The sequence below is a fragment of the Actinopolymorpha singaporensis genome, assembly GCF_900104745.1.
Classification (GTDB): Bacteria; Actinomycetota; Actinomycetes; order Propionibacteriales; family Actinopolymorphaceae; genus Actinopolymorpha; species Actinopolymorpha singaporensis.
On sequence record NZ_LT629732.1, the window covers coordinates 6123192 to 6353877 of the forward strand.

Sequence of the window (230686 nt, forward strand, 5' to 3'; positions counted from 1 at the left end):
GATCGTGCCGCCGACCGGCAACGAGACGATCGCGATGCTGAAGGACACCGCGCTGGTGGCCTACGTCCCGGCGTACGAACTCTGGTTCCAGTTACAGGGCATCGGCAGCCGTACGTTCCAGGTCTTCCCGATGCTGGTCGCCGCCTGCCTGTGGTACCTCGCGATGAGCAGCGTCCTGATGCTGGTCCAGCACTTCGTCGAACGACACTTCGCCCGCGGAGCGTCCTCCCGGTCAGGGCGGTCCACAAGTGCGGGGCGCACGACCTGGATGCGGCTCGGCCGCGGTGGGACAGGTGGCTCATGACGACACCGGCGGGCACGGGCACCGAAGGCACCCAGGGCGTGCCGAACACCGCGGAGATGGTGCGGGCCGAACAGGTGCGCAAGCGCTTCGGCCGGCACGAGGTGCTCCGCGGCGTCGACCTCTCCGTCCCCAGCGGCCAGGTGTGCTGCGTGATCGGACCGTCCGGCTCGGGCAAGTCGACGTTCCTTCGCTGCATCAACCACCTGGAGAAGATCGACGGCGGCCGGCTGTGGGTGGACGGCGAGCTCGTGGGCTACCGGCAGCGCGGCAACCGGCTGCACGAGCTGAAGCCGAGTGAGGTGGCGGCGCAGCGCCGCGAGATCGGCATGGTCTTCCAGCAGTTCAACCTGTTCCCCCACATGAGCGCGGTGGAGAACGTCATGGAGGCGCCGGTACGCGTACGCCGCGAAGCGCGGTCGGCCGCCCGCGAGCACGCCGAGAACCTGCTGCACCGCGTCGGACTGCGCGACCACATGCGCAAGTACCCCGCCCAGCTGTCCGGTGGGCAGCAGCAGCGGGTGGCGATCGCCCGTGCGCTCGCCATGCGCCCGAAGCTGATGCTGTTCGACGAGCCGACGTCGGCGCTGGACCCCGAGCTCGTCGGCGAGGTCCTCGAGGTGATGCGTCAACTCGCGCTGGACGGCATGACCATGGTCGTCGTCACGCACGAGATGGGCTTCGCCCGCGACGTCGCCGACACCGTGGTGTTCATGGACGACGGCGTGGTGGTCGAGTCCGGAAGGCCGTCGGACGTGCTCACCGACCCGCGGCACGAACGCACCCGGGCCTTCCTCCAGCGGGTCCTGCACACGCGCACCGAGGAGGACCGCGCCGGCCGCTGACCTCAGTCCTGGCGGCCGGTGTGACGGGCTCGCACCCGGCGGGCGACCGCGTTGACGAGCCGGAGCCGGCTGATCACGACGGCGACCAGATCCTGCGGCGGCACCGCACCGACCTGCCACGAGTCGACGCCTTCGTACGGGTTGTCCCGCTCCACCCACCAGCCCTCGGGCTCGCGGCGCACCAGCCGTTTCACCGACAGCGGCCGGTGCGGCAGCCGGACCAGGACCAGCGAGCCCGGCCGAACCGGGACATCGGTCTCTCCTGCCGTGCCGCTGGTGTTGTAGCGCACCACCAGCCGGTCCCCGTCCCGTAGCGTCGGTTGCATGGAGCGGCCACGGACGACTGCGATTCCGAACCGCGGCACACGCTCCCCCACTCACCAGTGTTTGAATGCGGTAGTAGTGTCACAAGACGTTGCAAGGGAACATAACCACCCAGACACGGTTGGGAAGGAAGGGCGAGGATGTTTTCGCGTCTGATCGCACCGGCAGTGGAAGTTTCGGCACACTGTGATCTGCCGTGCGGGGTGTACGACCCGGCCCAGGCACGGATCGAGGCGCAGTCGGTCAAGGCGATCATCGAGAAGCTCGAGGGCAACTCCGACCCCGACTTCCGGGTTCGGGCACTGATGATCAAGGAGCAGCGGGCCGAGCTCGTCAAGCACCACCTGTGGGTGCTGTGGACCGACTACTTCAAGCCGCCGCACTTCGAGAAGTACCCGCAGCTGCACACGCTGTTCAACGAGGCCACCAAGCTCGCCGGCGCCTCCGGCACCAAGGGCTCGGCGGACCTCAAGGCCGCCGACCAGCTGCTGGCCAAGATCGACGAGATCGCCGACATCTTCTGGGAGACCAAGAAGGCAGCCTGAGCCCTCCCGACGACGGCGACCGCGCACGGCCACGAACCGCACCGACTCCCTCGACGAGGGAGCGGTGCGGTTCGTCTTTTCTCCCCACTCGGCGCATCCGCCCGCACACCAGGTCGTCACATGCAGCAACGCACTTCACACTCCCCGTCGCCAAACCAGTCACCAGCAGGTAGTCTCCCGGCGTACGGTGGGGCTGTCGCGACGCAAGCCCAAGACCGAAGGCCTGACCGACAGGTTCGACCACCTCGACGACGCGCACCCGGACCTTCGCGCGCACTCCCGTCGAGGGCCCCCTGCAACCACCTGCGGAGGAACCCCCAGTGACCGAGGTACCGCACAGCGCCGAGGCAGAACAAGGCGACCAGGACAGCGACGTCGTGGAGCTCGGCGTACCCGCACGAACCGCGTACGTCTCGGTCCTGCGCACAACGGCAGCCGCGTTGGCGGCCCGGCTCGACTTCACCCTCGACGAGATCGAGGACCTGCGCATCGCTGTCGACGAGGCGAGCGCGCTCCTGCTCCACCAGGCGGTGGCCGGTTCGCAGCTTCAGTGCCGGTTCGAACTCGCCGGTGACGAGCTCACCGTCGCGGTGACGGTGCACTCGCGCAACCCGCGGGTCCCCGCCCGGAACTCCTTCTCCTGGACAGTGCTCACCGCACTCGCCGGCCACGTCGACACCCTCGTCGAGCCCGAACACCAGCGGGCCACCGTCACGCTGACCAAGCGTGGCGAGACCGCGCGCCTGGCGCACCCGTCGGGTAGCGCCGTCCGCACCCTCGACGACGCGCGGAGCCAGCGCAGCCGAGGTCACCGTAAGCACACCGGCGAGTCCGGAACGTCGCCCGAGGGGAACGCCGCGTCCGGCGGCACCTCGGCAGAGTTACCGCCACGGGGAAGAGGCGCGGCAGAGAAATGATCGAGCACCCAGTGACGCATGATTTCGGGCCGGCGCCGGAAGACCTGCCGGGCCTGGACCGGGTGCTCGACACCCGCACGCTGACCCGCGAACTCTTCGCCCGCCTCGCGCGCTTCGACAGCGACGACCCCCGTCGGGGCAAGGTCCGCGACCGGCTCGTGGAGATGCACCTTCCGCTGGTGGAGCATCTCGCCCGCAGGTTCCGCAACCGCGGCGAGCCGCTGGACGACCTGGTGCAGGTCGGCACCATCGGTCTGATCAAGTCGGTGGACCGGTTCGACGCCGACCGCGGCGTGGAGTTCTCCACCTACGCCACACCCACCATCGTCGGCGAGCTCAAGCGGCACTTCCGCGACCGCGGCTGGGCCATCCGGGTTCCCCGCCGCCTGCAGGAGTTGCGGCTGTCCCTCGCCACCGTGACCGGTGACCTCACCCAGGAACTCGGCCGGGCACCGACGGTCGGCGAGCTCTCGGGCAAGCTCGGCGTGCGGGAGGAAGAGGTTCTCGAGGGGCTGGAGTCGGCCAACGCCTACAGCACGCTGTCTCTCGACGCTCCAGACCAGGGGCAGGACGACGCACCCGCCGTCGTGGACTCCCTCGGCACCGAGGACGAGGCACTGGAAGGCGTGGAGTACCGCGAGGCCCTTCGGCCGCTGCTGTCGCAGCTTCCCGAGCGGGAGAAGCGCATTCTGCTGCTGCGGTTCTTCAAGGGGATGACGCAATCCCAGATTGCGGCCGAGGTCGGCATCTCGCAGATGCACGTGTCCCGCCTGCTCTCGCGTACGCTCGCCCAACTTCGCGAACGCCTGCTGCAGGACTGACGCACCGGCGCGGCCCACCGCACGGCAGCGGAGATCGCCGAGCTCTACTCCCGGAACACCGCGGTCGAAGGCGGCGCCAGGACGAGCACCAGAGTGACGATCGCCGCCACCAGCATGGCCGCGCCGACGGCGGTCGTACTCCCCGACAGGAGTTCGTACCCGAGCGGCAACATCAGCAACTGGATCGCGACCACCGGACCGCGACTCCATCGGCGGCCGCGCCGCAGGCCCCACGCCACGAAGCCGAGTCCGACTCCGGCGGCGAGTACGAACACGCCGGCGCTGGCGGCGATTCCCATGCCGCGCGGACGAGTGATGATCGCCTCGACGGTCAGCCAGCCGCCGGTCACCACCGCGCCCAGCGCCTCCAGCCCGACCACGACGGCGGCGGCGATCAGGGTGGCCGGCGTGCCCGCGGGCCGGCCGGTGGTCGGGTCGGCGTCGGCGGTCGCTTCGGCGGGTGCCGACGACTTCGGCGAGGGGTTGGTACGACGGCGGGACATACCGCGAAGATTACCGAGCAGCCGGTTGGCGGATACCGCCGAGCGACCCGCGTCGGCCCGCCGATATCCTATGCGGTTTGCTGCGACATGTTCGGTGCGTGTAGATCAACATCACGCACGGTGACCGTTGGGCCCGGTTTGTGACGTAACCGACATGGACTTTTCCGCGGCATAACGCGGAAAGGGTCTTGTGTATCGCTGGCAGAGTTGAAACTATCGAGCCTGCAGAGAGGCGCAGACACCCGATCGGTGCGTGCGCCGGGGGCTGACGTACGGCGATCGCATATGTGTGGCCGCCACCAGGACACTGGTGTGCGCTCGTTGTCACGCAAAAGATCGTGAAAGTGTTCACACAGCAGAATCAAGCCAACTGCGAGGCCGGTGGATCCGGCACGCAACGAACTGAGGAGTGAAGCCTTGATGGACTGGCGCCACCGGGCCATCTGCCGGGACGAGGACCCTGAGCTGTTCTTCCCGATCGGGAACACCGGGCCCGCGCTCCTGCAGATCGAGGAGGCCAAGGCGGTCTGCCGTCGTTGTGAAGTCGTCGACCTCTGTCTGCAGTGGGCCCTTGAAACCGGCCAGGACGCCGGAGTCTGGGGCGGAATGAGCGAAGAGGAGCGACGGGCGCTCAAGCGCCGCGCCGCCCGCTCCCGGGCCCGCATCATCTGATTTCGCGACGCCTCGGAACAGCCCCTGCCCCATCGGGCGGGGGCTTGTTTCATGTCCGCGTGGTGTCGAGGTGATCGGCGGCGTCACAGGTGTGCGTGCCGCCCGCGACCGCGCGGCTGTCCCTCGTCGGGAAGGTCGACCACCACCCGGGTGCCACTACCTTCCTCCCGGCCGCCGATCGACAGCACCCCGCCGAGTTCGCTCTCCACCAGGGTGCGGACGATCTGCAGGCCCAGCTGGCCCGAGCGCTCCACGTCGAAGTCCGCGGGCAGTCCGCGCCCGTCGTCCTCGACCACCACTCGCAACCGGCCCGCCGACCGGTCGGCGATCACCTCGACCCGGCCGCCCCGCCGGCCCACACCGTGCTGGACGGCGTTCTGCGCAACCTCGGTGATCACCATCGCCAAGGGCGTCGCCGTCTCCGCGCCGAGCAGCCCGAACGACCCGACCCGCCGGGGCGCCACCCTGGTCTCCGGGATCGACACCTCGGCCACCATCGCCAGCACCCGGTCGGCCACCTCGTCGAACTCGACGCGTTCCTCGAACGCCGTGGACAGCGTCTCGTGCACGATCGCGATCGTGCCCACCCGCCGGACCGCCTCCTCCAGCGCCTCCCGGCCACCGGCCGCTCCGATGCGGCGCGCCTGCAGGCGGAGCAGGGCGGCCACCGTCTGCAGGTTGTTCTTGACACGGTGGTGGATCTCGCGGATGGTCGCGTCCTTGGTGAGGAGTTCACGTTCGCGCCGACGTAGATCGGTGACGTCGCGCAGCAACACCAGCGCGCCAACCTGGGTAGCGTTCGGCACCAACGGAATCACCCGCATGGTGACCACCGCACCGTTGTTCTCCACCTCGGTCTGGCGGGGCGCGCGTCCGGAGATGAGCACCGGAATCGCCTCGTCCACCGGGCGGCGCGACGGCGGCAGCAAACCGGCGGTGATCGTCCCCAGGTGACAGCCGAGGAGATCGCCGGTCAGGCCGAGCCGGCGATATGCCGACTGGGCGTTCGGACTCGCGTACGTCACAACGCCGTCCACATCGAGCCGGACCAGACCGTCACCCACCCGCGGTGCCGCGTCGAGGTCGGCCGGCTCGCCTGGCAACGGAAAGCCGCCCTCGCTGATCATCTGCGCGAGGTCCGCCGCGGTCTTGAGGTATGTCAACTCCAACCTGCTCGGCGTTCGGACCGAGAGCAAGTTCGTGTTGCGGGTGATGACGCCGAGCACCCGGCCGGAGCGGCGCACCGGGATGCTCTCGATCCGGACCGGCACCTCGTCCCGCCATTCCGGGTCACCTTCCCGGCAGATCCGGCCGTCGTCGTAGGCGGTGTCCAGCAGCTGCCGGCGTCCTCGTGGCACGAACGACCCCACCAGGTCGTCGAGGTGGGCGGTCGGCCCGGTCGTCGGGCGCATCTGCGCACACGCCCAGAAACCCAGCCCCTCCCGGTCCGGGACCCACAGGACGAGATCGGCGAACGACAGGTCCGCGAGCATCTGCCACTCGGCCACCAGTCGGTGCAGCCACTCGCGATCGAGCTCGGCGAGCTCGGTGTACTGGCGGACGACGTCGTCGAGAGAGGGCACGCCGAGAGCGTATCCGGCGGGCGCACCGGCGCGTCTGCCCAAGTCGGGCCGGTGCTCGTGCGACGCGGAGACACACGAGCCAGGCAGCCCTTTTCGGGCATGCGCTAGTCTCGCGGCCTGCGGCGGTTTCGATCACGCCCGCGCGGTCCTCGATAGCACGCGGAGTACGCGTATGTCTGGAAGGATGTCCCCGTGGGGGTTCGGTCAGGTTACTGGGAACACATCCGCGCAAGCGGTTTCAGGCTGCCCGACGACCGCCCTCTCGACGACCTGACCGCCGAGCTCGTGCAGATGCTCGGCGACCCCGACCCACGGGTTCGCGACGGCATCGCCCGGCCGGTGCTCCTCACCTGGATCGGCGACGGCGTCTACGACGACCTGCTGCCCGGTTTCGGCGACGGGGTGGCCGAGGGCCTGTACACCGGGCTCGGCGACGACGGCACCGACACGGTGTTCCGGCGCGCCGGCTCCGCCAGGTTGCTGGCCGAGGCGGTGTTGCGGGACCAGGTGGCCAGGGTGCTGCACTCCGACGCGATCTTCCGCTGGGGCGACCGGGCGGCTTCGTGGTTCGTCCGCGAACGCGATCTACGCGGGTACGTCGACGGGCGCGGCTGGGCGCACGCGGTCGCCCACGGCGCCGACCTGCTCGCCGCGCTGGCCCGCTCCGAACACTTCGAGAAGCTCGAACTCACCGTGCTGCTCGACGTGGTGGCCGACCGGCTGCTCACCCCCGCCGGCTACCACTTCCGCAACGGCGAGGACGACCGGCTGGCGTTCGCCGTGATGACCGTGCTCCACCGCAACCTGCTCGACGTCGACGTGCTCGAGCCGTGGGTCGAACGCCTCGCCGCCGCGCTGGTTCCGCCGCCGGACGAGGACGACGAGCCCCAGCCGGAGTGGCCCACCCCGGTCGCCGGCAACACCGGTTCCTTCCTGCGGGCGCTTCACCTCCAGCTCGCGCTCGGTGTCGTCGGTCAGCAGACGCCACGCGACGTGGCGTTGTTCGGAACCCCACCGCACGTACGCGCCGACCTGCTGCTGGTGCTGCTGCGAGTGCTGCGGGCCAGCCGCCCGGGGTTGTTCTCCGCGCCGTCGCGCTGACGTTCCACCACGCTTTCACGACGACGTTCCCTACGTCCTCGTTCCGTCGCCAGGGCGCGTCGCGGTCAGAACTCTTTCCCCGAACCGGACCGGGCACTACTCTCGTCGCGGCTGTCCAGCACGGAGGTTCTCGGACGTCTACGGAGGTCGTCATGGTGGCACCAGCAGCTCGCGGATCCGCACCACTGGTCACCCCCACCCGGGTGGTGGTCGCGGTGCTGCTCGCCGCGCCGTTCGTGGGCACGTTGTGGGTGACGTCGTACGCCCGGGTGGAGCCGCGCCTCGGCGCGTTCCCCTTCTTCTACTGGTACCAGATCCTCTGGATCTTCCTGTCCGCCCTGTGCACGGTCGCCGCCTACCTGCTGGTGCGGCGGGAGAACCGCCGGCGCGGCAGCTCGGCGTCGACCAGGGCAGCCGAAGCCCGGTCCGCCGGTGACACGGGCACCACGACCACCACGACAGACCGGACCGAAGGCGGTACGCGATGAAACCTGGAATCGACGCCACCGCACTCGCGGTGGTCGTGGTGTTGTTCGTCGCCGTGACGGTGCTCGGCTTCAAGGCCGCCCGGTGGCAGCAGGGCGGTTCGCTGGCCAGCCTGGACGAATGGGGGCTCGGCGGCCGGCGGTTCGGCACGTGGGTGACGTGGTTCCTGCTCGGCGGCGACCTCTACACCGCGTACACCTTCGTGGCCGTGCCGGCGGTGATGTTCGCCTCCGGCGCGCAGGGCTTCTTCGCGGTGCCGTACACGATCATCGTGTATCCGTTGGTGTTCTTGTTCCTTCCGAGGCTGTGGTCGGTGTCGCATCGGCGCGGGTACGTCACCCCGGCCGACTTCGTGCAGGGACGCTTCGGCTCCCGCGCGCTCGCCCTGGCCGTCGCCCTCACCGGCATCCTGGCCACGATGCCCTACATCGCCTTGCAGCTGGTCGGAATCCAGGCCGTGTTCGAGGTGATGGGCCTGGGTGGCTCGGGCAACATCCTGCTCGCCGACGCCCCGCTCTTCCTCGCGTTCGCCGTCCTGGCGGCCTACACCTACTCCTCGGGCCTGCGCGCGCCGGCGCTGATCGCCTTCGTCAAGGACCTGCTGATCTACCTCGTGATCGTGGTGGCGATCGTCTACATCCCCACCAGGCTGGGCGGTTGGGGCGGCATCTTCGACGCGGCCGAGAGGAAGTTCGCCGCCGCCGACGGCGCGGCCGGGCACCCGGCGGAGTTCTCCTTCGCCGCGGTCGGCCAGGCCTGGCCGTACGCCACGCTGGCACTGGGTTCGGCGATGGCGCTGTTCATGTACCCCCACGCCATCACCGCCGTCCTGTCGGCGAAGAACCGCGCCGTGCCACGCCGCAACGCCGCGATCCTGCCGGCGTACTCCTTCCTGCTGGCCCTGCTCGCCCTGCTCGGCTTCATGGCGATCGCGGCCGGGATCAAGCCCGTCGGGCTGAACGGCAAGCCCAACGCGCAGCTGTCGGTGCCGATGCTGTTCGACGCGATGTTCCCGAGCTGGTTCGCCGGAGTGGCCTTCGCCGCGGTCGCGATCGGCGCACTGGTACCCGCCGCGATCATGTCCATCGCGGCGGCCAATCTGTGGACCCGCAACGTCTACAAGGCGTTCCTGCGCCCGGGCGCCACTCATGCCGAGGAGGCCAGGCAGTCCAAGCTGGTCTCGCTGGTGGTGAAGTTCGGTGCGCTGATCTTCGTGCTGGGCCTGGACAAGAGCTTCGCCATCAACCTGCAGCTGCTCGGCGGCATCTGGATCCTGCAGACCTTCCCCGCCATCGTCTTCGGGCTCTACACCCGGTGGTTCCACCGCTGGGCGCTGTTCGCCGGGTGGGCGGTGGGCATGGCCTACGGCACCTGGACGGCGTACAACATCTCCAACCCGCTCACCGGCGCGCAGCACTTCGGCGGGTCCACGGCGAGCATCCCGCTGCTCGGGGAGAAGGGCTACGTCGCGATGACGGCGTGGGTGCTCAACGTCGTGGTGACGGTGGTCGCGACCGTGGTCCTGCGGGCGCTGAAGGTTCCGAACGGGCAGGACCGCACCCAGCCCGGCGACTACCTCGCCGACGCCGGCGAGCCTGGCGTACGGGACGTCGTGACCCCGGGCGTGACCGGAAAGTCCGGCGCGGCCGCGGAGGCGTAGGGGCCACGAGTCAGGCGTCCCCGCCTCCGGACATGCCCGGACAGCGGCGTGCGCGGACTACCGCAGGGTAGGTTTCGGACATGACCGAGATCGAGCAGACGGGCATGGGGGGCTCTGAGAGTTCGGGGGTCCGCGAAGGCCACGGCGGCGACCTCGCGGTCGCGGTGGCCCGGGCACACGGTGTCTCCGCGATGTTCACCCTGTCCGGTGCCCACGTCTTCCCGCTGTACGACGCGGCGGTCGGCGGCGCCGGGCGGCCCTCCCCTCCCCCGCTGCGCCTGGTCGACGTCCGGCACGAGCAAACCGCCGTGTTCGCGGCCGAGGCGGTCGGCAAACTCACCCGCACACCCGGACTGGCGGTGGTCACCGCCGGGCCGGGCGTCACCAACGCGGTGAGCGCGGTGACCCAGGCCCACCAGGCGGGGTCACCGCTGGTGTTGCTCGGTGGCCGCGCGCCGACCCAGCGGTGGGGCGCGGGCAGCCTGCAGGAGCTCGACCATCCACCGCTGCTCGCCCCGGTCACCAAGCTGGCCGCGACCGTACCCACCGTGGACGAGATCGTCCCTGCGGTGGACCAGGCGTTCCGGCTCGCGGGCGCGCGCCACCGTGGCCCGGTCTTCCTCGACGTACCCATGGACCAGCTCTACAGCCGTACGTCCGCGTCCGTGCCCGAGGTGGCCGAACCCGATCTCGGTGAGCCGGACGCGGAGGCAGTCGGCGAGATCGCGAGCCTGCTGGCGTCCGCCCAGCGTCCGCTGCTGGTGCTCGGCTCCGACGTCTACCTGGACCGTGCCGACTGTGCCGCCCGCACGCTCGTCGAGGAGCTCGAGCTACCGGTCGTCGCCAACGGCATGGGCCGCGGCATCTTCCAGCCCGGGCACCCGCAGCTGGTGTCCCGGGCCCGTTCGACCGCCGTCGGGCGCTGCGACCTGGCCATCGTGGTGGGTACGCCGCTGGACTTCCGGCTGGCGTACGGCTCCTTCGGTGGCCGCGACGGCGCGCCGCCGGCGAAGGTCGTGCACGTCGCCGACGCACCGGACCAGTTGGCCGCGCACGTAGCCCTCGCGGCCGCCGCGGCCGGGCCGTTGCGGATCACGCTGGCCACCCTGGCAACCGCGTGGGAGCAGGTGCTGCGCCGCCCGGGCTGGACGGCCTGGTCCGCGGAGCTGCGGGCGAGCGAGCAGGCGGCCCGGGCCCGCGACGCCGCGCTGCTGACGGCGGACACCGACCCGATCCATCCGGCCCGCATCTACGGCGAGCTTCGCCGCCTGCTGGCCGAGGACGCCGTGGTGATCGGTGACGGTGGCGACTTCGTGTCGTTCGCCGGAAAGTACGTCGAGCCGGCCCGCCCGGGATGCTGGCTGGATCCCGGGCCGTTCGGCTGTCTCGGCGCGGGCCTCGGCGCGGCGATCGCCGCCCGGGTGAGCCGGCCGTCCTCGCAGGTCGTGCTGCTGCTCGGGGACGGCGCCGCAGGGATGTCGCTGCTCGACGTCGACACGCTGGTGCGGCACCGGCTGCCGGTGGTGATGGTGGTCGGCAACAACGGCTGCTGGGGGCTGGAGAAGCACCCCATGCGGATGTTGTACGGCTACGACGTCGCCACAGACCTGCGCCCGGCCACCCGCTACGACCAGGTCGTGCGTGCCCTTGGCGGGGCCGGCGAGACGGTCGCCCGCCCGGACGACATCGGGCCTGCGCTGCGCCGGGCGTTCGACTCGGGGGTGCCGTACCTCCTCAATGTGCTCACCGACCCCGAGATCCCCTACCCGAGGGCCACCTTCGGCGTCTGAGCAGCCGTCGGGCCACCCCCGCGGTGTCCCGCCGGGCTCGCGTGGGGCTGTCGGTTGCCTCGGCTATAACGGACGGATGCTTGTCCGCGACGCCCGACCGAGCGAGTACGACGCCGTGAGCCGCCTGCTGGGCGAGGTCTACGGTGGCGAGAGCCTGGTCCATCCCCACTACCTCCCCGCCCTGGGCGACACCCGCAGGCGAGCCGAGGATCCCGCGACCGACGTCCTCGTCGCGGTCGACGCCGGCCGGGTGGTCGGCACCGCGACTCTCACCCTGCCCGGCACCCTGTGGACGGAGGATCCGCCTGCGGAGGCGACGCTGCGGATGCTCGCGGTCGCCCCGGACGCGCGTCGAGGAGGCGTCGGCACCGCGCTGATCGAGGAGTGCACCGCGCGGTGCCGGCTGGCCGGGGAGACCACCATCGCGTTGGCCACCACCGACTCCATGGCCGACGCGCACCGCCGCTACGAACGCCTCGGCTTCGTCCGGGTGCCCGAGCGCGACTGGGTGACGCAGTCCGGTGAGCCACTGCGTGCGTACGTCCGTTCGCTGCCGCCCGCGCCGGTGATCCGGGAGGCACGTCCGGAGGAGTACGCCGCGGCCGGGCAGGTGACGCTGGCGGCATACCAGCGGGACGGCCTGCTGGCCGGCACGGACGACTACGCCGAGACACTGCTCGACACCAAGCGGCGGGCCCACGAGGCGTCGCTGCTGGTGGCCGTGGGCGAGGCTGCCGGAGAGTTCGCCGGGGAGGCCGAGGGGGCGGTGCTGGGCACGGCGACGTACTGCCCGCCCGGGTCGCCCTACCACGAGCTGAGCGGCCCGGGTGAGGGAGAGTTCCGCATGCTCGCGGTGGCGCCCGCCGCCCGGGGTCGCGGCGTCGGCGAACTCCTCGTCCGTACGATCCTGCGGCTGGCCCGCGCGGACGGCCACCACGCGGTCGTGCTGTCGACGACGACGGGTGCCCACCGGGCACACCGGCTGTACGAACGCCTCGGCTTCGACCGGGTACCCGAACGCGACTGGCAACCCGTGCCGGGTCTCACCCTGCTCGCCTACCGCCGCGAGATCTGACCGAGAGGCTGCCGGAGCAGGTGGGCCAGGCGCCCCACTTCGCAACCCACCTCAGTCGAGTACGACGAGCAGGTCGCCTTCCTGGACGACCTCGCCCGGCTTCACGGTGACCTCGCGCACCCGGCCGGCGTACTCGGCGAGCACGGGGATCTCCATCTTCATCGACTCCAGCACCAGCAGCGTCTGCCCCGCCAGCACCGAGTCACCGGACTGCACCGCCACCTCGAAGACGTTCGCGACCATCTCCGCCCTGACCTGCTCGGCCACAGCCTCTCCTTCCCTGGACCGCCCGCCATCCAACCACGCAGGGCACGGCCGGCACCGTCTCCGTGGTTCGCCGCGCCGTCCAGTGGGGACCCGCCGTCAGCGGGAAGCCGGCCTCAGCGGGGAGCCGGCGTCACCCGGTCGAGAACCCTCGCCAGCGAGGCGACGACCCGCGGGTCGTACTCGTACGCCATTCCCAGCCGGAGTCCCTCCAGTGCCTCCAGCCGCGCGTCCTCGCTGGTGGCCCGGCCCACCATGTCGTCATAGGCGTTGACGACCTTGATGATCCGGCTCTCCTGCGGCACGGTCGGGTCGTCGGGCAGGTGCGGGCGGCGGTACGGCTCGGCCTGGGCCTCCACCACCTCCGCGACGTCCTCCAGCACGCCGGTCTGGCGGACGACCTGCGCGCCGAACGTCGCGATCCGCCGGCGCTCGTCCGGGGTCACCAGCACGGTCGCGCCGCCGGGGATGGCGTCGGTGAGGGAGAGCTGGCCGAGGTCGTGCATGAGGGCGGCGTACTGCAGTACCCGCATCCGGCGTTCGGGCAGGCCGAGGTCGCGGCCGATGGCGAGGGCGAGGGCGGTGACCCGGCGGGCGTGGCCGGTGTCGGTGTAGCCGCCGACCTCGGTGGCCCGCGACAGCGCCTGGATGGTCTGCACCTGGGTACGCCTGATCGCGGCGTACCGGCGGTAGGACAGCTGGGCCAGCAGCAGCGGGATGGTGACCAGTGGCAGGCCCCACAGACCGACTTCCCACGTGGCCAGCGGGATGAGCACCCCGGTAGACGCGATCGCCGCACCGATGCCGAAGAACGCGCCGAGCTCGTTGCGCAGCAGCGCCCGGAACGGCCCCCACTGCTGGCTGGCCGCGACTCCGGCGGCGAGCACCGCTTCCAATGGCCAGGCGACCAGGCCCACGACCACCGTGAGCAGGACGTAGTCGGAGGGGACGTGGCTGTCGAACGAGGCGAACAGCTCGTCGTCGAGGACCAGCGGACGGAACAGCAGGGCGACACCGGCCACCACGAGCACCCGCCGGGCGATGCCCTCCAACTCGGCCGACCGGCCTGCGAGCACGTGGGGAAGCGCGCCCGCGAGCATCCCGCCGGAGGTCACCGCGACGGTCTGCAGGATCGAGTGGGACGCCCGTCCCTCCGTGGGCAGGTGACTGAGGAGGGCGTATCCCAGTGCCGTGGCCAGCCCGATGGGCGCCTGCACCCGGTCATCGGGCAGCCGCAGTCGCACCATCTCACCGACCGCGACCAGGCACCCGAACACGCCCGCCACCGCCGGCGCCGTGACGCCGCGCATGGCGGTCTCCACCACCGCGACCAACAGCAGGACACCGGCGCACACCGACAGCAGGACCGAGCCGTCCAGTCGCGGGTGGGTGCGGTACGGCGACAGCGTGCCGCTCACGAGTTGGCCTCGGCCGAGCCCTCGACCTGGGGCGGGTGCACCGGGTCGTCGTGGTCGAAGAGGACCTTCTGCCTGGCCGCCGGCGTCGGCTGCACCGGCTGCGCCGGCGCGGGCTGCCATCCCTCGCGTTCGACGGCGGTGACGAACTTGTCGACAAGCTCGGGGTCGAAGTGGCTTCCGCGGCAGCGCCGGAGCTCGTCCAGGGCCTCCGGGACCGGGCGGGCGGCGCGGTAGGAACGCACGCTGGTCATGCAGTCGAAGGCGTCGGAGATCGACAGCACCCGGGCGAACACCGGGATGTCGCCGGCCCGCAGCCCGGAGGGGTAACCGGTGCCGTCGTAGCGCTCGTGGTGGTGCATGATGCCGGCCCGGGCGTCCTCCAAAAACGCGATGTCGCCGACCACCTCGACGCCGTGCAGCGGGTGCTGCTTGATGGCCTCGAACTCCTCCTCGGTGAGCCGGCCGTCCTTCTGCAGGATCCGGGTGGGTACGCCGATCTTGCCGACGTCGTGCAGCAGACCGGCCTCGGCCACGGCGTCCAGGCGGTCGCCGTCCCAGCCCATCTGGGTGCCGAGCAGGCGCGCGGCCCGGGCGACCCGCTCACCGTGGCCGCGGGTGTAGAGGTCCTTGGTCTCGATCGCCTGGGCCAGTGCCTGCAGCGTGGACTGGTGGGACTTCTGCTCCGCGGCGTACTGCGCGAACGCCCAGCGCGCGACCAGCAACGGCACCAGGAGCAGCAGACCGGCGAACGGGCCGAGCTGGCCGAGCCAGAGCACGGCGAGCAGCAGGCCGAGGTAGGAGTAGCCGAGGAAGGAGAGGAAGACCTCGAAGAAGTTGGCACGGAGTGCGCGCACCGGCGCCCGGCCGCCGTCGAGCCAGAGAACCCCGATCAGCAGCGTGGCGTTCGCCACGTGGTAGGCGACGATCGCCGCCGTGATCTGGACCAGGATCTGCGGGAACGAGTCACGTGCGAGGTCACCGACCTCGCCGCCGAGCGTGATGTACGTGAAGCCGCCGATGAACGTGCAGACGACGTTCTGGGCGACGTTGTAGGCCCGTTTGAAAACGGGATTGTCATGCCTGGTGGCGAAGAGCGCGCCGATCAGTGCCGGCGCACCCCACATCCCGAGCACCGGGTAGGTCGCCACCGCGACGACGGAGGTGAGGGAGACGATGACGTTGCGGCCGAGCCTCGACTTCAGCTGCTCGGTGAGCAGCACGAGCAGGGCGAACCACACGATGTCCGTCGGCCTTGAGACGTTGGCCACCGAGAGCACGGAGATCACGCCGGCGACAACACACAGCCCAAGTACGTAGACCCGGGTGGACCGCCTCGGCATGGATGACCACTCTTCCTGACCGGCTGCCGAGCAGCTTAGCTGGCTTGAGCACCCGGATCATCCCCACTCCCAACCGCCCTGCACCACGGTCCGGTCTGCGGTGGCTGCACTCATCCGCGCACCCCCTCTCCTGTGGTCGGCGCAGTCACCCGGTCACCGTGCCTGTCCGCCGTTGTCAGGCGGTCGGCAGCGTGGGGGACTTCGCGGGTTCGGCTGTGCGATGCAGGCCGTTCGGGTGCCGTCGTACGACCGTCGCTCATCCGGTCGACCGGGCACGCCTGGGCTGTCAGCCCCACTCCCAGCCGCGCTTGGCCGCCGATGTGGCGATGGTGACGGTGGTGGTGACGGTGGTGGTGCGAACGCCGTTCATAAGCCTGCCTTCCTTCGAGTGATGACGTGGGGCGAATCGACAAGGACCGGGGAAGGCAACACGGAGAGCTACATAAGAGGCAGGTGCCTGCTGGCGAGATGGTCACTTTCCGCCACCGAAACATCACCTCGGTCGCGGCTCCACTGCTCGCTCGTGACCCGGTGATGAGGAGTCAACGGGGAAAGATCAGCGCGGTCAACTCTGTACCAGACCAACGACTCCGAAGAGTGATGACTACTCTTCGTGAGTACTGACCGGTAGGCGTTCGGCGGCAGAATCACCCAAAGCGTCCTAGCCACAGGGGATTTGGTTACGGGTCGTTCACGTGGTCAGACCGAGAATCCGGCAGATCGCCCGACCGAAGTTACGCAGAGTCAACAGTGCCACGAGGCGTGTGCGACTGCCGACAAGCCCGGGGACAACCGGCGTTCGGCAGTTCGCCGGTGCTGCCGAGGCCGCTCCGCAGGCCGACCAAGCGTCGGTCACCGTACGCGTTCAAGGTTGGGACATACCCCGCCCCACGAGCGATCCTGGTCGCGAAAATTTTCTACGCAGAGTCACAGGTATTTTCGCGCCGGGAACTGGCTCCGCCGCTTTGCGCGGCTCCGTCGGGCCGATGCCCTGGCAGAGGGAATCAGGGGGCGTGGGAAGATGCCGGGGCGTACGAACGCATCGGCGCACCGTACGCGACACATGGACCACGAGAGGGTGACGAGATGGCGAAGAACGGAAGGCGACGTCGGGCCCGGCGCAAGAAGGCCGCCAACCACGGCAAGCGCCCCAACACCTGAGCCGCCGCCAGAGCCGGCCGGGCCACCAGGGTCTGACGCAGTCCTGCGGCAGCCCTGGAAAGCGAACGGACCCCATCGCCGATGGCGTGGGGTCCGTCGTCGTCTACGGCGTCCCGAAGAGTTCGGGTTCTCCCTGCGGACCGGGTCGCGGGTGGGGCTGCCCGGAGTCAGCCGGCCGGCGGTCCGGAGTCCTCGCTGATCTCCACATGCACCGCGCGGATACGCAGAAGCACCTTCTGGCGAAGGTCGCTCGGCGGCTTGTCCTGGCCGCAGGAGCGGGCCACCAGGGACTTCACCAAGCCCTCGAGGTCGTACTTCTGCAGACACGGCGCGCACTCGTCCAGATGCCGCTGGATCTGCGAACAGTCCGCGTCCTCCATCTCCCGGTCGAGGAAGAGGAAGACCCGCTCCAGGACCTCCGAACAGTCGGTCTCGTGGGGCTTGCCGCAGCTCATGCGTCCTCGCCACCCTTCGCGTCCGCCGCCGGTACCAGCCCGCGCCCGCGGGCGTAGTCCTGCAGCAGCTCACGCAACTGGCGCCTGCCCCGGTGGAGCCGGGACATCACGGTGCCGATCGGTGTTCCCATGATGTCGGCGATCTCCTTGTAGGAGAACCCCTCCACGTCGGCGAGATAGACAGCCATCCGGAAGTCGTCCGGCACCTGCTGCAAGGCCTCCTTGACGTCGGAGTCGGGCAGGTGCTCCAGCGCCTCCGCCTCGGCGGACTTGAGCCCCGCCGAGGTGTGCGACTCCGCGCGCGCGATCTGCCAGTCCTCGATCTCCTCGGTGGCGGCGCGCTGCGGCTCCCGCTGACGCTTGCGGTAGCTGTTGATGAAGGTGTTGGTCAGGATGCGGTACAGCCACGCCTTGAGGTTGGTCCCCTCGCTGAACTGGTGGAACGAGGAGTACGCCTTGGCGAAGGTCTCCTGCACAAGGTCGTCCGCGTCCGCCGGGTTGCGGGTCATCCGCAGGGCAGCGTTGTACAGCTGATCCAGGAAGGGCAGTGCATCCCGCTCGAATCGGGCGCTCCGCTCCTCCGGCGTCTCGGCGTTCACGGCAGCTGTCATCGCCCGCGAGGATAGCCCCACCGACGAGGAGCCGTCTTCGGGAGTCCACTCTCGCCAGACCGCCACCGCCTCCGGCGGCGGCTGGGTGGAGGGCGTCGGGCGGTTCTGGCACGCGGCAACCACAAAGCCTCCTTCGCGACGGCACCGGACACTCGCGCGGCACCGTCCGAGACCGGAACACACCTCGGCCCGCCGGAATTCCCGGCCGCTGGACGAAACCCTCCCGAACCTCGCGGGGCGGACAGCCGGAGATTCACAGCCCGGCCGGCGGGACGTCCTGTCCGGTCATGACTGAGGCAACTCGGCGCCGGTCGTCCGGGCGATCCACTCCAGCGTGGACTCGGCGATCAGGGTGAGCGCCTCCTCCTGGGTGATCGGCGCGGAGCGCGGCACCACGAAACTGTGGTCGGCGCCCGGCACCGCCACCACCTTCTGGTCCTTCCGGCCTCTCGGCATGTTCCTCGGCCCGCCGAACGCGTCCCGCTCCCCCTGCACGACGAGTGTGGGCACACCGGCGTTGCGGAGCTCGTCGGCGCGTGACCTGTCAGGACGGCCCGGCGGACGCAACGGGAACGCCAGCGCCAGGCAGCCGACGGCGCCGAGCCTCCGGGCGGTCCGGCAGGCGACCCTGGCGCCCGCACTGCGCCCGCCCACGATCAGCGGTGTCCGGGTGCGCATGCTGTTCAGTGCGGCGATCCAGGCCAGGTCCAGCTTCTCCGGCGGCGACGCGATCCGGCGCCCGGCCACCCGCCAGGGCTGCTCGACGCGGATCACGGTCACTTCGTACTCGGGCAGCGCCTCGGCCAGCACCGCGAGATCCCACGCGTCCACCCCGCCGCCGGCGCCGTGCCCGAGGACCAACGTGACGGCCGTCCGGCGGCCCCGGTTGTAGATCAGGCGGGCGGGACCCTCCGGGGTCGGCACCACGCGTTCGCTCACGGTGTTCATGACGTCCTCATCCGCAGGGGTGACCCACCCTAACGGGGGTCCGCCACGTCGCCCGCCTCCTCTGCCGGGAGCGGATCAAGCAGTTGTGGGCCGTTGTTACGGACGTTGTTGACCGCGGTCGAGACGGGGTACGCGTCCAGCCGTCCGGGCGCCGCGGGCACCAGAACCGAACGCAGTTGGTCGGGGTCGTCTCGGCGCGGGTCGAGCCAGGTGGAGTACTCCGCGGGCTCGACCAGCAACGGCATCCGGTCGTGGATGCGGCCCAGCTCATCCTCGGCGGTGGTGGTGAGCACCGTGCACGTCCACACGAACCGGTCGGGGTCGTCCTCGGCCTTGCTCGGGTCGCGCCAGATCTCATACAACCCGGCCATCGCCAGAACGCCGCCGTCGCTGCGGTGGATGAAGAACGGCTGCTTGTGGCCCTTCTTCTCGCCGTACCACTCGTAGTAGCCGTCGGCGGGCACCAGGCACCGGCGGGATGCGAACGCCTTGCGGAACGCGGGCTTCTCCGCCGCGGTCTCCAGCCGGGCGTTGATCAGCCGGTTGCCGATCTTGGGGTCCTTCGCCCAGAACGGGATCAGGCCCCAGCGGACCGTCCGGAGATGGCGTTCGAGCTTGCCCTCGTCGCCCTTGGCTGCCTTACCGCCCTTGGCGGCCTTGCCGTCCTCGCCCTTGCCGCCCTTGCCCGGCGGGCGGTCCACCACGACCGCGACCTGCTTGGTGGGTGCGACGTTGTAGTCGGCCAGCTTCTCCCGCACGTCGACCTGGGTCACCTCGAACTCGCGCGCGAGATCCTCAGGGTCCCGGCTCAGCGAGTATCTTCCGCACACACCGACCACCTCCCGTGACCGGTCCGGGTGGACCGGCGCCGCGACCCATTGTTCTGCACCCGGGCGGGGTGCCAAATCCCGGGTGCGGGACGGTCGCCGCCACGCGTAGGCTGGGCGCCAACGGCGACGACGGAGACAAGTAGCGCGGGCACCCCGGAGCCCAGAGAGCCGACCGGTAGCTGAGAAGGCGGCCTCCGATCCCGGCGCGAAGACACTCCCGAGCCGCGGGGAAAAACACCGGTCACCCGGTCAGTAAGCCCCGCCGACCGGCCCCCGTCAACGGGCCCGAACGAGGCCGCCGGCCCCGCGTCCCGCGGGATCGGCGGCGAAGGTGTGGTGGCACCGCGAGTCCCCCTCGCCCACACCCCAGGGGACGCAACCAGGCAGGGACCGCCGGGAAGCCCGGGGTCCCGCACCCGTGGGAGGTGACCACCATGCAGCGACCTGTCCATGCCTTCGAGCAGACCTCCGAGCAGACAGGTGTCCGCACTCTCGCCGCCGAGCTGCCCGCCCGGGCCGGTGAGGACGTCCGGCTCGCCGGCTGGGTCCACCGCCGCCGGCGCCTCGCGTCCGTCACGTTCGTCGTACTCCGTGACCGCTCCGGTCTTGCCCAGGTCGTCGTACGCGACCCGGCCACCGTGGAACGCATCGAGGAGTATGCCGAGGAGACTGTCGTCGAGGTGACCGGGAGGGCCGTGGCCAACCCGCAGGCACCAGGAGGGGTCGAGGTCGACGAACCGACCTTCACGCCCCTCACCGACCCGGCGCCTACCCCGCCGATCGAGCTGTGGCGTCCGGCTGTCAACGCAGGCCTGCCGACCCTGCTCGACCACGCGCCGGTCACGTTGCGGCACCCGTTGCTGCGGGCGCCGTTCGAGCTGGCCGCGGCAGCCGTCGCCGGGTTCCGGGAGACGCTGACCGCACTGGCTTTCACCGAGATCCAGACGCCGAAGATCGTGGCGTCGGCCACCGAGAGCGGCGCGAACGTCTTCCGGCTCGACTACTTCGGGCGGCCCGCCTACCTCGCCCAGTCGCCGCAGTTCTACAAGCAGACGATGGTCGGGGTGTTCGAGCGGGTCTTCGAGGTGGGCCCGGTGTTCCGGGCCGAGCCGCACGACACGGTCCGCCACCTGGCGGAGTACGTCTCGCTGGACGCGGAGTTCGGGTTCGTCCGGGACCACCGGGACGTGATGGAGGTCGTCTCCTCGGTCGTCGGCGGCATGCTGGCGGCGGTCGGCGAGCGGGCACCCAGTGCGCTGGACCGGCTCGGCGTGGAGCTGCCGAAGCTGCCGCCGCGGGTCCCGGAGCTGCACTTCGCCGACGCGCTTGCGCTGGTGGGCGCCGACCCTGACGAGCCGGACCTCGCGCCCGCGCACGAACGCGCCATCGGAGAGTGGGCGCTGCGCGAGCACGGCAGCGACTTCGTGTTCGTCGTCGGCTATCCGATGAGGAAGCGCCCGTTCTACACCCACCCGCAGCCGGACGACCCGCGCTGGTCGAACTCCTTCGACCTGCTGTTCAGGGGTGTCGAGCTCGTCACCGGCGGGCAGCGGCTGCACCGGTACGCCGACTACCTCGCGGCGCTGGAGGCGGCCGGCCAGCCGGCTGAGCCGTACGCGACCTACCTGGAGACGTTCAGGTACGGCATGCCGCCGCACGGCGGGTTCGCGTTCGGGCTGGAGCGGTTCGTGGCCCAGCTGGTCGGCGCGGAGAACATCCGGCAGGTGACGCTCTTCCCGCGGGACCTGCACCGCCTGGCGCCCTGAGCCTGGCAGCTCCGGGTGCCGCGCCGATCGGCGCGGCACCCGGGGCGGGTCCGCACCCCGCCCCGGACACCACGCGGGGTGGTCGTCCGCCCGGATTCGGCCAGTGAGACCACGGCCGGAGAGAGCCGGAATGTTCGGACCACCCCCGGACGCGGTATGAAGATCCCATGACGCTCGTACGAATGATCGCTCGTCCGATGCTCGCGTCGACCTTCGTGGTCCACGGGGTCCGCGCGATCCGCAACCCCGACCCGCTGGTGCCCAGCGCGAAGTCGGTCACCGACCAGTTGGTGCCGACCGCCAAGCGAATGGCGCCACCCGCGATCGCCGACCGGATCCCCGAGGACCCGCGCACGCTCGTCCGCATCAACGGCGCCGTCCAGGTCGTCGGCGGCATCGCGCTCGCCACAGGCGTCGGCCGCCGTTGGGGCGCGCTCGCGCTCGCCGCCTCGGTGCTTCCGACGACGTACGCCGGCCACGCGTTCTGGGAGGAGAAGGACGCGGAGTCGCGCGGCCAGCAGCAGGTCCACTTCCTGAAGAACGTCAGCATCTTCGGTGGACTGCTCCTCGCCGCGGTGGACACCGAGGGCAAACCTGGCCTGGCCTGGCGGGCCAGCCACAGCGCCGAGCACACCCGCGCCGCGACCAGGCGGATGACCCGCAGTGCCCGCCGGGAGGCGAAGCTCGCCGCCCGGACCGCCCGGCAGGAGGCCAAGCTCGCCAAGCTGTTCGCCCGGCAGGAGGCCAGGCTGGCGGCCAAGGCGTCCAAGCCGGCCCGGCTCACCCGCAGCACCAAGCGCGACGCGAAGCGGGCCGGCAAGGCGGCGAAGGCGCTGACCTCGAGCGCCACGCACGCGGCCAAGCCCGTGCTGGCGAAGGCCGGCATCGGGAGCTGACCCGAGGCGAGGCCGAGCGACTTTTCGGCGCCGACCTGCCGGTGGACCGTGTCCGCCGTCCGGTCGGTGCCGACCGGGTTGTGTCGTCGTACCCCTTGGTCCTGCTCCGGCGCCCTCGTGCTCCTGCGTGCCCTTGGTGCTCCGGAATGCCGTTGGTGATCCGGAATGCCCGTAGCCGGGCGGCTGACCAGCCGGCGTGTGCCCGCGTCTCCCCTAGGGTCTGGCTCATGGCTCGCACCGCTGCTTCAGGCCGTACGCCCTCCTCACGTCGTCCGGCTCGGCGGCGCCGTTCCCAGATCACTCTGGAGGACCCGCGCGCCATCCGGGCACTCAGCCACCCCGCGCGGCTGACCGTGATCGACGAGCTGTACGGCGGACGGGTGGCCACGTCCACCGAACTCGCCGAGCTCACCGGCCTGTCCCCGAGCGCGATGAGCTACCACCTGCGTGCCCTGGCCGACCTCGGCATCGTTGAGCGCGACGAGTCCGCCGCCGATGGACGGGCGCGTCCCTGGCGGGCGGCGGCCAGGGCCCTCAACGTCTCCTCCCTCGCCACCCGCGCCCAGCAGGCTGCGGTCACCCTGCTCAGCGGCGCGCTGCTGGACGCACAGCGCGCGGAGCTGGACGCCTACGTCGCCGGCGAGTCCACCCTGCCGGCGGAGTGGCGGGGCAAGGTCGGGCTGGACACCGGGACGGCCTACCTGACCGCGGCCGAGACCGAGCAACTTCTCACCGCGCTGCATGCGGCCGCGGAGCCGTTCCAGCGGCTGGGCCGGCGGCGCCGCGAGGGGACCCGGCGGGTGCGTACGTCCCTGCTGGTGGTGCCGATCGTCGACTAGGGCGTGCCCTGGCCCCACCGGCCCCACCGGCCCACCGCCACACCCGCCGTACGGCTTCGGTGAAACGCTCTTGCCCTGGCCAGATATGAAGCATTACCTTCACATCTGTCGCCGCGCCCGCGTCGGCGCGGACTGCTCCAGGGGGCGGGATGACCAGCGGCACGACCGGCGACGCCGAACGAGCAGACCAAGCCGAGCGGGCCGACCCCGGCGACGCTGCCGAGGGGACCGGCGAGGCGCCGGCCGATCCACCGGTCCCACTGCACCGCAACCGCGACTTCCGGCGGCTGTGGGTCGGCCAGGCCTGCTCCGAGCTCGGCTCCGGCGCCGCCGGTCTGGCGTACCCGCTCCTGGTTCTGGCGCTCACCGGCTCACCGATCCAGGCCGGGCTGGTCGGCACCGTGCGAATGGCGGCGAGCACGCTGTCCGGCCTTCCGGCCGGTGCGCTGGTGGACCGCTGGAACCGCCGCCGCGTCATGATCGGCTGCGAGGCCCTCCGGGCGTGCGCGGCTCTCGGGCTGGTGGCCGCCATCCTCGGCGGCCGGGCGTCCCTGCCACTCATCCTCGCGGTGGCCGTGGTCGAGGGCGGTGCCGGTGCGTTGTTCGGTCCGGCGCAGACCGCGGCGGTACGCAACATCGTTCCCGCCGCGCAACTGCCGACCGCGGTGGCCCGCAACGAGGCACGCGGCTACGCGGCGGAGTTGGCCGGACCACCGCTGGGAGGTGCGTTGTTCGCGGTCGCCCGCTGGGTGCCGTTCCTCGCCGACGCGGTGTCCTACGTCGTCTCTCTGGTCGCGGTGTGGCTGATCCGGCGACCGCTGCGAGCCGAGCACAGCGAACGGCCCGAGCCGCTCGGCCGGGCGGTCTGGTCCGGGCTGCGGTTCGTGGTCGGTGAGCCGTTCCTGCGCGCGATGCTGGTGCTCGCGCCGCTGGTGAACGCGGCGTTCGCGGGCGTGCTGTTCGTCCTCGTGGTGGTGCTGCTGCAACGCGGGACACCGCCCGCGGCGGTGGGAGCGGTGCAGTCGGCGATCATGGTCGGCGGCCTGCTCGGCGCGCTGGCCGCGCCGTGGCTGCAGCCGCGGATCCGGGTCCAGGCCCTCGTCATCGGCTTCCTGTGGGTCATCACCGGCCTGGTCACCGCGGCGGCGTTCGTGCCCGGCAGCTATCCGGTGGCCGTCCTGCTGGCGCTGGCGATCTTGCCGGCACCGACCCTCAACGCGGCTCTGGTCGGCTACCAGATCGCGATCACGCCCGATCACATGCAGGGCCGGGTCGACAGCGCGATCGGCCTGCTCGCCCAGTGCCTGCAGCCACTCGCGCCGCTGCTCGGCGGCGCCGTCGTCGCCTGGTGGGGCGGCCGCGGCGGGTTCCTCGCGTTCGCCGGGATTCTCGCGGTCGCGGCGGTGGTGGCCAGTCTGTCCAAGGGCGTACGAAAGCTTCGGCCGCTGTAGTTGGCGACGTCCTGCCGCGGCGTGACGCGGCGGCGTACGCGTCCGGGCCGGTCGGCTACGCTCGGCGTTCGATGGGAAGTCTCGCCAGCGACCTGTGGACCGCGCCGCTCGCCGCCGCCGCGGTGGACGCCGACGTCCGCATCCCGGGGTCGAAGTCGATCACCAACCGCGCGCTGCTGCTCGCCGCCCTCGCCGACGGCCCCTCGGTCGTCCGGCACCCGCTGCGGGCCCGCGACACCGCCCTGATGGCCGGGGCGCTGCGCACGCTCGGCACCCGGATCGAGGAGACGCCGCAGGGATGGAACGTCACGCCCGAGCCCATGCGCGGCCCGGGCCGGGTCGACTGCGGGCTGGCCGGAACGGTCATGCGGTTCGTGCCACCGGTGGCGGTGCTCGCCTGCGGCGACATCGCCTTCGACGGTGACCCGCGGGCACGGGAGCGGCCGATGGGCCCGATCCTGTCCGCGCTGCGCGCCCTCGGCGGTGCCGTCGACGACGGCGGACGCAACGCGCTGCCGTTCACCGTGCGCGGCACCGGCGCGATGCCGGGCGGCCCGGTCGAGATCGACGCCTCGGCCTCCAGCCAGTTCGTCTCGGCACTGCTGCTGGCCGGCTCCCGCTACGACGCCGGCGTGACGGTGCACCACGTCGGCAAGGCGGTGCCCTCGCTGCCCCACATCGACCTGACGGTGGCGATGCTCCGCGAACGCGGCGTGGCCGTCGACGACGGTGACGCGCACACCTGGCGGGTGGAGCCGGGGCCGATCCGGGCGTACGACACCGACGTGGAACCCGACCTGTCCAACGCCGCGCCGTTCCTCGCCGCGGGCCTGGTCACCGGCGGCCGGATCCGGGTGCTCGGGTGGCCCGAGACAACCGAACAGGCCGGTGACGCACTTCGGGACATCTTCACCCTGATGGGCGCACACGTCCGCCTGGACAGCGAAGGGCTGACCCTGCGCGGCCCGGACACGATCACCGGCGTCGACCTCGACCTGCACGACGTGAGCGAACTGACCCCGGTGGTGGCCGCCGTCGCGGCGCTCGCCACCGGACCCTCCCGGCTGCGCGGGATCGCCCACATCCGCGGCCACGAGACCGACCGGCTGGCCGCCCTGGCGACCGAGCTCAGCCGGCTCGGCGGTGACGTACGCGAGACCGAGGACGGCCTGGAGATCTCGCCGCGCCCGTTGCGAGGCGGCGACTTCCGCACGTACCACGACCACCGGATGGCGCATGCCGCCGCCGTGCTCGGGCTGGTCGTTCCGGACCTGCGGGTCGAGGACATCGCCACCACCGGCAAGACCCTGCCGGACTTCGCGGCGATGTGGTCGGCCATGCTCGGCCGGGAGGCGGCTGCGTGAGTTCGCGGCAGCGCCGGTTCGAGGTCGACGACCACGAGAGCTACGGCCGACCGGCCCGGCGGACCCGGCCGCGTACCAAGCAGCGCCCGAACTACGCCGACGCCACCACGGCCGTGGTGGTCACCCGCGACCGCGGCCGCTACACCTGCCGGGTGGAGGCCAAAGCCGGGCACGCCCGGCCCACCGGGGACACGGAGAACGCCGGGGACGCCGGGGCCCGCCAGGTGCTCGCGATGCGGGCCCGAACGCTCGGCCGCACCAGCGTCATCGTCGGCGACCGGGTGCGGCTGGTCGGCGACGTCTCCGGAGACCCGGGCTCGCTGGCCCGGATAGTGGAGGTGGAGGAGCGCGCCACCGTCCTCCGGCGTACCGCCGACGACGACGACCCGATCGAACGCCCCATCGTCGCCAACGCCGACCAGCTGGTGATCGTCACCGCGCTGGCCGACCCGCCACCGCGACCGCGGCTGATCGACCGGTGCCTGGTCGCGGCCTACGACGCCGACGTCGAACCGTTGCTGTGCCTCACCAAGGCCGACCTCGCCTCGCCCGAGGAGCTCCTCGACATCTACCGCCCGCTCGGCGTCCACTCGGTGGTGACCCGGCACGACGAGGAGCTCGGCGAGCTGGTCCGCGAGCGGCTCGCGGACCGGGTGAGCGTCCTGGTGGGTCACTCCGGAGTGGGGAAGTCGACGCTGGTCAACACGCTGATCCCGGACGCGCACCGGGCGACCGGCGAGGTCAGCGACGTCACCGGCCGGGGCCGGCACACCTCGACGCAGGCGGTGATGCTGCGCTTGCCGTTCGGCGGCTGGATCGTGGACACGCCGGGCATCCGGTCGTTCGGACTGGCGCACGTCGACCCGCACCGGCTGATCGGTGCGTTCGGCGACCTGGACGACGTCGCCGAGGAGTGCCCGCGCGGCTGCACCCACCAGCGGACCGAACCGGAGTGCGCCCTGGACGAGGCGGTGGCGGAGGGCCGGCTGGATCCGGCCCGGGTGGAGTCGTACCGCCGGCTGCTGGACTCGCGCGAACTCCACGCGGGCGACTAGGCCAGACGAGCAGGCCAGACCCTGGCCCCGCCGCCTATCCGCGGCCCCACACCGCGCGGGCGCCCGCGTCACCGGCCAGTACGATCAGGATCCCGGTCACCACCGCCAGGCCGGCGAGAACCACCGCGACCACCACCCGGACCGGCCGGGCGATTCCCGCGGCGCGGCGTCGTCCCATCTCCCAGAGCGGAGTCGGTGCGCCCGGGCCGCCGAGGACGAACGCCGAGACCGCGCACCCCACGAAGAACGCCGGCACCAGCCACTGCAGTAGCTGCGCGCGGTGTTCGTGCGTCTCCACCTCGGCCGGTCTGCCCAACCTGTCGTACAACGCATAGCCGCTGCGCACCGTGACGAACGTGGCCACCAAGGAGATCGCCGCACCGGCGAGCATCGGCCACCGCACCAGCCACCGCCACCGCGGAACCAGCGCGTACACCAGGGCCGCGAGCACCGCCAGCGGGACGAACACCACGACCAGGTGGTTGACGAGAACATGCAGGGGAAGTCCGAAGGCCTGATCGAACATGTCACCCTCCAGGGCTCGTACCGCTTCCACGTTCACCGTCGCGGGGCGTGGGTTGCGCAGGTTCGCCACGTGGCCGACGGTGGTTTCCTACCCACACGCACGGGCCCGCGGGGTGGTTCGATCAGCGGGTCGAAATGTGCGATCATCGCGCGCCCACTACCGTGTGCACCATGGCCTCGACGCACACCGAAGATCTGCGGCTCGCTCACATGATCGCCGACGACGCAGACGCGCTCACGATGAGCCGCTTCCGTGCGCTGGACCTGCAGGTGTCGACGAAGGCCGACGAGACACCGGTGAGCGAGGCCGACACCGCGGTCGAGGAGGCCGTCCGCCGCACACTCGGCCGCGCCCGCCCCCGCGACAGCATCCAGGGCGAGGAGATGGGCCGCAGCGGCTGGAGTGCGCGCCGCTGGATCGTCGACCCGATCGACGGCACCGCCAACTACGTACGCGGTGTGCCGGTGTGGGCCACGCTGATCGCGCTCGCCGTCGAGGAGGAAGTCACCGTCGGGGTGGTGTCGGCCCCCGCACTCGGCCGGCGCTGGTGGGCGTCGAAGGGCGACGGCGCGCATGCCGGGCGCAGCCTGCGGCTGGCGCAGCAGTGCCAGGTGTCGAAGGTGGCCACGCTGCCCGAGGCCTTCCTGTCGTACTCCGGTCCCGGCGAGTGGATCGCCCAGGGACGCGGCGCCGGATTCGGGCGACTGCTGGAAAGCTGCGGACGCACCCGCGCGTTCGGCGACTTCTGGTCGTACATGCTGGTGGCGGAGGGCAGTGTCGACATCGCCTGCGAGCCCGAGCTCGAGCTGTACGACATGGCCGCGTTGAGCGTGATCGTGGACGAGGCCGGCGGACGGTTCACGTCCCTGGACGGCACCCCCGGCCCGTACGGCGGCAACGCGCTTGCCACCAACGGCCTGCTGCACGACGAGGTCCTCGGCCTGGTCGGTGACCCGAAGGACTGACCCGGCGATCACCGTCCGAACCGGTGACCGCCAAGACCACACTCGCCGGTGTCGCCGTCGAGCACTTCCCTGGCTGGACGGCGGACTTCGCGGAAATTACGCGCATACGCGACCGCGGGGGATTCCTCTGCGGCCCGGTCGGGGCTAGCGTGCGCAGCACAGAAAGTTGGCCGGTGCCGGTCGCGGTCGGCCCGGCAAGGGTGCGAAGGGAGCCGGTGATGCGGATCAGCGACGTGCTGCGCGGCAAGGGCGCCAAGGTCGTGACGATCAGACCGGACGCCCCCGTACGAGATCTTCTCCAGCTCCTCGACAGCGCCAACATCGGCGCCGCCGTGGTCAGCGAGGACGGTGCCACGATCACCGGCATCGTCTCCGAGCGCGACATCGTTCGCCACCTCACCGACCCGTCCCGGCTCCTCGACCAGCCGGTGTCCACGATCATGACGAGCCGCGTGCACACCTGCGCGCCGCACGCCACCGTGGACTCCCTGATGCGGCTGATGACCGAGCAGCGCATACGCCACGTCCCGGTCGTCGTCGACGGCAAGCTCGCAGGCCTGGTCAGCATCGGTGACGTGGTGAAGACCCGGATCGGCGAGCTGGAGTTCGAACGCGAGCAGCTGGAAAACTACATCGCCCGGGCCTGACCCTCGGATGCCGCCACGCGGACCCCGACCCGGTGGCGAGCAGACCGGTGCAACACAATCCTGCCCATGGACCTCGACCGCTCCGGGTCGCACGGCCATCACGGGTCTACGAGTTCCGAACGTCCTGGGCCGCATGGCCGCAGGCCCACGCGTTCTGACCGTCCCGGACGCGACGTCGTCGTGTGCGGCCCTGCCTCGTGGAACCACATCGTGCGGGTGGCCGAACTCCCCGCGCCTCGTCCGCACACCGTGTTCGCCGACGGTGACGTCGAGACGCTGGGCGGCACCTCGGCCGGCAAGGCACTGCACCTGGTCGACCTCGACCGGTCGGTGACGCTGCACACGGTGCTCGGTGACGACGTTCAGGCCAAACGGATCCACGCGGCGCTGACCGCGGCCGGCGTCCCGTTGCGGGTGTGCCACGTGCCCGGCGCCAGCGAGCGGCACCTGAACCTCATGGACCCGCACGGTGGCCGGCTCTCGATCTATCTCGGCCTGCCCGCCGTTCCGGACAGAGATCTCCCGGAAGGCAGCTGCCCCGATCCCGGGCTGCTGGAGGAGCTGCGCGGAGCCCGGGCGGTCGTCCTCGATCTGTGCGAGCACTCCAGGGACCTGATCGACGTCGTACGCGCGACGGGGGTGCCGATCTGGACCGACCTCCACGACTACGACGGCAGCGCCGCGTTCCACCGGCCGTTCGCCGACGCGGCGTCGTACGTCTTCATGAACGCCGACAAGCTCGGTGACCCGCTGGAGTTCATGCACACCCTGGTCGCTGACGGAGCCAGCCTCGCGGTGTGCACGCTCGGGGCGCAGGGTGCGGTCGCCGTCGACGACCGGCACGAGGTGCACCGGGTGCCGGCGGCACCGGTCGCCTCGGTGGTGGACACCAACGGCGCGGGTGACGCGTTCATGGCCGGCTTCCTGCACGCGCAGCTGGCCGGCTCCACGACGCCGCAGGCGTTGCGGGCAGGGGCGGAGCAGGCCGTCCGTGCGCTCACGACCGTGCACCTGAGCCCGCTGCTGGACAAGTACGGCGAGAGCTACCTCGGCCACGCGTGACCCGAGACCGGCCGGCCGTCCTTCCACACTTCGCGTACCAGCGGAACGCCCGGACGGTAGGCGAGATGCACGTACGACGGCGCGTCGAGCACCGTCAGGTCAGCCCGCGCACCCGGCCGCAGCACGCCCACGTCGTCGCGGAGCAGCGCCCGGGCACCGCCGGCCGTCGCCGCCCAGACCGCCTCCGCCGGCGTCATCCCCATGTCGCGGACGGCGAGCGCGACGCAGAAGGCCATGCTCGAGGTGTACGACGAACCCGGGTTGCAGTCGGTGGCCAGCGCCACGGTCACTCCCGCGTCCAGCAGCCGGCGCGCGTCCGGGTAGGGCGAGCGGGTGGAGAACTCCGCGCCGGGCAGCAGCGTCGCCACCGTCGCCGAACCGGCCAGCGCCGCCACGTCCTCCTCGGTCAGGTGCGTGCAGTGGTCCACCGAGGCGGCGCCGAGCTCGACTCCCAGCCGTACGCCGGGGCCGGGCCCGAGCTGGTTGGCGTGCAGCCGGGCCGACAGCCCGGCCGCGATCCCGGCCGTGAGCACCGCGCGGGACTCCTCGGCGTCGAACGCGCCCCGGTCACAGAAGACGTCGACCCACCGGGCCGCCGGGGCGCAGGCGGCCAGCATGTCGCCGCGTACGAGGTCTACGTAGTCGTCACGGCGCCCGGCGTACTCCGGTGGTACGACGTGTGCGCCGAGATAGGTGGTCTCGGTGGTGAGGGAGGCGGCCACCGCGAGGGACCGGCCCTCGTCGCGCACCGTGAGGCCGTAACCGCTCTTGATCTCGACCGTGGTCGTGCCGCCGGCCAGCATCTCCGCGACCAGGGCGCTCGCCCGCGCGTGGAGGACCTCGTCCGGTGCCGCCCTGGTCTCGCGCACGGTGGCGCCGATCCCGCCCGCGTCGTAGGGGCGGCCGCTCATCCGGGCGGTGAACTCTTCCGCCCGCTCGCCTGCGAACACCAGATGGGCGTGGCTGTCCACGAACCCGGGAAGCACGGCCCGGCCGCCGCACCCGACCCGGCTGTCCGCGACCGGCGCGGACGTGGCAGGTCCGACCCATCGCAGGACGCCGCCCTCCACGAGCACCGCGGCGTTCCGCACCTCGCCGAGCGGGCCGTCGCGCTCCGGGTCGTTCGTGACGAGCAGACCGATGTCGTCCAGCAGGACGGTGACCATCCGTCGAGCCTGCCCCACTTCGGCCCAGCCTGCCTGGCTTTTCCGGACCCGACCATGGGTGAGTCGCGACACTCGTGGCGGCCCTCGACCCACGACCCACGACCGATGAGTTTCTCGTGCGTGGCCGGTCTCCCCCGCATGAGCACACCCAGGAACGCCCTGTCCGACCCGCGCGTGGTCGAACGCCCCGACCAGCCCTACGCCGGAATCACCGAGCGCGTCACGATGCGCACTATCAACCGGATTGCCGACCGCATGCCGGAGATCTTCGGCTGGCTGGCCGAACGCGACGTCGCCCCGGCGTCGGCGCCGTTCTTCCGCTACCACGTCATCGACATGGAACGCGAACTCGAGGTCGAGGTCGGCGTCCCGGTGGCCGTCCCGATCGCGGACGACGGACCGGTCCGCGCCGGCGTGCTCCCTGCGGGGAAGTACGTCACGCTGACGCATGTCGGCCATCCGGACCAGCTCGTCGACGTCACCGCGAGGCTGCTGGCGTGGGCCGCCCACCAGGGGCTCGCGTTCGACGTCGAGGAGAGCGAACGCGGCGACCGTTGGGGATCGCGGCTGGAGATCTGGCACACCAACCCGGCCGAGCAACCCGACCCGTCGAAGTGGGAGACCGAACTCGCGTTCCGTCTCGCCTGAGCTGCGGGGGGTTGCTCAGGATCGGGGGGCGCAGAGCTGGATGCTCGAGTTGCCGGCCGGGGGGTCGGACTGCGGGTCGAACGAGACGTCGTCCCGGTGCTCGACCCCCAGCACCTTCCAGCGCAGGGTGACTGAACCGGCCCGGGTCCTACGAACCGGAGCCGGTCACAGTCGAGGGTCGACCGGCTCGGACTCCAGTGCGAGAACCGCGAAGACCGACTGGTGGACCTTCCAGAGGGGCTGGTGGCCGACGAAGGCGGTCAGTGCCTCCAGTCCCAGTCCGTGCTCACGATGGGCGAGCTGGCGTTTCTTCCCCAAGTGGCGCCCACGGAGCACGTCGAGGGACTCGGTGTAGTCGGGGCCGTAGATGATCCGGAGGTACTCCCGGCCACGCACCTTGATGCCGGGCTGGATCCGCCCATGCACGAGTGCGCGGGCTTGACCACCATGCCCTCTCCCCCGTCAGCCGTCAGGTCCAGCCACCACCGGGTGGCCGCGTCGCGTTCGTCTTGCGAGGCGAGGTCGACGAAGCGGTGCCGCGTCGGCGTGATCAAGTCGTCCTCCAGCTTCGCGAGCTCGGCGAGGTGCCACTCGTGCGACTCGGTGAGCGCGAGCGCGCGGCCCTCGCAGGCGAGGATCTGGAACGGCGCGAGGGTCACTCCGTCCAGCCCGTCGGTGGGCCGGACGTACGCGGCGTAGGCGTCCCGGAAGGCCTCGGCGTTCCTCAGCCGCCGCCGCGACCGGTCGAGAGCGTCACCGACGTCGAGTCCGCGCGACGCCGCCTGCTCCAGTACGGCCAGTGCCTCGGGCAGCACGGTGCGGGCAGCCGCGCACACCGAGGCGTACTGCGCCTTGATGAGGTCGAGCGCCTTGGCCGACCAGGGCAGGAGTTCGCAGTCGAGGGCGAGCCAGTCCGTGTCCAGCGACTCGAACAGCGGCTCGGCCGCGAGGCGCAGCCGGTCGACGAGATCGGCGGTGTCGGTGAAGAACGGCCGGCCGGTGCGCGTGTAGACCACGCCGGTGGTACCGTCCCCCACTCCGAAGCGGCGTTCGGCGGCGTCGGCGTCCTTCGCGATCACCGCGACGGCGCGCGAGCCCATGTGCTTCTCCTCGCACACCACGCGCGAGACACCCCACCCGGCGTACTCCTCGAAGGCCTGCTCGGGGCGCTCCAGGAAGCCCTCGGTCGCGGAGGTCGCGACCGGCGACATGGTGGGCGGCAGGTAGATCAGCCACCGCGGGTCGACCGCGAAACGGCTCATGATCTCCAGCGCGGCCGCGGCGTTCTCCTCCGGGATCTTGACCTTGCCGGCGTGGGTGGTTTCCAGCCAGCGGGTGCCGGCGACGTCGCCGATCCGCAGCACCGAGGCCTCCCGGTCCGCCATGGCCGTCGCGAGGGGGCGGACCGGCTCGTACCACTGCTGTTCGGCCGGGACGGACACGATCTCGCGCTCGGGGTAGCGCAGCGCGGTGAGCGCGCCACCGAAGACGGCGCCGGTGTCCAGGCAGATGGTGTTGTTGATCCACTCCGCCGCCGGGACCGGGGTGTGGCCGTAGACGACGACCGCCTGACCGCGGTACTCCTGCGCCCACGGGTGGCGGACGGGCAGGCCGTACTCGTCGGTCTCCCCCGTCGTATCGCCGTACAGCGCGAACGAACGCACCCGGCCCGACGAGCGCCCGTGGTAGGACTCCTTCAGCCCGGCGTGCGCGACCACCAGCTTCCCGTCGTCGAGGACGTAGTGGCTGAGGAGGCCGTCCATGAACGTGTACGCCCGGGCACGGAACTCCTCCGGCTCGCTCTCCAGTTGGGCGAGCGACTCGGCCAGGCCGTGGGAGACGGTCACCTTGGAGCCCCTGAGCGCACGGACGAGCTTGGCTTCGTGGTTGCCGGACACGCAGAAGGCGTTGCCGGACGTGACCATTCCCATGACGAGGCGGAGTACGCCCGGGGTGTCCGGGCCGCGGTCGACGAGGTCGCCGACGAAGGCGGCCTGCCGGCCCTCCGGGTGCGTGGCGCCGACCGCCGCGTTGCCTGCGTACTCGATCTTCCAGCCGAGTTCGGCGAGCAGGGTGCGAAGCTCGGACGCGCATCCGTGCACGTCCCCGATGAGGTCGAAGGGGCCGTGCTCGTCCGTGCGGTCGTTCCAGGGGCGCTCGCGAACGATCTCGGCGCCGTCGATCTGGTCGGCACCACGCAGGACGTGGACGCGGCGGAACCCCTCCTTGTTCAGCCGCCGCACCGACCGCCTGAGATCGCGGTGCTGGCGGGAGACGACGTGAGCGCCGAAGTCGCGCTCGGGGCGCTGCCGGTTGCGCTCGACCGCGACCTGCTCGGGGACGTCGAGGACGATCGCGTCGACCAGCACGTCGTGGCTTCTGGCGAGCTTGACCAGCGTCGCGCGCGCCGCCTGCTGGACGTTGGTGGCGTCGACGACGGTGAGCAGCCCGCGGCGCAGTCGGGTGCCGGCGATGTAGTGGAGTACGTCGAAGGCGTCCGGTGTGGCCGACTGGTCGTTCTCGTCGTCTGCCACCAGGCCACGGCAGAAGTCGCTGGAGACGACCTCGGTGGGCTTGAAGTGGCGGCGGGCGAAGGTGGACTTGCCGCTGCCGGAGACACCGACCAGGACGACGAGCCCCATGGCGGGAACGGCGACCTGCTGCCGGCCAGCTGTCACGTCAGTCATCGTTGCCCTCCTTCCGGGTGAAGATCGCCAGCTGGGTCGGGGCCCCGAGGGTCTCGTCGAGGTCGCCGATACCGCGAAGGTCGACCTGGTAGCCGTACGTCCCAGCGACGCGGCCGGACCACTCGGCGAACTCCTCCCGGGTCCACTCGAACCGGTGGTCGGGGTGCCGCATGCCGGCGAGCCCTTCGTAGAGCACGTTGTACTCGGCGTTGGGTGTCGTCACGATGACGGCCCCCGGCCCGGCCGCGCCGAACACCACGCGTTCGAGCGCCTCCAGGCGGGGCGGGTCGACGTGCTCGACGACCTCCATCAACACGGCGGCGTCGAAGCCGGCGAGCCGGTCGTCCTCGTAGGTGAGGGCGCTCTGGAACAGCTCGACCCGCTCGGCCTGCCGCTCGCTCATCCGGTCCAGCCGCAGGCGCCGCGCGGCGTACTGGAGGGAGCGGGTGGAGACGTCGCTACCCGCGACGCGGGTGAACGCCGGGGTCTTCACCAGCCGGTCCAGGAACTGCCCCGGGCCACAACCGAGGTCGATCACCGTCCTCGCGCCCACCTCGAGCAGGACCTGGTGGACCGCCTCGTGTCGCTGGATGTTCAGCGGGACCCGCTTCTCCTCCGGCTGCGAGACATCCTCGTCCTCGGGCGGCTCGACGGCCTCCTCGACCTCATCGCCGAGCTCGGCGAGCCGTGCGAGCGCCGTCCGGGTGAGCCCGCTCCGGCGCCCCAGATAGCGGCGGGTGATGAGGGTGGCTTCTGGGTGACTGCCGAGCCAGCCCACGCCCGACCTCAGCAGCTTGTCCACCTCGTCGGGGCCCTGCCAGTAGTGCTTGGATTCGTCCAGCACCGGCAGGAGCACGTGCAGCTGGTTGAGCGCGTCGGCAAGCCGGACGACGCCGGTCAGCCGGAGGCGCACGTAGCGGGAGGCACCCCACTCGGCGAACGCCTCGTCGAGCGGGACGGGCTCGGCCTCGACCGCCCAGCCGAGGGGTGCGAAGAGCCGGTGCGCGATGTCGGCACCACCCCGGCACGGAAGGGTGGGAACGACGATCTCGAGAGGGATCGCCGAGTCGGCCAGCTCCTGCCGGGATGCGCATCGTCCGCTCCGGGCGGTGCTGAACACGTCCGCCATCGCCACCCCCAGCAGGGACGACGCGGCGTAGGACCGGTCGTTGACGTACTGCGCCAGGCTGAAGTCGGGAGCGTTCCTCGCCTGTGACCGTGCCAGCCGCACCGGGTCGACGTCGAGCATGAGCGCGGCGGTGCAGCGTTCCGTGGTGGCTTCGGGATAGAAGACCGTCACGGTGCCGAACGACTGCCTGAACTCCTGCACGCGGTCGGGATGCTTGTGCAGGAGGTAACCGAGGTCGGTTGCCGGCTGGTGGGTGGTCGAGACGGTCAGCAGCACGGGCTCAGTCTGCCCGAGCCGGCGGTGCGCCAGCGAGGCAAATGTTCGGCACATACGAACAGAGGCCCGGAGGAAATCCTCCGGGCCTCTGAGTTGGTAGCGGGGGCAGGATTCGAACCTGCGACCTCTGGGTTATGAGCCCAGCGAGCTACCGAGCTGCTCCACCCCGCGGCGACGTGTTAAAGAGTACGGGTCATGGTGGCCGAGTGCAAATCGGCCCCCTCCGCCGCAGGACGGGAGCATTCGCCCGGTTTGCCCCGGTCGTCGTCCCGCCCTACGGCGCAGGTCCGTGCGTCGCCTAGCCGGGCCTGGGCGCCGGCGTGGGTGTCCGGGTCGGCGTCGCCTTGGGCGTCGGTTTCGGCGTCGGTTTGCCCGCACTGTCACGCTCCGCGGCCTGGGCCTTCGCTGCCCGGCCCACCGCCTCCTGTGCCCGCGCCACCGCGTCCGCGTACCCCTTGAGGTCGCCCTTCTGCAAAGCGGCCTGCGCCTCGTCGAACGCCTTGCTCGCCTCGGCCAGCGCCGCGGCGACTGTCTCCGAGGGCTGGCTGGGCTGGTTCGGCCGCTTGCCGGGTTGCCCGGGCTGGTTCGGCTGGCCGCCGGCGTTCTCCCCGGTGTCGGCACCCGCGTCGCCCTGGAACACCATGTTCAGCGCTTCCTGCAGCGTCGTGCCCACCCCCGTCTGCCCGCCGAAGGACGCCAGCACGAGCCGGAGCAGCGGGTACGACGCGTCGCCGGAGCCGCTCTCGACGTACACCGGCTGGACGTAGAGCAGTCCGCCGCCGACCGGCAACGTGAGCAGGTTGCCCTTGGTTGCCCGGCTGTCACCGCGGGTCAGCGGCAGCAGCTTGTCGGCCACCCGGGTGTCGGAGTTGAGCTTGTTGGCGATCTGGCTCGGCCCGTCGATCTGGGTCTTGTCGGCCAGTTGCAGCACCCGGATCTTGCCGTAGTCCTTCGATCTGGCGTCGGCGTCGACGGCGACGAACGCCGCGAGGTTCTCGCGGTTGAAGTAGATGTAGGTCGAGGTGAGCGAGAACGCCGGGCTCTGCTCCCCCGGCATCCGCACCGACAGGTAGTACGCCGGCTGCTTGGCGCCCTGCTGGGTCGGGTCGGAGGGCACCCGCCACCGCTCGGTGCCCTGGTAGAAGGAGCCGGCGTCGGTGACGTGGTACTGCGCGAGGATCTCCCGCTGGATCTTCATCAGGTCCTCGGGGTAGCGCACGTGGTCCAGCAGCGCGTCGGGCATCTTCGACTTCGGCTGCACGGTGTTGGGGAACGCCTTCATCCAGGTGCGCAGCACCGGGTCCTTGTCGTCCCACTGGTACAGCGAGACCGTCCCGTCGTAGGCGTCGACCGTCGCCTTCACCGAGTTGCGGACGTAGTTGAGGCGTTCGCTGGGCTGGCCCGCGATCGCCGGCTGCCGCGTCAGCGACGTCGAGGTCGCGTCGTCCAGCAGCAGCCGCTGGGACAACGGGTAGTCGGCCGACATGGTGTAGCCGTCGATGATCCACTTGATCCGGCCGCCGACGACCGCGGGATACGGGTCGGAGTCGAGACTCAGCCACGGTGCGACCTTCTGGACCCGCTCACGCGGGTCACGGTCGTACAGCACCTTCGACGCGGAGTTGATCCGCGACTGGTTGAGCAGGATGTTGAAATCCTGGAACTTCGCGGCGTAGAGCAGCCGGCGACCGAAGGAGCCGATCGGCACCCCGCCCTTGCCCTGGTAGGTGTTGGTGGTCTGGGCGTCACCACTGCCGCCGGGGATGTCGAGCTCCACCGGCTTGGCGCCCTTGGGCGCGCCCACGATGGAGTACGGCGGCGACTCCTCGCCGAAGTAGATCCGGGGCTCGTACTTCCCGAGCTCGCCCTGGGTGGGGATGCCGCCCTGCAGCCACTGAGGACTGCCTTCCGGGGTGCGCTGGTTGCCGTACGCGCCCACCAGGCCGTAGCCGTGGGTGTAGACGGTGTGGTCGTTGTTCCAGTTGCGCTGGTCGGCCGGAACGCCCGCGAGGCTGAGTTCGCGCACCGCCACCACCGCGTCGCGCGACTCGCCGTTGATCTTGTACCGGTCGACGTCCAGCGGCTTGTTGAAGGTGTAGAAGCCGCGCACCTGCTGCAGTTGCTCGAACGTCTCCCCCACGATCGCGGGGTCGATCAGCCGTACGCCCGGCAGAGTGTCGGCGTCGTCGGCCAGCTGACCGGCGGTGGTGCTCGTCTTCGCGGTGTACTCGGTCACCTCGGTGCCGTTCACGCCGTACGCCTGGCGGGTGGCGTCGATGTTGCGCTGGATGTACTTGCTCTCCTTGACCGGCTCGTTCGGGCGTACGGTCACCTGCTGGATGATCGCCGGCCAGGCCCAGCCGAGCAGCACCGTGGACAGCACCAGCAGGCCCACCCCGAGACCGGGCAGCAGCCAGGTGCGGCGGACGACGTTGGCGAAGAACAGCAGCGCGCAGATCGCCGCGATCACTGTCAACACCGTCTTGGCAGGAAGGACCGCGTGCGCGTCGGTGTAGGTGAGGCCGGTGAACGCCTGGTTGGACATCCGGTGGCCGGCGGTGACCAGGCCGTAGCGGTCGAACCAGTAGGCGACCGCCTTGAGGAGAACGAACAGCCCGAGCAGCACCGACACGTGCGCCTGGGCGGCGGCGGACGCCTTCTGTCCCTGCGTCTGAAGTCGGATGCCGCCGTAGAGGTAGTGCGCGACCAGGGCGGCGATCAGCGACAGCACGATGACGGAGAAGCCGAACCCGATCAGGAAGCGGTACCACGGATAGCCGAACACGAAGAACGACACGTCCAGGTTGAACTGCGGGTCCCTGGTGCCGAAGCTGGTGGCGTTGCGCCACTGCAGGAAGGTCTCCCACCGGCCGGCCGCACTCGACCCCGCGATCAGCGCGAACAGCAGCGCCGCGACACCCGCGATCAGCTTGCGGTGCGGGTCGACCACGGCGCGGTAGCGGTCCAGGGTCTGTTGCTCGGTCGACATCGCGCGGTAGCGGGGCCGGAGGCGGTACGCCAGGGCGAGGTTGGCGAACACGGCGGCGCCCAGGAGAACGCCGAAGACGGCGAACATCCCGATCTTGGTGACCAGCGTCGTGGTGAAGACACCGGAGTAGTCGACCGCGCCGAACCACAGCCGCTCGGTCCAGAAGTTGGTGAAGATACCGAAGACCGCCATGAGTACGACCAGCACCACGATGGTGGGAACCAGTGCACGGGTGCGGACGTTGCCCCCGGGGAAGCCTCGCCTGGACGGATCGCGCGGGGCGGAGAAGCTGCTCACGTGGTCCTCGTTCCTCGGTGCGGGGGGTTTCTTCGGCCTGAGTCTTCGTCGGGGTTCTTCGGCGGAGGTCGGGAGAGTGGGTACACCGAAGCGGACGCACGGGACGTCCCGCCGTCAGTGAGGCAACTTCGGGCAAGGCCGCGGAGTTCCCACCCACCCGGTCGGTCGTGGTACGGCGACCGGTCAGCCCCTGCCACAGGTCGGCACGGTGGCCTTGGGGTTCTTGTTCAGAACCTCCAATGCCGAGACGGCATCACGCAGTGTAGCGATTCGGACAAGCCGGATGTCCTTGGTGGACGCCCCGGCCGCCGCCGGGCAGTTCGCCGCCGGCACGAGGAAGGTCGTGGCGCCGCCCTCCTTCGCGCCCGCGATCTTCTGCTGGATCCCGCCGATCGGGCCGACCTTGCCGTCGGCGTCGATGGTGCCGGTGCCGGCGACGTGCCGTCCCCCGGTCAGCTGGCCGGCGGTGAGCTTGTCGACGATCGCCAGCGCGAACATCGTGCCCGCGCTCGGCCCGCCGATGTCCTGGCCGAGGTTGATCCGCACCGCGAACGGGAACTGGAAGCCGTCGAACGGCTGGATCCCCACGAACGCGCGCTTGGCGTCGGTCGGCGACTTCGTGGTGGTGATGGTGACCTCGCGCGGCTTGCCGCCCCGGCGGACGGAGAACACCAGCTTGTCCCCGGGCTGGTGCCGGCCCACCAGCGCCACGACCTGCTGGGCGCTGGAGACCTTCGTGCCGTCGACGGCCAGGATCACGTCGGCGGCCTTCAGCCGGCCCACCGCCGGCGACTTCTCCACCACGGCCTTGACCTGCACCACCGAGGTCACCTTGTCGCCGGTCTGCCGCAGTGCTGCGGCGATCGCCGCCTGCTGGGAGGTCTCCATCTGCTCGGCGTTCTGCTCCTGCACCTGCGCCGGCGTCTGGTTGGGCGGGTAGACGTAGTCGCGGGGAATGACGGCCACCCGCGGGTCGAGCCACCCGGCCACCATGCCGGCGAGGTCGAGCTTCTGGTCCGGGCTGGTGACCGCCACCGTGGTGAGGTCCAGCTGTCCCTTCGTGGGGTAGGTCCGGTGCCCCTCGATGGTGATGACCGGCTTGCCGGACACCTTGCCCAGGGTGTTCTCGGTCGGCCCGGGGCTCATCGCGACGTACGGAACGGGTACCAACCACGCGAGAGCGACCAGGGCGACGAGCAGGACGGCGGTCAGCGCCATCGTCGCGGTACGGCGGGACATGGGGGCAAGGTTAGGTGACGCCGCCCCGGTCACCTCGACAGGCGTGCTCGAGACGCGCCCCGGACCTGGGACCGACTCCGCGCGCCGGCCCGAGGACAGACCCTAGGCGCCGACCCACTCCGCGTCGCCGTCGGTGAACCGCTGGTGCTTCCACAGCGGAACCCGCGCCTTCAGGTCGTCGATCAGCATCCGGGCGGCCGCGAACGCGGCGTCGCGGTGGGGTGCGGACACTCCCACGACGACCGCGGCCTCGCCGATGGCCAGGTCACCGATGCGGTGCACGGCCGCGAGGCCGCACACCGGATGCGCCGCGACGACCTCCTCGGCGACGGCGCGCAACTCCCGCAGCGCGAGCGGGTGCGCTTCGTACCCGAGTTCGGTCACCGAGCGGCCCTCGTCGTGGTCGCGGACCGCGCCGACGAACAGGCAGAAGCCGCCTGCCCGCGGATCGGCGATCGCCGCGAGCACCTCGTCGGCGGACAGCGGGCTCTCTCGAAGGTCGAGCAGCCGGATCCGGTCGTCCGGTGTCACGTCCGGCTGCCCGGACCCGTAGGCGTCCGGCACCTCCGTCGCGGTGGTCGCCGTCGGCTCGGTCGAGTCGGTCACGTTCCCCCTCTGGTCTTGCGGCGCCTGGCCCGTCGGACGACGGCGGCCGTACCCAGCAGCGCCACCGTCGCACCGGCGGCGCCCAGCGTGGCGGTCTCCCGCCGGCCGATCCGCCGGCCCAGCGCGGTGTGCCTTCCGGCCACGTCGGTCGCGAGAGCCTCGCACGCGGTGGTGTTGTCGTGGACGGGACGCCAACCGGCGGCCAGCAACTTGTCCGAGGAGACTACCCAGGGGTGACTGACGTACGCGAGGTCGCTGGCCGGCGCGGGAGTGAGCCCGAGGCGGTGCAGGCGTTCGGCCGCACCCAGCGCGAGGCTCTCGGGGAGTTCGAGCCGGGGCAGGCCGACGAGCTTCTCCACCTCGTCCTGCTCCAGGAAGCCCTCGCTGCCGACCGTCACCGAACCCTCGACCCGGCCGAGCGTTGCCCATTCCAGCGCGCTCAGCAGGTCGTCGACGTGACAGAACTGCCAGCTCGGCCGGCTGCCCCGGATCACCAGCAGCCGCGCCGCCTCGAAGTGCCGGGTGAGGAAGGTGTCGACGGCACCGCCCACCACCATCGCCGGGCGCACCACCGTCACCGACAGCCCCGGATGCGCCCGCGGTGCCCGCCGGGCCAGCCACTCGATCTCCAGCAGGTCGGCCACCACGCCCTCGGGCCGGGCACGCAAGGGAGCGTCGTCGGGCAGGGGCACGGGGTTGTCGGCGAGCGCGCCGTACACCATCGCGCTCGTACACAGCACGATCCGGGGTACGCCGGACGCCGCCGCGGCGGTCAGCACGGTCTGCGCGCCGCGGACATTGCGGGCACTCCGCTGCCGCGGCTCGGTATCGGGCGAAAGGTCGACGTCGAGGTGAACCACCACGTCACACCCGACGATCCGCCGCGCGACAGCGGGGTCCCGGATGTCGAGCACCCGCCACTCCACGCCCTCGACGTCGCCACGTCGCTCGTCCAGGCCGACGACGCGGTTGATCTCCTCCAGACCGGCCAGCCGCTCGGCCAGGGCCCGGCCCAGCCCGGAGGCAGCACCGGTCACCGCCACGACCAGACCACCGCCACGACGGGCCTGCGGGGTGCGGCGCGTGGTGCGCCGGGGGCGCCGGGCACCAACGGGGGTGGGTTCGTCGTTCAGTGGGAGACTCCCGGGCTAGGTTGGACGACATGAACTGCTCGCTTCGTGCGGCGGGGACACGTCGGGCCGCACAGCCCGGACCCGATCCCCACCACACGCAGCTGTCCCTCATCCTGCCGGAGGTCCAACCGTGAGCAACGACGAGCCCGGCCCGGGTCGCGAGGGCGAGGAGCCCGAGAAGCGTCCACCCGGCGGCCAGGACAACCCGTTCGCGGGGTTCGACCTCGGCGCGATCTTCGGTCAGCTGCAGAACATGTTCTCGTGGCAGGGCGGCCCTATCAACTGGCAACTCGCCGTCGAGACGGCCAAGCAGACGATCCGCCAGACCGGTGACGCGTCCCTCACCGCACAGGAGCGTGCCCAGGTCGACCAGACCGTACGCCTCGCCGAGCACTGGCTCGACGAGGCCACCAGCCTCCCGGCCGCCTCGGCCGGGCAGGCGCTGGCGTGGAACCGCGCCGAGTGGCTGGACGGCACTCTGCCCGCGTGGAAGAAGCTGGTCGAGCCGCTGGCCGCACACGTGGTCGGCGCGATGGGACAGGCGCTGCCGGAGCAGGCGGCCGGCATGGGCGCCCAGCTCACCGGCGTACTCACCCAGGTCGGCGGGATGATGTTCGGCGCCCAGGTAGGCCAGGGCCTCGGCCAGCTCGCCACCGAGGTGGTCGGCGCGACCGACATCGGGCTGCCGCTCGGGCCGGCCGGGCAGCCGGTGCTCGTGCCCGCCAACATCGCGGCGTTCGGCAGCGGGCTCGACCTGCCCGCGGACGACGTACGCCTCTATCTCGCGTTGCGCGAGTGCGCGCACCAGCGGCTCTTCCATCACGCACCATGGCTCACGGCGCACCTGTTCTCCGCTGTCGAGGAGTACGCCCGCGGGATGCACGTCGACACCTCCAAGCTGGAGGAGGCGGTCGGCACCATCGACATGTCCAACCCCGAGGCGCTCAACGAGGCGCTCGCCGGCGGACTCCTGGAGCCCGAGGAGACCCCCCGGCAGAAGGCCGCGCTCGCCCGGCTGGAGACTGCGCTCGCCCTGGTCGAGGGCTGGGTCGATGACGTGGTCACCTCCGCCGCCACGCCGAGGATGCCGTCCGCCCCGCTGTTGCACGAGGCGATCCGCCGTCGCCGCGCCGAGGGCGGACCGGCCGAGCAGACGTTCGTGACGCTGGTGGGACTGGAGATCCGGCCGCGACGGATGCGCGACGCGGCAACGGTGTGGGCGTCGTTGCGGGAGACCCGCGGCGTCAGCGGCCGGGAGGCGCTGTGGGCCCACCCCGACATGCTCCCCACGGGGGACGACCTGGACGACGCGAAGGGATTCGCCGAGCGGGCGGCCTCACCCGACCGGATGGACATCGGTGACCTGGGCTTCGACGAGCCCGGCCAGGGCCCGGCCGGCGACGAAGGCCGCGGCGACGAGGGCCCGGGCGAGGAAGGTCGCGGCGACGACGGCACCGCCCGGTGAGCGCGCCGTACACCGACCGGGCGAGTTCCCTGCACGCCGACGCGGTGCGCGTCCTGTCGGCCTGGCAGCCACCGACCCCGGAGCAGGCGACGCTGCGGCAGGACTACCTCGACCATCTCGCCGCCCGGCCCGACGGGGTGTGGCGCGCCTGCACGCCGGCGCACGTCACCGCCGGCATGGTCGTCGTCGACCCGACGGCCGAGCACGTCCTCCTCGTCCTGCACGGACGGATCCAGCTGTGGGTGCAGCCGGGCGGGCACTGCGAGGAGAGTGACGTCTCACTGGCCGCGGCGGCCACCCGGGAGGCGGTGGAGGAGACCGGGGTTGCCGACCTGCGGGTGGGCGAGCAGCCACTCCTGCTGTCCAGGCACGGCGCGCCCTGCCTGGCGGACACGCATCTCGACGTGCAGTACCTCGGCATCGCTCCCTACGGCGCGACGCCGGTGGTGAGCGCGGAGTCGGCGGACGTGCGGTGGTTCGGGGTGGACGAACTCCCCGACGACCTCGCGTCGGGAGTGGCGGACAGCGTGGCCGCCGCGCGGCAGGCGGTGTCGGCGCTCGCCTGAGGCGTTGCACCTGCTCCCACCTGCAGGCACGTCCGCCCCGGGCCCGGGGTCGGAACGCCGGGGCTTGAGGGCCCGGCTCAGGACAGCGCGAGGACGGCGACCACCAGGAGGACCACGAGGACGGCCGCGCCGGCAACCACCGTGATCATCCGCGTACGGCTGCTGGACGGCGCGGCGCCCCGCCCGTCGACGTACTTCTGGAACATCACCGTGCTGGCGCCCGGGTCCTCCTCGGAACTGCCCGGCCGGGCCTCCGGCCGGCGGGGGTTCGCGGGTGGCTGGGTCACGTCTTCTGGTGGCTTGTTCGGGTCCGCCATGCGAGGACCATACCGACCTGTCCCCGTGCGGTGCGGGTCGGTGCCACCCGGTGCAGTGGGTGCCGTCGGCCTCACCCGAGTGAGCCGCGCGAGGGAGCCGCGCGAAGAAGCCGCCCGAGTGCCGCCGGGGATCGGTTTCCCGGCGTGGAATACGGTGATCGCCGGAGGCCCGAACCGGCCGCCCCGGACCGGCCCCGACCTGCGGCCGAGGAGCCGGACGAACGACCGGTGCCGCCCCTGCCGAGGCGCGGCCCGAGCTTGCTGAGGAGAAACCGTGGGCACGTTGCCCGAGGGAGGAACCGTCCGCCCGATGACGCGGTGGGGCGACCCCGTCATGCACCGCCCGTGCCGCCCGGTCGAGGCGTTCGACCCCGAGCTCCACGCGCTCGTGGCCGACATGACCGCGACGATGGACGCCGCGGACGGCGTTGGCCTCGCCGCCAACCAGGTCGGTGTGGATCTTCGGGTGTTCGTGTTCCGCTGTGCGGACGACGGGGGCGTCATCCACCAGGGTGTGGTGTGCAACCCCGTCCTCGACGTGCCGACCGGTGCCGGTCGCCGCCTCGTGGAGGAGGAGGAAGGCTGCCTTTCCCTCCCCGGCGCGTACGCTCCGTGTGCCCGGCCCGACGAGGCGACCGTCCGGGGCGTGGACGAGTACGGCAACCCGGTCGAGTTCCGCGGAACCGGCATGCTGGCCCGCTGCCTGCAGCACGAGACCGACCACCTGGACGGAACGGTCTTCGCCGACCGGCTGTCCCGGCGGATACGCCGGCGGCTGTTCGGGGAGGCGGAGATCGCCGCCGATGAGTTCCCCGACGACTGGCCCGTCTCGTCCCGGCACGCCGACGGCTGATCCGCTGCTCCGCAACCGGTCAGGTCGGGTCGGATCGGGAAGTCGGATCGGCAGGTCAGATCGGCAGGTCAGATCGGCAGGGGCGCGAGCCGATCCTCCAGCTCCGCGAGCACGTCCCGGGTGGTGACGGCCGGTCCGGGCAGGTCCTCGAACGCCGCCAGCAGCGCGGTCCGCAGTCGCAGGTGGACCGTGCCGGCGAGCATCCGGGTCACCGCCCCGGTCGCCCGCAGCCGGTCCAGCACCGTTGTCGTGCCGGTCGCGAGGTACAGGCGCATCCCGCTCGCCCGCAGCGAGTAGCACAGCTCGACCAGTGCCTCACACCCGTCGTCGTCGATGTCCGGTGCCTGGTCGAGGGTGAGCACGACCACGTACGGAAGCGGCCGGCAGGCCCCGATCCGTCGTAGCACCGCCGTGACCAGTACCGACGCCGAGGGGCACAGCAGTGCCTCCGTCGGCTGCAGGCAGAGCACGTCCTGCGGGATCGCCGCCCGGCCGGTCAGCGGCCGTGAGCGTGCGGTCGCGACAGGCTGGGCAACTGCGGGGTGGATGAGTGGCGGGGTGACCTGGCCCGGAAACCGCTCGGTCCTCGAACGTCCGCTCGGGCGTTCGCCTTTGGTCCCCCGCGGTGCGACCTTTCGGGCCAGCCCGAACACGTCATCCAGGATCATCAGCCAGCCCCCGCACCGAACGTCTGCCACCAGCTCCTGAGGGGAGTCTCGGCAACCCGGAGGGAGTTCACCTCACCCGGCCGGGATGAACCCCGGGGTCCCACAGGCCGAGGGTCAGGCCCCGGAGATCGGTCCGGAAGCCGGTACGAAGATCAGCCGCGCTCGGACGGGTGCAGCTGGGCGGCGATGTAGGGCCCGACGAGTTCGGAGCAGGCCCGGCGCGGAGCGGCGACCTCCACCATCGCCCCGTCGTCCAGCCGGATCCGCAGCAGCAGCGGACACGGCCCCAGTCGGCGCAGCGTCGACGGGGCCACCTCGAGGTCCTCGGCGAACCGGCATTCGAGGACGAGCACCTGGTTCAGGGCGAACCGGCGGTAGACGACAAGCACGTCGTGAGCCCACAAGGCGTACGACATCCGGCGCGGCCAGCGGTAGCCGAGGGCTTCCACACCCCACGACGTGCTGCGCACCTTGCACCGGAAGACCCCGGATGCGTTGATGATGCGGCGTCTGCGCGCGAGGATCCGGATGCCGAGGTAGATCCACACCAGCAGGGCTCCGGTCAGCAGCCACAGCATGAGCACCTCCCCGCGCGAAGTCGCCAGACTCGCCAGTCCCCCGCTCCACCCTGGGTCGGCACCCGAACGCCCCACCACACCCACCGGGGATGAATCGTGGGTACGACACGCCGGCGCGAGACGTCAGTCCGCGCACTCCTCCAGCGGCAGCTGGGCGGCCGCCGCGACCCCCTCGAGATAGCCGCGTGCCCGATCGGCCTGCGGGTAGTTGCGGACCAGCGACCAGAACCTTGCGGTGTGGCCGGGTTCGACCAGGTGCACCAGCTCGTGGATGAGAACGTAGTCGATCACCCAGGCGGGCATCCCCCGCAGCCGCGTGGACAGCCGGACCGTGCCGTCGCTGGGGGTGCACGAACCCCACCGCATGCCCTGGTTTCCGACCCATCGGACGCTGGTCGGCAGCGGAGCGTCACCGAGATAACGGCGCGTGAGCGTGCGGGCCCGGGTGAGCAACTCCTCGTCGCTGGGTCGCCGGCGCTGCTCCATCGCCGTCAGCCGGTCGAGCATCACGCCGACCCAGCGGCGTTCCTCGTCCACGCTCATCCGCGCGGGAAGGAGCACCACCACCCGGTCGCCCTCGCGGTAGGCGCTCACGGTGCGGCGCCGGCGCGGACTGCGGCGTACCTCCACCTGGCAGGACTCGAAGCGCGAGGGGTCGGTCTTCCCGTCCAGTCGCGGCTCGGTGCGCTGCCTCGGTGCCGGCTTGGCCACGACTGCAACGTACCCCGCCGGACCGACAGGAGCCGCCCAGGTTCGGCGGGCGAGTTTCTTCTCCACAGTCGGTGGATGACCAAACCTGCAGGTCAAAGGGATGTTTGGCCGAGATCGCGCACATTGTCCACAGTCGCTCCCCAGGGCTGTCCACCGTCGCGCGGCCACCCATGCACAACCTCTCCACAGACCCGTCCACATCGGGAGGAAACCTGACATTGACGCCCGCCGTCCGCGGTCGTTAAGTTCGGCAGACACGAGCCCCCGGAAGGGCCGAGCCCGTTCGCAAGGGGAAGGCGCACGGACCCGGACAACTCCGGGGGTTTCGTACGCCCCGATCCCGCCTCACCGGACTCGGTCGCCGTGCAGCCCCCGGCGGAGGGTAACGTCGACACGGCGCCGCACCGATCGCCCGCTTCCCGGGCCATCGGTCACGCACAGGCATAAAAGTGCGCACCATGGGCAGGACGTGAGCCATCCGCATGCCGAGCACTCATCGGTGAGCGGCGCTGCAATAAAGTGACCCGAGATCGGGCGGCCCGGGCTGGTCCGCCCTGCCCCGACCCAGCACAGCGAGGAGGGCCGTCATGGCGGAGACCTACACAGGCGAGTTCTACTGTGTGAAATGCAAGGCCAAGCGCAACGCGACCGGCGAGATCAAGGTCAACGACAAGGGCACGAGGATGGCCAAGGCCACCTGCCCCGAGTGTGGCACCAACCTCAACCGGATCCTGGGCAAGGCCTGACGATCACCAGACGCTTCGAGCGGGCGGTCACCCCAGTGGCCGCCCGTCCGAGTGTCGGGTGGAGTGCCCGGCGGGCCGGCCGGCGGCCGCGGAGCGTTTCTGCAGGGCCGCAAGGTAGCGGTTGTACGCCGTGAGCGCCGCCTCGTCCGTCCCGTCCTCGCCGTCAGAGGGGCCGGCCACGTCGCTTCCCGCGGTGGAGTGAACCCCGGTGACGTCCGGCCGCACCAACCGTTTCGGCGGCAGCGGAGGCAGTTCCGTGAGCTCGTCGCCGGTACGCCGGTCAGCGTCCGGGCGAGCGCCCACCTCCGGGCCCGGTCGCGCGTTCGCAGTCTCGCGTTCGCTCGACCCCCGCCGACTCTCCCGCAGCAGCCGCCACCAGACGTAGACCGCGAACACCGCGAAGAACGGCCACTGCAACGCGTAGCCGAAGTTCTGCCAGTCGCCAGTCCGCGACTCGAACCGTCCCAGTTGCCACCAGGCGAGGAACAGAAACGCCGCGACGGCCAGGACGACCACCAGCGTGAAAGCGACCCACTGCCAGCTCAGCAGCCGGCGGAGCAGGCTCGTGGACGTGGGCCGGGACTCCTCGGAGTCGGCGGGTGTGCTCGCGCCGGGCTTGTCGTCCACTTCGCTTCCACTCCCCGCGCATCGCGGTCGCCCACATCCTGCGCCGACGATAACACCGGCTGTGGACAACTCCTCCTGTGGACGACGCCCACCGGCGGGCCCTCGCCCGTGGCAGGCTTCGTTCCCTCGCCGCCGACTCGTCCGGGGAGGTCACCCGTGCGCCCACAGATCAAGCCCGCCCTGCGCCGGGTCTGGCGGGACGGGCAGACCGTCCAGATCGGGCTGGATCCCGCCCACGCGCTCGTGGTCACCGGACTCGACGCCGGACTGCGGCACCTGGTCGAGAGCCTGTCGGGCGCGTGCTCGGAGGAGGATCTGATCACCGCCGCGCTCGCGGAAGGGGTCAGCCTGCCGCGGGCACACCGCCTGCTCCGGCTGCTCGACGAGGGCGGAGCGCTGCAGGACGCCGCGTCCGCCGAGGCGGTGTGGGAAGGGGTCGGGCCGGCCGAGCGAGCACGCCTGACTCCCGACCTTGCCGCCCGTCGGCTCGGCACGCCCGAGGACGACGGCGAGTGGCTCCGCCGTCGCCGGGACGCCGCCGTCTGCGTGTTCGGCGCCGGACGGATAGGAGCGTCGGTGGCAAGCCTCCTCGCCGCCGGCGGGCTGGGCCGGGTCGACGTGAGCGACCGCACCACCACCCGCCCTGCCGACCTGGCGCCGGCCGGACTCTGCACGGGTGACGTCGGCCGCCCGCGTGCCGTCGGCGCCGCACGCGCCGCGAAGCTCGCCGGGCCCTCGACCGAGGTCGGCGCCGGAGGCGTCGGCGGCATCACCGAACGCCCCGACCTCGCAGTGCTCGCCCCCGAGGAGGAGCCCGACCGCAACCTCGCCGACGCGCTCGTCCGCGCCGGGGTGCCGCACCTCGTGGTCCGGATGCGCGAGGGCCGGGCGATCCTCGGCCCGCTCGTCCTGCCCGGCACCTCGTCGTGCGTACGCTGCCACGACCTGCACCGCACCGCTCGTGACCCGCGGTGGCCGGACATCCTGGCCCAGACGGTCGGCGCACCGAACGGGATGCCCGCCTGCGACGTCGTACTCTCCACCGCGGTCGCCGGGCACGCCGCCCTGCATGTGCTGGCGTTCCTCGACGGCGGGCGGCCTCCGTCGGTGGACGCGACCCTGGAGATGGCCCTTCCGCACGGGACCATCCGCCGGCGGTCGTGGTCGATCCACCCGGCGTGCGGGTGCCACTGGGATCCCGAACCCGCGCCGGTTGCCGCCTGACCACTCCCGCCCGGCCGGCCCGCCTCGGTGGCGAGTTCCCTTGTCGGTGGTCGGCTCTAGGTTCTGCCCATGAGATACGGATTCGTGTTGCCTTACGGGGACGCGCGCTCCGCCGCGGAGCTGGCGGAGATCGCCGAGGCCCACGGTTGGGACGGCTTCTTCGTCTGGGAGGGCATCTGGGCTGTCGATCCGTGGGTCGTCCTCGCCGCGGCGGCGACCCGCACCGAGCGCATCCGCCTCGGCACGATGCTCACGCCGCTTCCCCGGCGCCGGCCGTGGGAGCTGGCGGGACAGACCTCCACCCTGGACAACCTCTCCGGTGGGCGGGTCACCCTGTCGGTCGGGCTCGGCGTCGCCGGCGAGGACCGGTTCTGGCTGTTCGAGGACGACCCCGGCCGGCGAGTGCGCGCCGAGCAACTCGACGAGGGCCTGGCGATGCTGCAGCAGCTGTGGGGCGAGGAGGCGTTCGACTTCCAGGGTCGGCACTACCGCTCCCGCACGATCGGCACGCTGGCCCCGCCGCCACCGCCGGCACCGGTGCAGCGGCCCCGCATCCCCGTCTGGGTCGTCGGCGCCTGGCCTCGCCCGAAGTCGATGGCCAGGGCTGCACGCTGGGACGGCTGGCTGCCCCATCACGCCCCCACCGATCCACGCAGCGAGGGTGGCGACTTCTCCCCTGACCTGCTCCGGTCCGGTGTCGAGTGGATTCGGTCACACCGGGCCGAGGCCGGCCTCGGCATGGACGGGTACGACGTGGTGGTCGAGGGCAGCACGCCGGCGCACGATCCCCGCGCCGCCGCGGAGCGGGTCCGTCCATGGGCAGCCGCGGGTGCGACCTGGTGGCTGGACGCCGACTGGAGCCTGGGCTTCGACATCGACCAGGTGCGCGCCGAGTCCGAGCGCCGGCTTCGCGCGGGCCCGCCCCGAGTCGACGGGTGACGCCGACGTCACCAGGAGTACGAACGCTGTCACTGCCGCTGTGACCGAACCGGAGGGAGGATGTCACGCTGCGCACGAACGCCCGGGGTGGCCCGCGGGAGGAGGACGGTGTACGTCCCTCGGCTGACGCCGAGGTTGACTGCTACCTGGACAATGGATCCGTGAGCGATCTTCCCCGACACACAGTCGCCCGGACCGCGCGGCTCGCGAGTCTTCCCATCGGCATCGCCGGCCGGACCGCCCTCGGGCTGGGCAAGCGACTGGGCGGCAAGCCGGCCGAGGTCGTCCTCTCCGAGGCTCAGCGGCGCACCGCCGACCAGCTGTTCAAGGTGCTGGGCGAGCTCAAGGGCGGCGCGATGAAGTTCGGTCAGGCGCTGTCGATCTTCGAGGCCGCTCTTCCCGAACACCTCGCCGGGCCCTATCGCGCCACGCTGACCAAGCTGCAGGATTCCGCGCCGCCGATGTCGGCGGACCGGGTGCACAAGGTGCTCGACCGGGAGCTCGGCCCGCACTGGCGACGGCGGCTGCGCAACTTCGACGACGAGCCGGCCGCGTCGGCGTCGATCGGACAGGTTCACCGTGCCCAGTGGCCGGGCGGACGAGAGGTCGCCGTCAAGATCCAGTACCCCGGAGCGGCGGAGGCGCTGCGCTCCGACCTCAACCAGATTGCGCTACTCAGTCGGCTCTTCACCACCTGGATGCCCGGCCTGGAGGTCAAGCCGCTGGTCGCCGAACTCAAGGCGCGCATCGGCGAGGAGCTCGACTACAGCCTCGAGGCGGAGGCGCAGGAGCGGTTCGCCACCGCCTACGACGGCGACGCCGACTTCGCCATCCCACACGTCCGGCTGCACACCCAGCACGTGCTGGTCACCGACTGGCTGGACGGCACGCCGCTCAGTCAGGTGATCGCGCACGGCACCCAGGAGGAACGCGACCGCGCCGGCCTGCTGTTCGTGCGGTTCCTGTTCTCCGGGCCGGCTCGCGCCGGCCTGCTGCACGCCGACCCGCACCCCGGCAACTACCGCATCACGCCCGACGGACGGCTCGGCGTCCTCGACTTCGGCCTGGTCGCCCGGCTCCCCGGCGGTTTCCCGCCGCAGATCGGCCGGCTGCTGCGGATCGGCCTGAACGGCGACGCCGAGAACATCCTGGAGGGCCTGCGCGCCGAGGGGTTCGTGAAGCCGCACATCGACCTCGACGCCGACGAGCTGTACTCCTACCTCCAGCCGTTCACCGAGCCGGCCCGTCACGAGACGTTCCAGTTCAGCCGGGAGTGGATGCGGTCGCAGTTCCAGCGGATCACCGACGTCCGCAGCACCAGCGCCAAGACGGCGTTCAAGCTCAACCTCCCGCCGTCGTACGCCCTCATCCACCGGGTGTGGAGCGGCGGCATCGGCGTACTCGCCCAACTCGGCACCGAGGCGCCGTTCCGGGCCGAGTTCGAACGATGGCTGCCCGGGTTCACCGACGAACCCGTGATCGGCGCCTCCGACGGTCAGGCGTCGCCGGCACCGACTCCCTGAGCCGGACCCGCCTGGTGGCGCACCGCGACCCGTTCGCCGGCCGTCACCAGTAGCTGCGCTCCAGCCTGCCCTCGATGTTGCGTACGTTCTCGCGCGCGCAGCGGTCGCAGTAGTGCTGGACACTTCCCCGCTCTCGCGACACCACCCAGGTGAGTGGTGGCACGTCCCCCGGAGCGGTCTTTCCACACAGGTCGCAGTCGATCATGATCGCCGTCGCCTCTCGCCAGCGGCCGCTCCCCCGCGGCCGCGTCCGGTCGATGCACCCATGGTTCACGCCGAATGTGACAGCCACGCTACGGACACAGGCCCTGAACCTTTTCGTTATCCACCGTTCGGTCCGTGACCGGTCACCGTCCGACACATCTCCCCCGCGGATGCGCGCGTACAGCGAACGGCCGGGAGCACCCCCACCGCAAAGAGGCTGCGAACAGCGAACGGCCGGGGCACCCCTGTCGGGGTGCCCCGGCCGTGTCAGTTGCGAATGGCGCCGGATCGTCCCGGTCAGACGTAACGCGTCCGTACCAGGAGGGTCCGCAGCGTGAGCTTGCGCTCCTCGCGGTTGCGGCGCCGGGCCCGGCGCGCCTCGGCGGCCCGCCGGTACGCCCGGCCGGCGTCGAGGCGCTCCTGTATCTGCGCTCGTGCGAGATCTTCGTGGAGAAGATTCATGGTGGTGCTCCTTGTGCTGGCTGTGCTGGTGGACCTTCCCCGAAGTGCCGGGGTGAGGGCGTGCTCGGTGTGGAGGTGGTCAGTCATCGGATTCCCTGTGCGAAGGGAGGCGACGGTCCGGCGCGGCCGGTCCGACGTGCTCGGTCGGGTGATGGTCATGCGGCGACTTCGTTCTTGCGGGGACGTCCGCGCGGCCTCTTGCGCGGAACGACCACCCCGGCGATGAAGAGTTCGCCACCCCAGACTCCCCACGGCTCTCGCCGGGCGAGCGCGCCTTCGAGGCACTCCCGCCGGATCGGGCAGTCATGGCAGATGGTTTTCGCGAACTCGACGTCCGCCGGGGACTCCGCGAAGAAGAGCTCCGGGTCGGATGAGCGGCAGGGAAGCTCTGCCTCTGTCACGACGTCCGTTACGGCGTCGAGGACGCTAAGACTCACTTCCAGTCACCTCCTTGTGTCTGGTGTCGTGCTGGGCCCGTACATCCAGTGGCCGGCCACTCCGTGCTCTGTGACCAACCGGTGGTGCTGTGTTGCGGGTGGAGCGGGTGTTGCGGGTGGAGCGGGTTGTAGCGGTGACGCGGATGGTGCGGTGGTGCGTATCTGCGGTGGTACTGGCTCATCGACTGCCGCCTTTGGGTCCGGAGAAACAAGAAGGCCGCGGATCCCGGGTTCGGGATTCCGCGGCCTTGGAGGCGCCAGTCGAGATTTCTCATCGATCTGGTGGGCTCCAGGCTGGAACACCCGACACGGGGGCCTTGGCGATCGGGGCGGAAACGCCCGTCAGGAAGGCCGGAAGGGACTTGGTCACGACGTCGTCACGGACATTGAGCGCGCGCACGCGAACGTCGACACCGCCGCCGGACACACTGGTCCCCTGGCGCGGCAGCTTGACGGGCGAGACGCAACGGCTCGCGATCAGCAGAACCGAGACGGAGGTGTCGACCATCAGCTCGCGCGACACGTCGGTCGTAACGATCACTGGGACCCCCTCCTCTCGGTTTGGACATGCGACGCCGCAGGGCGGCGGCGGGAGTGATGATGACACTAGTGCCTGGCGCCGGAGGCAGGCAACGGAATTAACGAGGGAGTTTTCGGCCCTCTCGCGCCGGGCAGCCGGCCGGGAGATCAGCCGGCCTCGCCGGCACAGATCGCCAGCACGTCATCGGCGTAGCGCTTGAGTTTGGTCGCACCGACCCCCGGGATGCCGGCCAGCTCGGACTCCCCTGACGGGCAGGCCTCCGCGATCGCGATCAGGGTGGCGTCGGTGAAGACGCAGTACGCCGGAACGCGTTGTTCCTGGGCCTGTTCGGTGCGCCAGGTGCGCAGGCGTTCGAACATCGCCTCGTCGTAAGTGGCCGGGCAGTCCGCGCAGCGGCCCACCTTGCGCTCGGCAGCGTCGTGCAGCGGCTGGCCGCAGGTGCGGCACCGCGCCACTGACCGGGTGGTCGTACGCCTGCCGGACCGCTCGCCCCCGCTGCGCCCCTCGACGGCGTCGGCGGCTGCGGAGCCCTTCGGCCGGACCGCGGCGAGGAACCGGGACGGCCCCCGTCGGCCCCGCCCGCCGGGGGTGCGGGACCGCGACCAGGACACGGCCAGGTGCTCACGGGCCCGGGTCACCCCGACGTAGAGGAGCCGGCGTTCTTCCTCCACCTGTTCCTCGGTCTCGGCGTAGGTGATCGGAACCGTGCCCTCGTGCACACCGGCCAGGAACACCGCGTCCCACTCCAGGCCCTTGGCCGCGTGCAGGGTGGCGAGGGTGACTCCGTCGGCGGCGGGGGCGTGCTGGGCGGCGACGCGTTCGTCGACCACCGCGAGGAACGCCGCGAGGTCGGCGTCGGGGTGCTCCTCGGCGAGGTCCCCGGCCAGCGACGCCAGCGCCGTCAGCGACTCCCACCGCTCACGGACCGCGCCCGATCCTGCCGGTGGCTCCTGCGTCCAGCCCGTGGCGGCGAGGACCGCGTGCACGTCGGCGACCAGCCCGGCTCCGGACATCTCCGCGGCCCGGACGGCTCCCCGCAGCAGCACGATCGCCTCCCGTACCTCCGGCCGGTCGAAGAACCGCTCCCCGCCGCGGACGAGGTAGCGGACACCGCGTTCGGCCAGCGCCTGCTCGAACGCCTCCGACTGCGCGTTGACCCGGAACAGGACGGCGATCTCCCGCAGCGGAGTGCCCTGCCGCGCCAGCCGCTGGATCGACCGGGCGACGTCCTCGGCCTCCTCCACCTCGTCGGCGTACTCGGTGAAGGTGGGCTCCGGGCCGTCGGGACGCTGGGCCCGCAGGGTGAGCCGGTGCCGGCTGGCGGGCCCGCGAGCCCCGGCGAGCAGGCCGTTGGCCACCCGGACCACCTGCGGGGTGGAGCGGTAGTCGCGTTCCAGCCGGACGACGGTGGCGCCGCGGTGCCGCTTGGTGAAGTCGAGGAGGTACGCCGGGCTGGCGCCGGCGAAGGAGTAGATGGTCTGGCTCGCGTCGCCGACCACGCACACGTCGGAGCGGTCGCCGACCCACAGGTCGAGCAGGGTCTGCTGGACCGGGCTGACGTCCTGGTATTCGTCCACGACGAAGTGGCGGTACTGCGAGCGGACGGCGGCGGCGACCTTGGGCGAGTCGGCCAGCAGCGCGGCGGTGCACAGCAGGACGTCCTCGAGGTCGAGGTGGCCGCGGTCGCGGCGTACCTCCTCGTAGGCGGCGAACACGTGCGACACCGTGGCGGCGTCGTAGCCCGCGACCTGCCGGCCCGCCTTGGCCGCCACCCGGGGGTAGTCGTCGGGGCGGACGTTGCTGACCTTCGCCCACTCGATCTCGCCGGCCAGGTCGCGGCGACCGGCGAGGTCGGCGTGGACGCGGCACCGCGAGGCGGCCTCGGCCACGAACCGCAACTTGCTGTCGACGATGGGCGGGAGCTCACCGCCGTACACCTGCGGCCAGAAGTAGCGCGCCTGGCGCAGCGCCGCCGAGTGGAAGGTGCGGGCCTGCACCCCGGTCACCCCGAGCTCGCGCAGCCGCCCCCGCATCTCACCGGCGGCACGGGTGGTGAACGTCACCGCCAGCACGGTCTGTGGCTGCCAGCGGCCGGAGAGCACGGCGTAGGCGATCCGGTGGGTGATCGCCCGGGTCTTGCCGGTGCCGGCACCGGCAAGGATGCACAGCGGTCCGTCCAGCGACCTGGCCGCCTCGCGCTGCTCGGGATCGAGCGCGGCCAGCACCTCGTCGGCGGTCGGTGCGGGCCGAGTTCCCGGGGTGCCGGCCAGTCCGGCAAGAAGGTCAGTCACTTCGCCCATGATTCCAGTTCACTCCGACAGCTCGCCCCGACACCCGGGTCGGGTGTCGGGGCGAGGAGGAGTACGAAGTGCCGGGGCTGCTCAGACGGCGGCGAGCCGCTCCTGCACCTGGGCGAGCGAGGGGTTGGTCAGCGCCGAGCCGTCCGGGAACACCACGGTCGGCACGGTCTGGTTGCCGCCGTTGACCTTCATCACGAGTTCGGCCGCGTCGGGCTGGTGCTCGATGTCGACCTCGGTGTAGGCGATGCCCGCGCGTTCCAGCTGCCCCTTGAGCCGACGGCAGTAGCCGCACCAGGGGGTGGAGTACATCGTGATCGAGTTCGACATCTGAGACATCGGTCCTTCCAGACGAGCCGGACACGTGACGTGTGTGCCGGGTCTACCGGGTTCTGTCGTTTCTGGCGTACTGCTCAACCATCCGGCGGCCCTGCTTCTTCCCGCGAGGCTGCCGTCCGGGATCCGTCCCGCGGCCGGCCGTGCCGCCAGGGTACGGACGAGTCACCACGATCCGGACAGGGGTGAGCCGTACCACGTCTCGATCAGCCGGCGAGCGATCGACACCTCGCTGGGCAGCAGCAACTCGCCCGACTCCACCGCAGCCTTCAGCTCGGCCCGGCTCAGCCAGCGCGCCTCGACGATCTCCTCCTCGTCCACCCGGATGTCGGTGGAGATCGCCCGGGCGAAGAAGCCGAGCATCAGGCTGGACGGGAACGGCCAGGGCTGGCTGCCGGCGTACTCCGCGTCGACGACGTGGATACCGGTCTCCTCGTGCACCTCGCGCGCCACGGCGTGCTCCAGCGGCTCACCCGGCTCCACGAAGCCGGCGAGGGTGGAGAACCTCCCCACCGGCCAGCTTCCCTGCCGGCCGAGCAGGCAGCGGTCGTCGGCGTCGGTGACCAGGACGATGATCGCCGGGTCCGTACGCGGGAAGTGCTGGGTCTCGCAGGCTGGGCAGCGGCGCACGTGCCCGCCGTCGGTCGGCCGCGTACGTTCACCACATCGCGCGCAGTGCTGGTGTGCCGCGTGCCAGTTGACCAGCGCGACCGCGTGGACGACCACGCCCGCGTCCCGGTCGGGCAGCGTGCCGCCGACCTCGCGCAGACCGGTCCAGCGGACCTCTCCAGCGAGCGACCCCCCGGCGGAGTCCATGCGGTGGCCGTTCCGGGTGGCGCTCTGCGTCTCCTCCGGGGAACAGCCGTCGAGGAGTACGTAGAGGTCCAGGTCCTCGGGCGCTCCGGCGAGGGCGACCGCGAAGTACGGAACGCCGTCGGTGTCCAGGCCCAGGAAGTAACGCCCCTCGGCATCCGTGTCGGCAACTGCGGCGCCGGCCGGGTCGGTGGCGCCGAGTGCGTCGAGCGAAGCCGGGCTGACGTAGACCAGCGACGCCAGGTCGTCGGTCACCGGCACCTTCCCCGCCAGAACGGGGACGGCCCGAGCCTTCTGGTCGGCCCACCGCGCGGCCACCCAGTCGGGGTCGCGGCGACGCTCCGTCGCCCGGTCGAGGGTGGCGCGGGCAAGGGCGAGCGAGGAGAGGCGAGGCACGGTCGACCACTGTAACGGCGCAAGCCCGGCCACGTCGTCCGCGCGTACACGCCGGTCCGCACCGGGCCACCGCCCGGCGACCGTTCCCGGACGAGAGGCCCGGAGGTGGGCGTACGTCAACTTTGGGGAAAGCGGAACGAACTGTCGGATCGCGGGACTACTGTTCCCGCTGCGACTTCCAGCGCTCAGTGCCACGTCCGACACGGTCGGTCGCGGGCCTGACCCGACGCCTCATGAAGGAGGCACGGTATGCGTTTCGCTTCGCCCCCCGGTTCCCCGCCCGGTTCGCCGCCCGGCTCCCAGCCGGTTCCCGAGCCCGCCGACGCACGTCGTTCCCGTCGGCCGGCGCGAGTACGCCGCCAGGCACTGCTCGCGGCGGGCGCACTGCTCACTGCCGGGCTGCTGCCCGCGGCGAACGCCTTCGCCGCCTCACCGCAGACGGCCCAGCCGCAGGGGTCGGCCAAGCCGGGCCACCCGAACCACGCCACGTCACCGGTCTCGTCGGGCAGCCGGCAGTCCGGGCCCGGCGACAAGCCGGCGTTCTACGACTCCCGCACCGAACCCGCCGCGAAGACGAGCCTGCAGCGCCGGGCGGCGAAGTTCGCCGCCCGGCCAGAGGTCACGACGTTGCGCAGATCCCTGGGCCGGGAGGGCATCGTCGACGTCGACCCGGTGACCGGCACGCCGCGACAGGTCGCCCGCACCGACGGCTTCCTCACCGCTTCGAGCAAGGCCGCGCCGAAGTCGGTCGCGCTGTCCTACGTACGCGCCCACCTCGCCGGGCTGGGGCTTTCGGCCGCCGACGTCGACCGGCTGACCCTGCGCCGGGACTACGTCGACGTCGCCGGCACGCACCATCTGTCGTTCGTCCAGTCGGTGGGCGGCGTGCCGGTGTTCGGCAACGGACTGAAGGCCCACGTCGCCCGCGACGGCCGGCTGGTCGCGCTGGACGGCTCGCCGGTCGCCGGGCTCCCGGCCGGCCTGCCCGCTCCGCAGCTCACCGCCGACCGTGCCCGGCGAGCCGCGGTCGCCGACGTGTTCGCCACCCCGAAGCGGGCAACCGCCAAGCCCGGCAAGGGCCCGACGCGGGAGACGGTGTTCTCCGACGGAGACCGGGCGCAGCTGGTGGTCTTCGTGACCACCGCCGGCCCGCGCCTCGGCTGGCAGACCATCACCTCCCCCGGCCGCACCGCGATGTACCTCCACGTGGTCGACGCGGCGACCGGTCGCGTGCTCTACCGGCGCGACCTGGTGCAGCACGACCGGGCCGACGTCGTGGACAACTACCCGGGCGCGTCGCGCGGCGGCCGGACCCACACGGTCAACCTCCCCGCCAGGTGGCTGCCGAAGGACTCCCCGAGGCTGGCCGGCAACGTCGCCCACGTCTACACCGACGCCAACGACGACGACTACGCCGAGCGGACCGAGGAGATCACGCCGGCCGCCGCCGGCTCGTTCCGGTTCCCGCTCCGGGAGTTCGCGCTGGGCGGTGACTGCTCGGCGCTCTCCCCGTGCACCTGGGACCCCGACACCCCGAACTCCTGGCAGGTCAACCGGCGCCGGGACGGCGCCCAGCTGTTCTACTTCCTCGGCAGGTTCCACGACCACCTCGCCGCGGCGCCGATCGGGTTCACCCGGCAGGCCGGCAACTTCGAGGCGGTCGACGACGACGCCGTGCAGGGCGAGAACCTCGACGGAGCCGCCACCGACGGAAGCGGGCTGCCCGACCCCCTGCACATCGACAACGCCAACATGGCCACCCCGCCCGACGGCATCCAGCCGCGGATGCAGATGTATCTCTGGCGGATGCCCGGCGACCCGAGCGACCCGTTCCTCGCCGCCAGCGGCGCCAACGACGCGGGGATCGTCTACCACGAGTACACCCACGGCCTGTCCAACCGCCTCGTCGTGGACGCCGACGGCGTGTCCACGCTGGGCAACTACCAGGCCGGCTCGATGGGCGAGGCGTGGAGCGACTGGTACGCCGAGGACTTCCTGGTCCGCAGCGGCCTGGTCGAGGACACCTCCGCACCTGGCGAGATCCGCGTCGGCCAGTACGTCGGCCACGGCGAGGACCTGATCCGCACCCAGCCGATCGACTGCCCCGTGGGATCCACCTCGCCGAAGTGCCCGGGCACCCCGGCGACCGGCCCCGGGGGCTACACCTACGGCGACTTCGGCCGGATCATCGGCCGTCCGGAAGTGCACGCCGACGGAGAGATCTGGGCGGCCACGCTGTGGGACCTGCGCACCCGGCTGGGTTCCACCCGCAGCGAGTCGCTGGTCACCCGGGCGATGGAGCTGTCCCCGGCCAACCCGTCGTACCTCGACATGCGCAACTCCATCCTGCAGGCCGACCTGGTGGTCGACCACGGCCGGGCGCACAGCGTGATCTGGCAGGTCTTCGCCCACCGGGGCATGGGCTACTTCGCCGGCTCGGTCGATGGCGACGACACCTCGCCGGTGGAGGACTTCTCCACCCCGCCTCCGGCCGGCGCCCCCACCGGCACGCTGGCCGGCCGGGTGACCGACGCCGAGTCCGGTGACCCGGTGGCGGGGGCGACGGTGGCGTTCGGCGGCCACAACTCCGGCTTCGCCGGCGACTACGCCGCGGTCACCGACGCGCAGGGGCACTACTCCGTCTCCGGCGTCGTCGCGGGTACCTACCCGAAGGTGTTCGCGCAGGGAGCGGGCTACGACCGGGTGACCCGGACCGTCTCCGTACACCGGGGAACCAACACGCTGGACTGGTCGATCCGGCGCGACTGGGCCGCCCTGGCCGGCGGCAGCGAGGTGACCGACGCCAACGGCGACGACTACAGCGCCTACGGCTGCGGACCGGCCGCGATGTTCGACCAGTCGCAGGGCACCGGCTGGTCGACCGACGCGGTGCCCGGCACGCCGGCCAGTTCGGTCGATCCGAGGTACGTCGTGGTCCAGCTGCCGCGGGCGGTCGATATCTCCGAGGTGGCCATCGACCCCACCGCGACCTGCGGCGACGGCGGCAGCTCCTCCACCGGTGACTATCGCGTGGAGACCTCCGTGGACGGCACCGCCTGGACGACGGCGGCGCAGGGCCACTTCGGCCTGGCCAACCGCAACAAGATGAACGCCGTGCCGCTGTCGGCGGGCACCACGGGCGTTCGCTACGTCCGCTACACGATGCTCGGCACCCAGTTGGCCGAGGCCGGTGGATCCACCTGCCCGGGCAACTACACCGGTTGCCAGTTCGTCGACTCGGTGGAGCTCGCGGTGTACGGCACGGGTAGGTGAGCAGCGTCCTTCCGGAGTAGGCGACCGGGGCGCCGACCGCGTGGTCGGCGCCCCGGTTCGCGTGTGCGGTCGCGTGACCGCGACAGTCGGGTGACCGGCCGGCCGACCGCGCCGGCCGACCGCGCGGGCCGGCCGACCGCGGCGGGTGGGTGACCGGCCGGCCGACCGCGGCGAGTGGGTCAGTAGCCGTCGAGGTCGAGCACGACCAGTAGGGCGTACTCCACGTCGAAGCGCATTTCGTCCCGCATGGTCGGCACGGCAACCCATCGTTGGCGGTGCGTTTCGTACCACAGCAGGTATTCGCGGGCTCGGTCGAGTCGACGCACGGTGAAGGCTCCTCCCCGTCGGAGAACGCAAGGACACCCCCACCCCGGGACCACGTCCGCCCACCTCCGCCCCCTGGATCTCCGACCACCGAACCGGTCGGTGACGAATCTCCTGGGAGAGGCTGCGGTCGAACGTATGGTCGAATGTTAGGTGGTGTCAGCGGGCAGGTGGCGTCGACACGACGGAGTGGAGGTCACGAAGTCGGTGGGTTTGGGCAACGGCGACGAGCACCGGCACGATCAGTGCCACCCCGGCGATCGTCACCACTCCCACGAGAACGCAGAGCCCCACGAGCAGCCAGGTGACCAGCGCGCGTTCGGGCGCCTGCCAGACCAGCCGTACCGACTCCGCCGCGAGCCGCACGGGCGGCAGCCCGGGGTCGGCGGCGAACAGCGGTCCCCAGTACGTCCCGCACACCGACCAGACCAGCACGGCCAGCGTCAGCACCGTCACCAGCGGGGTGAGACCGGCCGCCGAGGCTGCCCACGCCGCCCAGACGAGTACGCCGAACGTTCCGTAGAGCGGCGCCAGGGTGCGCAGGGCGGGCAGCCAGAGCTCACGGAGGAGTTCGGCCGCCAGCCCGAGGTCGACGTGCTGGCCCCGGCAGGCCGAGGCGGCGACGCCGTACACCACCGCGGTGGCCGGCGGCAGGGCCGTCGCGCTGACCAGCCCGAGCGCCACCCGCAGCCAGCCCGGCAGCCCGGTGAACGCCAGCGCCACCACGCCGGGCGCGAGCACGGCCGCCCAGGCGAGGTTGGTCATCACCATCCGCTCCACCTGGTCGGCGACGGTGGCGAAGGTTGCCAAGGAAGGGCTCCGGCGCTCGTCGCCAGGGCCGATGTCATCCAGGAACGGCACCGGCGGCCTCCTGCCCACTCGACGGGTTCGCGCCGGCGGTGACCGGTCTCTCCGCTGCCAGCAGCGACGCCCCGCTCTCGGCGTCGAACAGGTGCACCTTCGCCATGTCCACGCCGAGCGGGATCTCCTGGTCGAGGTAGCTGGACGGCACACGCACCTTGAACGTCGCCACGAAGTCCTGGCCCTCCTCACCGCCCGGTCCCTCCGGAAGGCTGAGGTAGACCGTGCTGCCGCTGGACGTGGGCTCGACCAGGTTGACCACGCCGTGCACGGTGTTGTCCTCGGTGACCTCGAACGGCGCCATCCGCGGCACGTGCAGGTGCTCGGGCCGCACGCCCAGCTTGACCGGACGGTCGACGTGACGGCGCAGGCGTTCGGTCACGCTCGGATCCAGCGGCAGCCGCAGGCCCGCGCCCTCCACCACCAGTCCGTCGCCGTCGCCGCGCACCACCATGTCGAACAGGTTGATGCTGGGCGTCCCGATGAAGTACGCCACGAACAGGTTGGCGGGATGGTCGTACAGCTGCGCCCCGGTGCCGATCTGCTGGATCCGGCCCGCGTTCATCACCGCGATCCGGTCGCCGAGCGCCATCGCCTCGGACTGGTCGTGGGTGACGTAGACGGTGGGCCGGCGCTTCTCCCGGTGCAGGGTGAGGATGTCCTCGCGTGCCTGGTACCGCAGCTGGGCGTCCAGGTTGGACAGCGGTTCGTCGTACAGATACAACGCCGCGTCCCGCACCATCGCCCGCGACAGCGCCACCCGCTGGCGTTCGCCGCCGGACAGCTGCCGGGGCTTGCGGGCCAGCAGGTGGTCGATGCGGAACGTCGCCGCCGCGGCCGGCACGCCGGTCCGGACCTCCGCTCGGGGAGTACGCCGGGATCGCAGGCCGTAGGCGATGTTCTCGAACACCGTCATGTGCGGCAGGATCGCGTAGTCCTGGAAGACCATCGCGATGTTGCGGTCCCGCGGCCGGATCTCGTTGACCAGCCGCTCGCCGAAGCGGATCTCCCCGGAGGTGACGGGTTCCAGGCCGGCCAGCAGCCGCAGCGTCGTCGTCTTGCCGCAGCCGGACGGGCCGACGAGGACGAGCAGCTCACCGGCGGCGATCTCGAAGCTCACCCCGTCGACGGCACGTTTCTCCGCGAACTGCTTGACCAGGTTGTCCACCGTGATCGCGTTCACCGTTCCGCTCCTCCTCGTTCCGGTGCCGTCTCAGAACAGTTCGAGTACGCCGGGGACATGGTGCGGCTCCTCTCCGTCGGCGGCGAACACGTACGCCCGCTCCCAGTCCGGGGTGATCGACACCTCGGACCGGTCGGGGTAGTCGACGGGCGCGGTCACCGCGACGTTGGCCTCGCCCAGGTGGCCGTACAGGAAACTCGCCCGCTCGGTGGGGATCCGCTCGCGGTGCCGCACCCGCAGCGGTGCGCCGTCGGCGGTGTCCAGCAGCCATCCCTCCGGCCGCACCCCGACCCGCACCCGGCCGGTCGGCAACGACCCGGCGAGGTCGTCGGGCAGTTGCCAGGTGCCACCGGGCACGGCCACCCGGCCGGCCTCGATCGTGGCCGGGATCACAGCCATCGGCGGGGCACCGACGAACGTCGCGACGAACAGGTTCGCCGGGGTGGAGTACAGCTCGTCGAACGTGCCCACCTGTTCGATCCGGCCGCCGCGCATCACCGCGATCCGGTCGCCCATGAAGATGGCTTCCTGCTGGTCGTGGGTGACGTACAGGGTGGTGATGGCGAACTTCCGCAGCAGCTTGCGGATCTCCACCCGGGTGCGCTCGCGCAGCTTGGCGTCCAGGTTGGAGATCGGCTCGTCCATGAGGAACAGCTGCGGCTCACGGACGATGCACCGCCCGATCGCCACCCGCTGCTGCTCACCGCCGGACAGGGTGTCGGGCACCCGGCCGAGCAACTGCTCGAAGCCGATGCCCATCCGCTCGGCGGTCTCGCGAGTCCGCTGCTCGGCCTCCTCCTCGCTGCGGTCGTGCACCTCGAAGTAGTACGCCAGGTTGCCCTTCCCCTTCATCGACGGGTAGAGCGCGTAGTCCTGGAACACCATGCCCACACCGCGTTCCTGCGGACGTACGTAGGTGACGTCCTGGCCGTTGTAGAGGATCCGGCCGGAGTCGGGGTACTCAAGGCCCGCGACGACCTTGAGCAAGGTGGACTTGCCACACCCCGACGAGCCCACCACGCTGACCGTTTCCCCTTCGGCGAGGGACAGGCTCACGCCGTCCAGGGCCGGCCGCTCCCCGCCGTCGGAGTCCACCACCCGCTCGGCCTGGTAACGCTTGCGCACCTGCTCGATCTCGACCGACGCCATCGGCAGTTCCTCACTTCAGGCCGCGCAGGCGGATGCCGCGCAGGAGGTACTCACGGCAGACGACGAACGCGATGAACACCGGCAGCGACTGCAGGATGCCGAGCACCATCAGGCCGTTCCACGACATGCCGGCGGACAGGATCTGCTGCATCTGCTGGGCCGCCGCGCTCGCCTGGTCGGCGTCCGTCGCACCTGCCTGGGTGAACTTCTGCAGCAGGTTGTAGATCTCCACCGAGGCCGGCATCTTGTCGGGGCTCTGCAACACCACCAGCGGCCACAGGAACTGGTCCCAGGCGCCGCTGAACGCGCCCCAGATCGCCACGGCGTACACCGGAACGCTCATCGGCAACACGATCCGGCGGAAGATGTTGAACTCCGACCCGCCGTCCACCCGGGCCGCCTGGATCACCGAGTTCGGGATCGTGTCGAAGAAACCCTTGAAGAGAAGGAAGTTGAACGCCTGGAACACGATCGGCAGGATCACCGCCCAGTGGGTGTCCCAGATCCGTACGTTGGGCCAGACGAGGGTGTCACTGCCGAAGAACGACGGCGCGTCCGGAAGCGCGAACGGGAAGTTGCGGGTCAGCAGGTAGTTCGGGATCAGCGTGAGCGCCGCCGGCATCATCAGCGTGCCGATGAAGAACAGGAAGGACCAGCGGGCCAGCGGACCCGTCTGCAACTTGGAGTTGGCGTACGCCGCGAGCGAGGTGATCGGGATGCCGAGCACCAGAACCCAGAACGTGATGTGCACGGAGTTCAGGAAGAACTTCCAGAACGGCCCGTCCATCAGCGTGGTGGCGGCGGTGTTGCCGCCCTGGACCAGGCTCACCACCAGTCGCCATCCGGCCAGTGTCCCATCGTGCGGCCACCAGGTCGGTGGGAACTGCAACACCTCCTGCCCGGACTTGAACGACGTGATCAGCATGAAATAGAAGGGAAACAGGTGCAGGGTGATGCCGAGGCACAGGAACGCCACGACCAGCCACCAGGCGATCCGCAGCATCGGCTGCCGACGCCCCACGCGTGGGAAGAGCATGTCTTCGGTCCTCCAACCGGTCTAGGGGTCTGCCGGCCTACTGGTCGGGGTCCTCGCGGAAGAACCTGCGCTGGATGACGACCAGCACCATCGTCACCACGAACAGGAAGACACCCAGCGCGGTCGCGTCCGCGTACCGCAGACTGCGCATGAGTTCGTAGAGGTACATGACGACGGTGCGGCTGGCACCCCCTGGACCGCCGCCGGTCATGATGAGCGGAAACTCGAACGCCTGCGAGGATCCGATCACCGCGAAGATCAGCAGCATCGAGATGACCGGGCGCAGCCGGGGCAGTGAGATGGTCCAGATCTTGCGCCAGAAGCCCGCGCCCTCGATCTCGGCCGCCTCGTAGTAGGAGGCCGGGATCCCTTGCAGGGTTGCCATGTAGATCAGGCCGGGCCCGAAAAACAGGATGCCGGGGAAAACCAGCCAGAACAGCACCTGGTTGCCGCTGTTGAGGAACGGCTGCGGCGACAGGTGCAGCACCTCCGTGGCCACCCACTGGAACAGGCCGTACTGCGCGTTGAACATGTAGCGGAACAACAGCGTGCTGGCGATCCCCGACAGCGGCAGGAACCACAGCAGCATCATCCAGCGGATGTGCCTCCGCGGCATCTCCATCAGCAGGATCGCCACCACCACGGGGATCATGAACGTCAACCCGATGCTCAGCACCGTGTAGATCGCGGTGACCTTGAACGCCTCACCGACCAGCGGGTCGCGCCACATCCGCAGGTAGCTCGTCAGCCCGGTGAACTCCACCGGGCCGCGGAAGCGGGCGTTGGTGAAGCTGATGACGAACGCCATCAGCAGCGGATACCAGCCCCACGACAGCTGGAACAGGAACGCCGGGGTGACGAACAGCGCTCCTTCCAACCGGCGCCTGCGGCTCAGCCTGGGCGTGGCCGCGGTGCTGGTGCCCTGCGCGCCCTGGGGCGTCCCGGCGCCGGGCGAGTCGGTCACCGCGGTCGGCGCCGCGCCCTGGGCACCAGCAGGATTCTGGGGGTTCTGGCCGGAGCCCGCGGCCCCGGGAATCACTCGTTCACCAGTCATCGGTGCCGCTCATCCCTTCAGGGCCGGCAGGACGGAGTTCTGGTACCACGGCGAGAAGACCTCGCGGTGGTAGTCCGGTGCGTTGTCCCGCCAGTAGGTGTCGTGCGCACCGAAGTACCCGCGGGCAGCCTTGACGAAGTCCGGGTCGGAGGTGCTGGAGGAGAAGCTCCTCGCCTGGGCGTTCATCGTGTCCTGCATCTTCGCCAGGTCCGCCCGCAGGTCGAGGGTCCCGCGTTCGTTCGCCCACCGTGAGGTCATGTCGTCGCGGGCGGTGCCGGTCGGCCCGGGGCTCAGCTCGGCCGGGAAGTAGAACGCCTCGTTCGGCACCAGCGGGATCCTGGAGGCCCGGCGAACCTGGTCCATGAACGGCTTGCCCCACGCGTCGTCGGGAGTGACCGGCATCTGTTCCACCAGCCCGGCGAACAACGGCATGAAGTCGGCACTGTCGAAGACCCGCTTGGGATCCTTGGTGGCCGCGTACGTCGCCTTCTTCTGCTCGACCCACCCCGGCCCCTTCATCCACGCGTGCAGGCTGATCGCCTTGTCCAGGGCGAGGTCGTCCATGTCGGGTGAGAAGCCGACGAGGTCCACCTGGCCCTGGGTGGTGCCAGTACGCCCGTTCAGGCCGATCGGCTGGGTCATCCACCCCACGACGTCCTCGATCGGCTTCTTCAGCCGGGCCGCCAGGTCGGCCGGCGCGGTGTCGCTGCCTGGTGTGTTGGCGAAGAAGATCACCGTGTTGTTGTGCATCGCGGCGTCGCCGCGGACGAACGCCGCGAGTGTGTCGCCGTCGCCCATGCTCACGTCCGCCAACACGCTCTTGTCCTTGTAGACCATGTCCCGCATACCCTGGATGAGCGGCACCCAGCGGTCCGCGCCGGACAGGTAGTCCCAGCGCCAGTTCCAGTTCGTCGCCGGTGCGGGCAGCTTGGCGTGGAAGTCCATCCCGTCCGCGCTCATCCGCATGTTGAGGCCCCAGCCCTGTAGGACGATTCCCTTGCGCTTGCCCTTGGTGAGTCCCTTGGCCAGGGTGCGTACGTCGTCCCAGGTCCAGTCCGGCGTCGGTTCCTTCAGCCCCAGTTCGCGCACCAGGTCGACGCGGTAGTGCAGCCCGGTCCCGACGTTGTAGATCCACGGCGCGGCGTAGAACTTCCCGTCGACCTGCCACTTCTCCCAGATGGGCTTGACGTAGCTCGCCAGCTTGCCGGCGATGTCGTGCGCCTTGAGGTGTTCGGTCACGTCGGCCGACAACCCCTGCGCCATCGCCGACCGCACCGCCTGGCGGTTCCAGCCGCCGAGCACGTCGCCGGGGAACATCGACGGAGCGGTGCCGCCGGTGATCGCGGTGGACAACGTCTGCTGGTTCCACACGTCCAGCTTGACGTCGCGGATCGTGACGCCGGGGTTCTTGTCCATCCAGGCGCCGAGCACGTCCGCGTAGGACTTCGTTCCTGCGTTGGCCTGCTGGTCCTTCTTCGTCGGCATCGGACCGTACGGCCAGCCGCCCGACGTCTTCAGTACGACATGCCCGTCGGTGCTGGCACCCCGGCGCGCACACGAGCTCAGCAGGCCGCCCCCGGCGGCGAGAACGGTCCCCGACGCCATCAGGGAGAGCAGCTGCCTCCGGGTGGGGGCGGCGTATCCCTGCGTGGCATGGTCGGCGCAAGACGTGGTTGACGGCCGGGAGGACCGCCTCGGTCTTCTCGGACTTGCGGGATCGGTGTTCATCGTCCCCTCCTCGTCGGGATCGAGGTCCACACGCCGCCGCCGGCAAGCAGGACGAGGAGCTCGTCGCCGCGGCTGGCAAGGTCGTACGCCGACGCCGGATCCGGTAGGCCGTCGACGCGGCGCCAGTCGGTGTCGGTGCTGGCTTCGGTGCTGCTTTCGGTGCAAGTGCCGGCGCGGGCTTGGGTCTGCGCCGGCAGGTCGTACGACCACAGCCCGTCGCCGGTGAGGACGGCCAGGCCGGTGGGGGTTCCGGTCATCGCGCGTACCCCGCTGTCGAAGGTGGCCAGGCGGTCCCAGCCGCCGTCGCCACCGCGGCCGAGCAGCACCCGCCCGATGCTGAGCACGGCACGGCCGGCGGCGCCGGCTCGGGCGACGTGCACCTGCGGCCACGCCGTCTCGGCGGTGAGCTGCTGCCGCCACGTCCGGCCGCCGTCGGCGGAGTCGAAGACGGTCACGAGGTCGCGGCGGTGGTCGAACGTCGCCGCCACGAGCTCGTCGTCACCGATCCAGCCGAGCGCGGTGAGCGGGAACGTGCCGAACGGCACCGGTCGCTGCTGCCAGGTACGCCCGGCGTCCGCACTGTGCAGCAACATGTCGCCGTGCCGGACCGGCGCCGCCCAGCCGCACCCGTCCGCGGCGAACGCCAACCGGCCGACCTGCCCGGTGCTCCCCTCCACCACCAGGGTCCAGTCGGCGTCGGTCGGCGTCCGCAGCAGGAGCCCGTCCGGCCCGGACGCCAGCAGCGCACCGTCGGGCGCGACACCCAACCCGAGCAGGGGGAACGGCCCGCCCGCCAGCGTCTCCCAGCCCTCGGGTGCGACCGCCGGACGGACGATCCCCGACCGCGGCCCGGCGAGCAGCGGCCGGCCGTCCCACCAGACCAGCCGGTCGAGGTCCGCGGTGGAGGGGACGCCCACGACGGACCAGGCGCGCCCGTCGTCGCGGCTGACCAGCAGGCCGCTGTCGGTGCCGGCGTACGTCGTCGCGCCGTCGGCCAGCAGGCAGTGCACCGTCCCGGCCACCGCCTCGTACCACCGGGCGCCGTCGGCGGATCGCCACACTCCCGCGCCCGACGTACCCGCGAGGAGGGTTCCGACCGCGGTCACCACCAGCGCGGTGACCGGTGCCGGGAGAGTCCCCGACGGCGCCCAGGTCCGGCCGTCGTCGGCGGAGCACCACAGCAGACCGGACTCCAGTCCTGCGACCACCGTGCCGTCCACACCCACGGCGAACGCCGCCACCGGCGCGTCGAAGGTCGCCGCTTCCCGGCCGGTGGGCGCGGTCCGCCCGGTCCGTCGCCAGGCTCGGCCGGCGTTCGGGCTGGCATACACGCCCTCCGGCGTACCCGCGAGCAGCCGCCCGCCGGGCGTGCGGACCAGTGCGGTGACCTCGGTGTCCGCGAGCCCGAACACCGGCTGCCAGGTGCGCCCGCCGTCCACGCTGCGGAGCACGCCGTCCCCGAGCGTGGCCGCGAGCGCGATGTGGTCCTCGCCCGACGGCGGACGTACGTCGAGGAACGCCACCACCGGGGCACCGCTCCCCTGCACCTGTGCGAGGTCCCACGCCTCACCGACCCGGCGAGCGATCCCCTCCGCGCCACCGGCGAGCAACCGGCCCGCCACGACGCCGAGCGCGGCCACGCAGCTCAGCGGACCGCTCGGACCGTCGACCCCGGCCGTCGGACCGGTGGACACGACGCCGCCGACCCCGCCCAGCCACAGCTCCTCCGGCCGGAGGCCCCGCGCGGCTGACAGGATCGGGCTCGCCGGTTCACCCACGGCCGGTCACCACCGACGCCGACACCAGGACCCCGGCCGTCGCGCCGGCCGCCTCCAGCGCGGCCACGGCAACGCCCGCCACGTCGAGCACGCCGGCCTCGCGGATCGGCAGGTACCGATCGGTCCGTACGTCGACGCCGTGCCCGGGGCCGAGCGCGCGGACCGCGGCCAGAGCCACCCGGGGCTCTCGGCGGCCGGCGTTGGCGACCAGGCGGAGGAACGGCGCCTCCAGGCCAGCCGCCACCGCCTCCATGCCGGCGGCCCGGTCGGGGTCGGCGCACTCCGCCCGCGCCGCGCGGACGGCGTCCACGCAGTCCAGGTAAGCCACTCCGCCACCGGCGACCACGCCGTCCCTCAGCGCGGTCCGGGCGAGCCGCACGGCCCGCCGGGCCGTCCGCAGCCGGTCCTCGCGTTCGGCCTCGGTGTTCGCTCCCACCTGGACGGCGCCGACCCGGCCGAGCAGGCGTGCCTGGCGCAGCCACATCCGCTCGGCGGTCCGGGTGGTCGCCTCCGCGCCGTCGCCGAGTTCCCAGGCCCGGGTCCGCAACCGGGCCGCCAGGTCCGTGACCGCGCGCCGGTCGCCACCACCGCCGGCGACGGACAGGTGCCCCGACCGTACGACGGCGCGCCGCACCCTGCCCACGTAGGCCGGGACGAACCTTTCCGGCGGCCGGCCGTACTCCGGCGACAGCACCGTGGCGCCGGTCAGCAGAGCAAGGTCGGCAAGGTCCTCGCCGCGCCGAACCCCGGCCGTGGTGAGGACGACCGGCGCGGTCACCACGAGCCCGCGGCGGTCGTTCAGCAGACAGGTCGTGGCCGCGCCGCCGGTCACGTCCTGCGCCACCAGCAGCAACGGCGGCCGGTCGGGCAGTGCCCGCACCGCCTCCAGGATCGGGATGACCTGCGCGGGGTCGTCGAGTACGACGTCCGCGACGACCACCGCGGGGTCTACCAGGGTCAGCTCGGTGTGCGAGCCCCCGAACATACCGCCACCGGACAGCAGCTCCGGCGCGGCCGGGCGGGCGGGCCACCGGCTTCCGTCAACGTAGTCGTGGGTCACGCCGGGCCGTACGGACTCCTCCACCACGACCGCACCCTCCGGTCCCAGGACGTCCACGAGTTCCCCGACCGACGCGGCCAGCGCCCGGTCGCCACCTGCCGCGGAGACCAGCCCGGACAGGTCGTCCGGCCCGGCGACCGGGCTCGCCTGGCCCTTCAGGGCGTCGGCGGCGCACCGGACCGCGGCCCTGATCCCGTCGCGGACCAGGACGGGACTGGCACCGGCCGCCACCATCCGGCGTGCGTGCCGGACGATGGCCGCCGTCAGCACCGCGGTGGTGGCCCCGCCGTCGCCGTGCCGCCCCACCACCGTGCGTACCGCCTCCCGCAACAGCGCGGCGCCCGCGGTCGCCTCGCGCTCGGGCAGGGCGGTGACCCGGCGGGCGACGGTCGCCGCGTCCGCGAGGCCCTCGGCGGTTCCACCGCCGGTGTCGTTCAGCACCACCCGGCGGGCGGGGCCCAGGGTGAGCGCGAGCAGCCGGGCGAGGGTGTCGAAACCGGCCGCGAGGGCGGCGTCGGAGCGGCCGGCGGTCATGGACGTCATGGCACCAGCGCCTGTTCGCTGTCGTGGTCGAACAGCCGCAGCCCCTCCGGTGCGACGTGGAGGCGTACGGAGTCACCCGGCGTGAGCGAACCCTCCTCGCCGGCCCGGAAGACCGCGGCCATCGCCTGACCCGCGGTCCGCAGCCGGACCACCGTCTCCCCGATCAGCGGCTCCACGTCGGTGACCTCGCCGCTGATGGGCGCATCCCCGTCGGCGGCCGGCACCAGCGCGTCCGGCCGGATCCCCACCGTCACCTGCTCCTTGCCGTACCGCGACAGCGTGTCGGTCCACGCCGACGGCAGCGGGAGCGCCGCGTCGGAGCCGTGTGCGACGTACGCGCCGTTCACCGGCCGGAGCCGGGCAGGCAGCAGGTTCATCGGCGGTGACCCGACGAAACCGGCGACGAACACGTTGGCCGGGCGTTCGACGAGCTCGTCCGGCGGGCCGATCTGCTGCACCCGGCCGTTCGCGAGCACCGCCACCACGTCGCCCATCGCGAACGCCTCGGTCTGGTCGTGGGTGACGTAGACGCTGGGACGGCCCTTGTCGCGGTGCAGGGCGAGGATGTCGCGCCGCAGCCGGTACCGCAGCTTGGGGTCGAGGTTGGACAGCGGCTCGTCGAAGAGGTACGCGTCGGCGTCCTTCACCATCGCCCGGCCGAGCGCCACCCGCTGCTGCTCGCCACCGGACAGGTCGGTGATGGGCGAACGGAGCAACGGGCCCAGGTCGAGCCTGTCCGCGGCCGCCCGGATCCGGCGTTCGATCTCGTCCTTGGCGACGCCGCCGCGGGCCTGCAGCCCGTATGCCAGGTTGCCGAAGACGTCCATGCTGGGGTAGAGGCCGTACTCCTGGAAGACCATCCCGAGGTTGCGGTCCCGCGACGGCAGCGAGGTCACCACCCGGTCGCCGATGACCACCTCACCCGCGTCGGGCTGCTCAAGGCCGCAGACGATCCGCAGCGTGGTGGTCTTCCCGCAGCCGGACGGGCCGAGGAGTACGAAGAACTGCCCGTCCTCCACCGTGAACGACATGCCGTCGACCGCCCGGTGGTCACCGAGCTGCTTCACCAGGCCGCGTACCTCCAGGGTGGGCACGGCAACCACTCCTTCCGGGGTCCTGTGGCTGATCAGTTCGCGGGGTCAGGCCGCGACGCCGGTTGGCAGGGTCAGTTGGCGGGCGTGTTCGCGGGTGCGCCTTCGGCGGCGTTCACGGCGACCACGTCGCGCATCCCCGCCCACTCCCGCCAGATGTCCGTCATGCACTCCCAGCGCACCGACTGGTGGTCGACGTGGCTGAGCCGGAAGAAGATCGCGTACCGGATGTGCGGAGACGCGTTTCCCGCAATGCCGTGCCCGAGCTGGTAGTGGGCCAGTACCGCGTCGCCGGCCCGGGCGGTGACCTGCTCCGGCTCGGCCACCTTCACGTCGGGCATGCCGTTCAGCAGGGAGTCCGGGCCGTGCTCGCGGAAGTAGCCTTCGTACTGGCGGTGGCTGCCCGGCCAGACGGTGAAGTTGCCGGCGTACGACGTGGGCACGTCGCTGAGGAAGACCCCCACCAGCGCGGTGAAGTTGGCGATCGTCCCCTTGGGCACACCGTTGTGCGGGCTGTACATGCCGTCGATGTGTGCGTGCGGGTCGTGCGGTGTGCCGGGCGTTGGGAAGCGCAACGCGATCTGGCCCGCGTTCACCGGCGCTATCGCCCCCTCCCCGATCGCGGACTCCGCGACCTCCCACAACGGTGACCGGTGCAGCAGGTCGGTGATGGCCTGTGAGGTCTGGAGTTCGGGGCAGTACGACCGGGACCGGAAGGTCACCAGTTCGTCGGGATGAATGCCCTCGGAGCCGAGCGAGCCGTTGATCGCCCGCAAGGCCGCGTTGACAAGCCCGCTGGGAACGATCCCAGGCAGGCGGACGAAACCGTCGCCGTACAACGCCTGCTTGTGGGCCGTGGTCAACCGCATCTGTCGATCACCCTCGTGTGGTTGGGGTCGTGGTGGTGGTCACCGGTTCGTACGGTGGTGCCGGTGGGTTGCGCGGCGCGGTGGACCCACGGACCACCAGGTGTACGCCGACCCTGGTCTCCCGCCAGCCCATGTGGGGAAAGCGCAGTCGCTCGGTGAGATTCCACACCGCCTGCATTCCGAGCAACTCCTTGTCGACGGCGATGGTGGTGAGCCCGGGAACACTGTGCGCGGCCATCGCGATGTCGTCGTACCCGATCACCGACACGTCCGTGGGCACAGTGATCCCGCGTTCGCGGAGCAGGTCGATCGCGCCGAGGGCGGTGTTGTCGTTACCGCAGAAGACCGCGGTAGGGGGCACCGGCAGGTCCAGCAGCGCGGCCATCTCCTCCCGCCCGCTCTCCGCACACAGCCGGCCGCCGCGGATGTAGGCGGGGTCGGCCGGAACGCCGTACTCGGCCAGCGCCTGGCGATATCCGGCCAGCCTCGCGGTGATCGAGTACGCCGTCGACGGCCCGGTGATGATGGCCGGCGGCGGGCTGCGGTGTCCCAGGTCGAGCAGGTGCGCGGTGGCCAGGTGGCCGCCGCGAAGGTCGTCGGCCCGCACGCAGTCCACGGGCAGGTCCTCGACCAGGTGGTCGATCAGCACGCAGGGCGTACCGGTCTCCAGCAGCCTCGCGACGTACCGCTCTTCGTGGTAGCCGGCCAGCAGCAGGCCCTGCGCCTGCCGGCGGCGCAGCACCAGCGGCAGCGCGCGGCCGTCGAGGTCGCCGTCGTGCAGGGTCTCCATCACCAGCGACACCCCGAGCGCCGCGATCGCCGACTGGGCACCGTAGAGAACCGGCCCGTAGAAGGGGTTGGCCGGACCGACGTAGTGCTCCCCACGGGCCAGCAGGCCGAACGCCGAAACGCCGGCGGCAAGCGCCTCCGCCGGTCGGCGTCGCGGTTGGTAGCCGATTTCCTCCGCAGCTGCGAGAACCACTTTTCTGGCCTGTTCGGAAACGGACGCATTACTGGTGAAGACCCCTGATGCGGTGCCGATCGAAACACCGGCACGCGCGGCGACCTCCCGCAGTGTCGACCGCCGCCGTGCGCCCATTTCAGGTCCCTCGCGTTCACTGAAAATTCAGAAAACCCTGCCCTTGTGGCACGTTACGTGGGCAGATCGGCGCCGGGGAACGCCCCTGTCCCATCGTGGACAAGGCCCGGTCATGCGTTTACGCCTTCATTTCGACAAGTGAAGAGAGCACTGAAAGTTCAGCCGAATTCGGTCGGCTGAAAACGCCCATCCCGATTTCGGTGAAGCGTTCTCGCCGTCGAGAATGCGGCCATGCCGAAAAGTCCTCGCCATTCGACGATGTGGCCGCGGTGAGCCCCTACGCCGGTCCCGTGGTCGATGCGCACCACCACGTATGGGACCTTGCCCTCGGCGGTCAGCCGTGGCTGGTCGACGGTCCCATGATCGCGTTCCGGTACGGCGACTACGGGCGAATCCGCCGCGACTACCTTCCGGCCGACTTCCTCGCCGACACCGCCACGGTCGCCGACCTCGGACTCGACGTGGTCGGGAGCGCCTTCGTGGAGACCGAGTGGCGGGTCGACGACACCCTGTCCGAGGTCGCCTGGGTGAGCGGGCTGGCGGAGCGGACGGGTGTGCCCAGCGTGGTCGTCGGGCACGCGGTGCTGGACTCGGCCGGAGTCGCCGACCACCTGGCAGCGGTCGCCGCCGCACCGCTGGTTCGCGGGATCCGGCACAAGCCCGGCGGCGCGGCCACGCCGGACCGGGCAGCGGCCGAACCCACGCTGATGACGGACGCGCGCTGGCGGGCGGGATTCGGGTTGCTGGCGCCGCTCGGCCTGCACTACGAACTCCAGGTGCCGTGGTGGCACCTGCACGAGGCGGCCGACCTCGCCGCGGCGTTCGACCAGACGCGGATCGTGATCAACCACACCGGGCTGCCGGCCGACCGGTCACCGGCCGGGCTGGCCGGATGGCGGGACGCGATGCGGCTGGTGGCCGAACATCCCAACGTGTACTGCAAGATCTCCGGGCTGGACGTGCCGCACACCACCTGGACGCCGGACCTGCAACGCGAGGTGGTGCTCACCACCCTGGACCTGTTCGGCCCGTGGCGGTGCATGTTCGCGAGCAACTTCCCAGTGGACGCGCTCTGGGCGACGTACGCCCAGATCTTCGGCGGCTTCCAGGACCTCACCGCCGACCTGTCCGCCAGCGAACAACGCGCGGTGTTCTTCGACACCGCATGCGACTTCTACCGCATCGGCCCGGACCGCCTGTGGTCGGCGGCCGGCTGATCCGGTCGTCGGCGCATCAGGCAGGCCCCGGCTCCCTTGGTCGTCTCCCCTCTGGCCCCGTCCTCCTCAGTCCCCGTCCTCCTCGGGGATGCCGGAGATGAGGGCCTCCAGGCCGTCGGCGTCGAGCAGGTCGACGGGCCGGACGGTCCGGTTGTGGCGTACGTAGTGGAACGCGGCTCGCACCCGCTCCAGCGGCAGTCCGGTCAGCCGGGCCCACGCCAGCCGGTACGCCGCCAACTGCACCGTGCGGGCGGCCTCGTCCTCGGCGTCTCGGGGAGGGCGCCCGGTCTTCCAGTCCACCACCTCGATCGCGGTGACCGGCCGGCCGCCGACGATCGCGGTCACCGGCGAGCCGTCATCGACGTTCGGCGAGGCGGAACCCTCGACCGGGAACACCGCGTCGGCACGCCCGCGGACCACCACGCCACCGACCAGGAGTTCGAACGGCACCTCGACCTCCAGCGGCTGACGGTCGGCCCACTCCGAGCCCAGGAACGCGTCCTGCAGTGCGATGAGGTCCTCGTCCGGCTCGGCCTCCGCGTCGGCCGAACCCGGTAGCTCGTCGATGTCGAGCAGTTGCGGCAGGCCGTAGCGCGACTCGAGCCAGGCGTGGAACGCGGTGCCCCGCCGGGCCAGCGGATTGGGCGCGGGCGGGACCGGCCGGCGGATCGAGCGCGCCAGCGCCTCCGGCTCGCGGCGCAACTGCACCAGCTGGCTCACCGAGAGCCGGTCGGGCAGGGTGACCACGATGTCCTCGCGGTCGACCCGCCGGGCGCGTTCGGTGAGCAGCAGGTCGACGTCTCGCTGCCACTCCAGGGCAGCCTGGGCCACCTCGGTGGGAAGCTCCCGCCCGGCCGCGAGCTCTGCCTTCGACCGGCGTACGAGCTCGGCGCCGACCTCCAGCTCCGAGCGGCGTTGCGGGGTGAGCGGGTCGTAGGGCCAGGCGTGCCGGCGCGGTTGTGCGGTCAGCGGGTTGCCGGCCGCCAGGTCGACCTCGCCGTGCCAGATCCCGACCTTGCCGGCTCCGGCGCGGCAGGCGTCGGCGATCTCCAGGAGGTACTCGCCCGGCTCGCGCGGGCGCTGAGTCTCGTCCCAGCGGTACCCGGAGCAGACCAGCAGCTGCCGGGCACGGGTGACCGCGACGTAGGCGAGCCGGCGTTCCTCGATGCGGGCACGTTCGCCGCAGTCCTCCACAAACTGGTCGAAGGCCTCCTTGACCTCCTTCTGGTCCAGCGCGTGCTCCACGTCGAGCACCGGCAGCGCGTCCCGGTCGCCGCGCAGCGGGAACGGCAACGCGCCGAGGTCGGTCAGCCAGGCCTTGTCCTTCGCGCCGGCGGTCGGGAAGACGCCCTCCACCAGGCCGGGTACGAAGACGACGTCCCACTCCAGGCCTTTCGCGCCGTGCACGGTCAGCACCTGGACCCGCTCCTCGGCTACCTCCACCTGCCCCGGCTCCAGGCCGCGTTCCTCGGTGTCGGCGGCGTCGAGGTAGGCGAGGAACGCCGCGACCGAGACTCCTTCGCCGCTCTCGGCAAAGGCGACGGCGACGTCGAGGAAGGCGTCCAGGTCCGCCCGGCTCACCGCGACGTCACCGGTGCGGGCGGCGATCTCCACGTCGAGGCCGAGAGTGCGGACGACGTCGGCCACGAGGTCGACCAGCGGCTGCGCGGCCCGCCGGCGCAGAGACCGCAGCTCGTGGGCGAACAGCGTGAGCCGCCGACGCCCCTCCGGGGAGAACCAGCCGTCGGCGGGCGCGGTGTCCACCGCGTCGAGAGCGTCGATGATGCTGGCGTTGTCCACGTCGTCAGGCTCGGCCTGGTCCGCCGGCTCGGCGGGCTCGGCCGGCCCGGTCGCGGCGGAGCCCTTGCCGGGTTCGGCGACAGCGTGCCCGCCGCCCGGCTCCCCGGCGCCCGATCCGGATCCGGCCGACTCGCCCGAGCCGCCGGAGCCGCCCGGTCCACCGGAAAGCCCGGGGGCGGCGGCCAGCCGGCGAGCCCACCGGCCGAGCGCGTCCAGGTCCCGCGGCCCGATGCGCCACCTGGCCCCGGTGAGCAGCCGCATCAACGCGTCGCCACGCCCGGGGTCGGCGAGCACCCGCAGGGTCGCCACCACGTCGGAGACCGCTGGCGCCGACAGCAGGCCGCCGACACCGACCACCTCCACCGGCAGTCCGGCAGCTCGCAGCTCGTGCGCCAGCCGGTCGATCTGGCTGCGGCGACGTACCAGCACCGCGACCGTACGTCCCGACTTCCCCTTGGCGCGGTTGTCGGCGTCGGCGTCCCACACCGCCCGGGCACGGGCCGCGACGTCGGCCGCCTCGTCGTCCACGGTGTGGTGCAGGGACACCACCACCCGGCCCTTCGGGTTGGCCGGGTGCGCAGCCAGCTCGCGTACGTCAAGTCCGCCTTGACGCAGCGGCGTCGCCAGGACGTTGGCCACCTGGAGCACCGAGGAGCCGTTGCGGAAGCTGGTGGTGAGGGAGCGGGTCGGTGCGGGCGTGCCGTCGGAGGTGCGGAAGTGGCTGCCGAACGACGTGAGCGTCGCCGCGCTGGCCCCCCGCCAGCCGTAGATGGACTGGCACGGGTCACCGACGGCGGTGACCGGATGGCCGGTACGGCCGCCGAAGAGTCCGCGCAGCATCGCCAGCTGTGCGTGGCTGGTGTCCTGGTACTCGTCCAGCAGCACGACCGGGTAGCGCTCCCGCTCTCGCTCGCCGACCTCTGCGAAGCCCTCGGCCAGCCGGGCGGCCAGCGCGGCCTGGTCGGCGAAGTCGACCGCCTCCCGCCGCCGCTTCTCCGCCTCGAACGCCCGCACCAGAGGCAGCAACGCGACCCTGGCCTGCTGGCGGGCGAGCGCCTCCGCGACGTTGCTGTACAGCGCCTTGCGGGTGCGCGCGACCGCGGGCTTGCTGGTCACCGTGGCCACCAGCTCCTCGGTGAACTCGGCGACCTGCTCGGCAGTCACCAGGTGGCCGCTCATCTCGCCGTGCAGGGCGAGCACCGCGTCGACCACGGTGGAGAACGCCGCTTCCACCGCGTCCATCGGCCCGTCGTAGGTCTCCACCACCCGGGTGGCGTACTGCCAGGCGGTGGCCGGCGTCACCAGCCGCGAGGCCGGCTCGCGTCCGAGCCGCAGCGCGTGTTCGGACACGATGCGCTGGGCGTAGGCGTCGTACGTAGCGACGTTGACCTCGCCGGGCGGGGCGTCTCCGTCGGCCTCCAGGCTGACGTGACCACGGGCTCGCAGCTGGCCGAGCCGATGCCGGATGCGAGCCGACAGCTCCCGGGCGGCCTTGCGGGTGAACGTGAGGCCGAGCACCTGCTCGGGCAGCACCAGGCCGTTGGCGACCAGCCACACGACCCGGGCGGCCATCGTCTCGGTCTTGCCCGAACCGGCTCCGGCGACGATGACACCCGGCTCCAGTGGCGCCTGGATCACCGCGGCCTGTTCGGCGGTCGGCGGGTGCTGCCGCAACAGTCTGGCCAGGTCGACGGCGGTGTAGCGGACCCCGTCGGGCCTGACCAGCGGAAGGGCCAGCTGGGTGGCGGACAGTTGCTCGGTCACGGGGTCACCTGTCCACCCTCGACGTGCAACGGGCAGGAACGCCGGGACGGGCACACCCCGCACCAGCGGTTCTCGCTGGCGTCGAAGTCGGCCGCGGCCATGCCCTCGGCGGTCTCCTCGACCAACCGCTGCGCCCACTTCGGGTCCTCGGAGTCGGACAGCGGCGCCTGCGACTGTTCGGTGACCTTCGATCCACTGCCGAGCTGGACCAGAACCGCGCCTCCCGACCGCGGACCGTCCTCCGGACCGCCCTCGAACCCGCCCTGTTCGACCGCGAGCTGGTAGGCGCCGAGCTGCGGGTGGGTGGGCAGGTCGGCCGCCACCGGCTTGCTCTTGCCGGTCTTCAGGTCGACCACCACCAGCCGCCCCTCGGCGTCGCGTTCGAGCCGGTCGACCCGGCCGGACAGCACGGCCCGGCCGACCTCGACGGCGAACGTCTCCTCGGCCGCGGCCAGCTCCCGCGGATTGCTCCGCAGCCAACTGGACAGGCGCTCCACGAGCGTGCGGGCCTGTTCGTGCTGGCGGCGGGAGTGCCAGCCGGTGCCGCTGTCCAGCCGCGCCCAGCGGGTCTCGAACGCCGAGAGGATCTCGTCGGGCACGACCGCGCCGATCGCGACGTCGTACGCGAGGTCGTGCACGAGGGTGCCGACGCCCTGACTGAGCAGGTCGCCCGCGGTGCCGCCGCAGCTTTCCAGCAGCCAGCGCAGCGCACAGCGGGCGAACGCCTCCACCTTGCTGGGCGAGACCCGGACCTGTTCGTCCGGACCGCGCAGCGGCGCGTCGTCGGTGAGCGGCGCCACGGCGTACCACTCGGCCGGGTCGGCGCCACGGATGCCGGCGGCGGCCAGCCGGGCGAGCTGGTGTGCGGCGGCCAGCCGGCGCGGGTCCTCGGGCTCGGCGCCGGTGCCGTCACCTGGGGCGCACACCACCGACCGCAGCTCGGCCACCACCGCCGCGAGCTCCAGACCGCGGGGCACGCGGGTGAGCGGGCGCTCCTCGCCCGGGCCGTTCCAGGGCACCAGCTCGTCGACGAACCGGGACGGGTGCGTCTCCTCACTGGACACGGCAGTGACGATCAGCCGCCGTCGCGCCCGGGTGACGGCGACGTAGAAGAGCCGGCGCTCCTCGGCGAGCAGATGGCTCACCGTGGTCACCGGCGAGGGGTCACGCCCGGCGACCAGGTCGACGAGCGACTCCGAACCCAGCAGGGAGCCACGCAACCTCAGGTCGGGCCACACCCCTTCCTGTACGCCGACCACCGCCACGACGTCCCACTCCAGGCCCTTCGACGCGTGGGCGGTCAGCACAGTGACCGTGTCGCCCTCCGGCGCCCGGGGCGCGAGGGTGTCGGCGGGGATCTCCTGGCCGAGCAGGTGGTCGAGGAACACCGCCGGACCCGCCGCCGGCATCCGGTCGACGAACCGCGCGACCATGTCGAAGAGCGCGGTCACCGCGTCCAGGTCGCGGTCTGCCGCGGCCGCGCCCGGTCCGCCGGACGCGGCGCGGCGTGCCCAGCGGTCGGACACCCGGCTGGCCGACCACACCGCCCACAGCACGGTCTCGGCGGTGGCGTTCGGCGCCGCGGCGGCCTCGGCGGCGGTGGTGAGCAGGTGCCCGATGCGCCGTGCCGGTGCGGTGGCGGCGGGATCGAGCGGGATCAGCACCCGCGGGTCGGCCAGCGCCTCGACCAGCAGGATCGAGGAGGACCGCCCGCCCCCCGCGGCCAGCTCACTGCGCCGCAGCTCCTGCCGCAGCCGGCGCAGGGCAAGGGCGTCGGCGCCGCCGTACGGGCTGACCAACAGGTCGAGGGTCTCCTCCGAGGAGAGTTCGGTGCGTTCGGTGGCGATCGACAGAATGGTCAGCAGCGGCCGAACGGCGGGCTGGTCGACGAGCGGCGTCTCCTCCAGCCGGACCGTGGCGGGCACGCCGGCGGCGGACAGGGTGCGGCGCAGCAGCGGGATGTACGACGCGGCGCGGACAAGCACCGCCATCCGCGACCACTCCACGCCGTCGACGAGGTGTGCCTCCCGCAACCGCTGGGCGACGAACGACGCCTCCTGGTTGCGCGTGTGCAACAGGTGCGCCTGCACCTCCCCCGGAGGCGCCTCGGGCACGGCGACCAGGCGGCGGTGCGCGGGTGGCCCGCCCAGCCGGTCGGTGATCCGCCTGGACGCCTTCAGCAGGGTGGCCCCGGCCCGGCGGCTGCGGGTCAGCGCCACGGTCGGCGCCTCGGCCCCGCCCACGGTGGGGAAGCGTTCGGTGAACCGGCGGATCCCCTCGCTCTCCGCGCCCCGGAAGGCGTAGATGGACTGGTCGGGGTCGCCGACCACCACCAGCTCCCGGCCCCCGCCGGCGAGCAGCCGCAAAAGTTCCTCCTGCGCGGGGTCGGTGTCCTGGTACTCGTCCACGAACACCACGGCCCGGTTGGCCCGCTCGCGGGCGAGCAGCTCGGGGTCGGCGCGGAGCAGGTCGACCGCGGCCCGGACCAGCTCGGCCGGGTCGTAGGCGGGAGTCTCCGGGCGCAGTGCGGTGATCGCGGCGTACTGCCGGGCGAACCTCGCCGCCGCCCGCCAGTCGTCGCGGCGCTGCTGCCGGCCGAGGGCACCCAGGCCCGGCGGCTCGATCCCTCGCTCGGCCGCGCGGAGCAACAGGTCACGCAGCTCCTGGGCGAAGCCGCGAGTGCCCAGCGCCGGTCGCAGCCGGGCCGGCCAGTCCTTCGCCCCGAACTCCTCGACGTCACCGCGGAGCAGGTCGCGGATCATCAGGTCCTGCTCCGGGCCGGCCAGCAGCCGCGGCACCGGCAGGTCGTTCAGCACCGCGTCGTTGCGCAGCAGCCCGAACGCGTACGAGTGAAAGGTGCGGGCGAGCGGCTCGCGGATGGTGCGGTCGAGCCGGGCCGCGATCCGGTCGCGCAACTCCGCGGCGGCGCGGCGGCCGAAGGTCAGCAGCAGCACGTGCTCGGGCTCGATGCCGTCGCGTTCGATCCGGTCGACCGCGGCCTCCACCAGCGTGGTCGTCTTGCCGGTGCCCGGCCCGGCGAGCACCAGGAGCGGACCGCCGCGATGCTCCACGACCCGCCGCTGCGCCTCGTCGAGCTCGGGACCGGTCAGCCGCGCCGGATCGCCCGACCGGGGCCGCCGGACGAGTCGGTAGGCCGGCCCGCCCGAGCCGTCGCGCGGGGGCGGTGACCCGGACGAACCGGAGGAACCGGAGGAGACGGAAACAACCGACACGCCCCGCATTCCATCAGACCGCGCCGACAGCCCGGCTGGACAGGCCGGTTCGACAGCCCGGTTCGACAGCCCGGTTGGACAGGCCGGATCGGCAGCCGCCCGCGTCGTGCGCCGACGGCTGCCGAACCGGCTCACCGCGTCAGCCGACCGGCACGTCCCGCCGGCGAATGCCGACCAGCCCGGCGACCACGAGCACGGCGGCGACCAGTGTCAGCCACAGCAGCGGCGTGGCGGACGCGTGCCCACCCGGCAGCCGCGGGATGTGGGTGAACGGCGAGAGGTCGAGCACCTTCTGGCTCAGGCCGAGCAGCACTCCTACCTGGCCGACCAGCAGGAACGCCGCGAACACCGCCCAACTGGCCGCCGCCAGCCGGGGCGCGAGCCCGACCAGCGCCATCGCGACACCGGCGAGCACCCACACCGCGGGCAGTTGCACCATCGCCCCGGCGAGAACGCGGGGCAGCTGACCCCCCACATCGTCGGCGTTGGCGCCGTGCGCGAGCCCCGCGGTGACCCCGGCGGCGGCCAGCGCCACCGTCGGGCCGAGCAGTGCGAAGACGAGGTGGCTCCCCACCCACGTCACCCGGCCGACGGCCGTCGCCAGAACGGGTTCGGCCCGTCCACTGGTCTCCTCCGCGCGCATCCGGAGCGCCGCCTGCACGGCGTACGCGGCCGCGATCAGCCCGATCGTGCCGAGCATGGCCGCGAGGGTGGCGTCGACGATGGCCGACTGGCCGCCCATGCGCTGGAACATCTCCTTCAGCTGCGGACTGCCGTCCATCATGTCCCGTACGCCGTCGGCCACTCCGCCGTACACCACACCGAGCAGCGCCAGGGTGATGGTCCAGCCGAGCAGCAGGCCGCGGTGCAGCCGCCAGGCCAGGCCGAACGCACCGGACAGTCGGGGCGACGCCTGCGCCGGGCCCAGCCGTGCCGGCAGGATGCCCGCCCCGAGGTCACGCCGGGCGGACAGGGCGGCGGCTGCCACCGCGAGGACCACGGTCACGGCCGCCGCGAGGCCGAAGATCCACCAGCGTTCGTCGCCGTACGCCCGGACCGCGTGCGACCAGCCGATCGGCGAGAGCCAGGACAGCCACGCCGCGCCCGAGTCCGGCCCACCGACGTCGCCGGCGACCCGCAGCACGAACGCAGCACCGAGCGCGCCGAGTGCGATCGCGCGGGCGGCGCCGGCTCCCTCGGTGAGTTGGGCGGCCAGGCCGGCCAGCGCCGCGAAGACGCAGCCGCCCAGAGCGCACCCGAAGCCGACGGCGTAGGAGCCGGTGGCCGGCAGTCCCGCGCCGACCAGGCCGGCCGCCATCAGCAGCCCGAAGACGAGGTTCGCGCAGACCGTGACCAGCAGCGCGGCGGCCAGCCCGGCCTGCCGGCCGAGGACGGTGGAGCCGAGCAGCTCGCGCCGGCCCGCGTCCTCCTCGGTGCGGGTGTGCCGGACGACGGTGAGGATGCTGATCACCGCGAGCACCACGGGGAAGAACCCGACGCGCTGCGCGACCAGCCCGCCGATGCCCGAGGCGTGCAGGGGTCCGTACAACGCCAGGAAGGTGGGGTTCGTCCCGGCCGTCTGGGCGTACTGCTCCTGTTGGGCGAGGGTCGGATACAGGTCGCGAGTCCCCGACGCGAGGCTGGCCGGGAGCAGGCCGATCAGCACGATCCACAGGGGCATGACGAACCGGTCGCGGCGCAGGATCAGCCGCACCATCCGGCGAGTGCCGACGAGCGCGCTCATCGGGCCACCTCCGCCGGCTCGGTTCCGGACACGTCGTCCTGGTAGTGCCGCAGGAACAGTTCCTCCAGGGTGGGCGGCTGGCTGGTCAGCCCGCGCAGGCCGGAGCGGGTGAGCTCGGCCATCAGCACGTCGAGGCGGCTGGTGTCGACCTCGCACCGCACCCGCGTACCGTCGATCTGCAGGTCGTGCACGCCCGGCAGGGACGCCAGGCCGTTCGGCGGGCTGGCCAGGTCGGCCTGGATGGACGTACGCGTGAGGTGGCGGAGCTCGGCGAGCGTGCCCGACTCGACCGTGCGGCCCCGGCGGATGATGCTCACCCGGTCACACAGCGCCTCCACCTCGGCGAGGATGTGGCTGGACAGCAGGACCGTCCGCCCGCGACGGCGTTCCTCGTGGATGCACTGCTGGAACACCTCCTCCATGAGGGGGTCCAGGCCGGAGGTGGGTTCGTCCAGGAGCAGCAGCTCGACGTCGGATGCGAGCGCGGCGATCAGCCCCACCTTCTGCTTGTTGCCCTTGGAGTACGCCCGGCCCTTCTTACGCGGGTCGAGCTCGAACCGCTCCAGCAGATCGGCCCTGCGGCGCGGGTCCAGCCCACCGCGCAGCCGGCCGAGCAGGTCGATCACCTCACCGCCGGACAGGTTGGGCCACAGCGTCACGTCACCCGGGACGTACGCGAGCCGCCGGTGCAGCGAGGTGGCGTCCCTCCAGGGATCGCCGCCGAGCAGGTTCACCTGGCCCGCGTCGGCGCGCAGCAGGCCGAGCAGGACGCGGATGGTGGTGGACTTCCCGGCGCCGTTGGGGCCGAGGAAGCCGTGTACTTCACCGGCCCGGACGCTCAGGTCGAGGTCGTCCAGGGCCACGGTGCGGCCGAAGCTCTTGCGGAGCCCGGACACGGAAATGGCAAGTTCGGTCATCGAAGTGTGTCCTCGTCGTACGTGGAAGTCGTGGGGTCGAGCGATCTGCGGCGGTTAGCCCGCGGGTCCGGTCAGGGGCGGGACCACAGCGGGCGGCGGCGTCGACTCGGCGGGTCGGAGTCGGCCTTGCGCGCGGCCGCGGTCAGCGCCCGGGACGGGGCGACCTCGCAGCCGGTCGACCGTACGGATGGGTGAGCGTTTGTCCGCCACGGCGCCGGAACGCCCTGCAGCGAGCTCATCGCGCTTCTCCTTCGCCTCGGCGCAGCCGACGGATCACGGCTGGCAGCCTCCGAGGCGCACGCTTCGCACGCTACATGAGATTCACACACTCGTGAAGCTTGTTTACAGCGTTATGCTGGAGAAGTTCGTGACCGGCACCTGGAAGGTGAGACGAAGCATGACCACCGAGACCACGAGGAATGCCGGTCGGCCCACGGAGCGCGACGAGTACCGCGACGAGGACAAGGTTCGGCGGTTCGTCGAACACATGGCGATGCTCTTCGAGGGCTGGGGCTTCCCCAGGATGGCCGCCCGGGTGCTGCTGACGATGATGGCCGCCGACGAGGAGACGCTCACCGCGGGCGATCTCGCCGAACGGCTCGGCGTCAGCGCGGCCGCGATCTCCGGCGCGGTGCGCTACCTGCAGCACATCGGGATGCTGAGCCGGGAGCCGGTGCCCGGTGAGCGCACGCATCGCTACCGGCTGCCGGACGACCTGTGGTATGAGACCACGGTCAGTAAGCGCGGGGCGCTGGCCAGCGTGGCCGAACTCGCCGAGGACGGCGCCCGGGCACTGGGTGGTTCGGCCACTCCGTCAGGGCGCCGAATGGAGCAGATGCGCGACTTCTACGTCTTCATCGACGAGGCACTCGGCGACCTGATGGAGAAGTGGGAAGTGGAGCGCAACGCGAAGGCCGAGCGCAGGGCCAGGGCGAAGCGGAGCTAGGCCGGTCTCGGGGAGACCTGTGGGGGCGCGCCGTCCCAGCGGGCGGCGGCCATGTCCACCCGGCCGGACGGTTCGCGGAACGGCGTACCCTCCGCGCGCAGCCGGCGGACCGCCTCGCCGGCGTGACAGTCGGCGGGCCGCCCGTCTGCCCGGACGACCCGCCACCAGGGGACGCTTCCGCCGTAGTGCGACATCACCCAGCCGACCTGGCGGGGACCACCGTCCCCGAGGTACTCCGCGACGTCGCCGTAGGCGAGTACGGCGCCGGGCGGGATGCTCTCCACGACGGAGAGCACCCGCTCGACGTACTCCTCGGACGGCATCGGCTCGGTGGACCTTAGGTTTTCGGCTGCGGGGTGCCGCTCAGTAGGACGGCTTGTCCGGCTCGATCTGGCTGACCCAGGCGGAGATGCCGCCGGCGACATGTACCGCGTCGGCGAAACCCGCACCCTTTGCGGCGGCCAGCGCCTCGGCGGAGCGGCCGCCGACCTTGCAGTGCAGCACGACCTGCTTGTCCTTCGGCAGCTTCTCGAACGCCTGGCCGGTGAGGAACTCGCCCTTCGGGATCAGCACCGCGCCGTCGATGTTGACGATGTCGTACTCGTTGGGCTCGCGGACGTCGACGAGCAGGAAGTCACGCTCGCCGCGCTCCCGGGCGTCCAGCCACTGCTTCAGCGTGCGGACGTCGATGGTGGAGTCGACCACCGCCTCGGCCGCCTCGTCGGAGATGACGCCGCAGAACGCGTCGTAGTCGATGAGCTCCTTGACCTCCGCGGTGTCCGGGTCGCGGTTGACCTTGAGCTCCCGCCAGCTCATCTCCAGCGCGTCGAAGATCAACAGTCGGCCGATCAGCGGCTCGCCGATACCGGTGATGAGCTTGATCGCCTCGTTGACCATCACCGAGCCGATGGAGGCGCACAGCACGCCGAGCACGCCGCCCTCGGCGCAGGAGGGGACCATGCCGGGCGGCGGGGGCTCGGGGTAGAGGTCGCGGTAGTGGGGACCGTGCTCGGCCCAGAACACGCTGACCTGACCCTCGAACCGGAAGATCGAGCCCCAGACGTAGGGCTTGCCCAGGATGACCGCCGCGTCGTTGACGAGGTAGCGGGTGGCGAAGTTGTCGGTGCCGTCCAGGATCAGGTCGTAGTCGGCGAAGATCTCCAGCGCGTTGGAGGAGTCGAGCCGCTCCTGGTGCAGATTGACCTTGACGTAGGGGTTGATCTCGGCGATCGACTCCTTGGCGGACACCGCCTTGGGCTTGCCGACGTCGTTCTGCCCGTGGATCACCTGGCGCTGGAGGTTGGACTCGTCCACGACGTCGAAGTCGACGATGCCGAGAGTGCCCACGCCGGCTGCGGCGAGGTAGAGCAGGGCTGGGCTGCCGAGACCGCCGGCACCGATGACGAGGACCTTGGCGTTCTTCAGGCGCTTCTGCCCGTCCATGCCGACCTCGGGGATGATGATGTGCCGGGAGTACCGGCGTACTTCGTCCACACTGAGGTCGGGGGCTGGCTCGACGAGCGGCGGCACGGACACGTCTGACTCCTCGGATTGTCGGGTGTTCCTCTTCGGGAGCAACCACCGGTATGCCTCCCATGTTCCCGCGCCCCACCGACATCCCTCGGATGGGGGCGCCGCGTGGGCGGACGGCGCCCCACGGGCCCCGGCGGCGGTCGCGGTGTCACCAGGCGGTGACGCTGCGCGACCACCACTGCCGTCTCCGCGACGACAACTCCCCGCGGGGAGGCGAAACGGCTCCCGCTGGTCAGCGTCCGGGCGGCGGGACCAGCTGGTCGATCTCGGCCAGCTCGACCTCTGTCGGCTCCCAGTCGGCCGCGGCCGCGTTGGACCGCACCTGCTCGGCCGAGGTGGCGCCGGCGATGACCGAACCGCAGACCGGCCGTCCCGCCAGACCGCCGATGGCGACCTCCAGGAGAGATCGGTCGTGTTCCTTGGCCCAGGCGGCCAGCGCCTCCACCCGGTCGAGCTTGTCCTCGGTGACGTAGCCTTCCCGGCCGGCCAGCCGGGAGCCCTCCGGTATCGCTCCGCCGCGGCGGACCTTGCCGGTGAGCAGGCCGTTGGCCAGCGGGAAGTAGGGCAGCACGCCCACGCCGTAGTGCTCGGCGGCGGGCACGAGGTCGGTCTCGGCCGCGCGCTCCAGCAGGGACCAGTGGTTCTGTGCGGAGACGAACGAGGTCGCGCCGAGCTCGCGGGCGACGTGGTGGGCCTCGGCGAGCTGCCAGCCGGAGAAGTTGGAGTGGCCGATGTAGCGGACCTTGCCCTCCTTCACCAGCTCGTCGAGCGCGGCCAGGGTCTCCTCGATCGGGGTGTCCGGATCCGGACGGTGAATCTGGTAGAGGTCGATGTGGTCGGTGCGCAGCCGCCGCAGTGACGCCTCGACCGCGCGGCGGATGTAGGCCCGGCCTCCCGGCGCACCCGCGACCGGCCCGTAACCCATGTCGCCGGCGAACTTCGTGGCCAGCACCACCTCGTCGCGGTGACCGGCGAGCGCCTGGCCGAGCAGTTCCTCCGAGCCGCCCCGGCCGCCGTAGACGTCGGCGGTGTCGAACAACGTGACGCCGGCGTCGAGGGCGGCGTCGACGACCGCGCGGGTGGCGGCGAGGTCGAGCCGGCCGCCGAAGTTGTTGCAGCCGAGGCCGACGACCGAGACCAGCAGGCCGGAACGTCCAAGAGATCGATAGCGCATGGCGCAGACCCTACGACCTCGCGCCGACACACGTTCGATCCCGGAAGACTTCTGCGAAGGCCGGGACAGAAGTGGCCATCTTGTGCCAGTTTGTGGACCCTTGTGGATCATCGTCGGCGACGTTGCCGATCATCGACCATCGACACCCCCTCGTTTCCGTCGCGCTCGCGGCCGGCGAACCCGGCGCCGAGCGTTCCGAAGGAGTCCAGTGAGAGTTCGCAGAGCCACGGCCGCCGTGGCCTCGGTGGTGACAGCGGCTGCCATCGCCGCCACCGCGGCCGGGATGCCGGCGTCCGCGTCGCCGCCCGCACAACCACGGGCAGCGCGCACCCACGCGCCCGACGACCTGCCCAACCCGCTCGGCGACAAGATGCGGGCAACCCGCAAGGCCGCGCTGGAGAAGGTGCTGCGCGGCGAGGCCAAGCCGCAGCGCCGGGGAAACTCCGACGTGGTGCAGCTGGGCAAGAAGCAGTTCGCCCAGCTCAGCATGGAGAAGACCGACAAGATCTTCACCATCCTGGTCGACTTCGGCGACAAGACCGACCCCCGCACCGGCGGCTCCGCCGGGCCGGTGCACAACCAGATCTCGCAGCCGTCGCGCACCCGCGACAACACGACGTACTGGACGCCCGACTTCAACCGGCAGCACTACCTCGACATGTTCTTCGGCCAGTCCGGGGAGTCGATGTCGACGTTCTACCGCGCGCAGTCGCAGGGCCAGTACACCGTCGCCGGTGACGTGAGCAACTGGGTGAGCCTCCCCTACAACGAGGCGCGCTACGGCAGCAACGAGATCGACGAGTCCGATGGCTACTGGAACTTCGTCAAGGACTCGACCCAGGCCTGGTACGACCAGCAGCGCGCCGCGGGCAGGACGCCGGAGCAGATCCGCGACTACCTCGCGCAGTTCGACACCTGGGACCGCTACGACTTCGACGGCGACGGAAACTTCGACGAGCCCGACGGCTACGTCGACCACTTCCAGGTCGTGCACGCCGGCGAGGGCGAGGAGGCCGGCGGCGGCACCGAGGGTGCGGACGCGATCTGGTCGCACCGGTGGTACGCCTTCCCCGACGGGGAGGACGGTCCGGACCTCAACCCGCGCGGCGGTGTCCCGTTCGGCGACACCGGCATCTGGGCCGGTGACTACACCACCGAGCCGGAGAACGGCGGGCTCGGCGTCTTCAGCCACGAGTTCGGTCACGACCTCGGGCTGCCCGACCTCTACGACACCGCGGGCGGCGAGAACGGCACCGGCTTCTGGACGCTGATGTCGTCGGGTTCGTGGCTCAACCACGGCAAGGACAGCATCGGAACCACGCCCGGCTACATGGGTGCGTGGGAGAAGCTGCAGCTCGGCTGGATCGACTACGACGTCGCCTCCCCCGACAGCTCCTCCACCAACGTGCTCGGCCCGGCGGAGCTGGAGACCGGCAACCCGCAGGCGCTGATCGTCCCGCTGCCGAAGGACGAGGTCGTCCACCACTACAACGACCCCTACTCCGGGGCGTACGAGTGGTGGGGCGGAGCCGACGACAACCTCAACAACATCCTGCGCCGGACCATCGACCTGACCGGCAAGTCCGGCCCGGTGACGCTGACGACCAAGGCGTGGTACGACATCGAGAAGGGCTACGACTTCCTGCACGCGGAGGTCTCCGCCGACGGCGGCGCCCACTGGAGCCGGGCCGGCGCCCCTGTCACCGGCAAGTCCGACGGCTGGACCACGCTGTCGTACGACCTGTCGCAGTACGCCGGCAAGTCGATCGTCTTCCGCTTCCGCTACGCCACCGACGGTGGCCTGCACTACGCCGGCCCGATGCTCGACGACATCGCGGTCACCGCGGCCGGCGCGACCGTCTTCACCGACAACGTGGAGGGCGGCGCCAACGGCTGGTCCACCAACGGCTGGAAGCGCATCAACGGCACGGTCACGACGTACAAGGGCAGCTACTACATCGCCGAGAGCCGCCAGTACGTCGGGTACGACGAGACCCTGCGGACAGGGCCGTACAACTTCAACCGGAGTATCACCCGGCCCGACTGGGTGGAGCACTACCCCTACCAGAACGGCCTGCTGGTGACCTACTGGAACGAACGCCAGGAGGACAACAACACCAGCAGGCACCCGGGCGAGGGCCTGATCCTTCCGGTCGACGCGCGCCCGAAGCCGATCCGGTGGGACAACGGCTCGACCCTCAACCTGCGTGCCCAGGCGTTCGACGCGACGTTCGGGCCGGAGGCCACCGACCCGCTGTCGCTGAGCCGTGAGGTCCGCAACGGCCGCCGGGTCCAGATCCTCTCGGCGAACGTGCCGAAGCAGTCGCCGATCACGGTGTTCGACGACTCCAAGCCGAACACCTACTGGGACGCGTCGCTGCCCAACAACAGCGTGAAGGTCGCGGGATACGGCGTCCAGTTGAAGATCACCGGCCAGTCCGCGGACAAGCGGCAGATGACCGTGGTCGTCCAGCCGGTCACGAAGAAGCAGGCCAAGACGACCAAGTGACCACGCGGCCGGGCAGCCGGGCGACCGGCTGCCCGGGTCACCCGAGGTGACCACCGGGCCCCGCCACGCGAGACGTCGTGGCGGGGGCCGGCGCGTGTCCACGGCGCGTCGCGGGCGGCCCGCTTGGCCGAACCCGCCGCGACCGAGCAGGATGGTCCCCATGGCAGACAAGGCGACCCGGGTCCGCATCGACGGGCACGTGCTCTCCCTGTCCAACCTCGACAAGGTGCTCTACCCCGAGGTCGGTTTCACCAAGGGTGAGGTCATCGACTACTACTCGCGGATCGCGCCGGTGCTGCTCCCCCGGCTCACCGACCGCCCGCTGACCCGCAAGCGGTGGCCGGACGGGGTGGGCGGGCAGCCCTTCTTCGAGAAGAACGTCCCCCGCGGCACCCCCGACTGGGTACGCACCGTCACCGTCGCCTCTCCGGGCAGCACCCGTGACCGGGAGGAGGTCGAGTACGTCGTCGCCGACGACCTGCCGACGCTGGTGTGGCTGGCCAACCTCGCCGCCCTGGAGCTGCACGTCCCGCAGTGGCGGGTCGGCCCACGCGGCGGCGTCCGCCGGCCGGACCTGCTGGTGGTCGACCTCGACCCGGGCCCGCCCGCCGACCTGGTGGCCTGCTGCGAGGTGGCGTTGCTGCTGCGCGACCTCTTCGACGCCGACGGGCTGCGTGCCTGGGCCAAGACCTCCGGCGGGAAGGGCATGCAGATGTACGTCCCGATCGCCGAGACCTCCGGGGAGACGACCTCGGCGTACGCCAAGGAGCTGGCCGAGAAGCTCGCCCACGACCACCCCGAGCTGGTGGTCTCCTCGATGCGCAGGTCGCTGCGCCCGGGCAAGGTGCTGCTCGACTGGAGCCAGAACAACCCCGCGAAGACGACCATCGCGGCGTACTCCCTTCGCGGCCGGGAGGCCCCCACGGTCTCCACTCCCCTCACCTGGGAGGAGGTGGAGGGCTGCGAGGAGGCCGAGGCCCTGTCGTTCGGGCCGGCGGACGTCCTCGACCGGGTGGAGGAGTTCGGGGACCTGTTCGCCGACCTGTCGACGCTGGAGCAACGGCTGCCCTGACCGCTCCGCCCGGAGCCGGGTCGTTGCGGGCGTTCGCCCGATTCGCTCGGTTCGGGCTGCCGGCGGCGGGGCTTCGCGGTTACTGTCGGGTTACTGTCGGGAGGAAGGCGGTGGGTACGCCGGACTCGAACGCTCGGTTCACCCGCGGCGCGAGCGGTTCGCGCACGGATGGAACGGATGGAATGAGGAGGCAGGCCATGTCCGAGACCGAAGTACCTTTCGACGGCGAGGTCGAGGAACCCGCCCTCGAGGAGGAGCCCGCCGACGCCGAGGAGACGGCCGAGGAGCCGGAGGAGCCCGACCTCGAGACACCCGAGGCCGACTTCGCCGAGCAACTCCGTGAGGTCGACCTCGACGACGACGAATACCGCTGACCGCCGGCACTGAGGAGCCCCACGTGACCGTGTCCGAGGCCCGCCCGCGCGGCGGCCGACTCCCCCGGCTGGCCCGACGTGCCCAACTGCTGGACGCGGCGCGCCAGGTCTTCGTCGCGGTCGGCTACCACGCCGCCGCGATGGACGACATCGCCGACCGCGCGGGAGTCAGCAAACCGGTGCTGTACCAGCACTTCCCGAGCAAGCTCGAGTTGTATCTCGCGCTGCTGGACGCCACCTGCGACGGCCTGGTGGACGCCGTACGCGCCGCACTGGCGTCGACGACCGACAACCAGCAGCGGGTCGCGGCGACGATGCGGGCCTACCTCGACTTCGTGAGCGACGAGGACGGCACGTTCCGCCTGGTGTTCGAGTCCGACCTGACCGGCGAACCCGCCGTCCGCGAGCGCGTGGACCGGGTGGCCCACCAGTGTGCGGACGCCATCGCCGACGTCATCCAGGAGGACGCCGGGGTACCCCGGGAGCAGGCGCTCCTGCTGGCGGCCGGGCTCGCCGGCACCGCGCAGGTCACCGCGCGGTGGTGGCTGTCCTCGGAGGGTGCGATCGGCCGGGACGAGGCGACCAGACTGTTGACCACCCTCGCCTGGCGGGGCATCAGGGGGTTCCCGCGCGCCGAATGACCACTCGCCCAGGCGCCGGTTCCGCCGCGGCTTCCCACGCTCGACCGGTGGGTGCACCAAAGGGACGAAGCGGATCATCCTTCGCGACTTAGCGCACGTTCTCGGCTAGCCTCGTCCCCGCCGGTGCACCATGGGAGTGAGAGGCTGCCGAACTGGGGCACCGGCGGTCAACCGACCGACAAAGCGCCCCGATACAAGGACAACGACGAAGAAGAAGAGAGGGCGACCACGTGGAGGTCAAGATCGGTGTCCAGCACGCTCCTCGGGAGATCGTGCTGGAGAGCAACGACAGTCCCGAGGCCGTCGAGGCCGCGGTGAGCAAGGCTCTCCACGGTGACGACGGGTTGCTCAGCCTGGCTGACGAGCGAGGCCGCCGTGTCGTCGTTCCCGCCGCCAAGCTCGCTTACGTCGAGATCGGTCCCGAGTCGGAGCGTCGCGTCGGTTTCGGCGCCATGTAACACCTCGGCCTGCCAACCGCGGGGGACGAACGGCTTCGGTCGAGGGAGCACCGCCCCAGGGCCCGAACGGGCCCTGGGGGGACACACTTGCAGCTCCATGGAAGGTGACCTAGATGAGCCTTATCGGCCTTCTGATCGCAGGCATCATCATCGGCCTGCTCGGGAAATGGGTGGCCCCGAGCAACCGGGACAACATCCCGATCTGGCTGACCATCATCTGCGGAATCGTCGGTGTCCTGGTCGGATACTGGGTTGCCGGCGCGCTGGGTGTCGCGTCGACGTCTGGTCCTGACTGGATCCGCTGGATCATCAGCATCATCCTCGCCGCCATCTTCGTGGCGATCGCGTCGGCTCTGACCAGCCGCCGCGGGAGGTAATGCGTCACAAGGTGAGGTACGTACGAGTCCGCACGTGAGTTCCCGGTAGTTCCGGGAGTCCGGTTCAGGACGCTGCCGACCTCGCAGCGCCACCCGAACCACGCGGTACGACCGGACGCGCGGGTCCGGGCCCGCCAGGCCCGGCCGGCGCGTCCTTCGTTTGTCGTTCAGCCCAGCAGCGCCGCCGGAACCCTAGGCCTGCAGGCCGAGTGTGGCCATCCGCTGCGCGTGCTTCTCGGTCAGCCGGGCGAACATCCGGCCGATCGCCGCGAGATCCATGCCGGGGCGGTCCACCCCGCCGACCAGCAGCGCGGTGAGCACGTCGCGTTCGGCGGCGACCCGCTGGGCCTGCGACAGCGCCTCCCCGACCAGCCGCCGCCCCCACAGGGCGAGCCGGCCACCGATCCGGGGCTCCTCCGCGATGGCCTTGCGGACCCGATCCACCACGAAGACCGCGTGCCCGGTGTTCTCCAGCACCTCCAGCACCAGCGCTCGGGTGTCCGCGTCGACGTAGGCGGCCACCTCGCGATAGAAGTCGGTGGCGATGCCGTCCCCGACGTACGCCTTCACCAGCCCCTCCAGCCAGTCGGCGGGGGCGGTGTGGCGGTGGAAGGTGTCCAGGGCCGCCTGGAACGGCCGCATCGCCGACACGGGCTCGACGCCGAGGTCGCGCAGCCGGTCGCGCAGGCGTTCGTAGTGGTGGAACTCCGTCACCGCCAGGGCGGCCAGCTCCGCCTTGTCCTCCAGCGTGGGCGCCAGCGTGGCGTCGTCCGCGAGTCGTTCGAAGGCGGTCAGCTCGCCGTACGCCAGCACGCCGAGCAGGTCGATCACCGCGGGCCGGTAGACCGGATCGTCGTGGGCCGCGACCCCGGCGGACGACGTGCGGGCAGGCGAACTCTCCGGGCTCTCGCTCATGGGCCGAGCTTAGGGCGTGCAGCTGCGATCAGGGCGGCTACGTCCGCCTCGCGAGCCCGGTCAGGCCGCCTGGTCAAGGCGACGGGAGGGTCAGCGGATAGACTCACGGTGGCGGGGAGCCGTCCCGGCAGCCATTGATCATCTGCTGGCCGCCGCGCGGACGTCGCAGCCCCACCCCTACGCGCACAGTCCAGATCCAGCACACCACCGAGTGTGACGAACCAAGAGGCGAGAAGCTCTGACGACCTTCAAAGAACTTGGCGCGCTGCCCGACATCGTCGAGGCCCTCGCGCACGTCGGGATCACCGAGCCCTTCCCTATCCAGGAGATGGCGGTTCCCATCGCGCTCACCGGCGCCGACCTGATCGCTCAGGCGCGCACCGGCACGGGCAAGACCCTGGCGTTCGGGGTCCCGCTGCTGCAGCGCATCGTCGTACCCACCGACCGGGACTTCGGAGACCTGGACGCGCCGGGCAAGCCCCAGGCGCTGGTGGTCGCCCCGACCCGGGAGCTCGCTGTTCAGGTGACCGCCGACCTGAAGGTCGCCGCGTCCGTGCGTGCCGCCCGGATCCTCACCGTCTACGGCGGGGTCGCCTACGAGCCCCAGCTGGACGCACTGGCGGAGGGCGTGGAGGTCGTCGTCGGTACTCCCGGCCGGCTGCTCGACCTCGCCGACCGCAGGGCGCTCGACCTGGCCCACGTCAAGCTGCTGGTGCTGGACGAGGCCGACCGCATGCTCGACCTGGGCTTCCTGCCCGACGTCGAGCGGCTGATCGCCAAGACACACGAGATGCGCCAGACCATGCTCTTCTCGGCCACCATGCCCGGTTCGATCGTGCAGTTGGCGCGGCGGCACATGCGCCACCCGATCAACGTCCGCGCGGAGTCGGCCGACGAGAGCCAGGTCGTACCCGCCACCGCGCAGTTCGTCTACCGCTGCCACGACCTGGACAAGCCCGAGGTGATCGCCCGGATCCTGCAGGCGGAGAGCCGCGGCCGGGTGATGGTGTTCTGTACGACCAAGCGCGCGGCGCAGCGGCTGGCCGACGACCTGGCCGACCGCGGGTTCGCCGTCGCCGCCATCCACGGTGACCTGGGCCAGGTGGCCCGGGAGCGCGGACTGGAACGCTTCCGCTCGGGCAAGGTCGACGTCCTGGTCGCCACCGACGTCGCGGCGCGCGGCATCGACGTCGAGGGCGTCACCCACGTCGTCAACCACACCTGTCCCGACGACGAGAAGACCTACGTCCACCGCATCGGCCGGACCGGTCGCGCGGGCGCCTCCGGGATCGCGGTGACGTTCGTCGACTGGGCGGACCTGACGCGCTGGAAGATGATCAACAACGCGCTCGGCCTGCCGTTCGAGGAGCCGGTGGAGACCTACTCCACCTCCGACCACCTGTTCACCGACCTCGGCATTCCGAAGGAGGTGACCGGCCGGGTCGGCGCCCCGAAGGGCGGCACCCGTTCCGGTGACCGCGAGCGCGGCCGCGAGCCGGGCGGGCGTTCGCGGGAGCGGCGGCGGTCCGGTGTCGGTACCGACGGCGGGCGTGGGCGGACAGCCGAGGCCGGGCAGTCCTCGGGGCAGTCCGAGGGGCTGTCCGAGGGGCTGTCCGACGAGCACGAGGAGCATGCCGACCGCCCGCGGTCCCGGCGGAGCCGCCAACGCCGGCGCACCCGTGCCGGCGTGGTGGTCGCCGAACGCGGCGACAGTGCCGGTGGGACCGAAGCGGGCACCGCGGACCCGGCCGCCGGCAGCTCGGGCGGGGACGAGTCCGCAGCGAGCGCACCCAGGCGTCGTCGTACGCGTACCCGTCGGCGCGGTGGTAGCGGTGGTGGCGACGGCAGCGGTCCGAGCACCGCCGATTCGGCAGCCGACTCGACTGCCGGCTGAGCCACAACAACTGGACGAACCCGCGGGCCGGCCGACGATCGGCCCGCTGACCGACTCTTCGGTGACCCGTCCCAGCGCGAAGATCAGCGCAGGACGACGACGTTGGTGCCCACCGGCGCGAACTCCCACAGCGCCTTGGCGTCGGCCGGGTCCTGTCGTACGCATCCGTCGGACAGCGACTGGCCGAGCTGCAGCCGGGTCTGGATCGGCTTGCCGGTGGAGATCACGATCGGGATGTCGTGGAATCCGATCGCGGCGTTCCGGCCGTGGGTGAACGTCACCATGTACTGCATGCGGTCGGCGCCGTCGTAGCTCGTGGTGTGCCGGCGCTTGCGCAGGACGTGGTAGGTGCCCGGCGAGACCTGGCCGAACTTCGTGCCGGACACGAGATAGGACCGGCGCACGGTGTTGTCCGCGTCAACCAGCCACACGTGGTTGCCGGAGAGCGTGTACACGATCCGCTTGCCGTTGCCGGTGCCCGCGGGCATCTTGTCGCCGACGGTCGCCGACACCGCGTCCAGAGCCACCGTGGCGTCGGCCACTCCGGCCGGTGCCTGCTTGGTGGTCGGCGTGCGGCTGGGCGACGGAGTTGCGGTGGGCCGCGGGGTCGCAGCCGGCTTTCCGGTGGACCGACCGTCGGCCGCGCGTACGGAACGGTCGGCGATCTGCCGCGAACGGTTGTCCAGAACGGAGTTTCCGGTCGAGGCGACCATGCGGACATCCCCGAGAGGCAGCACGCCGACAGCGCCGAGAAGTGCCACCGCGACCACGAGGGCGGATCCGCTCGCCGCGAGCAGCCGCCACCTACGAAGCCGGGTGCGCGGACGCGGGCGTTCGCGCGACGCGGCGTGCCTCATGGCAGCACCTCTCCTTACGAGGAACGTGGAACGGGAGGCTCCGCGAAGATCACGGGGCCGCCCATCCTAGTGCGTATATGTGGCGCAATTTCACGCCCTGTCGCAGCTCCGAACTCCGGCAACGCTAGCGTGACGTTCCATGAGCACACCGAGGTTTCTCGACTTGCCCACAGGTGTCCGCTCTGCCCGCCTGGGCACGTCCCGAGGTGACTTCGCGGTACTGGAAGCCGGGCCTGCGGAATGGAGTTCGGCCGTTCCCGGCTCGGTGGCTTTGCTGCTTCCCGGCTGGACCGGCAGCAAGGAGGACTTTCTGTCATTGCTGCCTTTGCTGGCCCGGACCGGGCGACGCGCGGTGGCGGTCGACCAGCGCGGACAGTACGAAACCGCCGGCCCGGACGAGCCGTCGGCGTATGACCTGAACGAGCTCGGGCTGGACGCGTACGCGATGGCCGAGGCGATGGATGCCGGTCCCGTCCACCTGGTCGGTCACTCGTTCGGTGGCCTGATCGCCCGGGCCGCGGTGCTCGCCAAGCCGGAGGCGTTCGCGTCCCTCACCCTGCTGGGGTCAGGCCCCGCCGGACTGGGCGGTCAGCAGGCGCAGTTGCTCAACCTCATGGTGGAAGCCATTCCGACGCAGGGCTTGGCCGCGGTGTACGCCGCCAAGCGCGAGCTCGAACGCAGGAACGGCGCGGCCGAGGAACCCGCGCACATCGAGGAGTTCCTCGCCCGGAGGTTCCGCGCCAACAATCCCGTCTCGCTCACCGCGTTCACCCGCCAGCTCGTCACCGCACCGGACCTGGTGGCCGAGCTCGCCGCCACCGGCGTACCCGCGATGGTCGCCTTCGGCGTCGACGACGACGCGTGGAGTCCTGCCGTACAACGCGAAATGGCCGACCGGCTCGGTGCGCAGGTGCACGAGATCGAGGGGGCGGGTCACTCCCCCGCGGTGGACCGGCCCGAGGCCACGGCGGACGCGCTCACGGCGTACTGGAACTCCCTCAGCCGCGACGCGGCGACGTCAGCCGGGTAGCCGTAGCCCGCCGGGGAACAACGCGCCGTAGGCCACGAAGGCCAACGCCCACGCGAAGAAGAGGTAGATCCAGCCTCGGCCGGCCCGCCGTTGCTTCCACGCCATGACGCTGAGCACGACGACCGGAAGCAGCAGCAGGAGTCCCGCGGGCAGCCTGCCGTCGTTCTGCCCGAACACCCACACCGCCGCAAGCGCCGACAACACGACGGTCGCCCCGCCGAGCAACTTGCGCGGTGTGGTCAACAGGCGAAGCAGATCCATGTACATACCGTAGGTGCCGCACTACGCGTGGGCGAGCGGGCCACGATGACAATCCCGGCACCTTCCCCACGTGGGTTCGGGCCTAGACGTTGGGGTCCAGGCCTTCCCACGGTCGCCGGGTCGGGTAGGCGGAACGTCCCTGCGGGCAGTGGGCGGAGAAGTCGCACCACTGGCACAGCGGACCGGGCCGGGGTGGGAACACCTCGTCGAGGTCGGCCGCGGACAGTCCCTGCGCGAACGCCTGCTCGGCGTGCGCAGCCTCCGCACCCATCTGGTCGGCCCGGTGCAGATGACGGCGCAGCGACTCCTCGGTGTGCTCCCAGCCGACGACCGTGCCCGACGCGAGATGGTGCAGCTCCACCTTCCGGCACGGCCGGCGCAGGGTGCGAGCGGTCGCGGCGGCGTAGACCGCGAGTGCCAGCGAACTTCGCGCGTCGGCGGTGGTGAGCACCCGCGTGCCGCTCTTGTAGTCGACCACCACGAGCTCGAGCGCGCTGTCGTCGTGCTCTGCTGCGTGGCCACCCGGCCTCTCCTCCTCGACGTCCTCCCCATCGTCGACGCCGTCCATGTCGTCGAGGTCGTCCTCGTCCTCCTCGCCGTAGCCGTGGCGGGTGACGGGGCGCAGGTCGATGCGGTCGACGCGTCCGGACAACGCGAGCGTGGACGTGGTGAGCGCGACGGTGCGCTCCACGCCGACGGGTTCGTCGGTGGGGTCGAGCCGCGCAACGTAGTCCTCCACCAGCCGGCACGCGTGCATTCGCCAGCGCTGGCTCTGGGCGTCGTCGCGGAAGCCCTCGTCGATCCAGGCCCGCCAGGCGATCCGGGCGGCCGCCACCGGCGTGCGCTCCTGCACAGGAAGCCGCCACCACGCCGCCAGCGCGGTGTGCACACTGGCGCCCACGCTGTTGTGCGCCCACGGCGGACCTTTGGGCGGGGTGGGGCGGTCGAGGTAGGTGAACCGGTAGCGGCGCGGGCAGTCCAGCCAGCTCACCAACCTGGTCGGCGTCGCCCGGAACAACCGGCGCGGCATCGCGTCGAACCCCAGCTGCTCCATCGCGCTCATCCGGCCATCCTGCCAAGGCCCACCCCCAAGGGCACACCCACGCCCGTTCGGCGGCGCGACGGAGTTCGTGGGTGTACGTGCGCGACGTCGGCTACGGCACGTACGGGAGGTACGGCGCCGGTGTCTTCCGGCCGGACCGATCGGCCGCCGACCGCGCGCGGTCCAGCAGCCGGGCGAACTCCTCCTCGGCGGTGCCGAAGCAACCGAGTTCGTGGTCGGTTTTGCCGGCACCGTGGTGGTCGCTGGCACCTGTGACCACCAGGTCCAGCACACCCGCGAGTTCGCGCAGGCGCACGCGTACTTCCGGAGCGTGGTCGCGGTGGTCGACCTCGAGGCCGGCCAGCCCGGCCTCGGCCAGGTCACCGATCACCTCGTCGGTGAGCACCCGGTGGCTGGAACGCCCACGAGGATGAGCGAGTACGCAGACACCGCCGGCCGCGCGGACCTCGCCGATCACCTCGGCCGGGTCCGGCGCGTACCGCGTGACGTAGCCGGACTTCCCCTCGCTCAGCCACCGGTCGAAGGCGTCCCGCCGGTCCCGTGCGTACCCTCGCGCGACCAGCGCGTCGGCGACGTGCGGGCGACCGAGCGAGGTGGCCGCCCGCGACTGGTGGGCGACGTCCTCGGGCGTCAGGTCGATGCCGTGCTCGCGCAGCCGGTCGAGGATGAGGGGCACGCGCGCGTTGCGGCCCTCGCGTACCCGGCCGAGCGTGTGGTTGAGCTCCGCGTCGTCGGGATCGGGGAGGTACGCCAGCATGTGCACGCTCACCCCGCCCAGCCGGCAGGAGACCTCCGCACCCGGGACCAGTCCGACGCCGAGGCGCCGGGCCTCCGCCAGTGCCTCGTCCCAGCCCGCGAACGTGTCGTGGTCGGTGAGCCCGAGGACGTCCACGCCGGCAGCGGCGGCGCGGCGGACGAGCTCGGCCGGCGGGTCGGTTCCGTCCGAACAGTTCGAGTGGGTGTGCAGGTCGATGAGGCGCACCGGTTCTCCAGCCGACGGGTGCCCGGCTTCACGACGGTGTGGCGGCGGGCGAGGAGTGCGGATCGTGCGGGCGGGTCCGACCCTAGGGTGTGCCGCGCTCCGGGGTCCACCGCCCGGCCGGTCAGGGGTCGCGCAGCCTCGGTGTGAGGGCGCCGTACGGCAGCAGGTCGACCTCGTGGCCGAGCGCTCGGACGTCCATCAGCTCGATCGGCTCCAGCAGCAGCGCCCCGGCGGTGTCGGGATGGAAGACCAGCCACAGCCACGACGCGGCCGACTCGCCGGCGTAGACCGCGCGGTCCGGTGGCGCGTCGGCCAGCCACAGTGCCGTCGGATGGCCGTCGGCCTCGACCTTCGCCTGGGGGGTTCCCCGGCCGACGCGGCCGCCAGGGTCGATGCCCTCGATTCCGGCGTACGCCGCACCGAGCCCGACGCCCATCTCCTCCGCGACCAGCAGGAGTTCGCCGGCGCCGCCCAACGGGTTCGGGCCCGAGCAGGCCACGACCGTGGCGCGGACCCCCTCGACGTCGCTGCCGGCGTGTCCGATGCCGGTGATCACCCAGGCGTGCGGCAGCGGCCACGGCACCCACAGCGGCAGCCGCGACCGGGCGGCGAGCCAGCGCACCAGGTCGGCGCTGGGCTGGACGAACGGCTGCAGCGGGGGCACCGCTCCGTGCACCGGGCAGGTCCACCGGTCGGCCCAGGCCGACGGCGCACGCACTGCCCCGTGGCATCTCGGGCATACGGGGTGGCCCTTCATGGGTACGACGGTTCCCGTTCCGGCTTCGCGCGTCAAGGGTCGTTCGGACGTGTCGCACGCCGGGACGCGGGCGGTCCGGCTCCGGACCCGGCTCTGGCCCCGCTCTGGCCTAGCCTGGCGAAATGGACCGGCGACGGGTGCTCTGTGTGGGTGCGGTCGTCCGCGACGAAGAGCACCGGCTGCTGGTGGTACGCCGCGGTCGCCCGCCCGACGTCGGCCGCTGGTCGCTGCCCGGCGGCCGGGTGGAGCCAGGTGAGTCCGCGCCCGCCGCCGCGGTGCGCGAGGTGGCCGAGGAGACCGGCCTGTCCGTCGTCGCCGGTCGGCTGCTCGGGTCGGTCGAGCGGCCCGGACCGGGCGGCGTCACCTACCTGATCCTGGACTACGTGTGTACGACGGGCCCCCCGGCCGGGACACCGGAGGCCGGCGACGACGCCGCGGACGCCCGCTGGGTGAGCCCGGCAGAACTCGCCGTCCTGCCCACCACGCCCGGGCTGATGGAGACGCTGCGCGGATGGGGCGTACTGGACTAGAGCCTCCTGGCCCGAGCGTCTGGTTTGCCTGGGTGATCACGATCTGAGCGGTCATGCCACGATTGCCCGCATGCCACCGAGTCGCCGCTCGCTCCTGTCCGCGGGCATCGGAACCCTCGCCGCGGGCACCGCCGCCGTCGGGTTGGTCGAGTCCGGGCTGGTCCCCGGCCGGACCATGATGCACACCGCGCTCGGACTCACCGGTGAGAACGGCGTCGTCCCCGAGGTCGCGCCGGGCCCGGAGCTCAGCGGCACCTTCACTTCCGCCGAACGAGCCGGCGCCCAGGTGGCCTGGACGGTCGCGTACCCGCCAGGCTCCCCCACCGACGCCGCACTGCCGGTCGTACTCGCCCTCCACGGGCGCGGCGGCGACCACCGCTCGGCTTTCGACCAACTCGGGCTGGACCGCTTCATGGCCGCGGCCGCCGCGGACTGGCCGACGCCGTTCGCGCTGGTGTCCGTCGACGGCGGCGCCTCGACGTTCTGGCACCGCCGCCGCAACGGGGACGACCCGCAGGCGATGCTCCTCACCGAACTGCTCCCGCGGCTGGCGGAACGCGGCCTGCGCACGGATCGGATCGGCCTGATCGGCTGGTCGATGGGCGGTTTCGGTGCCCTGCTGTTCGCCGCGGCCCGCCCGGACCTGGTGGGTGCGGCGGTCGTCGTCAGCCCCGCGCTGTGGCGGGAGTACTCGGAGGTGCGACCCGGTGCGTTCGACGGGCCCACCGACTTCGCCGCCAACGACGTGTTCGCCGACCAGCGTCCGCTCGACGGACTCCGGCTGCGGGTCGACTGTGGTCGCGACGACCCCTTCGCGGCGGCGACCCGGGAGTTCGTCGCCGGGCTGACCCCGCCTCCGGCCGGTGGGTTCCAGCCGGGCGCGCACACGGTCGGCTACTGGCGCCGGATGGCACCCGAACAGCTCCGCTTCCTCGCCTGGAACCTGTGAGCCGGGCAGCGACCGCCGGGCCGCTGCTCAGGCGTTCCAGCGGTCGAACGCCGGGGTCTCGCGTTCCCAGCCGAGCACGCTCACGGTCGCCACGTCGAGGACGAAATGCGCGCCCTTGCGCGCTGACAGGCCGAGCCACCGCGCGCCGAGCACCCGCAGGAAGTGCCCGTGGGCGACGATCAGCGCCCGCTCGGCCACGTCCGCCAGGATCCGCTCGATCACCCGGTCGGCACGGGCACCCACCTGCTCGGCGGACTCCCCACCGGGCACCGGGTGGTTCCACACGCTCCACCCCGGGACGTCGGTACGGATGTCGGCGGTGGTCCGCCCCTCGTACTCGCCGTAGTCCCACTCCCGGACGTCCGGCTCGACCACCGCGCGGTCACCGAACCCGGCCAGCCGGGCGGTCTCCCGGGCGCGCGCCAGCGGGCTGGTGACCACGAGGTCGAACGACGTACCGGCCAACCGGTCCCCGAGCGCCCAGGCGGCACGCTCACCGGCCTCGGTCAGCGGCACGTCCGTCTTCCCCGTATGGCGTCCGTCCCGGCTCCACTCGGTCTCGCCGTGCCGTGTCAGCCACAGCTCCGGCTGCCGGGTGCTCACCCGGGCCTCACAACTCGCCCCGCTGGAGGGCGAGCCTGGCCAGCAGTTGCCGGGCCTCCTCGGCGTGGTCGGCCTTGCAGATCACGTCGTACGTCCCGGCGACAACCTGGGTCATCGAGGTGAAGTCGCGCTGGCCGCCGGTCGCGCGGTAGCCGATCCAGCCGAAGATGATCCCGAAGATCACGCCGATCACGATGCCGAAGATGAGCAGCAGAACGGTGTTGGCGCCGCGCGGGGCGAACAGGCTGAGCAGGATGCCGACGAACAGCCCCCACCAGGCGCCGCCCGCGGCTCCGACCCCGATCGCGCGGCCCTCGGTCAGCCGGCCGGTCACCCGCTCGACCAGCCGCAGGTCGTTGCCGACGATGGAGACGTTCTCCACCGGGAACTTGTTGTCGGACAGGAAGTCGACGGCCCGCTGTGCGTCCGCGTAGGTCTGGTAGGACCCGACGGGCACGCCGGTGGGCAACTCCGGCAGTGGTCTCGGCGTAGTGCGCATGGGGAACCCCTCGTCGTCGCTGGGCTGCTCGTCCTCGGCCGGTGGTCTGGTGTGATGTCGCTGGGACCAGTCTGCTCCGGATCCGCCGGTCACGAGTTCCCCTGAGGATGCCCGTCGATCCTTCGAGGATGCGCGCCATCTTCTGGTTTGGCGCTGATACCCTGTCCCTCGGTCGCCGTGAACACTGGTGAATGTCCGAATTTGCTCGTCTTGGGCGCTGTGGACGCAGTTGTGTGCGACCTTCGAGGTGGTCCCGCCCTCGCGAGGGCCCGGTGTGAAGGAGGTGCTCGGGTGAAACCTGCCTGTCCGTGCAGTACCCGCGTCCTCCGTCGCCCGCCGACCGTGCCGCGCTAGACACGGTTCGATCCGGTCCGCACCCGCCCCGGCAGCCCGGCCACGGAGGACGTCCGCCGTCCACCGCAGGTGGACGAGTCCGTTTGCCCACCGTTCGGGATCAGCCCGGGACAAGTTCGGGACAAGGAGGTGCCGCTCGTGGCCCTTTCCGGTGTTCGTGACCACCGCAACGCCGTTCTCGGCGGACGCCGCGCCCGCGCGATGATGCGCGCCATCCGCCGCCGGCCCGACCCCCACTCCAACGGTCACCTGAGCGGCACGCGAACGGACAGCCCTCGTACGGCGGTCGTCGACTGGGCCTTCTACCGTGACGGCAAGCGCCAGGACGACGTCACCTCCTACTCCGAGGCAGTGCGCCGCGCCAGAGACGGCGGCGGCTTCGTCTGGATCGGCCTGTTCGAGCCCACCGGCGACCAGCTCGCCGGGATCGCCGAGGAGTTCGACCTGCACGCGCTCGCGGTGGAGGACGCGGTGACCGCCCACCAGCGGCCCAAGCTGGAGCGGTACGGCGACTCGCTGTTCGCGGTGTTCAAGACGGTGCGCTACTGCCCGCACGAGGAGTTCACCGCCTCCAGCGAGGTCGTCGAGACCGGTGAGCTGATGGCGTTCGTCGGACCGGAGTTCGTGGTGACCGTCCGGCACGGCGACCACAGCGAGCTCGGACGGGTGCGGCGCCAGCTTCAGGACAACCCCGACCACCTGCGGCACGGGCCGAGCGCGGTGCTGCACGCCGTCGCCGACCGGGTGGTCGACGACTACCTCACCGTGGTCGACCGGCTCCAGGACGACATCGACGAGCTGGAGATCTCGATCTTCTCCGCCCGTGGCGCCCGTAACGTCGAGCGCGTCTACCAGCTCAAGCGTGAGGTGCTGGAGCTGAAGCGCGCGGTCGCCCCGCTGGCCGGGCCGCTGCGCCAGCTCGCCGAGCGTCCGGTGCGGTTGGTGGCACCGGAGATCCGGGAGTACTTCCGGGACGTCGAGGACCACCTGGCCCGGGTGCGCGAGCAGGTCTCGGCGTTCGACGAACTCCTCACCTCGATCCTGCAGGCGGGCCTGGCACAGCTCACCGTCGCCGAGAACGAGGACATGCGCAAGATCTCCGCCTGGGTGGCGATCCTGGCGGTGCCCACGATGATCGCCGGGATCTACGGCATGAACTTCGAGTTCATCCCGGAGACGCACTGGCGTTACGGCTACTACATGGTGATGACCCTCATCGTGGGGATCTGTTTCGGCCTGCACCGCTACTTCAAGCGCAACGGCTGGCTGTGAGTCGCGGGGTGAGCTCGTCGCCGCGCGGCCCGCTGTGCCGCGGGCCGCGCGTGTGAGAGCCTCACCTCATGGGTGAAGCCGAGCGGGCCGAGCACGCCGGGCAGGCGGAAGCCGAGCGCGCCGACTCCGGCGGGGCGGTACGCACGGCGCTGGTCGAGGAGGCCTGCCGACGCTCGTCGGTCCTGTGGCTGGACTACGCCGGCCTGGACCGGCCCCGCCCGGCCTGGCACGTCTGGTCCGAGGGCGCGGCCTACGTCGTGGCCGAGAACCCGACAGCGGCGGCCGAGCAGCCCGAGGAGGCCGAGAACCCGCGGCACCTGGCGCGGACGGAGCGGACGGGGCAACCGGACCACCCGGTGGCACGGCCCGAGCAGGCCCTGCCCGGGCTGGCCGAGGTCACCGAGGCCACCGTGACCTGCCGCTCCAAGGACTCCGGCGCCCGGCTGGTCACCTGGCGTGCCGACGTACGCCGCCTCCGGCCCGGCACGCAGGAGTGGGACGACGCCGTACTCCTGCTGCGCGGCGACCGGCTGAACGCCACCGACGCCGCCGACCTGCCGGCCCGCTGGGCACGGACCGCGGTGATCGTCCGGCTCGCACCGAGCGGTGAGGTGCTGGAGGAGCCCGGAAGGATGCCGGGCGACCGGGCGGCCGCGAGTCCGCCCGGCAGTCCCGCGACCACCACCGGGCGGCTCCCCTGGGTGGTGCACAAGCGCCCCCGCCACCGCCCGCGGCTGTCCTGAGCGGGCCCGCCCGTCACCTCGCTCTCCTCCAGGCGCCCGGGACGTTAGCCTGACCCTGGCGACGAAAGGGGTAGGACCAGTGGTGAGCGGTACCCCCACCAGGGTGTTCGTCGCGAAGCTGGCCTCGGCGGTGGTCTTCGACCCACGTGGCGACCAGGTGGGCAAGGCGCGGGACGTCGTGGTCATGCTCCGCCCGCGCAACCAGCCGCCGAGGGTGCTCGGCCTGGTGGTCGAGGTGCTCGGCCGGCGCCGCATCTTCCTCCCGATGACCCGGGTGATCAGCATGGACGCCGGGCAGATCGTCACCACCGGGCTGGTCAACATGCGCCGGTTCCAGCAGCGGCCCACCGAGACCCTCGCCCTCGGCGAACTCCTCGACCGCACGGTGACGCTGCGCGAGACCGGCGAGGACGTGACCGTCATCGACCTCGGCATCGAGGCGTCCCGGGCCCGCGACTGGCAGGTGACCAAGGTGGCGATCCTCAAGCGGGGCAAGCGGTTCGGGCGACGCGGCCAGACGTCGGTGGTCGACTGGGACGCCGTCACCGGGCTCGGCCTGGTCGAGGAGTCCCAGGGCGCCACCCACCTGCTGGCGACGCTGGAGAGCATGCGCCCGCCGGACCTGGCGGCGGTTCTGCACGACCTGACCCCCAAGCGGCGCGCGGAGGTGGCCTCGGCGCTGGCCGACGAACGCCTGGCCGACGTCCTGGAGGAGCTGCCCGAGGACGACCAGGTGGAGATCCTCGGCGCGCTCGACGTCGAACGCGCCGCCGACGTCATCGAGGAGATGTCACCCGACGACGCCGCCGACCTGATGGCCGAGCTGCCCCAGGAGACCGCAGACCACCTGCTGCGGCTGATGGAGCCGAAGGAGGCCGAGGACGTCCGGCGCCTGCTGACGTACGAGGAGCACACCGCCGGCGGCCTGATGACGAGCAGCCCGGTCGTACTCCCTCCGGACGCGACGATCGCCGACGCCCTCGCCCAGGTGCGCAACCCCGAGCTCACGCCTGCGCTGGCCGCGATGATCTACGTCTGCCGCCCGCCGCTGGAGGCGCCGACCGGCCGGCTGCTCGGCGTCGCCCACATCCAGCGACTGCTCCGCGAACGCCCCTCCGACCTGATCTCCGGCGTGCTCGACACCGACCTGGAGGCCATGTGGCCGGAGGCGTCCCTGGAGGAGGTCACCAGCTACCTCGCGACCTACAACCTGGTGGCCGCGCCCGTGGTGGACGAGTCCGGTCGGCTGCTCGGAGCGGTGACCGTCGACGATGTCCTCGACCACCTGCTCCCCGACGACTGGCGCGAGCGGTTCACGGAGGTGACCCGTGGCGGGTGAGGAGCCTCGCGAGCCCGAGCACGCTCGGGACAACGAGCGCCGGCGCGCCCTGGAACGCCGCCGGGCGCTCGAACGCCGGCGGGCCAGCGAACGCCGCCGCGACGACGAGCGCCGCAAGGAGAGCGAACGCCAGCGGGAGTCCGACCGCCAGCGCGAGGCCGAGCAACGCCACGAGGAGCTGCGCACCGAGGCCGAACGCCGCTTCCGCGAGTCGGGCGGCGCACGGCGGGACCGACGGCGGCTGGACACGCCGCGGATCCCCACCCGGACGTTCCACCCCCACTACGACCCGGAGCTGTTCGGGCGGTTCGCCGAGACTTTCGCGAGGTTCATGGGGACCGCCAGGTTCATCGCGTACATGACGGTGTTCGTGATCATCTGGGTGACGCTGAATCTCGTCGGGATCTACGGCCTCCAGTGGGACCCGTATCCGTTCATTCTGCTCAACCTGTTCTTCTCCACCCAGGCGTCGTACGCCGCACCGCTCATCCTGTTGGCCCAGAACCGCCAGGAGGCCCGCGACCGGGTGCAGTACGACCAGGACCGCGACATGAACGTCCGCACCCGGGCCGACATCGAGTTCCTCGCCCGCGAGGTCGCCTCCCTGCGGCTCGCGGTCGGCGAGGTGGCCACCCGCGACTTCCTGCGGTCGGAGCTGCGCTCGCTGCTCACGGACCTGGAGGAGCTCCGAAACGACGGCGACGGGGACCACGTGAGTGCCGACACCGCGGCCCGCCCGGGGCCGTCGGGCGGCCAGACGTCACGTACGTCACGCTCCCGCGGGCGGAGCGGCCGGGACGGCAGCCCGTAGCATCGAGGTATGACGGTGCCTAACCAGGAACAACTCCACGCTGCCCTCGGTGGCGTCCTCGACCCCGAGATCCGCCGGCCGATCACCGAACTCGGCATGGTCCGCTCGGTGCAGGTACGCCCGGACGGCACCGCGGAGGTCACCGTCCTGCTGACCGTCGCGGGCTGCCCGATGCGCGAGACGCTCACCCGCGACGTCACCAAGGCGCTGTCCGCGCTGCCCGGCGTGCGCGACGTCCAGGTCACCCTCGACGTGATGAGCGCCGAGCAGCGGCAGGAGCTGCAGGGCAGGCTGCGCGGAGGCGGCACCGCCCCGGCGAAGGAGAACCCCTTCGCCCGCCCCGACTCCCTCACCCGCGTCTACGCCATCGCCTCCGGCAAGGGCGGCGTCGGCAAGTCGTCGCTGACGGTCAACCTCGCGGTCTCCATGGCCGCCCAGGGCCTGAAGGTCGGGCTGCTGGACGCCGACGTGTACGGCCACTCCGTCCCGGCGATGGTGGGCATCGCCGACCAGCGGCCCACCCGGGTCGAACAGATGATCATGCCGGTGCCGGCGTACGACGTGAAGGTGATGAGCATCGGCATGCTCAAGCCCGGCCGTCAGCACGTCGTCGCCTGGCGCGGCCCGATGCTCGACCGGGCTCTCGGCCAGATGCTGTCCGACGTCTACTGGGGCGACCTCGACGTCCTGCTGCTCGACCTGCCGCCGGGCACCGGCGACATGGCCATCTCCGTGGGCCAGCAGCTCGCCAACGCCGACGTCGTGGTGGTGACCACCCCGCAGGAGGCCGCCGCCGAGGTGGCCGAACGCGCCGGGACGATCGCCTCGATGCTGAACCAGAAGGTCGTCGGCGTGGTGGAGAACATGTCCTGGCTGCCGTGCCCGCACTGCGGACCGAGCCACCGGATCGACGTGTTCGGCACCGGCGGAGGTGCGCGGGTGGCGGCCACCCTGAGCGAGCGGTTCGGATACGACGTACCGCTGCTGGCGGAGGTCCCGCTGGACCCGCGACTGCGGACCGGCGGCGACACCGGCCGCCCGGTCGTGCTCGACGACCCGAGCGCGGCGGCGTCGGAGGTGCTCGCGGGGCTCGCGAAGCAGCTCGCCGACCGTCGGCCGAGCCTCGTCGGGCGGTCGCTGGGGCTCACTCCCACCGGACGCTGACAGCCGGCCTCCGGCGGAGGTGGAGGTACCAGGCGGGCACTCGCTGACCCGCTCGGTGCCTCAGGTCGCCTCGAGGTCGAAGACCGGACGGCGCTCGGCCGGCCTGCTCCCGTCGGCCCGATCGGTGCCGTTTCCCAGGTGGTCCGGATCGTCCGCGTCGTCCGCGTCGTCGACGTGCACGGAGCCGTTCACCGGGTCCGTGCCGGAGTCCGATCCGTAGCCGGAGTCGTGGTCGCCGTCGTAGCCGGTGCCGCTGGTCGAGTCGGTGTCCCGGTCAGGGTCGTCATCGGCAGCACCGTTGCTCGTTCCGTTGCGGCTGCTCCTGGAGTCCGTGTCCACCCGCAGGTCGTCGCGCAGGTCGAGGTCACGGTCGATGCGCAGGTCGTCCTCGTCCAGGCCGGACAGAACGTGCTTGCGGACGAAGTTGCGGGGGTTGAGGTCGGCGATGTCGAGATCCTCGAACTCCGGCCCCAGCTCCCGGGACAGCTCGCGGCGGGCGTTGGTAGCCATGCTCCGGACCTGCCGGATGCCGCGTGCGGCCTGCCGCGCTATGTCGGGCAGCCGGTCGGGCCCGAAGATGAACAGCGCGGCGATCGCCAGGACGAGGAACTCCGGAGCGCCGATGTCGAACACGGGGCCAGAGTAACCCCCCTCGCTGATCTCCGCGCGGGGCCCGGCAGGCCGGTCCAGCCCCGGCCAGTTTCGCCTCCCCGCCGGTGCCGGCGCCGGCGGCCGGGGCGCCGGGCGGGACCGGCGTACGGTCAGCCGGTTTCCTGACCGAGAGTGACGATCACCTTGTGTTCGTCGCCACCCCGGTCGTAGACCAGCTCCACCCGCTGACCGGGAACGTGGCTGCGGATCTGGACGATCAGGTCGTCGGCGCCGGTCACCCGGTGGCCGTTGATGACCTTCACCACGTCGCCCTTCTGCAGCCCCGCCCTGGCCGCGGCGCTGTTCGGTTGGATCTCGCCGAGGCGGGCGCCGGGACCCTGGTGGTTGACGTCCACGACCGCGCCGACCACGGGATACACCGCGTGGCCGGTCCTGATGATCTGGTCGGCGGTCCGGCGGGCCTGGTCGATCGGGATGGAGAAGCCGAGCCCGATACTGCCCTGCTCCTCGTTGCCGCTGAACGGGCTGCGCTGGCTGATCGTCGCGATCGCGGAGTTGACGCCGATCACCTGCGCGCGCAGGTTCACCAGCGGGCCACCGGAGTTTCCGGGGTTGATCGCCGCGTCGGTCTGCAACGCGTTGATGAACGACATCTCGCTCTGCCCCCCGCCGGCGGTGACCGGACGGTTGCGCGCGCTCACGATGCCGCTGGTGACCGTGCCGGCCAGGCCGAGCGGGGAGCCCAGCGCGACCACCGGCTCTCCCACCCGCACCTTGTCGGAGTCACCGAGTGCCACCGGCTTGAGGTTGCGAACGCCCTTCACCCGGATCACCGCGAGGTCGTACGCCGGGCTGCGGCCCACGACGGTCGCGGTCGCCTCCTGGCCGTCGTTCGTGGTGACCTTGATGCCGTTGCCGCCGGCGGCCGACGCCACCACGTGGTTGTTGGTCAGGATGTAGCCGTCGTCGCGGAGGACGAACCCGGAGCCGGTGGCCCGTCCCTGCGCGGCGGTCACCGAGATCTGCACCACGCTGGGCAACAGAGCCTTGGCCACGTTGGCGACGCTCTCCGGCCTGGGGAACGCCGAACCCTTCGAGCCGAGGTTGTCGTCGGGGGCCTGGGGCTCGCTGGTGATCAGCGCCGGGCCCCATCGCAGCGTGGCGAGCACTCCCGCGGTGGCGCCGAGCGTCGCCGCGAGCAGGACGAGGACGACCCCCACCACGATCAGCACGTTGCGTCGCGGCAGCCGTCCGCGGACGCCCTCTCGGCCGACCGGGTCGGCGGGAGACTGCGGGAACCCCGGCTCCGCCCGATGTACGCCGTTACGGGCGGCCGGACGCGCCCAGGGCGGCGGGGGTTCGAAGTCGGGACGCTCGGTGGGATAGCCGGGTAGCCGGGTGGTTCGCTGCGGCGGGACGCCGGACGGGCCCTGTCGACCGGGCGGCGGCGCGAACCACGGCGCCGCGGTGGCCTGCCCGGGCGGACCCGCCTGGCGCGCGACCGCGGACTCCGACGGGCGCGACGACTGGGACTCTGACGGGCCGTGCGCCTGCGAGAAGCGCGGGGCCTGCTCGGAGGACTGGGGGGAGGATTGCTGGGCATGCTGGGGCTGGTGCGCCGACCACCGCGGCGGCTGCTCGGGCCGGGGCTCCTGCGGTTGGGCTCCCGGGGCGACTCGTCCGCCTTCGTACGCCTCGCTGCGTTCGGTCATCCCGGCCCCACCCCTCCCTCGTCGAACCCCGCGAGGCGCCCGGCGCGCCCCACACCTCGTCAGTCGAAGGGATTCAACCAGGACACCATCCTGGCGGCGCCCCGGTCCAGTCGTTGCGTCAGGCCAGGTCCTGTGGTGGTCACCCGGTCGCGGGGAAATGCCGCAACCACCGCATCCAACGCCTGCGGCGTATCGCACACCGCCGTGTAAACCAGGCCGTTGTCGGCCCAGACGGCGTATGACGTCAGGCCGTACTTCACGTAGACGTCACCGGCGTCGGTCGTATGCCTGGTGAAACCGCGCATACCCGCCTCGTCCAGCTCGCCTCGCTGCTCGAACACCGACGTGCTCACCAGGCCGTCGGTGTAGGAGAGGTGCAGCCTCGCGCCGTCGCCGGACCGGCGTACGTCTCGCAGGGCGGGGCCGGTACCCAGCCGGGTCTCGCAGCAGTTCCAGCCCCGGCCGGCCAGCCGGGGATAGTCGGCCACCTCCACGACCGCTCCGTCGTCGGCCACCGGCCTCGACGTCGCCCGCGCGGACTGCTCACCTGATCCGCCGGGGGCGGGAGCCGGACCGAAGTCCAGGTCCACGAACGCGTTGGCCCGGACCAGCGACCCGTCGTGGTCGTAGAGCTCCCGGCGTACCAGGAGGCCGGTCCGCTGGTCGAGCCAGAAGCGCGCCGCGACGGCACCGTCGGCGCGGACCGCCTCCACCACGTCGGTCGTACGCCCCGCCGAGTGGCCGGGCGCCGCGAGCCGCAGCTGGTAGGCGGCGGTGAGCAGGCCGAGGCTCTCCACGTGGTCGCCGGAGGCCTCCGACCCGTCCGAACGCGCGTCAGCCGAGCGGTCCACGAAGGTCGTCGAGGTGCCACCGTGCCCGGTGAGGGTGGTGCCACGGCCGGGAAGGTTGTCGACGTCCACGAGTTCTGAGCTGTCGGCGGCCGGGGACCAGACGGCCACGAACTGCGTGCCGCGGTAGGCGACCGTGTGGTCGGCAGCCACCGCGCGGTGCAACAGGCGCACCGCCTGGGGGTCGTCGGGCGCGCTCGGCGATCCGGGCGGGACCGCCCGCGGATCCCGCGCCCCGCGGGCGCCGCCCGCGGCGGACCCGGTCGGCAGAGCGCTCGCGAGCAGGATGCCGGCGACGACCGCCACGACCAGCAGGCCTACCACGGTGGCCGACGGCGGCCGGAACGTCGGCGGGCGGGATGCCAGCGGCCCCGGCCACCGAGGACGGGTGGACACAGGCGTCACCGCCCGGCCGCTGGCGCGAGGAGCCCCCGATCGAAGGAAGCGGTCGCGGCACCGGGGTCGGACAACGGGACTTCGGCCGCGGAGCCGGCGTGGTCGACGGCGTACCGCTGCACGGGCGGGACCACGCTCACCGGAGGCTGCTTCGGCTGGCCTCCGGCGGCGAACGCCACCACGAACGTCATGGTCGCCATCGCCGCGGCCCCCGCGACACCGACCGTGAGCCGGCGCCGGGAACGCCCCGCAGGGTGGCCGCCCCGGCGTGGCCGGCGGGTGCCGGGCTGGCCGGGTGGACGGTGTGCCGTGGGCGGGCCGGGTCGCGGCGCGCGGATCGGACCCCGGACACCCGCCTGGATCGGCGTACGGGCGAAGCCGCCCGTGGTCGCGCTCACGCCCGGGCCGAGCGGTTGACGGGAAGCGTCCTCGCCGACCACTCCGACCGGCTCGGCCAGCGCGCGCAGACCGGCCTCCAGGAATGCCGACGGGGTGGGTGCGGACATCCCGGACAGCAGCGACTTGACCCGGCGTTCGGCGTCCACCGCGTCGCGGCACTCGGCGCAATGGGCGAGGTGAGCCAGTGCCCGGTCGCGAGCCTCGTGGTCGAGCTCCCCGTCGACCAGTGCCGAGAGAACGGCGCGGTCGTGGGTCACCAGGACGTCCTTTCGGCGGTGACCGTCCTCTCGGCGGTGTCGGCCGCGCCGGCGGACCCGGCGGTGGGGGCGACGTCCGTGACGTCGTAGACAGCGGCTGCAGCAGCGGGTGTGCCCGGCTCGGGCCGGCGCGGCGGCATCCGGTGGGCCAGCGCCTCCCGCAGCTGCGAGCGGCCACGGTGGATCCGGCTGCGGACGGTGCCCAGCTTGACGCCGAGTGTGGCCGCGATCTCCTCGTACGATAGGCCCTCGATGTCGCACAGGACGACGGCTGCCCGGAACTCCGGGGGAAGCGCCTCCAGCGCGGCCTGGATGTCGGCGTCGAGGTGGCGGTCGTCGTAGGCCTGGGCCGGGCTGGGCTCCGAGCCGGGCAGGCGCTCGGGGGCGTCGTCGGGCAGCGCGTCGAAGCGGATCCGCTGCCTACGGCGGGCCAGGTCGAGGAAGAGGTTGGTGGTGATGCGGTGCAGCCAGCCCTGGAAGGTGCCCGGCGTGTAGGTGGACAGCGACCGGAAGACCCGGACGAAGACCTCCTGGGTGAGGTCCTCGGCGTCGTGCCGGTTGCCTGTCAGCCGGTACGCGAGCCGGTAGACCCGCGAGGAGTGGGTGCGGACGATCTCGTCCCAGGACGGAGGCGTCCAGGTCTCTGCCGGCACCGTGCCCGCCAGATTGTCGGCCATCGGACCACCTCCCCCAACTTTCACCGGCGCCGGGGCACTCCCGCCGCGGTATCGTCCTTCCGTCCGCCCGCACAGAACGGGCGACGCCCCGCCGCAGGTCCGGCGGTGCCCTCCCATTGTCCCTGCGGGTCGGCCAAAACGCCTCGGATCCACCCCTGGTCTTAGCCCCTTCTTAGCTTCGGGGACCTCAGGGATTGTCCCTTATGAGGACTCAGGGTGCGGGTCGCATGTGTCCGTCAGGTCATGCCGTCGTCACCGAAAGCCACCCGAGACTGCCCGGATGCGACCGAAACCGTCCTGACCAGGCGTTGGAGACCGATTCCGGGCGGGAGGGGACTAGGCTTCCGTCCGGACCGGATCTCTGCGAACGACGCGCCGACCACCCGTGCGCGCCGTGCCACCAAGGAGGCAGTTATCTCCACGATGAAGCCCGACACCTGGGCCTACGCCGAGGGTTTCGTCGCCGAGGACGACGTGCTCGCGAAGGCCCGGGCACGCGCCGCCGAGGTCGGTGCGAGTCCCATCGGACAAGGTGGCGGGGCGGCCCTGCGGTTCCTCACCTCCGTGCTCCGCGCCCGGACCGTCGTCGAGATCGGCACCGGCTGCGGGGTTTCCGGCATCTGGATGCTGCGCGGCATGCGCCGCGACGGCACGCTCACCAGCGTCGACGTCGAGGCCGAGCACCAGCGGCTGGCACGGGAGTCCTTCCTGGACGCCGGGATCGCGTCCCAGCGCACCCGGCTGATCACCGGCCGCGCCCTGGACGTGCTCCCCCGGCTCACCGACGGCGCCTACGACCTCGTCTTCTGCGACGGGGACAAGAACGAGTACGCCGAGTACTACGAGGAGGCGCTGCGTCTCCTGCGGCCCGGCGGCGTCGTGGCCATCGACAACACGCTGTGGCACGACCGGGTGGCCGACCCCGCGCAGCGCGACCCCGTGACGGTCACGATCCGGGAGCTCGGCAAGCGCATCCTGGACGACGAGCGGGTGGTCCCGGCGCTGCTGCCGGTCGGCGACGGGCTCCTCTGCGCCACCAAGCGCCCGTAACCCCTGTTCGCGGGCCCCGCATCCCGCCCGGCCGCGCTGTCCTAGTTGTCGGGGATCCGCCGGCCCTTGCCCAGGACGGTGATGCCGCTGTCGGTCACCGTGAAGCCGCGGGCCCGGTCGTGTTCGGGGTCGACGCCGATCCGGGCGCCGTCCGGTACCACGATGTTCTTGTCCAGGATGGCGCGCCGGATCACGGCTCCCTCACCCACGACGGTGCCGTCGAGGATCACCGCGCTGCTCACCTCGGCGCCCCGCAGGATGCGGGTGCCCGGCGACAGGACGGACTGGTCCACCCGGGCGCCCGCGATGATCGAGCCCATCGACAGGATCGACTCGGTAGCCTGCCCGCCCTCGACCAGCTTGGCACCGGGCAACTGCGGGAAGCTCGTGAAGATCGGCCACTCCGTGTTGTAGAGGTTGAAGACCGGCTCGATCGAGACGAGGTCCATGTGGGCCTCGTGGTAGGAGTCGAGGGTTCCGACGTCGCGCCAGTAACTCCGGTCGCGCTCGGTCGTACCCGGCACATCGTTGTCGGCGAAGTCGTAGACCTGCGCCTCGCCCTTGTCGGTGAGCATCGGAATGATGCTCCCGCCCATGTCGTGGACCGAGCCCTCGTCGTCGGCGTCCATTCGCAACGCGTCCAGCAACACGTCGGTGGTGAAGACGTAGTTGCCCATGGACACGAACGTCTCGTCCGGACTGTCCGGCAGGCCGGGCGGGTTCGCGGGCTTCTCGAGGAACGCCCGGATCGACCGCCCGTCGGGGTGGGTCTCGATCACGCCGAACGCCGACGCCTGGTCGCGCGGCATCCGGATGCCGGCCACCGTGACGCCCGCGTCACCGGCGATGTGGGCATCCACCATCTGCTCGACGTCCATCCGGTAGACGTGGTCGGCGCCGAAGACGACGACGTAGTCCGGCTGGTCGTCGTAGATGAGGTTCAGCGACTGGAAGATCGCGTCGGCGCTGCCCTGGTACCACCGGGGGCCGAGCCGCTGCTGGGCCGGGACCGGCGTGACGTAGTTGCCGAGCAGGGTCGACATCCGCCAGGTCAGCGACACGTGCCGGTCGAGCGAATGCGACTTGTACTGGGTCAAAACGCAAAGTCGGCGGATGCCGCCGTTCACGAGGTTGGAGAGCACGAAGTCGATGAGCCGGTACGTGCCGCCGAAGGGCACGGCGGGTTTCGCGCGGTCAGCTGTCAAAGGCATGAGGCGCTTACCCTCGCCGCCGGCCAGCACGATCCCGAGTACCCGCGGTTCCTTACCCATACCGGCACCCTAGTCTTCGCCGATTTCAAACGCGTCACAATGGGCGCCATGCCTGATCTGGTCACGCCGACACCCACTGTGCGGGTCTCGTTCCTCCAAGCCATGCAGGAGTTCCTCGGCGAGGGGCGGGGGACGGCGGAGGACAACTCCATGATCGGACGGGAGTTCCGGGAGTACGCCGCGGTGTGGTCGACCCCGGACGGGTTCGCCGCGTACGTCGCGGACCTGCGGGCGGCGGCGCGGGAGGAGACGCCGAGGCCGAACGGCTTCGTGCCCTCCACCACTCTGTGGTACGTCGACGGCGAGGACTACCTCGGCCGGCTGGCGATCCGGCACCGGCTGACGCCGTTCCTGCTCGAGGTCGGCGGGCACATCGGCTACGACGTACGCCCCAGCGCCCGGCGCCGGGGACACGCCACGGCCATGCTGGCGGCGGCACTGCCGGTGAGCCGTGACCTCGGGATCGACCCCGTGCTGGTCACCTGCGACACCGACAACGTCGGGTCGCGCAAGGTGATCGAGGCCAACGGCGGCGTGCTCGAGGACGAACGCAACGGCAAGTTGCGTTACTGGGTGCCGACCTCGCGGTCCTGACGGCTCTCGGACTCGCGCCGGTCGAGTTCGGCGACCAGTCGCTTCGGGGCGATCTGCCGGTAGGCGTCCGTCACGATCTCGGCCACGCGGTCCCAGTCGACGTCCACGTCGAGGTACACCCCGAGCCAGCCGCGGTGCCCGACGTAGGGCGGCCGGTAGAAGCCGCCCGGCTCGGCCTCGACCAGCAGCTGCTGCACGCCTTCCGGCGCGGCCGCCCAGAACCCGAGCCGGTCGTCGTGGTGGTGGTCGGCGTACATCACGAACACCTTCCTGTCCCGCACGAACCACGTCGGCTCACCGTGGCTCGGGCGTTCGGTGACCTCGGGCAGGGCGGTGCACAGCGCTCGCAGCCGCACCAGCGGGTCGTCAGCGCTCGGTTGCTCGGTGTTCGGATCGCCGCTCGGATCACTGCGCGAACTGCCGGAATCCCGTGTCATCCGCCGATGATGCGGCCTGGCCCGGTCACCCGGCAACCGAGGGCTTCGCCTGTCCGCACCCGGGTCGTAGAGTCCGGACATGCGAGTCGCGATGCTCACCCGAGAGTTTCCGCCCCAGGTCTACGGCGGCGCCGGCGTCCACGTCGACTACCTCAGCCGGGCCCTGCGCACGCTGGTCGACCTCGACGTCCACTGCCTCGGCGTGCCCCGCGACGGCGCCGAAGCGCACTCCGAGGATGATCCGCGGCTGGCCGGCGCCAACCCCGCCCTGCGGATCTTCGCGGCCAACCTGGAGATGGCCGCCGGAGTCGAGCGGGCGCAGGTGGTCCACTCCCACACGTGGTACGCCAACCTGGCCGGCCACCTCTCCAAGCTCCTGTACGGCGTCCCCCACGTGGTCACCGCGCACTCCCTCGAACCGCGCCGGCCGTGGAAGGAGGAGCAGCTCGGCGGCGGCTACCGGCTCTCCTCGTGGGCGGAGCGGACGGCCTACGAGAGCGCGGACGCGATCATCGCGGTCAGCGCGGCGATGAGGGACGACGTGCTGGACTGCTATCCGGCGGTGGACCCCGCCCGGGTCCGGGTGATCCCGAACGGCATCGACACCGTGCAGTACGCCCCCGACCGGCGTACCGACGTGGTCGACCGGCTGGGCATCGACCCCTCCCGGCCGAGCGTGGCCTTCGTCGGGCGGATCACCCGGCAGAAGGGGGTGCCGCACCTGCTGCGCGCGGCGGCCGGCTTCGACCCGAAGGCCCAGCTGGTGCTGCTCGCCGGCGCGCCGGACACCCCCGAGCTCGCCGCGGAGTCCGCGGCCGCGGTCGACCGGCTGCGGGCCGAGCGCGACGGGGTGGTGTGGGTGCAGGAGATGCTGCCCCGGGAGGACGTCATCCAGGTGCTCACCCATGCCACGGTGTTCTGCTGCCCGTCGATCTACGAACCTCAGGGCATCGTCAACCTGGAGGCGATGGCGTGTGAGACGGCCGTCGTCGCCAGCGCGGTCGGCGGCATTCCCGAGGTCGTCCAGGACGGCCGGACCGGGCTGCTCGTCAACTACGACGAGGCCGATCCGAGGGGATTCGAACGCGGCCTGGCCGAGGCCGTCAACGCACTGGTCGCCGATCCGGACCGCGCCACGACGATGGGCCTGGCCGGACGGGCTCGGGCCGTAGAGGACTACGGCTGGGACGCGCTGGCGCGGCGGACCGCCGAGGTCTACGCCGAACTGATCAGCTGAGGAGACCCGATGCCGCTCGCCGCCGGGTCGAGCGGCACCGGGCGTCTCCGCGAGCGATCCTGGACCGACATGTCGCGAACGGGTGGTGGTCCGTTCCGCCGCGTCCGGTGTCGTGTCCGTCGCTCGCAGCCACATCTACCCCGCACCCGCGGGAGCCGAAACCACCTGGATCCCAGACGGTGGAATTCGGCTCCCGCGAGCCCTGCGTCACTTCCCGACGATGTACGCGTGGTGGACGGTCAGCTCGGCGGTGTTGCCCTGGGCGTCGACCGCTCTTGCCCGCAGCGAGACGTACGCGGGCCGGTGCGGTGCCGGTGGCACCAGCGCCACCCAGTGGTCACCGCGCTCGTGACGGACCAGCGCCCTCCGCCAGGACCTGCCGTCGTCCCAGGAGACCCCCACAGTGAGTTTCTTCGTCCGGCCGGCGCTCGACCCCGCCTGCGGGGTGACGGTCACCGGAACCAGAGTCACCCGGCGCCGGTGGTCCTGGTTGGAACTGTCCAGCCTCGGGGCGAACCGGATCGCCGACAGGGGCAGCGGGACCACGTGCTCGGCGTCCCCGGCGTGCCGGGAGGAGAAGGTCCACGTGGCGGCGATCCTCGTGGACAGCCTCGAGTACGTCGGCCTGGTGGCGGTGGCCTCGATCCGGTAGTTCGCCCTCGCCCGCGGCACCGTCACCCAGTCGTCGAGGTAGCCGGGGTAGACCGAGTCGGCGATCTTGTGCCCGTCGCGGTAGAGCCGGGTCCGGGCCCTGTCCACCAGTGAGCCACCCGGGTGGCCGGCGGCGTCGGAGTACAACGGGATGTCGACCACGAGGTCGTCGCCGTAGCGCCCCACCGACGCGCCCCACGAATCGTTCGGGAGTGTCGGCCCGAAGACGGCGGAGTTCCACCGCTCCCGATACGCCCTACCCGCGCGGTAGCTGCGGTCCGCCGAGCCGAGCGCGGTCTGCTCCTGCGGCCAGCCCTCCTCGTCGAGAACGAACTCGTAGAACTCGGTGGACCACTCCGTCGGACCGGGTTCGAGGTAGCTCGTCACCTTGTGCGGCAGGTCCATGAACAGTCCGGTCGCCGACCTGGACGCACCGGGGTCCGCCGCACCGAACATCAACCGGTACGCCTGACGTCCCGGCTGCTGGCGGGCGAAGCGGGAGACGACCTTGCCCAGCTGGCTGTCCTTCACGTCGTTGCGCTGCAGGCCGGTGAAGAACCTCCCGTGCACGGTGTTCAGCAGCCCGTAGAAGTAAGGACTGTTGGTGAACGAGCCGTCCCTGCCCGGGACCGCCCACTGGCTGGCGACGTAGGAGAGCATCCCCGAGACGGGTGCCTTGGGCCCGAGCTGGCCGGTGTAGAGCCCGTCGAAGGAATCAGCCCAGAGCGAGGAGCTGTAAGCCATCACCGGTCCGGTGCGGTCGTAGGCGATGTCGACCAGTGCCGGCCGTACCGACGAGCGATGCACGGTGGTCGACACCGGCCGGCCGATGCGGGCGTCGGCGTCGATCGTGACGTTCCGGGTCAGCGCGACGGTGGGCTGCACGAGCTGGACCCACGTCGGGTCGGAAGACTCGAAGCTGGTGACGTTGGCCTCGAGTACGTACATCCCCTTCGGCAGCCTGATCTTCACGTTGCCGTCGGCGCCGGGCTCGGGGTTGAGGAAGGTGTAGTTGTCGAGTCCGACCACCGAGTCGAAGGCCCCCGCCGTCGGCTTGCCCGTACGGTCACGGTGCCTGATCGTGAGGTCGTAGCTCTCGACCTCCTTGTCCACCCCGAGCGGCGTGCCGAGCGAGACACCGGCCGGGCCGGTGGCCACCAACCGACCGCTGTACGCGCCGTCCGGACCGTTGTGCCGGGTGTCGGAGGTGACCGACACCGAGGCCGACCCACCGGCCGGAACGGTCACCGATGGGGAGACCAGCCGCATCGCCGAGGCGGGTGCCGGTCGCCCGTCGGGACGGGCCAGCTCGACCTTCAGGGCGAGGGTGACCGCCTTCCTGGCGGTGTTGCGGTAGGTGACCTGCCTGGTCACCGGCTTGTCGTCGGCGTGCGGCCAGCGGGCGACACCGAACGACAGGCTGACGGGCGTACCCAGCACCGTCTGGGTGATGGCCCTGGCCACGTCCACCCGGCCCGAGCCCTGTTCGTAGACGGACAGGTCCGGGCTCGACTTCGCCGAGGAGGTCAGGACCGGCTTGAGGCGGCCCGCCTTCCAGGTGGGGTGCTGCTGGGCCAGCAGGGCCGCCGCCCCGGCCACGTGCGGGGTGGCCATCGAGGTCCCGCTGAGCCGTACGTACTTGTCGCCCACCGGGTCGCCCAGCTCGGTCCCGGCCGCCCGGGCGGCCACGATGTCGACGCCGGGCGCGGTGATGTCCGGCTTGATCCCGCCGTCGCCGGCGCGTGGACCCCGGCTGGAGAACTCGGCCAGGTTGTCCTGCTTGTCCACCGCACCGACCGTGAGTGCGGCCTCCGCGGAGCCCGGCGACTCGATCGTGTGCTCGTCGGGCCCGCTGTTGCCGGCGGCGATGACGAACAACGTTCCGGTCTGGCGGGTCAGCGTGCCGACAGCCGCCTCGATCGGGTCGTCGCCCGGGGTGTCGCTGCCGCCGAGGCTGATGTTGACCACCGTGGCCCGCTGCGCCGCGGCCCACTGCATGCCGGCGAGGATCGCGGACTCCTCGCAGCCTTCGTCGACGCACACCTTCCCGTCCAGCAGCTTCGCGCCGAAGGCGACACCCTTGTACCTGCCGTTGGACGCCTTCGCCGTACCGGCGATGATCGACGCCACGTGGGTGCCGTGACCAACCTGGTCCCCGGGCGGGCCGCCGGCGAAGTTGCGGGCCAGCTTGACCTGGCCGGCGAGGTCGGGGTGGGTGGCGTCGATGCCGGTGTCCAGAACGCCGACCGTCACGCCCCTTCCGGTGTAGCCGGCCTTCCATGCGGCGGGCGCGCCGATCTGCGGCACGCTCTGGTCCAGGGCCGGATGGTGTACGCCGTCCAGCCAGACCTTGGTGATGCCGGGTCCGAACGTCCGGGCACCCGGTCGCGACGTCAGGCCGGCCCAGAACTCCCCGGCCCGCTTCTTGCCCACGGTCAGGGCGGCACCGTCGATTGCCGGCAACGTGCGCACCTGACGAGCGCCGGCGGCGGCGAGCCGCGCCCCGGCCGACCGCGCGGAGGCATCCGGGTAGGTCACGATCAGCGGGACGGTCCTGCGGTGGGCGTCGTCGTAACGCGACCTGACCAGGCCTGTGACGTCGAACAGCCGCCTGTCGAGGCGGCCGGACCCGAGCGCGGCGAGCGCGTCGGCCGGGATGACGTAGAGGTGCCCGCCGGCCCGGTGAGTCAGGAACCTGATCTTTGTCCGGCCCTCGCCGGGCAGGACCGACACCGACTTCGCGTCGGCTCTCGGGAGCAGGACCCGGTCGCCGGTGACCAGGGTCACCGAGACGGGCCGGGCCCGGGCGCCGGTGGCCCCGCCAATGCCCGCTGTGTCCATGGCGCCGGCCGCGCGCTGGTGTTCCGGCCGGCCACCTGGCCCGCCGGGCGAGCCGGGCGAACCCGCCCAGCCGGCCGGACCGATGGCGATGACCAGGCCGGCCACCAGGCCACCCACGGCCAGCGCCCGGAAGCGATGTCTGGAGACGCTCATGCACAGACCTCCCCGTGAAAGACACGAGGGGCCGAGGGCGCGGGCCTTGCCACGGCGCTCTCGAGGTCTGAAGTGGCGAACCTTCCCCCGTGTCACCTGATGCAGAACTCGAACGAGTGCGGTGATCCTGTCACAAGCCGGACACGCTGTGGAGTAAATGCACGACAATTGCTTTTGCGGCGAATTCGAAAGACCAGCACGGACGTGGCATGCGAAAGCCCCGGCCGGAACCGCGGTCCCGGCCGGGGCAGGTGCTTGCTGGCCTTCGTGCTGGTGTGGCTGTGCTGGTGTCCTGGTCGAGCTAGCCCACGACCGACTTGAGCGCGTCACCGAGCTCGCGGGCCTCGTCGGCCGAGAGCTCGACGACGAGCCGCCCTCCACCTTCGAGGGGCACGCGCATCACGATGCCCCGCCCCTCCTTGGTGACCTCAAGCGGTCCGTCGCCCGTCCGCGGCTTCATGGCCGCCATCCGCGCACTCCTTTCGTGTCGTCCGTGCGCGACGGCTCCACACCGCGAGGGGTGCGAGGCCGCCGAAGCGTGCCGTTACGCCGGGACATTATCCCGCATCGTGCATCGACACCGAAAGTCAAGATCGCCGGGGCCCGCGCACCGTGTCCGGAACGATGCCGTTCGGTGCGATCCGGTGTCGCTGAGTGCAACCCGCCGCCACGCAGTGCCACCCGGTGTGGGCCGGCCCGGAGCCACCCAGCATCGCTCTCAGCCCTCGGACCCCGAGTTCTTCCGGCAGACTTCGCCCATGCGGGCACGTTCGGCGCTTTTCGACCTCTACGGCGACCACCTCCGGTCACGTGGCGGCCGGGCGCCGGTGGCCGCGCTGGTCCAGTTGCTGGCGCCGCTCGGGATCAACCCCGCGGCGGTGCGGACCGCGGTGTCCCGGATGGTCCGGCAGGGCTGGCTGACATCGGTCCGGACGCCGGGCGGTCCCGGCTACGCGCTCACCGGGCGCGCCGTGCGCCGGCTCGACGAGGCTGCCGGCCGCATCTACCGCACCCGTGGCAGCGAGTGGGACGGGACCTGGCACCTCCTGGTCCTCCCCCACGTACCCGACCGAAGCCTTCGCGAGCGCCTGCACGCCGGCCTGGCGTTCCTCGGGTACGCCCGCCTCGGCGGGGACACCTGGCTGGCGCCACGCCGGTCGGGCGAGGCGGAGTCCCTGCTGGCGGCGGACGGCGTACGCGCGGACGGCTTCACCGCCCGAGACCTCGGCGACCCGGCCGAACTCGCCGCCCGGGCCTTCGACCTGACCGCGTTGGGTACGGCGTACCAGCAGTGGCTGCGCGACGCCCGGACGCATGCCTGGGCGGACACCGGCGTGGAAGCAGACGGCCTGGAAGGAGGCGGCGTGGAAGGGGTCACGGTGGGCGAGGACGCTGACCGGCGGGCGTTCGCGGCCCGCAGCCGGCTGGTGCACGAGTGGCGGAAGTTCCTCTTCACCGACCCGGGCCTGCCGAGCGCACTGCTTCCCGCCGACTGGCCCGGCGACGCGGCCGCGGCGTACTTCGACACCCACGCCGCGGCCCTCCTGCCGGCCGCGGCCCGATTCGTGGACACCTGTCTCGCCCAGACCGGAGGAACGACATGACCTCACCGACCGACTCGCCGACGGCATCGACCACCACGCCGGTCCGGTACGCCGTCGAGGCGGGCGTGGCCACGATCACGCTGAACCGCCCGAACGCCGCGAACTCCCTGGACCTGGCCACCAAGGAGGCACTGCGGGACGCCGTTTCGGCCGCCGCGGCCGACGACTCCGTTCGCTGCGTCCTGCTCACCGGCGCCGGCGACAAGGCGTTCTGTGCCGGCCAGGACCTCCGCGAGCACGTCGCCGCGCTGCGCGAGCGTCCGCTGGAAGAGGTCTGGTCCACCGTCCCGGAGCACTACATCCCGATCGCGGACGGCCTGGCGACCATGCCCAAGCCGGTGGTCGCGGCGGTCAACGGCGTGGCCGCCGGAGCGGGCGCCGCACTGGCCTTCGCCTGCGACTTCCGGGTGCTGGCCGACACCGCGGGGTTCAACCTCGCCTTCACCGCGATCGGGCTGTCCTGCGACACCGGCACCTCGTGGACGCTGCCCCGGCTGGTCGGGCACGCCCGGGCCGTGGACCTGCTGATGCGGCCGCGCACCATCGGGGCGGAGGAGGCCGAACGCGTCGGGCTGGCCACGTCGGTGGTTCCCGCGGCAGACCTGGCTCGGGAGGCGGACGCGCTGGCCCGTGAGCTCGCTGCCGGGCCGACGGTCGCCTACGCGGCGGTACGCGAATCCCTCGCCTACGCCGCGCACAGCTCGCTGCGCGAGGCGCTGGAGTTCGAGGGCGCGATGATGCGGCGCTGCGGCGCCACGGCCGACCACGCCAACGCGGTGGCGGCGTTCGTCGCCAAGCGCCGGCCGGAGTTCGAGGGTCGCTGAGCGGCTCCTCGTCCGCAGAGGTCGCCCCTTCACCCCGCGCGCCGCGGCGTGGTCAGGGCTTCGGAGGCTGGAACAGCAGCAGCTCACCGAGTTGGTCGTAGCCCGCACTCCGGTAGAGCTCGGCGCCGGCCCGGCTGGCGGTGAGGACCGACGCGGTGGAGGCGTGCTTCCGGTCGTCGCGCAGCATGCGCGCCAGCAGAGCGCGGGCGATGCCACGGCGCCGGTGCTCGGCCGCGACGTACATGTCAGCGCACCAGGTGGCGACCGAGCCGTCCGCGAACCGTACGACGACGCTGCTGACCCAGCCGACGATCTCCGCGCCGGCGAGGGCGGCGTACTGGCGCTGCGGGCTGTCCTCGGCGAGGAACTCCGGACCCAGGGGCCGCCGACGGGTCACGGCGCCCAGGCGTTCGGCGAGCGCCGGGGTGGTCACCCGGGTGGTCCGCACGAGCGTCCCCTCGGCGGTGCGCGCGGCCGGCGGGGAAGGCATCAGGCCTAACCGGTGGATCATCAGCGGCTCGGCGCCGCGGAACCGGAAGCCGCGGGACTTGTACGCCGAGCGCAGCGGCCCGTCCGGCTCCTCGAGTCGGCGGATCACCGACAGCGCGAAGTGCGTGCGGGCATGCGCCCCGGCCAGCGCGTCGAGGTCCGCCGCGGCGGGACCGTGACCTACCCACTCCTCGCGCCGGCCTCGGCGCGGGTCGCGCCTCGGTGCGTCGCGGAGCACCCAGGCGGTACCCGACCCTTCCACGCGTTCACACAGGTAGGGATGGGTGGCGCTGCGCACGAACGCGTAGCCCCGCGCGAACACCTCGACCGCCCGGGAGAACTCCTCCTCGGACCCGGGTCGGGGACCGTCGGCCATGATCAGCGGCCGCCGAGCACCCGGCCCCACTTGGTGCGTTCGTTCAGCAACATCGCCTCGGCCTCGATCTCGACCTTCCAGCGCGGGTCGAGGAGCCCGGCGACGACCAGCATCGAGGTCACCGGCCGGATCTCGCCGAACACCTTGCCGTGTACCCGGCCCACCGCGTCGGCGTAGGCCGCGTCGGTGACGTACATCCGGGTGCGGACGACGTGCTCGGGTCCCGCACCCACCTGGGCGAGTGCGGTCAGGATGATCTCGATGCAGCGGAACGCCTGCACACCGGGATCGGGGTCGACCTCGCCGTCCTCCCAGACCGGTGCGGTGCCGGCGACCAGCACGCGGTCGCCGATCGACACCGCCCGGCTGTAGCCGTACTCGCGTTCGAGATCGTTCCCGGACGCCACTCGTCGACGTGCCACCTCACCACTCCCTCGGCTTGACGCTGCTCGCCCCGGCGGACAGGGTTCCGGCGGGCACGTCCCCAGCGGCGGACCCACGAGCCACACACTCCAGCAGATGGTCGTCGACCATGCCAGCAGCCTGCATCAGGGCGTAGCAGGTGGTCGGTCCGACGAAGGTGAACCCGTGGCGTTTGAGTGCCTTGGCCATGGCCGTCGACTCCGGTGTGGTCGCGGGCACGTCGGCCGGCGTACGGGGCGCGGGCCGGGTCGCCGGGTCGGGGGCGAAGGACCAGAGCAGCGCAGCGAGCCCGCCGTCGAGGTCGTGGGCCGCCCGGGCGTTGCGGATCGCGGCATTGATCTTGGCGGTGTTGCGGACGATCCCGGCGTCGGCCAGCAGGCGGCGTACGTCGGAGTCGTCGAACCCGGCAACGGTGGCGATGTCGAAGTCGGCGAACGCCGAGCGGAACGCGGGCCGCTTGCGCAGGATCGTCAGCCAGGACAGTCCGGACTGGAACGCCTCCAGGGTCATGCGTTCGAACAACCCGCGGTCGTCGCGGATCGGCCGGCCCCACTCGAGGTCGTGGTAGGCGATGTAGTCGGGGGTGGAGGTCGCCCAGGCACACCGCACGAGCCCGTCCGGACCGGTCACCGCGGTCACGGCGGTCACCGCTCGCCCGCCCCGTGGCCCTCACCGGGGACACGGTGCTCGACGGCGGCGCGGTCGGCAGTTTCGGCGCGGTCGGCGGCCCGGTCGGGCTGCCGGCTCTCGCGCTCCGCGACCTCCCGCTCGCGGACGGCCACCCGCTCCTCCCGCTCGGCGAGGTCGCGGCCGATGCGTGCGATCACGTCGTCCACCTCGTCCATGCGGTAGCCCCGCAGCACGACGGAGAACCGCAGATCGTCGAGGTCGCTCGCGCTGACCGGACGGTCGGCGGGCAGGCGGACCTCCCGCCGGTCGGGATAGGCGCGCGCCATCGCACCGCCGCGCCCGACCGCCACCGCGGCGGTTGATCCGAGCACGACCAGCACGAGGACGACCCACAGCCAGGTCATGCGCCTGATCGTGCCATGCGCCACCCCCAGTCGGTCGGGTAGGGGACGCCGCCGCGCCGTCGGGGCTACCCTGCCCGCGCGACGCCGGCCGCCCGGGCCTGCCAGGCTGGGAAGCTCAGCGGAGGCCCGGCGAGCCGGGACCCGGGCAGTGCGGTGGGCAGGCCGGTGCCACGCCGGTCACGGAGGTGCGGATGTTGCGGCTGGGCGGACGGGAGTTCGGCGCCGGGGAGTACGCCGTGATGGCGATCGTGAACCGGACGCCGGACTCCTTCTTCGACGCGGGAGCGACGTTCGCCGAGAGCGCAGCTCTGGACCGGGTGGAGGCCGTGGTCGCCGACGGCGCCGACATCGTCGACATCGGCGGGGTGAAGGCCGGCCACGGCGCGGAGGTGAGCGTGGCCGAGGAACTCGCCCGGACCGCGCCCTTCGTCGCCGAGGTCCGGGCCCGCCACCCCGAACTCGTGATCAGCGTGGACACCTGGCGGGCGCCGGTCGCCCGGGAACTGTGCGCGGCCGGCGCCGACCTGATCAACGACACCTGGTCCGGCGCCGATCCGGGGCTGCCCGAGGTGGCCGCGGAGTTCGGCACCGGGCTGGTCTGCTCCCACACCGGCGGCCTGCCCCCGCGTACGGACCCGCACCGCGTGGCCTACGCCGACGTGGTGGCCGACGTCGTGGCCAGGGTGACCGACCTGGCCGAGCGGGCGGTGGCGGCGGGAGTACGCCGGGACGGGATCGTGGTCGACCCGACCCACGACTTCGGCAAGAACACCTGGCACTCCCTCGAGGTCACCCGCCGGCTGGACGAGCTCGTCGCCACCGGCTGGCCCGTCCTGGTCGCGTTGTCCCGCAAGGACTTCATCGGCGAGACGCTGGACCTTCCGGTCGGGGAGCGGTTGCCCGGGACGCTGGCCGCCACCGCCGTCTCGGCGTGGCAGGGCGCGCGTGTCTTCCGCGCCCATGACGTACGGGAGACCAGGCAGGTGCTGGACATGGTGGCCTCGGTCCGCGGAGTCCGGCCGCCCGCGCGTCCGCGCCGCGGGCTGGCCTGACGAACCCGCCGCCGAGCGACTGCATCAGTCGGGCGGAACCGGCCCGCCGTTCCCGTCGTTGCCGGCCCTGCCGCCGTTGCCGCCGGGGCCGGCCTCTCCCGCAGCACTGCCGTTTCCGGCGTCCACGACCGGTCGCCGGGATGCCTGGACGACGAACTCGACGGCCTCGTCGGCGTCGTCGGTCAGGTGCAGCATCTCCAGGTCGGCCGGCTTGATCTTGCCGTCGGCGAGCACCGTGTCGCGCAGCCAGGCCAGCAGCCCCGACCAGTACGACGTACCGATCAGCACCAGCGGGAACGACGTGACCTTCCTCGTCTGGATGAGCGTCAGCGCCTCGAACAGCTCGTCGAAGGTGCCGAACCCGCCCGGAAGCACGACGAAACCCTGGGCGTACTTCACGAACATCGTCTTGCGGACGAAGAAGTAGCGGAAGTTGATGCCGACGTCGACCCAGGGGTTCATGCCCTGCTCGAACGGCAGCTCGATGCCGAGGCCGACCGAGACCCCGCCGGCCTGGCTTGCCCCCTTGTTGGCGGCCTCCATCACACCCGGCCCGCCACCGGTGATGACCGCGTAACCGGCCTCGGCGAGGCCGCGGCCCACCCGCTCGGCCATCGCGTACATCGGGTCCTCGACCCGGGTGCGGGCGCTGCCGAAGACGCTGATGGCCGCCCCGAGCTCGGCGAGCATGCCGAAGCCCTCGACGAACTCGGACTGGATCCGCAGCACCCGCCAGGGGTCGGTGTGCACCCAGTCGGAGGGACCGCGGGTGTCCAGCAAGCGCTGGTCGGTCGTGCTCGTCTCCACCTGGGTACGCCGAGTGACGACCCGGCCCCGCTGCTTCTCCGGCGGCCGCCTCGCCGCCGGTTCGGTCCCGGCCGCCGCCGGTTCGGTCCCGGCCGACGCCGATTTGTCGGGTGTACGGACCGATGACGCCGATGACGCCGCTGACACCGGTGACGTCGATGACACCGATGACGCGGAGGTGAACGGGTCGTCCTGATCTGGCCACATGGCACCGAAGGGTAACCGGCGCGGCCGACAGCCGGGTGAATCAGCGGACAATCAGCCGCGAAGCCAGGCACCCATACGGTCCTCGCAGGAGTGGAGTTCGGCGACTTCGACGTACTCGTCGCGGGTGTGGGCGAGCGCGGACTCCCCGGGCCCGTAGTTGACGGCCGGTACGCCGAGCTCGGCGAACCTCGCCACGTCCGTCCAGCCGAACTTCGGGTGCGGCTGCACCCCCAGCGCCTCGACGAACGCCGCGGCCGACGGCCGGTCCAGCCCCGGCGCGGCCGCCGGAGCGGAGTCGCGCAGCTCCACGACGTACCCCGCGAACGTCTCCTGCACGTGGGCGAACGCCTCCGCCTCCGAACGGTCCGGCGCGAAGCGGTAGTTGACGGTGACCCGGCACTCGTCCGGGATCACGTTGCCGGCCACGCCCCCGGTGATTCCGACGGCGTTCAGCCCCTCGCGGTAGACGAGCCCGTCGACCGGGACCTGGCGCGGCTTGTACTCGGCCAGCCGGGTCAGCACCGGCGCGGCCGCGTGGATGGCGTTGGCGCCCATCCAGGCCCGGGCGCTGTGCGCGCGCTTGCCGGGCAGCACGATCTCGGCCCGCAGCGTCCCCTGGCAGCCACCCTCCACCTGCGCGCTGGACGGCTCCATCAGGACGGCGAAGTCGGCGGTCAGCTCCTCGGGCCGAGTGCGCGCCAACCGGCCGAGGCCGTTCTTCTCCGCCTCGATCTCCTCGCAGTCGTAGAAGACGTACGTCACGTCACGAACCGGCTCGGTGATCGTGGCGGCCAGCCGCAAAGCCACCGCGACCCCGCCCTTCATGTCGCAGGCGCCGAGCCCGTAGATGCGGTCGTCGACCAGCCGGGACGGCAGGTTGCCCGCCTCCGGCACAGTGTCCAGGTGACCGGCGACGACGACGCGTTCGGCCCGGGACAGCGACGTGCGCGCGACCACGGTGTTGCCGAATCTGCCGGTCTGCAGATGGGGCAGACCGGACAGTGCCGCCTCCACCGCGTCGGCGAGCGTGCGTTCGTTCCCGCTCACGGACTCGACGTCGACCAGGGCGCGGGTGAGGGTGACGACGTCGGTGTGAAGATCCAGGCTCGGCATGGCTCGCAGTCTGCCAGGAGCGGCGCCGAGCGTCCGGCGAGGTGGTGCACAAAGGGGCGACCGTACGACGAAAGTGCCCGAATCCAGCCGTCCGGCACTTGTCGGACCCGGGCTCGCCCGCTTGCCCGGCTCTGGCAGGCTGAACCACATGACCAACACACCTGGCGCCTGGGGCTTCGGACTCGCGACCACGACCCATGACGGCAAGGTCCTCGACACCTGGTATCCCGCGCCCGCACTGGGCGCGCCGGGGCCCGGTGACGACCATCTCCCGGCCGAGCTCGCGGCCCTGGCGGACGAGGACGACGCGCGGCGCGTACGCCGGACCGTCGTCCGTACCGTGCTCCCCGACCTCGACTCCCCGCCCGCCGACGCGGCCGACGCCTACCTCCGGCTCCACCTGCTGTCCCACCGGCTGGTCCGCCCGCGCGAGGCCAACCTGGACGGCATCTTCGGCGTACTGACCAACGTGGTGTGGACCAGCGCCGGCCCCTGCGCGGTCGACGACTTCGAGCAGACCCGGCTGCGGCTGCGGGCCGCCGGGCGCGAGGTCACGGTGTACGGCGTGGACAAGTTCCCCCGGATGGTCGACTACGTGCTGCCGGCAGGGGTACGCATCGCCGACGCCGACCGGGTTCGCCTTGGCGCCCACCTGGCCGAGGGCACCACGGTGATGCACGAGGGCTTCGTCAACTACAACGCCGGCACGCTCGGCGCCTCCATGGTCGAGGGCCGCATCTCGGCCGGCGTGGTCGTCGAGGACGGGTCCGACGTCGGTGGCGGTGCGTCCATCATGGGCACCCTGTCCGGTGGCGGCACCGAGGTCGTCTCCATCGGCAAGCGGTGCCTGGTGGGCGCCAACGCCGGCGTCGGCATCTCCCTCGGCGACGATTGCGTGGTCGAGGCCGGCTGCTACGTCACCGCCGGCTCGAAGGTGAAGATGCCCGACGGCGAGATCGTCAAGGCGCGGGAGCTGTCCGGTACGCCGGGCCTGCTCTTCTGGCGCAACAGCATTTCCGGAGCGCTCGAGGCCCTCCCCCGTACCACCGGAGGGGTCGAGCTCAACGCCGCGTTGCACTCCAACGGTTGATGACCGCGTCCGGGGGGAAGCGGATCGCCAGGGCCGTCGCCATCGTGGCGATCGCCTGCGGGCTTGTCGTCGCCGGCGCGATGCTGGCCTCGGAGTTCCTGTTCCGGCAGCCGTTGGTGGAGGCGTGCCACGCCACCGCCAACGGCATCCGGGCCGAACTCCCGCTGGAGGAGGCGCAGAACGCCGCGCTGATCTCCGCGGTTTCAGTACGCCGCGGCCTGCCGCCGCGGGCGGCGAGCATCGCGCTGGCCACCGCCTACCAGGAGTCCGGCCTGCGCAACATCGACTACGGCCATCTGGACTCGGTGGGCCTGTTCCAGCAGCGGCCGAGCCAGGGCTGGGGCACGGTCGAACAGATCCAGGACCCCTACTACGCCACCGGCCGGTTCTACAGTGCGCTGGCCAAGGTGCCCGGCTACACCACCATGGACATCGCGGCGGCGGCGCAACGGGTCCAGCTGTCGGCCGACGGCAGCGCGTACTCCCAGCACGAGTCCAACGCCCGGGCGCTGGCCTCCGCCCTGACCGGCCAGACGCCGGCGGCGTTCTCGTGTGAGTTCCAGCCGACCGGGCAGCGCGGCCCGACCACCACCGCCGACCTGTCCGCCGAGCTCGCCAAGGCCTACGGCAGCGACCGGGGACGGGTCACCAGCGCGACCGTCGGCCGGGGCGGCAACGACGGACTGGCGGCAGGCAACACCGCGGCTTTGGTCCTGGACGTGCCCGTACGCACCGGCGAAGCCAGGTTCGGCTGGTCGGTCGCGCAGTGGTCGGTCGCCTACGCCAAGCGGTTCGGGATCGGGTCGGTCTCCTATGCCGGCCGCACGTGGACGGCGGACCGGTCCAAGGACGGCTGGCGCACCGACCGGGCTGCCGCACCCACCCGGGTCCGTGTCGTCGTGGGTTCACCGAACTCATCGAACTGACCGAACCGGCCGATCCGGCTCCGGGCGTTCGGTGACCGGCCGCATCGCGATCGCGGCCACCACCTGCACCCCGGCCGCCCCGAGCGAGCTCACCGCGGTCATCGGCACCACTGTCGAGAGCGACAGATCCGGCAGCAGCAGGAACGCCACCCCCACGCCCACCGCGACCAGCCCGGCGGCGAACTGCCAGCCGCGGCCGCCGGGCGGGCCGGCCAGCGCCGCCATCAGTTCGCCGAAGCCGCTCAGCAGCCAGTGCAGTGCGACCAGGACGACGAGCAGGACCACGGTGGTCAGCAGGCCGCGCAGGCACAGGGCCGAGGACGCGACGAGGAGTACGCCGAGCAGGGCGGAGTAGACCGTCTCCCCCGACAGCCGCGCACGTCGGGTGGCCAGCATGGTCGTCGCCAGCCGGGTGGTGCCCACGGCGAAGAACCAGCCGCCGACGAGCGTCTGGAAGTCCACCACCGGAAGCCGCGGCCAGGCCAGCACCACCAGGCCGAAGACCAGCGTCCATCCGCCGAGCGTGGCCAGGTGTGCCCAGGTCTCCACGCCGGGGCGCGGCGCCATTCCGGGCGGCCGGGCCGGGCTCGACGGGTCCCGGCCGGACGAGCCGGGCCGCCTGGATCGCGGTCCCTCCTCCACGACGTCGCCGGGATTGCCCGAGTTGCCGGACATCGGTCGCCTCCCTGGTTGCGGACTGCCGGCGTGAGCACCGGCACCGTGCCGCACCAGGGGGCGATGGCGCGGACGGATGGGCACCGGATGGACTCCGGACGGGCTCCGGACGGGCTCCGGACGGGCTCCGGACGGGCTCCGGATGGACTCCGGATGGACTCCGAACGAATCTGGACAGCGTCGTACCCAGCGGACCCGAAGTCCGCACTCCCGGCACTTCGGCCGGGCTCGCGGGCGGGCCACCCGACCGCCAGGGCGCACCCCGCGGCCTGGGCCGTCCGCCGCGCCCGGCCCAGGCATAGACGCCGGGCGCGATGGAGAAGACCTCGATATGAGCGACGTCACCGGGCAGGCCCCGCGCCAGGCCGGGCCGGACGAGCCATCCGGTACCGACGAGCCCAGCAGGCCCGCCTCGCCCAGCGGGATGCCCGCACTACCCGGCCGCCCCCCGGGGCAGCGGCGCGGGCTGACGTCGTACGCCTGGGGACGGTTCCTGCTGTCCGGGCTCGCTTTGTGGCTGCTCGCCGCCGTCGTGACGCTGAGCGGCGGAGACACGCCGCTGTTGCCCGTCGTGGTCGTGCTGGGCGCTTTCCTCGGACCGCTCACGTATGCCCGATGGGTGCACGAACGCAGGCCCGTGCCCGGTCTCGACGTTTCCCTGCTGGTCCGGGCGTACCTCGTCAGCGGCGTGCTCGGCCTGCTGTGCGCGTCCGCCCTCGCCGGCTACTTCCGGACACCGGACGTCTTCGGGTACGTCGGAGTGGCGCTCGGCGAGGAGATCCTCAAGGCGCTGGTGCTGCTGTATCTCGCCCGCCGGCTGCCCACCCGGACGCTGCGGTCCGGCCTGGTGCTCGGTGCCGTGGTGGGGTTCGGCTTCGGCGCCTGCGAGACGGTCGGCTACGGCCTGCAGGCGCTGCTGAACGTGAGCGGACTGTCCCTGCGCACCTTGGTGGAGACCGAACTGCTCCGCGGCCCGGTCGGACCCGTCGGCCAGGCGCTGTGGACCGCCCTGCTGGGTGGGACGATCTTCGCCGCGGCCCGCGGTCGCCGGGTGCGGCCGACCACCGGCATCCTCTTCACCTTCCTCGGCGTGGGCCTGCTGCACGCGTTGTGGGACTCCCTGCGCAGCGTCGCGATCGTCTTCACCCTGCTCGTCACCGGAACGACCTGGGAGCCGCGGCTGCTCTCGCTGGGCTTCGTCCCCCGGCCGACGGCCGTGCAGATCCAGCTGTACGCCGTGACCTGCGCGGTGGGGTTCGTCCTGCTGGTGGCACTCGGCGTGATCTGGCTGGGCGTCCTGCGCCGTCGCCCTGCCGGACCGGCGCCGGTCACCCTGCCCCCGCAGCCCCGGGAGGCGCCGGAGACTCCGGGGCAGTCGGTGCCTGCCGGCGTTCCCACCGACACGCAGGCGCCGGTCCCGCCGTCGCCCGAGGAACGGGCTCCGGACCGGACCGACGCCTGACCGACTGTGGCCGCTGGGAACTACGCGGCTACCGCTGCTCCATGCCGACGAACGACCGCTCCCGCTCGCCGGTGTAGACCTGCCGGGGCCGGCCGATCTTGTTCGCCGGGTCGACGATCATCTCCCGCCACTGCGCGATCCAGCCGGGCAGCCGGCCGAGCGCGAACAGCACCGTGAACATCTGGGTCGGGAAGCCCATCGCGCGGTAGATCAGGCCCGTGTAGAAGTCGACGTTGGGGTAGAGCTTGCGCTGGACGAAGTAGTCGTCGTTCAGCGCGACCTCCTCCAGCTGCTTGGCGATGTCCAGCAGCTGGTCGGACTTGCCGAGCCGGTCGAGCACGTCGTCGGCGGTCTTCTTCACGATCGCCGCGCGCGGGTCGTAGTTCTTGTAGACCCGGTGCCCGAAGCCCATCAGCCGGACGCCCTTCTCCCGGCTCTTCACCCGCTCGACGAAGTTGGCGACGTCACCGCCCTCGGCGACGATCTGCTCCAGCATCGACAGGACGGCGGAGTTGGCGCCGCCGTGCCGCGGGCCGGACAGCGCGTGGATGCCGGAGGAGATCGAGGCGAACAGGTTGGCCTGGCTGGAACCCACCAGCCGCACGGTCGAGGTGGAGCAGTTCTGCTCGTGGTCTGCGTGCAGGATGAACAGCAGGTCGAGGGCCTCCGCCACGGCGGGGTCGACCTCGTACGGCTCGGCCGGCAGCCCGAAGGTCATCCGGAGGAAGTTCTCGATGTAGCCGAGGGAGTTGTCGGGGTACAGGAACGGTTGCCCGACGGTCTTCTTGTAGGCGTACGCCGCGATGGTCGGCAGCTTGGCCAGCAGGCGGACGGTGGAGATCTCCACCGACTCGGCGTCGGCGGGGTCGAGGTTGTCCTGGTAGAAGGTCGACAGCGCGCTCACGGCCGAGGACAGGACCGGCATGGGGTGCGCGTCGCGGGGGAAGCCGTCGAAGAACCGTTTGAGGTCCTCGTCCAGCAGCGTGTGCCGGCGGATCTTCTCGGCGAACTCGTCGTACTGCGCCTGCGTGGGGAGTTCGCCGTAGATGAGGAGGTACGACACCTCCAGGAAGTTGCTCTTCTCCGCGAGCTCGGCGATCGGGTAGCCGCGGTAACGCAGAATCCCGGCGTCACCGTCGATGTAGGTGATGGCCGACGTGCAGGCACCCGTGTTCACATAACCCGGGTCGAGAGTGACATGCCCGGTCTGCTTCAGCAGCGCCGAGATGTCCACGCCCGAAGCACCTTCGCTCGCGGCCACGACCGGGAGTTCGACCTCACCGTTCGCGTGCTTCAGCGTGAATTGTTGGTCGGTCACGCTCGTGTCCTCCGTCCTGCCCTGTTCGGCCCGGCTCGGGACGACGCCGCCGTGGAGGGAGTCGGGTCGTGCCGTCCCGACGGGACGCCCGAAGACGCCCGTCTCAACTGTCGTCCCAACGAACGACGCCCGTCCCGCATCTCCACGACTCGTGAGCCGCCGCCGATCGGCCGGCCCACGTGTCGGCATCCTCCGCATTTGCTGTCGTGTCACCCCCCAGGGTGCTGGGGAGATCGGTACAACGCAGGGTCACCCGCGGTCGCGCGTGCCCCGCAGACGGCTCGCCGCGGCGGCGACCCTCTCGTCAGTCGCGGTGAACGCTACCCGGACATGCCGGACACCCGCCGTTCCGTAGAAATCACCGGGGGTGACCAGAATGCCCTGTTCCGCACACCACCGTACGGTGTCCATGCACGGCTCCCCACGCGTGGCCCAGAGGTACAACGAGCCCTCGGAGTGGTCGACCTCGAACCCAGCGGCGGTGAACGCCTCCCGCAGTACCTCGCGCCTCGCGGCGTACCTCGCCCGCTGCTCGTCGACGTGGGTGTCGTCGGACAGGGCCGCGATCATCGCCGCCTGGACGGGCGCCGGCACCATCATCCCGGCATGCTTGCGGACACCCAGGAGCTCTTGTACACAAGCGGAATCGCCCGTCACGAAGCCTGCGCGGTAGCCGGCGAGGTTGGATCGTTTGGACAGCGAGTGGACGGCGAGCAGGTTGGCGTGGCTGCCGCCGCACACCTCCGGGTCGAGGACCGACACCGGCTGTTCGTCCCAGCCGAACTCGGCGTAGCACTCGTCGGAGGCGACGAGCACGTCCCGCTCCCGTGCCCAGGCGACGACCTTGGCCAGGTGGGCGGCGGGCAGGATCCGCCCGGTGGGGTTGGAAGGTGAGTTGAGCCACACGAGTTTGACCTGCTCCGGCCCCAACGCGAACGTCGAGTCGGCCGGAACGACCCTGCAGCCGGCGATCTGGGCACCAACGGCGTACGTCGGGTAGGCCGTCTCCGGGACCACCACCACGTCACCGGGGCCCAGGCCGAGCATGGTCGGCAACCAGGCGACGAACTCCTTCGAGCCCACGGTGGGGAGCACCGCGTCCGGGTCGAGGCCGGACAGGCCGAACCGGCGTTCCAGGTAGCCGACCACGGCCTCCCGGAGCCTGGGAGTGCCGTAGGTCTGCGGATAGCCCGGAGCGTCGGCGGCATCGCACAGGGCGGCGCGGACGACCTCCGGGGTGGGATCGACCGGGGTGCCGACGGAAAGGTCGACGATGCCGTCCGGATGGGCGGCGGCGCGTTCTTTGTCGGGAATCAGTCGATCCCAGGGAAAGTCCGGGAGCGGACTTCGCACGGTGCCCCTCTCGCTCGCCTCGTCGGGGGCCCCACCGCACCTGGCGGAGCCCCCGCGGATGTCACTCCTCGGTGCTCTGCGGCGGCAGGGCCGCGACGAGCGGGTGGTCCTTGTCGATCACCCCGGTCTTGGCGGCGCCGCCAGGCGAGCCGAGATCGTCGAAGAAGTCGACGTTCGCGGCGTAGTAGTCCTTCCACTGGTCGGGCACGTCGTCCTCGTAGAAGATCGCCTCGACCGGGCAGACCGGCTCACACGCGCCGCAGTCGACACACTCGTCCGGGTGGATGTAGAGCATGCGCTTGCCCTCGTAAATGCAGTCGACGGGGCATTCGTCCACACACGCCCTGTCCTTGAGGTCAACACACGGCTGTGCGATGACGTAGGTCACCGGTTCCTCCTCTGTCGAACTGACCCTCCTAGTATCGCCAGGTCGGTACAACCAGTGACAACGAAGGGTCCCTTTACGGTGCCACTGTCTTCCGCGGACGTCGGCCACCGGGTCGTCGTCCGCCGTCGGCTCGGTGTCGAGCACGGCCGTACGGTCTACGGCGACGTCCTCGGTGTGCTCGAGTCCTGGGCCGGCGGGCGGCTGGCCCTGCGGCGCCGGGACGGTGAACTCGTCGAGGTCGCCGAGGACGACGTGGTGGCCGGCAAGCCGGTTCCCCCCGCGCCCGCACGCCGGCCACGGCGCGCCCCGGCGAACGACGAGCCGGCCGATCCGGCCGACCCGGCCGTGACCGAGCCGGCCGATCCCGCCGATCCGGCCGATCCCGCCGATCCGGCCGGGGACGCGCCGGAGACCGGGGCGGCCCTGGCGCTGGTCGCGGCGCGGGGCTGGCCCGCGACCGTTACCGAACGGCTCGGCGGCTGGCTGCTGCAGGCGGCGGGCGGCTTCACCGGCCGGGCCAACTCCGTCGTACCCGCGGGCGACCCTGGCTGCCCCCTGGACGACGCGCTGCACCGGGTGGCCGGCTTCTACGCCGCCGCAGGTCTGCCGCCCCGCATCCAGGTGGTGGTGGGCACACCCCTGGAGGCGGAGTTGCTGGCCAGGGGCTGGCGGGCGAAGGCCAGCGGCAAGCGCGGCTTCGACACCACCGACGTACGGGTCGCGCCGGTGGCCGACATGCTCTCCCGTACCGGCGGACCGGCGGTGGAGGTCGCCCTCGGCGGCGAGCCGGACGAGGCCTGGACGGAGTTGTACGGAAGTTCGGGCCCGGCTGCCCGGAAGGTGCTCGGCGGAGGTGACCACGTCGCCCTGGCCCGGCTCACGGCGAGCGCGACCGGTGGGGCCGGACAGGACCTGGTGGGGATCGGGCGCGGCGTCGTGACCGGCCGGTGGCTCGGCCTCAGCGCGGTGGAGGTCGTCCCGGCCTACCGGCGGCGCGGACTGGCTCGTGCAGTCCTGACCGCGCTCGGCACGTGGGGCCGCGACCTGGGTGCGAGCTGGGCGTACCTCCAGGTGGCCGCAGACAACACCGACGCGCTGCGGTTGTACGACAGGCTCGGCTTCCGGCTGGACCACCAGTACCGCTACTACGGCCCGGCCCGGTAGCCGGTCCGGGCCCACCGGGCCGGTCAGTTCCCCACGGCGGCCGGCGGCTTCGGTTTCGGGGTGGGGGTCTGCTTCGGCGTCGGTGTCGGCGACGGGCCGCAGGTGACCCGGTCCTCCGGGCTGTAGCGCACGTGGTCAGTCTCGGTCTTCACCAGCGAGCTGCCGCGGTAGAGCCTGCGGGTGACGTCGACGTCGAACCCGCGCACACCGTCCTGGGGAACGCAGCCGTCCTTCTCGTCGAAGATCACCTTCGGCTCACGGAAGTTGTGGCGAGCCGAAGTCTGCCCCTTCACCGTCCAGTACTTCGTACTCCACAGCCGGACGGTGATGCTGCCTTTCTTCCCCGGCGAGCTCTGCTGGTTGACCGCCTGGACGAGCACGCCGTACGGGGTGTTGTTGCGCCACTTCAGGTCGAGGTAACCCCAGTAGACGGTGGCCTCGCGACCGACCGGGTAGCGGTCGATGTAGAAGGCGTGCGGGCGGTGTTCGACGTCCTCCATACCGGCGAAGAAGGCTGCGTTGTACGTCGTGGTGGCGACCTGCGAGACGCCTCCGCCGAGTTCCTCGCGCAGCCGGCCGCCCACGATCACGAATCCCTTGGCGAAGCCGTTGGCCTCGGTCCGCTCGCCGAGGATGCCGTTCAGGCTGAAGGTCTCGCCGGGCTTGATCAGCCGGTTGTTGATCAGCTCGCCGGCCCGGCCGATGTTGGTGTTGCGGTAGGCGGCGTGCGGGTAGTACGTCGTGAACTGGCCGACGACCTGCTTCACCCCGAGGTTCTGCGCGTCCTTGGTGGTGAACTTCGCGTCGGTCGCCTTGGTCCGGACGGTCGCGACCCGCTCCGCCCCGGACTTCGGCAGCGCGGCCACCACGGCGCGCGCGAGGTTGGCCGGCGGAACAGTCTGGCCCTGGGTGGAGGGCACGACGGTCGGCCGGCCGGCGAACATCCGCACCGAGGCGTCCTTCGGCTCGATCTGCAGGACCCTCAGCCGGTCGGCGACCTTTCGTTCGAACGCCGCCACGTCGAGCCTGGGAGCCAGCCGGCCGGACTTGTCGGGCACCATCGTCAGGGCGGCGCCGACCTCGGCCGGCGACACGTCGAACGACTTGTCGTTGACCCGTACCTTCACCGGCCCGGACATCGCGGGGGTGGCGAACTCCCGCATGGCGCGGCGCACCTCGGCCTGGCCCACCTTGGGCTTCTGCTCCGTCACGGGCAGGTCGATCGGCGCGGTCGTCCGCAGGAACTCCTGCTCGATCCGGTCGGCCGACGCGGCGGTGTCCAGCCGGTATCCGACCACCGGGTCGGCGGCCTTCGCGGTGCCGCCGGTAAAGGTGATGCCGCCCGGGCTCCCGGCCTTGCGGACCTCCTTGGCGAGCCCGGCGACCGCGGCGTCCAGCTTGGCGTGGTCGACGGTGAGTACGGGAGCGACGTCACCGCCACCCCCGAGCGCCTTGGAGACCTCGACGGGGTTGAGGCTGCGGGGAACGTAGACGGCGTCCACGGTCGCGGGCAGGTCGAGGCCGAGCCCGGCCTCGGCAGGCTCGAGGCTGTACGTCCTGCCACGCACGCCGACCCGGAACGAGTCCTCCGCCCTCGGCGCCAGGCGGTCGCGCAGGCGCTGGACGGCCTCGTCACGGCTGAGCCCGCTGACGTCGACACCGCCCACGGAGGTGCCCCGCGGGACGCTGCCGCCTAGGGTGATGGCGAGCAGGGCGTATCCGCCCAGGAGCACGACCAGGACGCCTACGGTCGCCAGTACGATCACCCGTCCGCGCCTTGCTGCGGACTGCGCGTCGGCTTCCGCCGATGGGTACTGGGTCGGCTCAGGCGTCGGCTGACCGGGTTCGCCCGGGTCTCGCACGGCGTCCTCCGTGTTGCTGTGGTGCGTGGCCGAGACCCGCGGCAGGCGGGCGCTCGGTGACAATCCCGCCAAGAGTAGAGGCTGTGGACCTCCTCCGCCGGGACCGGACCCCGCGCGTTTCCGGTCCGTGTGCCCTTGCACGGGTTGCCCGCGATGCGGTGATTGAGGCGGTGACGCTGGGCGGCCGGGGCGGTCCGCGGTGCCGTGTCCGGTTGTCCGGTTGTCCGGTTGTCCGGGTATTGGGGTGTCGGGGCGTCCGGGTGTCCGGGTGTCCAGCTCCGCGCGGTCGGTTCAGACCTGGAGCTCAGGGTCGGTCCGGGCACCGACGGCGTGGTAGCCACCGGCGTAGTAGACGAGCGCCGGTGCAGGATCCGCCGGGGCGTCGGTGCCGACGACCTCACCGACCACGATCGAGTGGTCGCCGCCGTCGTGGACGGCGACGGTACGGCACTCCAGCCGGGCCGCGGCGGTCGACAGCAGGGCCGCCCCGGTGACCCCGCGGTGCACCGGGATGCCGTCGAGCTGGCCCTGCAGCGGACGGCCGCGGCGTGCCAGCCGGGTGGCCACCTGGTGGCTGTCGTCGGTCAGCACGGACACGCCCCAGGTGCCGACGGACAGCACGGCCGAGTGGAACCTGGCGATCTTCTCCACGCAGACGAGCACCAGGGGCGGGGAGAGCGAGACGGAGGTGAACGCACTGGCGGTCATCGCGTGGTCCACCCCGTCCAGGCAGGTGGTGACGATCGTGACACCACTGGCGAACCGGGCCATGGCGGCCTTGTAGTCGGCCTCGCCCACGGGTGCGAGCGGCTGGTCGTGCGGCTGGTCGTGGGCGGACTGGTCGTGGTGGACGTGCTGATGGTCAGCGGTCACGGTCCCCTCTTCTCGTCGAACCCCCGGTCGTCCCCGTACGACGCCCGCCCTGGCCGGCCCGGGCGCGGCGGTCACCCCGGCGCAGGAGCTGCCAGCCCACCAGGAACAACCCGGCGACCACGAAGCCGAGGCCGTACCAGTCGCCGGCGAGCACGACGTCGCCCTCCGGCCGGGGCCACAGTGCCGCCGCCACGGGCACGGCCCAGCCCAGGGCGGCAGCCACCCCGCCGCCCTTGCCGAGGAGGTACCTGCACTGGGCGAACAACAGCGCGGCCACCACGAGAGCGAGCACGATGCCGTAGGGCAGCCGGGCCCCGAGCACGGTGAGGTTCACCCGGGAGACCACGACGCCGCAGGTGCCGGCCACCAGGCCGAGGACCGCGGCGGCGGCCAGTCCGGCCACCCGCGAAAGTGCTGCCACCTGGGGAGCCTAGGCCATGTTCCGACCTGAGACGCCCGACCTCGGAACCCGCCCTGCGCCGGCCGGAAGGATCAGGCCACCCCGGCGAACAGGTCGTTCTCCTGGCCGGTGGCCGGGTCGGCCGGGCCCGGCCTGCCGTACACGAGCCGGTAGCACTCGGTGCCCCAGACCTGGTTGCCGAGGTTGTTGGACAGCGCGAAGAACGGCCCGTCGACCGCGATCTGGGTGGCGTGCGCCCGCATCGCGGCCAGCTTGCGCTCGACGTGGTGGTTGCCGTCGATGCGGGCCGAGATCAGCTCGTCGGGGACGAACGTCCGCGGCAGCTCGCCGTCGGGGTCCATCCCCTCGAACGCCGTCTCTCCCATGTCGCGCAGCCGGCGCAGCCCCTCCCGCATCATCGACTCCGGCATCGCCCCCCAGTAGACCTTCGGGATGCTCCACGCCTCGCCGAGGTCGCGGCGGTAAGACGGTGCCCCGGCCAGGAACTGCGCGTAGGTCGCCACCCGGTGGGCCTGGATGTGGTCGGGGTGGCCGTAGCCGCCGAACTCGTCGTAGGTGACGAGCACCTGCGGGCGGACCTCACGGATCACCGCCACCAGGTGGTCGGCGGCCTCGCACAGGTCGGCCCGCCAGAAGCACTCGGGCCGGTCGTTGGCGGGGGTGCCGATCATGCCGGAGTCGCGGTAGCGGCCGACGCCGCCGAGCCAGCGGTGGTCGGTGACCCCGAGCTCGGCCATGGCCGCGGCCATTTCCTTCTCCCGGTGGTCACCGAGGGTGTCGTCGCGGTCGGCGGCCAGGTGGGCGAGCTCGGGGACGAGTACTTCCCCCTCCTCGCCCCTGGTGCAGGTGACGAGGGTGACCTGTGCCCCCTCGGCGGCGTACTTCGCCATCGTCACGCCGTTGCCGATGGTCTCGTCGTCCGGATGCGCGTGCACGAGCAGGATTCTGCGGTCTGCCATAGGGCAACCATACGGACCGGCTCCACCAGCACCGCGGGGTCCGGGCATGCCAGGATCGGCTTTCGTGACCACACCGCAGCCGCGCCCCGCCGAGTCCGCGGGCGCCACCTCCGCCCCGACCTATCCCCGGCTGAACGCCCGGACCCTCCGCTTCAGCCTGGGCGCGCCGCGTACGTTCACGATCGCTCCGGACGGAGGCCGGATCGTTTTCCTGCGCGCACCCTCGGGCACCGACCGGGGCATCGAGCTGTGGACGTACGACGTCGCCTCCGGCACCGAACGCCGGGTCGCCGACCCCGCGACCCTGCTCACCGACGGCCGGGAGGACCTCTCCCCCGCCGAGCGCGCGCGCCGCGAGCGCTCCCGGGAGGGCGCCGCGGGCATCGTCGGGTACGCCTGCGACCAGGACGTCAGGTACGCCGCGTTCGCGCTGTCGTCGCGGCTGTGGCTGGCCGACCTCGACGGCGGGGAGGTCCGCGAGCTCCCGTCGGTCGCGCCGGTGGTCGACCCGCGCCCGGACCCGTCCGGCCGGTACGTCGCGTACGCCTCCAACGCCGGCCTGCGCCTGGTCGACACCCACGCCGAAGCGGGCGCGGCAGGCGGGACGCCGGGCGAGCGCGTGCTGGTGGGACCCGAGCCGGGTGAGACCACCGTCTCCTGGGGCGTGGCGGAGTTCGTCGCCGCCGAGGAGATGGATCGCGTACGCGGCTTCTGGTGGGCACCGGACGGCACGTCGCTGCTGGTCGAACGCTACGACGAGGCCCCGGTGCCGCAGTGGCACATCGCCAACCCGGCCCAGCCGGACCAGCCGCCGGTCCCGGTGCGTTACCCCGCCGCAGGCACCGGCAACGCCGACGTCTCGCTGTGGCTGGTCGACCTCGCCGGCGAGCGCCGGGAGGTCCGCTGGGACGCCGCCGCGTACCCCTACCTCGTCGACGTGAGCTGGACGTCGTACGGACCGCCTCTGCTGCGGGTGCTCAGCCGCGACCAGAAGTCCGCGCAGGTGCTGACTGTCGACCCGGCCACCGGCACGACCACCGTCGTCCGCGAGGACGGCGACCCGGCGTGGGTCGAGATCGTCTCCGGTACGCCGCGCTGGCTGCCCGACGGGCGCCTGCTCACGACGGTCGACACGGCCGAGACCCGGCAGCTCGCGTTCGACGGCGAGCCGGTGACGCCGGCCGGCCTGCAGGTCGGCGCCGTACTCGACGTCGACGCCGACGGCGTGCTGGTCTCGGCAACCACCGAACCCACCGAGCAGCACGTGGTGCGGGTCGGGCCGGACGGCACGGTCACGCCGCTGACCCGCGAGCCGGGCGTGCACCTGGGCCGGGCGTCCGGCGGCACGGTGCTGCTGGTCTCGCAGTCGCTGGACCACGACGGGACGGTCGTGCGGGTGCTGCGTGACGGCGCCGAGGCCGGCCGGATCGAGTCCCGGCAGGAGCGGCCGCCGTTCACGCCTGAGGTCACGCTGCTCCGCCTTGGCCCCCGTGAGCTGCGGACCGCGGTCCTCTTCCCCCGCGACCACACGCCGGGCTCGCGCCGGCTGCCGCTGCTGCTGGACCCTTACGGCGGACCGCACGCGCTGCGGGTGCGCTCCGCGCGGGCGGCGTTCCTCGCCAGCCAGTGGCTCGCCGACCAGGGGTTCTGCGTAGTGGTCGCGGACGGGCGCGGCACCCCCAACCGCGGCCCCGCCTGGGAACGCGAGGTGCTGAACGACTTCGTGAGCACCCTCGACGACCAGGTGGAGGTGGTCGGGGAGATCGCCCGGCGCTACCCCGACGACGTGGACCCGGGCCGGGTGGCGATGCGAGGCTGGTCGTACGGCGGCTACCTGTCCGCGCTCGCGGTGATCGCCCGGCCGGACGTCTTCCACGCCGCCGTTGCGGGCGCGCCGGTCACCGACTGGCGCCTGTACGACACCTGCTACACCGAGCGCTACCTCGGCCACCCCGACGAGCAGCCCGACGTCTACGCCCGCAACAGCCTGCTCGACGCCGCCGCCGGCCTGGAGCGGCCGCTGCTGCTCATCCACGGGCTGGCCGACGACAACGTGGTGGCGGCGCACACGCTGCGGCTGTCGTCCGCGCTGCTGGCGGCCGGCCGCCGGCACACGGTGCTGCCGCTGACCGGTGTCACCCACATGACGCCGCAGGAGGTCGTCGCGGAGAACCTCCTGCTGCTGGAGCTGGACTTCCTGCGCGAGGCGCTCGGCTGAGCCGGGCCGCGAGACCCGGCCGGCAGGAGCGTTCCGCCGGCCGGGCGCCGCGGCCTCGTCAGCCCGCCAGCCCCTTCGCCTCGCGGAGCAGCGTGAAGTAGTGGTCGCCGCGCACGGCTGCGACGTCGTCCCCCAGCTTCGCCCGTACCTGGTCGACCACCCAGACGATGTCGCCGGGCGTGAGGTCCCACGCAGGTACGCCCACCGCGACGAACACCGGCTTGCTGCCGTCGTAGTCCTCGGCGTTGGCCAGGATCCGGTCCCGCATCACCGCGCGGTCGCCGATCGCGAGCTGCGTCGACACCGGCAGGTCGCCGTCCATCACGGTGGTGTCGCTGCGCACGAACCACATGTTGTAGAAGACGCCGCGCAGGTCGAGGTTGTCGTTGTACGCCGAGGCGGAGGCCTCGGTCAGCGCCGACCGGTCGTCCAGCGCGTACATCACGTCCAGGCCGGGCCGGTCGAGGTAGGACCGGGTGGCGGCGAGGAACTTCGGCAGCTCGTCCTCCGGCCACAGCGACGGGAAGAAGTAGCCCGGGCCGCTCGGCCCGGCGACCAGAGTGTCGGCGGCGGTCGCCGTGCGCAGGTAGTGGCTCATCATGACCGGGGCCACGTCGGCGAGGAGCGGGCTGACCGACCAGTTCAGCGGCACCCTGCCGCGGTCGGGGTGGTCCCACAGCTGCCGCATCCGGTGCTGGTCGTACTGCAGGTTGTCGCCCTCGCTGAAGGTGAACGTGAGGTAGACCTTCTTCGCGAGCTTCGGCGCGGCCGGCACCTGCTGCGGCCGGATCGGCGCGCGCACCCCGCCGAACACCGAGGCGTTCTCCAGGAAGTCCGCGGCCAGCACGTAGACGCCGTGCCGGGAGGCGAGCCGCACGCCGTTGAACTCGTCGGTGAACCAGCCGAGGTACGGCGTGCCCATGTCGGCCGCGGTGAAGATCCGCTCCATCAGCGCGGTGTCCTCCGGGCTGTCGTTGGACGCCAGCCAGAACGGCATCGCCCGGGTGGCCACGGCGTAGTCGCGCAACTGCTGGGAGGCCGGGCGGCGGTCGTCGGAGGAGACGGCGGGGGCGGTCCTCGAGGCGGAGACGAGGTACTGGTTCCACATGTCGACCGAGACGACCAGCTTCGCGGTGCCGTCCGGGACGGCCAGCCGGTAGACGAAGTAGTTGGTCCCGTCGGCGAAGCGGTGCGCATCCGTGGTGCCCGACTGCGGCTTGACGATCGAGCCGCCCTTGTCGAACAGCGCCGCCCGCTCCGGGTCGGTGCCGGCGGTCAGGTCGGCGAGCACCGCCCCGTCTGCCCGGACGGTGAGCTGGTGCACCGCGGGTCCCCACCCGTCGGCCGGCTGGGAGTCCTGGAACCTCAGGTAGACGGCATCGCCGCCGAGGAACGCCGACAGGTCGAGGTCGTGCACGGCGCGGTTGGAGGAGTCGCGGATCGGCCGGTCCTCGCGGAGGATCTCCCGGAAGTCCTTCCAGTTGTCCGGCGGGATCGGGACGCTCTGGCCGGGGTTGAGGCCGAACAGCACCCGGTGGCTCGTTTGCGGCCACAGGTGCTCGAACGCCCACGTGGTGGCCGCCAGGTCGGAGTCGAACCGGCCGCGCAGGTCGTCCAGCACGGGCAGGTCGTACGGCGCGGCGGTGAGCCTGCCGGCCAGCTCGGGGCCGGCGATCACTCCGCCCCGCAGCGCTCCGATCGTGGTGGCGACGTTGACGGTCTCCACCACCTCCGGGTCGTACACGACGATCCCCTTCACCCGGTGTAGGTGCCGGTCGAGGACCTGCCAGGGGTCGGTGAACGTCGTGTACGGGACGTGGGTGTCCTTCAGCCAGGTGTCCGCGCCCTCGCTGGGCCTGCCCACCACGACGTAGATCCGGGGCCGGTCGCGGTTGACCAGCCCCTGCAGCGTGGTGACCAGCAACTTGACGTCCTCGGCGGTGTCGCCGGCCATCATCAGCGCGTCCAGGTGGCTAGGCCGGGCGAACACCGGCAGCTCCCGCCGCGCCGGCCAGGAGATCCCCTGCGCCTGCTCGGCGTACGCCGGCGATGGCGCGGCGAGGAAGGTGCCCGCGGCCCCGGCGGCGAGCCCGCCGGCCAGGAACGCACGTCGGGAGGGGCGGATTCGGGAAGGTGACGTCGTTGTCATGGCGGCAGCTCCGCGGCTCACGTCCGGGCCACCGCCGGGGACCCCGGGCACACCCGGCTCCGGCTCGGTGGCAGAAGGTGACCGGACACTACCTCTCAGGAACCGCCGCTACGCCCGGCCTGGCCGCTTTTCGCCATGCGTTCGGAGGGCGTACGCAGCGTGCGAACGCCGCCCCGAGCCCGAGTGTGGCCGATCACACATTCCGACCTGGCCCCGGCGCCCACTATGTACGGCCGGAAGGGTGCAACATGCCAGACGAAGCTGACGCACGGGTGGCGTCGGTCACATCGGCCCCCAGGCGATCCCCCGACCCGGGTGACAACCTGGTCGATCACGGTGGCCACGCGTGCGGCAGACTCTCCCCACCCGCACCGTCGGCGTCCGTACCCGGGGACTACGCCCGGGACGCTCGGCCGGCGACCGGACCGGCCACGCGAGAGGATTGGGCGAGATGGCAACGGGAGTGATGGGTCCCGAACGCGCGCAGATCGGTGAGCGGACGCTGCGCCAGGACCGCTGGTGGATCTATCCGGCGGTGACCTTCGCGGTGTTCACGGCGTTCGTGGTCTACTCCACCTGGCGCGCGTTCGCCGGCGCCAACTACTACGCCTCGCCGTATCTCTCGCCGTTCTACTCCCCCTGCCTGAGCACCCACTGCGTCTCCGGCGCCAGCGACTTCGGGCAGCCGATCAGCTTCCTGCCGGCGTGGTTCTCCCCCGCCCTGGTCATCCTGATCTTCCCGCTGGGATTCCGGCTCACCTGCTACTACTACCGGAAGGCCTACTACCGTTCCTTCTGGTTGTCGCCGGCGGCGTGCGCGGTGCCCGAGCCGCACAAGAAGTACACCGGAGAGCGGCGGTTCCCGCTGATCCTGCAGAACATCCACCGGTGGTTCTTCTACGCGGCGTTCCTGATCGCCCTGATCCTCACCTACGACGCGGTGATCGCGTTCCGCAACCCGCAGCACGAGTGGGGTCACATGGGTCTCGGCACCCTGATCCTGCTGGTCAACGTGGTGCTGATCTGGCTCTACACCCTGTCGTGCCACTCGTGCCGGCACATCGCCGGCGGCCGGCTGCGCAACTTCTCCAAGCACCCGGTGCGCTACCGCTTCTGGACGTTCGTGTCGAAGCTGAACGGCCACCACCCACGCTTCGCCTGGGCCTCGCTGATCTCGGTCGCGGTGGCGGACTTCTACGTCTACCTGCTCGCGACCGGCGCGATCACCGACGTCCGGTTCTTCTGAGGAGACCGAGGTACATCGCATGAGCACAGTCGAACCACGCAACACAGGCGAGCGGCACTCCTACGACGTGGTGGTGGTCGGTGCCGGCGGCGCCGGCCTGCGGGCCGCGATCGCCGCCCACGACGCGGGCGCGCGGACGGCGATCGTCTGCAAGTCCCTGCTCGGCAAGGCGCACACGGTGATGGCCGAGGGCGGGATCGCCGCGGCCATGGGCAACGCCTGGCCGGAGGACAACTGGAAGGTGCACTTCCGCGACACCATGCGTGGCGGGAAGATGCTGAACAACTGGCGGATGGCCCAGCTGCACGCCCAGGAGGCGCCCGACCGGGTGCTGGAGCTGGAGGAGTGGGGCGCGCTGTTCGACCGTACGAAGGACGGGCTGATCTCCCAGCGCGACTTCGGCGGCCACCGGTACGCCCGGCTCGCCCACGTCGGTGACCGTACCGGCCTGGAGATGATCCGCACCCTGCAGCAACGCGCGGTCGCCCTCGGGATCGACGTGTTCATGGAGTGCACGATCACCGAGATCCTCAAGGACGGCGACCGGGTGGCCGGGGCGTTCGGCTACTGGCGCGAGAGCGGGCGGCTGATCACGTTCGAGGCTCCCTCGGTCGTGCTGGCCACCGGCGGCATCGGCAAGTCGTTCAAGGTGACGTCGAACTCCTGGGAGTACACCGGCGACGGGCACGCGCTGGCCGTGCGGGCGGGCGCGAGCCTGATCAACATGGAGTTCGTGCAGTTCCACCCGACGGGCATGGTGTGGCCGCCGTCGGTGCGCGGGATCCTGGTCACCGAGTCGGTACGCGGTGACGGCGGGGTGCTGAAGAACTCCGAGGGCCGGCGGTTCATGTTCGACTACATCCCGGAGTTCTTCAAGGCGGAGACGGCGGACTCGATCGAGGAGGCCGACCGGTGGTACACCGACAAGAAGAACAACCGGCGCCCACCTGAGCTGCTCCCCCGTGACGAGGTGGCCAGGGCCATCAACTCCGAGGTGAAGGCCGGCCGGGGCACACCGCACGGCGGGGTCTACCTCGACATCGCGTCCCGGCGCGACCCGGAGTACATCAAGCGGCGGCTCCCGTCGATGTACCACCAGTTCAAGGAACTGGCCGACGTCGACATCACCCGGGAGCCGATGGAGATCGGGCCGACCTGCCACTACGTGATGGGCGGCGTGGAGGTCGACCCGGACACCGCCGCGTCCGTCGTTCCCGGTCTGTACGCCGCGGGTGAGGTCGCGGGCGGCATGCACGGCTCCAACCGGCTCGGCGGCAACTCGCTGTCGGACCTCCTGGTGTTCGGCCGCCGGGCGGGCCTGAACGCCGCCTACTACGCCGCGCGCACCAAGGACTCGCCGGTGACGGTGGACGACGACGCGGTGCGGGCGGCGGCGGACGCGGCGCTGGCGCCGTTCTCGGAGGAGGGCGGCGAGAACCCCTACACCGTGCAGAAGGACCTGCAGGAGGTCATGCACAACCTGGTCGGCATCATCCGCACCGCGGAGGAGCTGGAGCAGGCGCTCGGCGAGATCGAGAAGCTGGCCGAGCGGTCCCGGCATCTGACGGTGGAGGGCAACCGCCAGTACAACCCGGGCTGGCACCTCGCCATCGACCTGCAGAACATGCTCTGGGTGTCGGAGTGCATCGCCAAGGCCGCGCTGACCCGGACCGAGAGCCGAGGCGGACACACCCGCGACGACTACCCGATGACCGACCAGGACTGGGGCACGAAGAACATCGTCCTGCGGCGGCGCGGCGACTCGGTCGAACTCGCGATCCAGCCCCTTCCGCAGATGCCGGCCGAGCTCAAGGCGCTCTTCGAGGAGAAGTGATGGGATACGACCTGTCTATGCGGGTGTGGCGCGGCGACGTCGACGGCGGCGCGCTCGCCGACTTCACCGTCCCGGTCGAGGAGGGCGAGGTCGTCCTCGACGCGATCCACCGCCTCCAGGCCACCCAGGCCGGCGACCTCGCCGTCCGGTGGAACTGCAAGGCCGGCAAGTGCGGCTCCTGCAGCGCGGAGATCAACGGCCGGCCGCGGCTGATGTGCATGACCCGGCTGTCGGAGTACGACCAGAACGAAACGATCACGGTGACGCCGGTGCGGACGTTCCCGGTGATCAAGGACCTGGTGACCGACGTCTCGTTCAACTACGAGAAGGCCAAGGAGGTCCCGGCGTTCGCACCGGCCCCGCCGGACGCGGACGGCAAGCGGCGGATGGCGCAGGCCGACGTCGAGCGGGGCCAGGAGTTCCGCAAGTGCATCGAGTGCTTCCTGTGCCAGAACGTCTGCCACGTGGTCCGTGACCACGAGGAGAACAAGCCGGCGTTCGCGGGACCGAGGTTCTTCCTGCGGTACGCCGAACTCGACATGCACCCGCTGGACACCAACGACCGGCGTCAACTGGCGCAGTCGGCGGCGGGTCTGAGCATGTGCAACATCACGAAGTGCTGCACCGAGGTCTGCCCCGAGCACATCAAGATCACCGACAACGCGATCATCCCGATGAAGGAACGCGTCGTCGACCGCAAGTACGACCCGCTGGTCTGGCTGGGCTCGAAGATCTTCCGCCGCGACCAGCGCGAGGAGGTCTGAGCCCGGCCGGTACGCCCAGCATCGACGTTCAGCCGAACGGCGTGGATTCCTCCGCGGAGGAATCCACGCCGTTCGCGTGTCCTGGGGAAACTTGACCTCGACGCGCTGACAGGACAGCGTTCTGCCATGGCACAGTTGCTCACCGACGACCAGATCACCGAGGCCCTGCGCGACCTACCCGGCTGGGAGGCACGCCCGGGTGCGTTGTTCCGCGCGGTCACCGCACCGAGCTTCATGGCCGGCATCGACCTGGTCGACCGGGTGGCGCAGGCCGCCGAACAGATGAACCACCACCCCGACATCGACATCCGCTGGACGACGATCTCCTTCTCGCTGACCACTCACGCCATGGGCGGGGTGACCGACAACGACGTCAAGCTGGCCGGACGGATCAGCGCGCTGGCCGAGGACACCCCCGGATAGAGCGCGTCCGCACCGCCGAAGCGTCAGCCCTTCAGCGCACCCGCGGTCAGGCCGGCCATGAACTGCTTCGCTGCCAGCAGGAACGCAACGAAGATCGGCAGCACGCTGATCACACTGCCGAGCATCACCGCGGCGGTGTCCTGCCCGTACAACGTGTTCAGGTTCGCCAGCGCCAGCGGGAGGGTGAAGTTCTCCTGCGAGTTCAGCACGATCAGCGGGATCTGGAACGCCGTCCAGGTGCCCATGAACGTCCACACCCCGAGCGCGCCGAGCCCGGGCCGGATCAGCGGCAGCACCACCGTCCAGTAGGTCCGCCAGTCCGAGGCGCCGTCGATCCGCGCCGCGTCGTACAGGTCGGCCGGGACGGTCTGGGTGATGACCTGCCGCATCCAGAACACCGCGAACCCGTTCGCCGCGCCCGGGATGATCAGCGGCCACAGCGTGTCGATCCAGCCCAGCCGGGCGATCAGGACGTACCACGGGATGAGGCCGACCAGTCCCGGGATGAAGATCGTCGCCAGCAGCGCCCGCCACATCCAGCGCGCGCCGGGCGCCTGACGGAACCGCGAGAAGCCGTACCCCACGAGCGAGGCGAGCAGCAGTACCAGCGCGGTGTGCGCGACCGCCACCAGGATGCTGTTGCCCATCGCGCGGAGTACGGGAACGACCTCGACCAGGCGGGTCCAGTTCGCCGAGAGGTTCCCGCCCGGCAGCAGGGGCGGCGGGAAGTGGTAGATGGACGCGTTGTCGTGCGTGGCGAGTACGGCCATCCAGTAGAACGGCAGGACGAACACCAGCACCACGAGGTAGATCATCACCGTGACGGCCCGGCGGGCCACCGGCGATCCCGCACCGTTCATCCCACTCCTCTCCACGACAGTGACCTCGGTGTGACCGTGTCCCTGACCGGGACCCGGACCGAGTCCGAGACCGGTACCCCCGTCATGTCCGCACCCGAAGCAAGCGGCTGTTGACGACCGTGAACACCGCGATCAGCGCGAACATCACCCACGACAGCGCCGACGCCGTACCGAAGCGGAAGTCGGTGAACGCGGTGCGGTAGAGCATCGTGCCGAGCACCTCGGCGGACTGGTCGGTGCCGCCGGAGCCGTTGGTCAGCACGAAGGGTTCGTCGAAGAGCTGGAAAGCGCCAACGGTCGACGACGTGGCGCTGAAGAAGATGATCGGCAACATCAACGGCACCGTCACCCGGGCGAACACCTGCCGCCCGCCCGCCCCGTCGACCCGGGCCGCGTCGTACAGCTCGCGCGGGATCGACTGGAGCCCGGCGACGAACAACAGCATGTGGAAGCCGAGGAACCGCCAGGTGATCATCAAGATGACGATCGGTTTGATCCACACCGTGGATGCCAGCCAGTCCAGGGTCACCCGGTCGCCGCTGACGAACGACAAGAACGCGTTGACAAGGCCCGCGTTCGTGGAGAACAGCACGCTCATGATGATCGCGATCACCGCCGGGGCGGCCAGCAGCGGAAGGAGGAACACCATCCGAAGGAAGCTCCGCCCGAACACGACGTACTCGTTGACGAGGTAGGCGAGAACGAACGCCGCACCCACCGTCACCAGCGTCGACCCCACCCAGATGTAGACGGTGTTGAACACCGCCTTGCCGAACGTCGGGTCGGTGACGATCGACACGTAGTTGTCCAGGCCGACGAAGTGCGCGGGGTTGAGGCCGTCCCAGTCGGTGAAGCCGATCCAGAACGCCGCCACGATCGGCACCAGCCCGAAGACCCCGAACAGCACGAAGAACGGTGCCACCATGAGGTAGAAGTTGCGGTGCGCCCGCACCCGGTCGCCGAGGCCGGCCGACGAAGCCGCCGCCGAGCCGGAGCCGGCGCGACCGGAGGGCCGGGTTCGGGTGTCCACCTGTCGCCCGTTCACGAGATCTTGTCCTCGAGGTCGTCCTGCGCCTTCCGCAACGCCGCCCGGACCGCCCGGACGCCGTGCACGACGTCGTTGACGGCGTTCGACAGGGCGGTGCTGGCCAGCGCGTCGTTGGGGTTCGTCACCGGCGGTCGCATCGTGGCGGACACCTCGCTGAAGACGGTGTTGACGTTCTCGTTCGCGTAGTACGGGTCGGGCTTGTTGATCCAGTCGCTCTTCCACGCCGGCTTCCAGGCGGGATAGAGGTCGCGGCCGTACATCGCCGCCAGACTCACCGGGTCCTGGGTGACCCACCTGACGAACTCCCAGGCGGCCAGCTGGTTGGTGCTGGCCTGCAGGACGCCGATGAAGTCGCCGCCGTAGTTGAACGCGCTCACGCCGTCGGTGGCCGGCGCCAGCGCCACTCCCCACTTGCCGGCACTCTTCGGCGCGTACTGCGCCTTGAGCAGGCCGCCGAACCAGTTACCGGAGAAGAACGTCGCGATCGCGCCCTCGTTGATCGCCGCGCCGCGTTCCTGGGAGGACATGTCCGGCGCGAGGAGTCCGTCCTTCTGCAGCCCGACCGCGAACTCCAGTGCGTTCGCCACGACGTCGCTGTCCAGCTGCGGCGTACCGGAGGCGTCGAAGTACGACACACCTGCCTGGTTGCGCAGGACGGCGACCAGCTGGCCCGGGTCGTCCAGCAGCCAGCGTTCGCCCTTCACGGCGAGCTTGCGACCGGTGGAGACGAACGTCGGCCAGTCACGCATCGCCGCGTGCACGTCGGCGGGAGAGGTCGGCAGCCCAGCGGCCTCGAACAGGTCACGGCGGTAGAACATCCCGCCCGGACCGGTGTTCTTGGGCAACGCGAAGATGCGGCCGGACCGGTCGTCGGCGACGTACTTCCAGGAGAAGTCGGCGTACTTCCCGGCCATCGCGGCCGCACCGAACGGCTTGCGCGACAGGTCGACGAACCCCGGTTTGCTCTTGAAGTTGGAGACGTTGGTGATCTCCACCATCGCCACGTCCGGTCCGGTGCCGGAGACCAGGGCGCCGAGCAGTTTGCTGTTGAACGTCCCGCTGAATCCCTGCACGCGGACCTTGATGCGCGGATACCGGCGTTCGAACGACGGGATCGTCTGCAGGAACATCCGGTCGTTGTCAGGCCAGGTCCACACGGTGATCTCACCGGTGCCGTCGCCCAGCGCGCCGTCGCGGTTCAGGCCGCAACCAGTCAGCGTCCCGGCGCCGACCACTCCGGCAGCGGCCACGACACCTCCGGCAGCGCCGCGAAGAAGCGTCCGGCGGCCGACCCGGCCGGCCCGGCGGAGTTCGCCGAGTCCGCGAATCTGGCGGGTTTCCATGCTCCTCCCCGACTTCGGACGACGTACGACGTGTGCGAACGCGCGCCGAATCTAATTGATGTTGATCATGGGAAGACAGGCCGTGGCCGAAGGTAGCCAGCACCGATCCGGAATCGCAGGTACGCAATGTCGGGGGAGAAATCTCTGTTCGATGAATACCCGCTCAGATATCTCTTCGATTAACGCGTTGACCTGTCGGTCAATTCGCGCCGATGCTGGTCTCAGGCGACGGTCACGGCTCCCGACGAAGCGTGCCGACCGCGAACCCGAGGGGGTTCTCATGAGGGAGCTCTACACCTACGAGATCGCGTCCACGACTCCCGAGGGGCGATGGACGCCGGTCGTGATCCGCACCGGCTGGTTCAGCCGAGACCCCGAATCCATCGCTCGCGGACTGCTGGAGAGCTGGGTTCTCGACTACCGCGGCCGCCTCATCAGCGGCCAGATCTACGCCTTCGGCAAGCCCGAGCGAGCCAGTTCCGCCCGGCTCGTCGCCAGCGTGCGCGTACGTGTCTTCAAGGGCAGGGACGTCGACGTCTCCACCGCGAAGCCGATCGCCATCGCTCTGCTGGGCCGCCCCGACGTGGGCCGGCCCCGGGACCGCCATCTCGGTGGAGGCCCGTCGTCGACCCGACGGACCGACCAGGGCCAACGCACCGACCAGGCCCAACGGACCGACCAGGCCCAGCTGACCGACTCCAGTCGCCGGCAGCGGGTACGCGCCCGTCTCCGGCTGCCACGGGCTCGGCCGGGTGAGCAACATCCCGGCGACCAGCATCCGGGCGAACAACACCCCGGCGACCGGCGCCTGCGCCGACTGGCGCCCAACTAGGCGGAGCACAGGGGTTTTGGAAGATCCTCCAAAAAGTTCGGGAGCGGTGTCGATCCTGCCGCTCGTTGTTCGAAGGAGGGGTGAGCGGCGGGGTCGGCCCGCCGTCCCGAACTGATCGAGGAGCACAGGCATGCCGCGTTTCCTGACCATGATCCGCATCGACGAACAGAAGCTGCCCGGCCAGGAGCCCGACCCCGGTTTCGAGGGCCGCGCCGCGGCGCTGTTCGAGGAGATCAACAAGGCCGGCGTGATGCGGGAGACCCACGGGCTCCTCCCCACCGCCGAAGGGACCCGGCTCACCTGGTCCGACGGCAGGATCACCAGTACCGACGGCCCGTTCACCGAGACCAAGGAGGTCGTCGGCGGGTACTCCATCACCGAGACCGAGGACAAGGCCGAGGCGGTCGAATGGGTCCGCCGGTTCCTGGAGATCCACCCGAAGAACTGGACCGTCAGCGCCGAGGTGCGCCAGATCGAGGAGGGCTGACCCACCCTCGCCGAGGAGACGACGGAGGTTGGTCCCAGGACGCGTCCCGGCCGACCCGGCGGGTGACGAAGACGTACTCCCGCCCGGGCCGGTCGGGCGCGTCCCTGATCTCCTCCACGGCGAATCCCGACGCGGCCAGGGACTCCTCCACCTCCTCGCGGCTTCGGAACCGGAGCGTGGAGCGGGAGGTGTGCACCGAGCCGTCGGTCTCGAAGACGTAGGTGCCCTGGAAGCTGACCAGGGATCCGGAGACCTCCGTCGTCTCCACCCAGGTGTCCACGGCGCCGATCCCCGGTATGTGCGTACGGCTGCGGGAGTGGCGGGGGTTCCACTCCCGCCACGCCTGCCGCTCCGGTACGCGGGTCTCGAACACCAGCCGGCCGTCCGGGGCAAGCGCTGCCCGGACACCGCGCAGGGTCGCTGCCCAGTCGTCGTCGGTCAGAAAGACCTGCGCGACGTTGCCCGTCATCGTGGCGAGGTCCACCCGCATCGGCGGCAGGGTGGCCGCGTCACCGTGCAGCCAGCGCACCCGATCGGCTCCCGACTTGCGCCGCGCCACCTCCAGCGAGGCCGCCGCCGGGTCCACGCCGACCACCCCGACTCCCCGCTCGGCGAGCAGACAGGCGAAGGTGCCGGTGCCGCACCCGACGTCCAGCACGCTGCGGGCACCGAACTCCGCGACCATCGCGGCATAGACGTCCAGGTCGCTTCGGTCGGAGTCCACCCAGTCGTAGATCTCGGCGAGCCGGGACTCGGCGAACTGCGCGTCGGGCACGGTCACACCGTAGCGAGTCAGGCGCCGACGGCCAGACTGATCTTCACCACGTCGCCGAGCTCCAGTTTCTCGGCCCGGCGTACCCAGGCTTTCACCGGCACGATGTACCCGCCGTCCTTCGGCCACAGCGACGTCGTCCACTCCGTCGCCCCGATCCGCGCCGTGACCGGGATCATTCCCCAGCCGTAGGTGACGTACGGCGAGGTCGCCGCCAGCTCACCGCACTCCTCCTCGGGGACGGAGACGAAGTGCCACGGCGCCGGCCCACGCCAGAACCACAGCTCGCCGCTGAACTCGATGTTCACGCGGCACAGGATAGGCACGCACCGCACGCCCGGCGCGGCCCCGGTCAGGGCGCGCCGGGCACGACGTGGCAGAGCCGGCCGCGCACGCACTTACCACTGTCCGGCCCGGGGCTCAGACGTTGAACTTGAACTCCACCACGTCACCGTCCGCCATGACGTAGTCCTTGCCTTCCAGGCGTACCTTTCCGCGCGCCCGCGCCTCGTTCATCGAGCCGGCGTCGACGAGCTCCTCGTACGACACGATCTCGGCCTTGATGAACCCGCGCTGGAAGTCGGTGTGGATCACGCCGGCGGCTTCCGGTGCCGTGGACCCCTTGCGGATCGTCCAGGCCCGCGACTCCTTCGGGCCCGCGGTGAGGAAGGTCTGCAGCCCGAGGGTGTCGAACCCGACCTTGGCCAGCATCTTCAGACCGGACTCCTCCTGCCCGGTCGAGGCCAGCAGCTCCGCGGCCTCATCCGGAGGAAGCTCCAGCAGCTCCGACTCGATCTTGGCGTCCAGGAAGATCGCCTGCGCAGGCGCCACCAGCTCGGTCAGCTCGGCGCGCGTCGCCTCGTCGGTGAGCTCGCCCTCGTCACAGTTGAAGATGTAGATGAACGGCTTGGCGGTGAGCAGGTTGAGCTCGCGCAGCACGGCCAGGTCGACCCCGGCGGCGAACGCGGTGACGCCCTTCTCCAGGGCTGCCTGGGTCCGGCGTACGACCTCGATCGTCTCGGCCAGGTCCTTCTTCAGCCGGGCTTCCTTCTCCAGCCTCGGCAGCGCCTTCTCGATCGTCTGCAGGTCGGCGAGGATCAGCTCGGTCGTGATCGTGCCGATGTCGCTCGCCGGAGAGACCTCGCCGTCGACGTGGACGACGTTGGGGTCGCGGAAGGCCCGGGTCACCTGGCAGATCGCGTCGGTCTCGCGGATGTGGGCCAGGAACTGGTTGCCGAGCCCCTCACCCTCGGACGCGCCGCGCACCAACCCCGCGATGTCGACGAACTGCACCGTCGCGGGTACGACCTTCGCCGACTCGAACATCCGGCCCAGCACGTCCAGCCGCGGGTCGGGTACGCCGACCACGCCGACGTTCGGCTCCAGCGTCGCGAACGGATAGTTGGCGGCGAGCACGTCATTTGCGGTGAGAGCGTTGAAAAGGGTCGACTTCCCGGCGTTGGGGAGTCCGACGATTCCGATCGACAAGGCCACGGGCCGCAAGCCTACGCGAGCGTGCCCCCGACGCGGTGGGCGCACGGTCGCGGCGATCTGTGCGAGCGAGCGCCCGGCGCGGCGGACCGGGTCTTGTCGGTGGTCTCGGTCACAGTGGTCGCCATGAACGGGACGATCTTCCTCGCCTTCGCCGTGGGACTGGCGGTCGGACTGGCCATCGGTGCGCTGCTGGTGCGGGTCCGGATCGCGGAGTCGCTCGCCCGGGCCACCGCCGAGCGGGACGCCGCCGAGAGCCGACTGGCCGAGCTGACCGCCGACCGGCGTTCGCTGGCCGAGCAGTTCAAGGCCCTGTCCGCCGACGCGCTCGCCCAGTCCAGCCGGCAGCTGCTCGACCTGACCGACGCCCGGGTGCGGGCCGCCGAGACGGTGGTGGCGCCGGTGAAGGAGAGCCTGGACCGCTTCGACGGGCGGCTGCGCCAGCTCGAGGAGTCCCGGGTGGCGCTGCAGTCGGCCCTGCGCGAGCAGGTCGACGCCGTACGCCTCACCGGGGAGGCCCTCCGCAAGGAGACCGGCGCGCTGGCCACCGCGCTGCGCAAGCCACAGGTACGCGGACGTTGGGGGGAGCTGCACCTCGCCCGGGTGACCGAGCTCGCCGGCCTCGTCGATCACGTCGACGTCAGCTTCCAGCACAGCGCGACCAACACCGACGGTGACACCGATGCCATCCACCGGCCGGACCTGGTGGTCCACCTGGCCGGGGGCAAGCACGTGGTGGTCGACGCCAAGGTGCCGCTGGAGGCGTTCCTGGACGCGGCGGAGGCCGCCGACGACCGGACCCGTTCCGAGCGGCTGGCCCGGCACGCCCGGCACGTCCGCCACCACGTCGACGCTCTGGCAGGCAAGGGCTACTGGCGCCGGCTGCCGGCGACGCCGGAGTTCGTGGTGCTGTTCATGCCGGGTGAGGCGTTCCTGTCCCACGCGCTCGAGGCCGACCACACGCTGCTGGAGTACGCCGCCGAACGCCGGGTGATCCTGGCCACGCCGAGCACCCTGATCGCCCTGCTCCGCACGGTGGCGTACGCATGGACCGAGCAGGCACTCACCCACAACGCCCGCGAGGTCTTCGAGCTCGGCCGGGAGCTCTACCAGCGGCTCGGCCGGCTCGGCCGGCACCTCGACCGCCTGGGGCGCTCGCTCACCGGCGCGGTCGGCTCCTACAACGAGGCCGTCGGCTCGCTGGAGACGAGGGTGCTGGTCAGCGCCCGCCGACTGCACGAGCTGAAGGTGACCGACGAGGACCTCCAGGCGCCCGCTCCGGTCGAGCAGGCCGTCCGACCCCTCGCGGCGGCCGAGCTGGTCGGGGCGGCCGCCGAGGCGCGTGCGGTTCGCCGGGTAGGCGAGGGCTGACGTCGTGCCGAGCGGGTGCCGAGCCGGGGTCGAGCCGGGGTCGAGCCGGGGCAGACCGCCGGGCACTGTCGGGTCCGCGAGACGATTGTCATGATCATTTACGGCCGGGCCGGATGACGCCGGGCCGGTGGTCCCAATATCGTTCTCGCGTGCAGGAGCCACGCGTGCAGGGTCGGCCGGCGTCGGCGCCGTCCGAGGCGACCCCGCCACCACCGCGCGCCGAGCGCGCGCAGCCCGGGTTTCCCCGCCGAGAACGCCCGCCGATCGAGGCGTCGCGGCGGGAACGCCCCTCGATCGACTCGACGTGGCGGGAGCGTCCACCGGTCGAGCGCGCCCGAAGGCCCGGCGGTCGGCGAATCGCCACCTCGTCGGCCGAGGTCCCACCGTCACCGGACGGCCCGGCAGTCCGTGGGCGTCGGGTGGCTTTTCCCCTGCCGGCGGACCTGCCCACCCGGGCGGAGCGCGCCGCCTGGCCGCCGCCGACTGCAGGCGCCACCCGGCCCGGCCTGGTGGACCGAGGCCGGCCCGTCCTCCCCGGGCGACGGGCCAGGGTCTCCTCTGCAGCTCCGGACCGGACGGCCGAGGTGTCACCTGAGCCGGAAACTGCCGCGGCGGACCGGGTTGCGGACCCGGACATGGATCTCGACGAGCACGACACCGCCCTCCCCCGGCTGTCCCGGTCCGGCGAATTCCGGACGCGCCCGCTGCCGTTCGCGTTGAGCGACGACGCCTTCGAACCAGACGTCGGCGCGGACGTCGACCCGACGCCGACGGGAGGTTCCTGGGAGCCTGCAGGCGCACCCGCGACTTCGGAGGAGACAGGCTCGGCTCCTGCCGTCATCGGCAGACGTCGACGTACTCCCGCTCCGTCCACCCCCGCCGAGCCCACCCCCGCCGAGCCCGAGTTCTCAGGGGGCGAGTTCCCAGGGGGCGAGTTCCCAGGGTCCGAGTTCCCAGGGGGCGAGTTCGGAGGGGGCGAGTTCGGAGGGGGCGAGCTCCCAGAGTCCAGACCCGCCCTCTCGGGACGGGACGTCCGGTCCGAACCTTCCTGGCGATCACTCCTGGCTCAGCGACCCGAGCCGGAGCAGGTTCAACTCCCGTCGCCGGATTCCCCCGAGCACCACGCCACCCACGACGCCACCGACCACGACGCCGGCCGGCGCGAGGCCATGGATCCGGCGACGAACGAGGCGGCGCACGACGCCGAGCTTCCGCAGGACCTTCTGCCGAAGGGCCTGCGCCACGCAGAGGACACCGATGAGAACGGTTCACAGACCGTGACGGACATCCGACGACAGGCGGCCCGGCCCCCGGCGCGCCAACGGCCGGACCTCCGAGGGCCCGGAGCACCGGCACAGCGCGTCGTTCGGCCGAACACCGATCCCCACAAGATGGGGATGCCGGCCTTCGTCGCAGTGGTCGTGGGCGTCGGCGGCAGCGTGGTGGGCGCGTTCCTCGACATCCTGGTGACCGGGGGCGTCGGCCTGCTGTTCAGCCTGTGCTTCGTGCTCACCGCGTTCGGGGTGGCGGCCGGCGTACGACGTACCGGCATGTTCACCGCGGGCGTCCTGCCGCCGCTCGCCGCGCTGGCCAGCCTGGTCGTGGTCGCCGCCGTGGACCCCCAGCGGATCGCCAGGACCACTTCGCCGGCACACGCGGTGCTGGTCGGGCTGGCGTGGGAGTCGTGGACGATCGTGGCCGGCTGCGCGGTGGCACTCGTGACGATCGCGGTGCGGGCGGCGTTCGCACACCGCGCCCGGGTCAGCGGGTCGAGGCGGCCCGCCGAGACGTACGCAGCTCCGGCGGCAGGGCGAAGATCAGCCTCTCCTCGGCGGTCCTGACCTCCTCGGCGGCGGGGAAGCCGTGCTCGGTCAGCAGGTCGAGCACCCCTTCGACCAGGGAGTCCGGCACCGACGCACCGCTGGTGACGCCGACCACCTGCACGCCGTCGAGCCAGGCAGCCTCGATCTCCTCGGCGTTGTCCACGCGGTAGGCGGCGCGGGCACCTGCCTCCAGCGCGACCTCCACGAGGCGTACGGAGTTGGAGGAGTTCGCCGAACCCACCACGATCATCAGGTCCGCCTGGTGGGCGATCTCCTTGACCGCGACCTGGCGGTTCTGGGTCGCATAACAGATGTCGTCACTCGGAGGGTCGATCAGCTGCGGGAACCGCTCCCGGAGCCGTTCGACCGTCTGCATCGTCTCGTCGACCGAGAGCGTCGTCTGGGACAGCCAGGCAACGCGGGACGGGTCACGGACCTCGATCCGGTCGACGTCGTCGGGACCCTCGACGAGTTGGATGCGGTCGGGGGCCTCCCCCGCGGTTCCCTCGACCTCCTCGTGCCCGGCGTGGCCGATGAGGAGGATGTCCTGGCCGCCGCCGGCGAACCGGCGGGCCTCGTTGTGCACCTTCGTCACCAGCGGGCAGGTCGCGTCGATCGTACGCAGCGAACGTTCCTCGGCCTCCGCGTGCACGGCGGGTGAGACCCCGTGAGCGGAGAACACCACGGTCGCTCCCTCCGGGACGCTGTCCAGCTCGTCCACGAACACCGCGCCGCGGGCTTCGAGGCTGCTGACCACGTGCTTGTTGTGCACGATCTGCTTGCGGACGTAGACGGGCGGGCCGTACTTGTCCAGGGCCTTCTCGACCGTGATCACCGCCCGGTCGACTCCTGCGCAGTAACCGCGCGGGGCAGCGAGCAGGACTCGGCGTTCGCTCGACGTCATGCCCCTCATGGTAGGTGGCCCGCCGGGGTGGGGACGCCCGCCCGCCGGGGTGAGGCTTGCCACGTGCTCCTCGGGCAACGCCTCGCCCACCCACCGCGCACCTGCCGGAAGCCGGGTCCGAACGGCCGGGAAAGGGACGAAAGGGGCACCTCCGTCCAGACGTAGGAGCCGGCCCGTAGGGTCTGGCCATGGCCCTGCAGACGTCGCCGGAAAGCCCCGCGCCAGTACGCCAGATCGCCAACCTGATCGGCCAGTGGATCGGGCGGCTCGGCGCGGTGTGGGTCGAGGGCCAGGTGGCGCAGCTGACCCGGCGTCCGGGCACCTCCACGGTCTTCCTGACGCTGCGGGACCCGGTGGCCGACATCTCCGTGCAGGTCACCTGCCCGCGCCGGGTGTTCGACATCGTGGACCCGCCGGTGGTCGAGGGCGCGCGAGTGCTGGTCCACGCCCGGCCCGCCTACTACGCGCCGAGGGGCACGCTGTCCCTGGCCGCGTCCGACATCCGTCCGGTCGGACTCGGCGACCTGCTCGCCCGGCTCGAACGCCGCAAGCGGCTGCTCGCCGCCGAGGGGTTGTTCGCCCGCGAGCGCAAACGCCCGCTGCCGTTCCTGCCCACCAGGATCGGCCTGGTCTGCGGGCGCGGCTCCGCCGCCGAGCACGACGTACTCGAGAACACCCGGCGCCGGTGGGCGGCGGCGAGGTTTCGGGTGGAGAACGTCGCTGTTCAGGGACCCCAGTCCGCGGGCCAGGTGATGGAGGCGCTGCGCCGCCTGGACGTCGACGCGACCGTGGACGTGATCGTGGTGGCCCGCGGCGGCGGTTCGGTGGAGGACCTGCTGCCGTTCTCCGACGAGGGCCTGATCCGTGCCGTCGCGGAGTGCCGTACGCCGGTGGTGAGCGCGATCGGGCACGAGCAGGATTCACCGCTGCTCGACCTCGTTGCCGACGTACGCGCCTCCACGCCCACCGATGCGGCCCGGCGGATCGTGCCCGACGTCGGTGAGGAGACCGCCCGGGTGGACGCGCTGCGCGGCCGGGCCCGCCAGCTGTTCGGCGCGTTGCTGGACCGCGAGCTGACCGGCCTGCACACGCTGCGAGCCCGGTCGGCACTCGGCGACCCCGAGCGCGACCTGGGACGCCGCGCCGAGCAGATCGTGGCGCTGCGCGACCGCGCCGACCGATGTGTCGGGCAGCTGCTGGATCGCGCCGAGGACAACCTGCACCACCAGCTGGCCAGGGTGCGTGCGTTGTCTCCCAAGGCGACGCTGGACCGGGGCTACGCCGTCGTGCAGAAGGCCGACGGGCACGCGGTCCGCGACCCGGCCGAGGTGAGCGGCGGCGAGCTTCTCGCCGCCCGGGTGGCCGGCGGGCAGTTCTCCGTCCGCGTACAGGACGGCGACGACGCGTCGGACACCTCGGCCGGCTCGGAGGCTCAGGGCGCCGCCGGGACGGGCCGGCCAAGCCGGTGAGGACGCGGGTCAGGACGCGGGTGAGGAGTCGCCCGGGTTCGGACCATCGACACCTGCCCGGGGTGGGCGTCGATAGGGTCTGAAGGGTGAGCGAGCCCGACACCCGCGAGCCCGAGACCGCCCTTTCGTACGAACAGGCCCGAGACGAGCTGGTCGACGTCGTACGCCAACTGGAGGCCGGCGGCACCACCCTCGAGGAGTCCCTGCGTCTTTGGGAGCGCGGCGAGGAGCTGGCGACCATCTGCCAGGGCTGGCTCGACGGCGCCCGGGCCCGGCTGGAGGCGGCCCGCGCGTCGAGGGAGCAGGACGAGATCGAGGATCTCGACGAGGACGAGTAGCAACGCGCCCAGCGCAGAGCACGGCCGCACGGCGAACGCCGGCGAAGGAAGAGCAGGGAGACCATGGCCAGCACGAGCACCACCGCCAGCAGCGACGGCGTGCCCCCTCCGCTCCGAACCGACGCGGACGCACCCGACCGCAACCTCGCCCTCGAACTCGTCCGGGTGACCGAGGCGGCCGCGATGGCCGGCGGCCGGTGGGTCGGCCGCGGCGACAAGAACGGCGCCGACCGGGCCGCCGTCAACGCCATGCGCACCCTCATCGCCTCCGTCGGCATGCACGGCGTGGTCGTCATCGGCGAGGGCGAGAAGGACAACGCGCCGATGCTCTACAACGGCGAGGAGGTCGGCTCCGGCGAGGGGCCCGAGTGTGACGTCGCCGTGGACCCGATCGACGGCACCACCCTCACCGCCAAGGGCATGAGCAACGCCGTGTCCGTGCTCGCGGTGGCACCGCGCGGTGCGATGTACGACCCGTCAGCCGTCTTTTACATGGAGAAGCTGGCCACCGGCCCCGAGGCGGCCGACGCCATCGACATCACCGCGCCGATCACCGAGAACATCCACCGCGTTGCCCGCGCCAAGCACGAGTCACCCGAGGACGTCACTGTGGTGATCCTCGACCGGCCCCGGCACGAGTCACTGGTGCAGGAGGTCCGGGCCACGGGTGCGCGGATCAAGTTCATCACCGACGGCGACGTGGCCGGCGCGATCATGGCGGCCCGCCCGGGCACCGGTGTCGACCTGCTGGCCGGCATCGGCGGCACACCCGAAGGCATCATCGCCGCCTGCGCCATGAAGTGCATCGGCGGCATGATCCAGGGCCGGCTGTGGCCGAAGGACGACGCCGAACGCCAGAAGGCGATCGACGCCGGCCACGACATCGGCAAGGTCCTCACCACCGACGACCTGGTCGCCGGCGACGACGTGTTCTTCGTCGCCACCGGCATCACCGACGGCGAGCTGCTGCAGGGCGTGCGCTACCGCGGCGACGGGGCGACGACGCACTCGCTGGTGATGCGGTCCCGCAGCGGCACGATCCGGTCCATCATGTCCGAGCACGCGCTCAGCAAGCTCCGGGCCTACTCCACGATCGACTTCGGCCGCGCCGGCTGACCCCTCCGGCTCTGCCGCGCCGGCTGAGACGGGCCGCGCCGCCGCTCAGCGGCGGAACCAACCGCGGCGCGGCGGCTTGGCCGTGAGTTCGCCGAGGACGACGGTCCCGCGCACCCTGATCACCGGGGTGCCGGGTCCGTGCACCCCGCGGGTCTTGTTCTTGCGTTCGGCGAGGACGGTCGTCCCCCGCTCGAACTCCACGGCGATGTCGTCGGGAACGATCAGCGTGAGCTGGCCCAAACCCACCTGGACGTCGAGCACGACCTCGTGCGGGATGGCGGCGTCGGTGAAGTCCAGAGTCACGTCGCCGAGGTACGCGCGGGCGGACAGCCGGGGCGGCACCAGCCAGCGGCCGTTCACCTTCTGCGAGCTGAGCAGGGCGTTCACCTCCGCCGGCCCGGGCCGGGCGGGGGCGTTCGCCGCGGCTCGGCTCTGCGGACGCGACTCGCGTTCGGCTGCCTCGGGCAGGTCCGCCGTCAACGGCATGAGCTCGGCGTAGGTCTTCGCCGCGTACGTGCGTTCGAGCCGGGTCTCCAGCTCGTCGAAGTCCAGCCGGCCCGCCCCGGCGGCGCGCCTCAGCACCTCGGCGGTCTGCTCCCGATCTGCGTCGGAGGCCCGGAGTTCGCCGGAGCCGCCGGCCGCCCACGGGGTGTTGCTCATCGTCACTCCTTCGACCTCACAGTCACGGCCTCTGAAGGCTAGCCGCTCGGCGCGTGTGGGGCCTCCTCCCGACGGACGACCGCCCGAGGAGCTGCCCGGCGGATCCTCACCGGATCCCGGCCTCATCTGCGCCGACGCAGAGGCGGCGTGGCCTCGGCCTAGGCTGGGGCCCGTGCTGCCCGACCCCGTTCCCGGCCCCGTTCCCGGCCCCGTTCCAGCCCCGGTTCCGCCCTTCGACCCGACCCGGCCGGTGACCCTGGCCGCGGACGAGACGCCGCGCGGTTCGGTCGCCCTGCGCCGCCGGTCGCTGCAGCCGGCGGGCGCCGGCGAGGTGTACGAACTGATCACCAACGGCACGTTCGTCATGGACACGCTGGAGACCACCACCGAGCGTCTGCTGGCCCGGGCCGCACTGGCGTACGCGCCTGCCGACGCGGCCTGGACGGTCGTCGTCGGTGGTCTCGGCCTGGGGTTCACCGTGCGGGAGCTCCTCACCGACGCCCGCGTCGCCCGGGTCGACGTGATCGAACTCGAACCCGCCGTCGTCGGCTGGGTACGCGACGGGCTGGTCCCGCCCACCGCGGGCGTCCTCTCCGACGAGCGGGTGCACGTCCACGTCGCCGACGTACGCCGCTGGCTACCGGCACTGCCCGCGGGCAGCACCGACGCGATCCTGCTCGACGTCGACAACGGCCCGGACTTCCTCGTGCACCGCGCCAACACCGAGGTGTACGAACGCGAGTTCCTCGGCGTCGTCCGGCGTGCCCTGCGGCCGGGCGGGGTGGTCGCGGTGTGGTCGGCCAGCCGGTCCTTGGCGCTGCATCGCCGGTTGGAGCGGGAGTTCGGCACCTGTGAGGAGATCCACCGGGTGGTTCCGCGGGAGGGCCGCCGGCTCGACTACTACCTCTACATCAGCCGCACCGGGGCGTGAGACGCGTCACCTCCGCCCGCTTTCCCCGCGTACTGGCCATATAGGTTGATCCAATCAACATTGACAATGTATTTCGTTCGGCCGGACGCTCCTGTCATCCGCATCCACGGGAGGTCGTCCATGCCGTCCACCGCCACCACCTCGCGCGCCCTGTCCGGCGACCCCGGCAGCCCCGGCGAGCCCGCCCAGCCTGCTGTCCCCGGCACCGCCGCCGGCCCGATCGTCGTCCCGCCCGGTCTGGCCGGGGTGAGCGTCACCGACACCTCGATCGGCCACGTACGCGGGCGCGAAGGCTTCTACCACTACCGGCAGTACTCCGCGGTCGATCTGGCCGAGCGCCGTACGGTCGAGGACGTCTGGCACCTGTTGTTCTCGGGTGAACTGCCCGACCGGGAGCAGCGCGCGGAGTTCACCGCCCGACTAGCCGGGTACCGCGAGGTGCCGGCCGGCGTGCGTGACGTGCTGCCCGCGATCGCGGCCGCCGCGCCCGCGCCCCTGGACGGCCTGCGGACCGCGCTCTCCCTCGCCGGCGCCGCCCAGGGCATGCGGCCGATATGGGACCTGGACGAGGCGGCCCGCCGTGAGGACGCGCTGCGCCTGTGCGCACAGGTCCCCACGCTGCTGACCGCGCTGCACCGGCTGGGGCAAGGTGAGGAACCGGTTCCGCCACGCCCGGATCTGTCGTACGCCGCGAACTACCTCTTCATGCTCACCGGCACCGAACCCCGCCCCGAGCACGCCCGAGCGATCGAGCGGTACCTCGTCTCCACCATCGACCACGGCTTCAACGCCTCCACTTTCACCGCCCGGGTGATCGCCTCCACCGGCGCGGACGTCGCGGCCTGCCTGGTCGGTGCGGTCGGCGCGCTGTCCGGACCGCTGCACGGCGGTGCACCGAGCCGTGCACTGGACGCGCTGGACGCGATCGGTACGCCGGACCGGATCGACGCCTGGGTACGCGAACGCATCGAGCGGGGCGAGCGGATCATGGGGTTCGGCCACCCGGTCTACCGCACCGAGGACCCGCGGTCGCGACTGCTCCGCCGTACGGCCTGCGAACTCGGCGGCGACCTGGTGGAGTTCGCGACGGCGGTGGAAAGCCGGGTGCTGGCGCTGCTCGCCGAACTCAAGCCGGACCGCGAGATCCACACCAACGTGGAGTTCTACGCCGGGGTGGTGATGGAGTTGTGCGGGCTGCCCCGGACGATGTTCACGCCGACGTTCGCCTCCAGCCGGGTGATCGGCTGGTCGGCGCACGTACTGGAGCAGGCGCGAGACCGGAAGATCATCCGGCCGGACGCGAGGTACGTCGGTACGCCTCCTCCGCAGCCGTTGCCGGAGATCTGACCCGTCAGCCCGACGTGTTCGGAGTGCCGGGCGGTGGGCCGGTGTAGAGGGCGCGGGGCCGGAACCGCACCCGGTGGGGGTACTCCTCCAGCGCGTGCGCAACCAGCCCCGCGATCCGCCCGAGCAGGAAGATCATCTCGCCGGATCCCTCTGTCAAGCCGAACTTGACAGCGAGCGCGGCCAGCGCCAGGTCCACGTTGGGCGCCGGCCCGCCGTGCCGGCCGACGACCCGCACGAGTTCGGCCACGATGGCGTCGACCCCGCCGTGCGGAGGCTGCACAGAAGGCTGCCCAGAAAGCTGCTCGGAAGGCTGCTCACCGGCGATGCGCACCAGCTCCAGCAGGGCGTCCGCGCGCGGATCCCGCCCGGAGTAGACCTTGTGGCCGAAGCCGGGCAGGTGTTCCCCGCCACGCAGCCGGTCACCGACCACCCGGGGCACTGCCGCGGGGTCCGGCGTCGTACGCAGCAACGTCTCCAGGCCGGAGGCGCTCGCGCCGTGCAGGATCCCGCCGCCGGCACTCAGCCCGGTGAGCACCACGAGGTACGGGTCGGCCCACACCGACGCGGCGACCCGGGCGGCGAGGGTGGAGGCGGCGAGTTCGTGGTCGGCGAGCAGGACCAGGGCCGCGTTCAACGCCCGGATCTCACCCGGCCCGGGTGCCCGGTCGGCCAGCCGCGACCACAGCCGCTCGGCGACGGAGAAGCCAGGGGCGGGCGAGCGTTCGGGCAGGGAGTCGACGATGCCGGCGACCAGCGCTCGTGCGGACGCCACCACCGCCGCCGGCCGGCGGTCGTCGCGTACGGGATCCGCGGCGGCGAGCGCGGCCACCACCACTCGCATCCGGTCCACCGGCCGGGTGGACGCGGGCAACGCGGCCTGGGTTCGCCGGCCCACCTCGACCGCCGCCGGGGAGGCCTGCCACGGTCCGGTGTGCGCGCTTTCCCACAACAGCGCGGCGACCGCCTCGAACGACTCGGTCCGGGCGAGCACCACCGCGTCGCGTCCCCGGTAGTACAGCGCGCCCTCCGGGTCGAGCAGGGTCAGGCCGGTGTCGACGACCACCTCCAGCGCGCCTGCCCGGCCGCCACGGCGGTTCCTCCGGGCCAGGCGTTCGACCTCGATCCGGTCGAACCGCGACGACCGCCGGTCCGCGCCGCGGTGGCGGGTCAGCACACCCCGGCTCACGTACGCGTACACCGTCTCGGCCTTCACCCCGAGCAGGTCGGCGGCCTGGGCGGTGGTCATCCAGCGGGTGGACTCGCTCACATCGGCAACCTCATCACATCCGCGACCGGGTGGGCGGAATAGAGTCGGGCCATGGCGCAGGAGCGAGAGCAGGACTACCGGATCGAACGCGACACCATGGGCGAGGTCAGGGTTCCCGCCAAGGCGAAGTGGCGGGCACAGACCCAACGCGCGGTGGAGAACTTCCCGATCTCCGGGTCGACACTGGAGGCCCAGCACATCCGGGCGCTCGCCCTGATCAAGGGCGCGGCGGCGAAGGTCAACGCCGAGCTCGGTGTCATCGACGCCGACCTCGCCAAGGCGATCCAGGAGGCAGCCGCCGCGGTGGCCGCCGGGGCTCACGACGCGCACTTCCCGATCGACGTGTTCCAGACCGGCTCGGGCACCTCCAGCAACATGAACACCAACGAGGTGCTGGCCACGCTGGCCACCGAGGCGCTCGGCCGGGCGGTCCACCCCAACGACCACGTCAACGCCTCGCAGTCCAGCAACGACGTGTTCCCCTCCTCCATCCACATCGCCGCGACGTACGCCGTCCTCAACGACCTGATCCCGGCGCTGTCGCACCTGTCCGACGCGCTGGAGACGAAGGCGGCCGAGTTCGCCGAGGTGGTGAAGTCGGGGCGTACGCACCTGATGGACGCCACGCCGGTGACGCTCGGCCAGGAGTTCGGGGGGTACGCCGCGCAGATCCGCTACGGCATCGAGCGCGTGGAGTCCACGCTCCCCCGCGTCGGTGAGCTTCCCCTCGGCGGCACCGCGGTCGGCACGGGCATCAACACCCCGCCCGGGTTCGCCGAGAAGGTGATCGCCGAACTCGTCGAGACGACCGGACTGCCGCTGCGCGAGGCTCGCAACCACTTCGAGGCGCAGGGCGCCCGCGACGCGCTGGTCGAGCTGTCCGGTCAGCTCCGCACGATCGCGGTCGGCCTGTACAAGGCGGCCAACGACATCCGCTGGATGGGCTCCGGGCCGCGCGCCGGCCTCGGTGAGCTCGCGCTGCCCGACCTGCAGCCGGGGTCGAGCATCATGCCGGGCAAGGTCAACCCGGTCATCCCCGAGGCCGCCCGCCAGGTCGTGGCGCAGGTCGTCGGCAACGACGCGGCGGTGGCGTTCGCGGGTTCGCAGGGTGACTTCGAGCTCAACGTCATGCTGCCGGTGATCGCCCGCAACCTCCTGGAGTCGATCCGCCTGCTCGCCAACGTGAGCGTGCTGTTCGCCGACCGGCTGGTGGCCGGGATCACCGCCAACGCCGACCGCTGCCGCGAGTACGCCGAGTCGTCCCCGTCGGTGGTCACGCCGCTGAACCGCTACATCGGCTACGAGAACGCCGCGAAGGTCGCGAAGACCGCGCTCGCCGAGCGCAAGACCATCCGGCAGGTCGTGATCGAGCAGGGGTACGTCGAACGCGGCGACCTCACCGAGGAGCAGCTCGACCGGGCGCTCGACGTCCTGTCGATGACGCACCCCTGATCCGGGTCCCGGATCGCTCATGCCCGACGAGGCCCGCGAACCGGCGGCCGGACGGCAAGGTGGTCATGGGGCCGGGGTTCTCCGCGCCGGAGATCGCCTCGGTCCTGCGCGGCGGCCGGCCGGATTCTTCCGCGGAAGGATCCGGCGTTGCCCGCCCACCGGATGAGCAGGCTGACCGGCGTGGCCGAGGATGACCACGAGACAGGTGCGCGTGATCGTTCGCGACTAGGATCGCGACGGTGAACCTCTCCTCCGGTACGCCCCCCGAACCCAGCGCCCTGCCCGGGGAGCGTCCCGGGACCGCCGGGATGCGCCCGTCCGGCTCGCCGCCGTACTGGCAGCCGCGCATGCAGATCTGGTGGCACTACCGCCGGCGCACCTGGCTGCCGGGGAGTCCGGAGACCGTCCGGCCGATGACCGTCGTACGCGACGACGCCGACGGCCTGGTGGCCTGGCTGGCGCCGGGCACGCCGGTGCTGCGGCCGGTGCTCACCGACGGCCGCGAACCGCGTTCGGTCCACATCGACGACTGGTACCGCGTCCGGGACAACCGCTCACTCAAGCGGACCCGTTGGCGCGGTACGGGCATCCTCAAGGTCGCCCCGACCGGGGTCCCCTGGTCGGTCTGGCTGTTCTGGCTGCCCGACGGGACGTTCCGCAACTGGTACGTCAACCTCGAGGACGTCCACGTCCGCGACGACCTCCACGTGGTGACCCAGGACCACGTCCTCGACGTCGTCGTGCAGCCCGACCGCAGCGTGCAATGGAAGGACGAGGACGAGCTCGCCGCCGCCGTACGCTGGGGCCGCTACCAGGCCGCCGACGCCGCGGAGTTCGAGAAGGACGCGCACGCCGTCGAGGAGGTGGTGGCCCGGTGGGGTTCGCCGTTCTGTGACGGCTGGGAGAACTGGCGCCCCGACCCGAGTTGGCCCATCCCCTCGCTCCCGCCCGACGCCGCCCAGGCCGACTTCTGACCCACGTGCCGCATGACGGACCGCTGCCGGACGAGCCGCCGCACGGCGCGCCGACGAACCTCACCGACCTCCTTGCCCGCTGGCGGGTGCCGGCCCCCGATGCGGTCCGCCCCGCCGGTCCGGGCACCAACAACTCCGTGCACGTGGTGGAGGCGGGCGGCCGGCGTTATGTCGTACGCGGGTACCAGAACCAGTCCGCCGACCGGGTGGCCGCCGAGCACCGGCTGCTGACCGGCCTGGCGGACGTGGGACTCTCGTTCGCCGTGCCGCGGCCGCTCCCCACCCGCGACGGGGCGACGTTCGTACCAACTCCGAGCGGCCCGGTCGCGCTGTTCGGCTACCTTCCCGGCCGTCCCGCCGGGCGCACCACCCGCGACCTCGCCCTCGCCGGCGAGGTTCTCGCCTACCTGGATCTCGCGCTCGCCGAGCTCCCCGCCGGCCTCGCGCCCGCGGACTGGCGCCATCCGCTGTCGGAGGTCCACCCGGCCGTTCCGGACCTCGGTGAGCTCGCCGCCGAACTCGCTCGCGTGCTGCCAGGTGAGCAGGGCGACGACCCGGGCTGGCTCCATGCCGCCGCCGAGCGGGTGGACGCGATGCGGGTGCGATGGTGGGAGACACTGCCCGTCCAGGTCGTACACAACGACTTCGCGCTGGGCAACCTGCTCGTGCACGACGACGGCAGGCCCAGCGCGGTGCTCGACTTCGAGTTCGCGGGGCTTGACCTGCGGGTGGCGGATCTGGTCGGGGCGGTGTCGATGGCAACCGCCGAGTGGCAGCCGTCGGACCGCGCCACGGACGTACTCTGCCGGGCGTACCTGTCCCGGCTCCCCCTGAGCACCGCGGAGCGGGCCGCGTTCCCCGACCTGCTCCGGCTGCGCGCGCTGGAGTCGCTGGTGTGGCGGGCGGGCCGATGGCGGCAGGGGCAAGCCCGGCTTGACGAGGTACGCGACCGGCTGGCCGGTGCGCGTCAGCTCGACCGCTGGCTCGAGCAGCACGGCCCTACGCTGGTCGACGACCTGACCGCCCTCTGAGTACGCCGGACGCGGTACGCACACGACCTTCCGGGGAAGGACGCGGCCGACCGGCCCCCTCGGCGAGGCTGGTCCGTGACGAGCCGCGGAGCAGCCGCGGCCGCACCGAGCCGGGGATCGGCCGCGGCCACCTCGGGCGAGAAGGGCTCAGGTCATGGCGACACACGACGCATCGGCTGGCACCAGGAGTACGCGCACCGGTGGAGCGGGGGCCGGCGGACCGGGGGCCGGCAGCTCCGCCGGGGCGCCCACGAAGGCCTGGACGTTCACGACGTTCCGCACGCTGGTGGCCCTGCAGGCGGTCGCGATCTTCGTCCAGGCGATCACCGCCGGGATGATCGTCGCGGGCCGGTCGGGCGCGAAGGACCTGCACGGCGGCACGGCCACCCTGGCGTTTGCGTTCTCCCTGCTCACCCTGGTCGCGGCCATCCTCGTCTGGAAGCCGGGAGGCGGTTCGCCGCGGATCATCGTGCCCAGCACGGTGATGCTGGTGCTCATCGTCGTCCAGGCCATCCTCGGCGGCTCGCACCAGAAGCTGGTGCACGTACCGCTCGGGGTCGCGTTGTTCGGCGGCGTCATCGTGATGGCCATGCGGGCGTGGTCGCGACCGGGCGGCGGCTCCCTCTCCTCCGCCTCCCGAGCGTGAGCCTGAGCCGCCGGCAGGCGCTGCGAATGTTCGGGGCGGGCACCCTCGCCGCGCTGACGGCGACGTCAACCTCGGCTTGCTCATTGCTGGGAAGCAGCAGCCCGGAACCCCGGCTGCTGCCCAGCACCGCCGAGCTACCGCCGCCGTTCCGGGTGCCGCTGCCGATCCCGCCCGTCGCCCGGCCGATCCGCACCGACGCCACCACCGACTACTACGACCTGTCGCCGCGGGTCGCCGAGCAGGAGATCCTGCCCGGCACCCGCACCAGGATCTGGGGGTACGCCGGACGGTTCCCCGGACCCACCGTCGACGCGCGCAGCCGCCGCCGAGTGGTCGTGCACCAGACCAACGAGCTGCCGGTGCCCGTGGTGACTCACCTGCACGGCGGGCGTACGCCACCGGCGAGCGACGGCTACCCGACCGACCTGCTCCTGCCCCGGCACGGCGACTTCCCGACCGGTATGCCCGACCCGCGGGCGCGGGTGACGCGCGGCAGCAGGACGTACGAGTTCCCGCTCGACCAGCCGGCCGCGCCGCTGTGGTACCACGACCACCGGATGGACTTCACGGCTCCGCAACTGTGGCGCGGGCTGGCCGGCATGTGGTTCGTCCGCGACGACGAGGAGGACGCCCTCCCCCTGCCGCGGGGCGAACGCGAGCTGCCGCTGATGATCTGCGACCGGTCCTTCGCCCCGGACGGGAACCTGCGCTACCCCGCGCTCGACCCGCACCTGCGCGACCGGCCCGGTGTGCGGGAGGCCTACATGGGCGGCGTGCTCGGCGACGTCATCCTGGTCAACGGCGCACCCTGGCCGCACCTCGATGTCAGCGCCGCGCGCTACCGGCTGCGGATCCTGAACGCCTCCAACGCCCGGCGTTACGAGCTGACGCTGCGTCCCACGCCTGCGGGCGCCCCGGCGTTCGTGCAGATCGGCAGCGACGGGGGCCTGCTGGCCCGCCCGGTGCCCCGTTCCACCCTCACGCTCGCCCCCGCCGAACGCGTCGACGTCGTGGTCGACTTCGGCAGGTTCCCGGTGGGCACGACGGTGGTGCTGGCCAACGCGGCCGGCGAGGACGGCGCCGCGCGGGTGATGCGGTTCCGGGTCGTACGCCGAGAACGCGACGCGACCCACGTGCCTGCCCGGCTGGCGGAGGTCGAGCGGCTCGACCCGGCGAAGGCGAGCGTCACCCGCGAGTTCGCGTTCGAGTCGGGGGACGTGCACGGGCACGCGGGCTGGACCGTCAACGGCGAGGCGTTCGACCCGGCGAAGTTCCTGGCTCGGCCCAGGCTCGGCGCCACCGAGGTGTGGCGGCTGACCAGCGACGTGGCCCATCCGGTGCACCTGCACCTGGTGCAGTTCCAGGTGCTCACCCTCGACGGCGAGCCGCCGAAGGCGGACCTCGGCCGCAAGGACACCCTCGACCTGCGCCCGGCACAGACAGCGGAGATCATCGCCCGCTTCGACGGCTACCGCGGGAGGTACGTCCTGCACTGCCACAACCTCGAACACGAGGACATGGCGATGATGGCCAACTTCGAGGTCGTCTGACCCCGAAGCCGGCCGTCGTTCAGATCGCCCCCTGCCGGGGAGGAAGGCTCAGGCAGACGTGGGTTCGCCGCTGGCGGCGTTGGACCCCTGCCGTGTCAACCCGAGGTTGGCACCGTTCTTGGGGTCGAACAGGTGGATCTTGGACACGTCCACCCAGAACCTGCCCGGCTGGCCCTCGCGGATCCGGCTCGCGGGGTCGAGGGAGATGATGAGCTGCGGGCGCATCGCCTCCATGTCGAGTTCCTGTGCCAGCGTGTCGATCTCGGCACGGATCTCCTGCTCGGACTTGTACGGCACGTAGGCGTACTGCTCGTTCCCGAGCCACTCGATCACGTCGACCGTCGCCTCGAACGTCTCACCGCGCGGGTGCTTGGCCGAGTCGACGTACTCCGCATCCTCGAACGACCCCGGCCGGATGCCCGCCACCAGCAGGCGTCCTTCCAGGGCTGCCGGGTCGTAGACGTCCGGCAGCGCCACGTTGCCGAACGGCAGCTCGATCCGGCCGTCCTTCACCGTGGCCGGCAGGAAGTTCATCGGCGGCGCGCCGATGAAGCCCGCCACGAAGAGGTTGACCGGCTGCTCGTACAGCTCACGCGGGGACGCGCACTGCTGCAGGACTCCCTTGCGCAGAACGGCAACGCGGTCCCCGAGGGTCATCGCCTCGGTCTGGTCGTGGGTGACGTAGACCGTCGTGGTGTCCAGCTGACGCTGCAGCCGGGAGATCTCGGTCCGCATCTGCCCGCGCAGCTTGGCGTCGAGGTTGGACAGGGGCTCGTCGAAGAGGAACGCCTCCGCGTCCCGGACGATCGCCCGCCCCATCGCCACCCGCTGGCGCTGACCACCGGACAGCTGACTCGGCTTGCGCTGCAGGTGCTCGCGCAGCTCGAGCAGGTCCGCGGCGTGCTCGACCTTCTCGCGCACCTCCTGGTCGGACTTCTTGGCGAGCCGCAACGGGAACGCGATGTTCTCGTAGACGGTGAGGTGAGGGTAGAGCGCGTAGTTCTGGAAGACCATCGCGAGGTTGCGGTCGCGCGGCGCCTTGTCGTTGACGCGTTCGCCACCGATCAACAGGTCACCGGAGGTGATGTCCTCCAGCCCCACGATCATCCGGAGCAAGGTGGACTTGCCACACCCGGACGGGCCGACGAGGATCATGAACTCGCCGTCGGCGATCTCCAGGCTCACGTCGTTGACGGCCGGATAACCATCGCCGTACTGCTTGACGATGTTCTTCAACTCGATGACTGCCACTGCGCATCAACCCTTCACCGCGCCGGACGTCAGCCCGGCCACGATCTTGCGCTGGAAGAAGAGGACGAGCACGATCACCGGGATCGTGACGACGACCGCGGCCGCCGCGATCGCGGCCGTGGGTTGTTCGAAGAAGGACTCCCCTGTGAAGAACGCCAACGCCGCCGGCACCGGCCGGGCCGCGTCGGAGGCGGTCAGCGAGATGCCGAACACGAAGTCGTTCCAGGCGAAGAAGAACGTCAGGATGGCGGCGGTGAACACGCCGGGAGCCGCCAGCGGGACGATCACCTTGCGGAACGCCTGCCACTGGGTGGCACCGTCGACCTGGGCGGCCTGCTCCATCTCCCAGGGAATCTCCCGGAAGAACGCCGAGAGCGTCCAGATCGCCAGCGGCAGGGTGAACGACATGTAGGGGATGATCAGCCCGAGCCAGGTGTCGTACAGGCCGAGCGTCCGCCACATGTCGAACAGCGGCGGCACCAGCGAGATGGTCGGGAACATCGCGATCGCCAACGCCATCGACAGCACCAGCTTCTTTCCCCTGAACTCCAGCCGGGCGATGGCGTAGGCGGCCAACGTGGCCAGCACCACCGACGCCACGGTGGAGATCAGCGAGATGCCGACGGAGTTGCGCAGGGCGCTGAGGAACAGGCCCGAGTCGAACACCGTGCGGTAGTTGTCCAAGGTGGCTTCGGTCGGGAAGAAGCCCGGCGTGTTGGCGTCCTTCTTCAACGACAGCGACAGGATCCACGCCACCGGGAACAACGTGTAGAAGACGATCGCCAGCCCGGCGACCGCCCACCAGACCTTGCGGCCGTTCATCACCGATCACCTCGCACCTGGGACAGGTCGGTCCGGAACAGCTTGATGAAGACGAAGGCGATGATCAGCACGGTGAGGAACAGCAGCACCGACACCGCCGAGCCGAGCCCCACCGCCGTTCGGGTGATCATCTGCCGGTACGCCAGGAAGGAGACCGTCTCGGTGCCCTGCGCGCCGTTCGTCATCACGAACACGCTGTCGAAGATGCGGTAGGCGTCCAGCGTGCGGAACAGCAGCGCGACCATGATGGCCGCCCGCATGTTGGGGATGGTGACCTTCCACAGCCGCTGCCACCAGGTGGCACCGTCGACCTTGGCGGCCTCCTGCAGATCCTCGGGTACCTGCGCCAACCCGGCGAGCAGCAGAAGCGACATGAACGGCGTCGTCTTCCAGATCTCCGACATCGAGATCGCCACGATCGAGGAGCCGAACTGCGCGAAGAAGTCGTAGTTGTCCAGGCCGAACCAGGAGTTCACGAACCCCGAGTCGGGCGCGAACGCGAACTTCCAGGCGAACGCCGAGACCACCGTGATGATGCCGTAGGGCACCAGGATTGCGGTGCGCACGATGCCCCGCCCGAACAGGATGCGGTGCATCACCATCGCGAACGCGAAGCCGATGACGAGCTCCACCACCACGGTGATCACTGTGATCAGCACGGTGACGCCGACGTCGCGCCACCACAGGCCGTCGCTCAGCACCATCGTGTAGTTGGCCAGGCCGACGAACCGCCGGGACTCCGGGTCGGTGATCCGGTAGCTCTGCAGGGAAAGCCACACGGCCTGCAACATCGGATAGGCCGTGACCGCCAGCATCACCACGAATGCCGGTGCGCACAGGTACCACCCCAGGCGCTGCTCGTGGCGGGCCCGGTCGGTCAGTCTGCGGCGGGCGGTCGAGGGAGCCGGTTTCTCGATTGTCGTTGTCGTCATGGTTCCTCCCTTCCGCCTCAGATCAGCTCTTTGTCGTGGAGGACAGCGACTATCAGCCGCGCGGTCGCCCCGGGGGTCTTGCTCGGGCTGACCGTCGACGCCGGGTGCCAGGTGCGCTGGATGGCCGCGGTGATGTCGGGGTAGTACGGCGTGATCGGCCGGGGCGCGCCCTGGTCGACCGACTTTCGCAGCAGGTCGGCCATCGGGAACGCCTTGCGGATCTCGGGATCGGCGTAGACCGACTCCACGGTGGGCAGCAGGCCCTCGCCGAGCATGTACTCCTTCTGGCTGGCCGGTGAGGTGATGCAGCGCACCGCCTCGACCGCCTCCTTGGTGTGCCGGCTGAACGCACCGACGGCGAGGTTGATCCCGCCCAGCGGCGGCGCGCTCGGCTTGCCCTTGACGACACCCGGCCAGCGGGCCCAGCCGAAGTCGTCAACCTTGGCTTGCTGCTCCTTGATCTGCTTGTCGAGCGCGGCCCGCTTGCCCGCCGGGGCGCTCTTGCGCTGCGTCTTCAGGTCGTTCAGGGTGCCCGTCTCGGCGGTGTAGACGAACGGCCAGTTGGTCATGAAGCCGCCGTTGTCGGCGTTGAAGCCGGCCTGGCTGGTGCCCTCGTCGGAGTTGCTGATGTCGGCCGAGGCGGCCTTCGAACGCCCCAGCGTGCGCAGCACGTCGGCGGCGGCGCGACCCGCTGCGGAGTCGATGGCGGGCTTGACGTCCTTGCCCGCTTCGGGATTCTTCAGGATCTGCCCGCCCGCCGAGGCCACCAGCGAGTTGATCAGCACGGTGTAGCCCTCGTAGCGGGACGCCTGCACCTGCACGGTGGTGCCGGTCTTCTCCGCCGCCGCGATGACCTGCTTCCACGTCACGTCGGAGTTGGATCCGAGGTCGAGGCCGGCCTTCCTGGCAACGGACCTGTGGTACCACAGCACCTGGGTGTTGGTGTTGAACGGAACGGCGTACAGCTCGTTCTTCCACTTCGCCGCCTCGAGCGGTCCGGCGAGCATGCCCTTGGTGAGCTGACCGGCCTGGCTGCCTTCGAACTTGTGCAGGAACCCCGCGTTGGCGAACTCCGCGAGGTAGGGCAGGTCGAGGCTCATCAGGTCGATGCCCTTGTCACCGGCGGCGAGCCGGCGGACGAGTTGCTCGCGCTGTGCGGTGGAGTCGCGGGGCAGCAACGCCGTGGAGATGCGGTACCTGCCGCCGGCCTGCTGCGTGCACTTCTGCGCCAGCTTCGCCTGGCCGCCGTTGTCGGGGTTGATGTACCAGGTGACGACCGGGGGCCCGGAGTCGCTCCCGCACCCGGCAAGGGCCGCTCCGGCCGCGAGGGTGAGCGCCGCGAACAGCGCTACCCGGCGGCGTCCGGGATTCTTCGACTCCGGTCTCCGGCCCTTTCGGCCGGCTGCGTCACGCACTGCGCCTCCAGGTCGACTCGCCTGCACGTTCCTTCGGTCAGGTCACGATCAGATGAGATGAACGAATGGTCGTGGAGGACTTTTGTCCCGTTCCTTCATCCTGTCGCACTTGACCGATTCCGCAACACGCCACACCACGGGATCGCAGGGCGCGGCCCCGTGCGTTCGGGCTGCGGACCGGCGGCGTCATCCGCCGAAGGATCACGGCCGCGTCTGCGGCCCTGAGCTGTGGAAACCCGGGGAGAGTATCAGGCAAGGGGTGCTTGCGTCGTTGACGACGGGAGCCGGAAAACCATGCCCGGCCAGCAGATTGCCGGGCACTTCGGACGAAACGCGAGCTGTGATTCAGGTCTCGCGGACCGGCTCGGCAGCAGCGATGGGGTTCGGTGCCGGTGGACCGGCTCGGTGCCAGTGAATCGGCTCCGTGCCAGTGAATCGGCTCCGTGCCGGTGGATCGGGTCGGCACCGGCCGGCTCAGTACCAGTTGTGGGCCTGCCACCACGACCAGGCGCCGCAGGGCGTGCCGTAGCGCGACTCGATGTAGGCCAGCCCCCACTTGATCTGGGTGGTGGGGTTGTCCCGCCAGTCCGAGCCGTACGCGGCCATCTTGCTGCCGGGCAGCGCCTGCGGAATGCCGTACGCACCCGAGCTGGCGTTGACCGCGTGGTGGTTCCAGCTGCTCTCCCGGGTCCACATGGTCACCAGGCACTGGTACTGCGCGTCGCTCCAGCCGCGGGCGGCGACCAGGCGGGCGGCGATCTCCTTCGGCGAGCCGTTCTCCAGCCGCGCCCGCGCCTGGGCAGCGGCCCGCTCGCGCGCAAGGGCCTCGCGTTCGGCCGCACGGGAGGCGCGCTCGGCGGCACGGAGCCGCTCGACGGCGGTGCGGTCGATGACGTCCTCACCCGTGGCGGGGACGACCTTCTCCGGCTTCTTCGCCACGGTCGGCGTGGCCTTCGGCTTGGGAGTCACGGTGCGCGTGGTGTGCCGCGGCGTCGCGGACTTCGGCTTGAGCTCGGCGGCCCGCTTGGCGGTCAGCGTGCCGCGACCACCCAGATCGGACACCGCAAGGTTGTTGAGCGCGCCGGTGCGATGGCTGCCGGCGACCAGGACGCCCGCGCCGACGGCACCGGTCACCCCGAGGCTGGCCGCGGTGACCGCGGCGAAGGCCGGGCTGATCCGGAATCCGCGCCGGGCCGGCCCCGCCCCCTCCGCCGGAACGGGGAGTGCGACGGCCTCCGGCTGCCTGACCTCGGCCGGCTCGCGTACGTCGGCGCGTACGTCGGCGGCGCGTACGTCGACCAGCTCGCGGACGTCGGTCTCGCGTACGTCGATCACCTCGCGGGCGGCGGCCGGAAAGGACCGCGCCGGCTTCCGGGTGGCGTCGGCCCGCCTCGCCCCGGTCGAGGGGGCCGGCAGCCGGGTCGTGAATCCTGCGCCGCGTCCGCGCGCTCGATGCTTCGCGGGTGCCCGGTGCTTACCGGCGTAGCTCGCCACACACGCCTCCAGAGATCTCTCGCGACTGGCCGGGGCCGCGCCGCGTCGGACTACAGTGCGTACGGTTGCCTACGGTACGCGACGAAGTGGAGGCTTTCGGTCACCTCTCGGTGGTGTCGGGGCCGTCACCTCGGCGACCACCCCGGCCGTCCTCACAACGAGATGTCCTCGAGCATCTCCGTCACGAGGGCGGCGATCGGAGAACGCTCCGAGCGGGTCAGCGTCACGTGCGCGAACAACGGGTGCCCCTTGAGCTTCTCGACCACTGCCACTACTCCGTCATGGCGCCCGACTCGCAGGTTGTCCCGCTGACCAACGTCATGAGTCAGGACAACTCGGGAACCGGAACCAATCCGGGACAATACCGTGAGCAGTACGTTGCGTTCCAGCGACTGTGCCTCGTCGACCACGACGAAGGCGTCGTGCAGGGACCGGCCGCGGATGTGCGTGAGCGGAAGCACCTCGAGCATCCCCCGGTCGATGACCTCCTCCACGACGTTCGCATTGGTCACCGCGCCCAGTGTGTCGAACACCGCCTGTGACCAAGGCGCCATTTTCTCCGCCTCGCTGCCGGGCAGATAGCCCAGATCCTGCCCACCCACGGCGTACAGCGGCCGGAACACCACGACCTTGCGATGCTGGCGGCGTTCCATCACCGCCTCCAGACCGGCGCACAGAGCCAGCGCGGACTTTCCGGTTCCGGCCCTTCCGCCGAGGCTCACGATCCCGATGTCGGGGTCCAGCAGCAGATCCAGGGCGACCCGCTGCTCGGCCGATCGACCGCGCAGTCCGAACGCCTCCCGGTCGCCGCGGACCAGGCGTACCCGCTTGTCGGGGGTGACCCGGCCCAGGCCGCTGCCGCGCTCGGACAACAGCACCAGGCCGGTGTGGGTGGGCAGGTCACGGGCGGGCTCCAGGTCGACCGACCCCTCCGCGTACAGCGTGTCCAGGTCGGCGCCCACCAGGTCGACCTCGACCATGCCGGTCCACCCGGTCTCGACCGGTAGCTCCGCGCGGTACTCCTCGGCGACCAGGCCGACGGCCGACGCCTTCACCCGCAGGGGCAGGTCCTTGGACACGAGTACGACCTCGCGCCCTTCCGCGGCCAGGTTGAGCGCTACCGCGAGGATGCGGGTGTCGTTGTCCCCCAGCCGGAATCCGACCGGCAGAACCTCCGGATCGGCATGGTTGAGCTCGACGCGCAGGGTGCCTCCGGACGTACCGATAGGCACCGGCTCGTCCAGCCGGCCGTGTCGTACCCGAAGTTCGTCGAGCAGCCGGAGCGCCGTGCGGGCGAAGTAGCCGAGCTCGGGGTGGTGCCGCTTGCCCTCGAGTTCGGTAACCACCACGACCGGCAGGACGATCTCGTGCTCCTCGAAGCGCCGCAGTGCGTTCGGGTCGGCGAGCAGGACGCTGGTGTCGATGACGTACGTGCGGTTGGCGTTCGGGTGACCAGCGGATGTGTCCACAGCCTCGGTCGAGGTCGGCGTCGACAGCTCGGACAGCTCAGACGACTCGGACGACTCGGACGACTCAGATGCAGCCACGTTCGGTCCCCTTCGGACCCGCGGCGCGCACCCAGCGCCCGGTCCTGAGTGCGAGCGACTGGCCGGGACCGGCCGTCGGGCCGGGTGCCGGCCCGCCTCGTGCCGGGGGTCTGCCACCCCGGGGCGCGATCGTCGTGCGTGGCCCGCTCCGCCTTTCGGCGGGAGGAGGACTGCTGCACACGCATCGATGGGCCTCCCGGACGCCCGGGGATGATCCGGCGCGTCAGGTTCGACGGTACGTGCCAACCGGGCGGCCGAACAGAGGGACACGCAAGCCGGTGGATGAAGCTCGCGTTGCGCCCGCGTTGCCGGCGAGCGAATTCGTCAAAGGCCGTAGCGGCGGTTTCGAGCTGCGTACGCCCGGATCGCCCGGAGAAAATCGACCTTCCGGAAATCCGGCCAGAGCGCCTCGCAGAAGAAGAACTCGCTGTAGGCGCTCTGCCACAACAGGAAGTCCGACATTCGCAGCTCCCCCGACGTGCGGATCACCAGGTCGGGGTCGGGCTGGCCCTTGGTGTAGAGATGCGCGGCGATGTGTTCGACGTCGAGCACCTCCGCGAGGTCCTCGATCGTCGTGCCCTTGTCGGCGTGCTCGTGCAGCAGCGCCCGCACCGCGTCGGCGACCTCACGACGGCCGCCGTACCCCACCGCGACGTTGACCAGCAGGCCGTCCACGGCGGCGGTGGTCTCCTCGGCATCCTTGAGCACCTGGGCGATCCGCTCGGGCAGCAGGTCGCGCGCGCCGACCGGGTGGATCCGCCAGCGCCCGGTCGCGGCGAGCTCGCCGACGAGACCCCCGATGACCTCCAGCAGCGGGTCGACGTCCGCCGGCGGGCGGCGGAGGTTGTCGGCGGAGAGCATGTAGATGGTGACTACGCGTACACCGACCTCCTCGCACCAGCCGAGGAAGTGCGGCACCTTGGCGGCACCGGCGTCGTAGCCGAAGCGCACGTCGTCGGCACCCGCCGCGCGCGCCCACCGGCGGTTGCCGTCGATCATCACCGCGACGTGACGTGGCACCCGCTCGGACGGGATCGATGCCGTCAGGCGGCGCTGGTAGATGCGGTACAGCAGGCCGGGCAGGGCCATCGTCACCTCCGAAACGCTGGACCGAGGCTACCGCCGACGTCTACGGCTCCGTTCGGTGACCGGCTGGTACGGCGTCGCGACCCCCGCTCGTACGTGACGTCCCTAGACTTTCCGCATGCGGATCCTCAAGTACACCCACTCCCTTGTCCGGCTGGAGAAGAGCGACCGGGCGCTCGTGATCGACCCCGGCTCGTTCAGCGAGGAGGAGCCGCTGGACGGGGCGGAGGCCGTTCTGATCACCCACGAGCACACCGACCACCTCGACGTGGACAAGCTGGCCCGGCACCCCGACCTGCAGATCTGGACCAACGCCGCGGTGGCCTCCCTGCTGACCGACGTCGACCCCGACCGGCTGCACGTGGTCGCCGCCGGCGAGCACTTCGTCGCGGCCGGCTTCGAGGTGGGTGTGTACGGCGAACTGCACGAGGTGATCCACCCCGACCTGCCGCCGGTGCCCAACATCGGCTTCTTCGTCGACGACTCCTTCTTCCACCCCGGCGACGCGTTCACCGTGCCCGACCGGCCCGTCGACACCCTGATGGTGCCCACGTCCGCTCCGTGGCTGAAGTCCTCGGAGTCGATCGACTACATCCGCGCGGTGCGGCCGCGGCTCGCGGTGTCGGTGCACGACGGACTGCTGAACGACATCGGGCTGGGCCTGGTGGACAACCTGGTGGGCGGGATGGCCGAGCAGGCCGGGTCGGAGTACCGCCGGCTCGCGTCCGGTGGGGCGATCGACATCTGACCCGGAGCCAGGGTCCGGGAACGCCGCCGGAAGGCGGACCTGGGATCGTTGGGCCCATGCCGCGTTACGCCCTGCTCGTGCTGCCCGCCACCAACCGGGTGTACGCCGAGGCCTCGGTCGACCTCACCCGCGCCGAACTCGGTGTCTTCGCCGAAGCCGTGCTGGGCGGGCGGGTCACCGACGTGGCCGAGGAGACGCTGGGCGGCGTCCCGTACGTCACGTTCGGGGTCGCCGAGCCTCTGGGCGCCCGCGATGTCGCGTACCTCTCCCTGCTCTCCTCGGCGTACGCGCTGTTCGAGCTCCGTGACCTTCCCGAGCCGCTGCTGAGCCCGGTGACGCTGACGCCGCTGGACCAGTTCGACGACGACCTGCTGACCATCCAGAAGTACGTCGGCAAGACCAACGAGTTCTTCACCAAGCTGCTGCTCAACGTCACCGTGCTGGCCTCGGCGTCCGCCGGTGACATGCTCGACCGCCGGCTGCGGATCCTGGACCCGCTGTGCGGGCGCGGCACCACGCTCAACCAGGTGCTGATGTACGGCTGGGACGCCGCAGGCATCGAGATCGACGGCAAGGACGTCGAGGCGTACTCCGGTTTCCTGCGCACCTGGCTGAAGCGCAAGCGACTCAAGCACCAGGCGGAGCTGACACCGATCCGCCGTGACCGCAAGGTGCTGGGCCGGAGGTTCCACGTGACGCTGGGCGCGGACAAGGCGGCGTACAAGTCCGGCGACGCGCTCGACCTGGCCGTGGTGAACGCCGACACCCGCCGGGCACGCGACTTCTTCCGGTCCGGCTCGTTCGACGCGATCGTCACCGACGCGCCGTACGGCGTACAGCACGGCAGCCGCTCGGGTGGGCCCGGAGAGCTCTCCCGGTCACCGCTGGACCTGCTGTCGGCGGCGCTGCCCGGCTGGGTCGACCTGCTTCGACCGGGCGGCGCGCTGGGGATGTCGTGGAACACCCACGTGGCCCGGCGCGAGGACGCGGCGGCGGTGCTGACCGCGGCGGGCCTGCGGGTGTGCGACGACCCGGCGTACCTCGGCTTCCGGCACCGGGTCGACCAGGCCATCATGCGGGACGTTCTGGTGGCGACCAAGCCCGGCGACTGACCCGGGCCCGAAACCGCGGGTCAGCTCTCCGGCTTGTCCCCTGCCTTGTCTTCGGGCTGGTCCTCGGCCGCGAGCGGGTCGTCCGCCGACGTGGCGTCGGGCCCGGCCGCGCGCACGCGTTCGACGTGGGCCATCGCCGTGCGCAGCTCGCCGAGCCAGCTCTCCGCGTGCTTGCCCACCAGCTTGACGCACCAGGCCAGCGCCTCCGAACGGGTCCGGGCGACCCCGGACTCGACGAGGGTGTCGAGCACCCGCCGCTCGGGCTGCCGCAGCCGGGTCATCACCGGCACCGACAACGTGGTGAAGGTCTCCCGGGCCTCCCCGCACAGCGCGCCCCAGGCGACCTTCTGGCCGGTGGCGTGCTCGAGCTCGCGGGCGATCCGGATCCGGTCGTCTCGGGTGCGCTCGCGGAACTCCTTGATCCTGCCCAGCTCCGCGGCCGCCCGCTCGGCCGGCGACACCTCACCGTCGTGGCGGGGCGGGGTCAGCTTCCCGACGACGGTGATCTCCTCCCGGTCGGTGGTGAGCTCGACGACCTCGAACCACTCCTGTGGGATCCGCCCGGAGAGCCAGCCGCGGATGCGTTCCTCGCGTTCCTGCCGTGTCATGTAATGATGATTACACCGTTACGAGCGCCCGGCAAGGCACCGGGATCAGCTGGATGCGCTGCCCACCGACTGGCGCTCCTTGCGCTCGGCGAGTTTCTGCCGCCCGAGCGTGACGACTCGTCCGAAGTTGACGTCCCACCCCACACCGAACACCTTCGGCATGAACAGCCGCCGGTCCTCCGGAGCCCACCAGGCGGACCGCACCTTCTCCACGCTCGGCATGCGGTAGTCGTACGGGACGCCCAGGATCCGGCCCTGCCAGGTGCGCTCCGCCGACGGCCGGCGCAGCTCCCGGGTCAGCGACGCCGCAACCAGCGCCCCGGTCGTCGCCCAGACCAGCGAGTCCAGTCGACGGCCCCGCTTCTTGTTCTTCCGCTTCGCCATGTTTGTTCGCTTCCTGATCGACTACATGAATCCGGTGTGCTGGTCGTTCGGCGCCGCAGCCGCCGGTCAGGTGGTGCCGCGCACGCCGAGCCGACGAGCGAGTTCGGCCGGCTCGGTGAGCGGGCGGTCGCAGACGAACCCCCGGCAGACGTACGCCGCGGCCCGGTCGTCGACGAGTCCCCGATGCGCCAGCAGCGGGACCTGACCGTCGCCATTGTGGCCGGTTTGCGGCGTTGCGTCGCGCGCTGACGCATCCGGCGCGCCGACGACCACGACGGTGCCCGGCGCCGGCGAGCGCAGCGCCAGCCGGTGCAACCGCTCGCGGCCCGGATCGTCCGGCGTACCGACGACCGCCACCTCTACCGGACCGGCGAGCAGTGCCTCGGCGACCGCGAGCCCCCATCCGGCTGCCCTCGGCGCGCGGTCGGCGAGCCGGTCCGCCACCGCGAGCGCGCTCTCCGCGGCCGCCCGGTGCCGTTCGGACCCGGTGAGCGCGGCGTAGGTGAGCAGCGCGCCGGCCGCCGCCGACCGTCCGGACGGAACGGCGTTGTCGGTCGGGTCCTGCGGACGGCGGACGAGGCGTTCGGCGTCGTCCGCGGTGTCGAAGAATCCGCCGTCACCGGTGCCGAACCGGTCGAGTACGACGTCCAGCAGACCGCCGGCGCGGGCCAGCCAGACGGGGTCGCCGGTCACCGCCAGCAGCGCGAGGTACCCCTCCGCCACGTCGGCGTAGTCCTCCAGTACACCGGGGCTGTCCCCGGCCACGCCGTCCCGCGACGTACGCACGAGTCGCCCGTCGGCGCCGGTGTGCAGTCGTACGAGCAGGTCGGCCGCCTCGGTCGCCGCCCGGACGTACTCGGGCACCTCCAGCAGTGCGCCCGCCTCGGCCAGCGCGGCGATGGCGAGGCCGTTCCACGCCGCGACCACCTTGTCGTCACGGCCCGGGCGAACCCGCTGCTCCCGGGCCTGCGCCAGTCGCGCACGCACCTCGGCGAACCACTGCGCGTCGTCGGGGTCGCGCGGCAGTTGCAGGGTCGAGGCGCCGTGCTCGAACGTCCCCCGCTCGGTCACCGCGAAGGTCCGCGCGGCGGCGGCTCCGTCGTCCGGCCCGAGCACCTCGCGCAACTGGTCCGGCGTCCAGGCGTAGAACTTCCCCTCCACGCCCTCGCTGTCGGCGTCCAGCGCGGACGCGAAGCCACCCTCGGGGGTGCGCAGCTCGCGGAGCAGGAAGTCGGCGGTCTCGCGGACCACCCGCTCGGCCAGCGGCGCCCCCGTGAGCCGCCACCAGTGGAGGTAGACGCGCAGCAGCAGCGCGTTGTCGTACAACATCTTCTCGAAGTGCGGGACGACCCAGACCGCGTCCACGCTGTAGCGGGCGAAACCACCGCCGAGCTGGTCGTACATCCCACCGCGGGCCATCCGGTCGCAGGTCTGCTCGACCATGGCCAGGGCGGTGTCGGCCGCATCTGCGTCGGCGCCAGGCCCCGGCCCCGGCTGCTCCCCGCGGCGTACGGCGGCCCGGAGCAGGAACTCCAGCGCCATCGACGGCGGGAACTTCGGCGCCCCGCCGAAGCCCGCGTTCCGCAGGTCGAAGTCGTGCCGCAGCACCTCGACCGCCGTGTCCAGCCGGTCCGCGCCCGGCGCCCGGCCGGACGGGAAACCCGTGCCGGCGAGCTGCGCGACGATCGACCCGGCCGACTGCACGACCTCCTCACGCCGCTCGCGCCAGGTGCGCGCCACCGCCTCGAGCACCTGCGCGAACGACGGCAGGCCGTGGTGCGGCGTCGGCGGGAAGTACGTGCCGCAGTAGAACGGCTCGCCCGTGGGAGTGAGGAAGCAGGTCATCGGCCAGCCGCCCTGGCCGGTCATCGCCTGCGTCGCCTCCATGTAGACGGCGTCGACGTCGGGCCGCTCCTCACGGTCGACCTTGATGTTGACAAAGTGCTCGTTCATGTACGCGGCGGTGGTGTCGTCCTCGAACGACTCGTGCGCCATCACGTGACACCAGTGGCAGGCGGAGTAGCCGACGGACAGCAGGATCGGGACGTCGCGCTCGCGTGCCTGCGCGAACGCCTCCTCTCCCCAGGTGTGCCAGTCGACCGGATTGTCCGCGTGCTGGCGGAGGTACGGGCTGGTGGCGTTCGCGAGACGGTTCACTCCTCCAACCTACGCACGCACCGGCGTACTCGCCCCACCCGGCCGAGAACGTCGCGTGGTGTCGGCGCGCAGAAGCAGAATGGCGAAGTGCGTCACCAGCACCCTGATCGCGGCCGCCTCATGGTGTCGTCAGCGATGACGCTTTCAGTCGTACGCTCAATGCCTGGCTTCGGGTAGGCGCAACCCTCCGGCTTGGCGATCGCGCAAGGCGGAGTTGACGTGAATTCCTCTTGTGGGTAAGGGTTTCCGGCGAGCATGAGCCGATCTTGTTCGGTAGAATCGAACGCGTGAGCGATGGCGGTGAGTGCTTCGACGGCCACCTGAGCGATGAGCCCGGTGGCCGTCGGGTGCTGCCCGCGGGGTTTGCTGACCTGCCGGCGGGTCCTGGGTTGGCTGCCGCGGTGGCGGGGGTCGACGTGGCCGGGTGTAACGGGTTCGAGCTGGAGGAGTCGATCAAGGCACGGCGGCGGCTGATCTGCGGGCTGGAGGCCACCTGCCTGGCCGCGGTGAACGCGCTGGTCTACGCCGAGCCCGGCATGGTTGACGGCCCGGCCGGACGCAGTGTCACCCCGGATCCGATGACACCTGAGATCCTGGAGCCGTTGCTGGGGTGGACCGGCTACCGGGCGCACCAGTACGTGGCCCTGGCCGCCACACTGCCCCGCCTGCCGCGGGTACGTGAGGCGTTGGCCAGCGGGCAGCTGGAGCTCAACGATGTGCGGGTGATCGTGGACCGCATCACCGACGCCGAACCCGACCTGTGGGCCGCCATCGAGGACGCGATCTTCCCCAAAGTCCTGGAACTGCGTGGAGGACTACTACGGGCCAAGGTCGAGGCCGAGGTCGTCAAGGCAGACCCCGACGCCGCCGCCAAACGTCACCGCGCCGCCAGGTCCGGGCGGAACGTGGCGATCTGGCCCGCCGTCGACGGCGTCGCCGACCTCGCCATCCGCGGCCTGTCCGCAGACCAGGCCGCCGAAGCGTACGGCCACCTCGACGCCATCGCCCGCGCAGTCAAATCGTCCGGCGACACCCGCACCCTCAGCCAACTCCGCGCCGACGTCGCCGCCGCCCTACTCACCGGCACCGCCGACATCAAAGACTGCTCCATCCAAAGACAAGCCGACCAGACGCACGCCGACACCGAGCAGGAGCCGGACGAGCAGGCACAGGGTGAGACCAAGCAGGGGTGCTGTGCGGTTCACCGGTACCCCGACCACGACCTGCACAGCGCCGGATGTGACTGCGGCGACTGCGCTCCCGCCGGAACCGCAAACACCACCGCCCACTACACCCCCTGCCACTGCTCCACCGCCCACGACGCTGAAGCCCACGACGCCGCCGCGCGCGCCGCGGCCGCAGAGAATGCAACCGCTCGCACCATGGGGTCCAACACCTCCGGTCCCAACTCCGTTCTCCCCACCGCGGCTCAGATTCCGCGGCAGAACCGCAGACCCGACGAGCCGGCCGACTCACCGCCAGATGAAACGCCACCACCCCCGCAACCCGCATCACCTACACCGCCTTCGCCGCCCTGGTCCTCCTCACAGCCGAGCTGGGGGCCGATACGAACGCGCGCCAAAGTGCAGCTGAACATCCCGCTCACCACCCTGATAGGGCTGTCCGCCCAGCCCGGTGAGCTCGGCGGCTTCGGACCCGTCATCACCGAAGTCGCCCGCCGCATCGTCGCCAACCACCTCGACAACCCCGAAGCCAGATTCAGTGTCGGGGTCACCCACCCGGTCACCGGACGCCTACTCCACCTGCACCCCATACCGGCAAGATTCCTCCGCGGACTACAGGCAGAACTCGTCCACGCCCGCGACCAACGCTGCGCATGGACCACCTGCAGGAGACCCGCCGCCACCTGCCACCTCGACCACAACACCGAACACCAGGACGGCGGATCGACGTCCGTAGAGAACATCGCACCCCTGTGCCCACGCCACCACAAAGCCAAAACCGACCGCGACTGGAAACTCCACCAGACCGGACCCGGCGAACACACCCTCACCGACCCCCACGGCCGGCACTACCACAGCCGAACACCATCCCTCACCGACCCGGCCGTCGATGACCCAGCGGTCAGCGCCACAACGGGAACGGTCGACGATGACCTACCGCCGTTCTGAGGAGAGGCATGCCCGACGGCTGACTCGCCTAGGAGATGAAGTACTGCTCCGGCATCGTCGGCCCGGGACCGGGATACATCCACCCGTTGAGCAACGACTTCGGAACGTTGTGGAAGTTGTTGCGCACGATGGCGTAGCCCTTGGGCGGCAGCACGGTCCCGATCGCGTAGAACTGCTCCCTGGCGATCTTCAGGATCTGCATGAAGATCTCGTTCCGCCCGTCGGCGTCCGGCGTCGTCATCAGCTTGCGGTACAGCTCCATCTGCTGCAGCGCCGCGCTGGGTGGCTTCTGCTTCGGCGTGGTGTTGTTGAACCAGTTCGCCCAGGGGATCGCGTAGTTGGACTCGCCGCTGAACGGGAAGTACCACCGCGGATCGAGGATCGCGTCGGCGAGGCCGCCGTCACCACCCCACACGTTGGCGTCCTGGGAGTTCGCCGTCTTACGGTCGTACATCAGCGTACGGTCGATGCCGTTGACGCGGATGTTCACGCCGACCTCCTGCCAGTACTTCCGTACCAGCTCCATCCCGTCGGTCCACAGCGCCGACGGGACGGCGACGTCGACCTGGAACGAGATCGGCTTGCCGTCCGGGCCGAGCCGGACGCCGTTGGCGCCGCGCTTGTAGCCGGCCCGGTCGAGATGCTTGTTGGCCAGCGCGACGTCGTACTCCGTGTACTGCGTGGCGAGTTCCTCGTCGTGGTAGTCCGACTCGGGCCGTGACGCAGCCTGCCACGGTTGGCCCTGCCGCTGGAAGACCGCGCTGATCATCTCCTTGCGGTCGATGGCGTGTGACAGCCCGATCCGGAAGTCGCGGTTCTGGAAGACCTCACGCAGCGCGGCGTTCTTGTGAGCCAGGTTGAGCGCGATGATCAGGTTGTTCATCGAGCTGCCGGTCTCGGGTACGAAGTGGAACTCCCCCTTGTCCCGGCCGGCGGCGAGAACCGGCTTGTTCTGCGGGGTGTTGATCGTCCGCTCCTGCATGTCCAGCTCGCCGTTGACAGCCTTGAGGACCATCGTCTCCTCGTTGTTGATGACGTTGAAGACCACGCGGTCGATGTAGGGCAGCTGCGATCCCTCGGTGTCGACCTTCCAGTAGTACGGGTTGCGTTCGGCCACCATGCGCGAGCCGGTGCCGAGCGCGTCCTTGACGACCCAGCCGGTGATCCTCGGCAGCCCGACGTGGTTCCAGGGATCGGCCATCGCGCCGAACAGGTCTATCCAGTTGTCGAACTTCCGCTTCTTCGCGAGCGTGGCGACCTCGGGGTTGTACTTCTTGTGGAACTGCTCGAGGTAGTGGCGCGGCTTGTTGGTGAGCCCCTCGCCCGCGGGCTGGGCGATGTTCGCCAGGAAGAGCCCGTTGGGCGCGCTGAAGACGAACTTCACGGTGACGTCGTCGATCTTCTCCAGCCTGCCCGGCTTGCCGCCGGTGACCAGCCACGTCGGCGGCTGCGGGTTGAGCTCCTTGTTCATGAAGACGTCGTCGTAGGCGAAGACGATGTCGTCGGCGGTGAACGGCTTGCCGTCCGACCACTTCATGCCGGCCCGCAGCCGGAAGGTGAACTCCGCGCCCGTCGGGTCGGTCTCGACCGACTCGGCGATGTTGGGGATCGGCTTCGTCCAGCCCGGATCCCAGTTGACCAACTGCTCGTACCCCACGGTCCGGTACGCCCAGGCCGTGTCGCCCGGCCCCAGCAGTGCGGTCCGCCAGTCCCCGCCGTAGGTGCCGAGCTTCTCGACCGGTTTGATCACCCGTGGCTTCTTCGGCAGCCGCTGCCCGAGCGGAGGAAGGTTCCCCGCCTTCACCTGGGCGGCCAGGTCGGGTGCCTGCTTGCTCCGCGGGCCGCCACCGGCGCCGCCGCTCCTGCCGGCCTTGCCGGTGGGATCGGTGGACAGCAGGCTGCATCCCGACAGGGACAGCACCGTGACAGCGCCGCCTCCCCACGCCAGCAGGTCACGCCGGCTCATGCGCCGGGACTCGTCGTCGTACCGGATGCCCATGGCCACTCCCTGCTCTCGCGTCCGTCCTCGACACGTCGCCAGGACGGCCAACCGGGTCGACACGGTCGACATTCTGGGAATGCGCTTACCAAGGGTTCACAAGATCGCACACGGCGCTGTCGGCCGCCACGGACCGACTCCGAAGCGTCCTGCTCCGGTCACCCGTTCGGTCCCGGGTTCGGTGCGCCCGGGCGAGCCGGAAGAGCGGTGTCGGTGGCGGCGGATAGCCTGCGGGCGTGGAAGAAGACCGTGGCACCCGCGCGCCGCGGCCGGGCCGGGGCACGCCCCGGGCGTACGACCTGTACACCGGCGACGTCGCCCGCGCCTACGCGCGCTGGCCTACCCCGACGACGATCATCAGCGACGGCGCCTACGGCGTACGCGGGTTCCACGGCGACACGACCGGCCCCGAAGGACTCGTCGAGTGGTACCGCCCGCACGTGCAGGCCTGGTCGGCGGCCGCACATCCGTCCACCACGCTGTGGGTGTGGAACACCGAGGTGGGCTGGGCAACCATCCACCCGCTGCTGGTCGAGCACGGCTGGGAGTACGTCCAGACCATCACCTGGGACAAGGGGATCGCCCACGTCGCCGGCAACGTCAACGGCAAGACGATCCGCAGGTTTCCGGTGGTGTCGGAGGTCTGCGTGCTCTACCAGCGCAGGTTCGCGATCGACACCCCCGACGGCCCGATGCCGGTGCGCCGATGGCTGCGGCACGAGTGGGTGCGCAGCGGCCTGCCGCTCTACCGTGCCAACGAGGCCTGTGGCGTACGCAACGCCGCCACGCGCAAGTACCTCACCCAGGACTGGCTGTGGTACTGGCCGCCCGGTGAGATGTTCGAGAAGCTCGCGACGTACGCCAACGAGCGCGGCGCCCGCACCGGCTGGCCCTACTTCAGCCTCGACGGCGAGACCGTCGTCACCGCGAAGGAGTGGGACGGCCTGCGTTACCGCTGGAACCACCAGCACGGCCTCACCAACATCTGGCACCGCGGGCCGCTGCACGACGACGAGCGCCTCAAGGGGACGCTGCGCCGGGCCGCCCCGCGCGTCTACAAGCCCACCGCGGGCAGTTCCGCCCATCTCAACCAGAAGCCGCTGGAGTTCATGGAGCGGCTGGTCCGGGCGGTGACCGAGCCTGGTGACGTGGTGTGGGAGCCGTTCGGGGGGCTGGCGTCCGGCTCGGTCGCGGCGGTCGCCCTGGGCCGGCGCGCCTACGTGGCCGAACGCGACAAGGGCTTCGCGAAGCTCGCCCGGGAGCGGCTCCGGGTCGCCGACGCCACCGCCGACCCGGCCGCGGAGGAGGCCGCCGTACCCGCCGAACACCACCGCAGAGCAGCCACACAGGAGGCACCGTGACCGCCGGACCCCCCGCACCCGGCACGCACCGTGGCGCCGGTGATCGGACGGGCGGGCTCGGGGCAGGCGGCGACCCCGACGTGGAGGCCGCCGCGGAGGCGGACGGGCTGTTCGCCGCCGAGCCGGAGATACTCGGGCCGGGCGCGCCCGCCGAGCCCGATCTCGACCCCGACGACCCGCTGACCCACCTGCAGGCCAGGTTGCGCACCCTGCTGCTCGGGCTGCCGGCCTACTTCGAGTTCAGCAACCACGTCGCCGGCGTCAACGCCACCGACCTGCACAGCCTCAACACCCTGCTGGGCACTTCCATCGAGGGCCAGGTGGTGAAGGCGCTCAATCAGCAGCGTCCGCTGTGGGACCCGGACAACGACTGGCTGGGGTACACCTTCGAACGCCAGTCCCAGCGGTTTCCAGACGTACGCCTGGTCCGCAAGGGCTCGGCAGGCGGGCCCACGATCGCACTCGGCATCGAGCTGAAGGGCTGGTTCCTGCTGGCCAAGGAGGGCGAGCCGAGCTTCCGCTTCACCACCACGGCGGGCGCCTGCGCAGACCACGACCTGCTGGTCGTCGTGCCGTGGTACCTCGACAACGTCCTGTCCGGCTCCCCCGTGGCCGCGCAGCCCTACGTCGCGTCCGCGCGCTGGGCCGCCGACTACCGCACCTACTACTGGCAGCACGCACGCGACGCCGCGCGCGGCACCGACCGCGCGATCCACCATCCCCCCGACGCGCGGCCCTACCCCGCCCGGGACGCCCAGATCGCCGACGTGCCCGCCTACGACGGCGGGAAGAACTTCGGCCGGGTCGCCCGGGTGCGGGGAATGATGGACGAGTTCATCCGAGCCTCGCACGAGCTGGAGGTGCTCGGCATCCGGATCCAGGACTGGTACCGCTTCCTGCGCATCCACAGCGACCAGGCCGACCCCGACCAGGTGTCGGAGCTGGTCCAACGCGACCTGCGCCGGACGCTGCGCGGGCGATCGGCCGCCGCGGCGGCGGAGGCGGTGCGAGCCGTCCGCACCCTCGGCGACGTGTTCGGCTCCCGCTAGGCGCCGGCACAGCCTCATCCGGTGATCCGGGTGTAGACCTCGCCGCCCGTTCCGGATCGGCGTTCCGTGGCCGAGAGTGGGCGGAGAGTGGGGCGGCTCACACGGGGAGCAGGTTGATCACATACCTGGCTGGGGTATGGTGGAGAACGCGCGACGAGATACCCCTTGGGGGTAGCAGGGAGACTGTCATGGCCAGCACGCCACCGTCCCGCCGGTCCAGGCCCGGCAAGTCCAGCGACGCGGACGTACACCCCGTTACGGACACAACGGATGCGGCGGACGTCATCGCCGCCGACGTCCCGACTCCCAGCCCGCACGCAGGTCACCGGCCGCCGGGTTACCTCGACCAGAAGGACGCGCACCTCAAGCGGCTGCGCCGGATCGAGGGCCAGATCCGCGGCCTGCAGCGCCAGGTGGAGAACGACACGTACTGCATCGACGTTCTCACCCAGGTGTCGGCCGCGACCCGGGCGCTGGAGTCGTTCGCGCTCGGACTGCTGGACGAACATCTCGCCCACTGCGTGAGCGAGGCGCTGTCCAGCGGCGACCAGGACGCGCAGGCCAAGGTCAAGGAGGCCTCGGCCGCCATCGCCCGCCTCGTCCGTTCCTGAACCAGGCTCAAACCCCGTACACAAACCTCCGTACACACCCGCATCCCGAACCCAGAACGCAGAAGGAGACTCCTGTGGCGCTCACCTCGACCTACACCGTGTCCGGCATGACCTGCGAGCACTGCGTGGCAGCCGTCACCAGTGAACTCAAGGCCGTCGACGGTGTCTCCGACGTCTCGGTCGACCTCGTGCCCGGCGGGAACTCCACCGTCAGCGTGACCAGCAGCACCGAGGTGTCGCCCGAGGCCGTCGCCGAGGCCCTGGACGAGGCGGGAGACTACCGCCTCGTCACCTCGTGAGCACGGGCGCGCCGGTCACGACCGGCGCACCCGCCCCCGACGCGGCCCGCGAGCCGGGGACCCGCGACGTCGAACTTCTCATCGGCGGGATGACCTGCGCCTCCTGCGCCGCCCGGGTGGAGAAGAAGCTGAACAAGCTGGACGGCGTGGTGGCCACGGTCAACTACGCCACCGAGAAGGCGAAGGTCAGCGCACCTGAGACGGTGACCACCGATGATCTGGTCGGAGTCGTCGAGGCCACCGGCTACACCGCAACCCTGCCTGTCCCGCCCGCGCCGTCGCCGGCCGCCGGCGACGGCGCGGCGACCGGGGCCGGCTCCCCCACGGCGTCACCGGCCGAGGCAGACCCGACCCGGGCCCTGCGTACCCGCCTGCTGACCAGCGCGGCCCTCGCCCTTCCGGTGGTCGTGCTCGGGATGGTGCCGCCGCTGCAGTTCACCAACTGGCAGTGGCTGGCGCTCGCCCTCGCCTCGCCCGTGGCGGTGTGGGGGGCGTGGCCGTTCCACAAGGCGGCCTGGACCAACCTGCGGCACGGCGCGGCGACGATGGACACGCTGATCTCGCTGGGCGTGGGCGCTGCCTACCTCTGGTCGCTGTACGCGCTGTTCCTCGGTACGGCCGGCACCCCCGGCATGCGGATGGAGTTCTCGCTGCTGCCCCGGCAGGGGTCCGGCGCGGACGAGATCTACCTCGAGGTTGCCGCGGCGGTGACGACGTTCATCCTCGCCGGCCGGTACGCCGAGGCGCGGGCGAAAAGGCGTTCCGGCGCCGCGCTGCGGGCGTTGCTCGAGCTCGGCGCCAAGGAGGTCACGGTCGTACGGGACGGGGTGGAGACCCGGATCCCGGTCGACCGGCTCGGTGTCGGCGACACGTTCGTCGTACGCCCCGGCGAGAAGGTCGCCACCGACGGCGTGGTCGTGGACGGTGCCTCCGCGGTGGATGCGTCCATGCTCACCGGCGAGTCGGTTCCGGTCGACGTGCGCCCCGGCGACAACGTCGTCGGAGCCACCGTGAACGCCGGCGGCCGGCTGGTCGTACGCGCCACCCGCGTGGGATCCGACACCCAGCTCGCCCAGCTCGCCCGGCTCGTCGAGGACGCGCAGAACGGCAAAGCCCGCGTCCAACGGCTCGCCGACCGGGTGTCCGGCATCTTCGTCCCGGTGGTGATCGTGCTCGCGGTCGCGACGTTCGGGCTGTGGCTCGGCGCCGGCGGCGGGGTGACCGCGGCCTTCACGGCGGCGGTCGCGGTCCTCATCATCGCCTGCCCCTGCGCACTCGGACTGGCAACCCCCACCGCGCTGATGGTGGGCACCGGCCGCGGCGCACAGCTCGGCATCGTGATCAAGGGTCCGCAGGTGCTCGAGTCGACCCGCCGGGTGGACACCATCGTGCTGGACAAGACGGGCACGGTGACGACCGGGCAGATGAGCCTGGCCGACGTGCTCCCCGCCTCACCGACCACCGAGCACGAACTACTGCGGCTGGCGGCCGCGGTCGAGCACGCCTCCGAACACCCGATCGCCCAGGCGGTGGTCACCGGCGCCCGCGAACGCGGCACCGAACCCGTCGCGGTGACCGACTTCCGCAACACCGAGGGACTCGGGGTGTCCGGCCGGGTCGACGGCATCGCAGGGGCCGGCGGGGCTGACGGCGCTGACGGCTCGTTCGTCCGGGCCGGCCGGCTGAGCTGGCTGCGCACCGAGGGAGTCGAGGAGCCGGCGGAGGAGTTGCGGGCAGGCGCGGAGCGGGCCGAGGCCTCCGGGCGTACGCCGATCTGGGTCGCCGTGGGAAACCGGGTCGCGGGTGTGCTGGTCGTCGCCGACACGGTCAAGCCGACCTCCGCTGCCGCGGTGGCGGACTTCCGGGCGCTGGGGCTGCGGCCGGTGCTGCTCACCGGCGACAACGCCCGCGCCGCCCGGGCGGTGGCGGCCGAGGTGGGGATCGCCGCCGACGACGTACGGGCGGAGGTGCTGCCCGCCGACAAGGTGGCAGCTGTCCGTGCCCTGCAGGAGTCCGGCGCGGTGGTCGCCATGGTCGGCGACGGCGTGAACGACGCGGCCGCGCTGGCGCAGGCCGACCTCGGGATCGCGATGGGCTCGGGCAGCGACGTCGCCATCGAGGCGTCCGACCTGACCCTAGCCCGCGGCGACCTGCGGGTGGCCGCGGACGCGATCCGGCTGTCGCGTTCGACGCTGCGCACGATCCAGGGCAACCTGTTCTGGGCGTTCGCGTACAACGTCGCCGCGCTGCCGCTGGCCGCGCTGGGGTTCCTCAACCCGCTGGTCGCGGGGGCGGCGATGGCGTTCAGCTCCGTGTTCGTGGTGACCAACAGCCTGCGGCTGCGCCGGTTCACGCCCAGGGCGAGCGCCTAGGGTCTGTCGAGGGGGCCGCCCCGCACGGCGAGGTCGGCGAGCTCGACCAGGAAGTCACCACAGGCCACCCACAGCGGGGCAGCCTCCTCGATCGGCCGGCCGTTCAGCGTGGTGCGGCCCTGGGCCACCACAGCGGGAATCGCCGGGGCCAGCCAGCCGTACTTCGCGGCGGCCCCGGCGGCGACCATCCGCCGAACCTCGGCCGGCTCCGCCGGCCCGTCCGATCCCGACCAGCCGGCCGCGGCCAGCCCGTCGGCGTACCCGGCCACCAGCGTCTCGAACAGCTCCGGCAGCTTCGACGGCGGCAGGTGGAAGTCGGTCACCGCGTCGACGACCAGGTTGCCGAGGTCCTCTCCCAGGGCGCCGACCCCTGCGAACGCCCAGTCGATCACCACGGTCCGCCCGGCCACGTCGAACAGGTTGCGCGGGTGGAAGTCGAGCTGGCACAGCGTGCGCGGCAGCCCGTCCACCACGTCGAGCAGCCGGTGGCGGGCCGCCCACAGCGCCTGGAACGCGGGCACCCGGTCGGCCGGGACGAGCCGCCGCACCAGTGGAGGCGACCAGACCCGCGGGTCGGTGGGATCGGCGTCCGCGGCACTCCGGGCGGCGCGGCGGTCGACGTACGTCCGCAGCCAGCCCCGGCTCATCCACGGGCGGTCCAGCACGGGTTCGCCGGCCAGGTGCTCGCGGGCCAGGTGTCCCTGCACCTGCCCGAGGTGTTCGGCCGCCTGCCGGTAGCGCGGCAGCGCCCAGGTCGACCCCTCGCAGCCGGCGACGTCCTCCATCCAGATCGCGAGCGTGCCGTCGGGACCGGGGACGACGCCGTAGCACGCCGGTGCACGCAGGTCGCCGGGCAGTGAGCCCAGCAGGCCGTCGGCGAACGCGTCCGCCTCCCGCCGCCAGTGGAACGGGTGCGCCGGGTCGTCCTCCGAACGCCACACCGACAGCCCGCCGTGCACGACGTGGCGGAGCACCTTGACCACGGCCGACCAGTCCGCTCCGCGCACCCGCCAGATGCCGACGGTGGCGATGCCGTCCACGGCGGGCCCGGCCAGCGGGTCGATCTCGGCCGCGCGGACCTCCTCGACCGTACGCTCCAGCGCGTCGGCCACCTGGGCCGAGACCTCGAACGGCACCTCACGTCCGGCAGTCGTCGGCTCCATGCGGACAAGTGTCCAGGAGGCCCTGACCGCACGGGAGACAGGTCAGTGCGTGTAGGGGCGGTGCAGCGCGCACTCGGGATTCAGCCGTACGCCGAACCCCGGAGTCTCCGGCACCCGCAGCCGCCCGCCCACCGGAACCGGCTCGTCCAGCAGCAGCGGGTGGAACATCGGCACCACCTCCGTGGCCTGCGGATGCATCATCAGGAACTCCGAGAACGGGCTGTTCCGCCGGGTGAGCACGAAGTGGTAGGAGTACACGCTCGAACCGTGCGGGATCACCGGGACGCCGTGCGCGTCGGCGAGGGCGCTGATCCGGGCGAGCTCGGTGATGCCGCCGCACCAGTTCACGTCCGGCTGGATCATGTCGGCGCAGCCCATCTCCAGCAGCAGGCGGAAGCCGAACCTCGTCCACTCGTGTTCGCCGGTGGTGACCCACATGCCCGTCGGCACCCGGCGCCGAAGCTCGGCGTAACCCCAGTAGTCGTCGGGCGGCAGCGCCTCCTCGATCCAGCGCAGGCCGAACTCCGCCGACCGCTGGGCGAGCCGGGTGGCGTAGTCGAGGTCGAGCGACATCCAGCAGTCCCAGCTGAGGAAGAAGTCCTCGCTCACCCGTTCGCGCATCGAGGCCAGCTTGTCGAGGTTGGCCCGTAGACCCTCAGGACCCTCGGCCGGCCCGTGCTGCAAGGGCAGCTTGCCTCCGACGAAGCCGAGCTTCTCCGCGATGTCGGGGCGAGCGCCGGTCGCGTAGAAGACGAGTTCGTCGCGGACGGGCCCGCCGAGCAGGGCGTAAACCGGTTCTTGACGGATCTTGCCCAGCAGGTCGTACATCGCGAGGTCCACGGCGCTGATGCAGTTGACCGCGATTCCCTTGCGGCCGTAGTACAGCGTCGAGGCGTACATCTGGTCCCAGATCTTCTCGATCGAGGTGACCGGGGCGCCCTCCACGAAGCGGGCAAGATGCTTCTCCACGATGTACGCCCCGGGTTCGCCGGCCGTCGTGGTCGCGAACCCGACCGTTCCGTCGTCGGCCTCCACCTCGACCACGAGGGTGCCGAGCACGTTGAGCCCGAACTTCTGCCGGCTGTCGCGATAGTCGGGGTAGTACGCCATCGGCGTGGCCACGTGGTCGTCGATCCAGTGCTGCTCTGCCTGGTCGTGGTAGTCCGCGCCACCGCCGCGCACGACGTACGCGCGGACCTCACGTACCTTCGGCATCGCCATCGCACTCACTCCCCTTCGTGCCAAGGGCGGACACGAGCCCTGGTCTCAGGTCACCTGTCGGCGTAGGTTATGCGCAGTTTCGGCTCGGTGAACCCGAGTTCACGTATCCGAACGATCGCGTCCGGAGGCGTACCCCGTGACCGACCCGACCACCGGCGCAGTGAAGTCGGCCGAACGCACCCTCGCGATTCTTGAGCTGCTCACCCGGCACGAGGAGCCGCTCACGTTCACCGCGATCGCGCAGACCCTGCGTTATCCGCGTTCCAGCCTGCACGGGCTGCTGCGGACGCTGGTGGAGCGGGGCTGGGCGGAGTTCGACGCCGACCAGCGCTGCTACTCCCTCGGCCTTCGCACGCTGGAGGCCGGCAACGCCTACACGCGCACGCTCGGGCTGGTCGAACGCGCACTGCCGTTGATGGAACGCATCAGGGACACCATCGACGAGACGGTCCAGCTGGCGGTGCTCGACGGAGTGCACAACGTCTACGTGGCCAAGGTCGACGGGCGCCAGACCCTCACCCTCGCGTCCGAAGTCGGCCGCCGGCTGCCCGCTCACGCCACCGGGGTCGGGAAGGTGCTGCTGGCCGGGCTTCCCCGCGACGACCTCGAGGCGCGCCTGCCCGCGGGTCCGCTGCCGTCGTTCACCCGGCACACGGTGACCGACAAGGCGAGGTTGCTCGGTCAGCTGCGCACCGTGGCCCGGCGCGGGTTCGCCGTGGACAACGAGGAGTACACCCTCGGCATCCGCTGTGTCGCCGTGCCGGTGTACGACGTCAGCCGGCGGACCGTCGCAGCGCTCAGCGTGTCCGTCCCGGCGATCCGGTGCACACCTGCCCACCGGGAGAACGCCCACCGGCTGCTGACCGAGGCGGCGCACCGGCTGTCGGCCGAGTTGGGCTACGAACGCCGGCACCGGGCCGGACCGACCCTTGAGGAGTGGTGACCGCCATGAGTGAGTTCCGCGTCGACGTGCTGCCCCTCGGCCGGGGTGACGTGCCCGGGCCGGAGCTGTTCTGGATGAGCGGCTGGGACGAGTGGCACACGCTGTTGTTCCAGTCTGTCCTGCTGCGCGGTGACGGTGTCACGGCGCTGGTCAACACCGGCCCGGCACGCGACCTCGAACCCATGAACGCCCACTGGGAGAAGGTGCTCGGCGCGCGTGCCCGGATGCGGCGCGAGCCCGGTGAGTTCGTCGTCGACCAGCTGGCGAGGTTCGGTCTCGCTCCCGAGGACGTCACCCACGTCGTCCTCACGCCGCTGCAGCTCTACACGGTGAGCAACGTCGCGTTGTTCACCAACGCACGGATCTGTGTCGCCGAACGCGGCTGGGTACACTTCCACACCACGCACGCGCACCCACACGACAACCGGGCGACATCCCTGCCCGACGACGTGCTCGTCCACCTGGTGACCGAGGCCTGGCCGCGGGTGCGGCTGCTCGCCGACGAGGACGAGCTCGCGCCCGGCCTGCGCACGTGGTGGAGCGGCGTACACCACCGTGCATCGGTCGTGGTGGAGGCGGACACCCCGCGTGGTGTGGTGGCGATCTCGGACAGCTTCTTCGTGCTGGACAATGTGGAGAAGAACATCCCGATCGGGATCAACGAGAACATGTACGAGGCGATCGCCGCCTACGAGCGGGTACGCCGCACCGCCGACGTGATCGTGCCGCTGTACGACCCCCGTAACCTCGAACGCTTCGCCGGCGGGAGGGTCGCATGAGCGGCGGTACGAGCGGCGGTACGAGCGGCGGTACGGAAACCCGCACGGTGCTGGTGACCGGCGCCGCCCGGGGCATCGGCCGGGCGACCGCGGCGAGGTTCGGCCGCGAGGGTGCCCGGGTCGTCGTCAACCACCCACCGGGCGAACGCGAGCACGCCGAGCAGACGGCCGCGCTGGTCCGCGAGGCGGGCGGTAGGCCGCTGCTGGTGGAGGCCGACGTCGCCGACCCGAAGGCGGTGGCGAGGATGGCCGAGGCCGTGCACGCCGAATGGGGCCCGCTGGACGTGCTGGTCAACAACGCCGGCATCTGCCCGTTCGCCGACTTCTTCGACATCGACGTGGATCTGTGGGACCGCGTGCAGCACGTCAACCTGCGTGGGGCGTTCCTGGTGACCCAGGCGTTCACCAGGGCGATGGTCGAGGCCGGACGTGGCGGCCGGGTGCTGTCGGTGTCGTCCATCTCGGCCTGGGTCGGCGGCTCCCAGCAGGTGCACTACTGCACCACCAAGGCCGGGATCAGCTCGCTGATGAAGAGCCTCGCGATCGTGCTCGGCCCGCACGGCATCACCTGCAACGCCGTGCTGCCCGGCGCGATCGCCACCGACATCAACAAGGACGACTGGAGCGACGGGACGAAGGTCGACTACTTCCGCTCGCGCATCCCGGCCGGGCGGATGGGTGAGCCAGCCGACGTCGCCGGGGTGCTGTGGCTGCTGTCCCAGCCGGAGTCGGCGTACATGAACGGTTCCGACGTGCTGGTGGACGGCGGTATGTTCGTCAACCTGCAGTAGCGGGCGTGACGGGACGGGGCGGGCGGGGAGGCGGGCGTGAGCGACATCGTGGTCGAGGAGGCGTCGGCGCGGGACGAGGCGCGCTGGCACGCCGACTGGCTGGAGCGCCGCGGGGAACAGTGGCGCCGGCAGGGCCTGGTGGACGCCGACGTCGCGGGCCACGTGGACCGCCTGGACCGGATGCGGGCCGACACCGCGCTGCATCCGGTGTGGACGCTGCGGGCAACGGGGCCGAGCGGCGACGCGGAGACCGTGGGGTACGTCGCGGCGGGAGGCCGGACGGACCCGGCCGGCCGGCGGGCGCTCCTCTACGACATCTGGGTACGTCCGGACCTCCGCCGCCGGGGAATCGCCTCCGCGGCCCGCGCGCACGTCGAGGACTGGGCTCGGGCCAACGACCTGCCCCGGGTGGGGACAACCATCGACCCGAACGACCCCGCCCAGGCCGCGTTGTTCGGCTCGTACACCGTCACCGCCCAGCACATGCAGCGGACACTGGACGAGCCGCCCGACCTCCCCGAGGGCCTGGTCGGCCGGGCGATGACGGAGGCGGAGTTTCCGGCGTGGCGGGAGCAGGATGTCGCCGGCTACGCCGACGAGATCGCCGTCGGGCGGGCGCTGTCCCCCGAGGAGGCGCTGGCCCAGGCCAACGCGGAGTTCGACGAACTGCTGCCGGACGGGCCGGCCACCGCGCAGCACAGCATCTGGGTGCTCGAGACCGGTGACGAGCCGCCCGGGAGGACGTACTCCGCCGTGATCTGGCTCCGGCACCACCTCGAGGCCGGCAGGGCGTTCGTCTTCGGCGTCTCGGTCGTGCCCGAACGCCGGGGCCGCGGCCTGGGCCGAGCGGTGATGCGGCTCGGCGAACGGGCGGTGCTCGCCGCGGGCGACTCGGTGCTGGCGCTGAACGTCTTCGGTCCGAACACCCCGGCGATCAACCTCTACACCAGCCTGGGCTATCACGTCACCGACCAGTCCCGCGTCCGGGAGCTCACCACCTGACCTCGGGTCAGGGCGGCGGCGAAGTCAGGCCACGCAGAAGTCAGGCCACGCAGAACTCGTTGCCTTCGGGGTCGGCGAGCACGATCCAGCGGGACCCGCCCTCCTCGTGACCCTCCCCCAGCCGGGTGGCGCCGAGGCCGCACAGCCGCTCCGCCTCCGCATCCACCCTGTCCGCCCCGACGTGCAGGTCGAGGTGCAGGCGGTTCTTGCCCTGCTTGGGTTCGGGAACGGTCTGGAAGAGGATCCGGCCGCCCTGCCCCACGCCGGTCTCGGCGTTGACCGGATGCTCGGGATCGCGGATCCCTGCGGCGGTCCGCCAGGCCAACCGCCCGTCGACCTCGACCAGGTGGTCACGGATCGGCGCGCCCTCGGCCAGCAGCGAATCGATCAGTGGCGAGTGGTCCTCGACGACGTAGTCGAGCGCCTGCGCCCAGAAACGCGCCAGCAGGTGAGGATCGGAGCAGTCGATGCACACCTTGTATCTTACGGCCATGCGCCGACCGTAGGACCCACCACCGACAGGCGCCGGCGTCCGCGTGACCCCCGGGCGGTCACCCGGGCAGCAACCGGATCCGGGCTTTCGCGGACCGCTCCACCGCCGCGCGGCTGTACAGCAACGGCGCAAGCTCACCGGCCCGCCAGAGCTCGGCGAGGTCGCGGTAGTGCGGGCTGCGCGGGTCCCCGGACTGGCCCGGGGTGTTGACGAACACCGAGTTGTCCCACTCGCCGACGTCGACCACCACCCGGGCGGACGCACCGATGGTCTGCACGAAGTCGCCCGGGAGGTACGGCGCGGCGTTCAGCGTGGTCGCGGAGCCACCGGCCGGGAACGGCCCCACGTCCAGCTTCGGGTCCAGGAAGCCCAGTGGGTGCGGCTGGTGGTTGCGGTGCAGCGCACCCCAGCTCCAACCGCGCGGGTCCGGGCCCAGCAGCTCCTCCAGGTCGGCGACCGCGGCGCGCAGCGTGCCGAGGAGCAGGTCGTCCCGGCGCCGTTCTGCCTCTCCGTCTCCCTCCCCGGACCAGACGGTGGCCGGGTCGGACAGAGCGGACCGTACGGCGGCCTGGTCGAAGGTGGGCAGGAGGGGTGGTACGCCGGGAGGGAGCACCGCCTCGGCGAAGCCGGGCAGCAGGTGGCGGGAGAACCAGACCTGGTACAACGCCGCCGCCGCGGACTCCGGCGCCTCCACACCGTCCCAGTCGCGCAGCATCGCCAGCGCTGCCGCCAGTCGCCGGTCGCCGTTCGGGGGCAACCCGGCCACCAGCGCCAGGACCTCCCGGGTGCCCACCGAGCACCAGTCGGTCTGCAGCCGCATCGAGTCCTCGAGGCGGTGCGGCTCGGGCCGTTCGAGCACCTCGACGATGCGCCGCTGCCGGGCGGGGTCGGACCATTCGTACGACAGCTGCCGGTCGGCCGGGTAGTCCGGCGGCAGGTTGTACTCGTTGGCCGTGGCCACGAACCCGGCGGGCGGGTCGGCGAGGCCGGGCAGCTCCTCCGGAGCGTGGAAGCCGGTCCACTCGTAACGCCCGTCGCCGGGCACCGGCAGCAGGCCGTCCCAGCCGGTCCGCCGCGGCACCAGCCCGGCCGCCTGCCAGCCGACGTGGCCAGCGGTGTCGGCGAAGACGTGGTTCTCCCCCGGTCCGCCCCAGGCACGCAGCGCCGCCCGGAACTCCTCGCCGTCACGTGCCCGCAGGTACTCCAGACTGCCCAGGTAGGCGGCCGTGCCCGGCTCGAACCACGTGGTCCGCACGGCGTACGCACGCAGGTGTTCGGAGTCCACGTGGATCACCGGTCCGTGGCGGGTGAACGCAAGTTCGAGTTGACACGGGTGGGCGTCGCGCACTTGCGCGGTCTCGCGTTCGATCCGCATCGACTCCCAGCCGTTGCCGTAGCGGTAGCGCGTCGGGTCGTCCGGGTCCAGGTCGTACACGTACAGGTCCACGGTGTCGATCGGGAAGATCGTGTAGCCGAACGCCACGTGGCCGTTGTGGCCGAGGGTCACTCCCGGCACCGCCGGCTCACCCGCCCCGATCACGTCCAGCCCGGGCGCGGACAGGTGCGCGAAGTACCGCAGTGAGGGTGTGGCGAACGGCCGGTGCGGGTCACTCGCGAGGATGGGCCGGCCGGTCGCCGTACGGGAGCCGGCCACCACCCAGTTGTTGCTGCCGCCGTCGAGGTCTCTTGCCGCCGCAGCCGTCGCCCCCGCCGCCGCGGCCTTCGCCGGGTTGTCCGCGGGCAGTTCCGTGCTGAGCGGCACGCGCGAGTCGCCGGTGAACACCACCGGCGTGGTGGCGAGCTCGTACACCCGCAGCACGTCGTCGGGAAGGTCCAGGTCCAGGCCGTCGGCAAGGTGGGGTTGACGGTGCGGCCGCAGCGACTGGCGTACGAGGTCGGACTCCCAGCCACCCACGTGGGTCACCCGGGCCCGGGCCACCTCCTGCAGCAGGTTGTACGCCGTGCCGTGGCTGCGGATCCGTACGACGTCCTCCGGACTCCACCGGGCCGGCCGGTAGTCCAGCATCCCGAACTCCGGCGGCAGCTCCTCCGGATGGCGCTCCAGCCAGTCCAGGTAGGCGTTCACACCTTCGACGAACCGGGTGACGGTGGCTCGCGCGCTCGTGCCGTACGACGCCCACTCCGCGTCGAGGTCGCCGCGGTACAGGAAAAGCCGGGCCGCCCGGTCGCGTTCGAGGTGGTCCGGCCCGAAGGCCTCGGCGAGCCGCCCCAGCCCCCGCCGGCGCCACAGGTCGATCTGGAACAGCCGGTCCCGGGCGGCGTTGAAGCCCTGGGCGAAGAACACGTCGTCGGCGCTCTCGGCGTAGATGTGCGGAACTCCCCAGGTGTCCACGACGATCTCCACCGGTGCGGACAGTCCGGACACGGCCTCGACCGATCGCTCTTCGCAGGTCTCGCTGACGTCGCTCACGGGTCCGATTGTCCCGTCCCTGTCGAACGGGTTCCCGGCCGCAGCGCGTTCCGTCCGGAGCAGGCCGCGAAATTCCCGACGCCTGGGCCCGCGCGGTGCACACCGCGCAGGAACGTGGTCGCGTAGCGTGCGCAGCGAGGACGTGACCGGCACCGGCCGGCCACAGGCGACCAGTCGCGCCGGAGGGACGACGATGCAGCCCGGACACCGCAGCGTCCCGCACACCGCGGACGCCCGGATCGAGGCCTGGGCGGCGACCCGGGAGGCCTGTGTGGCCGAGGCCGTCACCGCGATGGTGGAGACGTTCGCCGACACCTCGGCTGCCCGGCCGACCGACTCCGCGAGCTTCGAGGTGACCGCCGACACCGACGAGGACCTCCTGGTCGCCGTGCTGGACGAGGTCGTCTACCTCCTCGACACCGCCGACGTGATCCCGCTCGCGACCCGGGTCGAGCCCGCGCTGGAGGAGGGGTACGACGTGCACTTCGAGGTGACCGATATCGGCGAGGTGGAGCTGGTCGGCGCGGTCCCGAAGGCCGTCTCGCTGCACGGCCTGCGGTTCGAGCAGGGTCCCGAAGGCTGGACCTGCGCAGTCACCCTCGACGTCTGAACCGCCGGTGCCGCACCGCCCCGGCGCACGCGGCGGCGACCTCAGCCCTTGACCACCCCGACCGGAACCAGCCGGGCCACCGCCCGCGCCAGCCCCGCACCCTCGGCCGCCTCGACCACCGCGTCGATGTCCTTGTACGCCTCGGGCATCTCCTCGGCCAGCCCCCGCCAGGACGCACCGCGTACGGCGATCCCCCGGCTCTCCAGCAGCTGGCGAAGCTCCTGGCCCCGGACGGCCTTCGCCGCCTGGTGCCGGCTGAGAGTGCGGCCCGCGCCGTGGCAGGTGGACGCGAACGCCGGCCCGCCCGGCACACCGGTGAGGACGTACGACGCCGTGCCCATCGACCCCGGGATCAGCACCGGCTGGCCCACGTCCGGCAGGTCGCGCAGGTCGGCCGGCAGGTCGGGATGACCAGGCGGCAACGCCCGGGTCGCGCCCTTGCGGTGCACGCACAGGCGCCGCGGTGCGCCGGCCGCTCCCGCCCCTCCGGCAACCCGGTGGGTCTCCACCTTGGCCAGGTTGTGGGAGATGTCGTAGACCAGGTCCAGCCCGGCGCCGGTGAGGCGTTCGAACACCCCGCGCGCGGCCTGGCCGAGCAACTGCCGGTTGGCCCGGGCGTAGTTGGCGGCCGACGCCATCGCCCGCAGGTAGGCCCGCCCGGGATCGGAGTCGACGGGCACGCACGCCAGCTGGCGGTCGGGCACCGTGATGCCGAAGCCTGCCATCGCCTGCTCCATCGCGCGCACGTGGTCGGTGCAGATCTGGTGGCCGAGGCCGCGCGAACCGCAATGGATCATCACGCACACCTGGCCGGCCCGCAGCCCGTACGCCTCCGCGGCCGCCTGGTCGCGGACCGCGTCGACGACCTGCACCTCCAGGAAGTGGTTGCCCGAACCAAGGCTGCCCAACTGGTGCAAGCCGCGCTTGACAGCGCGTTCGCTCAGCGCGGCCGGGTCGGCGTCGTCGACCGCGCCGAAGTCCTCACACCTGTCAAGGTCGCGTTGCACGCCGTGCCCCTGTTCGACGGCGTACCTCGCGCCGGACGCCAGCACCTTCGCGAGTTGGCCGGCCCCGGACAGTTCCCACACCGCCCCCTTGCCCATGCCACGGGGCGTCGACCGGCTCAGTCCGTCCAGCACCGCTTCCTTCCTCGGCGCGAAGTCCGCCGCGTCGACGTCGGCCGCGTACAGCCGCACGCCGCAGGAGATGTCGAACCCGACACCCCCCGGGGACACCACGCCGCCCTCGGCGATGTCGGTGGCGGCCACGCCGCCGATCGGGAAACCGTAGCCCCAGTGCACGTCCGGCATGGCGTACGACGCGTCCACGATCCCCGGCAGCGTGGCCACATCAGCCACCTGCTGCAGCGCCTGGTCCCCGCCCACCTCGGGCAGCAGCCCCGGTGAGGCGAACACCACGCCGGGCACGCGCATCCGGCCGGTGGGCTCGATCTGATAGCGGTACGGCGTCTCCTGGACCAGTGCGGGTACGCGTGCCTGGGTCACGGCTTCTCCCGTCCTTTCCGTCCTTTGCGCAGAAACGTCCGAAGCCTGCGCAGCGGCCAGGTGTTGATCACGTCGCCGGCCGTCAGCCAGCCCCGCTGGGCGGTGCCCACGCCGTACCTCAGGTAGTCCAGGTGGGCGACCGCGTGCGCGTCGGTGTCGACGGCGAACTTCACCCCGTGGCGGCGGGCGGCCAGGAGGTGCTCGTCGTTCAGGTCCAGCCGGTCCGGTGAGGCGTTCACCTCCAGCGCGGTGCCGGTGTCCGCACACGCCTCGTACACCGCCTCGAGGTCCACGTCGATCGGCTGCCGGTGGCCGATCAGCCGTGCCGTCGGGTGCCCGATCACGTTGACGTGCGGGTTCTCGCAGGCCCGGACCAGCCGACGGGTGAGTTGCGCCCTGGTCTGGTTGAAGTGGGAGTGCACGGACGCGACGCAGATGTCGAACCCGGCAAGGAAGTCCGCCGGCCAGTCGACCTCGCCGTCGGGGTCGATGTTGAGTTCGGTGCCGTGCAGCAGGGTGAGGTGGGGGTAGCGCTTCGCCAGAGCGTGCAACTGCTCGCGCTGGGCGAGCATCTTCTCGTCCGTCATCCGCTGCATGTAGAGATTCGGCGCGTGGTCGGTGACCGCGTAGTAGTCGTAGCCCCGCTCGGCTGCCGCGGCCACCATCTCGGTCATCGGCGCGACCCCGTCGGTGAGGTCTGTGTGGGTGTGCAGGTCGCCGCGGATGTCCTGTTCGGTCACGACGTCGGGCAGCGTGCCGTCGCGGGCGGCCTCGATCTCGCCACGGTCCTCCCGCAGGGTCGGCGGAATCCAGGGCAGCCCGATCCGGGCGTACACCTCCTGCTCCGACTTCGACACCACCAACTCGCCGGCCTCGGGAGGTCCGGACTCCTCGGCCGGCTCGGTCGGCTCGGTCGACTCGGCCGGCGGCCCTTCCCCACTTGCCGGCTCGCCTGTCAACGTTGCCTTGCGCCGGTGCCTGCGCTGCGCCGGCGGGACGGTGAACAGGCCGTACTCGGACAACTTGAGGTCCTGGCGTACCGCGATCTCGCGGGTACGCACGTTGTGCGCCTTGGACCCGGTGAAGTACTGCAACGCCGCACCCCACGACTCCGGGGGTACGACCCGCAGGTCGACCTGCATCCCCGCCGTGGTGCGAACCGACGTCTTGGTGTCGCCGTGCGCGATCACCTCCGACACCAGCGACAGTCCGGTCAGAGCCTTCATCAGCGACCTTGGTTTGGTCGACGCGGCGAGGATGTCCAGGTCGCCGACAGTCTCACGCATCCGGCGCAGCGACCCGGCGTAGGTGCAGCGCTCGCACTGCGGCAGCGCGGACAGCGCGGCGACGACCTCCTCGGCGAGTTCCATGGCCACGTCCAGCGTGACCCGCCCACCGGCCTGGCGGAGCAGGGTGATGCCGTGCCGGAGATTCTCCTCGGTCCTGGGCCCGAAGCCCTTCAAGCCCCTCAGGCGCCCCGCGTCCAGCGCGTCGAGCAGGTCCTGCACGGAGGCGATGCCGCGTTCGTCGTACAGCATCATCGCCTTGCGCGGGCCGAGCGTCGGAATCTGCGTCAGCTCGCGTACGCCGGCCGGAATCCGCGCACGCAGCCGCTCGACCTCCTCGATTCGGCCGGTTCGGAAGTACTCGACCACCTTCGCCGCGATCGAGTCACCGACGTTGGGGATCTCGCGCAGGCCGGCGGCGTCGAGCGTGGACACGTCGAGGTGGTGCCCGGCGACCGAGCGCGCGGCCTTCTCGTAGACCCGCGCCCGGTAGGGGGCGCCACCGGTGATCGCCACCAGGTCCGCGTATTCCTGCAGGAGCGCGCCCACCTGCTCGTTCGGTCGCGCCATGCCTTCGAGTCTAGGGCGGGAGGGTGCCTATTCCACGAAGTTGATGCCGCGCAGGAACGTACGCGCCACGGGTCCCGCGTCCTTGCCGCCCCCGCCGCCGTCCTCGACCAGCACCGCGAACGCGATGTCGCCGCGGTAGCCGATCATCCAGGCGTGGGTGCGCGGCGGGTCGTCACTGCCGTACTCCGCCGTCCCGGTCTTGGCGTAGACGTCCGGGCCGGGCAGGTCCAACTGCCTGGCGGAGCCGGTCGCCACCACCGCCCGCATCAGCCCTCGCATCTGGTCGACCAGTTCGGCCGGCAGCCTGTCGCCCGCGGGACCGCCGGGCGCCACGTCGGGCAGGAGCACCGGTTTGTACGGCCGTCCGGCGTCCACCGTCGCGGCGACCAGGGCCATGCCCAGCGGGCTCATCAGCACCCGCCCCTGCCCGATCATGCCGGCGGCGCGGTCGACCAGGTCGCGGGGCTCGGGCACCGAACCGGAGTAGGCCGGCAGCCCGAGCTTCCAGTTCGTGCCGATGCCGAACCGCTCGGCCATCGCCACCAGGTCCCCGTCGTCCAGGTCGCGGGCGCGGTCGACCACCGTGGTGTTGCACGAGTGCGCGAACGCTTCGGTCATCGGGCCGTCGGGCAGCGAGAAGCCGTAGGCGTTCTTGAAATGCTTGCCGCCCACGGACGTGGTGGCCGGACAGGTCACCGTGTCGCCGGGACGCAGCCCGCCCGCCAGCAGGGCGGACACCGACACCACCTTGAACGTCGAGCCGGGCGGGTAGCGGCCGACGAAGGCACGGTTGTACGACGTCACGCCGGGGCCGTTGGCGGCGGCGAGCACCTCACCGGTGCCAGCCCGTACGGCCACCAGGGCGGTCGGCTTGGCCTGGCCGGCGACCGCGTCCTCGGCGGCGTTCTGCACGTCCTGGTCGAGCGTCGTCCGCAGAGGTCTGCCCGGCTTCGCGGTCTGCGAGAACACCGTGGCCACCCTCTGGTCGCCGGAAGTGCGCACCACGTCGATCCGGCCGCCGGGGGTGCCGGCCAACCGGGTCTGGTACGCCGCCTGCAGCCCGCTCGCGCCCACCGCGTCGCTGTCCATCGCGAGCGGGCCCGCACCCTTCAGCGAGTCCGCGGTCGCCGGCGCGACGACGCCGAGCACGCCGCGGGCGAACGACGACGACGGCCCGAGCGACATGATGTCCTCGCGGGTCACCACGCCGGGGATGGCGTCCAGCCGGGCCCGCTCCTTCTGGTAGGCGGGCTCGCGCAGGGTCAGCACGTCGACGAAGTACGTCGGGCCGGCGGCCTCTGCCCGCCTGCGCAGGGCGTCCGGGTCGATGTCGAGCACCTGCTGCAGCTTGGCGTAGGTGACGTCCGGCTCGACCCGGCGCGGCTCCACCCCCACCCGGACGACCGGAGTCTGCTTGGTCAGCGGCTTGCCCGACCGGTCCAGGATGGACGCCCGGGTCGGCAGCTCGCGTTCACGACGGAGCGCCGTGCCCGCCGCGAGCTTCGGGTGGAACGTCTCCGGCGTCCACCACACCTTCCACCTGCCCTGGTCGTCCTCGCGTACCTGCGCGGTGGTGGCGTAGCGCCACGTGCCCAGACCGGCCAGGTCGTGGGTGACGGTCAGGGGCTGGCGGCAGACCTTCCCGTCCGCCTTCAGCTTCGCGGCCTGGTCGCTGTCGAGGCAGGTCAGCTCGCCGGCCGGGCGTACGGACGTCTTCCGTGCCCGAACCGCCTTGGTGTCCGCCGCCACGTCACGGCTCGCGGCCCTCGCCGTGCGCGGATCGACCGTGGAGCCGAGCTCGCCGGACGACCACGCCGCGGCGAACGCCCGGGCCGCCCGGGACGCCTCGTCCGGCGGTCCCGGCGAGCAGCCCGCCGCGGCCGCCAGTGCTGTGAGCGCGGCCACCGCCGCCGCCAGGCGTGTACGCATGAGATCCCCCGTCGCGCTGCGTCGCTACCAGTCAGGTGCCAGGAGTCAGTCGGTGAAGGTCAGTCGAGTGCCCAGTCGACCGGCTCCCCGCCCTGCTCGGCCAGCAGGGCGTTGGCCCGGCTGAACGGCCGGGAACCGAAGAAGCCGCGGTCGGCCGACATCGGGCTGGGGTGCGCCGACTCGATCCTGGGCACCTTGCCCAGCAACGGCCGCAGGCTCTGTGCGTCCCGGCCCCACAGGATCGCGACCAACGGGGTCTCCCGGGCCACCAGCGCCCGGATGGCCTGGTCGGTGACGGCCTCCCATCCCTTGCCGCGGTGGGCGGCGGGGCGGCCGGGCTCGACGGTGAGCGAACGGTTGAGCAGCAGGATCCCGCGCCGCGACCAGGGCGACAGGTCGCCGTTGGACGGCTGCGGAAGGCCGAGGTCGGCGGCGTACTCGCGGTAGATGTTGCTCAGGCTGCGCGGGATCGGCCGCACATGGGGCGCCACCGAGAAGCTCAGTCCCACGGCGTGTCCCGGCGTGGGATAGGGATCCTGGCCGACGATGAGGACCCGCACGTCGGCGAACGGCTGCTGGAACGCCCGCAGGACGTCGGGGCCGGACGGGAGGTAACGTCGCCCGGCGGCGAGCTCGGCACGCAGGAAGTCGCCCATCGCCGCGATCTGGCCGGCGACCGGGGCCAGGGCATCCTCCCAGCCGGCGGCCACCAACTCGGCCAGCGAGCCGCGGCCCTGGGTGGCTCGCGGCGCAGTCTTGGGCGTGATGCCGGTGCCCTCGGTGATGCCCGTGTCCTCGGTGGCGATGTCCTGGGTGGTACCGCTGCCTTCGGCGACGCCACTCAGCTCCGCCTGGGCCACTTCGCTCATGCCTACCTCCTCGGCTGTCGCTGGACCCGGCCCGCCCCCGCTGCGCTGACCGAGCCTATGGGACCGCACCGACACCACCGGATCCACCCGCCGCGCCGGTCGAGCGAGGCCCCGCATCCCCCCGGCGGCGTTGTCGTGGTCGCGCGTGGAACACCGATACGCGGGTCCTCCGCCTTGCCGGACGGGCGCGGCTCCTTCGCTCACTACTCGACCCTGATCGGGGAGAGCGGCTGGGGGTCATATGTTGACGCCATGACGAGGATCGCCGACTCCGTACCACCACGCGGTGCGTTGGACCCGCCTACCTACGCCGCTTTCATCCGGGCCGAGGGTGCCCGGCTGCTGGCGGCGTACGAGACCGGACCGGCGTCCGCCCGCGTACCCGCCTGCCCGGAGTGGACCCTCACCGACCTGGTTGCGCACACCGGACGGGTGCACCGGTGGGCGGCGGAGATCGTGCGGACCAGCGAGTTTCCCGGTGGCGGGTCGGACACCGTACCCGGCCCGGACGGCTCCGAGCTGGGACCGTGGTACGCCGAGTCCGTCGAGCTGCTGCTCGACCGGCTGGCCGCGACCGACCCCGCCCAGCCGACCTGGGTGTTCGGCGACGGCGGCACCGCGGAGTTCTGGTCCCGACGCCAGGCCCACGAGGTGTGCGTCCACCGTGTCGACGCCGAACTCGCGATCGGTCTCCGGCCAGTCGTCGACCCCGACCTGGCCGCCGACGGGGTGGGCGAGGTCGTGGAGGTGATGATGCCGAGGTCGCAGCGCTTCGGGCCCCATCGGCTCGTCGCGCCGGTGCTGCTGAGGTGTACCGACCACGCCGGCCGCTGGCTGGTGAGCCCTCCGGCCGAGCCGGGCGGAGTGCCGGTCGGAACCGGCCCCGCGCTCACCGACGCCGAAGCGGCCTCCGCGGCCGCGACCGTCGCGGGAACAGCCGGCGACCTGCTGCTCGCGCTGTGGCGGCGGCTGCCGGCCGACGAACTCGGCCGACGGCTCACCGTCGAAGGTGACCACGCGGCGGCCAGGGCCGCGCTCGACGCCCGAGTGGTCCCCTGACCAGCTGATCCGCTGAGCCGCAACTCGGCGGATCAGCCGGTCAGGTAGGCCGGTGGGGTCAGCCGATCAGCGGCGGCGGTCCTCCGCGCCGGACTGGTCCGGGCCGGGCCGGCCGTCGTCCGCGGTGTCGCCCGGGCCGTCGATCGGTCCCGGCCGGTCACCGCCGGCGGGCGGTTGCCCGGGTCCCGGACGGCGGCGCGGGTTGGGCTCCTCGAACCGCACCTTGCGCAACTGTTTGTTCATGTTGCGCCACAACAGCACCGTCGCGACACCGATCGCCGCGATCACCACGAAGCCGAGCAGGCCGGGACCCACCCACGCCGAGTCGTCCTGCGGCGCGGCCGCCTGGACGATCATGTACAGCACTGGACGTACCTTCTCCCACCTGGGTGTTCATGGACCGCGACACGCGCACGGGCCCGTCAGACGATTGTCGCAGCCCTGGGCGGGGGCACGCCCTCAGGAGGCCTCCGGCGCGAGCCGCCCGGCGCTGTGCGGGGTGGGTGCGTCCTCGGGGAGATCGCGCAGCCCCGCGAACAGGTCGTCCTCGGGAACGGGCGCCTCCACCAGGCTGCGAGCCAGTTCGTAGTCCTCGGTCGGCCAGGCGGCGACGTGCACCTCCAGCGGGCAGGCGAACCACGGCCCCTCGGGGTCGATCTGGGTGGCGTGCGCGAGCAGCGCCTTGTCGCGGACCGGGAAGTAGTCCGAACACGGCACCCGAGTGGTCACCCTGGCGGCGTGCGCCGGGTCGGGCTTCCACTCCTTCAGCCGCTCGGCGTAGGGCGACTCGAGTCCCCGGCGCACCATCTCGTCGTGCAGCGCCTTGGTGCGCTCCCAGTGGAACGAGTGGTGGTAGTAGAGCTTGAGCGGGTGCCACGGCTCGCCGGCCTCGGGATAGGCGTCGGGATCACCGGCCGCCTCCCACGCGGCGATGGTGACGTTGTGGCACATGATGTGGTCCGGGTGCGGATATCCGCCGTTCTCGTCGTAGGTCGTCACGACGTGCGGACGGAACTCGCGCATCACCCGCACCAGCGCGCTGGCGGACTCCTCCACCGGCGTCGCCGCGAACGATCCCTCCGGCAGCGGAGCCGGATTGTCGCCCTCGGGGAAACCGGAGTCGACGAAACCGAGCCATTCCTGCCGGATGCCCAGGATCTCCCGTGCCCGGTCCATCTCCTGCCGGCGGATCTCGGCGAGATTCTCCAGGACATCGGGCCGGTCCATGTGCGGGTTGAGAATCGATCCGCGCTCTCCGCCTGTGCAGGTCACGACCAGGACCTCGACCCCCTCCGCGACGTAACGGGCGGTGGTGGCGGCCCCCTTGCTCGACTCGTCGTCGGGGTGAGCGTGCACGTGCATCAGCCGTAGCGGCGCGGGTGCGGTGGAAGGCACCGTAGTTTTCTCCTCTGTCCGGCGGCGCGGGTTGCAAAATTTGCGCGCGACCACCATGGTGGCTCAGACCACCGACATTCTTCTCACCGACCTCGACGTACCGACGTGGGATGGCCGGGAGAGCCGCGCGTTGTTAGCCTGATAGGTCAGTCCGTACAGTTCCGGACACGCACCGAGAGCGCACCGGCGCGAAACGACCAGGTTCTTTCCGAATGACCGAAGTGCCCCCGCATGACCAAGGAGCAAAGCTGTGACGCAGTCGACCGACGAGAACGTCATCTGGCTCACGCAGGACGCCTACGACCGTCTGAAGGCGGAGTTGGACCATCTCACGGGTACTGTGCGCGCGGAGCTCGCCAGGAGGATCGGTGAAGCCCGCGACGAGGGTGACCTGCGGGAGAACGGCGGCTACCACGCCGCGAAGGAGGAGCAGGGAAAGGTCGAGGCGCAGATCCGCAAACTGCAGGACATGCTGCGCCGCGCCCGGGTGGGTGCCACGCCGGCGGACGACGGGATCGTCGAGCCGGGCATGAAGGTGACCATTCGCTTCCAGGGCGACGACGACACCGAGACGTTCGTGCTCGGCTCGCGTGAGCTGCTGTCACTGGACTCCTCGGTCGACCTGGAGGTCTACTCCCCCGAGTCGCCGCTCGGCCGCGCCATCAGCGGCAAGCGCAAGGGCGACCAGGCGACCTACTCCGCCCCCAACGGCCGCAGCGTCACGGTGGAGATCGTCGACGCCGTGCCCTTCGGCTGAGCACCGGCTGGGCATCAGCCCGTCGACCGGGCCGCCGCCCGGACAGCGAGAACCCACGATGCGCGGTGACGCCGCGCATCGTGGGTTCCTTCGTACGCACTCCGGGGGTTGCCCCGGCTGGAGTTGCCGCCGCCGTCGCTAACCGACCTGGCGGAGCCGGTCGGCGGCGGCATCCACGTCGATCTCGCCCCGGGCGAGCATCGCCAGGACGTCCTCCCGGCTCTGCTCCGGCTCGTTCGGAACTGCCGGTGCGGAAGGAGCGGGCGGCGAACCGGCGCCTTCCAGACCCAGCTTGGCCAGCAGGTCGGCGTAACGCTGCCGGGCCGTCGGATAGCTCACGCCGAGGTGCCGTTCCACCTCCCGCATGTTGCCGCGCGAGACCAGGAAGACGCGTAGCAGGTCGCGTTCTGCGTCGGTCAGGCCGCAGAACCCGCATGACTCGAACACTCCCGACAGTTCGCTCGCGCACGCGTCGCAGCTCAGCCGGGTCACCTGCAGACCGGCACCGCAGACGGGACAGTCGCGTGGCGGCCGGTGCGCATGGGCGGAGGGATGTCTCGGGTATCCACCCGTGCCGTACGCCATGCTCACGGCGCCTGCTTGACGGTCGCCATCCCCATCACGACTTCCAGGTCGAGCTGGCCGTCACCGCTACCGATCACGTGCTCGTCCCGGTCGGCGCCCGGCGGCTCCCACTGGACCCGGCCGAGCTGGACGTCGGGGCGCACCCGCACGCTCGAACCCGGCAGCAACCGCAGCTGCAGAGAGCCGGACTCCGCCCGCAACCGCGACTTGCCCCGGTGGATGCGTCCCTCCACCTGCGCCGAACCCGCCTGCACGAGCACGTCGATCGGACCCTCCACGTCGCGGACCCGAGCGGAGCCACCGGTGACCCGCACCTGCTCCAGGCTCGGGATGCGTTCGGCGTTGACGCTGCCCGCGGTGACCTCGACCTCCACCGCCAGGCTCGGGTTGACGCGTACGGAGAGCTCGCGTCCGAGGTCGAAGACCCGCTCCTGCACGTCGCGCAGTGACCGGGTGCGCATCAGGGTGAAGCCGTCCAGGGACGCCCCGAACTCGCCCTCGCTGGTGACGACCAGGGTGTCGCCCTCCTGTCGTACGACGTGCGGACCGTCGACCGCGACCGTCGAGACGAACGGCTCGCCGATGATCCGGACCCGCCGCCCGACGGCGCGAACCCGCACCCGGCTGGTCGGCTCGGCCGCGGAGGTCGTGGGCAGTGTCCGCTGCTCCGACGTGCCGGCGCCGGGCCCACCCGACGCCTTCGCCCCGGCCGAGGTCGCTCCGCTTCCGGACGGAGCGGACCCGGCGTCGGCGGTCCGGCGGGCCTCGTCCAGCCGGGCGGCGGCCTCCTCCGGGCCGAGCCGGCCGGCCGCGACGTCGGCCAGGATCCGGCGTACGGGATCGTCGCCCTCCGGCATCGGAGTGGGGGGCGTGGAAGCTGCGGGGGGCTCGGTAGTGGGGTACTCGCCGTTGCCGTGCGGCCCGGCCGCGTGCTCGGCGGCCCGGATCGCGTCCCCGGTGGCGGACTGCGCCTGCTCCGCGCGTTCTGCCGCCTCCCGCTGGCGGCGTTCGGCCTCGGCGCGCACCTGCTCGGCCACCGGGTCCGGCGTGGCAGCGGGACCATCGTGGCCGTCGTGGGTCTCGTGGCCGGCATGGGACCCGTGCCCCTGCGAGGTGGAGGCGGGCTCGTCGCGGTGGGTCGGAACGGCGTCGGTGGCCTCGGCCCAGGGGTCCGATTCGGAAGGTGTGTTCTCAGGCATGGGTCGATTCCACTCCGCCCGTCATGGAGTGTCAAGGCCGACTTTATAGATCCTGAATACTGACCTACGAAAAGTTGACCGTGTAGCCGGCCGATCGCAGTCGGTGCAGAATCTCCTCCCGATGCTGCTTCCCCCGCGTCTCCAGTTGCAGGGCCACGTCGACGTCGCCGAGGTGCAGGCCGGCGCCCGTCCGCTGGTGTACGACGTCCAGGACGTTCGCGTCCACCTCGGCGAGCTTGCTCAGGAGTGCGGCCAGCCCGCCCGGCTGGTCGGGCACGCACACCCGCAGCGACATGTACCTACCGGCGGCGATCATCCCGTGGCGCAGCACCCGCATCAGCAGCAAGGGATCGATGTTCCCTCCGGACAGCACCGCCACCACCGGTGGCTCGAACGCGCCCGGGGCGTCCAGCGCCGCCGCGACGGCCGCTGCCCCGGCGGGCTCGACCAGCAGCTTGCCGCGTTCCAGGAGCAGCAGCAGCGACCGCGACAGTGACTCCTCCGAGACGGTGATCACCCCGGCCACCCAGCGCCGGACGACCTCGAACGGCACCCCGCCCGGGCAGCCGACCGCGATCCCGTCGGCCATCGTCTGCATCCGCTCCACCGGGACCGGCCGCCCGGCTGCGAGCGACGGTGGGTAGGCAGCCGCGCCGGCCGCCTGTACCCCGACGACCCGCGCCTTCGAGCCGCGCCCGGCCAGCGCCGCCGCCACCCCGGCCACCAGTCCGCCGCCGCCCGTCGACACCAGAACGGTCGCGACGTCCGGGCACTGCTCCAGGATCTCCAGGCCGAGCGTGCCCTGGCCGGCCAGGATGTCGGCGTGGTCGAACGGGTGGATGAACACCGCCCCGGTCTCCTGGGCGTACTGCCGGGCGGCGACCAGCGCCTCGTCGATGGTGTGGCCGTGGAACCGCACGTCGGCGCCGTAGGAGCGGGTGGCCTCCTCCTTCGGGATGGGCGCGCCGACCGGCATGAACACCGTTGCCCGGGTGTCCAGCAGCCGGGCGGCGAGCGCGACTCCCTGCGCGTGGTTGCCCGCACTGGCCGCCACCACCCCGCGGGCGCGTTCCTCCTGGCTCAACCGGGAGATTCGCACGTACGCGCCGCGGATCTTGAACGATCCGGCCCGCTGGAGGTTCTCGCACTTCAGGTGCACCGGCCCGCCCACCCGGTCCGCCAGCCAGCGCGACGCTTCCATCGGCGTGGTCCGGGCGACCCCACGCAGGGTGCGTTCGGCGTCCTCGATGTCGGCGAGCAGGGCACCGAGGTCGGGCCCGCCGTCCGGGGCGGGGTCGCGGCTGTCGCCGGAGCGGTTGTCGGGGCGGTTCCCGGGGCTGTTGTCGGGGCCGGCAGCGGTCATGGCCGCAGTCTGACACCAGATCGGCAGTCCGCCGCCTCCCCGGCCCGCACGCCGGGCGCGCAGTCGGCCCGGCCGGGCCGTCTGCGCGCCCGGCAGCCGGAAACCACGTAGAAAAGAGCATGGCCACCAGCCCTCCGTCCGACCGCACCGACGAGCCACGCGGCGACGGGCGTCCGCTGCGTCGCGGACCGCACCGGCGTCCGGGCGGGCCCGGCAGGGTGGCCCGGCCGCCGGGTCCGCCCGGTGCGCTGCTGTACGCCGGACTCGCCCTGCACCGTGAGCCGCCGGCGTACTTCCTCCGGATCGCCCGCAGACATCCCCGGCTGGCCCACCTGCGGCTCGGCGGCGAACACGTCTACGTCCTCAGCCATCCCGACCTGGTACACGAACTCTTCGTCACCAGGGGCCGGGACCTGCGCAAGGGCCGGACGCTGGAGCGGATCCGGATGCTTCTGGGCGAAGGCCTGCTCACCAGCGAGGGCGAGTGGCACCGCTCCCAGCGGCGGCTGGTCCAGCCCGCGCTGCAGGGCGACCGGCTTCGCGCGTACGCGCCGGTGATGGTGCGGGCGGCGCGCGACCGCGCGGCCGGCTGGCGGGACGGTCTGCAGGTCGACCTGGCCCGGGAGATGTCCGCGCTGACGGTGGCGGTGGTGGGTGAGGCGTTGTTCGGCACCGACCTGCGGGACCGGAGCGACGAGGTGGCCGACGCGCTGGGTGAGCTGATGGACGGGTTCTCGCGGCGGATGCTGCCGGGTGCCGACCTGCTGCTGTCGGTGCCCAGCCGCGGCCGGGCGAGGCTTTTCGCCGCCGTCGACCGCCTCGACGCGCTGGTGCGGGGCATGATCGCCGAACGCCGCCGCCGTCCGCTCGGCTCCGACCTGCTGTCCACGCTGCTCGAGGCGTCGGCCGACGACGGCACTGCCGTACGGGACGAGGTGATGACGCTGCTCCTGGCCGGGCACGAGACCACGGCGAGCGCACTGTCGTGGACGTGGTGGCTGCTGGACCGGAACCCGGAGGCGGCGGCCTGGCTGCGCGCCGAGGTCGACGCCGTGGCCGCCGACCCCGCCCGGCTGACCTACGCCGACCTGGACCGGCTGCCGCGGACGCGGGCCGTACTGGCGGAGGCGATGCGGCTCTATCCCCCGTCGTGGATCCTCGGCCGGCGCACTCTCGCGGACGTGGAACTCGACGGCTGGACGCTGCCCGCGGGGTCGTTGTGCGTGACCAGCCAGTACGCCCTGCACCGTGACCCGCGGTTCTGGGCGGCCCCGGACGCGTTCGCGCCCGCACGCTGGATCGGCCGCGACGGGGCGTTCGGGGAGGGCGTGCCGGGCCAGCCGCGGGCGGCGTACCTGCCGTTCGGGGTGGGTGCCCGGATCTGCGTCGGGCTGGGCTTCGCCTGGACCGAGGGGGTGCTCGTGCTCGCCACGCTCGCCCGCCGGTGGGCGCCCCAGGTCGCGCCGGGGCACCGGGTCAGGCCGCAGGCGGCGGTCACCCTGCGGCCGAACGGAGGCATGCCGGTCGTACTCCACGAGCGCTCCCCGGGCACCGGGCGGCACCACGGTGAGCGAGGTTCGAGCGGCCCTCGGTAATAGTTGCATGGCGCATGCAAGCCCGTATACTTGCGGGGTGCAAGCAACTGGCAGTCCCGCCCACACCGGCGGACCCACCACCGCCTCCCCGGCGCCGGAGACGTTGCTGGTCGCCCTGATGCGGTTGGTGCGCCTGGTAAAGCGCGGAAATGACGCGCCGATCGAACCCGCTCTGCATTACGTTCTTCACACCGTCGCGTGTTCGGGCCCGACCCGGCTGTCCGATCTCGCCGGTCAGGTGCAACTCGACGTGTCGACCGTGAGCCGGCACGTCCGGGCGCTGGAGACCTCCGGTTACCTCGGACGGGCCAGCGATCCCGACGACCGCAGGGCCGCCCTGGTCTCGGTCACCGAGACCGGCAACCGCGTCCTGGAGGAGGCGGCCGCCCGCAGGCGCGCCCGGCTCGACGCGGTGCTGTCCCAGTGGCCGGCCGACGACGTACAGACCCTCGGGCGACTGCTCGACCAACTCGCCAAGGACCTGGAGGCCGAGACGTCCACGCCGCCTGGGCCCTGACCCGGAGGACGCCGCCATGGCCGCCCCAAGACCTCACCGACCCAAAGCGAACTCACCTGCGCGCCACCGCGCGCCCGTCACCAGGCACTGGTTCACCAGGCAACACCAAGTCACACGGAGTGCTGTTTCGATGAGCGAACCCCAACGCGGGCCGTCGGCCGGCGCGGGAACCACCCCCGCGGCCACCGACGGCCCCTCCTACCTGTCCCACCGGCAGATCCTGATCACCCTCGGCGGCCTGATGGCCGGGATGCTGCTCGCCGCGCTCGACCAGAGCATCGTCGGTACGGCGCTGCCCCGCATCGTCAGCGACCTCGGCGGGCTGGACAAGCTGTCCTGGGTGGTCACGGCGTACCTCCTGACCTCCACCGCCTCCACCCCGCTGTGGGGAAAGATCTCCGACCTGTACGGCCGCCGGCTGATCTTCCAGGCGGCGATCGGCACCTTCCTGGTCGGCTCGGTGCTGGCCGCCCTCGCGCAGAACATGCCCGAACTGGTGGCGTTCCGGGCGATCCAGGGGCTCGGCGGCGGCGGCCTGATGGCCCTGGCCTTCGCCACCATCGGCGACATCATCCCGCCGCGTGAGCGCGGCCGGTACCAGGGCTACTTCGGTGCCGTGTTCGGCATCTCCAGCGTCGCCGGGCCGCTGCTCGGCGGCTGGTTCACCGACGGCCCCGGCTGGCGGTGGATCTTCTGGATCAACCTGCCGATCGGCATCGCGGCGCTGGTCGTGACGACGTACGCCCTGCGGATGCCCACCGTCCGCCGCAACCACCAGATCGACTACCTCGGCGCCGCCACGATCGTCGCCTCGGTCTCCTCGATCCTGCTGTACCTGTCCTGGCGTGGGCAGTCGTACGGCTGGACCGAGGGCGGGGCGCTGGCCCTGCTCGGCGCCGGCATCGCCCTCGCGGTGGTGTTCGTGTTCGTCGAGTCCCGGGCCTCCGAGCCGATCCTTCCGCTGCGGTTGTTCCGCAACTCGGTGTTCACGATCAGCAACGTCTTCGGCCTGATCGCCGGGTTCGTGATGTTCGGCGCGATCATCTACCTCCCGCTCTACCTGCAGGTGGTGCACGGGCTGTCGCCCACCGCGTCCGGACTGGCGATGCTGCCGATGGTGGCCGGTATCTTCACGTCCTCGATCGGGTCGGGCCGGCTGATCAGCAAGACCGGCCGGTACAAGATCTACCCGATCCTGGGTGCGCTGTTCATGGCGCTCGCGGTGTGGCTGCTGTCGCGGCTGAGCTCGGGATCCTCGATGTGGACGATCGGGGCCTACCAGTACGTCCTCGGTTTCGGCCTGGGCCTCACCATGCAGACGATCATGACGGCGGTGCAGAACTCCGTGCACTTCCGCGACATGGGCACCGCGACGAGCGCGACGACGTTCTTCCGGAGCATGGGTGGCGCACTCGGCACAGCAGTGTTCGGCGCGATCCTCACCAGCCGGCTGGGTACCCACCTGGCGGAGGTTCTGCCGCCGGCGGCGGCCGCCAAGATCCCGGCCGGCGCGGTGGAGAACGTCACCGCGATCCAGAAGCTCCCGCCGGAGCTGAAGGCGCCGGTGATCGAGGCGTTCGTCCGTACGCTGCACGACGTGTTCCTCACCGGTGCGCCGTTCGCACTCGTGGCGATGGTGGTCGCGTTGTTCCTCAAGGAGCTTCCACTGGCCACCGGGCACCCGCCGGTGGAGGGCACCGGCGAGGTCGAGGCGGAGTTCGCCCCGAGCGCCACGCACTGAGCAGCGAGTACGACAAGCAGGCAGGACAACCCGAAGGAGCCCCGGCGGTCAGCCGGGGCTCCTTCGTCGTACGCGGGGACCGCCGCGTCTCACCTGTCGGCGCGCGGCTCGTCCGGCGGGGGTGGCTCCTCACCCGGGCCGGACGCTTCCTCACCGGGTGGCGGAGAGGTCGTCGCCTCCGGCGGAGGCACCTCTCCGGGCGGCGGCACCTCTCCGGGCGGCGGCACCTCCGAGGCCGACGGCACCTCGCCGGAAGGCGTCTCACCGGCGGGCGGCGTCTGTGCCGGAGGTCCGCCCGGGCCGGTGGCCGGCTCCGCCGCACCCCCTCCCGGTGTGTCCGGCGGTCCGGTCCGCGGGGTTCCCGGTGTCCCCGTGCGCCGGGTCCGTGAGTCTGCGGCGACGCTGCGCACGACGCCGTTCGTCACCGCGACCAGCGGCACGGCGAACAACGCTCCCCCGATGCCGAACAGGTAGCCTCCGGCCGCGATCGCCAGCAGGATCGCCATCGGATGCAGTCGCACGAACCGTCCCATCAGGAACGGCTGCAGCAGATGCGCCTCCATCTGCTGGACGGCGAGCACCCCCGCCAGCATCAGCGCCGCCGTGACCGGGCCCCGCGCCACCAGCGCCACCAGCACCGCCACGGAGCCGGACACGAAGGCACCCACCAGCGGCACGAACGAGGCCAGGAACACCAGCACACCGATCGGCAGCGCGAACGGGACGCGGAGGACCACCGCCACGAGCGTGATGCCCACCGCGTCCACCAGGGCGACCAGGACGGTCGCGCGAACGAAAGCGGTCAGGGACACCCAGCCCTGCCGGGCGGCCGCGTCGACGCGTTCCCACCCCCCGCGCGGAAGCAGGCGGACCAGCCAGGCCCAGATGCGTTCACCCTCGTACAGGAAGAAGTACGTCGTGAACAACGCGATGAAGAACCCGGCGACGACGTGGCCGAGTGTCGTGCCGACCTGCAGCGCACCGGCGGTGACCTGCTTGGTGGACAGGGCCTTGCCGAGGTTCTTGAACGCCCGGTTGATCTCCTCCTGCGACACGTGGAACGGACCGTGGACCAGCCACGACTGGATCTCGCCGACACCGCTGACGACCTGTTTGTACAGCCCCTGGTAGCCGACCGCGATCTGCTGACCCACCAGCGTGAGCAGCCCGAAGACGACGACGAAGAGTGCGAGCAGGGTGAGGAACGCCGCCAGGCTGCGCGGAACGGCCTTGCTGATCACCCCGGTGGCCGGCACCAGCAACGCCGTCACCAGGATCGCGATGAAGACGGGCACCACGACGACGCTGAGTTCGATCAGCACGTAGCCGACGACCAGCCCGCCCGCCACGAGCAACAACAGCCGCCACGTCCACTCGCTGGCCACCCGGAGTCCGTGCGGAACGACCTCCGCGTGGTCCGCGGGGTGCTCGCCCTGGGCTGCCGGTTCGGGGCCGGCCTCCGGGTCGGCCTGGCCGGCCTGGTCGCGGGCCCCGGAGCGACTCGTCCGCAGACGGCGGACGGCACTCAGCAACCGGCTGCGCGGCCGGCCGCCGGCAGCGCCGGCCGCACCGGTCGTTCCCGCGGCGCCTTCACCGGACTCCGTGCCCCCACCGTCGTTGATCACCACGGGTTCCTACCCGATGAACGAAGGCGACAACATGCCCGTCCGGGGTCCGCCGGCTCGGTCGGTGTTCCGGACGGCACCGCGGCCACCATCAGTCGGCGGACCAGTAGCGGTCGCCGCGCAGGATGAATCCCGCGGCGCCGACGATGCCGGCGTCCTGGTCGAGGATGGGCCGTTCCACCTTCACGTGGCGGGTGAACTCCATCCGGGCGTACTCCCGCAGGGTGCGTTCCAGCGGATCGAACAGCAGGGGCCCGACCTGGGAGACCCCGCCGCCGAGCACGACGCGTTCGACGTCACACAGCGCGACCGCGGACGCGATGCCCAGGCCGAGTGCCCAGCCGGCCCGCTCGAACGCTGCCCGGGCCACCTTGTGGTCGGCCCGGGCGTCGTCGGCGAGGTCCCGGGCGTTCGCCGTCGGGTCGTTCGGCCGCCAGCCCTGCTCACGGGCCCAGGCCGCGAGACCCGGTCCGCGCGCGAACGCCTCGACGCAGCCGCGGGAGCCGCAGCCGCACGGCGGGCCCTGCGGGTCGACGACCATGTGCCCCACGTGCCCGGCGTTGCCGCTGCCGCCGTCGATCAGCCGGCCGCCGAGGATCAGGCCGCCGCCCACCCCGGTGGACACGACCATGCCGAGCATGTTGGCAACGCCCCGTCCCGCGCCCTGCCAGTGCTCGGCCACCACGACGGCCACGGCGTCGTTGTGCACCCGGACCGGCAGGCCGGGGTACGCCGCGGCCAGCCGGGCGCGCAGCGGGAAGTCCCGCCACGGCAGCAGGTTGACCGGGGAGACCGCGCCCTCCGGCCAGCGCATCGGCCCCCCGCAGCCCACGCCGACTCCCTGGATCGCCGGGCGGCCGGCGGCGTCCAGTACCGATTCGCACAGAGCGTGCAGGCGCGCCCAGATGGCGTCCGCGTCGTCGTCGTGGCTGGCCAGCGTCGGCGCGCGATCGCTCACGAGTACCCGGCCGTCGGCGTCGACCACGCCGGCGGCGATCTTGGTCCCGCCGATGTCGACGGCGAGAACGGGTTCGGTACGTGCGTCTGCCGGGTGGCCGGCTTCCAGGTCGGTCATGCACGCATCTTGCCCGGTCCCTTGCCAACGCCGGACATGAGGACGAAGCTTCGGCGCAGCGGCCTCCATGACCCGTCAGGCCGAGTGACCGGCGCCGGCATCGACGGCGACCGGCGTTCTGGGCCGACACGGGTCGGCGCGACGAGGAGGCTTCGCGCATGCAGTGGTACGACGGCCCCACCAGGCCCGACCGTCAGCCACCGCCTGTCAGCGACCGTCCTCCACCGGCCGCGGGATCCCGATCCGGACGCCGGCCGTACGCGGACGCCTCCCCCTACGCCGGCTCCCGCGACCGTGATCCCCGCGGCCGGCAGGCGTCCGGCGGGGACCCGTACGCACGTCCGGCGTCCGGGGAAGGGACGGACGCCGACGTCGCCGAGGTCGGCTCACCCCGCCGTCGCCTCCCGCGCTGGGTGCGGTTCAGCCTGGCCGTCGCAACCGCCCTCGTGGTCGGCTGGCTGGCGCTGACCCGGCTCACCGCGCCCGACGCGGACGTCCGGGCGGCCCGACCGCGGTTCCCCGACAACTTCACCACCCAGGTCGACGTCACGGTCCGGAGCCGGGTCGGTGACCCGCAGGTCGTCCTGCCGCCGCGGCCGCCGGCGTTGCCCGGCCTGGAGTTCGCCGGCACGAACGGCGAGGCCGGCCCGACGGTCCAGGGACGCATGGAGTGGCGGTCGATCGAGGTGCCGGGGCACGGGCAGCGTGGCTTCTCGCTGTACTGGAAGGTGCGGGACTGCGCAGACGCCCTGGCCGCCGGCGAGCGCGAGGTCGCCGTCCCGCTGAGGGTGGTCGGTGCCCGCGGCGCGGGCAGCACGCTCCGGCTGTCCGTCGGCGTGCAGCGCGACCTGCTGCCCTCGGTCTGTACGACCGACCAGGACGCCGGCCGACCCCGACTGGTGGCGGCCGGCCCGGTCAGGGGCGCGGGCCGCGACACGTTGCAGGTGCTCGTCACCGTGCAGAACGTCGGCGGCCGGCCGCTGACCTACCGCGACACCGTGGTCACCGCCGACTCCTCGCTGCGAGTGCTGTCCCTCAGCGGCGACTCGGCCCGCCCGGACGCCGTGGGACAGGACCAACCGAGACTGGTGCCGGTGGGCGAGGAGCGAACCATCCCGCTGGTGTTCCACGCCAACGACTGCCGGGTCCCGGTGGACAGCGCCGCCGCGGTGACGATGCGCTTCGCCGGGCAGCCGGGCCGGCCGGTGGAGCTGCCGGTCAGGCTGGCCGACAACTGGGAGAACTTCCTCGGCGTCTGTGCCGGCCCCTGAGGACCCTCAGCGCCCGACCTCGGCGTCGGCGGGCTCGGCGTCGGCGGGCTCGGCGTCGGCGGGCTCGGCGTCGGCGGGCTCGGCGTCGGCCGGCTCGGCGTCGGCGGTCGGCAGGTCGACGACATCGACCAACGGCGAGTTCGCCCGGTTCGTCCGCCGGCGGGCGGCGGCGACCGCGAGGTCGGCCAGCCGGGTGGCCAGTCCGGCGTTGCGCCTCTCCTCGACCGGCTGTGCGTTCCGGACGGACTCCCCTGGCTCCGTCCCGGCAGCCGAGCCCGAACGCGACGTCACCGACGCCCGGGTCGCGGCCAGCAGGTCGCCGGCCGCCAGGAGCGCGTCGGGTGTCGTGGTCGCCCCGCGCCGGTCGAGCGCGCGGCCGAACAGCACGGCGAAGTCGCCGGCCGCGAACTCGCGAGTACGCACCACCCGCCACCAGGCCGCCAGGGACGGGCTGGCGTGGACCAGCCGGCGGTAGCCGTCCGGGCCGCCGAACGCGACGAGCTGCACGCGAGCGCCGTGTGCGCTGATCAGCCGGTGCAGTTCCTGCGCCAGCGGCCGGCCGATCCGCTCGTAACTCACCAGCCGGTCGAGTCCGTCGATGGCGATCAGGCGTTCGCCGTCGCAGCCCTCCACCCGGTCCCGGAGCTGGGCGACCGCGCTGTCGGCGTCCAGCGGGGCGAACTGCTCGTGGTGGAGCCACACCGCGGT

The 230686-nt window shown here is 71.6% G+C and carries 213 protein-coding genes, 1 tRNA gene and 1 pseudogene (2 of these 215 only partly in view); 95 read left to right on the plus strand and 120 right to left on the minus strand.

Translation table 11 applies throughout. From position 1 onward, the window contains the following. A protein-coding gene (locus tag BLU27_RS27390) for an amino acid ABC transporter permease (protein ID WP_092656546.1) crosses the window boundary here: on the plus strand, window positions 1-304 show its final stretch. Its footprint begins 668 nt before the window's first position; only the last 304 of its 972 coding nucleotides appear in the window; its start codon lies off the left edge, out of view; it ends in the stop codon at window positions 302-304. Next, window positions 301-1146, plus strand: coding sequence for an amino acid ABC transporter ATP-binding protein (locus BLU27_RS27395; protein ID WP_449710302.1), 846 nt, complete (start codon window positions 301-303; stop codon window positions 1144-1146). Before BLU27_RS27390 ends, BLU27_RS27395 begins: the two co-directional genes overlap by 4 nt. A gap of 2 nt (window positions 1147-1148) precedes the next feature. On the opposite strand, the gene BLU27_RS27400 is transcribed toward BLU27_RS27395, so the two are convergent. Continuing rightward, on the minus strand, window positions 1149-1523 hold the full coding sequence (locus BLU27_RS27400; protein WP_277869259.1) for a S24 family peptidase: 375 nt from the start codon (window positions 1521-1523) through the stop codon (window positions 1149-1151). Window positions 1524-1610: 87 nt separating this feature from the next. Between BLU27_RS27400 and sodN the strand changes: the two genes are divergently transcribed. From sodN to BLU27_RS27415, 3 genes are all read left to right on the plus strand, one after another. Then, entirely contained in the window at window positions 1611-2015 is a 405-nt protein-coding gene (gene sodN / locus BLU27_RS27405) for a superoxide dismutase, Ni (RefSeq protein WP_092656550.1), read from the plus strand. A 320-nt stretch (window positions 2016-2335) separates the two neighbouring features. Next, entirely contained in the window at window positions 2336-2932 is a 597-nt protein-coding gene (locus BLU27_RS31015; RefSeq protein ID WP_241827672.1) for an ATP-binding protein, read from the plus strand. After that, window positions 2929-3753, plus strand: coding sequence for an RNA polymerase sigma factor SigF (locus BLU27_RS27415; protein ID WP_092656552.1), 825 nt, complete (start codon window positions 2929-2931; stop codon window positions 3751-3753). Before BLU27_RS31015 ends, BLU27_RS27415 begins: the two co-directional genes overlap by 4 nt. Window positions 3754-3797: 44 nt before the next feature. On the opposite strand, the gene BLU27_RS27420 is transcribed toward BLU27_RS27415, so the two are convergent. Next, the gene (locus BLU27_RS27420; protein WP_092656554.1) at window positions 3798-4256 is read right to left on the minus strand and encodes a hypothetical protein; all 459 of its coding nucleotides are present in this window, start codon (window positions 4254-4256) and stop codon (window positions 3798-3800) included. Window positions 4257-4676: 420 nt separating this feature from the next. Between BLU27_RS27420 and BLU27_RS27425 the strand changes: the two genes are divergently transcribed. After that, window positions 4677-4928: a WhiB family transcriptional regulator gene (locus BLU27_RS27425; RefSeq protein ID WP_092656556.1), complete on the plus strand. Its 252-nt coding sequence runs from the start codon at window positions 4677-4679 to the stop codon at window positions 4926-4928. Between the two features lie 83 nt (window positions 4929-5011). Here the strand turns inward: BLU27_RS27425 and BLU27_RS27430 are convergent, their stop codons facing one another. Beyond that, on the minus strand, window positions 5012-6511 hold the full coding sequence (locus BLU27_RS27430) for a sensor histidine kinase (protein WP_092656558.1): 1500 nt from the start codon (window positions 6509-6511) through the stop codon (window positions 5012-5014). 192 nt (window positions 6512-6703) lie between these two features. Between BLU27_RS27430 and BLU27_RS27435 the strand changes: the two genes are divergently transcribed. The 5 genes from BLU27_RS27435 to BLU27_RS30130 all read left to right on the plus strand — a co-directional run bounded on the left by BLU27_RS27435 (window position 6704) and on the right by BLU27_RS30130 (window position 12623). Then, window positions 6704-7612, plus strand: a complete 909-nt coding sequence (locus BLU27_RS27435; protein ID WP_092656560.1) for a DUF2785 domain-containing protein — start codon at window positions 6704-6706, stop codon at window positions 7610-7612. A gap of 152 nt (window positions 7613-7764) precedes the next feature. Continuing rightward, window positions 7765-8100 carry a DUF3311 domain-containing protein gene (locus tag BLU27_RS27440; RefSeq protein ID WP_092656562.1) on the plus strand — a complete coding sequence of 112 codons (336 nt, stop codon included), beginning with the start codon at window positions 7765-7767 and terminating at the stop codon, window positions 8098-8100. Further along, window positions 8097-9758, plus strand: a complete 1662-nt coding sequence (gene mctP / locus BLU27_RS27445; protein ID WP_092656564.1) for a monocarboxylate uptake permease MctP — start codon at window positions 8097-8099, stop codon at window positions 9756-9758. Before BLU27_RS27440 ends, mctP begins: the two co-directional genes overlap by 4 nt. Before the next feature lie 80 nt (window positions 9759-9838). Then, entirely contained in the window at window positions 9839-11548 is a 1710-nt protein-coding gene (locus tag BLU27_RS27450) for an acetolactate synthase (protein WP_241827673.1), read from the plus strand. Between the two features lie 76 nt (window positions 11549-11624). Further along, window positions 11625-12623: a GNAT family N-acetyltransferase gene (locus tag BLU27_RS30130; protein WP_206744630.1), complete on the plus strand. Its 999-nt coding sequence runs from the start codon at window positions 11625-11627 to the stop codon at window positions 12621-12623. Between the two features lie 51 nt (window positions 12624-12674). Here BLU27_RS30130 and BLU27_RS27460 read toward each other — a convergent pair whose 3' ends face one another. The 3 genes from BLU27_RS27460 to BLU27_RS30060 all read right to left on the minus strand — a co-directional run bounded on the left by BLU27_RS27460 (window position 12675) and on the right by BLU27_RS30060 (window position 15645). Next, window positions 12675-12890, minus strand: a complete 216-nt coding sequence (locus BLU27_RS27460; RefSeq protein WP_092656566.1) for a biotin/lipoyl-binding carrier protein — start codon at window positions 12888-12890, stop codon at window positions 12675-12677. A gap of 113 nt (window positions 12891-13003) precedes the next feature. Beyond that, a complete protein-coding gene (locus tag BLU27_RS27465; RefSeq protein WP_197681599.1) occupies window positions 13004-14305 on the minus strand; it encodes an HD-GYP domain-containing protein in 1302 nt (433 codons plus the stop codon). After that, window positions 14302-15645 carry an HD-GYP domain-containing protein gene (locus BLU27_RS30060; protein ID WP_092656570.1) on the minus strand — a complete coding sequence of 448 codons (1344 nt, stop codon included), beginning with the start codon at window positions 15643-15645 and terminating at the stop codon, window positions 14302-14304. Before BLU27_RS30060 ends, BLU27_RS27465 begins: the two co-directional genes overlap by 4 nt. Window positions 15646-16731: 1086 nt before the next feature. Between BLU27_RS30060 and BLU27_RS31375 the strand changes: the two genes are divergently transcribed. Continuing rightward, complete coding sequence (locus BLU27_RS31375; RefSeq protein WP_378079813.1) at window positions 16732-16806, plus strand: 50S ribosomal protein bL37; 75 nt, start codon at window positions 16732-16734, stop codon at window positions 16804-16806. A gap of 167 nt (window positions 16807-16973) precedes the next feature. Here the strand turns inward: BLU27_RS31375 and rsrA are convergent, their stop codons facing one another. From rsrA to BLU27_RS27490, 4 genes are all read right to left on the minus strand, one after another. Further along, on the minus strand, window positions 16974-17261 hold the full coding sequence (rsrA, locus tag BLU27_RS27475; RefSeq protein WP_092656572.1) for a mycothiol system anti-sigma-R factor: 288 nt from the start codon (window positions 17259-17261) through the stop codon (window positions 16974-16976). Beyond that, entirely contained in the window at window positions 17258-17872 is a 615-nt protein-coding gene (locus BLU27_RS27480) for a sigma-70 family RNA polymerase sigma factor (protein ID WP_092656574.1), read from the minus strand. Before BLU27_RS27480 ends, rsrA begins: the two co-directional genes overlap by 4 nt. Window positions 17873-18157: 285 nt before the next feature. Further along, the gene (locus BLU27_RS27485; protein ID WP_092656576.1) at window positions 18158-18820 is read right to left on the minus strand and encodes an alpha/beta hydrolase family protein; all 663 of its coding nucleotides are present in this window, start codon (window positions 18818-18820) and stop codon (window positions 18158-18160) included. A gap of 29 nt (window positions 18821-18849) precedes the next feature. After that, the gene (locus BLU27_RS27490; protein WP_092656578.1) at window positions 18850-19650 is read right to left on the minus strand and encodes an SOS response-associated peptidase; all 801 of its coding nucleotides are present in this window, start codon (window positions 19648-19650) and stop codon (window positions 18850-18852) included. Window positions 19651-20084: 434 nt separating this feature from the next. Between BLU27_RS27490 and aspS the strand changes: the two genes are divergently transcribed. From aspS to rsgA, 6 genes are all read left to right on the plus strand, one after another. After that, complete coding sequence (aspS, locus tag BLU27_RS27495; protein WP_092656580.1) at window positions 20085-21416, plus strand: aspartate--tRNA(Asn) ligase; 1332 nt, start codon at window positions 20085-20087, stop codon at window positions 21414-21416. A 167-nt stretch (window positions 21417-21583) separates the two neighbouring features. Next, window positions 21584-22312 carry a DoxX family protein gene (locus tag BLU27_RS27500; protein WP_092656582.1) on the plus strand — a complete coding sequence of 243 codons (729 nt, stop codon included), beginning with the start codon at window positions 21584-21586 and terminating at the stop codon, window positions 22310-22312. A 227-nt stretch (window positions 22313-22539) separates the two neighbouring features. After that, window positions 22540-23151, plus strand: a complete 612-nt coding sequence (locus BLU27_RS27505; protein ID WP_092656584.1) for an ArsR/SmtB family transcription factor — start codon at window positions 22540-22542, stop codon at window positions 23149-23151. A 149-nt stretch (window positions 23152-23300) separates the two neighbouring features. Further along, the gene (locus tag BLU27_RS27510) at window positions 23301-24602 is read left to right on the plus strand and encodes an MFS transporter (protein ID WP_092656586.1); all 1302 of its coding nucleotides are present in this window, start codon (window positions 23301-23303) and stop codon (window positions 24600-24602) included. A gap of 71 nt (window positions 24603-24673) precedes the next feature. Further along, window positions 24674-25966 carry a 3-phosphoshikimate 1-carboxyvinyltransferase gene (gene aroA / locus BLU27_RS27515; RefSeq protein ID WP_092656588.1) on the plus strand — a complete coding sequence of 431 codons (1293 nt, stop codon included), beginning with the start codon at window positions 24674-24676 and terminating at the stop codon, window positions 25964-25966. After that, window positions 25963-27021 carry a ribosome small subunit-dependent GTPase A gene (gene rsgA / locus BLU27_RS27520; protein WP_092658395.1) on the plus strand — a complete coding sequence of 353 codons (1059 nt, stop codon included), beginning with the start codon at window positions 25963-25965 and terminating at the stop codon, window positions 27019-27021. Before aroA ends, rsgA begins: the two co-directional genes overlap by 4 nt. A 34-nt stretch (window positions 27022-27055) precedes the next feature. Here the strand turns inward: rsgA and BLU27_RS27525 are convergent, their stop codons facing one another. Further along, complete coding sequence (locus BLU27_RS27525) at window positions 27056-27547, minus strand: DUF2231 domain-containing protein (RefSeq protein WP_157728827.1); 492 nt, start codon at window positions 27545-27547, stop codon at window positions 27056-27058. Between the two features lie 170 nt (window positions 27548-27717). Between BLU27_RS27525 and BLU27_RS27530 the strand changes: the two genes are divergently transcribed. The 3 genes from BLU27_RS27530 to BLU27_RS27540 all read left to right on the plus strand — a co-directional run bounded on the left by BLU27_RS27530 (window position 27718) and on the right by BLU27_RS27540 (window position 30221). Next, window positions 27718-28512 carry an inositol monophosphatase family protein gene (locus tag BLU27_RS27530; RefSeq protein WP_092656592.1) on the plus strand — a complete coding sequence of 265 codons (795 nt, stop codon included), beginning with the start codon at window positions 27718-27720 and terminating at the stop codon, window positions 28510-28512. Between the two features lie 23 nt (window positions 28513-28535). After that, the gene (locus tag BLU27_RS27535) at window positions 28536-29159 is read left to right on the plus strand and encodes a CBS domain-containing protein (RefSeq protein ID WP_338417586.1); all 624 of its coding nucleotides are present in this window, start codon (window positions 28536-28538) and stop codon (window positions 29157-29159) included. Window positions 29160-29225: 66 nt separating this feature from the next. Then, window positions 29226-30221: a carbohydrate kinase family protein gene (locus BLU27_RS27540; RefSeq protein ID WP_092656595.1), complete on the plus strand. Its 996-nt coding sequence runs from the start codon at window positions 29226-29228 to the stop codon at window positions 30219-30221. Here the strand turns inward: BLU27_RS27540 and hutI are convergent. Further along, complete coding sequence (hutI, locus tag BLU27_RS27545) at window positions 30203-31387, minus strand: imidazolonepropionase (RefSeq protein ID WP_092656597.1); 1185 nt, start codon at window positions 31385-31387, stop codon at window positions 30203-30205. The two genes, BLU27_RS27540 and hutI, sit on opposite strands and share 19 nt — an antisense overlap. Before the next feature lie 138 nt (window positions 31388-31525). Between hutI and BLU27_RS27550 the strand changes: the two genes are divergently transcribed. After that, window positions 31526-32035, plus strand: a complete 510-nt coding sequence (locus tag BLU27_RS27550) for a GyrI-like domain-containing protein (protein WP_092656599.1) — start codon at window positions 31526-31528, stop codon at window positions 32033-32035. Window positions 32036-32200: 165 nt separating this feature from the next. On the opposite strand, the pseudogene BLU27_RS27555 reads toward BLU27_RS27550, so the two are convergent. The 7 genes and pseudogenes from BLU27_RS27555 to BLU27_RS27585 all read right to left on the minus strand — a co-directional run bounded on the left by BLU27_RS27555 (window position 32201) and on the right by BLU27_RS27585 (window position 42295). Next, window positions 32201-34722: pseudogene (locus tag BLU27_RS27555) on the minus strand (polynucleotide kinase-phosphatase). Further along, entirely contained in the window at window positions 34715-36127 is a 1413-nt protein-coding gene (locus BLU27_RS27560; protein WP_092656601.1) for a 3' terminal RNA ribose 2'-O-methyltransferase Hen1, read from the minus strand. The pseudogene BLU27_RS27555 and the gene BLU27_RS27560 overlap by 8 nt, the downstream one beginning before the upstream one ends. A gap of 94 nt (window positions 36128-36221) precedes the next feature. Further along, window positions 36222-36298 (minus strand) — tRNA-Met (locus BLU27_RS27565). A gap of 127 nt (window positions 36299-36425) precedes the next feature. Continuing rightward, window positions 36426-39413, minus strand: coding sequence for a UPF0182 family membrane protein (locus tag BLU27_RS27570; RefSeq protein ID WP_092656602.1), 2988 nt, complete (start codon window positions 39411-39413; stop codon window positions 36426-36428). A 183-nt stretch (window positions 39414-39596) separates the two neighbouring features. Next, entirely contained in the window at window positions 39597-40652 is a 1056-nt protein-coding gene (locus BLU27_RS27575; protein WP_092656604.1) for a YlbL family protein, read from the minus strand. 102 nt (window positions 40653-40754) lie between these two features. After that, window positions 40755-41258: a molybdenum cofactor biosynthesis protein MoaE gene (locus BLU27_RS27580; protein ID WP_338417587.1), complete on the minus strand. Its 504-nt coding sequence runs from the start codon at window positions 41256-41258 to the stop codon at window positions 40755-40757. Next, window positions 41255-42295 carry an NAD-dependent epimerase/dehydratase family protein gene (locus BLU27_RS27585; protein WP_241827674.1) on the minus strand — a complete coding sequence of 347 codons (1041 nt, stop codon included), beginning with the start codon at window positions 42293-42295 and terminating at the stop codon, window positions 41255-41257. The genes BLU27_RS27580 and BLU27_RS27585 overlap by 4 nt, the downstream gene beginning before the upstream one ends. 226 nt (window positions 42296-42521) lie before the next feature. On the opposite strand from BLU27_RS27585, the gene BLU27_RS27590 reads away from it, so the two are divergent. Next, window positions 42522-43856: a zinc-dependent metalloprotease gene (locus BLU27_RS27590; protein ID WP_092656608.1), complete on the plus strand. Its 1335-nt coding sequence runs from the start codon at window positions 42522-42524 to the stop codon at window positions 43854-43856. Beyond that, window positions 43853-44422: an NUDIX hydrolase gene (locus BLU27_RS27595; protein WP_197681601.1), complete on the plus strand. Its 570-nt coding sequence runs from the start codon at window positions 43853-43855 to the stop codon at window positions 44420-44422. The genes BLU27_RS27590 and BLU27_RS27595 overlap by 4 nt, the downstream gene beginning before the upstream one ends. Before the next feature lie 77 nt (window positions 44423-44499). Here BLU27_RS27595 and BLU27_RS27600 read toward each other — a convergent pair whose 3' ends face one another. Next, window positions 44500-44739, minus strand: coding sequence for a hypothetical protein (locus tag BLU27_RS27600; RefSeq protein WP_092656610.1), 240 nt, complete (start codon window positions 44737-44739; stop codon window positions 44500-44502). A gap of 274 nt (window positions 44740-45013) precedes the next feature. Between BLU27_RS27600 and def the strand changes: the two genes are divergently transcribed. Then, complete coding sequence (gene def, locus BLU27_RS27605; RefSeq protein ID WP_092656612.1) at window positions 45014-45592, plus strand: peptide deformylase; 579 nt, start codon at window positions 45014-45016, stop codon at window positions 45590-45592. 68 nt (window positions 45593-45660) lie between these two features. Here the strand turns inward: def and BLU27_RS27610 are convergent, their stop codons facing one another. The 3 genes from BLU27_RS27610 to BLU27_RS27620 all read right to left on the minus strand — a co-directional run bounded on the left by BLU27_RS27610 (window position 45661) and on the right by BLU27_RS27620 (window position 47549). Next, on the minus strand, window positions 45661-46290 hold the full coding sequence (locus BLU27_RS27610; RefSeq protein WP_157728828.1) for an STAS domain-containing protein: 630 nt from the start codon (window positions 46288-46290) through the stop codon (window positions 45661-45663). Between the two features lie 122 nt (window positions 46291-46412). After that, the gene (locus BLU27_RS27615; RefSeq protein ID WP_092656616.1) at window positions 46413-46838 is read right to left on the minus strand and encodes a hypothetical protein; all 426 of its coding nucleotides are present in this window, start codon (window positions 46836-46838) and stop codon (window positions 46413-46415) included. Window positions 46839-46961: 123 nt separating this feature from the next. Further along, entirely contained in the window at window positions 46962-47549 is a 588-nt protein-coding gene (locus BLU27_RS27620; protein ID WP_092656618.1) for a M48 metallopeptidase family protein, read from the minus strand. A gap of 587 nt (window positions 47550-48136) precedes the next feature. Between BLU27_RS27620 and BLU27_RS29675 the strand changes: the two genes are divergently transcribed. Next, window positions 48137-48295, plus strand: coding sequence for a DUF5679 domain-containing protein (locus BLU27_RS29675; protein WP_020575848.1), 159 nt, complete (start codon window positions 48137-48139; stop codon window positions 48293-48295). Between the two features lie 27 nt (window positions 48296-48322). Here the strand turns inward: BLU27_RS29675 and BLU27_RS29385 are convergent, their stop codons facing one another. Then, a complete protein-coding gene (locus tag BLU27_RS29385) occupies window positions 48323-48922 on the minus strand; it encodes a hypothetical protein (protein ID WP_157728829.1) in 600 nt (199 codons plus the stop codon). A 156-nt stretch (window positions 48923-49078) separates the two neighbouring features. Between BLU27_RS29385 and BLU27_RS29390 the strand changes: the two genes are divergently transcribed. The 3 genes from BLU27_RS29390 (at window position 49079) to BLU27_RS27640 (ending at window position 52608) form a co-directional block, all read left to right on the plus strand. Then, window positions 49079-50146, plus strand: coding sequence for a ThiF family adenylyltransferase (locus BLU27_RS29390; protein WP_157728830.1), 1068 nt, complete (start codon window positions 49079-49081; stop codon window positions 50144-50146). Between the two features lie 69 nt (window positions 50147-50215). Then, window positions 50216-51085: an LLM class flavin-dependent oxidoreductase gene (locus BLU27_RS27635; protein ID WP_092656622.1), complete on the plus strand. Its 870-nt coding sequence runs from the start codon at window positions 50216-50218 to the stop codon at window positions 51083-51085. 161 nt (window positions 51086-51246) lie between these two features. Next, window positions 51247-52608 carry an ABC1 kinase family protein gene (locus tag BLU27_RS27640; RefSeq protein ID WP_092656624.1) on the plus strand — a complete coding sequence of 454 codons (1362 nt, stop codon included), beginning with the start codon at window positions 51247-51249 and terminating at the stop codon, window positions 52606-52608. A 43-nt stretch (window positions 52609-52651) separates the two neighbouring features. Here BLU27_RS27640 and BLU27_RS29680 read toward each other — a convergent pair whose 3' ends face one another. The 7 genes from BLU27_RS29680 to nudC form a co-directional block, all read right to left on the minus strand. After that, on the minus strand, window positions 52652-52813 hold the full coding sequence (locus BLU27_RS29680) for a hypothetical protein (protein ID WP_172805051.1): 162 nt from the start codon (window positions 52811-52813) through the stop codon (window positions 52652-52654). Between the two features lie 296 nt (window positions 52814-53109). After that, the gene (locus tag BLU27_RS29685; protein ID WP_172805053.1) at window positions 53110-53274 is read right to left on the minus strand and encodes a hypothetical protein; all 165 of its coding nucleotides are present in this window, start codon (window positions 53272-53274) and stop codon (window positions 53110-53112) included. Between the two features lie 155 nt (window positions 53275-53429). Next, window positions 53430-53711 (minus strand): WhiB family transcriptional regulator, encoded by a 282-nt coding sequence (locus BLU27_RS27655; RefSeq protein ID WP_092656630.1) that lies wholly within the window; start codon window positions 53709-53711, stop codon window positions 53430-53432. Window positions 53712-53982: 271 nt separating this feature from the next. Then, window positions 53983-54252: a hypothetical protein gene (locus BLU27_RS27660; RefSeq protein WP_092656632.1), complete on the minus strand. Its 270-nt coding sequence runs from the start codon at window positions 54250-54252 to the stop codon at window positions 53983-53985. Between the two features lie 146 nt (window positions 54253-54398). Beyond that, window positions 54399-56552, minus strand: coding sequence for an ATP-dependent DNA helicase UvrD2 (locus BLU27_RS27665; protein ID WP_092656634.1), 2154 nt, complete (start codon window positions 56550-56552; stop codon window positions 54399-54401). 81 nt (window positions 56553-56633) lie between these two features. Further along, a complete protein-coding gene (locus tag BLU27_RS27670) occupies window positions 56634-56879 on the minus strand; it encodes a mycoredoxin (protein WP_092656636.1) in 246 nt (81 codons plus the stop codon). 171 nt (window positions 56880-57050) lie between these two features. Continuing rightward, a complete protein-coding gene (gene nudC / locus BLU27_RS27675; protein WP_197681602.1) occupies window positions 57051-58094 on the minus strand; it encodes an NAD(+) diphosphatase in 1044 nt (347 codons plus the stop codon). A 249-nt stretch (window positions 58095-58343) separates the two neighbouring features. Here nudC and BLU27_RS27680 point away from each other — a divergent pair, with 249 nt between their 5' ends. Continuing rightward, window positions 58344-61367: a M36 family metallopeptidase gene (locus tag BLU27_RS27680; protein ID WP_092656637.1), complete on the plus strand. Its 3024-nt coding sequence runs from the start codon at window positions 58344-58346 to the stop codon at window positions 61365-61367. Window positions 61368-61546: 179 nt separating this feature from the next. Here BLU27_RS27680 and BLU27_RS29395 read toward each other — a convergent pair whose 3' ends face one another. The 12 genes from BLU27_RS29395 to BLU27_RS27735 all read right to left on the minus strand — a co-directional run bounded on the left by BLU27_RS29395 (window position 61547) and on the right by BLU27_RS27735 (window position 75142). After that, a complete protein-coding gene (locus BLU27_RS29395; RefSeq protein WP_157728831.1) occupies window positions 61547-61693 on the minus strand; it encodes a hypothetical protein in 147 nt (48 codons plus the stop codon). A 157-nt stretch (window positions 61694-61850) separates the two neighbouring features. After that, entirely contained in the window at window positions 61851-62552 is a 702-nt protein-coding gene (locus BLU27_RS27685; RefSeq protein ID WP_092656639.1) for a hypothetical protein, read from the minus strand. Continuing rightward, window positions 62536-63735, minus strand: a complete 1200-nt coding sequence (locus BLU27_RS27690; protein ID WP_092656641.1) for an ABC transporter ATP-binding protein — start codon at window positions 63733-63735, stop codon at window positions 62536-62538. Before BLU27_RS27690 ends, BLU27_RS27685 begins: the two co-directional genes overlap by 17 nt. 30 nt (window positions 63736-63765) lie before the next feature. After that, the gene (locus BLU27_RS27695; RefSeq protein ID WP_092656643.1) at window positions 63766-64884 is read right to left on the minus strand and encodes an ABC transporter ATP-binding protein; all 1119 of its coding nucleotides are present in this window, start codon (window positions 64882-64884) and stop codon (window positions 63766-63768) included. Window positions 64885-64894: 10 nt separating this feature from the next. Next, a complete protein-coding gene (locus BLU27_RS27700; RefSeq protein WP_092656645.1) occupies window positions 64895-65920 on the minus strand; it encodes a carbohydrate ABC transporter permease in 1026 nt (341 codons plus the stop codon). Between the two features lie 37 nt (window positions 65921-65957). Further along, window positions 65958-66974 carry a carbohydrate ABC transporter permease gene (locus BLU27_RS27705; protein WP_157728832.1) on the minus strand — a complete coding sequence of 339 codons (1017 nt, stop codon included), beginning with the start codon at window positions 66972-66974 and terminating at the stop codon, window positions 65958-65960. 9 nt (window positions 66975-66983) lie between these two features. Next, window positions 66984-68579, minus strand: coding sequence for an ABC transporter substrate-binding protein (locus BLU27_RS27710; protein WP_157728833.1), 1596 nt, complete (start codon window positions 68577-68579; stop codon window positions 66984-66986). A gap of 119 nt (window positions 68580-68698) precedes the next feature. Next, on the minus strand, window positions 68699-70480 hold the full coding sequence (locus tag BLU27_RS27715) for a WD40/YVTN/BNR-like repeat-containing protein (RefSeq protein ID WP_092656651.1): 1782 nt from the start codon (window positions 70478-70480) through the stop codon (window positions 68699-68701). After that, window positions 70473-72083: a TCP-1/cpn60 chaperonin family protein gene (locus BLU27_RS27720; RefSeq protein WP_092656653.1), complete on the minus strand. Its 1611-nt coding sequence runs from the start codon at window positions 72081-72083 to the stop codon at window positions 70473-70475. The genes BLU27_RS27715 and BLU27_RS27720 overlap by 8 nt, the downstream gene beginning before the upstream one ends. After that, window positions 72080-73177 (minus strand): ABC transporter ATP-binding protein, encoded by a 1098-nt coding sequence (locus tag BLU27_RS27725; RefSeq protein ID WP_092656655.1) that lies wholly within the window; start codon window positions 73175-73177, stop codon window positions 72080-72082. Before BLU27_RS27725 ends, BLU27_RS27720 begins: the two co-directional genes overlap by 4 nt. Before the next feature lie 71 nt (window positions 73178-73248). Beyond that, window positions 73249-74043, minus strand: a complete 795-nt coding sequence (locus tag BLU27_RS27730) for a phytanoyl-CoA dioxygenase family protein (protein WP_092656657.1) — start codon at window positions 74041-74043, stop codon at window positions 73249-73251. A gap of 7 nt (window positions 74044-74050) precedes the next feature. Then, window positions 74051-75142, minus strand: coding sequence for a LacI family DNA-binding transcriptional regulator (locus tag BLU27_RS27735; RefSeq protein WP_092656659.1), 1092 nt, complete (start codon window positions 75140-75142; stop codon window positions 74051-74053). A 269-nt stretch (window positions 75143-75411) separates the two neighbouring features. On the opposite strand from BLU27_RS27735, the gene BLU27_RS27740 reads away from it, so the two are divergent. Then, on the plus strand, window positions 75412-76359 hold the full coding sequence (locus BLU27_RS27740; protein WP_092658403.1) for an amidohydrolase family protein: 948 nt from the start codon (window positions 75412-75414) through the stop codon (window positions 76357-76359). Window positions 76360-76425: 66 nt separating this feature from the next. Here the strand turns inward: BLU27_RS27740 and BLU27_RS27745 are convergent, their stop codons facing one another. The 5 genes from BLU27_RS27745 to BLU27_RS29400 all read right to left on the minus strand — a co-directional run bounded on the left by BLU27_RS27745 (window position 76426) and on the right by BLU27_RS29400 (window position 86056). Next, the gene (locus tag BLU27_RS27745; RefSeq protein ID WP_172805054.1) at window positions 76426-79923 is read right to left on the minus strand and encodes an ATP-dependent helicase; all 3498 of its coding nucleotides are present in this window, start codon (window positions 79921-79923) and stop codon (window positions 76426-76428) included. Next, complete coding sequence (locus tag BLU27_RS27750; RefSeq protein WP_197681603.1) at window positions 79920-83156, minus strand: ATP-dependent helicase; 3237 nt, start codon at window positions 83154-83156, stop codon at window positions 79920-79922. Before BLU27_RS27750 ends, BLU27_RS27745 begins: the two co-directional genes overlap by 4 nt. A gap of 139 nt (window positions 83157-83295) precedes the next feature. Further along, a complete protein-coding gene (locus BLU27_RS27755) occupies window positions 83296-84900 on the minus strand; it encodes an ABC transporter permease (protein WP_092656663.1) in 1605 nt (534 codons plus the stop codon). Continuing rightward, entirely contained in the window at window positions 84897-85817 is a 921-nt protein-coding gene (locus tag BLU27_RS27760) for an ABC transporter ATP-binding protein (RefSeq protein WP_092656665.1), read from the minus strand. Before BLU27_RS27760 ends, BLU27_RS27755 begins: the two co-directional genes overlap by 4 nt. A gap of 71 nt (window positions 85818-85888) precedes the next feature. Beyond that, complete coding sequence (locus BLU27_RS29400; RefSeq protein ID WP_157728834.1) at window positions 85889-86056, minus strand: hypothetical protein; 168 nt, start codon at window positions 86054-86056, stop codon at window positions 85889-85891. Between the two features lie 158 nt (window positions 86057-86214). Here BLU27_RS29400 and BLU27_RS27765 point away from each other — a divergent pair, with 158 nt between their 5' ends. After that, on the plus strand, window positions 86215-86763 hold the full coding sequence (locus tag BLU27_RS27765; RefSeq protein WP_092658407.1) for a GbsR/MarR family transcriptional regulator: 549 nt from the start codon (window positions 86215-86217) through the stop codon (window positions 86761-86763). Here the strand turns inward: BLU27_RS27765 and BLU27_RS27770 are convergent. The 3 genes from BLU27_RS27770 to BLU27_RS27780 all read right to left on the minus strand — a co-directional run bounded on the left by BLU27_RS27770 (window position 86760) and on the right by BLU27_RS27780 (window position 89470). Then, window positions 86760-87086, minus strand: coding sequence for an MGMT family protein (locus BLU27_RS27770; protein ID WP_092656666.1), 327 nt, complete (start codon window positions 87084-87086; stop codon window positions 86760-86762). The genes BLU27_RS27765 and BLU27_RS27770 overlap by 4 nt on opposite strands. Window positions 87087-87126: 40 nt before the next feature. Next, window positions 87127-88299, minus strand: a complete 1173-nt coding sequence (gene moeZ, locus BLU27_RS27775) for an adenylyltransferase/sulfurtransferase MoeZ (RefSeq protein WP_092656668.1) — start codon at window positions 88297-88299, stop codon at window positions 87127-87129. Window positions 88300-88528: 229 nt separating this feature from the next. Beyond that, window positions 88529-89470: an aldo/keto reductase gene (locus tag BLU27_RS27780; RefSeq protein ID WP_092656670.1), complete on the minus strand. Its 942-nt coding sequence runs from the start codon at window positions 89468-89470 to the stop codon at window positions 88529-88531. A gap of 208 nt (window positions 89471-89678) precedes the next feature. On the opposite strand from BLU27_RS27780, the gene BLU27_RS27785 reads away from it, so the two are divergent. From BLU27_RS27785 to BLU27_RS27805, 6 genes are all read left to right on the plus strand, one after another. Beyond that, entirely contained in the window at window positions 89679-91979 is a 2301-nt protein-coding gene (locus tag BLU27_RS27785) for an immune inhibitor A domain-containing protein (RefSeq protein WP_172805055.1), read from the plus strand. 160 nt (window positions 91980-92139) lie between these two features. After that, the gene (ligD, locus tag BLU27_RS27790; RefSeq protein WP_241827676.1) at window positions 92140-93051 is read left to right on the plus strand and encodes a non-homologous end-joining DNA ligase; all 912 of its coding nucleotides are present in this window, start codon (window positions 92140-92142) and stop codon (window positions 93049-93051) included. Window positions 93052-93248: 197 nt separating this feature from the next. Next, window positions 93249-93425, plus strand: coding sequence for a hypothetical protein (locus BLU27_RS29405; RefSeq protein ID WP_157728835.1), 177 nt, complete (start codon window positions 93249-93251; stop codon window positions 93423-93425). A 23-nt stretch (window positions 93426-93448) separates the two neighbouring features. Beyond that, the gene (locus BLU27_RS27795; protein ID WP_092656674.1) at window positions 93449-94066 is read left to right on the plus strand and encodes a TetR/AcrR family transcriptional regulator; all 618 of its coding nucleotides are present in this window, start codon (window positions 93449-93451) and stop codon (window positions 94064-94066) included. Window positions 94067-94296: 230 nt separating this feature from the next. Further along, window positions 94297-94524, plus strand: coding sequence for a DUF3107 domain-containing protein (locus tag BLU27_RS27800; RefSeq protein WP_092656676.1), 228 nt, complete (start codon window positions 94297-94299; stop codon window positions 94522-94524). 113 nt (window positions 94525-94637) lie between these two features. Further along, window positions 94638-94901: a GlsB/YeaQ/YmgE family stress response membrane protein gene (locus tag BLU27_RS27805; protein WP_092656678.1), complete on the plus strand. Its 264-nt coding sequence runs from the start codon at window positions 94638-94640 to the stop codon at window positions 94899-94901. Window positions 94902-95093: 192 nt separating this feature from the next. Here BLU27_RS27805 and BLU27_RS27810 read toward each other — a convergent pair whose 3' ends face one another. After that, complete coding sequence (locus tag BLU27_RS27810) at window positions 95094-95816, minus strand: ferritin-like fold-containing protein (RefSeq protein ID WP_092656680.1); 723 nt, start codon at window positions 95814-95816, stop codon at window positions 95094-95096. A 238-nt stretch (window positions 95817-96054) separates the two neighbouring features. Between BLU27_RS27810 and BLU27_RS27815 the strand changes: the two genes are divergently transcribed. Continuing rightward, window positions 96055-97710, plus strand: coding sequence for a DEAD/DEAH box helicase (locus BLU27_RS27815; protein ID WP_277869319.1), 1656 nt, complete (start codon window positions 96055-96057; stop codon window positions 97708-97710). An 83-nt stretch (window positions 97711-97793) separates the two neighbouring features. On the opposite strand, the gene BLU27_RS27820 is transcribed toward BLU27_RS27815, so the two are convergent. Beyond that, window positions 97794-98567, minus strand: coding sequence for a L,D-transpeptidase (locus tag BLU27_RS27820; RefSeq protein ID WP_092656684.1), 774 nt, complete (start codon window positions 98565-98567; stop codon window positions 97794-97796). A gap of 139 nt (window positions 98568-98706) precedes the next feature. On the opposite strand from BLU27_RS27820, the gene BLU27_RS27825 reads away from it, so the two are divergent. After that, complete coding sequence (locus BLU27_RS27825; RefSeq protein WP_092656686.1) at window positions 98707-99597, plus strand: alpha/beta fold hydrolase; 891 nt, start codon at window positions 98707-98709, stop codon at window positions 99595-99597. Here BLU27_RS27825 and BLU27_RS27830 read toward each other — a convergent pair. From BLU27_RS27830 to BLU27_RS27845, 4 genes are all read right to left on the minus strand, one after another. Further along, entirely contained in the window at window positions 99586-99858 is a 273-nt protein-coding gene (locus BLU27_RS27830) for a hypothetical protein (protein WP_092656688.1), read from the minus strand. The two genes, BLU27_RS27825 and BLU27_RS27830, sit on opposite strands and share 12 nt — an antisense overlap. Window positions 99859-99940: 82 nt before the next feature. Next, a complete protein-coding gene (locus tag BLU27_RS27835) occupies window positions 99941-100921 on the minus strand; it encodes a RecB family exonuclease (protein WP_092656690.1) in 981 nt (326 codons plus the stop codon). 91 nt (window positions 100922-101012) lie between these two features. Further along, on the minus strand, window positions 101013-101903 hold the full coding sequence (locus BLU27_RS27840; protein ID WP_241827677.1) for a PHP domain-containing protein: 891 nt from the start codon (window positions 101901-101903) through the stop codon (window positions 101013-101015). A gap of 121 nt (window positions 101904-102024) precedes the next feature. Beyond that, window positions 102025-102660, minus strand: coding sequence for a DUF6758 family protein (locus BLU27_RS27845; protein WP_092656692.1), 636 nt, complete (start codon window positions 102658-102660; stop codon window positions 102025-102027). Window positions 102661-102782: 122 nt separating this feature from the next. Between BLU27_RS27845 and BLU27_RS27850 the strand changes: the two genes are divergently transcribed. Together BLU27_RS27850 and BLU27_RS27855 are read left to right on the plus strand one after the other, a co-directional pair. Next, on the plus strand, window positions 102783-103190 hold the full coding sequence (locus BLU27_RS27850; RefSeq protein ID WP_092656694.1) for an NUDIX hydrolase: 408 nt from the start codon (window positions 102783-102785) through the stop codon (window positions 103188-103190). Between the two features lie 70 nt (window positions 103191-103260). Continuing rightward, window positions 103261-104139: an alpha/beta hydrolase gene (locus BLU27_RS27855; protein WP_092656696.1), complete on the plus strand. Its 879-nt coding sequence runs from the start codon at window positions 103261-103263 to the stop codon at window positions 104137-104139. A 27-nt stretch (window positions 104140-104166) separates the two neighbouring features. Here the strand turns inward: BLU27_RS27855 and BLU27_RS27860 are convergent, their stop codons facing one another. Then, window positions 104167-104742, minus strand: coding sequence for a histidine phosphatase family protein (locus BLU27_RS27860; protein WP_092656698.1), 576 nt, complete (start codon window positions 104740-104742; stop codon window positions 104167-104169). A gap of 7 nt (window positions 104743-104749) precedes the next feature. Then, the gene (locus BLU27_RS27865; protein WP_241827678.1) at window positions 104750-105334 is read right to left on the minus strand and encodes a YflT domain-containing protein; all 585 of its coding nucleotides are present in this window, start codon (window positions 105332-105334) and stop codon (window positions 104750-104752) included. 399 nt (window positions 105335-105733) lie between these two features. Here BLU27_RS27865 and BLU27_RS27870 point away from each other — a divergent pair, with 399 nt between their 5' ends. The 5 genes from BLU27_RS27870 (at window position 105734) to BLU27_RS27890 (ending at window position 110924) form a co-directional block, all read left to right on the plus strand. Further along, window positions 105734-106867 (plus strand): magnesium and cobalt transport protein CorA, encoded by a 1134-nt coding sequence (locus BLU27_RS27870; RefSeq protein WP_241827679.1) that lies wholly within the window; start codon window positions 105734-105736, stop codon window positions 106865-106867. Window positions 106868-106935: 68 nt separating this feature from the next. Then, window positions 106936-107610, plus strand: a complete 675-nt coding sequence (locus BLU27_RS27875; protein WP_197681605.1) for a hypothetical protein — start codon at window positions 106936-106938, stop codon at window positions 107608-107610. 82 nt (window positions 107611-107692) lie between these two features. Continuing rightward, window positions 107693-108949, plus strand: a complete 1257-nt coding sequence (locus BLU27_RS27880; RefSeq protein ID WP_197681606.1) for a magnesium transporter MgtE N-terminal domain-containing protein — start codon at window positions 107693-107695, stop codon at window positions 108947-108949. A gap of 178 nt (window positions 108950-109127) precedes the next feature. Beyond that, window positions 109128-109760 carry a DUF1003 domain-containing protein gene (locus tag BLU27_RS27885; RefSeq protein WP_092658420.1) on the plus strand — a complete coding sequence of 211 codons (633 nt, stop codon included), beginning with the start codon at window positions 109128-109130 and terminating at the stop codon, window positions 109758-109760. A gap of 9 nt (window positions 109761-109769) precedes the next feature. After that, complete coding sequence (locus BLU27_RS27890; RefSeq protein ID WP_092656700.1) at window positions 109770-110924, plus strand: Mrp/NBP35 family ATP-binding protein; 1155 nt, start codon at window positions 109770-109772, stop codon at window positions 110922-110924. 60 nt (window positions 110925-110984) lie between these two features. Here the strand turns inward: BLU27_RS27890 and BLU27_RS27895 are convergent, their stop codons facing one another. The 5 genes from BLU27_RS27895 to sigE form a co-directional block, all read right to left on the minus strand. After that, entirely contained in the window at window positions 110985-111557 is a 573-nt protein-coding gene (locus tag BLU27_RS27895) for a sec-independent translocase (protein ID WP_092656702.1), read from the minus strand. A gap of 128 nt (window positions 111558-111685) precedes the next feature. Continuing rightward, window positions 111686-113248 carry a S1C family serine protease gene (locus BLU27_RS27900; protein ID WP_092656704.1) on the minus strand — a complete coding sequence of 521 codons (1563 nt, stop codon included), beginning with the start codon at window positions 113246-113248 and terminating at the stop codon, window positions 111686-111688. Window positions 113249-113307: 59 nt separating this feature from the next. Beyond that, entirely contained in the window at window positions 113308-114492 is a 1185-nt protein-coding gene (locus BLU27_RS27905; protein ID WP_157728836.1) for a sigma-E factor regulatory protein RseB domain-containing protein, read from the minus strand. Between the two features lie 5 nt (window positions 114493-114497). Further along, window positions 114498-115148 carry an anti-sigma factor family protein gene (locus tag BLU27_RS27910; RefSeq protein ID WP_157728837.1) on the minus strand — a complete coding sequence of 217 codons (651 nt, stop codon included), beginning with the start codon at window positions 115146-115148 and terminating at the stop codon, window positions 114498-114500. After that, entirely contained in the window at window positions 115145-115825 is a 681-nt protein-coding gene (sigE, locus tag BLU27_RS27915; protein ID WP_241827680.1) for an RNA polymerase sigma factor SigE, read from the minus strand. Before sigE ends, BLU27_RS27910 begins: the two co-directional genes overlap by 4 nt. Before the next feature lie 423 nt (window positions 115826-116248). On the opposite strand from sigE, the gene BLU27_RS27920 reads away from it, so the two are divergent. Next, window positions 116249-116875 (plus strand): O-methyltransferase, encoded by a 627-nt coding sequence (locus BLU27_RS27920; RefSeq protein ID WP_092656708.1) that lies wholly within the window; start codon window positions 116249-116251, stop codon window positions 116873-116875. 41 nt (window positions 116876-116916) lie between these two features. Here BLU27_RS27920 and glgC read toward each other — a convergent pair whose 3' ends face one another. Next, the gene (glgC, locus tag BLU27_RS27925) at window positions 116917-118146 is read right to left on the minus strand and encodes a glucose-1-phosphate adenylyltransferase (RefSeq protein WP_092656711.1); all 1230 of its coding nucleotides are present in this window, start codon (window positions 118144-118146) and stop codon (window positions 116917-116919) included. Between the two features lie 48 nt (window positions 118147-118194). On the opposite strand from glgC, the gene BLU27_RS27930 reads away from it, so the two are divergent. Next, window positions 118195-118740, plus strand: a complete 546-nt coding sequence (locus tag BLU27_RS27930) for a GNAT family N-acetyltransferase (RefSeq protein WP_092658424.1) — start codon at window positions 118195-118197, stop codon at window positions 118738-118740. On the opposite strand, the gene BLU27_RS27935 is transcribed toward BLU27_RS27930, so the two are convergent. After that, window positions 118713-119177 carry an MmcQ/YjbR family DNA-binding protein gene (locus BLU27_RS27935; protein WP_092656713.1) on the minus strand — a complete coding sequence of 155 codons (465 nt, stop codon included), beginning with the start codon at window positions 119175-119177 and terminating at the stop codon, window positions 118713-118715. The genes BLU27_RS27930 and BLU27_RS27935 overlap by 28 nt on opposite strands. A gap of 79 nt (window positions 119178-119256) precedes the next feature. On the opposite strand from BLU27_RS27935, the gene glgA reads away from it, so the two are divergent. After that, window positions 119257-120414 carry a glycogen synthase gene (glgA, locus tag BLU27_RS27940; RefSeq protein ID WP_092656715.1) on the plus strand — a complete coding sequence of 386 codons (1158 nt, stop codon included), beginning with the start codon at window positions 119257-119259 and terminating at the stop codon, window positions 120412-120414. A 207-nt stretch (window positions 120415-120621) separates the two neighbouring features. Here the strand turns inward: glgA and BLU27_RS27945 are convergent, their stop codons facing one another. Continuing rightward, window positions 120622-124059: a S8 family serine peptidase gene (locus BLU27_RS27945; protein WP_092656717.1), complete on the minus strand. Its 3438-nt coding sequence runs from the start codon at window positions 124057-124059 to the stop codon at window positions 120622-120624. 301 nt (window positions 124060-124360) lie between these two features. Next, window positions 124361-124528 carry a DUF3117 domain-containing protein gene (locus BLU27_RS27950; RefSeq protein ID WP_092656719.1) on the minus strand — a complete coding sequence of 56 codons (168 nt, stop codon included), beginning with the start codon at window positions 124526-124528 and terminating at the stop codon, window positions 124361-124363. Between the two features lie 289 nt (window positions 124529-124817). On the opposite strand from BLU27_RS27950, the gene BLU27_RS27955 reads away from it, so the two are divergent. Together BLU27_RS27955 and BLU27_RS27960 are read left to right on the plus strand one after the other, a co-directional pair. Further along, on the plus strand, window positions 124818-125663 hold the full coding sequence (locus BLU27_RS27955) for a PaaX family transcriptional regulator (protein ID WP_092656721.1): 846 nt from the start codon (window positions 124818-124820) through the stop codon (window positions 125661-125663). After that, window positions 125660-126487 carry an enoyl-CoA hydratase-related protein gene (locus BLU27_RS27960; protein WP_092656723.1) on the plus strand — a complete coding sequence of 276 codons (828 nt, stop codon included), beginning with the start codon at window positions 125660-125662 and terminating at the stop codon, window positions 126485-126487. The genes BLU27_RS27955 and BLU27_RS27960 overlap by 4 nt, the downstream gene beginning before the upstream one ends. Window positions 126488-126539: 52 nt before the next feature. On the opposite strand, the gene BLU27_RS27965 is transcribed toward BLU27_RS27960, so the two are convergent. Genes BLU27_RS27965 through BLU27_RS27980 form a run of 4 tightly spaced genes read right to left on the minus strand, consistent with a single transcriptional unit; the run spans window position 126540 to window position 128809 of the window. Further along, window positions 126540-127352, minus strand: a complete 813-nt coding sequence (locus BLU27_RS27965) for a GNAT family N-acetyltransferase (RefSeq protein ID WP_092658426.1) — start codon at window positions 127350-127352, stop codon at window positions 126540-126542. 2 nt (window positions 127353-127354) lie between these two features. Further along, entirely contained in the window at window positions 127355-127774 is a 420-nt protein-coding gene (locus BLU27_RS27970; protein WP_092656725.1) for a RidA family protein, read from the minus strand. A gap of 1 nt (window position 127775) precedes the next feature. Next, window positions 127776-128414 carry a DNA-3-methyladenine glycosylase I gene (locus tag BLU27_RS27975; protein WP_197682006.1) on the minus strand — a complete coding sequence of 213 codons (639 nt, stop codon included), beginning with the start codon at window positions 128412-128414 and terminating at the stop codon, window positions 127776-127778. A 5-nt stretch (window positions 128415-128419) separates the two neighbouring features. Then, window positions 128420-128809, minus strand: a complete 390-nt coding sequence (locus BLU27_RS27980; RefSeq protein WP_092656729.1) for a DivIVA domain-containing protein — start codon at window positions 128807-128809, stop codon at window positions 128420-128422. 191 nt (window positions 128810-129000) lie between these two features. Between BLU27_RS27980 and folP the strand changes: the two genes are divergently transcribed. Next, on the plus strand, window positions 129001-129861 hold the full coding sequence (gene folP / locus BLU27_RS27985) for a dihydropteroate synthase (RefSeq protein WP_092656731.1): 861 nt from the start codon (window positions 129001-129003) through the stop codon (window positions 129859-129861). A 24-nt stretch (window positions 129862-129885) separates the two neighbouring features. Here folP and BLU27_RS27990 read toward each other — a convergent pair whose 3' ends face one another. Both BLU27_RS27990 and dapE read right to left on the minus strand, forming a co-directional pair. After that, on the minus strand, window positions 129886-130668 hold the full coding sequence (locus BLU27_RS27990; RefSeq protein ID WP_241827681.1) for an LOG family protein: 783 nt from the start codon (window positions 130666-130668) through the stop codon (window positions 129886-129888). Between the two features lie 258 nt (window positions 130669-130926). Then, entirely contained in the window at window positions 130927-131988 is a 1062-nt protein-coding gene (dapE, locus tag BLU27_RS27995) for a succinyl-diaminopimelate desuccinylase (protein WP_092656735.1), read from the minus strand. A gap of 148 nt (window positions 131989-132136) precedes the next feature. Here dapE and dapD point away from each other — a divergent pair, with 148 nt between their 5' ends. Both dapD and BLU27_RS31020 read left to right on the plus strand, forming a co-directional pair. Continuing rightward, window positions 132137-133078, plus strand: a complete 942-nt coding sequence (gene dapD, locus BLU27_RS28000) for a 2,3,4,5-tetrahydropyridine-2,6-dicarboxylate N-succinyltransferase (RefSeq protein ID WP_092656737.1) — start codon at window positions 132137-132139, stop codon at window positions 133076-133078. After that, a complete protein-coding gene (locus BLU27_RS31020) occupies window positions 133078-134004 on the plus strand; it encodes a VldE C-terminal domain-containing protein (RefSeq protein WP_092656739.1) in 927 nt (308 codons plus the stop codon). The genes dapD and BLU27_RS31020 overlap by 1 nt, the downstream gene beginning before the upstream one ends. Here the strand turns inward: BLU27_RS31020 and BLU27_RS28010 are convergent. Beyond that, window positions 133993-134679, minus strand: coding sequence for a DUF308 domain-containing protein (locus tag BLU27_RS28010; RefSeq protein ID WP_157728838.1), 687 nt, complete (start codon window positions 134677-134679; stop codon window positions 133993-133995). The two genes, BLU27_RS31020 and BLU27_RS28010, sit on opposite strands and share 12 nt — an antisense overlap. 331 nt (window positions 134680-135010) lie before the next feature. On the opposite strand from BLU27_RS28010, the gene BLU27_RS28015 reads away from it, so the two are divergent. Continuing rightward, window positions 135011-136141 carry a PrsW family glutamic-type intramembrane protease gene (locus BLU27_RS28015; protein WP_157728839.1) on the plus strand — a complete coding sequence of 377 codons (1131 nt, stop codon included), beginning with the start codon at window positions 135011-135013 and terminating at the stop codon, window positions 136139-136141. 28 nt (window positions 136142-136169) lie between these two features. Here the strand turns inward: BLU27_RS28015 and BLU27_RS28020 are convergent, their stop codons facing one another. The 3 genes from BLU27_RS28020 to fdxA all read right to left on the minus strand — a co-directional run bounded on the left by BLU27_RS28020 (window position 136170) and on the right by fdxA (window position 139200). Continuing rightward, window positions 136170-137459, minus strand: coding sequence for a citrate synthase (locus BLU27_RS28020; protein ID WP_092656743.1), 1290 nt, complete (start codon window positions 137457-137459; stop codon window positions 136170-136172). A gap of 249 nt (window positions 137460-137708) precedes the next feature. Then, on the minus strand, window positions 137709-138812 hold the full coding sequence (dapC, locus tag BLU27_RS28025; RefSeq protein ID WP_092656745.1) for a succinyldiaminopimelate transaminase: 1104 nt from the start codon (window positions 138810-138812) through the stop codon (window positions 137709-137711). Between the two features lie 61 nt (window positions 138813-138873). Next, window positions 138874-139200 (minus strand): ferredoxin, encoded by a 327-nt coding sequence (gene fdxA / locus BLU27_RS28030; protein WP_092656747.1) that lies wholly within the window; start codon window positions 139198-139200, stop codon window positions 138874-138876. A gap of 78 nt (window positions 139201-139278) precedes the next feature. Here fdxA and BLU27_RS28035 point away from each other — a divergent pair, with 78 nt between their 5' ends. After that, window positions 139279-140364 (plus strand): GNAT family N-acetyltransferase, encoded by a 1086-nt coding sequence (locus BLU27_RS28035; RefSeq protein WP_197681608.1) that lies wholly within the window; start codon window positions 139279-139281, stop codon window positions 140362-140364. A 23-nt stretch (window positions 140365-140387) separates the two neighbouring features. On the opposite strand, the gene BLU27_RS28040 is transcribed toward BLU27_RS28035, so the two are convergent. The 4 genes from BLU27_RS28040 to mshB all read right to left on the minus strand — a co-directional run bounded on the left by BLU27_RS28040 (window position 140388) and on the right by mshB (window position 144479). Continuing rightward, window positions 140388-142130, minus strand: a complete 1743-nt coding sequence (locus tag BLU27_RS28040) for a VanW family protein (protein WP_157728840.1) — start codon at window positions 142128-142130, stop codon at window positions 140388-140390. Between the two features lie 387 nt (window positions 142131-142517). After that, entirely contained in the window at window positions 142518-143099 is a 582-nt protein-coding gene (locus BLU27_RS28045) for a flavin reductase family protein (protein WP_241827682.1), read from the minus strand. Further along, entirely contained in the window at window positions 143089-143520 is a 432-nt protein-coding gene (locus BLU27_RS28050) for a DUF6113 family protein (RefSeq protein WP_157728841.1), read from the minus strand. Before BLU27_RS28050 ends, BLU27_RS28045 begins: the two co-directional genes overlap by 11 nt. A 71-nt stretch (window positions 143521-143591) precedes the next feature. After that, complete coding sequence (gene mshB / locus BLU27_RS28055; protein ID WP_092656755.1) at window positions 143592-144479, minus strand: N-acetyl-1-D-myo-inositol-2-amino-2-deoxy-alpha-D-glucopyranoside deacetylase; 888 nt, start codon at window positions 144477-144479, stop codon at window positions 143592-143594. A gap of 64 nt (window positions 144480-144543) precedes the next feature. Here mshB and BLU27_RS28060 point away from each other — a divergent pair, with 64 nt between their 5' ends. Then, window positions 144544-146697 carry a prolyl oligopeptidase family serine peptidase gene (locus tag BLU27_RS28060; RefSeq protein WP_241827683.1) on the plus strand — a complete coding sequence of 718 codons (2154 nt, stop codon included), beginning with the start codon at window positions 144544-144546 and terminating at the stop codon, window positions 146695-146697. Between the two features lie 58 nt (window positions 146698-146755). On the opposite strand, the gene BLU27_RS28065 is transcribed toward BLU27_RS28060, so the two are convergent. After that, window positions 146756-148846 carry a GxGYxYP domain-containing protein gene (locus BLU27_RS28065; RefSeq protein WP_092656759.1) on the minus strand — a complete coding sequence of 697 codons (2091 nt, stop codon included), beginning with the start codon at window positions 148844-148846 and terminating at the stop codon, window positions 146756-146758. Between the two features lie 451 nt (window positions 148847-149297). On the opposite strand from BLU27_RS28065, the gene BLU27_RS28070 reads away from it, so the two are divergent. The 4 genes from BLU27_RS28070 to BLU27_RS28085 all read left to right on the plus strand — a co-directional run bounded on the left by BLU27_RS28070 (window position 149298) and on the right by BLU27_RS28085 (window position 153113). Then, entirely contained in the window at window positions 149298-150092 is a 795-nt protein-coding gene (locus BLU27_RS28070; RefSeq protein ID WP_092656761.1) for a hypothetical protein, read from the plus strand. A 19-nt stretch (window positions 150093-150111) separates the two neighbouring features. Next, on the plus strand, window positions 150112-151926 hold the full coding sequence (locus tag BLU27_RS28075) for a fumarate reductase/succinate dehydrogenase flavoprotein subunit (RefSeq protein ID WP_092656763.1): 1815 nt from the start codon (window positions 150112-150114) through the stop codon (window positions 151924-151926). Continuing rightward, window positions 151926-152690 (plus strand): succinate dehydrogenase/fumarate reductase iron-sulfur subunit, encoded by a 765-nt coding sequence (locus BLU27_RS28080; RefSeq protein ID WP_092656765.1) that lies wholly within the window; start codon window positions 151926-151928, stop codon window positions 152688-152690. Before BLU27_RS28075 ends, BLU27_RS28080 begins: the two co-directional genes overlap by 1 nt. A gap of 126 nt (window positions 152691-152816) precedes the next feature. Then, window positions 152817-153113: a 4a-hydroxytetrahydrobiopterin dehydratase gene (locus BLU27_RS28085; RefSeq protein ID WP_092656767.1), complete on the plus strand. Its 297-nt coding sequence runs from the start codon at window positions 152817-152819 to the stop codon at window positions 153111-153113. Window positions 153114-153136: 23 nt separating this feature from the next. On the opposite strand, the gene BLU27_RS28090 is transcribed toward BLU27_RS28085, so the two are convergent. From BLU27_RS28090 to BLU27_RS28100, 3 genes are all read right to left on the minus strand, one after another. Further along, entirely contained in the window at window positions 153137-153973 is an 837-nt protein-coding gene (locus BLU27_RS28090) for a carbohydrate ABC transporter permease (RefSeq protein WP_092656769.1), read from the minus strand. An 82-nt stretch (window positions 153974-154055) separates the two neighbouring features. After that, window positions 154056-155018, minus strand: coding sequence for a carbohydrate ABC transporter permease (locus BLU27_RS28095; RefSeq protein WP_241827684.1), 963 nt, complete (start codon window positions 155016-155018; stop codon window positions 154056-154058). Then, entirely contained in the window at window positions 155015-156364 is a 1350-nt protein-coding gene (locus BLU27_RS28100) for an extracellular solute-binding protein (RefSeq protein WP_092656771.1), read from the minus strand. Before BLU27_RS28100 ends, BLU27_RS28095 begins: the two co-directional genes overlap by 4 nt. Before the next feature lie 280 nt (window positions 156365-156644). Here BLU27_RS28100 and BLU27_RS28105 point away from each other — a divergent pair, with 280 nt between their 5' ends. Together BLU27_RS28105 and BLU27_RS28110 are read left to right on the plus strand one after the other, a co-directional pair. Next, the gene (locus BLU27_RS28105) at window positions 156645-157196 is read left to right on the plus strand and encodes a hypothetical protein (RefSeq protein WP_092656773.1); all 552 of its coding nucleotides are present in this window, start codon (window positions 156645-156647) and stop codon (window positions 157194-157196) included. 130 nt (window positions 157197-157326) lie between these two features. Further along, entirely contained in the window at window positions 157327-157683 is a 357-nt protein-coding gene (locus BLU27_RS28110; protein ID WP_092656775.1) for a YciI family protein, read from the plus strand. Here the strand turns inward: BLU27_RS28110 and BLU27_RS28115 are convergent. The 3 genes from BLU27_RS28115 to ychF all read right to left on the minus strand — a co-directional run bounded on the left by BLU27_RS28115 (window position 157649) and on the right by ychF (window position 159949). Continuing rightward, window positions 157649-158458 carry a class I SAM-dependent methyltransferase gene (locus tag BLU27_RS28115; RefSeq protein ID WP_197681609.1) on the minus strand — a complete coding sequence of 270 codons (810 nt, stop codon included), beginning with the start codon at window positions 158456-158458 and terminating at the stop codon, window positions 157649-157651. The genes BLU27_RS28110 and BLU27_RS28115 overlap by 35 nt on opposite strands. Window positions 158459-158475: 17 nt before the next feature. Beyond that, complete coding sequence (locus tag BLU27_RS28120) at window positions 158476-158763, minus strand: DUF1905 domain-containing protein (protein WP_092656777.1); 288 nt, start codon at window positions 158761-158763, stop codon at window positions 158476-158478. Between the two features lie 112 nt (window positions 158764-158875). Continuing rightward, on the minus strand, window positions 158876-159949 hold the full coding sequence (gene ychF, locus BLU27_RS28125; protein WP_092656779.1) for a redox-regulated ATPase YchF: 1074 nt from the start codon (window positions 159947-159949) through the stop codon (window positions 158876-158878). Window positions 159950-160072: 123 nt separating this feature from the next. Here ychF and BLU27_RS28130 point away from each other — a divergent pair, with 123 nt between their 5' ends. Next, window positions 160073-161317, plus strand: a complete 1245-nt coding sequence (locus tag BLU27_RS28130; RefSeq protein WP_241827685.1) for a DNA recombination protein RmuC — start codon at window positions 160073-160075, stop codon at window positions 161315-161317. 1055 nt (window positions 161318-162372) lie between these two features. Here the strand turns inward: BLU27_RS28130 and BLU27_RS29410 are convergent. Continuing rightward, on the minus strand, window positions 162373-162561 hold the full coding sequence (locus tag BLU27_RS29410; protein WP_157728842.1) for a hypothetical protein: 189 nt from the start codon (window positions 162559-162561) through the stop codon (window positions 162373-162375). A 147-nt stretch (window positions 162562-162708) separates the two neighbouring features. Between BLU27_RS29410 and BLU27_RS29415 the strand changes: the two genes are divergently transcribed. Beyond that, window positions 162709-163158, plus strand: coding sequence for a DUF6542 domain-containing protein (locus BLU27_RS29415; RefSeq protein WP_157728843.1), 450 nt, complete (start codon window positions 162709-162711; stop codon window positions 163156-163158). Here BLU27_RS29415 and BLU27_RS28140 read toward each other — a convergent pair. Beyond that, the gene (locus BLU27_RS28140) at window positions 163079-164053 is read right to left on the minus strand and encodes a 4-hydroxy-3-methylbut-2-enyl diphosphate reductase (protein WP_092656783.1); all 975 of its coding nucleotides are present in this window, start codon (window positions 164051-164053) and stop codon (window positions 163079-163081) included. The genes BLU27_RS29415 and BLU27_RS28140 overlap by 80 nt on opposite strands. A gap of 179 nt (window positions 164054-164232) precedes the next feature. Between BLU27_RS28140 and xseA the strand changes: the two genes are divergently transcribed. The 3 genes from xseA to glpX all read left to right on the plus strand — a co-directional run bounded on the left by xseA (window position 164233) and on the right by glpX (window position 166967). Next, window positions 164233-165513: an exodeoxyribonuclease VII large subunit gene (xseA, locus tag BLU27_RS28145; RefSeq protein WP_092656784.1), complete on the plus strand. Its 1281-nt coding sequence runs from the start codon at window positions 164233-164235 to the stop codon at window positions 165511-165513. Window positions 165514-165599: 86 nt separating this feature from the next. Continuing rightward, a complete protein-coding gene (locus BLU27_RS28150) occupies window positions 165600-165851 on the plus strand; it encodes an exodeoxyribonuclease VII small subunit (RefSeq protein WP_092656786.1) in 252 nt (83 codons plus the stop codon). Window positions 165852-165914: 63 nt separating this feature from the next. Next, complete coding sequence (glpX, locus tag BLU27_RS28155) at window positions 165915-166967, plus strand: class II fructose-bisphosphatase (RefSeq protein ID WP_277869261.1); 1053 nt, start codon at window positions 165915-165917, stop codon at window positions 166965-166967. 45 nt (window positions 166968-167012) lie between these two features. Here glpX and BLU27_RS29420 read toward each other — a convergent pair whose 3' ends face one another. After that, window positions 167013-167627 carry a DUF1707 SHOCT-like domain-containing protein gene (locus BLU27_RS29420; protein ID WP_157728844.1) on the minus strand — a complete coding sequence of 205 codons (615 nt, stop codon included), beginning with the start codon at window positions 167625-167627 and terminating at the stop codon, window positions 167013-167015. A 172-nt stretch (window positions 167628-167799) separates the two neighbouring features. Between BLU27_RS29420 and BLU27_RS29425 the strand changes: the two genes are divergently transcribed. After that, entirely contained in the window at window positions 167800-168558 is a 759-nt protein-coding gene (locus BLU27_RS29425) for a spermidine synthase (protein WP_241827686.1), read from the plus strand. Between the two features lie 120 nt (window positions 168559-168678). Further along, a complete protein-coding gene (locus BLU27_RS28165; protein ID WP_092656789.1) occupies window positions 168679-169905 on the plus strand; it encodes a citrate synthase/methylcitrate synthase in 1227 nt (408 codons plus the stop codon). 4 nt (window positions 169906-169909) lie between these two features. Here the strand turns inward: BLU27_RS28165 and BLU27_RS28170 are convergent, their stop codons facing one another. Further along, complete coding sequence (locus BLU27_RS28170) at window positions 169910-171172, minus strand: citrate synthase (RefSeq protein WP_197681610.1); 1263 nt, start codon at window positions 171170-171172, stop codon at window positions 169910-169912. Window positions 171173-171223: 51 nt separating this feature from the next. On the opposite strand from BLU27_RS28170, the gene BLU27_RS28175 reads away from it, so the two are divergent. From BLU27_RS28175 to BLU27_RS28195, 5 genes are all read left to right on the plus strand, one after another. Further along, window positions 171224-172624 carry a class II fumarate hydratase gene (locus tag BLU27_RS28175; RefSeq protein ID WP_092656791.1) on the plus strand — a complete coding sequence of 467 codons (1401 nt, stop codon included), beginning with the start codon at window positions 171224-171226 and terminating at the stop codon, window positions 172622-172624. Window positions 172625-172863: 239 nt separating this feature from the next. Continuing rightward, window positions 172864-173598 carry a ribonuclease FAU-1 family protein gene (locus BLU27_RS28180; protein ID WP_197681611.1) on the plus strand — a complete coding sequence of 245 codons (735 nt, stop codon included), beginning with the start codon at window positions 172864-172866 and terminating at the stop codon, window positions 173596-173598. A gap of 5 nt (window positions 173599-173603) precedes the next feature. Continuing rightward, complete coding sequence (locus BLU27_RS28185; protein WP_157728845.1) at window positions 173604-174629, plus strand: phosphotransferase enzyme family protein; 1026 nt, start codon at window positions 173604-173606, stop codon at window positions 174627-174629. A 154-nt stretch (window positions 174630-174783) separates the two neighbouring features. Next, window positions 174784-175275, plus strand: a complete 492-nt coding sequence (locus BLU27_RS28190; RefSeq protein ID WP_092656797.1) for a COX15/CtaA family protein — start codon at window positions 174784-174786, stop codon at window positions 175273-175275. After that, the gene (locus BLU27_RS28195; protein WP_241827687.1) at window positions 175272-176825 is read left to right on the plus strand and encodes a multicopper oxidase family protein; all 1554 of its coding nucleotides are present in this window, start codon (window positions 175272-175274) and stop codon (window positions 176823-176825) included. The genes BLU27_RS28190 and BLU27_RS28195 overlap by 4 nt, the downstream gene beginning before the upstream one ends. A gap of 48 nt (window positions 176826-176873) precedes the next feature. On the opposite strand, the gene BLU27_RS28200 is transcribed toward BLU27_RS28195, so the two are convergent. The 7 genes from BLU27_RS28200 to BLU27_RS28230 all read right to left on the minus strand — a co-directional run bounded on the left by BLU27_RS28200 (window position 176874) and on the right by BLU27_RS28230 (window position 185375). Further along, window positions 176874-178076 carry an ABC transporter ATP-binding protein gene (locus tag BLU27_RS28200; protein ID WP_092656800.1) on the minus strand — a complete coding sequence of 401 codons (1203 nt, stop codon included), beginning with the start codon at window positions 178074-178076 and terminating at the stop codon, window positions 176874-176876. 6 nt (window positions 178077-178082) lie between these two features. After that, window positions 178083-178898, minus strand: a complete 816-nt coding sequence (locus BLU27_RS28205; RefSeq protein WP_092656802.1) for a carbohydrate ABC transporter permease — start codon at window positions 178896-178898, stop codon at window positions 178083-178085. Continuing rightward, a complete protein-coding gene (locus BLU27_RS28210) occupies window positions 178898-179830 on the minus strand; it encodes a carbohydrate ABC transporter permease (RefSeq protein ID WP_092656804.1) in 933 nt (310 codons plus the stop codon). The genes BLU27_RS28205 and BLU27_RS28210 overlap by 1 nt, the downstream gene beginning before the upstream one ends. Window positions 179831-179847: 17 nt before the next feature. Then, complete coding sequence (locus BLU27_RS28215; RefSeq protein WP_197681612.1) at window positions 179848-181245, minus strand: extracellular solute-binding protein; 1398 nt, start codon at window positions 181243-181245, stop codon at window positions 179848-179850. Between the two features lie 474 nt (window positions 181246-181719). Further along, window positions 181720-182739: an aggregation-promoting factor C-terminal-like domain-containing protein gene (locus BLU27_RS30710; protein ID WP_241827688.1), complete on the minus strand. Its 1020-nt coding sequence runs from the start codon at window positions 182737-182739 to the stop codon at window positions 181720-181722. A 152-nt stretch (window positions 182740-182891) separates the two neighbouring features. Next, window positions 182892-184235 (minus strand): PhoH family protein, encoded by a 1344-nt coding sequence (locus tag BLU27_RS28225; RefSeq protein ID WP_197682008.1) that lies wholly within the window; start codon window positions 184233-184235, stop codon window positions 182892-182894. A 375-nt stretch (window positions 184236-184610) separates the two neighbouring features. Next, window positions 184611-185375 carry an isoprenyl transferase gene (locus BLU27_RS28230; RefSeq protein WP_092656806.1) on the minus strand — a complete coding sequence of 255 codons (765 nt, stop codon included), beginning with the start codon at window positions 185373-185375 and terminating at the stop codon, window positions 184611-184613. A 115-nt stretch (window positions 185376-185490) separates the two neighbouring features. Between BLU27_RS28230 and BLU27_RS28235 the strand changes: the two genes are divergently transcribed. Continuing rightward, the gene (locus BLU27_RS28235) at window positions 185491-186120 is read left to right on the plus strand and encodes an MBL fold metallo-hydrolase (protein WP_092656808.1); all 630 of its coding nucleotides are present in this window, start codon (window positions 185491-185493) and stop codon (window positions 186118-186120) included. Window positions 186121-186176: 56 nt separating this feature from the next. Continuing rightward, window positions 186177-187232, plus strand: a complete 1056-nt coding sequence (locus BLU27_RS28240; protein ID WP_092656810.1) for a TRM11 family SAM-dependent methyltransferase — start codon at window positions 186177-186179, stop codon at window positions 187230-187232. A 20-nt stretch (window positions 187233-187252) separates the two neighbouring features. On the opposite strand, the gene BLU27_RS28245 is transcribed toward BLU27_RS28240, so the two are convergent. The 3 genes from BLU27_RS28245 to BLU27_RS28255 all read right to left on the minus strand — a co-directional run bounded on the left by BLU27_RS28245 (window position 187253) and on the right by BLU27_RS28255 (window position 190381). After that, window positions 187253-187840, minus strand: a complete 588-nt coding sequence (locus BLU27_RS28245) for a hypothetical protein (RefSeq protein WP_092656812.1) — start codon at window positions 187838-187840, stop codon at window positions 187253-187255. A gap of 45 nt (window positions 187841-187885) precedes the next feature. After that, a complete protein-coding gene (locus BLU27_RS28250) occupies window positions 187886-188224 on the minus strand; it encodes a DUF5808 domain-containing protein (protein ID WP_092656814.1) in 339 nt (112 codons plus the stop codon). Between the two features lie 66 nt (window positions 188225-188290). After that, the gene (locus BLU27_RS28255) at window positions 188291-190381 is read right to left on the minus strand and encodes a thioredoxin domain-containing protein (protein ID WP_092656816.1); all 2091 of its coding nucleotides are present in this window, start codon (window positions 190379-190381) and stop codon (window positions 188291-188293) included. Window positions 190382-190668: 287 nt separating this feature from the next. On the opposite strand from BLU27_RS28255, the gene BLU27_RS28260 reads away from it, so the two are divergent. Beyond that, a complete protein-coding gene (locus tag BLU27_RS28260; protein ID WP_241827689.1) occupies window positions 190669-192513 on the plus strand; it encodes an HNH endonuclease in 1845 nt (614 codons plus the stop codon). Between the two features lie 28 nt (window positions 192514-192541). Here BLU27_RS28260 and BLU27_RS28265 read toward each other — a convergent pair whose 3' ends face one another. After that, window positions 192542-194512, minus strand: coding sequence for an ABC transporter substrate-binding protein (locus BLU27_RS28265; RefSeq protein ID WP_157728846.1), 1971 nt, complete (start codon window positions 194510-194512; stop codon window positions 192542-192544). Window positions 194513-194748: 236 nt separating this feature from the next. Between BLU27_RS28265 and BLU27_RS28270 the strand changes: the two genes are divergently transcribed. From BLU27_RS28270 to BLU27_RS28290, 5 genes are all read left to right on the plus strand, one after another. Continuing rightward, window positions 194749-195873 (plus strand): DNA methyltransferase, encoded by a 1125-nt coding sequence (locus BLU27_RS28270; RefSeq protein WP_092656820.1) that lies wholly within the window; start codon window positions 194749-194751, stop codon window positions 195871-195873. Then, the gene (locus BLU27_RS28275; protein WP_092656822.1) at window positions 195870-196922 is read left to right on the plus strand and encodes a hypothetical protein; all 1053 of its coding nucleotides are present in this window, start codon (window positions 195870-195872) and stop codon (window positions 196920-196922) included. Before BLU27_RS28270 ends, BLU27_RS28275 begins: the two co-directional genes overlap by 4 nt. A gap of 284 nt (window positions 196923-197206) precedes the next feature. After that, window positions 197207-197533 carry a metal-sensitive transcriptional regulator gene (locus BLU27_RS30715; RefSeq protein WP_277869320.1) on the plus strand — a complete coding sequence of 109 codons (327 nt, stop codon included), beginning with the start codon at window positions 197207-197209 and terminating at the stop codon, window positions 197531-197533. A gap of 74 nt (window positions 197534-197607) precedes the next feature. Next, window positions 197608-197832: a heavy-metal-associated domain-containing protein gene (locus BLU27_RS28285; RefSeq protein ID WP_092656826.1), complete on the plus strand. Its 225-nt coding sequence runs from the start codon at window positions 197608-197610 to the stop codon at window positions 197830-197832. 89 nt (window positions 197833-197921) lie between these two features. Continuing rightward, window positions 197922-200204: a heavy metal translocating P-type ATPase gene (locus BLU27_RS28290; protein ID WP_092658454.1), complete on the plus strand. Its 2283-nt coding sequence runs from the start codon at window positions 197922-197924 to the stop codon at window positions 200202-200204. Here BLU27_RS28290 and BLU27_RS28295 read toward each other — a convergent pair. Further along, window positions 200201-201367: a phosphotransferase gene (locus BLU27_RS28295; protein WP_092656828.1), complete on the minus strand. Its 1167-nt coding sequence runs from the start codon at window positions 201365-201367 to the stop codon at window positions 200201-200203. The genes BLU27_RS28290 and BLU27_RS28295 overlap by 4 nt on opposite strands. 42 nt (window positions 201368-201409) lie before the next feature. Next, window positions 201410-202588 carry an L-rhamnonate dehydratase gene (gene rhmD, locus BLU27_RS28300; protein ID WP_092656829.1) on the minus strand — a complete coding sequence of 393 codons (1179 nt, stop codon included), beginning with the start codon at window positions 202586-202588 and terminating at the stop codon, window positions 201410-201412. Window positions 202589-202724: 136 nt separating this feature from the next. Between rhmD and BLU27_RS28305 the strand changes: the two genes are divergently transcribed. From BLU27_RS28305 to BLU27_RS28320, 4 genes are read left to right on the plus strand one after another with little or no spacing between them, the layout of a single operon-like run. Continuing rightward, complete coding sequence (locus BLU27_RS28305) at window positions 202725-203531, plus strand: IclR family transcriptional regulator (RefSeq protein WP_092656831.1); 807 nt, start codon at window positions 202725-202727, stop codon at window positions 203529-203531. Between the two features lie 5 nt (window positions 203532-203536). Then, the gene (locus BLU27_RS28310) at window positions 203537-204310 is read left to right on the plus strand and encodes an MBL fold metallo-hydrolase (protein WP_092658456.1); all 774 of its coding nucleotides are present in this window, start codon (window positions 203537-203539) and stop codon (window positions 204308-204310) included. Continuing rightward, window positions 204307-205101, plus strand: a complete 795-nt coding sequence (locus BLU27_RS28315) for an SDR family NAD(P)-dependent oxidoreductase (protein WP_092656833.1) — start codon at window positions 204307-204309, stop codon at window positions 205099-205101. The genes BLU27_RS28310 and BLU27_RS28315 overlap by 4 nt, the downstream gene beginning before the upstream one ends. A 36-nt stretch (window positions 205102-205137) precedes the next feature. Next, complete coding sequence (locus tag BLU27_RS28320) at window positions 205138-206103, plus strand: GNAT family N-acetyltransferase (protein WP_092656835.1); 966 nt, start codon at window positions 205138-205140, stop codon at window positions 206101-206103. 40 nt (window positions 206104-206143) lie between these two features. Here the strand turns inward: BLU27_RS28320 and BLU27_RS28325 are convergent, their stop codons facing one another. Next, window positions 206144-206596, minus strand: a complete 453-nt coding sequence (locus BLU27_RS28325; RefSeq protein WP_092656837.1) for a VOC family protein — start codon at window positions 206594-206596, stop codon at window positions 206144-206146. Window positions 206597-206654: 58 nt separating this feature from the next. Next, the gene (locus BLU27_RS28330; protein WP_241827690.1) at window positions 206655-209027 is read right to left on the minus strand and encodes a penicillin acylase family protein; all 2373 of its coding nucleotides are present in this window, start codon (window positions 209025-209027) and stop codon (window positions 206655-206657) included. Window positions 209028-209154: 127 nt separating this feature from the next. Here BLU27_RS28330 and BLU27_RS28335 point away from each other — a divergent pair, with 127 nt between their 5' ends. Further along, the gene (locus BLU27_RS28335) at window positions 209155-209637 is read left to right on the plus strand and encodes an archease (protein WP_241827691.1); all 483 of its coding nucleotides are present in this window, start codon (window positions 209155-209157) and stop codon (window positions 209635-209637) included. A 41-nt stretch (window positions 209638-209678) separates the two neighbouring features. Here the strand turns inward: BLU27_RS28335 and BLU27_RS28340 are convergent, their stop codons facing one another. From BLU27_RS28340 to BLU27_RS28355, 4 genes are read right to left on the minus strand one after another with little or no spacing between them, the layout of a single operon-like run. Further along, entirely contained in the window at window positions 209679-211142 is a 1464-nt protein-coding gene (locus BLU27_RS28340) for an RtcB family protein (RefSeq protein ID WP_277869263.1), read from the minus strand. Next, complete coding sequence (locus BLU27_RS28345; protein WP_092656839.1) at window positions 211139-212998, minus strand: helix-hairpin-helix domain-containing protein; 1860 nt, start codon at window positions 212996-212998, stop codon at window positions 211139-211141. Before BLU27_RS28345 ends, BLU27_RS28340 begins: the two co-directional genes overlap by 4 nt. 27 nt (window positions 212999-213025) lie before the next feature. After that, a complete protein-coding gene (locus tag BLU27_RS28350; protein WP_092656841.1) occupies window positions 213026-214927 on the minus strand; it encodes a penicillin-binding transpeptidase domain-containing protein in 1902 nt (633 codons plus the stop codon). Window positions 214928-214986: 59 nt separating this feature from the next. Then, complete coding sequence (locus BLU27_RS28355; protein WP_092656843.1) at window positions 214987-215796, minus strand: uracil-DNA glycosylase; 810 nt, start codon at window positions 215794-215796, stop codon at window positions 214987-214989. Window positions 215797-216048: 252 nt separating this feature from the next. On the opposite strand from BLU27_RS28355, the gene BLU27_RS28360 reads away from it, so the two are divergent. After that, window positions 216049-216855, plus strand: coding sequence for a maleylpyruvate isomerase family mycothiol-dependent enzyme (locus BLU27_RS28360; RefSeq protein ID WP_157728847.1), 807 nt, complete (start codon window positions 216049-216051; stop codon window positions 216853-216855). 66 nt (window positions 216856-216921) lie between these two features. Here BLU27_RS28360 and BLU27_RS28365 read toward each other — a convergent pair whose 3' ends face one another. Next, window positions 216922-217221 carry a hypothetical protein gene (locus BLU27_RS28365; RefSeq protein WP_092656847.1) on the minus strand — a complete coding sequence of 100 codons (300 nt, stop codon included), beginning with the start codon at window positions 217219-217221 and terminating at the stop codon, window positions 216922-216924. A gap of 93 nt (window positions 217222-217314) precedes the next feature. Beyond that, window positions 217315-218217, minus strand: a complete 903-nt coding sequence (gene mca / locus BLU27_RS28370; RefSeq protein ID WP_241828072.1) for a mycothiol conjugate amidase Mca — start codon at window positions 218215-218217, stop codon at window positions 217315-217317. 283 nt (window positions 218218-218500) lie between these two features. Between mca and greA the strand changes: the two genes are divergently transcribed. Continuing rightward, complete coding sequence (gene greA / locus BLU27_RS28375) at window positions 218501-219007, plus strand: transcription elongation factor GreA (RefSeq protein WP_092656851.1); 507 nt, start codon at window positions 218501-218503, stop codon at window positions 219005-219007. Between the two features lie 138 nt (window positions 219008-219145). Here the strand turns inward: greA and BLU27_RS28380 are convergent, their stop codons facing one another. The 3 genes from BLU27_RS28380 to ilvA all read right to left on the minus strand — a co-directional run bounded on the left by BLU27_RS28380 (window position 219146) and on the right by ilvA (window position 222154). Next, complete coding sequence (locus BLU27_RS28380; RefSeq protein ID WP_092656853.1) at window positions 219146-219592, minus strand: DUF2089 domain-containing protein; 447 nt, start codon at window positions 219590-219592, stop codon at window positions 219146-219148. A 2-nt stretch (window positions 219593-219594) separates the two neighbouring features. Further along, a complete protein-coding gene (locus BLU27_RS28385) occupies window positions 219595-220791 on the minus strand; it encodes a hypothetical protein (protein ID WP_092656855.1) in 1197 nt (398 codons plus the stop codon). Between the two features lie 64 nt (window positions 220792-220855). Further along, window positions 220856-222154 carry a threonine ammonia-lyase gene (ilvA, locus tag BLU27_RS28390; RefSeq protein ID WP_092656858.1) on the minus strand — a complete coding sequence of 433 codons (1299 nt, stop codon included), beginning with the start codon at window positions 222152-222154 and terminating at the stop codon, window positions 220856-220858. A gap of 119 nt (window positions 222155-222273) precedes the next feature. On the opposite strand from ilvA, the gene BLU27_RS28395 reads away from it, so the two are divergent. From BLU27_RS28395 to BLU27_RS28405, 3 genes are all read left to right on the plus strand, one after another. Further along, window positions 222274-223749 (plus strand): cytochrome P450, encoded by a 1476-nt coding sequence (locus BLU27_RS28395; RefSeq protein WP_092656860.1) that lies wholly within the window; start codon window positions 222274-222276, stop codon window positions 223747-223749. Window positions 223750-223786: 37 nt separating this feature from the next. Next, entirely contained in the window at window positions 223787-224266 is a 480-nt protein-coding gene (locus BLU27_RS28400) for a MarR family winged helix-turn-helix transcriptional regulator (protein ID WP_157728848.1), read from the plus strand. Window positions 224267-224396: 130 nt separating this feature from the next. Then, a complete protein-coding gene (locus tag BLU27_RS28405) occupies window positions 224397-226007 on the plus strand; it encodes an MDR family MFS transporter (RefSeq protein WP_092656863.1) in 1611 nt (536 codons plus the stop codon). A gap of 89 nt (window positions 226008-226096) precedes the next feature. Here the strand turns inward: BLU27_RS28405 and BLU27_RS28410 are convergent, their stop codons facing one another. Continuing rightward, a complete protein-coding gene (locus tag BLU27_RS28410) occupies window positions 226097-227635 on the minus strand; it encodes an AI-2E family transporter (RefSeq protein WP_241827692.1) in 1539 nt (512 codons plus the stop codon). An 88-nt stretch (window positions 227636-227723) separates the two neighbouring features. Continuing rightward, window positions 227724-228707: an ROK family protein gene (locus tag BLU27_RS28415; protein WP_092656865.1), complete on the minus strand. Its 984-nt coding sequence runs from the start codon at window positions 228705-228707 to the stop codon at window positions 227724-227726. A 158-nt stretch (window positions 228708-228865) separates the two neighbouring features. Here BLU27_RS28415 and BLU27_RS28420 point away from each other — a divergent pair, with 158 nt between their 5' ends. Further along, entirely contained in the window at window positions 228866-229978 is a 1113-nt protein-coding gene (locus tag BLU27_RS28420; protein ID WP_092656867.1) for a hypothetical protein, read from the plus strand. A 6-nt stretch (window positions 229979-229984) separates the two neighbouring features. Here BLU27_RS28420 and BLU27_RS28425 read toward each other — a convergent pair whose 3' ends face one another. Next, window positions 229985-230686, minus strand: partial view of a hypothetical protein gene (locus tag BLU27_RS28425; RefSeq protein WP_092656869.1) — the end only. 1575 nt of this gene lie beyond the right edge of the window; 702 of the gene's 2277 nt are visible here — the last part of the coding sequence; the start codon falls outside the window, past its right edge; the stop codon is at window positions 229985-229987.

Excerpts from the sequence above, each read along its gene's own strand:
- BLU27_RS27395 (WP_449710302.1), top strand. The coding sequence starts at position 301 with ATGACGACACCGGCGGGCACGGGCACCGAAGGCACCCAGGGCGTGCCG.
- sodN (WP_092656550.1), top strand. The coding sequence starts at position 1,611 with ATGTTTTCGCGTCTGATCGCACCGGCAGTGGAAGTTTCGGCACACTGT.
- BLU27_RS27415 (WP_092656552.1), top strand. The coding sequence starts at position 2,929 with ATGATCGAGCACCCAGTGACGCATGATTTCGGGCCGGCGCCGGAAGAC.
- BLU27_RS27420 (WP_092656554.1), bottom strand. The coding sequence starts at position 4,256 with ATGTCCCGCCGTCGTACCAACCCCTCGCCGAAGTCGTCGGCACCCGCC.
- BLU27_RS27425 (WP_092656556.1), top strand. The coding sequence starts at position 4,677 with ATGGACTGGCGCCACCGGGCCATCTGCCGGGACGAGGACCCTGAGCTG.
- BLU27_RS27440 (WP_092656562.1), top strand. The coding sequence starts at position 7,765 with ATGGTGGCACCAGCAGCTCGCGGATCCGCACCACTGGTCACCCCCACC.
- mctP (WP_092656564.1), top strand. The coding sequence starts at position 8,097 with ATGAAACCTGGAATCGACGCCACCGCACTCGCGGTGGTCGTGGTGTTG.
- BLU27_RS27450 (WP_241827673.1), top strand. The coding sequence starts at position 9,839 with ATGACCGAGATCGAGCAGACGGGCATGGGGGGCTCTGAGAGTTCGGGG.
- BLU27_RS30130 (WP_206744630.1), top strand. The coding sequence starts at position 11,625 with ATGCTTGTCCGCGACGCCCGACCGAGCGAGTACGACGCCGTGAGCCGC.
- BLU27_RS30060 (WP_092656570.1), bottom strand. The coding sequence starts at position 15,645 with ATGCCGAGGCGGTCCACCCGGGTCTACGTACTTGGGCTGTGTGTTGTC.
- rsrA (WP_092656572.1), bottom strand. The coding sequence starts at position 17,261 with ATGAGCTGCGGCAAGCCCCACGAGACCGACTGTTCGGAGGTCCTGGAG.
- BLU27_RS27480 (WP_092656574.1), bottom strand. The coding sequence starts at position 17,872 with ATGACAGCTGCCGTGAACGCCGAGACGCCGGAGGAGCGGAGCGCCCGA.
- BLU27_RS27485 (WP_092656576.1), bottom strand. The coding sequence starts at position 18,820 with ATGAACACCGTGAGCGAACGCGTGGTGCCGACCCCGGAGGGTCCCGCC.
- aspS (WP_092656580.1), top strand. The coding sequence starts at position 20,085 with ATGCAGCGACCTGTCCATGCCTTCGAGCAGACCTCCGAGCAGACAGGT.
- BLU27_RS27500 (WP_092656582.1), top strand. The coding sequence starts at position 21,584 with ATGACGCTCGTACGAATGATCGCTCGTCCGATGCTCGCGTCGACCTTC.
- BLU27_RS27505 (WP_092656584.1), top strand. The coding sequence starts at position 22,540 with ATGGCTCGCACCGCTGCTTCAGGCCGTACGCCCTCCTCACGTCGTCCG.
- BLU27_RS27510 (WP_092656586.1), top strand. The coding sequence starts at position 23,301 with ATGACCAGCGGCACGACCGGCGACGCCGAACGAGCAGACCAAGCCGAG.
- aroA (WP_092656588.1), top strand. The coding sequence starts at position 24,674 with ATGGGAAGTCTCGCCAGCGACCTGTGGACCGCGCCGCTCGCCGCCGCC.
- BLU27_RS27525 (WP_157728827.1), bottom strand. The coding sequence starts at position 27,547 with ATGTTCGATCAGGCCTTCGGACTTCCCCTGCATGTTCTCGTCAACCAC.
- BLU27_RS27530 (WP_092656592.1), top strand. The coding sequence starts at position 27,718 with ATGGCCTCGACGCACACCGAAGATCTGCGGCTCGCTCACATGATCGCC.
- BLU27_RS27540 (WP_092656595.1), top strand. The coding sequence starts at position 29,226 with ATGGACCTCGACCGCTCCGGGTCGCACGGCCATCACGGGTCTACGAGT.
- hutI (WP_092656597.1), bottom strand. The coding sequence starts at position 31,387 with ATGGTCACCGTCCTGCTGGACGACATCGGTCTGCTCGTCACGAACGAC.
- BLU27_RS27550 (WP_092656599.1), top strand. The coding sequence starts at position 31,526 with ATGAGCACACCCAGGAACGCCCTGTCCGACCCGCGCGTGGTCGAACGC.
- BLU27_RS27575 (WP_092656604.1), bottom strand. The coding sequence starts at position 40,652 with ATGTCCCGCCGTACCGCGACGATGGCGCTGACCGCCGTCCTGCTCGTC.
- BLU27_RS27600 (WP_092656610.1), bottom strand. The coding sequence starts at position 44,739 with ATGGCGGACCCGAACAAGCCACCAGAAGACGTGACCCAGCCACCCGCG.
- BLU27_RS27615 (WP_092656616.1), bottom strand. The coding sequence starts at position 46,838 with ATGCTGTGGCTGCTGACCGGAGCCCTGCTGGTGTGGATCTACCTCGGC.
- BLU27_RS29675 (WP_020575848.1), top strand. The coding sequence starts at position 48,137 with ATGGCGGAGACCTACACAGGCGAGTTCTACTGTGTGAAATGCAAGGCC.
- BLU27_RS27635 (WP_092656622.1), top strand. The coding sequence starts at position 50,216 with ATGAGATACGGATTCGTGTTGCCTTACGGGGACGCGCGCTCCGCCGCG.
- BLU27_RS29680 (WP_172805051.1), bottom strand. The coding sequence starts at position 52,813 with ATGATCGACTGCGACCTGTGTGGAAAGACCGCTCCGGGGGACGTGCCA.
- BLU27_RS29685 (WP_172805053.1), bottom strand. The coding sequence starts at position 53,274 with ATGAATCTTCTCCACGAAGATCTCGCACGAGCGCAGATACAGGAGCGC.
- BLU27_RS27665 (WP_092656634.1), bottom strand. The coding sequence starts at position 56,552 with ATGGGCGAAGTGACTGACCTTCTTGCCGGACTGGCCGGCACCCCGGGA.
- BLU27_RS27670 (WP_092656636.1), bottom strand. The coding sequence starts at position 56,879 with ATGTCGAACTCGATCACGATGTACTCCACCCCCTGGTGCGGCTACTGC.
- BLU27_RS27680 (WP_092656637.1), top strand. The coding sequence starts at position 58,344 with ATGCGTTTCGCTTCGCCCCCCGGTTCCCCGCCCGGTTCGCCGCCCGGC.
- BLU27_RS27695 (WP_092656643.1), bottom strand. The coding sequence starts at position 64,884 with ATGGCGTCGGTCGAGATCGAGCAGGTGCGCAAGCGTTACCAGGCCGAG.
- BLU27_RS27700 (WP_092656645.1), bottom strand. The coding sequence starts at position 65,920 with ATGCTCTTCCCACGCGTGGGGCGTCGGCAGCCGATGCTGCGGATCGCC.
- BLU27_RS27705 (WP_157728832.1), bottom strand. The coding sequence starts at position 66,974 with ATGACTGGTGAACGAGTGATTCCCGGGGCCGCGGGCTCCGGCCAGAAC.
- BLU27_RS27710 (WP_157728833.1), bottom strand. The coding sequence starts at position 68,579 with ATGGCGTCGGGGACCGTTCTCGCCGCCGGGGGCGGCCTGCTGAGCTCG.
- BLU27_RS27720 (WP_092656653.1), bottom strand. The coding sequence starts at position 72,083 with ATGACGTCCATGACCGCCGGCCGCTCCGACGCCGCCCTCGCGGCCGGT.
- BLU27_RS27730 (WP_092656657.1), bottom strand. The coding sequence starts at position 74,043 with ATGCGGTTGACCACGGCCCACAAGCAGGCGTTGTACGGCGACGGTTTC.
- BLU27_RS27735 (WP_092656659.1), bottom strand. The coding sequence starts at position 75,142 with ATGGGCGCACGGCGGCGGTCGACACTGCGGGAGGTCGCCGCGCGTGCC.
- BLU27_RS27755 (WP_092656663.1), bottom strand. The coding sequence starts at position 84,900 with ATGAGCGCGCTCGTCGGCACTCGCCGGATGGTGCGGCTGATCCTGCGC.
- BLU27_RS27760 (WP_092656665.1), bottom strand. The coding sequence starts at position 85,817 with ATGACCGAACTTGCCATTTCCGTGTCCGGGCTCCGCAAGAGCTTCGGC.
- BLU27_RS29400 (WP_157728834.1), bottom strand. The coding sequence starts at position 86,056 with ATGAGCTCGCTGCAGGGCGTTCCGGCGCCGTGGCGGACAAACGCTCAC.
- BLU27_RS27765 (WP_092658407.1), top strand. The coding sequence starts at position 86,215 with ATGACCACCGAGACCACGAGGAATGCCGGTCGGCCCACGGAGCGCGAC.
- BLU27_RS27770 (WP_092656666.1), bottom strand. The coding sequence starts at position 87,086 with ATGCCGTCCGAGGAGTACGTCGAGCGGGTGCTCTCCGTCGTGGAGAGC.
- BLU27_RS27780 (WP_092656670.1), bottom strand. The coding sequence starts at position 89,470 with ATGCGCTATCGATCTCTTGGACGTTCCGGCCTGCTGGTCTCGGTCGTC.
- ligD (WP_241827676.1), top strand. The coding sequence starts at position 92,140 with ATGGCAGACAAGGCGACCCGGGTCCGCATCGACGGGCACGTGCTCTCC.
- BLU27_RS29405 (WP_157728835.1), top strand. The coding sequence starts at position 93,249 with ATGTCCGAGACCGAAGTACCTTTCGACGGCGAGGTCGAGGAACCCGCC.
- BLU27_RS27805 (WP_092656678.1), top strand. The coding sequence starts at position 94,638 with ATGAGCCTTATCGGCCTTCTGATCGCAGGCATCATCATCGGCCTGCTC.
- BLU27_RS27810 (WP_092656680.1), bottom strand. The coding sequence starts at position 95,816 with ATGAGCGAGAGCCCGGAGAGTTCGCCTGCCCGCACGTCGTCCGCCGGG.
- BLU27_RS27820 (WP_092656684.1), bottom strand. The coding sequence starts at position 98,567 with ATGAGGCACGCCGCGTCGCGCGAACGCCCGCGTCCGCGCACCCGGCTT.
- BLU27_RS27825 (WP_092656686.1), top strand. The coding sequence starts at position 98,707 with ATGAGCACACCGAGGTTTCTCGACTTGCCCACAGGTGTCCGCTCTGCC.
- BLU27_RS27830 (WP_092656688.1), bottom strand. The coding sequence starts at position 99,858 with ATGGATCTGCTTCGCCTGTTGACCACACCGCGCAAGTTGCTCGGCGGG.
- BLU27_RS27835 (WP_092656690.1), bottom strand. The coding sequence starts at position 100,921 with ATGAGCGCGATGGAGCAGCTGGGGTTCGACGCGATGCCGCGCCGGTTG.
- BLU27_RS27845 (WP_092656692.1), bottom strand. The coding sequence starts at position 102,660 with ATGAAGGGCCACCCCGTATGCCCGAGATGCCACGGGGCAGTGCGTGCG.
- BLU27_RS27850 (WP_092656694.1), top strand. The coding sequence starts at position 102,783 with ATGGACCGGCGACGGGTGCTCTGTGTGGGTGCGGTCGTCCGCGACGAA.
- BLU27_RS27855 (WP_092656696.1), top strand. The coding sequence starts at position 103,261 with ATGCCACCGAGTCGCCGCTCGCTCCTGTCCGCGGGCATCGGAACCCTC.
- BLU27_RS27875 (WP_197681605.1), top strand. The coding sequence starts at position 106,936 with ATGGGTGAAGCCGAGCGGGCCGAGCACGCCGGGCAGGCGGAAGCCGAG.
- BLU27_RS27890 (WP_092656700.1), top strand. The coding sequence starts at position 109,770 with ATGACGGTGCCTAACCAGGAACAACTCCACGCTGCCCTCGGTGGCGTC.
- BLU27_RS27900 (WP_092656704.1), bottom strand. The coding sequence starts at position 113,248 with ATGACCGAACGCAGCGAGGCGTACGAAGGCGGACGAGTCGCCCCGGGA.
- sigE (WP_241827680.1), bottom strand. The coding sequence starts at position 115,825 with ATGGCCGACAATCTGGCGGGCACGGTGCCGGCAGAGACCTGGACGCCT.
- BLU27_RS27920 (WP_092656708.1), top strand. The coding sequence starts at position 116,249 with ATGAAGCCCGACACCTGGGCCTACGCCGAGGGTTTCGTCGCCGAGGAC.
- glgC (WP_092656711.1), bottom strand. The coding sequence starts at position 118,146 with ATGGGTAAGGAACCGCGGGTACTCGGGATCGTGCTGGCCGGCGGCGAG.
- BLU27_RS27930 (WP_092658424.1), top strand. The coding sequence starts at position 118,195 with ATGCCTGATCTGGTCACGCCGACACCCACTGTGCGGGTCTCGTTCCTC.
- BLU27_RS27935 (WP_092656713.1), bottom strand. The coding sequence starts at position 119,177 with ATGACACGGGATTCCGGCAGTTCGCGCAGTGATCCGAGCGGCGATCCG.
- glgA (WP_092656715.1), top strand. The coding sequence starts at position 119,257 with ATGCGAGTCGCGATGCTCACCCGAGAGTTTCCGCCCCAGGTCTACGGC.
- BLU27_RS27945 (WP_092656717.1), bottom strand. The coding sequence starts at position 124,059 with ATGAGCGTCTCCAGACATCGCTTCCGGGCGCTGGCCGTGGGTGGCCTG.
- BLU27_RS27950 (WP_092656719.1), bottom strand. The coding sequence starts at position 124,528 with ATGGCGGCCATGAAGCCGCGGACGGGCGACGGACCGCTTGAGGTCACC.
- BLU27_RS27955 (WP_092656721.1), top strand. The coding sequence starts at position 124,818 with ATGCGGGCACGTTCGGCGCTTTTCGACCTCTACGGCGACCACCTCCGG.
- BLU27_RS27960 (WP_092656723.1), top strand. The coding sequence starts at position 125,660 with ATGACCTCACCGACCGACTCGCCGACGGCATCGACCACCACGCCGGTC.
- BLU27_RS27965 (WP_092658426.1), bottom strand. The coding sequence starts at position 127,352 with ATGGCCGACGGTCCCCGACCCGGGTCCGAGGAGGAGTTCTCCCGGGCG.
- BLU27_RS27980 (WP_092656729.1), bottom strand. The coding sequence starts at position 128,809 with ATGACCTGGCTGTGGGTCGTCCTCGTGCTGGTCGTGCTCGGATCAACC.
- folP (WP_092656731.1), top strand. The coding sequence starts at position 129,001 with ATGTTGCGGCTGGGCGGACGGGAGTTCGGCGCCGGGGAGTACGCCGTG.
- dapE (WP_092656735.1), bottom strand. The coding sequence starts at position 131,988 with ATGCCGAGCCTGGATCTTCACACCGACGTCGTCACCCTCACCCGCGCC.
- dapD (WP_092656737.1), top strand. The coding sequence starts at position 132,137 with ATGACCAACACACCTGGCGCCTGGGGCTTCGGACTCGCGACCACGACC.
- BLU27_RS31020 (WP_092656739.1), top strand. The coding sequence starts at position 133,078 with ATGACCGCGTCCGGGGGGAAGCGGATCGCCAGGGCCGTCGCCATCGTG.
- BLU27_RS28010 (WP_157728838.1), bottom strand. The coding sequence starts at position 134,679 with ATGTCCGGCAACTCGGGCAATCCCGGCGACGTCGTGGAGGAGGGACCG.
- BLU27_RS28015 (WP_157728839.1), top strand. The coding sequence starts at position 135,011 with ATGAGCGACGTCACCGGGCAGGCCCCGCGCCAGGCCGGGCCGGACGAG.
- mshB (WP_092656755.1), bottom strand. The coding sequence starts at position 144,479 with ATGGCAGACCGCAGAATCCTGCTCGTGCACGCGCATCCGGACGACGAG.
- BLU27_RS28065 (WP_092656759.1), bottom strand. The coding sequence starts at position 148,846 with ATGACAACGACGTCACCTTCCCGAATCCGCCCCTCCCGACGTGCGTTC.
- BLU27_RS28070 (WP_092656761.1), top strand. The coding sequence starts at position 149,298 with ATGGCAACGGGAGTGATGGGTCCCGAACGCGCGCAGATCGGTGAGCGG.
- BLU27_RS28075 (WP_092656763.1), top strand. The coding sequence starts at position 150,112 with ATGAGCACAGTCGAACCACGCAACACAGGCGAGCGGCACTCCTACGAC.
- BLU27_RS28080 (WP_092656765.1), top strand. The coding sequence starts at position 151,926 with ATGGGATACGACCTGTCTATGCGGGTGTGGCGCGGCGACGTCGACGGC.
- BLU27_RS28085 (WP_092656767.1), top strand. The coding sequence starts at position 152,817 with ATGGCACAGTTGCTCACCGACGACCAGATCACCGAGGCCCTGCGCGAC.
- BLU27_RS28090 (WP_092656769.1), bottom strand. The coding sequence starts at position 153,973 with ATGAACGGTGCGGGATCGCCGGTGGCCCGCCGGGCCGTCACGGTGATG.
- BLU27_RS28100 (WP_092656771.1), bottom strand. The coding sequence starts at position 156,364 with ATGGAAACCCGCCAGATTCGCGGACTCGGCGAACTCCGCCGGGCCGGC.
- BLU27_RS28105 (WP_092656773.1), top strand. The coding sequence starts at position 156,645 with ATGAGGGAGCTCTACACCTACGAGATCGCGTCCACGACTCCCGAGGGG.
- BLU27_RS28110 (WP_092656775.1), top strand. The coding sequence starts at position 157,327 with ATGCCGCGTTTCCTGACCATGATCCGCATCGACGAACAGAAGCTGCCC.
- BLU27_RS28130 (WP_241827685.1), top strand. The coding sequence starts at position 160,073 with ATGAACGGGACGATCTTCCTCGCCTTCGCCGTGGGACTGGCGGTCGGA.
- BLU27_RS29415 (WP_157728843.1), top strand. The coding sequence starts at position 162,709 with ATGGGGATGCCGGCCTTCGTCGCAGTGGTCGTGGGCGTCGGCGGCAGC.
- BLU27_RS28140 (WP_092656783.1), bottom strand. The coding sequence starts at position 164,053 with ATGAGGGGCATGACGTCGAGCGAACGCCGAGTCCTGCTCGCTGCCCCG.
- xseA (WP_092656784.1), top strand. The coding sequence starts at position 164,233 with ATGGCCCTGCAGACGTCGCCGGAAAGCCCCGCGCCAGTACGCCAGATC.
- glpX (WP_277869261.1), top strand. The coding sequence starts at position 165,915 with ATGGCCAGCACGAGCACCACCGCCAGCAGCGACGGCGTGCCCCCTCCG.
- BLU27_RS29420 (WP_157728844.1), bottom strand. The coding sequence starts at position 167,627 with ATGAGCAACACCCCGTGGGCGGCCGGCGGCTCCGGCGAACTCCGGGCC.
- BLU27_RS28165 (WP_092656789.1), top strand. The coding sequence starts at position 168,679 with ATGCCGTCCACCGCCACCACCTCGCGCGCCCTGTCCGGCGACCCCGGC.
- BLU27_RS28175 (WP_092656791.1), top strand. The coding sequence starts at position 171,224 with ATGGCGCAGGAGCGAGAGCAGGACTACCGGATCGAACGCGACACCATG.
- BLU27_RS28190 (WP_092656797.1), top strand. The coding sequence starts at position 174,784 with ATGGCGACACACGACGCATCGGCTGGCACCAGGAGTACGCGCACCGGT.
- BLU27_RS28205 (WP_092656802.1), bottom strand. The coding sequence starts at position 178,898 with ATGAACGGCCGCAAGGTCTGGTGGGCGGTCGCCGGGCTGGCGATCGTC.
- BLU27_RS28210 (WP_092656804.1), bottom strand. The coding sequence starts at position 179,830 with ATGACGACAACGACAATCGAGAAACCGGCTCCCTCGACCGCCCGCCGC.
- BLU27_RS28230 (WP_092656806.1), bottom strand. The coding sequence starts at position 185,375 with ATGGCCCTGCCCGGCCTGCTGTACCGCATCTACCAGCGCCGCCTGACG.
- BLU27_RS28235 (WP_092656808.1), top strand. The coding sequence starts at position 185,491 with ATGCGGATCCTCAAGTACACCCACTCCCTTGTCCGGCTGGAGAAGAGC.
- BLU27_RS28240 (WP_092656810.1), top strand. The coding sequence starts at position 186,177 with ATGCCGCGTTACGCCCTGCTCGTGCTGCCCGCCACCAACCGGGTGTAC.
- BLU27_RS28245 (WP_092656812.1), bottom strand. The coding sequence starts at position 187,840 with ATGACACGGCAGGAACGCGAGGAACGCATCCGCGGCTGGCTCTCCGGG.
- BLU27_RS28250 (WP_092656814.1), bottom strand. The coding sequence starts at position 188,224 with ATGGCGAAGCGGAAGAACAAGAAGCGGGGCCGTCGACTGGACTCGCTG.
- BLU27_RS28265 (WP_157728846.1), bottom strand. The coding sequence starts at position 194,512 with ATGGGCATCCGGTACGACGACGAGTCCCGGCGCATGAGCCGGCGTGAC.
- BLU27_RS28290 (WP_092658454.1), top strand. The coding sequence starts at position 197,922 with ATGACCTGCGCCTCCTGCGCCGCCCGGGTGGAGAAGAAGCTGAACAAG.
- BLU27_RS28295 (WP_092656828.1), bottom strand. The coding sequence starts at position 201,367 with ATGGAGCCGACGACTGCCGGACGTGAGGTGCCGTTCGAGGTCTCGGCC.
- rhmD (WP_092656829.1), bottom strand. The coding sequence starts at position 202,588 with ATGGCGATGCCGAAGGTACGTGAGGTCCGCGCGTACGTCGTGCGCGGC.
- BLU27_RS28310 (WP_092658456.1), top strand. The coding sequence starts at position 203,537 with ATGAGTGAGTTCCGCGTCGACGTGCTGCCCCTCGGCCGGGGTGACGTG.
- BLU27_RS28315 (WP_092656833.1), top strand. The coding sequence starts at position 204,307 with ATGAGCGGCGGTACGAGCGGCGGTACGAGCGGCGGTACGGAAACCCGC.
- BLU27_RS28325 (WP_092656837.1), bottom strand. The coding sequence starts at position 206,596 with ATGGCCGTAAGATACAAGGTGTGCATCGACTGCTCCGATCCTCACCTG.
- BLU27_RS28345 (WP_092656839.1), bottom strand. The coding sequence starts at position 212,998 with ATGGCGCGACCGAACGAGCAGGTGGGCGCGCTCCTGCAGGAATACGCG.
- BLU27_RS28350 (WP_092656841.1), bottom strand. The coding sequence starts at position 214,927 with ATGCGTACACGCCTGGCGGCGGCGGTGGCCGCGCTCACAGCACTGGCG.
- BLU27_RS28355 (WP_092656843.1), bottom strand. The coding sequence starts at position 215,796 with ATGAGCGAAGTGGCCCAGGCGGAGCTGAGTGGCGTCGCCGAAGGCAGC.
- BLU27_RS28360 (WP_157728847.1), top strand. The coding sequence starts at position 216,049 with ATGACGAGGATCGCCGACTCCGTACCACCACGCGGTGCGTTGGACCCG.
- mca (WP_241828072.1), bottom strand. The coding sequence starts at position 218,217 with ATGCACGTGCACGCTCACCCCGACGACGAGTCGAGCAAGGGGGCCGCC.
- BLU27_RS28380 (WP_092656853.1), bottom strand. The coding sequence starts at position 219,592 with ATGGCGTACGGCACGGGTGGATACCCGAGACATCCCTCCGCCCATGCG.
- BLU27_RS28385 (WP_092656855.1), bottom strand. The coding sequence starts at position 220,791 with ATGCCTGAGAACACACCTTCCGAATCGGACCCCTGGGCCGAGGCCACC.
- ilvA (WP_092656858.1), bottom strand. The coding sequence starts at position 222,154 with ATGACCGCTGCCGGCCCCGACAACAGCCCCGGGAACCGCCCCGACAAC.
- BLU27_RS28395 (WP_092656860.1), top strand. The coding sequence starts at position 222,274 with ATGGCCACCAGCCCTCCGTCCGACCGCACCGACGAGCCACGCGGCGAC.
- BLU27_RS28405 (WP_092656863.1), top strand. The coding sequence starts at position 224,397 with ATGAGCGAACCCCAACGCGGGCCGTCGGCCGGCGCGGGAACCACCCCC.
- BLU27_RS28415 (WP_092656865.1), bottom strand. The coding sequence starts at position 228,707 with ATGACCGACCTGGAAGCCGGCCACCCGGCAGACGCACGTACCGAACCC.
- BLU27_RS28420 (WP_092656867.1), top strand. The coding sequence starts at position 228,866 with ATGCAGTGGTACGACGGCCCCACCAGGCCCGACCGTCAGCCACCGCCT.